Source organism: Paraburkholderia dipogonis (genome assembly GCF_046027395.1).
Classification (GTDB): domain Bacteria; phylum Pseudomonadota; class Gammaproteobacteria; order Burkholderiales; family Burkholderiaceae; genus Paraburkholderia; species Paraburkholderia dipogonis_A.
Window position 1 is genome coordinate 1 of sequence record NZ_JAQQEG010000002.1, and the last position, 229,473, is coordinate 229,473.

Annotated in this window: 213 protein-coding genes and 3 pseudogenes (1 of these 216 only partly in view); 142 read left to right on the forward strand and 74 right to left on the reverse strand. The window is 62.0% G+C overall.

Going from position 1 to position 229,473, the window contains the following annotated elements; translation table 11 throughout:
• From PQR32_RS02275 to PQR32_RS02335, 13 genes are all read left to right on the forward strand, one after another.
• Positions 1-811: cyclase family protein (locus PQR32_RS02275; protein WP_408221965.1), on the forward strand; the 811-nt coding region annotated here is incomplete at its 5' end.
• A 13-nt stretch (positions 812-824) separates the two neighbouring features.
• Positions 825-1,952, forward strand: a complete 1,128-nt coding sequence (locus PQR32_RS02280; protein ID WP_408221966.1) for a CaiB/BaiF CoA transferase family protein — start codon at positions 825-827, stop codon at positions 1,950-1,952.
• Positions 1,953-1,975: 23 nt separating this feature from the next.
• Positions 1,976-3,115, forward strand: a complete 1,140-nt coding sequence (locus tag PQR32_RS02285; RefSeq protein ID WP_408221967.1) for a thiolase family protein — start codon at positions 1,976-1,978, stop codon at positions 3,113-3,115.
• A complete protein-coding gene (locus PQR32_RS02290; RefSeq protein ID WP_408221968.1) occupies positions 3,112-4,290 on the forward strand; it encodes a thiolase family protein in 1,179 nt (392 codons plus the stop codon). Before PQR32_RS02285 ends, PQR32_RS02290 begins: the two co-directional genes overlap by 4 nt.
• Positions 4,291-4,304: 14 nt before the next feature.
• A complete protein-coding gene (locus PQR32_RS02295) occupies positions 4,305-4,763 on the forward strand; it encodes a Zn-ribbon domain-containing OB-fold protein (protein WP_408204585.1) in 459 nt (152 codons plus the stop codon).
• A gap of 179 nt (positions 4,764-4,942) precedes the next feature.
• Positions 4,943-6,052, forward strand: a complete 1,110-nt coding sequence (locus PQR32_RS02300; RefSeq protein ID WP_408221969.1) for a porin — start codon at positions 4,943-4,945, stop codon at positions 6,050-6,052.
• A gap of 74 nt (positions 6,053-6,126) precedes the next feature.
• Positions 6,127-7,521: an MFS transporter gene (locus tag PQR32_RS02305; RefSeq protein WP_408221970.1), complete on the forward strand. Its 1,395-nt coding sequence runs from the start codon at positions 6,127-6,129 to the stop codon at positions 7,519-7,521.
• Positions 7,522-7,596: 75 nt separating this feature from the next.
• On the forward strand, positions 7,597-9,216 hold the full coding sequence (locus tag PQR32_RS02310) for a class I adenylate-forming enzyme family protein (RefSeq protein WP_408221971.1): 1,620 nt from the start codon (positions 7,597-7,599) through the stop codon (positions 9,214-9,216).
• A 153-nt stretch (positions 9,217-9,369) separates the two neighbouring features.
• Positions 9,370-10,338, forward strand: coding sequence for a cupin domain-containing protein (locus PQR32_RS02315; RefSeq protein WP_408221972.1), 969 nt, complete (start codon positions 9,370-9,372; stop codon positions 10,336-10,338).
• Between the two features lie 37 nt (positions 10,339-10,375).
• Entirely contained in the window at positions 10,376-11,275 is a 900-nt protein-coding gene (locus PQR32_RS02320; protein WP_408221973.1) for a TauD/TfdA dioxygenase family protein, read from the forward strand.
• Positions 11,276-11,310: 35 nt separating this feature from the next.
• Complete coding sequence (locus PQR32_RS02325; protein ID WP_408221974.1) at positions 11,311-12,342, forward strand: amidohydrolase family protein; 1,032 nt, start codon at positions 11,311-11,313, stop codon at positions 12,340-12,342.
• A gap of 162 nt (positions 12,343-12,504) precedes the next feature.
• Positions 12,505-14,229 (forward strand): MFS transporter, encoded by a 1,725-nt coding sequence (locus tag PQR32_RS02330; RefSeq protein ID WP_408221975.1) that lies wholly within the window; start codon positions 12,505-12,507, stop codon positions 14,227-14,229.
• Between the two features lie 56 nt (positions 14,230-14,285).
• The gene (locus tag PQR32_RS02335) at positions 14,286-15,089 is read left to right on the forward strand and encodes a class II aldolase/adducin family protein (RefSeq protein WP_408221976.1); all 804 of its coding nucleotides are present in this window, start codon (positions 14,286-14,288) and stop codon (positions 15,087-15,089) included.
• A 71-nt stretch (positions 15,090-15,160) separates the two neighbouring features.
• Here PQR32_RS02335 and PQR32_RS02340 read toward each other — a convergent pair whose 3' ends face one another.
• Positions 15,161-16,048: a LysR substrate-binding domain-containing protein gene (locus tag PQR32_RS02340; protein WP_408221977.1), complete on the reverse strand. Its 888-nt coding sequence runs from the start codon at positions 16,046-16,048 to the stop codon at positions 15,161-15,163.
• Positions 16,049-16,145: 97 nt separating this feature from the next.
• Here PQR32_RS02340 and PQR32_RS02345 point away from each other — a divergent pair, with 97 nt between their 5' ends.
• The 7 genes from PQR32_RS02345 to PQR32_RS02375 all read left to right on the forward strand — a co-directional run bounded on the left by PQR32_RS02345 (position 16,146) and on the right by PQR32_RS02375 (position 22,985).
• Positions 16,146-16,922, forward strand: a complete 777-nt coding sequence (locus tag PQR32_RS02345) for an HpcH/HpaI aldolase family protein (RefSeq protein WP_408221978.1) — start codon at positions 16,146-16,148, stop codon at positions 16,920-16,922.
• Positions 16,923-16,945: 23 nt separating this feature from the next.
• Positions 16,946-17,824: an amidohydrolase family protein gene (locus tag PQR32_RS02350; protein ID WP_408221979.1), complete on the forward strand. Its 879-nt coding sequence runs from the start codon at positions 16,946-16,948 to the stop codon at positions 17,822-17,824.
• A 15-nt stretch (positions 17,825-17,839) separates the two neighbouring features.
• Positions 17,840-18,991, forward strand: a complete 1,152-nt coding sequence (locus tag PQR32_RS02355) for a DUF5624 domain-containing protein (protein ID WP_408221980.1) — start codon at positions 17,840-17,842, stop codon at positions 18,989-18,991.
• Between the two features lie 102 nt (positions 18,992-19,093).
• A complete protein-coding gene (locus tag PQR32_RS02360) occupies positions 19,094-20,413 on the forward strand; it encodes an MFS transporter (RefSeq protein WP_408221981.1) in 1,320 nt (439 codons plus the stop codon).
• A complete protein-coding gene (locus tag PQR32_RS02365; RefSeq protein WP_408221982.1) occupies positions 20,400-21,506 on the forward strand; it encodes a hypothetical protein in 1,107 nt (368 codons plus the stop codon). Before PQR32_RS02360 ends, PQR32_RS02365 begins: the two co-directional genes overlap by 14 nt.
• Positions 21,507-21,627: 121 nt before the next feature.
• Positions 21,628-22,737 (forward strand): porin, encoded by a 1,110-nt coding sequence (locus tag PQR32_RS02370; RefSeq protein WP_408221983.1) that lies wholly within the window; start codon positions 21,628-21,630, stop codon positions 22,735-22,737.
• A 101-nt stretch (positions 22,738-22,838) separates the two neighbouring features.
• Positions 22,839-22,985, forward strand: coding sequence for a hypothetical protein (locus PQR32_RS02375; RefSeq protein ID WP_408221984.1), 147 nt, complete (start codon positions 22,839-22,841; stop codon positions 22,983-22,985).
• A 67-nt stretch (positions 22,986-23,052) separates the two neighbouring features.
• Here the strand turns inward: PQR32_RS02375 and PQR32_RS02380 are convergent, their stop codons facing one another.
• From PQR32_RS02380 to PQR32_RS02390, 3 genes are all read right to left on the reverse strand, one after another.
• On the reverse strand, positions 23,053-24,123 hold the full coding sequence (locus PQR32_RS02380; RefSeq protein WP_408222445.1) for a rhodanese-like domain-containing protein: 1,071 nt from the start codon (positions 24,121-24,123) through the stop codon (positions 23,053-23,055).
• A gap of 190 nt (positions 24,124-24,313) precedes the next feature.
• Positions 24,314-24,970 carry a peroxiredoxin gene (locus PQR32_RS02385; protein WP_408204789.1) on the reverse strand — a complete coding sequence of 219 codons (657 nt, stop codon included), beginning with the start codon at positions 24,968-24,970 and terminating at the stop codon, positions 24,314-24,316.
• A gap of 359 nt (positions 24,971-25,329) precedes the next feature.
• Complete coding sequence (locus tag PQR32_RS02390; protein ID WP_408221985.1) at positions 25,330-26,172, reverse strand: EamA family transporter; 843 nt, start codon at positions 26,170-26,172, stop codon at positions 25,330-25,332.
• 227 nt (positions 26,173-26,399) lie between these two features.
• On the opposite strand from PQR32_RS02390, the gene gcvA reads away from it, so the two are divergent.
• The 8 genes from gcvA to PQR32_RS02430 all read left to right on the forward strand — a co-directional run bounded on the left by gcvA (position 26,400) and on the right by PQR32_RS02430 (position 34,001).
• Positions 26,400-27,308 carry a transcriptional regulator GcvA gene (gcvA, locus tag PQR32_RS02395; RefSeq protein ID WP_408221986.1) on the forward strand — a complete coding sequence of 303 codons (909 nt, stop codon included), beginning with the start codon at positions 26,400-26,402 and terminating at the stop codon, positions 27,306-27,308.
• A gap of 267 nt (positions 27,309-27,575) precedes the next feature.
• On the forward strand, positions 27,576-27,671 hold the full coding sequence (gene kdpF, locus PQR32_RS02400) for a K(+)-transporting ATPase subunit F (RefSeq protein WP_028193906.1): 96 nt from the start codon (positions 27,576-27,578) through the stop codon (positions 27,669-27,671).
• Positions 27,668-29,476, forward strand: a complete 1,809-nt coding sequence (gene kdpA, locus PQR32_RS02405; protein ID WP_408221987.1) for a potassium-transporting ATPase subunit KdpA — start codon at positions 27,668-27,670, stop codon at positions 29,474-29,476. Before kdpF ends, kdpA begins: the two co-directional genes overlap by 4 nt.
• A gap of 85 nt (positions 29,477-29,561) precedes the next feature.
• Positions 29,562-31,625 (forward strand): potassium-transporting ATPase subunit KdpB, encoded by a 2,064-nt coding sequence (gene kdpB, locus PQR32_RS02410; protein ID WP_408222447.1) that lies wholly within the window; start codon positions 29,562-29,564, stop codon positions 31,623-31,625.
• 19 nt (positions 31,626-31,644) lie between these two features.
• Positions 31,645-32,226: a potassium-transporting ATPase subunit KdpC gene (kdpC, locus tag PQR32_RS02415; protein ID WP_408221988.1), complete on the forward strand. Its 582-nt coding sequence runs from the start codon at positions 31,645-31,647 to the stop codon at positions 32,224-32,226.
• A 20-nt stretch (positions 32,227-32,246) separates the two neighbouring features.
• Positions 32,247-32,945 carry a response regulator gene (locus PQR32_RS02420; protein WP_408221989.1) on the forward strand — a complete coding sequence of 233 codons (699 nt, stop codon included), beginning with the start codon at positions 32,247-32,249 and terminating at the stop codon, positions 32,943-32,945.
• A 174-nt stretch (positions 32,946-33,119) separates the two neighbouring features.
• Positions 33,120-33,464 carry a hypothetical protein gene (locus PQR32_RS02425; RefSeq protein ID WP_408221990.1) on the forward strand — a complete coding sequence of 115 codons (345 nt, stop codon included), beginning with the start codon at positions 33,120-33,122 and terminating at the stop codon, positions 33,462-33,464.
• A 120-nt stretch (positions 33,465-33,584) separates the two neighbouring features.
• Positions 33,585-34,001 carry a universal stress protein gene (locus PQR32_RS02430; RefSeq protein WP_408221991.1) on the forward strand — a complete coding sequence of 139 codons (417 nt, stop codon included), beginning with the start codon at positions 33,585-33,587 and terminating at the stop codon, positions 33,999-34,001.
• A 19-nt stretch (positions 34,002-34,020) separates the two neighbouring features.
• Here the strand turns inward: PQR32_RS02430 and PQR32_RS02435 are convergent, their stop codons facing one another.
• Both PQR32_RS02435 and PQR32_RS02440 read right to left on the reverse strand, forming a co-directional pair.
• The gene (locus PQR32_RS02435; protein ID WP_408221992.1) at positions 34,021-34,986 is read right to left on the reverse strand and encodes a D-2-hydroxyacid dehydrogenase family protein; all 966 of its coding nucleotides are present in this window, start codon (positions 34,984-34,986) and stop codon (positions 34,021-34,023) included.
• 186 nt (positions 34,987-35,172) lie between these two features.
• Positions 35,173-36,168, reverse strand: a complete 996-nt coding sequence (locus tag PQR32_RS02440) for a LysR family transcriptional regulator (RefSeq protein WP_408221993.1) — start codon at positions 36,166-36,168, stop codon at positions 35,173-35,175.
• 257 nt (positions 36,169-36,425) lie between these two features.
• On the opposite strand from PQR32_RS02440, the gene PQR32_RS02445 reads away from it, so the two are divergent.
• Both PQR32_RS02445 and PQR32_RS02450 read left to right on the forward strand, forming a co-directional pair.
• The gene (locus tag PQR32_RS02445; protein WP_408221994.1) at positions 36,426-37,778 is read left to right on the forward strand and encodes an MFS transporter; all 1,353 of its coding nucleotides are present in this window, start codon (positions 36,426-36,428) and stop codon (positions 37,776-37,778) included.
• A gap of 86 nt (positions 37,779-37,864) precedes the next feature.
• Positions 37,865-38,614, forward strand: coding sequence for a maleate cis-trans isomerase family protein (locus PQR32_RS02450; protein WP_408221995.1), 750 nt, complete (start codon positions 37,865-37,867; stop codon positions 38,612-38,614).
• 15 nt (positions 38,615-38,629) lie between these two features.
• Here the strand turns inward: PQR32_RS02450 and PQR32_RS02455 are convergent, their stop codons facing one another.
• Positions 38,630-39,031, reverse strand: a complete 402-nt coding sequence (locus PQR32_RS02455) for a nuclear transport factor 2 family protein (protein WP_408221996.1) — start codon at positions 39,029-39,031, stop codon at positions 38,630-38,632.
• A gap of 37 nt (positions 39,032-39,068) precedes the next feature.
• The gene (locus PQR32_RS02460; RefSeq protein WP_408221997.1) at positions 39,069-40,199 is read right to left on the reverse strand and encodes an alkene reductase; all 1,131 of its coding nucleotides are present in this window, start codon (positions 40,197-40,199) and stop codon (positions 39,069-39,071) included.
• A gap of 155 nt (positions 40,200-40,354) precedes the next feature.
• Here PQR32_RS02460 and PQR32_RS02465 point away from each other — a divergent pair, with 155 nt between their 5' ends.
• The 13 genes and pseudogenes from PQR32_RS02465 (at position 40,355) to PQR32_RS02525 (ending at position 53,658) form a co-directional block, all read left to right on the forward strand.
• Positions 40,355-40,984: a TetR/AcrR family transcriptional regulator gene (locus PQR32_RS02465; RefSeq protein WP_408221998.1), complete on the forward strand. Its 630-nt coding sequence runs from the start codon at positions 40,355-40,357 to the stop codon at positions 40,982-40,984.
• A gap of 78 nt (positions 40,985-41,062) precedes the next feature.
• Complete coding sequence (locus tag PQR32_RS02470) at positions 41,063-41,956, forward strand: LysR family transcriptional regulator (protein ID WP_408221999.1); 894 nt, start codon at positions 41,063-41,065, stop codon at positions 41,954-41,956.
• A gap of 102 nt (positions 41,957-42,058) precedes the next feature.
• A complete protein-coding gene (locus PQR32_RS02475; RefSeq protein ID WP_408222000.1) occupies positions 42,059-42,733 on the forward strand; it encodes a histidine phosphatase family protein in 675 nt (224 codons plus the stop codon).
• A gap of 24 nt (positions 42,734-42,757) precedes the next feature.
• Positions 42,758-43,774: a phosphotransferase gene (locus PQR32_RS02480; RefSeq protein WP_408222001.1), complete on the forward strand. Its 1,017-nt coding sequence runs from the start codon at positions 42,758-42,760 to the stop codon at positions 43,772-43,774.
• A gap of 48 nt (positions 43,775-43,822) precedes the next feature.
• Positions 43,823-44,587: an SDR family oxidoreductase gene (locus PQR32_RS02485; protein WP_408222002.1), complete on the forward strand. Its 765-nt coding sequence runs from the start codon at positions 43,823-43,825 to the stop codon at positions 44,585-44,587.
• Positions 44,588-44,655: 68 nt separating this feature from the next.
• Positions 44,656-45,900, forward strand: a complete 1,245-nt coding sequence (locus PQR32_RS02490; RefSeq protein WP_408222003.1) for an acyl-CoA dehydrogenase family protein — start codon at positions 44,656-44,658, stop codon at positions 45,898-45,900.
• Between the two features lie 85 nt (positions 45,901-45,985).
• Positions 45,986-46,905: pseudogene (locus PQR32_RS02495) on the forward strand (alpha-hydroxy-acid oxidizing protein).
• A gap of 169 nt (positions 46,906-47,074) precedes the next feature.
• The gene (locus PQR32_RS02500) at positions 47,075-48,718 is read left to right on the forward strand and encodes a fatty acid--CoA ligase (protein ID WP_408222004.1); all 1,644 of its coding nucleotides are present in this window, start codon (positions 47,075-47,077) and stop codon (positions 48,716-48,718) included.
• Between the two features lie 22 nt (positions 48,719-48,740).
• Entirely contained in the window at positions 48,741-49,205 is a 465-nt protein-coding gene (locus PQR32_RS02505; protein WP_408222005.1) for a MaoC family dehydratase, read from the forward strand.
• A gap of 47 nt (positions 49,206-49,252) precedes the next feature.
• The gene (locus tag PQR32_RS02510; protein WP_408222006.1) at positions 49,253-50,983 is read left to right on the forward strand and encodes an alpha/beta fold hydrolase; all 1,731 of its coding nucleotides are present in this window, start codon (positions 49,253-49,255) and stop codon (positions 50,981-50,983) included.
• Positions 50,984-51,047: 64 nt separating this feature from the next.
• On the forward strand, positions 51,048-51,467 hold the full coding sequence (locus PQR32_RS02515) for a phasin family protein (protein ID WP_408222007.1): 420 nt from the start codon (positions 51,048-51,050) through the stop codon (positions 51,465-51,467).
• A 71-nt stretch (positions 51,468-51,538) separates the two neighbouring features.
• Entirely contained in the window at positions 51,539-52,372 is an 834-nt protein-coding gene (phaZ, locus tag PQR32_RS02520) for a poly(3-hydroxyalkanoate) depolymerase (protein WP_408222008.1), read from the forward strand.
• Positions 52,369-53,658, forward strand: a complete 1,290-nt coding sequence (locus PQR32_RS02525) for a DUF445 domain-containing protein (RefSeq protein ID WP_408222009.1) — start codon at positions 52,369-52,371, stop codon at positions 53,656-53,658. Before phaZ ends, PQR32_RS02525 begins: the two co-directional genes overlap by 4 nt.
• A gap of 43 nt (positions 53,659-53,701) precedes the next feature.
• On the opposite strand, the gene PQR32_RS02530 is transcribed toward PQR32_RS02525, so the two are convergent.
• Complete coding sequence (locus PQR32_RS02530) at positions 53,702-56,437, reverse strand: winged helix-turn-helix domain-containing protein (protein ID WP_408222010.1); 2,736 nt, start codon at positions 56,435-56,437, stop codon at positions 53,702-53,704.
• Between the two features lie 246 nt (positions 56,438-56,683).
• Between PQR32_RS02530 and PQR32_RS02535 the strand changes: the two genes are divergently transcribed.
• The 10 genes from PQR32_RS02535 to PQR32_RS02580 all read left to right on the forward strand — a co-directional run bounded on the left by PQR32_RS02535 (position 56,684) and on the right by PQR32_RS02580 (position 67,714).
• Positions 56,684-57,940, forward strand: a complete 1,257-nt coding sequence (locus tag PQR32_RS02535; protein ID WP_408222011.1) for an acyl-CoA dehydrogenase family protein — start codon at positions 56,684-56,686, stop codon at positions 57,938-57,940.
• Positions 57,941-57,992: 52 nt separating this feature from the next.
• Entirely contained in the window at positions 57,993-59,108 is a 1,116-nt protein-coding gene (locus tag PQR32_RS02540; RefSeq protein ID WP_408222012.1) for a saccharopine dehydrogenase family protein, read from the forward strand.
• 65 nt (positions 59,109-59,173) lie between these two features.
• Positions 59,174-60,415, forward strand: coding sequence for a thiolase family protein (locus tag PQR32_RS02545; RefSeq protein ID WP_408222013.1), 1,242 nt, complete (start codon positions 59,174-59,176; stop codon positions 60,413-60,415).
• Between the two features lie 72 nt (positions 60,416-60,487).
• Positions 60,488-62,092, forward strand: a complete 1,605-nt coding sequence (locus PQR32_RS02550) for an AMP-binding protein (RefSeq protein WP_408222014.1) — start codon at positions 60,488-60,490, stop codon at positions 62,090-62,092.
• Between the two features lie 131 nt (positions 62,093-62,223).
• The gene (locus tag PQR32_RS02555; RefSeq protein ID WP_408222015.1) at positions 62,224-62,973 is read left to right on the forward strand and encodes an electron transfer flavoprotein subunit beta/FixA family protein; all 750 of its coding nucleotides are present in this window, start codon (positions 62,224-62,226) and stop codon (positions 62,971-62,973) included.
• Between the two features lie 17 nt (positions 62,974-62,990).
• Positions 62,991-63,938, forward strand: a complete 948-nt coding sequence (locus tag PQR32_RS02560) for an electron transfer flavoprotein subunit alpha/FixB family protein (RefSeq protein ID WP_408222016.1) — start codon at positions 62,991-62,993, stop codon at positions 63,936-63,938.
• A gap of 15 nt (positions 63,939-63,953) precedes the next feature.
• Entirely contained in the window at positions 63,954-65,744 is a 1,791-nt protein-coding gene (locus tag PQR32_RS02565) for an acyl-CoA dehydrogenase C-terminal domain-containing protein (RefSeq protein WP_408222017.1), read from the forward strand.
• A gap of 77 nt (positions 65,745-65,821) precedes the next feature.
• Positions 65,822-66,577 (forward strand): OmpW/AlkL family protein, encoded by a 756-nt coding sequence (locus PQR32_RS02570; protein WP_408222018.1) that lies wholly within the window; start codon positions 65,822-65,824, stop codon positions 66,575-66,577.
• 55 nt (positions 66,578-66,632) lie between these two features.
• Positions 66,633-67,460 (forward strand): SDR family oxidoreductase, encoded by an 828-nt coding sequence (locus PQR32_RS02575; RefSeq protein WP_408222019.1) that lies wholly within the window; start codon positions 66,633-66,635, stop codon positions 67,458-67,460.
• A gap of 104 nt (positions 67,461-67,564) precedes the next feature.
• Positions 67,565-67,714 (forward strand): hypothetical protein, encoded by a 150-nt coding sequence (locus PQR32_RS02580; protein WP_408222020.1) that lies wholly within the window; start codon positions 67,565-67,567, stop codon positions 67,712-67,714.
• Positions 67,715-68,082: 368 nt separating this feature from the next.
• Here the strand turns inward: PQR32_RS02580 and PQR32_RS02585 are convergent, their stop codons facing one another.
• Both PQR32_RS02585 and PQR32_RS02590 read right to left on the reverse strand, forming a co-directional pair.
• The gene (locus PQR32_RS02585; protein ID WP_408222449.1) at positions 68,083-68,685 is read right to left on the reverse strand and encodes a cysteine hydrolase family protein; all 603 of its coding nucleotides are present in this window, start codon (positions 68,683-68,685) and stop codon (positions 68,083-68,085) included.
• A gap of 325 nt (positions 68,686-69,010) precedes the next feature.
• Complete coding sequence (locus tag PQR32_RS02590; RefSeq protein ID WP_408222021.1) at positions 69,011-69,637, reverse strand: dihydrofolate reductase family protein; 627 nt, start codon at positions 69,635-69,637, stop codon at positions 69,011-69,013.
• Positions 69,638-70,883: 1,246 nt separating this feature from the next.
• Between PQR32_RS02590 and PQR32_RS02595 the strand changes: the two genes are divergently transcribed.
• The 4 genes from PQR32_RS02595 (at position 70,884) to PQR32_RS02610 (ending at position 75,060) form a co-directional block, all read left to right on the forward strand.
• Positions 70,884-71,429: an SRPBCC family protein gene (locus PQR32_RS02595; protein WP_408222451.1), complete on the forward strand. Its 546-nt coding sequence runs from the start codon at positions 70,884-70,886 to the stop codon at positions 71,427-71,429.
• A gap of 371 nt (positions 71,430-71,800) precedes the next feature.
• The gene (locus PQR32_RS02600; RefSeq protein WP_408222022.1) at positions 71,801-72,241 is read left to right on the forward strand and encodes an SET domain-containing protein; all 441 of its coding nucleotides are present in this window, start codon (positions 71,801-71,803) and stop codon (positions 72,239-72,241) included.
• Between the two features lie 282 nt (positions 72,242-72,523).
• Positions 72,524-73,021, forward strand: a complete 498-nt coding sequence (locus PQR32_RS02605; RefSeq protein ID WP_408222023.1) for a CPBP family intramembrane glutamic endopeptidase — start codon at positions 72,524-72,526, stop codon at positions 73,019-73,021.
• Positions 73,022-73,239: 218 nt separating this feature from the next.
• A complete protein-coding gene (locus PQR32_RS02610; RefSeq protein ID WP_408222024.1) occupies positions 73,240-75,060 on the forward strand; it encodes an ABC transporter transmembrane domain-containing protein in 1,821 nt (606 codons plus the stop codon).
• Positions 75,061-75,198: 138 nt separating this feature from the next.
• Here PQR32_RS02610 and PQR32_RS02615 read toward each other — a convergent pair whose 3' ends face one another.
• Entirely contained in the window at positions 75,199-76,158 is a 960-nt protein-coding gene (locus tag PQR32_RS02615; protein WP_408222025.1) for a LysR family transcriptional regulator, read from the reverse strand.
• 130 nt (positions 76,159-76,288) lie between these two features.
• On the opposite strand from PQR32_RS02615, the gene PQR32_RS02620 reads away from it, so the two are divergent.
• Positions 76,289-77,455, forward strand: a complete 1,167-nt coding sequence (locus PQR32_RS02620; RefSeq protein WP_408222026.1) for a mandelate racemase/muconate lactonizing enzyme family protein — start codon at positions 76,289-76,291, stop codon at positions 77,453-77,455.
• 166 nt (positions 77,456-77,621) lie between these two features.
• A complete protein-coding gene (dctA, locus tag PQR32_RS02625; RefSeq protein ID WP_408222027.1) occupies positions 77,622-78,980 on the forward strand; it encodes a C4-dicarboxylate transporter DctA in 1,359 nt (452 codons plus the stop codon).
• A 46-nt stretch (positions 78,981-79,026) separates the two neighbouring features.
• Here the strand turns inward: dctA and PQR32_RS02630 are convergent, their stop codons facing one another.
• A complete protein-coding gene (locus PQR32_RS02630; RefSeq protein WP_408222028.1) occupies positions 79,027-79,956 on the reverse strand; it encodes a LysR family transcriptional regulator in 930 nt (309 codons plus the stop codon).
• Between the two features lie 143 nt (positions 79,957-80,099).
• Between PQR32_RS02630 and PQR32_RS02635 the strand changes: the two genes are divergently transcribed.
• From PQR32_RS02635 to PQR32_RS02665, 7 genes are all read left to right on the forward strand, one after another.
• Positions 80,100-81,515 carry an MmgE/PrpD family protein gene (locus PQR32_RS02635; RefSeq protein ID WP_408222029.1) on the forward strand — a complete coding sequence of 472 codons (1,416 nt, stop codon included), beginning with the start codon at positions 80,100-80,102 and terminating at the stop codon, positions 81,513-81,515.
• 9 nt (positions 81,516-81,524) lie between these two features.
• Positions 81,525-82,856, forward strand: coding sequence for an MFS transporter (locus PQR32_RS02640; protein WP_408222030.1), 1,332 nt, complete (start codon positions 81,525-81,527; stop codon positions 82,854-82,856).
• Between the two features lie 55 nt (positions 82,857-82,911).
• Positions 82,912-84,330, forward strand: coding sequence for an MmgE/PrpD family protein (locus tag PQR32_RS02645; protein ID WP_408222031.1), 1,419 nt, complete (start codon positions 82,912-82,914; stop codon positions 84,328-84,330).
• The gene (locus tag PQR32_RS02650; RefSeq protein WP_408222032.1) at positions 84,330-85,697 is read left to right on the forward strand and encodes an MmgE/PrpD family protein; all 1,368 of its coding nucleotides are present in this window, start codon (positions 84,330-84,332) and stop codon (positions 85,695-85,697) included. Before PQR32_RS02645 ends, PQR32_RS02650 begins: the two co-directional genes overlap by 1 nt.
• 88 nt (positions 85,698-85,785) lie before the next feature.
• Complete coding sequence (locus tag PQR32_RS02655; protein ID WP_408222033.1) at positions 85,786-87,177, forward strand: MFS transporter; 1,392 nt, start codon at positions 85,786-85,788, stop codon at positions 87,175-87,177.
• Between the two features lie 27 nt (positions 87,178-87,204).
• A complete protein-coding gene (gene tcuA / locus PQR32_RS02660) occupies positions 87,205-88,704 on the forward strand; it encodes an FAD-dependent tricarballylate dehydrogenase TcuA (protein WP_408222034.1) in 1,500 nt (499 codons plus the stop codon).
• Positions 88,705-88,742: 38 nt separating this feature from the next.
• Positions 88,743-89,846: an ornithine cyclodeaminase family protein gene (locus PQR32_RS02665; protein ID WP_408222035.1), complete on the forward strand. Its 1,104-nt coding sequence runs from the start codon at positions 88,743-88,745 to the stop codon at positions 89,844-89,846.
• A gap of 86 nt (positions 89,847-89,932) precedes the next feature.
• On the opposite strand, the gene hemH is transcribed toward PQR32_RS02665, so the two are convergent.
• On the reverse strand, positions 89,933-90,973 hold the full coding sequence (hemH, locus tag PQR32_RS02670; protein ID WP_408222036.1) for a ferrochelatase: 1,041 nt from the start codon (positions 90,971-90,973) through the stop codon (positions 89,933-89,935).
• A 466-nt stretch (positions 90,974-91,439) separates the two neighbouring features.
• On the opposite strand from hemH, the gene PQR32_RS02675 reads away from it, so the two are divergent.
• The 3 genes from PQR32_RS02675 to PQR32_RS02685 all read left to right on the forward strand — a co-directional run bounded on the left by PQR32_RS02675 (position 91,440) and on the right by PQR32_RS02685 (position 94,818).
• Positions 91,440-92,918: a catalase gene (locus PQR32_RS02675; protein ID WP_408222037.1), complete on the forward strand. Its 1,479-nt coding sequence runs from the start codon at positions 91,440-91,442 to the stop codon at positions 92,916-92,918.
• A gap of 278 nt (positions 92,919-93,196) precedes the next feature.
• On the forward strand, positions 93,197-94,411 hold the full coding sequence (locus PQR32_RS02680; protein ID WP_408222038.1) for a phytanoyl-CoA dioxygenase family protein: 1,215 nt from the start codon (positions 93,197-93,199) through the stop codon (positions 94,409-94,411).
• Positions 94,412-94,572: 161 nt separating this feature from the next.
• Positions 94,573-94,818: a hypothetical protein gene (locus PQR32_RS02685; RefSeq protein ID WP_408222039.1), complete on the forward strand. Its 246-nt coding sequence runs from the start codon at positions 94,573-94,575 to the stop codon at positions 94,816-94,818.
• Between the two features lie 133 nt (positions 94,819-94,951).
• Here the strand turns inward: PQR32_RS02685 and PQR32_RS02690 are convergent, their stop codons facing one another.
• From PQR32_RS02690 to PQR32_RS02725, 8 genes are all read right to left on the reverse strand, one after another.
• A complete protein-coding gene (locus PQR32_RS02690; RefSeq protein WP_408222040.1) occupies positions 94,952-96,712 on the reverse strand; it encodes a winged helix-turn-helix domain-containing protein in 1,761 nt (586 codons plus the stop codon).
• Entirely contained in the window at positions 96,709-97,998 is a 1,290-nt protein-coding gene (locus PQR32_RS02695) for an MFS transporter (protein WP_408222041.1), read from the reverse strand. The genes PQR32_RS02690 and PQR32_RS02695 overlap by 4 nt, the downstream gene beginning before the upstream one ends.
• A gap of 359 nt (positions 97,999-98,357) precedes the next feature.
• Positions 98,358-98,861 carry a lipocalin-like domain-containing protein gene (locus tag PQR32_RS02700; RefSeq protein WP_408222042.1) on the reverse strand — a complete coding sequence of 168 codons (504 nt, stop codon included), beginning with the start codon at positions 98,859-98,861 and terminating at the stop codon, positions 98,358-98,360.
• 135 nt (positions 98,862-98,996) lie between these two features.
• Complete coding sequence (locus PQR32_RS02705; RefSeq protein WP_408222043.1) at positions 98,997-101,234, reverse strand: xanthine dehydrogenase family protein molybdopterin-binding subunit; 2,238 nt, start codon at positions 101,232-101,234, stop codon at positions 98,997-98,999.
• 24 nt (positions 101,235-101,258) lie between these two features.
• The gene (locus PQR32_RS02710) at positions 101,259-102,263 is read right to left on the reverse strand and encodes an FAD binding domain-containing protein (protein ID WP_408222044.1); all 1,005 of its coding nucleotides are present in this window, start codon (positions 102,261-102,263) and stop codon (positions 101,259-101,261) included.
• Between the two features lie 11 nt (positions 102,264-102,274).
• On the reverse strand, positions 102,275-102,823 hold the full coding sequence (locus PQR32_RS02715; protein ID WP_408222045.1) for a (2Fe-2S)-binding protein: 549 nt from the start codon (positions 102,821-102,823) through the stop codon (positions 102,275-102,277).
• Positions 102,824-103,143: 320 nt separating this feature from the next.
• Complete coding sequence (locus PQR32_RS02720; protein WP_408222046.1) at positions 103,144-104,091, reverse strand: phosphodiester glycosidase family protein; 948 nt, start codon at positions 104,089-104,091, stop codon at positions 103,144-103,146.
• A gap of 244 nt (positions 104,092-104,335) precedes the next feature.
• On the reverse strand, positions 104,336-105,013 hold the full coding sequence (locus PQR32_RS02725) for a type 1 glutamine amidotransferase domain-containing protein (RefSeq protein WP_408222047.1): 678 nt from the start codon (positions 105,011-105,013) through the stop codon (positions 104,336-104,338).
• A gap of 261 nt (positions 105,014-105,274) precedes the next feature.
• Here PQR32_RS02725 and PQR32_RS02730 point away from each other — a divergent pair, with 261 nt between their 5' ends.
• Both PQR32_RS02730 and PQR32_RS02735 read left to right on the forward strand, forming a co-directional pair.
• Positions 105,275-106,048 carry a VOC family protein gene (locus tag PQR32_RS02730; protein ID WP_408222048.1) on the forward strand — a complete coding sequence of 258 codons (774 nt, stop codon included), beginning with the start codon at positions 105,275-105,277 and terminating at the stop codon, positions 106,046-106,048.
• A 126-nt stretch (positions 106,049-106,174) separates the two neighbouring features.
• On the forward strand, positions 106,175-106,462 hold the full coding sequence (locus PQR32_RS02735) for a DUF1330 domain-containing protein (RefSeq protein WP_408222049.1): 288 nt from the start codon (positions 106,175-106,177) through the stop codon (positions 106,460-106,462).
• Between the two features lie 36 nt (positions 106,463-106,498).
• On the opposite strand, the gene PQR32_RS02740 is transcribed toward PQR32_RS02735, so the two are convergent.
• From PQR32_RS02740 to PQR32_RS02760, 5 genes are all read right to left on the reverse strand, one after another.
• Positions 106,499-106,933, reverse strand: coding sequence for a YciI family protein (locus PQR32_RS02740; RefSeq protein ID WP_408222050.1), 435 nt, complete (start codon positions 106,931-106,933; stop codon positions 106,499-106,501).
• 146 nt (positions 106,934-107,079) lie between these two features.
• On the reverse strand, positions 107,080-108,324 hold the full coding sequence (locus tag PQR32_RS02745) for a citrate synthase (protein WP_408222051.1): 1,245 nt from the start codon (positions 108,322-108,324) through the stop codon (positions 107,080-107,082).
• 106 nt (positions 108,325-108,430) lie between these two features.
• The gene (locus PQR32_RS02750; protein WP_408222052.1) at positions 108,431-108,820 is read right to left on the reverse strand and encodes a VOC family protein; all 390 of its coding nucleotides are present in this window, start codon (positions 108,818-108,820) and stop codon (positions 108,431-108,433) included.
• Between the two features lie 26 nt (positions 108,821-108,846).
• Positions 108,847-110,163 carry an MFS transporter gene (locus PQR32_RS02755; protein WP_408222053.1) on the reverse strand — a complete coding sequence of 439 codons (1,317 nt, stop codon included), beginning with the start codon at positions 110,161-110,163 and terminating at the stop codon, positions 108,847-108,849.
• 55 nt (positions 110,164-110,218) lie between these two features.
• Positions 110,219-110,977, reverse strand: coding sequence for an SDR family oxidoreductase (locus PQR32_RS02760; RefSeq protein ID WP_408222054.1), 759 nt, complete (start codon positions 110,975-110,977; stop codon positions 110,219-110,221).
• Between the two features lie 313 nt (positions 110,978-111,290).
• Here PQR32_RS02760 and PQR32_RS02765 point away from each other — a divergent pair, with 313 nt between their 5' ends.
• The gene (locus PQR32_RS02765; RefSeq protein ID WP_408222055.1) at positions 111,291-112,253 is read left to right on the forward strand and encodes a 2-hydroxyacid dehydrogenase; all 963 of its coding nucleotides are present in this window, start codon (positions 111,291-111,293) and stop codon (positions 112,251-112,253) included.
• A gap of 221 nt (positions 112,254-112,474) precedes the next feature.
• Here the strand turns inward: PQR32_RS02765 and PQR32_RS02770 are convergent, their stop codons facing one another.
• Complete coding sequence (locus PQR32_RS02770; RefSeq protein WP_408222056.1) at positions 112,475-112,948, reverse strand: PRC-barrel domain-containing protein; 474 nt, start codon at positions 112,946-112,948, stop codon at positions 112,475-112,477.
• Positions 112,949-113,183: 235 nt separating this feature from the next.
• Entirely contained in the window at positions 113,184-113,912 is a 729-nt protein-coding gene (locus tag PQR32_RS02775) for a haloacid dehalogenase type II (RefSeq protein WP_408222057.1), read from the reverse strand.
• Positions 113,913-114,093: 181 nt separating this feature from the next.
• Between PQR32_RS02775 and PQR32_RS02780 the strand changes: the two genes are divergently transcribed.
• The gene (locus PQR32_RS02780; protein ID WP_408222058.1) at positions 114,094-114,606 is read left to right on the forward strand and encodes a hypothetical protein; all 513 of its coding nucleotides are present in this window, start codon (positions 114,094-114,096) and stop codon (positions 114,604-114,606) included.
• A gap of 246 nt (positions 114,607-114,852) precedes the next feature.
• Here PQR32_RS02780 and PQR32_RS02785 read toward each other — a convergent pair whose 3' ends face one another.
• Entirely contained in the window at positions 114,853-115,179 is a 327-nt protein-coding gene (locus tag PQR32_RS02785; RefSeq protein WP_408222059.1) for an H-NS family nucleoid-associated regulatory protein, read from the reverse strand.
• A gap of 549 nt (positions 115,180-115,728) precedes the next feature.
• Here PQR32_RS02785 and PQR32_RS02790 point away from each other — a divergent pair.
• Positions 115,729-115,980 carry a hypothetical protein gene (locus PQR32_RS02790; RefSeq protein ID WP_408222060.1) on the forward strand — a complete coding sequence of 84 codons (252 nt, stop codon included), beginning with the start codon at positions 115,729-115,731 and terminating at the stop codon, positions 115,978-115,980.
• 251 nt (positions 115,981-116,231) lie between these two features.
• Here PQR32_RS02790 and PQR32_RS02795 read toward each other — a convergent pair whose 3' ends face one another.
• From PQR32_RS02795 to PQR32_RS02805, 3 genes are all read right to left on the reverse strand, one after another.
• Positions 116,232-116,753: a hypothetical protein gene (locus PQR32_RS02795; protein ID WP_408222061.1), complete on the reverse strand. Its 522-nt coding sequence runs from the start codon at positions 116,751-116,753 to the stop codon at positions 116,232-116,234.
• A 215-nt stretch (positions 116,754-116,968) separates the two neighbouring features.
• Positions 116,969-117,463, reverse strand: a complete 495-nt coding sequence (locus tag PQR32_RS02800) for a phasin family protein (RefSeq protein WP_408222062.1) — start codon at positions 117,461-117,463, stop codon at positions 116,969-116,971.
• A gap of 133 nt (positions 117,464-117,596) precedes the next feature.
• Complete coding sequence (locus PQR32_RS02805; RefSeq protein WP_408222063.1) at positions 117,597-117,881, reverse strand: LysR substrate-binding domain-containing protein; 285 nt, start codon at positions 117,879-117,881, stop codon at positions 117,597-117,599.
• Between PQR32_RS02805 and PQR32_RS02810 the strand changes: the two are divergent.
• The 16 genes and pseudogenes from PQR32_RS02810 to PQR32_RS02885 form a co-directional block, all read left to right on the forward strand.
• Positions 117,830-118,036: pseudogene (locus tag PQR32_RS02810) on the forward strand (aldo/keto reductase); the annotation flags it as partial. The gene PQR32_RS02805 and the pseudogene PQR32_RS02810 overlap by 52 nt on opposite strands.
• Positions 118,037-118,406: 370 nt before the next feature.
• Positions 118,407-119,105, forward strand: coding sequence for an energy transducer TonB (locus PQR32_RS02815; protein WP_408222064.1), 699 nt, complete (start codon positions 118,407-118,409; stop codon positions 119,103-119,105).
• A gap of 75 nt (positions 119,106-119,180) precedes the next feature.
• Positions 119,181-120,094, forward strand: a pseudogene (locus tag PQR32_RS02820) (MotA/TolQ/ExbB proton channel family protein).
• A 27-nt stretch (positions 120,095-120,121) separates the two neighbouring features.
• Complete coding sequence (locus tag PQR32_RS02825; protein WP_408204696.1) at positions 120,122-120,547, forward strand: ExbD/TolR family protein; 426 nt, start codon at positions 120,122-120,124, stop codon at positions 120,545-120,547.
• Between the two features lie 58 nt (positions 120,548-120,605).
• Positions 120,606-121,034 (forward strand): ExbD/TolR family protein, encoded by a 429-nt coding sequence (locus PQR32_RS02830; protein WP_408222065.1) that lies wholly within the window; start codon positions 120,606-120,608, stop codon positions 121,032-121,034.
• Positions 121,035-121,074: 40 nt separating this feature from the next.
• The gene (locus PQR32_RS02835; protein ID WP_408222066.1) at positions 121,075-122,067 is read left to right on the forward strand and encodes a succinylglutamate desuccinylase/aspartoacylase family protein; all 993 of its coding nucleotides are present in this window, start codon (positions 121,075-121,077) and stop codon (positions 122,065-122,067) included.
• A gap of 550 nt (positions 122,068-122,617) precedes the next feature.
• Positions 122,618-123,166, forward strand: a complete 549-nt coding sequence (locus PQR32_RS02840) for a GNAT family N-acetyltransferase (protein WP_408222067.1) — start codon at positions 122,618-122,620, stop codon at positions 123,164-123,166.
• Between the two features lie 58 nt (positions 123,167-123,224).
• Positions 123,225-124,169 (forward strand): ABC transporter substrate-binding protein, encoded by a 945-nt coding sequence (locus tag PQR32_RS02845; protein ID WP_408222068.1) that lies wholly within the window; start codon positions 123,225-123,227, stop codon positions 124,167-124,169.
• Between the two features lie 174 nt (positions 124,170-124,343).
• On the forward strand, positions 124,344-126,803 hold the full coding sequence (locus PQR32_RS02850) for a TonB-dependent receptor plug domain-containing protein (protein ID WP_408222069.1): 2,460 nt from the start codon (positions 124,344-124,346) through the stop codon (positions 126,801-126,803).
• Positions 126,804-126,941: 138 nt separating this feature from the next.
• Positions 126,942-127,943, forward strand: a complete 1,002-nt coding sequence (locus tag PQR32_RS02855; protein ID WP_408222070.1) for an LLM class flavin-dependent oxidoreductase — start codon at positions 126,942-126,944, stop codon at positions 127,941-127,943.
• Positions 127,944-127,973: 30 nt separating this feature from the next.
• Positions 127,974-129,296: an LLM class flavin-dependent oxidoreductase gene (locus PQR32_RS02860; RefSeq protein ID WP_408222071.1), complete on the forward strand. Its 1,323-nt coding sequence runs from the start codon at positions 127,974-127,976 to the stop codon at positions 129,294-129,296.
• Between the two features lie 31 nt (positions 129,297-129,327).
• Entirely contained in the window at positions 129,328-131,148 is a 1,821-nt protein-coding gene (locus tag PQR32_RS02865; protein WP_408222072.1) for an amino acid ABC transporter permease/ATP-binding protein, read from the forward strand.
• A 41-nt stretch (positions 131,149-131,189) separates the two neighbouring features.
• Positions 131,190-132,131, forward strand: coding sequence for an ABC transporter substrate-binding protein (locus PQR32_RS02870; RefSeq protein ID WP_408222073.1), 942 nt, complete (start codon positions 131,190-131,192; stop codon positions 132,129-132,131).
• Positions 132,132-132,224: 93 nt separating this feature from the next.
• The gene (locus tag PQR32_RS02875; RefSeq protein WP_408222074.1) at positions 132,225-133,265 is read left to right on the forward strand and encodes an LLM class flavin-dependent oxidoreductase; all 1,041 of its coding nucleotides are present in this window, start codon (positions 132,225-132,227) and stop codon (positions 133,263-133,265) included.
• Positions 133,266-133,344: 79 nt separating this feature from the next.
• Complete coding sequence (locus PQR32_RS02880; protein ID WP_408222075.1) at positions 133,345-133,689, forward strand: DUF3088 domain-containing protein; 345 nt, start codon at positions 133,345-133,347, stop codon at positions 133,687-133,689.
• A gap of 58 nt (positions 133,690-133,747) precedes the next feature.
• Positions 133,748-134,275: a GNAT family N-acetyltransferase gene (locus tag PQR32_RS02885; RefSeq protein WP_408222076.1), complete on the forward strand. Its 528-nt coding sequence runs from the start codon at positions 133,748-133,750 to the stop codon at positions 134,273-134,275.
• A gap of 27 nt (positions 134,276-134,302) precedes the next feature.
• On the opposite strand, the gene PQR32_RS02890 is transcribed toward PQR32_RS02885, so the two are convergent.
• Positions 134,303-134,575: a hypothetical protein gene (locus PQR32_RS02890; protein WP_408222077.1), complete on the reverse strand. Its 273-nt coding sequence runs from the start codon at positions 134,573-134,575 to the stop codon at positions 134,303-134,305.
• A gap of 189 nt (positions 134,576-134,764) precedes the next feature.
• On the opposite strand from PQR32_RS02890, the gene PQR32_RS02895 reads away from it, so the two are divergent.
• Positions 134,765-135,826 (forward strand): LLM class flavin-dependent oxidoreductase, encoded by a 1,062-nt coding sequence (locus PQR32_RS02895; RefSeq protein WP_408222078.1) that lies wholly within the window; start codon positions 134,765-134,767, stop codon positions 135,824-135,826.
• Between the two features lie 66 nt (positions 135,827-135,892).
• Here the strand turns inward: PQR32_RS02895 and PQR32_RS02900 are convergent, their stop codons facing one another.
• The 5 genes from PQR32_RS02900 to PQR32_RS02920 all read right to left on the reverse strand — a co-directional run bounded on the left by PQR32_RS02900 (position 135,893) and on the right by PQR32_RS02920 (position 140,850).
• Positions 135,893-137,134 carry an acyl-CoA dehydrogenase family protein gene (locus tag PQR32_RS02900; RefSeq protein WP_408222079.1) on the reverse strand — a complete coding sequence of 414 codons (1,242 nt, stop codon included), beginning with the start codon at positions 137,132-137,134 and terminating at the stop codon, positions 135,893-135,895.
• A gap of 15 nt (positions 137,135-137,149) precedes the next feature.
• Entirely contained in the window at positions 137,150-138,154 is a 1,005-nt protein-coding gene (locus PQR32_RS02905; RefSeq protein WP_408222080.1) for an NrtA/SsuA/CpmA family ABC transporter substrate-binding protein, read from the reverse strand.
• Between the two features lie 35 nt (positions 138,155-138,189).
• Complete coding sequence (locus PQR32_RS02910) at positions 138,190-138,936, reverse strand: ABC transporter ATP-binding protein (protein WP_408222081.1); 747 nt, start codon at positions 138,934-138,936, stop codon at positions 138,190-138,192.
• Entirely contained in the window at positions 138,933-139,772 is an 840-nt protein-coding gene (locus tag PQR32_RS02915; RefSeq protein WP_408222082.1) for an ABC transporter permease subunit, read from the reverse strand. Before PQR32_RS02915 ends, PQR32_RS02910 begins: the two co-directional genes overlap by 4 nt.
• 286 nt (positions 139,773-140,058) lie before the next feature.
• Positions 140,059-140,850: a GntR family transcriptional regulator gene (locus PQR32_RS02920; protein ID WP_408222083.1), complete on the reverse strand. Its 792-nt coding sequence runs from the start codon at positions 140,848-140,850 to the stop codon at positions 140,059-140,061.
• A 56-nt stretch (positions 140,851-140,906) separates the two neighbouring features.
• Here PQR32_RS02920 and PQR32_RS02925 point away from each other — a divergent pair, with 56 nt between their 5' ends.
• The 5 genes from PQR32_RS02925 to PQR32_RS02945 all read left to right on the forward strand — a co-directional run bounded on the left by PQR32_RS02925 (position 140,907) and on the right by PQR32_RS02945 (position 146,649).
• On the forward strand, positions 140,907-141,638 hold the full coding sequence (locus PQR32_RS02925) for an enoyl-CoA hydratase/isomerase family protein (protein ID WP_408222084.1): 732 nt from the start codon (positions 140,907-140,909) through the stop codon (positions 141,636-141,638).
• 191 nt (positions 141,639-141,829) lie between these two features.
• The gene (locus PQR32_RS02930; RefSeq protein WP_408222085.1) at positions 141,830-143,230 is read left to right on the forward strand and encodes an MFS transporter; all 1,401 of its coding nucleotides are present in this window, start codon (positions 141,830-141,832) and stop codon (positions 143,228-143,230) included.
• Between the two features lie 17 nt (positions 143,231-143,247).
• The gene (locus tag PQR32_RS02935) at positions 143,248-144,759 is read left to right on the forward strand and encodes an aldehyde dehydrogenase (RefSeq protein WP_408222086.1); all 1,512 of its coding nucleotides are present in this window, start codon (positions 143,248-143,250) and stop codon (positions 144,757-144,759) included.
• 85 nt (positions 144,760-144,844) lie between these two features.
• Complete coding sequence (locus PQR32_RS02940; RefSeq protein WP_408222087.1) at positions 144,845-145,615, forward strand: molybdate ABC transporter substrate-binding protein; 771 nt, start codon at positions 144,845-144,847, stop codon at positions 145,613-145,615.
• A 14-nt stretch (positions 145,616-145,629) separates the two neighbouring features.
• The gene (locus tag PQR32_RS02945; protein WP_408222088.1) at positions 145,630-146,649 is read left to right on the forward strand and encodes an alpha/beta fold hydrolase; all 1,020 of its coding nucleotides are present in this window, start codon (positions 145,630-145,632) and stop codon (positions 146,647-146,649) included.
• Between the two features lie 135 nt (positions 146,650-146,784).
• Here the strand turns inward: PQR32_RS02945 and PQR32_RS02950 are convergent, their stop codons facing one another.
• Positions 146,785-147,975 (reverse strand): porin, encoded by a 1,191-nt coding sequence (locus PQR32_RS02950; protein WP_408222090.1) that lies wholly within the window; start codon positions 147,973-147,975, stop codon positions 146,785-146,787.
• A gap of 530 nt (positions 147,976-148,505) precedes the next feature.
• On the opposite strand from PQR32_RS02950, the gene PQR32_RS02955 reads away from it, so the two are divergent.
• The 12 genes from PQR32_RS02955 (at position 148,506) to PQR32_RS03010 (ending at position 161,001) form a co-directional block, all read left to right on the forward strand.
• Positions 148,506-149,312: a GntR family transcriptional regulator gene (locus tag PQR32_RS02955; RefSeq protein ID WP_132378392.1), complete on the forward strand. Its 807-nt coding sequence runs from the start codon at positions 148,506-148,508 to the stop codon at positions 149,310-149,312.
• A gap of 20 nt (positions 149,313-149,332) precedes the next feature.
• Positions 149,333-150,538 carry an ABC transporter substrate-binding protein gene (locus PQR32_RS02960; protein WP_408222092.1) on the forward strand — a complete coding sequence of 402 codons (1,206 nt, stop codon included), beginning with the start codon at positions 149,333-149,335 and terminating at the stop codon, positions 150,536-150,538.
• Positions 150,539-150,546: 8 nt separating this feature from the next.
• Positions 150,547-151,419: a branched-chain amino acid ABC transporter permease gene (locus PQR32_RS02965; RefSeq protein WP_408222094.1), complete on the forward strand. Its 873-nt coding sequence runs from the start codon at positions 150,547-150,549 to the stop codon at positions 151,417-151,419.
• Between the two features lie 2 nt (positions 151,420-151,421).
• Entirely contained in the window at positions 151,422-152,420 is a 999-nt protein-coding gene (locus PQR32_RS02970; RefSeq protein WP_408222096.1) for a branched-chain amino acid ABC transporter permease, read from the forward strand.
• Complete coding sequence (locus PQR32_RS02975; RefSeq protein ID WP_408222098.1) at positions 152,413-153,168, forward strand: ABC transporter ATP-binding protein; 756 nt, start codon at positions 152,413-152,415, stop codon at positions 153,166-153,168. The genes PQR32_RS02970 and PQR32_RS02975 overlap by 8 nt, the downstream gene beginning before the upstream one ends.
• Positions 153,165-153,875: an ABC transporter ATP-binding protein gene (locus PQR32_RS02980; RefSeq protein WP_408222100.1), complete on the forward strand. Its 711-nt coding sequence runs from the start codon at positions 153,165-153,167 to the stop codon at positions 153,873-153,875. Before PQR32_RS02975 ends, PQR32_RS02980 begins: the two co-directional genes overlap by 4 nt.
• 3 nt (positions 153,876-153,878) lie before the next feature.
• The gene (locus PQR32_RS02985; RefSeq protein WP_408222102.1) at positions 153,879-155,147 is read left to right on the forward strand and encodes a 3-isopropylmalate dehydratase large subunit; all 1,269 of its coding nucleotides are present in this window, start codon (positions 153,879-153,881) and stop codon (positions 155,145-155,147) included.
• Positions 155,144-155,695, forward strand: a complete 552-nt coding sequence (locus PQR32_RS02990) for a LeuD/DmdB family oxidoreductase small subunit (RefSeq protein ID WP_408222104.1) — start codon at positions 155,144-155,146, stop codon at positions 155,693-155,695. The genes PQR32_RS02985 and PQR32_RS02990 overlap by 4 nt, the downstream gene beginning before the upstream one ends.
• Positions 155,689-157,359: a hydantoinase B/oxoprolinase family protein gene (locus tag PQR32_RS02995; protein WP_408222106.1), complete on the forward strand. Its 1,671-nt coding sequence runs from the start codon at positions 155,689-155,691 to the stop codon at positions 157,357-157,359. Before PQR32_RS02990 ends, PQR32_RS02995 begins: the two co-directional genes overlap by 7 nt.
• Positions 157,356-159,434, forward strand: coding sequence for a hydantoinase/oxoprolinase family protein (locus tag PQR32_RS03000; protein WP_408222107.1), 2,079 nt, complete (start codon positions 157,356-157,358; stop codon positions 159,432-159,434). The genes PQR32_RS02995 and PQR32_RS03000 overlap by 4 nt, the downstream gene beginning before the upstream one ends.
• Before the next feature lie 10 nt (positions 159,435-159,444).
• Complete coding sequence (locus PQR32_RS03005; protein WP_408222109.1) at positions 159,445-160,062, forward strand: cysteine hydrolase family protein; 618 nt, start codon at positions 159,445-159,447, stop codon at positions 160,060-160,062.
• A 72-nt stretch (positions 160,063-160,134) separates the two neighbouring features.
• Positions 160,135-161,001 carry an isocitrate lyase/PEP mutase family protein gene (locus PQR32_RS03010; RefSeq protein ID WP_408222111.1) on the forward strand — a complete coding sequence of 289 codons (867 nt, stop codon included), beginning with the start codon at positions 160,135-160,137 and terminating at the stop codon, positions 160,999-161,001.
• Positions 161,002-161,095: 94 nt separating this feature from the next.
• Here the strand turns inward: PQR32_RS03010 and PQR32_RS03015 are convergent, their stop codons facing one another.
• The 3 genes from PQR32_RS03015 to PQR32_RS03025 all read right to left on the reverse strand — a co-directional run bounded on the left by PQR32_RS03015 (position 161,096) and on the right by PQR32_RS03025 (position 166,678).
• The gene (locus PQR32_RS03015; protein ID WP_408222113.1) at positions 161,096-163,933 is read right to left on the reverse strand and encodes a putative bifunctional diguanylate cyclase/phosphodiesterase; all 2,838 of its coding nucleotides are present in this window, start codon (positions 163,931-163,933) and stop codon (positions 161,096-161,098) included.
• Between the two features lie 240 nt (positions 163,934-164,173).
• Positions 164,174-164,968, reverse strand: a complete 795-nt coding sequence (locus PQR32_RS03020) for an N-acyl amino acid synthase FeeM domain-containing protein (protein WP_408222115.1) — start codon at positions 164,966-164,968, stop codon at positions 164,174-164,176.
• A gap of 456 nt (positions 164,969-165,424) precedes the next feature.
• Entirely contained in the window at positions 165,425-166,678 is a 1,254-nt protein-coding gene (locus PQR32_RS03025; RefSeq protein WP_408222117.1) for a D-amino acid dehydrogenase, read from the reverse strand.
• On the opposite strand from PQR32_RS03025, the gene PQR32_RS03030 reads away from it, so the two are divergent.
• The gene (locus tag PQR32_RS03030; RefSeq protein WP_408222119.1) at positions 166,638-167,846 is read left to right on the forward strand and encodes a bifunctional helix-turn-helix transcriptional regulator/GNAT family N-acetyltransferase; all 1,209 of its coding nucleotides are present in this window, start codon (positions 166,638-166,640) and stop codon (positions 167,844-167,846) included. The genes PQR32_RS03025 and PQR32_RS03030 overlap by 41 nt on opposite strands.
• Before the next feature lie 528 nt (positions 167,847-168,374).
• Here the strand turns inward: PQR32_RS03030 and PQR32_RS03035 are convergent.
• A complete protein-coding gene (locus tag PQR32_RS03035) occupies positions 168,375-168,971 on the reverse strand; it encodes a hypothetical protein (protein WP_408222121.1) in 597 nt (198 codons plus the stop codon).
• Between the two features lie 492 nt (positions 168,972-169,463).
• Positions 169,464-170,348, reverse strand: a complete 885-nt coding sequence (locus PQR32_RS03040; protein WP_408222123.1) for a LysR family transcriptional regulator — start codon at positions 170,346-170,348, stop codon at positions 169,464-169,466.
• A 151-nt stretch (positions 170,349-170,499) separates the two neighbouring features.
• Here PQR32_RS03040 and PQR32_RS03045 point away from each other — a divergent pair, with 151 nt between their 5' ends.
• Positions 170,500-171,531: an NAD(P)H-quinone oxidoreductase gene (locus PQR32_RS03045; RefSeq protein WP_408222125.1), complete on the forward strand. Its 1,032-nt coding sequence runs from the start codon at positions 170,500-170,502 to the stop codon at positions 171,529-171,531.
• A 43-nt stretch (positions 171,532-171,574) separates the two neighbouring features.
• Here PQR32_RS03045 and PQR32_RS03050 read toward each other — a convergent pair whose 3' ends face one another.
• Complete coding sequence (locus PQR32_RS03050; protein WP_408222127.1) at positions 171,575-171,760, reverse strand: hypothetical protein; 186 nt, start codon at positions 171,758-171,760, stop codon at positions 171,575-171,577.
• A 248-nt stretch (positions 171,761-172,008) separates the two neighbouring features.
• Here PQR32_RS03050 and PQR32_RS03055 point away from each other — a divergent pair, with 248 nt between their 5' ends.
• Positions 172,009-172,254: a hypothetical protein gene (locus tag PQR32_RS03055; protein ID WP_408222129.1), complete on the forward strand. Its 246-nt coding sequence runs from the start codon at positions 172,009-172,011 to the stop codon at positions 172,252-172,254.
• 26 nt (positions 172,255-172,280) lie between these two features.
• On the opposite strand, the gene PQR32_RS03060 is transcribed toward PQR32_RS03055, so the two are convergent.
• From PQR32_RS03060 to PQR32_RS03075, 4 genes are all read right to left on the reverse strand, one after another.
• Positions 172,281-172,886 (reverse strand): uracil-DNA glycosylase family protein, encoded by a 606-nt coding sequence (locus PQR32_RS03060; RefSeq protein WP_408222131.1) that lies wholly within the window; start codon positions 172,884-172,886, stop codon positions 172,281-172,283.
• Between the two features lie 45 nt (positions 172,887-172,931).
• Positions 172,932-173,474: a DUF488 domain-containing protein gene (locus PQR32_RS03065; RefSeq protein WP_408222133.1), complete on the reverse strand. Its 543-nt coding sequence runs from the start codon at positions 173,472-173,474 to the stop codon at positions 172,932-172,934.
• A gap of 304 nt (positions 173,475-173,778) precedes the next feature.
• Positions 173,779-175,089 carry an MFS transporter gene (locus PQR32_RS03070; RefSeq protein ID WP_408222135.1) on the reverse strand — a complete coding sequence of 437 codons (1,311 nt, stop codon included), beginning with the start codon at positions 175,087-175,089 and terminating at the stop codon, positions 173,779-173,781.
• 181 nt (positions 175,090-175,270) lie between these two features.
• Positions 175,271-176,365, reverse strand: a complete 1,095-nt coding sequence (locus tag PQR32_RS03075) for a tartrate dehydrogenase (protein ID WP_408222137.1) — start codon at positions 176,363-176,365, stop codon at positions 175,271-175,273.
• A 108-nt stretch (positions 176,366-176,473) separates the two neighbouring features.
• Between PQR32_RS03075 and PQR32_RS03080 the strand changes: the two genes are divergently transcribed.
• Entirely contained in the window at positions 176,474-177,397 is a 924-nt protein-coding gene (locus PQR32_RS03080) for a LysR family transcriptional regulator (protein WP_408222139.1), read from the forward strand.
• Positions 177,398-177,428: 31 nt separating this feature from the next.
• On the opposite strand, the gene PQR32_RS03085 is transcribed toward PQR32_RS03080, so the two are convergent.
• The 4 genes from PQR32_RS03085 to PQR32_RS03100 all read right to left on the reverse strand — a co-directional run bounded on the left by PQR32_RS03085 (position 177,429) and on the right by PQR32_RS03100 (position 181,168).
• Positions 177,429-178,346: a LysR family transcriptional regulator gene (locus tag PQR32_RS03085; protein ID WP_408222141.1), complete on the reverse strand. Its 918-nt coding sequence runs from the start codon at positions 178,344-178,346 to the stop codon at positions 177,429-177,431.
• A 155-nt stretch (positions 178,347-178,501) separates the two neighbouring features.
• Entirely contained in the window at positions 178,502-179,116 is a 615-nt protein-coding gene (locus PQR32_RS03090) for a DUF1989 domain-containing protein (protein WP_408222143.1), read from the reverse strand.
• A 22-nt stretch (positions 179,117-179,138) separates the two neighbouring features.
• Positions 179,139-180,497, reverse strand: coding sequence for an amidase family protein (locus tag PQR32_RS03095; protein WP_408222145.1), 1,359 nt, complete (start codon positions 180,495-180,497; stop codon positions 179,139-179,141).
• The gene (locus PQR32_RS03100; RefSeq protein ID WP_408222147.1) at positions 180,494-181,168 is read right to left on the reverse strand and encodes an FMN-dependent NADH-azoreductase; all 675 of its coding nucleotides are present in this window, start codon (positions 181,166-181,168) and stop codon (positions 180,494-180,496) included. The genes PQR32_RS03095 and PQR32_RS03100 overlap by 4 nt, the downstream gene beginning before the upstream one ends.
• A gap of 245 nt (positions 181,169-181,413) precedes the next feature.
• Between PQR32_RS03100 and PQR32_RS03105 the strand changes: the two genes are divergently transcribed.
• Together PQR32_RS03105 and PQR32_RS03110 are read left to right on the forward strand one after the other, a co-directional pair.
• A complete protein-coding gene (locus PQR32_RS03105; protein ID WP_408222149.1) occupies positions 181,414-182,859 on the forward strand; it encodes a purine-cytosine permease family protein in 1,446 nt (481 codons plus the stop codon).
• The gene (locus tag PQR32_RS03110) at positions 182,856-183,635 is read left to right on the forward strand and encodes a creatininase (protein ID WP_408222151.1); all 780 of its coding nucleotides are present in this window, start codon (positions 182,856-182,858) and stop codon (positions 183,633-183,635) included. Before PQR32_RS03105 ends, PQR32_RS03110 begins: the two co-directional genes overlap by 4 nt.
• Positions 183,636-183,643: 8 nt before the next feature.
• Here the strand turns inward: PQR32_RS03110 and PQR32_RS03115 are convergent, their stop codons facing one another.
• Both PQR32_RS03115 and PQR32_RS03120 read right to left on the reverse strand, forming a co-directional pair.
• Positions 183,644-184,882 carry a glycosyltransferase gene (locus PQR32_RS03115; protein ID WP_408222153.1) on the reverse strand — a complete coding sequence of 413 codons (1,239 nt, stop codon included), beginning with the start codon at positions 184,880-184,882 and terminating at the stop codon, positions 183,644-183,646.
• A gap of 129 nt (positions 184,883-185,011) precedes the next feature.
• Positions 185,012-186,022 carry a zinc-dependent alcohol dehydrogenase family protein gene (locus PQR32_RS03120; protein ID WP_408222155.1) on the reverse strand — a complete coding sequence of 337 codons (1,011 nt, stop codon included), beginning with the start codon at positions 186,020-186,022 and terminating at the stop codon, positions 185,012-185,014.
• Between the two features lie 96 nt (positions 186,023-186,118).
• Between PQR32_RS03120 and PQR32_RS03125 the strand changes: the two genes are divergently transcribed.
• The 3 genes from PQR32_RS03125 (at position 186,119) to PQR32_RS03135 (ending at position 187,699) form a co-directional block, all read left to right on the forward strand.
• Positions 186,119-186,991 carry a LysR family transcriptional regulator gene (locus PQR32_RS03125; protein ID WP_408222157.1) on the forward strand — a complete coding sequence of 291 codons (873 nt, stop codon included), beginning with the start codon at positions 186,119-186,121 and terminating at the stop codon, positions 186,989-186,991.
• Positions 186,992-187,060: 69 nt separating this feature from the next.
• Positions 187,061-187,477, forward strand: a complete 417-nt coding sequence (locus tag PQR32_RS03130; protein WP_408222159.1) for a MarR family winged helix-turn-helix transcriptional regulator — start codon at positions 187,061-187,063, stop codon at positions 187,475-187,477.
• Positions 187,478-187,561: 84 nt separating this feature from the next.
• Positions 187,562-187,699: a hypothetical protein gene (locus PQR32_RS03135; protein ID WP_408204825.1), complete on the forward strand. Its 138-nt coding sequence runs from the start codon at positions 187,562-187,564 to the stop codon at positions 187,697-187,699.
• 135 nt (positions 187,700-187,834) lie between these two features.
• Here PQR32_RS03135 and PQR32_RS03140 read toward each other — a convergent pair whose 3' ends face one another.
• Positions 187,835-188,737, reverse strand: a complete 903-nt coding sequence (locus PQR32_RS03140; RefSeq protein WP_408222161.1) for a LysR substrate-binding domain-containing protein — start codon at positions 188,735-188,737, stop codon at positions 187,835-187,837.
• A gap of 82 nt (positions 188,738-188,819) precedes the next feature.
• On the opposite strand from PQR32_RS03140, the gene PQR32_RS03145 reads away from it, so the two are divergent.
• A complete protein-coding gene (locus tag PQR32_RS03145; protein WP_408222163.1) occupies positions 188,820-189,470 on the forward strand; it encodes a glutathione S-transferase family protein in 651 nt (216 codons plus the stop codon).
• A 119-nt stretch (positions 189,471-189,589) separates the two neighbouring features.
• On the opposite strand, the gene PQR32_RS03150 is transcribed toward PQR32_RS03145, so the two are convergent.
• Positions 189,590-190,492 carry a LysR substrate-binding domain-containing protein gene (locus PQR32_RS03150; RefSeq protein ID WP_408222165.1) on the reverse strand — a complete coding sequence of 301 codons (903 nt, stop codon included), beginning with the start codon at positions 190,490-190,492 and terminating at the stop codon, positions 189,590-189,592.
• A gap of 132 nt (positions 190,493-190,624) precedes the next feature.
• On the opposite strand from PQR32_RS03150, the gene PQR32_RS03155 reads away from it, so the two are divergent.
• Complete coding sequence (locus tag PQR32_RS03155; RefSeq protein WP_408222167.1) at positions 190,625-191,689, forward strand: aspartate-semialdehyde dehydrogenase; 1,065 nt, start codon at positions 190,625-190,627, stop codon at positions 191,687-191,689.
• Between the two features lie 71 nt (positions 191,690-191,760).
• Here the strand turns inward: PQR32_RS03155 and PQR32_RS03160 are convergent, their stop codons facing one another.
• The gene (locus PQR32_RS03160) at positions 191,761-192,075 is read right to left on the reverse strand and encodes an ArsR/SmtB family transcription factor (protein WP_408222169.1); all 315 of its coding nucleotides are present in this window, start codon (positions 192,073-192,075) and stop codon (positions 191,761-191,763) included.
• Between the two features lie 95 nt (positions 192,076-192,170).
• Between PQR32_RS03160 and PQR32_RS03165 the strand changes: the two genes are divergently transcribed.
• Entirely contained in the window at positions 192,171-193,364 is a 1,194-nt protein-coding gene (locus tag PQR32_RS03165) for an MFS transporter (RefSeq protein WP_408222171.1), read from the forward strand.
• Positions 193,365-193,449: 85 nt separating this feature from the next.
• On the opposite strand, the gene PQR32_RS03170 is transcribed toward PQR32_RS03165, so the two are convergent.
• Positions 193,450-194,400 (reverse strand): LysR family transcriptional regulator, encoded by a 951-nt coding sequence (locus PQR32_RS03170; protein ID WP_408222173.1) that lies wholly within the window; start codon positions 194,398-194,400, stop codon positions 193,450-193,452.
• Between the two features lie 98 nt (positions 194,401-194,498).
• On the opposite strand from PQR32_RS03170, the gene PQR32_RS03175 reads away from it, so the two are divergent.
• Positions 194,499-195,764: an MFS transporter gene (locus tag PQR32_RS03175; RefSeq protein WP_408222175.1), complete on the forward strand. Its 1,266-nt coding sequence runs from the start codon at positions 194,499-194,501 to the stop codon at positions 195,762-195,764.
• 329 nt (positions 195,765-196,093) lie between these two features.
• On the opposite strand, the gene PQR32_RS03180 is transcribed toward PQR32_RS03175, so the two are convergent.
• On the reverse strand, positions 196,094-197,128 hold the full coding sequence (locus PQR32_RS03180) for a nitrilase family protein (RefSeq protein WP_408222177.1): 1,035 nt from the start codon (positions 197,126-197,128) through the stop codon (positions 196,094-196,096).
• Positions 197,129-197,325: 197 nt separating this feature from the next.
• Positions 197,326-197,793 carry a winged helix-turn-helix transcriptional regulator gene (locus tag PQR32_RS03185; protein WP_408222179.1) on the reverse strand — a complete coding sequence of 156 codons (468 nt, stop codon included), beginning with the start codon at positions 197,791-197,793 and terminating at the stop codon, positions 197,326-197,328.
• Positions 197,794-198,079: 286 nt separating this feature from the next.
• Here PQR32_RS03185 and PQR32_RS03190 point away from each other — a divergent pair, with 286 nt between their 5' ends.
• The 6 genes from PQR32_RS03190 (at position 198,080) to PQR32_RS03215 (ending at position 204,782) form a co-directional block, all read left to right on the forward strand.
• Positions 198,080-199,405 (forward strand): urea ABC transporter substrate-binding protein, encoded by a 1,326-nt coding sequence (locus tag PQR32_RS03190; RefSeq protein ID WP_408222181.1) that lies wholly within the window; start codon positions 198,080-198,082, stop codon positions 199,403-199,405.
• Between the two features lie 17 nt (positions 199,406-199,422).
• Positions 199,423-200,289, forward strand: coding sequence for a branched-chain amino acid ABC transporter permease (locus tag PQR32_RS03195; protein ID WP_408222183.1), 867 nt, complete (start codon positions 199,423-199,425; stop codon positions 200,287-200,289).
• 10 nt (positions 200,290-200,299) lie between these two features.
• Complete coding sequence (locus tag PQR32_RS03200; RefSeq protein WP_408222185.1) at positions 200,300-202,171, forward strand: ABC transporter permease subunit; 1,872 nt, start codon at positions 200,300-200,302, stop codon at positions 202,169-202,171.
• A complete protein-coding gene (locus PQR32_RS03205) occupies positions 202,155-202,853 on the forward strand; it encodes an ABC transporter ATP-binding protein (protein WP_408222187.1) in 699 nt (232 codons plus the stop codon). Before PQR32_RS03200 ends, PQR32_RS03205 begins: the two co-directional genes overlap by 17 nt.
• Positions 202,854-202,949: 96 nt before the next feature.
• Entirely contained in the window at positions 202,950-204,353 is a 1,404-nt protein-coding gene (locus tag PQR32_RS03210) for an amidase (RefSeq protein ID WP_408222189.1), read from the forward strand.
• A gap of 39 nt (positions 204,354-204,392) precedes the next feature.
• The gene (locus PQR32_RS03215; protein WP_408222191.1) at positions 204,393-204,782 is read left to right on the forward strand and encodes a tautomerase; all 390 of its coding nucleotides are present in this window, start codon (positions 204,393-204,395) and stop codon (positions 204,780-204,782) included.
• 107 nt (positions 204,783-204,889) lie between these two features.
• Here the strand turns inward: PQR32_RS03215 and PQR32_RS03220 are convergent, their stop codons facing one another.
• The 5 genes from PQR32_RS03220 to PQR32_RS03240 form a co-directional block, all read right to left on the reverse strand.
• On the reverse strand, positions 204,890-205,144 hold the full coding sequence (locus PQR32_RS03220; protein WP_408222193.1) for a hypothetical protein: 255 nt from the start codon (positions 205,142-205,144) through the stop codon (positions 204,890-204,892).
• 594 nt (positions 205,145-205,738) lie between these two features.
• Positions 205,739-206,188 carry a DUF2501 domain-containing protein gene (locus tag PQR32_RS03225; RefSeq protein WP_408222195.1) on the reverse strand — a complete coding sequence of 150 codons (450 nt, stop codon included), beginning with the start codon at positions 206,186-206,188 and terminating at the stop codon, positions 205,739-205,741.
• Positions 206,189-206,574: 386 nt separating this feature from the next.
• Positions 206,575-207,885, reverse strand: coding sequence for an SUMF1/EgtB/PvdO family nonheme iron enzyme (locus PQR32_RS03230; RefSeq protein ID WP_408222197.1), 1,311 nt, complete (start codon positions 207,883-207,885; stop codon positions 206,575-206,577).
• Positions 207,886-208,014: 129 nt separating this feature from the next.
• Positions 208,015-208,818 (reverse strand): fumarate/nitrate reduction transcriptional regulator Fnr, encoded by an 804-nt coding sequence (gene fnr / locus PQR32_RS03235; protein WP_408222199.1) that lies wholly within the window; start codon positions 208,816-208,818, stop codon positions 208,015-208,017.
• A 250-nt stretch (positions 208,819-209,068) separates the two neighbouring features.
• The gene (locus PQR32_RS03240; RefSeq protein ID WP_408222201.1) at positions 209,069-209,536 is read right to left on the reverse strand and encodes a universal stress protein; all 468 of its coding nucleotides are present in this window, start codon (positions 209,534-209,536) and stop codon (positions 209,069-209,071) included.
• Positions 209,537-209,827: 291 nt separating this feature from the next.
• Here PQR32_RS03240 and PQR32_RS03245 point away from each other — a divergent pair, with 291 nt between their 5' ends.
• Entirely contained in the window at positions 209,828-210,517 is a 690-nt protein-coding gene (locus PQR32_RS03245; protein ID WP_408222203.1) for a FadR/GntR family transcriptional regulator, read from the forward strand.
• A gap of 133 nt (positions 210,518-210,650) precedes the next feature.
• Here PQR32_RS03245 and PQR32_RS03250 read toward each other — a convergent pair whose 3' ends face one another.
• Positions 210,651-211,244, reverse strand: a complete 594-nt coding sequence (locus tag PQR32_RS03250; protein WP_408222205.1) for an acyl-homoserine-lactone synthase — start codon at positions 211,242-211,244, stop codon at positions 210,651-210,653.
• A 153-nt stretch (positions 211,245-211,397) separates the two neighbouring features.
• Here PQR32_RS03250 and PQR32_RS03255 point away from each other — a divergent pair, with 153 nt between their 5' ends.
• Positions 211,398-211,715, forward strand: a complete 318-nt coding sequence (locus PQR32_RS03255; protein WP_106276804.1) for a helix-turn-helix domain-containing protein — start codon at positions 211,398-211,400, stop codon at positions 211,713-211,715.
• Here the strand turns inward: PQR32_RS03255 and PQR32_RS03260 are convergent.
• Complete coding sequence (locus PQR32_RS03260; RefSeq protein WP_408222453.1) at positions 211,699-212,403, reverse strand: helix-turn-helix transcriptional regulator; 705 nt, start codon at positions 212,401-212,403, stop codon at positions 211,699-211,701. The two genes, PQR32_RS03255 and PQR32_RS03260, sit on opposite strands and share 17 nt — an antisense overlap.
• A 570-nt stretch (positions 212,404-212,973) precedes the next feature.
• Here PQR32_RS03260 and PQR32_RS03265 point away from each other — a divergent pair.
• From PQR32_RS03265 to araD, 8 genes are all read left to right on the forward strand, one after another.
• The gene (locus PQR32_RS03265; protein ID WP_408222207.1) at positions 212,974-213,207 is read left to right on the forward strand and encodes a hypothetical protein; all 234 of its coding nucleotides are present in this window, start codon (positions 212,974-212,976) and stop codon (positions 213,205-213,207) included.
• Positions 213,208-213,216: 9 nt separating this feature from the next.
• On the forward strand, positions 213,217-213,915 hold the full coding sequence (locus tag PQR32_RS03270) for a dihydrodipicolinate synthase family protein (protein ID WP_408222209.1): 699 nt from the start codon (positions 213,217-213,219) through the stop codon (positions 213,913-213,915).
• Positions 213,916-213,931: 16 nt separating this feature from the next.
• Entirely contained in the window at positions 213,932-214,873 is a 942-nt protein-coding gene (locus PQR32_RS03275) for an SMP-30/gluconolactonase/LRE family protein (RefSeq protein ID WP_408222211.1), read from the forward strand.
• Between the two features lie 239 nt (positions 214,874-215,112).
• Positions 215,113-216,282, forward strand: coding sequence for an extracellular solute-binding protein (locus PQR32_RS03280; protein WP_408222213.1), 1,170 nt, complete (start codon positions 215,113-215,115; stop codon positions 216,280-216,282).
• Positions 216,283-216,377: 95 nt separating this feature from the next.
• A complete protein-coding gene (locus PQR32_RS03285) occupies positions 216,378-217,457 on the forward strand; it encodes an ABC transporter ATP-binding protein (RefSeq protein ID WP_408222215.1) in 1,080 nt (359 codons plus the stop codon).
• Positions 217,454-218,332, forward strand: coding sequence for an ABC transporter permease (locus PQR32_RS03290; protein WP_408222217.1), 879 nt, complete (start codon positions 217,454-217,456; stop codon positions 218,330-218,332). The genes PQR32_RS03285 and PQR32_RS03290 overlap by 4 nt, the downstream gene beginning before the upstream one ends.
• On the forward strand, positions 218,332-219,270 hold the full coding sequence (locus PQR32_RS03295) for an ABC transporter permease (protein ID WP_408222219.1): 939 nt from the start codon (positions 218,332-218,334) through the stop codon (positions 219,268-219,270). The genes PQR32_RS03290 and PQR32_RS03295 overlap by 1 nt, the downstream gene beginning before the upstream one ends.
• Before the next feature lie 56 nt (positions 219,271-219,326).
• Positions 219,327-221,078 carry an L-arabinonate dehydratase gene (gene araD, locus PQR32_RS03300; protein WP_408222221.1) on the forward strand — a complete coding sequence of 584 codons (1,752 nt, stop codon included), beginning with the start codon at positions 219,327-219,329 and terminating at the stop codon, positions 221,076-221,078.
• A gap of 101 nt (positions 221,079-221,179) precedes the next feature.
• Here the strand turns inward: araD and PQR32_RS03305 are convergent, their stop codons facing one another.
• Positions 221,180-221,785, reverse strand: coding sequence for a short chain dehydrogenase (locus PQR32_RS03305; RefSeq protein WP_408222223.1), 606 nt, complete (start codon positions 221,783-221,785; stop codon positions 221,180-221,182).
• 216 nt (positions 221,786-222,001) lie between these two features.
• Entirely contained in the window at positions 222,002-222,454 is a 453-nt protein-coding gene (locus PQR32_RS03310) for a DUF3005 domain-containing protein (RefSeq protein ID WP_408222455.1), read from the reverse strand.
• Positions 222,455-222,777: 323 nt separating this feature from the next.
• Here PQR32_RS03310 and PQR32_RS03315 point away from each other — a divergent pair, with 323 nt between their 5' ends.
• From PQR32_RS03315 to PQR32_RS03325, 3 genes are all read left to right on the forward strand, one after another.
• Complete coding sequence (locus tag PQR32_RS03315; RefSeq protein WP_132378249.1) at positions 222,778-223,011, forward strand: hypothetical protein; 234 nt, start codon at positions 222,778-222,780, stop codon at positions 223,009-223,011.
• Between the two features lie 129 nt (positions 223,012-223,140).
• Complete coding sequence (gene epsC, locus PQR32_RS03320; protein ID WP_408222225.1) at positions 223,141-224,067, forward strand: serine O-acetyltransferase EpsC; 927 nt, start codon at positions 223,141-223,143, stop codon at positions 224,065-224,067.
• 143 nt (positions 224,068-224,210) lie between these two features.
• The gene (locus PQR32_RS03325; RefSeq protein WP_408222227.1) at positions 224,211-225,032 is read left to right on the forward strand and encodes an AraC family transcriptional regulator; all 822 of its coding nucleotides are present in this window, start codon (positions 224,211-224,213) and stop codon (positions 225,030-225,032) included.
• Positions 225,033-225,035: 3 nt separating this feature from the next.
• Here the strand turns inward: PQR32_RS03325 and PQR32_RS03330 are convergent, their stop codons facing one another.
• The 3 genes from PQR32_RS03330 to PQR32_RS03340 all read right to left on the reverse strand — a co-directional run bounded on the left by PQR32_RS03330 (position 225,036) and on the right by PQR32_RS03340 (position 227,528).
• Positions 225,036-225,551, reverse strand: coding sequence for a metal-dependent hydrolase (locus PQR32_RS03330; protein WP_408222229.1), 516 nt, complete (start codon positions 225,549-225,551; stop codon positions 225,036-225,038).
• A gap of 139 nt (positions 225,552-225,690) precedes the next feature.
• Positions 225,691-226,176 (reverse strand): hypothetical protein, encoded by a 486-nt coding sequence (locus PQR32_RS03335; RefSeq protein WP_408222231.1) that lies wholly within the window; start codon positions 226,174-226,176, stop codon positions 225,691-225,693.
• Between the two features lie 200 nt (positions 226,177-226,376).
• Positions 226,377-227,528, reverse strand: coding sequence for a porin (locus PQR32_RS03340; RefSeq protein WP_408222233.1), 1,152 nt, complete (start codon positions 227,526-227,528; stop codon positions 226,377-226,379).
• Positions 227,529-228,156: 628 nt separating this feature from the next.
• On the opposite strand from PQR32_RS03340, the gene PQR32_RS03345 reads away from it, so the two are divergent.
• Positions 228,157-228,693 carry a hypothetical protein gene (locus PQR32_RS03345; RefSeq protein WP_408222235.1) on the forward strand — a complete coding sequence of 179 codons (537 nt, stop codon included), beginning with the start codon at positions 228,157-228,159 and terminating at the stop codon, positions 228,691-228,693.
• A gap of 220 nt (positions 228,694-228,913) precedes the next feature.
• Positions 228,914-229,473, forward strand: partial view of a PhoX family protein gene (locus PQR32_RS03350; protein WP_408222237.1) — the beginning only. 1,393 nt of this gene lie beyond the right edge of the window; only the first 560 of its 1,953 coding nucleotides appear in the window; it begins with the start codon at positions 228,914-228,916; the stop codon falls past the right edge of the window.

Here is a 229,473-nt window from a genome sequence, read left to right on the forward strand (position 1 = left end):
ACCGGAAGAAGTGCAGCGCGCGGTATCGCTCGTGAAATCCGGCGAAGTGGTGAGCCTCGCGCAACCGCTTTCGGCGAAGACGCCCGGTCCGAAACACCGCTGTGGCCTGCAGCATTTCATGAATCGCGACGGCGGCGATTACGCCGCGGGCGGTCGCCGTCCGGGCGGCTTTCAGTTCTCCGAAGATAGCGTCGTGATGCCCTTGCATATCGGCACGCACATCGACGCGTTGTGCCACGCATGGTACGACGACGAACTCTACAACGGGTTTCCTGGCAACACGATTCGCAGCACGACGGGCGCTGTGCGGCTCGGTGTCGACAAGATGCCGCCGATCGTCACACGTGCCGTGCTGCTCGATTTCGTGCAACTGCGCGGCAAGCCGCTTGCGCCGGACTACTCGATCGGCCGTGCCGATCTTCTTGAAGCCGCAGCGGCCGCCGACGTCGAGATCGGCCGCGGCGATGCGGTGCTGATCCGCACCGGCTGGCTCGAAAGCCAGGCGGGCGTAACGGATGTCTCGTTCGATATCGAACCGGGTATCAACGTAGAAGCGGCGCTGTGGCTCGCGCAACGCGACGTCGCAGTGATCGGTGCGGATAACTACGCAATCGAAGTGCTGCCGTTTCCGGCAGGCCAGGTGTTTCCCGTGCATCAGCGGTTGATTCGCGACTACGGTGTGCCGCTGCTCGAAGGGCTGAGCCTGAAAGAGATTGCGTCGCGCAAGCGCAGCACGTTTCTGCTGATGGCGAGCGCGCTTCCGATCGTCGGCGCGACGGGCAGTCCGCTCGCACCGACGGCCGTGCTTTAACGGAGCGCGCGAAATGTCCCGCTTCAATTCATTCATGCAGGGCGTACGGGTACTCGACGTCTCCGCCTACATTCCTGGCCCGCTCGCCGGCCTGCTGTTCGCCGACATGGGCGCGCAGGTCATCAAGATCGAGCCACCCGGTGGTGACGGCATGCGCGAACTGGGTCCGCGCGACGACGCCGACGTCCCCGTGTTTCATGCGGCGATCAACGCGGGCAAGACGATTTGCCGGCTCGACCTCAAATCGCCGCAAGGCGTGGCCACGTTTCTGCGTCTAGCCAATGAAGCCGATGTAGTGATCGAGGGCTTTCGTCCCGGCGTGATGAAGCGGCTTGGCCTCGACTACGCGACGCTCGCCGCACGCAATCCGCGGCTCGTCTATTGCGCGCTCACCGGCTACGGTCAAAGTAGTCCCGCCGCGAACGAGGCCGGACACGACGCGAATTATCTGGCCGCCTCCGGCGTCTTGCATCGCAACGGCAATCCGCCGCGCTATTTCGATCCGCCGATTACCGATGTCAGCGGCGCACTGTTCGCGACGATTGCGATCCTGGGCGCGCTGCATCGGCGTGACGTGGATGGCGCCGGCTGTTTCGTCGATCTGGCGCTCGCCGATACGCCGATGCTGCTGCAACAGTTCGCGTTGGCGGGCTTCGGCGCCACGGGTGTCGCGCCGCAGACGGACGAAACCTATCTGAACGGCGGCGCGGCGTACTACCGGGTATATCGGACCCGCGACGCGCGGCACGTGGTGCTCGGCGCGGTCGAGCCGAAATTCTGGCGGGCGTTCTGCGAGGCCGCGCATCAACCGGCATGGCTCGCACGTCACCAGGACGCGTTGCCGCAAACCGAACTGATCGGCGAACTCGACGCGTTCTTCGCGACCCTGAGTGCCGCCGAATGCATCGACCGCTTCGCCGCGGCCGATTGCTGCGTCACGCCAGTGCTCGATCTTGGCGAGGCCGTCGACGCGCCGCATCACGTCGCGCGCAATCTGCTGCGCCTCGGTCCGCATCACGATTTACAGGTGTTGTTTCCCGCGTGGATCGACGGCGTGCCACCCGCCGTGCGCGGCCCATCGAAGACGACTGCCGATCCGGCATTCGCGGCTTGCTTCGACGGGCACCGGTCGACTGTTTGATTTTCAACCAGAGGGACTCTCATATGACTTACAAGGTACAGCCCGGCGTCATCGGCTGCGCGATACGCCCGGTCATCAGGGGACAGGACCGCTCGCTCGAGGAGATGATGTACGACACCGTGCAGATGGCGCTCGCCGATGCCGGTCTCACGATCGACGACATCGACGGCATCGTGGTCGCCTCGAACGATCAGTTCGACGGCCGCGCGATCTCGGTGATGATGGCCTCCGGCCCGGTGGGCGGCGTCGATCGCGACATCCTGTCGACGCCTTCCGCTTCCGAGCACGCATTCGTGATGGGCGCGCTGCGCGTCGCATCGGGCCACTATCGCACGCAACTGGTGGTGTCGTGGAGCCCGACCGAGGCGTCGTCGTTGTCGGAAGCCGAACGGCTCGGCGCCGATCCGTATTTTCACCGCATTCTGCCGCTCGACGAACTCTCCGCGCATGCGTTGCAGGCCGCCACGCTCGAAGCGCAGGTGCCCGGCGTGCGCGATCTCGCAGCGCGTGTCGCGGCGAAGAACCGGCACCACGGTGAGCAGGCGCAGCCTACGACACGGCCGGCAGCAGGGCTCGCGCGTTGGCCGCTCGCGGCGTCGATGACCTCGCAGCCGGTGACCGGCAGTGTCGCCATGATTCTCGCGTCGCCGGAATTTATCGAAGAGCGCGGCATCGCGAATGTCGCGTGGGTGCGCGGGATGGGCTGGGCGACGGAAACCGGTTTCCTCGGCGATCGCGAACTGGGCCGCGCGCCGGCGCTTGAAAGCGCGTCGCAGCAGGCTTACAAGACGGCGGGCATCACGAATCCGTCCGCCGAGTTCGACGTCGCGGAAGTGACCGACGCAACGCCTTATACAGAATTGCTCGCCTATGAAGCGCTCGGACTGTGTGCCCGCGAGCAATGGGACGAGCAGATTCGCGCCGGCAAGTTCCAGCGCGGCGGCGCCCTGCCGGTCAATCCATCGGGCGGCGTGCTCACGCACAACCCCGTGTTTTGCACCGGGCTGATCCGTATCGCCGAGGTGGCCAATCAGGTGCGCGGCCGTTCGGGCGAACATCAGATCGACAACGTGCGCTGCGGCCTCGCACACGCGGCAAGTGGCTTTGCAATGCAATATCAGGCGGCGATCGTGCTCGGCCGTGAACAGGGGGTGGCGGCATGAGACAGGAACGCGTTGGCATTATCGGCATCGGGCAATCGGCGTTCAAGCCGCGTCGCGACGATGCCAGTTATCCGGATCTGGTCCGCGAGGCGGTCGTGCTCGCGATGGCCGATGCGAAGCTCGACTTCGAGCAGATCGAGGCGATCGTCTATTCGTTGTCGCCCGACGCGATGGTCGGCATCGGCAATGCGGAGCGCCTTGGCGTCGACGCGGTGGGCGCGCGCAACAAACCGTTCCTGCGCATCAACACGGGCGGCGCCACGGGTATTTCGAGCGTGATCTCCGCGTATTACCACGTTGCGTCGGGTGCCTGCGACGTCGTCCTGACCGCCGGCGCGGACAAGGTCGGCGAATGCGGCGATTCGCAGACCGTGCTCAACAAGATCTGGGATCCATCGTACGAACGTCAACTGCCGCTCGGCACGATCAACATGCTGGCGATGTCGGCGGTGCGCTACATGGAGCACTACGGCATGACGCAGGAAGACATGGCGCGCGTCACGGTGAAGAACCGCCGGCACGCGTCGCTCAATCCGAATGCGCATCTGCGCAAGCTGGTGAGCGTCGAGGACGTAATGACCTCGCGCTGCATCTCGTGGCCGATCAAGCTGATGGACTGCTGCCCGCAATCGAGCGGCGGCGCCGCCATGGTGCTCGCCTCCGAGCGCTATATCCGCGAGAACCATCTCGACGCGGTGTGGATCACGGGTCTCGCGCATTGCGCGGAAACCTACTGGCTCGGCGACCGGATGGCGTCGAACCCGATCGCGGATCACGCGGATGCGTTCGCACTGGGCCGCGCATTCGACCGCGCTTATCAGATGGCCGGGATCACGGATCCGCGCACGCAGATCGACGTCGCCGAACTGTACTCGCCGTTCAGCAACACCGAATTTCATTCGATCGACGCCGCGCGTCTGTGCGAACGCGGCGAGTCGGTTCGGTTGATGCGCGAAGGCTACTTCGAACTCGGTGGCAAGGTGCCGGTGAATCCGTCGGGCGGCGTGCTTTGCACGAACGCGATTGCGGTCACGGCGATGGTGCGCGCCGCTGAAGTCGCATTGCAGGTATGGGGCAGGGCCGGCGGCCACCAGGCCGCGGGCGCAAAACGCGGCGTCGCGAGCGGCAACGGCGGCGACCACCAGATTTTCGGCACGATGGTCATTGAGGCTTGAGAGGAGATACGAACATGGCAACAGAACTTCTGCGACGCAAAGAGAACTGGAACATCACTTACGACCACGCACTTGGCGAAACGGCCAGCTGGTTCTACGTGCAGATTCGCGACAATGCGAAAATCTACGGCCGCCGCTGCGCGGAAAGCGGCAAGGTGCTCGTGCCGCCGCGCGCGTTTTCCGACCAGACGCTCAAGCCGACCACCGACTGGGTCGAAGTCGGTCCCGGCGGCACGATCACCGGCTTCACGATCGTCTATGAGCCGTTCCAGAACCTGCCCGATCCGCCGTATGCATTCGGCTATGTGCAACTGGACGGCGCGGATACATCGATCGGCGGCTTCTTTACCGGCGTCGATCTGAGCGATGGCGATGCCGCTGCGAAAGAGTTGAAGATCGGCCGCCGCGTGATGACACGCTTTTCCGAAGAACGCACCGGCGACGTGCTCGACTTCCGCTTCGAGCCGGAATGATCGAGCCAGGGCGATAGCGGTGCCGCCGCGGCGGACGACGTTCGGCTCGTCGCGCAGCCGCATCGCCTGAACGATTCATTGACTCACGTACGAAATGCACCGCCGCGTTCTGCGCGGCGGGCAGGGCTTCGTGCGTCCGCAAAGCCTCGGCTACACAAAAAAAGAATGGAGACGACACAATGAAAAAACTTTTGCTGGCCGCACTGCTGATAAGTCCGGTCTGTACGGTGTACGCGCAAAGCAGTGTGACGCTGTACGGCCTGATCGACGAAGGCCTGACATTCAACAGCAATCAAGGCGGTCATCGCAACTACACGGCGGCGAGCAGCGTGATGCAGGGCAGCCGCTGGGGCGTGTTCGGCACCGAAGATCTGGGCGGCGGCCTGAAGGCGGTGTTCCGGCTCGAAAACGGGTTCGACGTCAACAACGGCTCGATGAGCCAGGGCAGCCGTCTGTTCGGGCGGCAAGCGTATGTCGGTCTCGCCTCGAACTACGGCACGCTGACGATGGGCCGTCAATACGATCCGGTGGTCGACTACGTGCAGCCGATCAGCCTTGTCGCTTTCATGGGCGCATACGGCGGCCATCCGCTCGATAACGACAATCTGCAGGACACGTACCGCGTCAACAACACGGTCAAGTACAAAACGCCCACCTTTGGCGGCGCGTCCGCCGAAGCCATGTACGCCTTCAGTAATACGGCCGGCGGCTTCAATCAGAACAGTGCATGGAGCGTCGGCGGCGGTTACGCGAATGGGGCGATCGCGCTCGGCGCGGGGGTGATCAGGCTTGATCATCCGGGCCTCGGCACCAATGGCGCAGTCGGCGCGTCGGGCAGCGGCACCACGTCCGACTATGCCGCGCTGGCTAATACCTTTGTTGCCGGCAGCGTGCAGAACGAATTGATCGCATCAGCGGCGGGCACCTACACCTTGGGCGGCGCGATGTTCGGCATCGTCTATTCGCATGTGCTGTACGAGATGCCGTCCTCGAACGTGCGCTTCGACAACTTCGAATTCGACAGCTCGTATTACTTCACGCCGTTTCTACGGCTGAGCGGCGCCTATACGTTTACGCGCGGCAATGTCGACGTGACCGATGAGCAACCTCGCTGGCATCAATTCAACCTGGTGCTTGACTACTTTCTGTCGAAACGTACCGACGTGTATCTGATGGGCGTCTATCAGCGCGCGGCAGGCGATGCACAGACCGCGCGAATCTATCCGATGGCCGCGTCGAGCAGCGTCAACCAGTACCTCGCGCGCGTCGCGATCCGTCACAAGTTCTGAGCGCCAACCATCCGCGCGGCGGCGCGAGCCCAAGGTTCGGCAGCCGCCTTTGCAAGAGTGTCGAGGAGAGCATCATGTCAGCGAACAGCAGTAAGCACGTGTTGCAGGCGGGTTATGCGGCACCGGCCGATGAATATTCAGCGGACGCCGAACGCCGCCTGGGCATTCGGGTCGTCATGTCGAGCTATGTGGGCAGCACGGTCGAATGGTTCGACTTCTTTATCTATAGCATTGCCAGCGCGTCCGTGTTCAACGTGCTGTTTTTCCCGCAACTGGGTTCGACCGGCGGCACGCTGGTCGCGTTCGCGACGATCGCGATCGGCTATCTGGTCCGGCCGCTCGGGGGCGTGATCTATGGTCATTTCGGCGACCGCATCGGCCGCAAGAAGATGCTGATCTCGAGCATCGTGTTGATGGGCGTGGCGACGATGCTGGTCGGCATCATGCCCACTTATGCGCAGATCGGCTTGTGGGCGCCGTTGTTGCTGATGGCGCTGCGCATGCTGCAAGGGCTCGCGGTGGCCGGTGAATGGGGCGGCGGTTTGCTGATGACGCTGGAACACGCGGGGCCGGGCAAGCGCGGTCTGTGGAGTTGCGTGATCGGCATGGGCCAGTGTTCGGGCCTGTTGCTCGGCACAGCGGCGTTCGGCCTCGTGTCGCGTTTGCCGGAAGCGCAGTTGCTGTCCTGGGGCTGGCGTCTGCCGTTTCTCGGCGCAGTGCTGCTGATCGCAATCGGATTGTGGATGCGCCTCGGCATTTCAGAGAGCCCGGTGTTCCTCGAACAGAAACGCAAGGACGAAGCGCAGCGCAAAGCACCGCGTCTGCCGCTCGCCCTGGTGTTGCAGACGCAATGGCGCCAGGTGCTGCAAGCCGCGCTGATGGTGTCGGGACCGTTCGTGATCAGCGCCTTGATCAGCCCGTTCAGCATCGCCTATTCGGTGCAGGCCGGCTTCACGCGCGTGATTGCGCTCAATGCAGCGACCGCCGCGGCGTTGTGCCAGGTGATCGGTATGTTCTGCGGCGGCTGGCTGTCCGACAAGGTAGGCCGCCGGCCGGTATTCATGGTCGCGGCCGTGCTGATGGCGACCAACATCTCCGCGCTGCTCTATCTCGCGACGCTGCACGACAGCGGCATGCTGGTGCTCGGTTTCGCGCTGGCCGGCCTCGCGCACGGTTTCATGTTCGGGCCGCTCGGCGCCTTCATCACGGAACTCTTCACGACCAGCACACGCTTCACTGGCGCGTCGCTTGGTTATCAACTGGCGGGCGCGTTGGGCGGCGGCTTCACGCCGCTGATCGCCGGTGCGCTGCTGGCCGCGGGCGGCGGCGTCCCGCATGCGCAGTACGTGATCGCATTCGGCGCGTTGTTCTGTGTCATCAGTTTCATCGTCGCGCTGAAGTCGCGGGAAACCTATCGCGAAGACCTGAACGCGGTGGGCGCGACGTCTAGCGCCGGTTCCGGCGCATGAATCGCCGCGGTATCAAAGCGTGAGCATCGGCAGGATGCGTCACAACGGCAATCACTTCATCCCATGAGTTTTATGATGCGAGCACCTTTAAGCAGAAACCTGTTCGATCTTCTCTGCGAAATGGCGGCCCAGGCGCCGGACCAACCCGCGGTGATCGCTCACGACGAGCACGTCAGCTGGCGTGAACTCGAAATCCGCGCGCGGCGCGTCGCGGCTTGCCTGCAATCGTTCGGCGTGGCACGGGGCGACCGTGTCGGGCTGCTGCTCAGCAACCGGACCGAGTGGATCGAGATCTGTTTTGGCGCCGCGCTGCTCGGCGCGGTAACGGTCCCGGTCAGTACGTGGTCCAAACGCGCCGAACTGGATTTCCTGCTGCGCGACGCGAGTCTGAGAGTGTTGTTCACGCTCGAGCGTTTCGGCGACCAGAACTATGCGGCCGATCTTGCCGCGCTGATTCCTGAGCTTGCCGACCCGCGTTCCGGTAGTGCGCTCTGCGCCACCTATCCCGCGCTGCAACAAGTTGTCTGCGTGGGCGGCGACGGCCTCGCGGGCGCTTCGCAGTACGCCGATCTCTGTCGCCACGCCACGCCGCTCGACACGTTGCCGCCACCCGGTGACGGAGCGTGCGCAACGGACGACGCGTTCATTCTCTACACGTCGGGCTCGACGTCGTTCCCGAAAGCCGTTCGGCTAAGCCATGGCGACGTGATCGAGAACGGCTTCAACATCGGCGAGCGGCAGGGGTATACCCGCGACGACCGCGTGCTGCTGAGCCTGCCGCTCTTCTGGTCGTATGGCTCGGCGAATGCGATGTGCGCGACCTTCACGCACGGCGCGACGCTGGTGCTGCAAAGCCGCTTCGAGCCGGCGGGCGCGCTCGATCTGATCGAGCGGCATCAGTGCACCGCGTTGTACACGTTGCCGGCTGCGACTACCGCACTGGTCACGCATCCATCCTTCTCGCGCGAACGCACGCGCAGTTTGCGCACCGGCCTCACGATCGGCAGCGCGCAGGACGTCGCGACAGCGGCGGACGTGCTCGGCATCCGCGAAATTTGCAATGTGTACGGGCAGACCGAAACGTACGGCAACTGCTGTGTAACGTGGCACCACACGCCGCTCGACGAGCGCAAGCACTGCCAGGGGCCGCCGCTGCCCGGCGTGCGGCTGCGCATCGTCGATGCGGAAAGCGGCGAGCCGGTTGCGCGGGGTGAACCCGGCATGATCGAGGTGGCGGGCCGCGTCACGCCCGGCTACACCGGCAAGAGCGAAACGCTGAACGCGGAATGCAGAACCGCGGACGGCTATTTGCAAACCGGCGACATCGGCCGCATTGCGCGGGACGGCAGCCTGCAATTCATCGGCCGCAATACGGAGATGATCAAGCGCGCCGGTATCAACGTGGCGCCCGCCGAAGTGGAGGAAATCCTGCGGCAGCACGAAGGCGTCGCGCTTGCGGGCGCGGCCGGCGTACCCGACGCCGAGCGCGGCGAGATGATCGTCGCGTTCGTCGTGAAGGTGCCGGGCGCGACCGTGACAAGCGAGGAGTTGCGCGCGCATTGCCGGGCGCTCGCATCAAGTTACAAGGCCCCCGATCGCATCGAGATCTGCAGCGAACTGCCGGCCACGCCGACCGGCAAGGTGCTTCGCAAGGAACTGAAGGCGATGGCGGCCGCACTGCTGGCGACCAAGTAGCCAGTGTCCGTCTGGGCGCGTTTTGCTGCGGCTTCGATAAGGGGAAGTGATGGGTATCGACAAGAACTTCCCGTTTGACCCGAACCACGCAGGCGCTTAACGTGAAGACACAACGATAGAAGGCCGCCGCCGCCGCGCGGCCGGAAAAAGCTGATGAAACTGGAGGAAGACATGTCGACAGCCGCTCCCACGCGTTCGATCGCGGATTTGCCGGCGCAGCGCGCCGCCGCGCCGAAAACCGCCGCGCAACGCACCGCGCGTTATTTCAACACGGGCAACGCGTTCAATATCCAGCTGCCGCCTGTGCCGGACCATGCTTTCACCGCCGAACCGGCGCGCGCGTTGAATCCTGATACGCCGACCGGTTTGATCGATTGCGATCTGTCGGCGCAGTTGCAGATTCCCGTGCCGGCTACCACACCGCTTTCGCTGGTGCGCTACGCGCGCATTCGCGCCGGCGAAACGCTGAATACCGAATTTGCCGCGAGCGGCGTGATCGTCTATGTGATGGTCGGCGGCGGCCAGACGGTTTGTGGCGACGAACAGATCGACTGGAATGCGGGCGACGTGTTCGTGCTGCCCGGCGGCATCCCGCATCGTTATCAAGCGGCGCCTGACGCCGACGCCGTGCTGTGGATCGTCACGAACGAGCCGCAACTCGCCTTCGAACATCTGCGCGCGCCGGTCGATGGCGGCGCGCCGAGTCCGGTCGTGCACTATCCGGCCGACGAAATCGAACGCCAGATCGATCTGATCTACGACGTCGGCCGTGGCCAGGATATCGCCGGCTCAGCGCTGATTTTCTCATCCGAGCGTCAGGAGGCGATTCGCAACGTGCTGCCGACGCTCACCGTCGCGATGAACTCGTTGCCGCCGGGTGTCGCGCAACGTCCGCACCGGCATAACTCGATGGCGGTCGCATTGATCATTCGAGGCGACGGCTGCTTCTCGATGATCGACGGCAAACGCAAGGACTGGTCGCAATGGGCGACCACGATCACGCCGCCGGTGGCCGTGCATTCCCATCACAACGAAGGCGATCAGCGCGCGATGTTCCTGATCGTGCAGGACGGCGGCATCTACTACTACACGCGTGCGATGGGTTTCTCGTTCGCCGACTAGAACGCGAACCATCCACCCAATCCTGGAGACACAAACCATGTCAGCTCAAGCTGTGAATGCTTCCACCGCCAACCGCTTCAAGGTCCGCAGGCTCGGCGACGCGCTGGGCGCCGAAGTGCTGGGCGTCGATATGCGCCATCCGCTCGACCCCGCCGCCCATCAGGAATTGCACGACATCTGGATGGAGCATCTCGTGCTGGTGTTCCCCGAGCAGCACGTGGACGACCAGCAGCATGTGGAGTTCACGCGCAGCTTCGGCGAGCCGGAGATCTTCCATCAGGACATCATCCGCTCGAAGCGCGTGCGCGAAATCTTTCGCGTGTCGAACGTCGACGAGGAAGGTACGCTGATGCCGCCGGATCATCCCACCGCGCGGCAAGTGTCGCTCGCGCAGTTCTGGCACACCGACAGCAGTTATCGCGCGGTGCCGTGCACCGGCGCGCTGTTGCACGGGATCGAAGTGAGCCGGACCGGCGGCGAGACGCAGTTCACCAACATGTACGCCGTCTACGATGCGTTGCCCGACGCGCTGAAGAAGCAGGTCGAAGGGCGCCGCGCGCTGCACGACTTCGAGTTTCTGCAAAAGCAGAACAAGCTCAAGCCGCTCACCGACGCGGAACGCGCGGCGATGCCGCCGGTGTGGCAGCCGATGGTCCGCAAACACCCGGTGACCGGGCGCAAGTCGCTCTATATCAGCCCGATCTACAACGAAGACGTGGAAGGCATGCCGCGCGACGAGGCGCGCGCGCTGATCGCCGAACTCGCGGCGTTCGCCGGGAAGCCGCAGTTCGTCTACTCGCATCGCTGGGAAACGGACGACGTGGTGCTGTGGGACAACCGCTGCACGATGCACCAGGTGACTTCGTTCGAACCGACCGAGCGGCGCGTGATGCACCGTACGACGATCGTCGGCGATCAACCGGTGATCGCGGGCTGAATCCCCAGGACACACGACGCTTTCGAGGACTTCCCATGTCGACTACCGAACTTCCCGTTTTCAAGCATGTCGAGTTGAACCCCGCCTGGCTGGACCGTCTGCACGAAGACATCATCGAACCCGATCTGCCGATCGTGGATCCGCATCATCATCTGTGGGAACGCGACGGCGGTTATCTGCTCGATGACTTGCTGGCCGACACCAGTTCGGGCCACAACATCGCCGCCACCGTTTACGTGCAATGTGGTTACGCGTATCGCCACGACGGACCGGAGGCGTTCAAGCCAGTCGGCGAGACGGAGTTCGTCGCCTCGGTGGCCAACGAAGCCGCTCGGCGCGGCGTCAAGACGCGCGTCTGCGCGGGCATCGTCGGCTATGCGGATCTGACTTTGGGCGACGAGGTAGACGCCGTGCTGCAGGCGCATGTCGATGCCGGCGGCGGCAGGTTTCGCAGCGTCCGCCATATCGTCGCGCGCCATGAGTCGTTTCAGGCGAGCCTGCTGGCGCCGCCGCCGCTGTTCCTGATGAACGACGCCACGTTCCGGCGCGGCGTGGGCCGGCTCGGCGCGTTCAACCTGTGCTTCGACGGATGGCTGTATCACACGCAGATCAAGGAGCTGGCGAATCTCGCGCGAGCCTTTCCGGAGCTTCCGATCGTGATGAACCATCTGGGCGGCCCGCTCGGTGTCGGTCCATATCAGGGCCGGCGCGATGAGGTGTTCCGTGAGTGGCTGGCCGCGATCGACGAACTCGCGCAGTGCCCGAATGCCTATGTGAAACTCGGCGGCCTCGCGATGGCGATTGCCGGTTTCGAATTCCATCGCGAGCCGTTGCCGCCTTCGTCCGGCGAACTGGCGAACGCGTGGCGGCCGTATATGGAGGCGTGTATTGAACGCTTCGGCGCCGAGCGCTGCATGTTCGAAACCAATTCGCCGGTCGACAAGGGCATGTGCAGCTATCCGGTGATGTGGAACGCGTACAAGCGGATCGCCTCGGGCGCTTCGGCAAGCGAGAAAGCGGCGCTCTTTCACGATACCGCGACGCGAGTCTATAAGCTCGGGCACTAACAAGCCGTGCGGTAGAAAAAGAGGCAACGCCAGAGCCCATCTGGCGGCAGGCAATACATGCCGGCGTCCGAAAGGCGCACGGCGAAAAAAATGACCGGCAGAGCGGGCCACGCCACCAAGGCGTGGCACCGCGAGTGCCCGGCAATACGGAGACGACGACACATGGGTACAGCATCCCCCCGCGCCGATTTCACCGGTAGGGAAAGATGGAAGGTCATCATCAGTTCGTCACTCGGCACGGCATTCGAGTGGTACGACTTTCTGCTTTACGGCGCACTCGCGCCGGTCATCGCGAAACAGTTTTTCTCCGGCGTCAATGAAACCGCGGCATTCATCTTCGCGTTGCTGACGTTCTCGGCGGGCTTCGTCGCGCGGCCGTTCGGCTCGCTCGTGTTCGGGATGATCGGCGATCTGGTTGGCCGCAAGCGCACTTTCGTCGCGACGATCATGCTGATGGCGTTGCCCACGTTTCTCGTCGGCTTGCTGCCCAACTACGCGACATGGGGCATCTATGCGCCTGCCACGCTGATCGTACTGCGGGTGTTGCAGGGTCTTGCTGTCGGCGGCGAATATGGCGGCGCGCTTGTCTATGTGGCCGAGCATTCCGAGCCGGCCAAGCGCGGCAAGGATACCTCGTGGCTCAGCGCGATGACGCCGGCCGGGATCATTCTCGCGTTGTCGGCCACACTCATCACGCGCACGATTTCCGGCGAGAGCGCCTTGGCGGAATGGGCGTGGCGGATTCCGTTTCTCGCCTCGATCGTGCTGTTCGGGATTTCGATGTGGCTGCGTCTGAAGCTGAAGGAATCGCCGGTATTCGAAGAGATGAAAGCTGCCGCGCGCGACAAGCGGCGGCCCGTGCGCGAAGCGTTCGGCGAGTGGCGCCACCTGCGTACGGCCATTTTGCTGACCTTCGGCGTCAATACCGCGATCGGCGTGATCGCCTATACGTCCGAGTTCTATTCACAGTTCTTCATGGCGCGCACGCTCGGCATCGATCCGGTGACGATCAACTGGGTGATGCTGCCTTCGTTGTTACTGAGCATTCCGCTGTATATCGTGTGCGGCTGGCTGACCGATAAGTTGGGTCGCAAGCCGGTCTTTCTGATCGGCACGCTGCTCGCGGCCCTGACGCTGCAACCGGCATTCCGTTTGATGACGCACTACGGCAATGAAGCGCTCGAAGCCGCGCAACGCGCCGCGCCGGTGGTCGTGTACGCCGATCCCGCCAATTGTTCGTTGCAGTTCAATCCGGTGAGCGCGGCGGCGCTGAGTTCTTCATGCGATATCGCGAAGGGCTATCTGGCGAGCCGGATGGTGTCGTACGAGAATCAGACGTTGCCAGCCGGTTCGATGGCGTCGCTGCAGATCGGCAATACCAAACTCCAGGCGTTTGACGGCACCGGCATGCCGAAGGCCGCCTTCGCCGCGCGCGAAAAGCAGTTCCAGGCGGACGTTCAGACGGCGCTGACGGCAAACGGCTATCCGGCGCGGGCTGATCCGGCGCATGTGCATCGCGGCGTGCTGATTTGCATCATGACGTATCTGCTTTCCCTGCTAGCGATGATCTACACGCCCGCCGGCGCCTGGATGACCGAACTGTTCCCAACGCGCATCCGCTATACCGCGATCTCGCTGCCGTACAACATCGGCGCGGGCTGGTTCGGCGGCTTCATGCCGAGCGTCGCGTTCGCGATGGTGGCGGCCAATGGCGGCGTGTACTTCGGGCTGTGGTATCCGGTCGGCTTGCTCGCATTGGCCGTGCTGATAGCGGGCTTCGGCTTACCTGATACGAAGGATCGCCGGCTCAACGCACCGATCGGCGATGACGATTCGAGCGACGCAGGGCGCGGCGTCGAACACGCCGTCGAGCAACGCACCGTGTGATGAAAAGCGGAACGGTGCGCGGCCGCGATGGCGCAATTTCTGTGGAGACGAGAAATATGTCTGCGAGTCCGATGACGACAATGGATGACTTGCCGCTGACACAAGACAGCGCGCACAGCATGAGCGACGCGGAGCGCACGCTGCGCGTCGAACTGGCGGCCGCGTACCGGCTGGTCGATTACTTCGGCTGGACCGAGCAGATCTACGGCCACCTGACCGCACGCATTCCCGGTCCCGAGAACCATTTCCTGATCAATGGGTTCGGCGAGAACTACGACGAGGTCACGGCGTCGAGCCTGGTAAAGATCGATGTGGACGGCAACGTGGTGTCGGGCGCGAACAGCTCGGTGAACTATGCGGGCTTCGTGATCCATTCGGCGATCCATATGATGCACGACGAGCGCAATCTGGTCGTGATGCATATCCATTCGCGAGCGGGCATGGCGATCGCCGCGATCAAGGAAGGCCTGCTGCCGATTTCGATGTTTTCGACCGTGTTCTACGAGAACATCGGCTATCACGATTACGAGGGTGCGTCGCTCTATCTCGACGAGCGCGACCGCATTGTGCGTTCGCTCGGTTCGGCGAAAGCGCTGATCTTGCGCAATCATGGCTTGCTGGTGACGGGCGCGTCGGTGCCGGAATGTTTTCTGCGGTTGTACCGGCTGGAGCGGGCGTGTCAGATTCAGGTGGATGCCGCGGCTTGCGGGACACTCAATCTGATCAACGCGGACGTGGCGTCCAGATCGCGCGCTGACCTTGGCGAATTCCAGGGCATGCAGCGCGTGCCGGAAGGGACGATCGAGTTCGCGGCACTCAGGCGCAAACTTGACCGGATTGACTCGGGCTATCGGGACTAGCCGCTCGGCCTCGAAAGCTGCGAGTCTCATTGCGCTAAATTGTGCGGCGCTGGCTCCCTTGGTTCGATGGCTTAACGCAACCCGAGCGCGAGTTCCGCAAACTGCATGGCTCGCGCATTCGCATCGCCGTAACGGTGGGCGATGTACAACGTGGTCGTGGTGTCGGTCTCATCGAGCGTTCTGAACACGACGCCGGGCACCGCGATGGTTTGTAACGTGGCGGGCACCAGGGCGATGCCAAGGCCCGTCGCCGTCAGGCCGATCAACGTCGACGCCTGCTGCGCTTCCTGCACCACCTGCGGCTCGAAGCCACGTTTCGCGCACAACGCGAGCGTCTGCTGCGATACCGCCACGCCCGCGGCGCGCGGATACGCGATAAACGGCTCGCCGCGCAAATCCTTGATCTTGATCGAGGCGGCTTTTGCCAAGCGGTGTCCTGCATGCATTGCGACAAGCAACGGCTCTTCCATCAACGGCGTGAAGACGAGTTCGGTCCGCGGCGTATTGTCTGGCAATCTCAATAGACCGACATCCAGCTCACGCTGTTCGATCGCCTCGATCTGCAACGACGACGACAGCTCGAGCAACGAGATATTCACCTTCGGCCGCTGAGTGCGGTAAGCGTGAATCAGACGCGGGAAAAGCGGCGACAACGAAGACGCGTTCGTAAACCCGACTCGCAAGCGCCCCACCTCGCCACTGACCGTCTCCCACACACTTTCTTTCGCATGCTCGATCCGCGCGAGGATGGCCCGCGCGTCGTCGACGAGCGCCAAGCCCGCCTCGGTCAGCGCGACCGTGCGGCGGGTGCGGTGAAAGAGCCGTGCTCCCAGTTCCGCCTCCAGCGACTGAATCGCCAGACTCAGCGGGGCCTGCGTAATGCCCAACCGCTCGGCGCTGCGGCGGAAATGCAGTTCCTCGGCGAGGACCACGAAAAATTCCAGATGACGGATATTCATTGATTTGCTCTGTAAATCAATAACCTTGGTTTAGAGAATAAATCAAAACTGTTTCCCGGGCGATACTGTCTTCCACCAACATCACCACGGAGACAGCATGAACGGTGCGGAACTCGTCGACCGCCTGCGAGCGCGGCAGAAAATCATTGCGCTGGGCATACGCGCTTCGCGCACCACGGACGCCGTCCGCTGGGCCAAAGCCGCCGGCTACGACACGATCTGGGTGGACATGGAACATAGTTCGCTGCCGGTCGACACCGTCTCGCAACTATGCTCGTGCGCCGTCGATCTCGGCTTGATGCCGTGGGTGCGGGTGCCGGAGCGCGACTACGGCACGATCAACCGTGTGCTCGACGGCGGCGCGCTCGGCATCATCGTGCCGCGCGTAGAAACCGCGGCGCAGGCGCGCGACGCCGTAGTCGCGACGCGTTTCCCGCCGCTCGGCCAGCGCTCGCAACTGGCGACGCTGCCCTACGTCGGCTTCGAGAAATTGCCCGCTCGCGAGCTCAACCGGCTTCTGAACGATGCAACCGTGCTCAAGGTGCTGATCGAAAGCCGCGCCGGCGTGGAAGCGGCCGACGCGATCGCGGCGATCGAAGGCGTCGACGTGCTCGCGCTCGGTTGCAACGATTTGTCCGCCGATATGGGCTTCACCGGCGAATCCGCGCATCCCGAGGTGGTGGCCGCGTGCCGCAAGGTGATCGCCGCGGCGCAGCGGCACGGCAAGGTGGTGATTGTCGGCGGGATGCCGGAATGCGCGGCGCTCGATGAATTGCGCCGCGACGGCGCGGCACCGTTCATCTTTGCCGGCATCGACAGCGATGTTTATCTCGCGGCGCTGCGTGAGCGCGCCGAGCAGGCACGTCAACTCTAACTCGACACTTTTACTTTTCGATCATGGCAGAAACCCCGCTGATTTCCACGCCGATGCGCGACTACGACACCCTCTCGCGTCCGTCGTTCACTATGTCCGCGCTTGCCTGCGACGCGCATATGCATGTGTTCGGCCCCGAAGACAAATATCCGAAGGTGGAGCATCCGCACTACACGCTGCCGGACGGTAAACTCTCGCACTATCTGCAGATGATGAGCGTGCTGCAACTGAAGCGCTTCGTGATCGTGCAGCCGAGTTTTTACGGCACCGATAATCGCTGCATGATCGACGCGTTGCATGTGGCGGGTTCGATCGCGCGCGGCGTCGTGATGATCGAGGAGAACACCGGCGCGGCGACGCTCGACAGTTTTCATCATTCCGGTGTGCGCGCAATCAGGCTCGATCTGTTCGCACGCGCCGGATTGCCGACCGTGGAGATCCAGCAATACATCACGCGCATGGCGCGTTTGTGCGCGAGCCTCGGCTGGCATGTGCAGTTCTATGCGCCGGGTTGGGTCGTGCGCAATCTGATTCCATTTCTCGCCGACGTGCAGAGCGAATTCGTCATCGACCACATGGGCTACATGCTGGAAGAAGACGGCCTCACCCAGGCCGATTTCGACCGCCTGTTGAGTTTGCTGAAAGACGGCAACTGCTGGCTTAAACTCAGCGCACCGTATCGCATCGCCAAACATCGCGGCTATGAAGCGGTCGCGCCGATGGCGGAGGCAATCATCAAAGCCGCGCCGCACAAAGTGATCTGGGGCTCGGATTGGCCGCACATTCCCGATTCGACGCGCGACACCGGCGAGTTGTTGAATCTGCTCGGCGCCTGGACCGACGATGCCGCGGTTCACAAGATGATTCTGTCGGACAATCCGGCGCGTCTGTTCGATTACTAGAGAGCACGCAAGCTTATGGCCTATCAACCCGACACTGCATTTGCCGGTCTCTTTCGCGCGTTCACGTCCGACCCGCAGAGCATCGGCGCGCATCTGACGCAGCAAATGGCGCAGCAAGCCGACGACGCGCCGATGCTCGTTTCGACCGGCAGCGATATCGTGCTGTTCCCCGGTGCGGGACGGGCGCCGTCGATTGAAAGTTTTCGCAAATCGACGCGCGGCTTCATCGAGCTGACTGCGGTGTCGCATTTGCCTCTGGCGTTGGCTTATCTTGCGCGAATGCGCGAAGTGGCGCCGCATGACGACACGTGGAAAAGCGATGCGGCGCGCTTGCGCCGACACGCACAGGACGTGCGCGAGGCCAACTCGGTTGCCTTGTGGCGCGAGCATGTTGCCGTAAAGAGCTTCAGCGGCCATGAGCGCAAGATCGCCAACCTCGTCGATTACACCTGCGCCGTGACGATCGACCGGCTTGCGCGAGCCGAGCAGTGTCCTGAACTGCTGAGTTTCGAGCGTTTGAATGCGGAGTACTTCGCCGCGCCCTCAAGCGCCGCGCTGCCTGTGCCGATGAACGACGTGATGTTCGCCACGTTCGGGCTCGCGTTCCTCGATATCGTCTATCGGATCGGCAACTGGTTGCGCGCGCAGTCGCTCGACTGGCAACGCGCGATGGTGCTGGTGAGCGGCCAATCCGGCCGGCCGACGGCGGGCGCGACGTGGGCGTCGAACAATATGTGCTACCTCGTGTGGCGGGTGTCGGAGCGTGTGCTGCCACCGGATCGTATTCTCGTTGCACCGCACGCGCCGTCGTTCTCGGTGGCCGAGCTTGGCGATGGGGCCGGCCTTGCCGAGCTCGAACGCACGTATCGCAGCCTCTGGCTCAACACGCGCTCGAGCATCGACGTGGCGCGTTTGCTGTTTCCGGACCAGCGCGCCTATCGCGTCGAGCCGGCGCCCACCGACGGCATGCCGCCGATCACTTCCATCGACGATCGCGACGCCACCGCCGCACGGCTGCGCCGCATCATGGAAGATCCCGCGCAACTGCTATCGAATTGCGTTGCCGATTACATCGTCGATCAGCTGCACGACAACGGTAATCAGCCGCAAAACGTGGCGATTCCCGGTTTTACCAATGTGTCGTATCCGGACGTCGTGAAGCCGTGACGTCGTGACGTCGTAACGCCACGCTTGCCCGCTAAAAAACGACCGGCGTGTCAGGGCACGCGCGCCGGCTGAATCAAATGCCCTTGATGGATGGAGACAGTCATGAACGCTTTTGGGTTGGAGCAATCCGCCGGGCCGCCGTCGAACAATGTGCTGCGCATCACGCTCGTGTGCTTCGCGGTGTCGATGATCGACGGCTTCGACACCTTGATGTTGTCGTTCGTCGCGCCCTTGCTCGCCAAGTCGTTGCAGATCGATCACGCGTCATTGGGACGCGTATTCGGCGCGGGTTTCGTCGGCACCGTGCTCGGTTCGCTGATCGTGGGTCCGCTGGCGGACCGCTTCGGGCGTCGTCCCATGCTGGTGCTTGCGTTGTGCGTGACCGGCATTTTCACGCTCGGCTGCGCGTTCGCCACTTCCGCAACGATGTTGGCCGCGTTGCGCTTTATCGGCGGTCTTGGAATGGGCGGCGCGATTCCGCCGGTGGCCGCGATCACGGCTGAAAGCAGTTCGCCGCAACGCCGCTCGTCGCTGGTGATTCTGATGTTCATCGGTTTTCCGCTCGGCGCAGTGGTGGGCGGCGCGATCACCGCTGCATTGATGATGCGCTTCGGCTGGCCATTCGTGTTCGTCATGGGCGGCGCCTCAGCGTTGGTCGCGCTCATCCCGGTGTTGCTGGTGATCCCGAAGCAGACCGTTTCTCGCGCAGAACAGGCCGCGGCACGACAGCGTAGCGCGGCGCATCGAACCGGTTTGCCAGGCAAGCTATTCGGCAATCTGTTTGCCGGCGGCCGCCTCGCCGCCACGTTGGCACTCTGGTTCGGCGTGCTCTCGAGCATGATTCTGTCGGGCTTTCTCGTCAGCTTCATGCCGACCATCCTGAACATGAACGGTGTGGCGCCGGCGCGTGCAGCGCTCGGTGCTGTGGTGCTGAACATCGGCGCGATCGCCGGCGCGCTGGTGATCTCGACGCTGGTCGGCAAACGCGGACCATTCGTGCCGGTGGCGATTTCGTTTCTATGCGGCGCGCTGTTGACGCTCGCGCTGGGGCACATCATCGGCGCGGGCAACGTCGCGTTCGCCATGCTATTCGCGGTGGGAGCGTGCCTCGTCGGCGGACAACTGACGTTTCCGGCGATCGCCAGCCGTCTCTTTCCCGCCGACGTCCGCGCGGCCGGCATTGGTTGGGCGATGGCGATCGGCCGGACCGGCTCGATCATCGGGCCGCTGGCAGGCGGCATTCTGCTGTCGCAACATCTGCCGTTCGACACGCTGTTCATGGTCGCCGCGCTACTCGCGGTGGGCGGTGCGCTCGGCATTGGCCTCGCGAATATGTGGCGGCCGCGCGAGGAGAGTGGATCGGCGCTCGCGTCTGCGTCCTTTGCAATCACAGGTTCGGAGTTAGGGAATGGCAAACACTGAGCGCAGCAGATTTTTGCTCACACCGCTGCAGCAACTACCCACGAGCGGCGCGCGGGCGGTGGAAGTCTTTACGAACGACGAGGGCACGTTCCTCGGCGTGCCGCAACTGGCGCAGGATGTGGCCGGTGAAGCGCCGTACATGAACGGCGGCGACAGCGACATCGATGCGCCGATTTACCGCTGGCAGGATGGCCGCTTTGTCGAGCATGAAGCGTTGTCTTTGCCGGGTGGCGAAGATCTCGCGTACTTCAGGATCAGCGGACGGCAGTTTCTGGCGACAGCCGGAATTCGAACTGGAAAGGGTCCTTACGAACTCGATTGCGACGCAACCGTCTACGAACGGATCGAGCGGGAATGGGTACCGTTGCAGCACTTTCCGACTTTCGCCGCGAAGCAATGGTTCGCGTTCTCGCTCGGTGCACGGCATTTTCTCGCGTTGGCTCAAGGGGTGGTGATTGAAGGCGTCGAGCCAATAAATTCCCGCACGTCGCGCATTTTCGAGTGGGACGGCGAGCGCTTCGTGCCGTTTCAGACGCTCGATGGACAGTGGGGTTACAACTTCGCGTTCGTCTCGTTCGGTGGTGAACACTATCTCGCGTATGCGGACCATGTCGGCGGTTCGCCAATTTATCGCTGGAACGGTGAGCGATTCGAAACGTTTCAGATGCTGGATGAAAACGGCGGCCGCACATTCCGTTTCTTCGAAGCGAACGATGCGCTGTGGATGCTTCACGCGAATCTGCTCAACCACACCACGCTGTACCGATTCGACGACTCGCAGTTCGTGGCCGTGCAGGTACTCGGCGAGGCGGGCGGACGCGAACTCTGTCTGATCGACGGCGAGCAAGGCCTTTATCTGGTGCGCGTGTGCTTCATCACTGGTACGCCGAAAGCACCGGTAGTCGTGCCGCAATCGCAAATCTTCAAATGGTGCGAGGACCGTTTCGAACTCGTCGAGTCTTTCGAGACTTCCGCTGCAACGGACGCCTGCAGTTTCATGATCGACGGGCAGCCCTATCTTGCCGTCAGCAATAGCCTGAGCGCTGACATCCGCTTTCGTATCGACTCGACGGTGTATCGCTTCAACGGTTAGCAGCTTCGTCGAACACTGACTGGCCCGGCGGCCCGCCGGGCAATTCCCCACGGGAACCGATATCCCTTCGGCACGGGAGGGCGCCGCTTTGCCTTTAAAAAATAAAACCTGGAGACGAGCAATGAAAAAGTTTGCCTTGAGCTTGAGCACGGCCGCAGCGCTGGCATTGAGCAGCCACATCGCGCATGCGCAAAGCAGTATCACGTTGTACGGCATTATCGATGCCGGGTTGACGTACTTCAGCAATCTGAACGGCCACGGCACGTTTGTCGCGAACGACGGCTCGATTCAGTCCAATCGCTGGGGATTGCGCGGCGTGGAAGATATCCGCGGCGGCACGAAAGTCGTTTTCGTTTTGGAGAACGGTTTCAATCTCTATTCGGGCACGATGGTGCAATCCGGTGTTCTGTTCAGCCGCCAGGCGTGGTTGGGCCTGAGCGCGCCGAAATACGGCACGTTCACGCTCGGCAAGCAATACGACTTCTTCTGGGACAACCTCACTCAGTTCGCGATGGGCCAGGTTGCGGGCCAATATGCGTGGCATCCGGGTGACTTCGATCACCTGGCCGGCACGCTGCATATCAACAACGCGCTCAAGTACACGTCGCCGAACTACGGCGGATTCTCCGCGGGCGCGTTGTACGCGTTTCCTTCGCAATCCGTTCCCGCGGGTACCGGCCGTGTGATCGCCTTCGGACTGCGCTATTCGAATGGTCCGCTGAACCTCGGCGCGGCTTACACGGACACGCATGACCTTGGCCTGAATGCGCCGACGCAGGCAGGCACCACGCTATTTCCCGATTTGCCTGCCGGCCCGGTGATTGCGAATAGCGTCAGCAGCTTCGGCATTGGTGGTAGTTACCGCTTTGGCCGCAGCCTAACTCGTCTGCTGTTCACCGATACGCATTTCCGCGTTCGCGACGACAACGGATCGATGACCACTTATGAGGCTAACGAAGTATTTCAACTCACGCCTGCCACCACGCTGATGGGCGGCTACTGGTACAGCAAACTCGAAGCGCAGAAGTGGCAGAACGTGACGGTGCTGCTCGACTATGCATTGTCCAAGCGCACCGACGTCTACACGAGTGCAACGTATCTGCGCGCGTCAGGCGGCGCTGCGCCCGTGTTTCTCGGCGGTGGCGCGGCGCCTGTGTTTGCGAACGGCGAGTATGTGAGTACCGGGCAATCGTCGACGGCGGTGCGCGTGGGGATACGTACCTTGTTTTAGGGCTCTGTTTGATACGTGGGCATGATCGGCGGTCTACTCGACGATCGGGCGTCCGCGGGTCCGGTCGCGATGGCCGCAAACAGCACGCGCGCATCGTCAGCGTGTTGAAGGCCCGCGATCGCGACGCTGCTGAAGAAGCGATGCCCGACCATCTGCGTGAAATTCTGGTGTCCCTTGGACCGGTCACCGAGCGCAATCCGGATTGGTTCGAGCCCGACGATGAGGGACGTGTCGCGTTGACGTTCTAATTCTCAGCGAAGATCGGCTGGCTTAGACGGCGCCTGGTCGACAGTTCGCCATCAATAAAAGTCACCGTCACACACTGCCGTTTTCAACGACGCGCCCCTCCGCACGCCAGCGCAGCATACCGCCGGCAAGATTGGCAACCCGCTCGAATCCAGCCTGCCGCAGCATGACCGTGGCTTGTGCCGACCGTCCGCCGGCCCGGCAGACGGTCACGATCGGGCGTTCTTTCGTGAGTTCAGCGGTGCGGCCGGAGAGCTCGCCCAATGAAATGAGCCTGGCTGCGGGAATGCGCCCCAACGGTCCATTGAACTCGTCAGGTTCCCGCACATCGATGATCTCGACAGCACGCAGATTTTCCTCGAGCCACTGCGCATTGATTTCCCAGATGCCCGCAAAGCTGCATGTCAGTGGCGCCCAATCGGGCTCCGTCATCTGCGCGGGGACACTCGCCGCGAGACCGCATTTCAGGTTCGCGGGCACCGCTACGTCGATCTGCTTCGGATGCGGCAGGTGCAGGTTCGTCATGTATCCGGTGAAATCGTCTTCGCACAGTTCGCCGCCAAGGCGTGGATTGAAGCGCCGCTCCTCGCCCACACTCGTGACCGTCAAACCGCGATAGTCGTGAGCCGGGTAGAGCAGGCACGCGGTGGGCAGCGTAAAAATCTGGCCATGCACCGCGCGAAACATGGCGTGCGCGTCGCCGCGCTGGAAATCCGTGCGGCCAGTGCCTCTGATCAACAGACAATCGCCGGTGAACGCCATGGTCTCGTTGTCGAGAACGAGCGTGATGCATCCATCGGTATGACCCGGTGTCGCGCGTATCGTCAGGTATCTCGCGCCGAACTCGATTTTGTCGCCGTGGCTCAGGTAGCGGTCCGCGCCTTCGGCACCGCTCGCAGCCGAAATCGCAATCCTGCTGCCTATGCGGCGATTCAGCATCCATGCACCGGTCACGTGATCGGCGTGGACGTGGGTGTCGATCGTATAAAGCAGATGCAATCCAAGTTCTTCGATCAGGGCGGCATCTCGGCGCACCTGTTCGAATACCGGATCGACCAGCACCGCTTCTTGCCTCGTGCTATCGGCAAGAAGATAGGTGTAGGTCGACGATTGCTGATCGAATAGCTGCCGGAAGATCAACACGATTTCGCTCCGCGGCCCGCTCCTGCGAGCGCTTAAGTAGGCGGCCCGTGCGGCCGCCAACTGCCCTGCAGGCAGTCGAAATGGCCGCAGCCCCGTTCAGAGAGCCGGGCGCATCGATGCAGCCGGACTCACATCGAGCGCCGGACTTCGCCCTGCCCGGCACTCGCGGCTCCCATCAATGAGCGCTTTACTTCGGTTGCGCAACGTACCGCAGATAAGGCTTCACGGTTTTGAAACCCTGCGGATATTTTTGCATCGCGGCATCGTTGGAAACGGACGTTGGAATGATGACGTCTTCACCCGGTTTCCAGTTTACCGGTGTCGCCACCGTGTGTTTCGCGTTGAGCTGCAGCGCGTCGAGCAGCCGCATCACTTCGTCGAAATTGCGGCCGGCGCTCATCGGATAAACGAGCATGGCTTTGACCTTCTTGTCCGGCCCGATGAGAAACACCGAGCGTACGGTCGCATTGTCGACCGCGGTGCGCGGGCCACCGCCGCTCGCCTCGGGGTGAATCATGTCGTAGAGCTTCGCGACCTTCAGGTCCGAGTCGCCGATCAGCGGATAGCCGACCTCGTGGCCCTGCGTCTCCGCGATATCCTTGACCCACTCCGTGTGGTCGCTGACGGGATCGACACTGAGCCCGATAATTTTCGTGTTGCGCTTATCGAATTCTGGCTTGAGGCCTGCCAGGTAGCCGAGTTCCGTGGTGCAAACGGGAGTGAAATCCTTCGGGTGCGAAAACAGGACCGCCCAATGGTCGCCGATCCACTCGTGAAAATGGATCGTCCCTTCGGTGGTTTCCGCGGTGAAATCGGGAGCGTCTTCCCCTAATCGAATAGACATCGTTAGTCTCCATAGGTCGGGTGCACCAAGGTTCGAGTGCCGTGGTCGGAGCGATGACCGCCGGGCTGCCGGAGTGTTGAGTGGCGATAGGACTGGCTCGAGATCACCTCCGGCCGGGTGCACCGTACCGCGCTGGAGGACCATCTACGGGGTGCAGCAGAGTCAGAGGCTTTCCCGGATAGCCGTGATGCGGGACAGACATCGGGACGCGCTGCGGGCCGCACCTATAGCGTAGAACAAAAAACACTTTCGCAGTTGGCAGACTGTAGGGAGATTCCGCCGCCGTGGCAACAAGCTTGCTTGCACTCCGAAGAAAGGGAAATCACCCTTTGATTTGGGCGGATTGGGATCTTGTCTGGTCAAAGGCCCAGACAAACCGCCCCACCCGCGACGATCACGCACGCGAGCCAGCGCCTTCCATTCACCGCTTCCCGCAGAAACACGCGCCCGATCAGCACCGCGAACACGACGCTGGTCTCTCGCAACGCCGATACCGCGCCCATCGCGCCTGACTGCATCGCCCAGATCACGATGCCATACGCCGCGATCGACACCAGGCCGCCAGCGAGCGACGAGCCGACGGCGATTGGCTCCGCCCGCACCGGTGTCCACAGCGCCGCGAGCCCGCGCATCGCGACGAACAGCACCGGCATCAGCCAATAGAACAGGAACATCCACGCGGTGTAGGCGAGCGCCTGGCCGCCGGATAAACGCACGCCGATGCCGTCGATCACGGTATAGAGCGCGATCGACGCGCCGGTCGTCAGCGCGGCCAGTGCACCCGCGCGCGACACGCGCCCGCCCTGCAGCGCGAGCGCGATGATGCCGCCCGATATCATCGCGATCCCGAGAGCGTGCAAGGGGCCGATCGCCTCATGCGCGAACAGTGCCGCGCCGAGCGTGACGAGCAGCGGCGACGAGCCGCGCGCGATCGGATACGCCTGCGCCAGATCGCCGCGGCGATAGGCCCGCACGAGGCTGACGTTGTAGACGATATGCACGAGCCCCGATGCGGCGATGTACGGCCAGGCCGCGCCGGCGGGCCACGGCGTGAACAGGACCACGAGCGTGGCGACCGCCGCGATGGCGATGCTCATCCACGTCATGGACAGGAACCGGTCGCGGTTGCCGTGCAGCATCGCGTTCCAGCTCGCGTGGAGCAGGGCGGCAAAGAGGACGAGGCCGCCGGTATAACTGAGCATGCAGGTTCAAGGCCGAAATGAGTGCGGGAGATCATGCTCCACGCGGACAGGCGCCACTTGTGGGGCGCGAGATGTCAGCGAACTGAACTGGAAAAAGCGTTCCAGGTCCGCTCGCCGGCTTGTGACCGCCCACGCCAGGATCGGCGGCACACCAAGAAGAATATCTATCTTGTGGAGGCTCGGCAAACCAGATAAATTGCGGATTCGCGTTAGATAAACTCTTGCGAATGAAACGGACCCTGCCACCGCTCAACGCATTGCGCGCCTTCGAGGCCGCAGGCCGTCTCGGCAGCTTCAAGGAAGCCGCCGCGGAATTGCACGTGACTCACGGTGCAGTAAGCCAGCACGTGCGCGCGCTCGAAGAGTGGCTCGGCGCATCGTTGTTCGAACGGCACAATCGGCGCATCGCGCTGACGCCGGCTGCGAAGGCCTATCTGGGGGAAATCGGTCCTTTGTTCGAGCAACTCTCGCAGGCAACGGCGAGATACGGTTTCCCCGAAACGGTCTCCCGGACACTGTCCGTGAATGCGCCCGCGACATTCACCCTGCGCTGGCTGGTGCCGAGACTGGCGACATTCCGCGCCGCGCATCCCGCTGTGGACGTCAAGGTGGAGACGTCGAACGAGTCGTTGGAAAGTCTGAAAGAGACCTACGACATCATCGTCCGGGGCGGGCCGGATACGTTCTATGGCTACTCGATGCGGCCTTTCCTGTCCGAGGAGCGAGTCCCTGTCTGTAGTCCGGCGCTGTTGCAGCGACTGCCGCTTCGAACGCCCGACGATTTGCGGCAGCACACGTTGCTGCATACGTCGAGTCTTCCGCGGGTTTGGCCGGACTGGCTGGCGAGCGCAAAGATTTCCGCGATCAGGCCGGCGGCCGCTCTCACTTTCGACCACTTCTATCTGACGTTGCAAGCGGCCATCGACGGGATAGGCATCGCGATGGGACCGACTGCGCTGGTCGCCGACGATCTCGCGGCCGGCCGGCTCGTCGCGCCGTTCGCAGGCCCACGTCTGCCGTCGCGGAGCTATTGCACTTACGTTCCGGATGGGAAGTTGGCGGATGAGCTGGTCGTGCTGTTCCGCGCATGGCTCGAGCACGAAGGGATGCGGTCACAAACGGAGACGGCCCCTTAGACGCGAGCTCACCGCAATCTCGCGATGTCCAATCTGGGCATCCACGCGCAACGGTCCCCCACACCAGGTCCACGTTTTTTACGAATCTCCGTGCTCTCTTAACGGCGCGTTTACGCGGAGTTTCCTAAATTCGATGGTGCGGAAGTCCGATGTGGGAGGCCACGCCATGGATCTGCTTTACATCATTGCAATCGTTGCATTCAGCGGCCTCGTCGCCGCGTTCGTGGTTGGCTGCGACAAGCTTCGCCGCGCGCCGGGAGGCCGTCCATGACTACCTGGATGACCTGGCTTGCGGCGGCCTCGACGCTGATTCTGTTTGCGTACCTCGTCTACGCCTTGCTGCGCGCGGAGGCACTCGAATGAACTTCAACAACCTGTTTCAGCCCGGCGTTTTCATCGTCGTGCTGATCGCGCTCGCGATTCCACTCAGCCGCTACATGACCGCGGTGCTCGACGGTTCGTCGGTCGTCGTTCGCCGCATTGGACGGCCGATCGAAGCAGCGGTGTACAAGCTGGCGGGTGTGGATCCCACGGCTGAGATGTCGTGGAAGTATTACGCGCTAGCCGTCCTGGTGTTCAACACGCTCGGCGTGCTCGCGGTCTATGCTTTTTTGCGCATCCAGCAATGGCTGCCCGCCAATCCACAAGGCTTCGGCCCCATGACGCCGGACGCCGCCTTCAACACGGCAATCAGCTTCGTGACCAACACGAACTGGCAGGACTACACGCCGGAATCCACCGTCAGCTACCTGACGCAGATGGCGGCTCTGACGGTGCAAAACTTCTTGTCGGCCGCTACGGGTATTGCCGTCGTGGTCGCCTTGATTCGCGGTTTTGCACGTCATACGACAGCAACGATCGGCAACTTCTGGGTCGATCTGACGCGTATCACGCTCTATATTCTCGCGCCGCTCGCGACGGTTATCGCGCTTGTGTTTGTCAGTCAGGGTGTGATCCAGAACTTCGAATCGTACCAGGACGTGCCGACCCTGCAGGTCACGACGTACCAGACGCCGAAGACCGATGCCCAGGGCAACGCGGTCAAGGATGCGAAGGGCAATCCCGTGATGGTGGACAACAAGGCCGACAAGCAGACCATCGCGATGGGTCCGGTTGCGTCGCAGGAAGCGATCAAGATGCTCGGCACCAACGGCGGCGGCTTTTTCAACGGCAATTCGGCGCACCCGTACGAGAACCCGACGCCGTTCGCCAACTTCGTGCAGATGATCGCGATGCTGTTGATTCCGGCTGCGTTGTGCCTCGTGTTCGGCCGGATGGTCGGCGACCGGCGTCAAGGCTATGCGGTACTCGCCGCGATGACGATTGCTTTCGCGGTGGCCTGCTGGGGTGAGATTGCATCGGAGCAGAGCGGCAATCCGCTGTATTCGACGCTGCATGTCGACCAAAGCGCGTCGGTCACGCAGTCCGGCGGCAACATGGAAGGCAAGGAAACCCGCTTCGGAATCGCGCAATCGGGCATCTTCACGGTCGCGACCACGGCGGCTTCGTGCGGCGCGGTCCTCAATACGCACGATTCACTCACGCCGATGGGCGGCTTCGTCCCGCTCCTGCTGATCGAACTCGGCGAGGTGATCTTCGGCGGTGTCGGCTCGGGCCTCTACGGCATGCTCGTGTTCGCATTGCTGGCGGTGTTCGTGGCCGGGTTGATGATCGGGCGAACGCCGGAATACATCGGCAAGAAAATCGAGTCGTACGAGATGAAGATGGTGTCGATCGCCGTGCTGCTGACGCCGCTGCTCGTGCTGGTCGGAGCGTCGATCGGCGTGCTGGCGGCTGCCGGCACGGCGGGCATCTCCAATCCGGGGCCGCACGGCTTCTCCGAGGTTCTTTACGCCTACAGTTCCGCGGCCAATAACAACGGCAGTGCGTTTGCCGGCTTGTCGGTGAACACGCCGTTCTATAACTCCACGCTGGCCATCGCCATGTGGTTCGGCCGCTTCGGCTCGATTGTGCCGGTGCTGGCGATCGCAGGGTCGCTGGCTGCCAAGAAGCGCATCTCCGCGACCGCCGGGACCTTGCCGACGCACGGCCCGCTCTTCGTCGTGCTGCTGCTCGGCACGGTGGTGCTGGTCGGCGCACTGACGTATGTGCCGGCGCTCGCGCTCGGCCCCGTCGTCGAGCATCTGATCATGGTCGCGGGACATTGACTGAGAGGACAGCATGAGCAACGGATTTCAACCCCCGGTTCATCAGCCTGGCAACATCGGCCAGGCGCGCAATGCCGCGCGCTCGATGTTCGACCCGGCCATTGCCCGGCCGGCCCTCGTCGACTCGTTCAAGAAGCTCGCGCCGCGTCACCAGTTGCGCAATCCGGTGATGTTCTGCGTGTACGTGGGCAGCATTCTGACGACCATTCTCTGGATCGCCGCGCTCGGCGGCCAGGCCGAGGCGCCCGCCGGGTTCATCCTCGCGATTGCGTTGTGGCTGTGGTTCACGGTGCTATTCGCCAACTTCGCGGAGGCGCTCGCCGAGGGACGCTCGAAAGCCCAGGCCGCGTCGCTGCGCGGCGCGAAGCGCGACGTCATGGCGAAGAAGCTGCAAGACTCCCACCCCAAGTCGCCGATCCGCATCACGACCGCGACCGATCTGCGTAAAGGCGACGTCGTGCTGGTCGAAACCGGCGACGTGATCCCGGCGGACGGCGAAGTGATCGAAGGCGTGGCATCGGTCGACGAATCGGCGATTACCGGCGAATCCGCGCCGGTGATCCGCGAGTCGGGCGGCGACTTTTCGTCGGTGACGGGCGGCACGCGCGTGCTGTCGGACTGGATCGTCGTGCGGGTCAGCGTGAATCCGGGCGAGGCGTTTCTCGACCGGATGATCGCGATGGTGGAAGGCGCGAAGCGTCAGAAGACGCCGAATGAAATCGCCCTGACGATTCTGCTCGTCGCATTGACGCTCGTGCTGCTGTTCGCGACCGCCACGCTGCTGCCGTTCTCGATGTTTTCGGTCGAAGCAGCGAAGGCGGGACATGTCGTCACGATTACCGCATTGGTGGCGCTGCTGGTGTGTCTGATTCCGACCACCATCGGCGGCCTGCTGTCGGCGATCGGCGTGGCGGGCATGAGCCGCATGATGCAGGCGAACGTGATCGCCACGTCAGGGCGCGCGGTGGAAGCGGCCGGCGACGTCGACGTGCTCCTGCTCGACAAGACCGGCACCATCACGCTCGGCAACCGCCAGGCATCGGCTTTCACGCCGGCGCCGGGCGTCACCGAGGAAATGCTCGCCGACGCCGCGCAACTCTCCTCGCTCGCGGACGAAACGCCGGAAGGGCGCAGCATCGTCGTGCTCGCGAAACAGCGCTTCAATATCCGCGAACGCGATATGCACGCACTGCAGGCGACGTTCCTTTCGTTCAGCGCGCAGTCGCGCATGAGCGGTGTCGATTTGCCCGACCGCCAGATACGCAAGGGCGCGGCCGATGCGATCAAGCATTTCGTCGAAACTCATGGCGGCCGCTTTCCGGCCGAACTGACGGCCGCGGTCACGGAAATCGCGCGGCGCGGCAGCACGCCGCTGGTGGTCGCGCAGCTAGGCCAGGGCGAGAGCGTCGCGCGCTGCATGGGCGTGATCGAGTTGAAGGACATCGTCAAGGGCGGCATCAAGGAGCGTTTCGCCGAACTGCGCAAGATGGGCATCAAGACCATCATGGTGACGGGCGACAACCGGCTGACCGCGGCGGCCATCGCCGCCGAAGCGGGGGTGGACGACTTTCTGGCGGAGGTCACGCCCGAGGCCAAGCTGACGACGATTCGCACGCACCAGGCCGAAGGACGCCTCGTCGCGATGACCGGCGACGGCACCAACGACGCGCCGGCGCTCGCGCAGGCGGATGTGGCGGTAGCCATGAACACCGGCACGCAGGCGGCGAAGGAAGCCGGCAACATGGTCGACCTCGATTCCAATCCGACCAAGCTGATCGAGATCGTGGAGATCGGCAAGCAGATGCTGATGACGCGCGGCTCGCTCACCACGTTCTCGATTGCCAACGACGTCGCCAAGTATTTCGCCATCATCCCGGCGGCATTCGCGACCACTTATCCGCAGTTGCGCGTGCTCGACGTGATGCATCTGAGTTCGCCATCGTCGGCGATTCTGTCGGCGGTGATTTTCAACGCGCTGATCATCGTCGCGCTGATTCCGCTTGCGCTCAAGGGCGTGAAATACCGGCCGCTGGGCGCCGCGTCGCTGCTGCGCCGCAATCTTCTGATCTACGGGCTGGGCGGGATTCTGCTGCCGTTCCCGTTCATCAAGCTGATCGATATGGTGCTGAACGTGTTCGGCTGGGCTTGACCACAACGGAGTGGAGATCATGAAAACGCTGATTCGCCCGGTACTCGTCCTGTTCATCCTGATGACCGTGATCACGGGCGTGGTCTATCCGGTCGTCGTCACGGCCCTCGGCCGCGGCGCCTTCGCGGCACAGGCTGGCGGCAGTCTGATCGAGAAGAACGGCAAGCCGGTCGGCTCGAAACTGATCGGTCAGCAGTTCGACGCGCCGTACTATTTCTGGGGACGCCTGTCGGCCACCAGCCCCATGCCGTACAACGCGCAGAGTTCGGGCGGTTCGAACCTCGGGCCGACCAACCCCGCGCTCGCGGACGAACTCAAGGGCCGTCTCGATGCCTTGAAAGCCGCGGGTAACGACATGTCGCAACCAGTGCCGGTGGATCTGGTGACGTCCTCGGGCAGCGGGCTCGATCCGCAAATCAGCCCGGCGGCCGCGGCCTATCAGGTCGAACGCGTGGCGAAAGCGCGAAGCCTGCCGGTCGATCAGGTGCGCGATCTTGTCGCCAGCAATACGCAGGGGCGGCAGTTCGGCATTCTCGGCGAGGCGCGTGTGAACGTGCTTCAGCTCAACCTTGCGTTGGACGACGTCAAGCCAATGCATTGATGTCGACGCTCGCGGCCTCTATGAGGGACCCCACCATAACAGTCGTCGTGATAGACGATGACACGACCATAAGCCGCTTCATTCGCACGCACCTCGAAGCGGACGGGATGAACGTGTTCGGAGCGCAGACCGGCGCACAAGGTCTCGCACAGGCCGCGACGCGGCGCGCGGATCTCGTCATCATCGATCTCGCCTTGCCAGACATGGACGGCATCGACGTGATCCGTCAGTTGCGCGCCTGGTCGGCGATGCCGGTGATCGTCTTGTCGGCGCGCAGCCGCGAGGAAGACAAGGTCGCCGCGCTCGATGCCGGCGCCGACGATTATCTGACCAAGCCGTTTGGATTGCCCGAGCTAGGTGCACGGATTCGTGCCCATTTGCGCAGGCAGGCCGCCGGCGGGCGGGTCGGCTCGCCGCAGGTCCGGTTCGGCCTGGTCACGGTTGATCTTGGCGAGCGGCAAGTGCTGCGCGATAGCCGTATCGTCCATCTCAGTCCAATCGAATACCGGCTTCTGTCGGCGCTGGTGCGTCATCCGGGGCGGGTATTGACGCATGCGCAACTGCTCGGCGAGGTATGGGGTCCGTTGCAAACCGATAACCACCATTACCTGCGGATCTACATGGGGCATCTGCGCCACAAGCTCGAAAGCGATCCGGCGCGCCCCGAACACATCATCACCGAGTCGGGCGTGGGGTACCGGCTGGTCGGCGTGAGGTGAATTTCACACAATATTTACGGCATCGCCAGCAATCGTTGCGCGGTCTTTACCGCGGACTTCGTATAGTGGGTGACTGGCTTTGCGCTGCAAAGAGATGAAGAGATCTACTGGAGCCGATATGGCATTCAAACAAACGCAGGGTCGCGTGACCGTCGAGTCCGGCGTCCGACTTCCATGACATCGTCAAGACCCGCGATGGTATTCAGGGGGCTGTGCAAGGTGGTGGCCATCGCCTTCGTCACAAACCAGATTCTCACGACTATTTTCACGTATTTCGTGGAGCAACTCGATTCCGCGCCACCGCATCAAGCCGTTTGGCTTTTCAGCTGTGTGACGTGCGGGATGGTGACGTTATGGCTGCAGGCCGACGCGCGGCGCGCATTTGGCTTCGCGCGCGAGAAGGGATTCGTGAAGAAGGGCGGCGACGGCACGCAGGACGTGCAGATCGCGGGCGACTGCCCGAAGCGGTGGCTCGTCATCCTGCATATCGAATTGAACCCCGCGGCGATACAGGCCTAGCAGGGCGGCACGTCGGGTTGGCCGCATCCGTGTAATTGTGCCCAAAAGACTAGTACTTTTACACTGTATTAACGTGGCGTTAGCTAAGCTGAAAGCGATACCGGCTTCCAGGAGTTCTGGATGATACGAATGCTGATCCCCGTCCTCGACCATGGCGGTGCAGTCGAAGCAGCCCGCTATGCTGCGTTCATGTTTCTCGAGCACGGCGTAACGGAGGTCGAACTACTGGAAGTTCTCGAGCCCGTCGCAGAAGGACGTGCAGCAGCTTTCCACACTCGAAGCTCACTGGTGCGCCACGAGAAGCACGCCATGCTGAAGGCTTTGATCGACGCTCGAACCATTCTCGAAGAAGCCGGGGTGCCTTATCACTGGAAGCGAATCTTCGGTCACCGCACCAAAGCGATTGCTGATTATGCAGCCACGACCCGGCCCGACGTCATGGTGATCGACGCCAGTCATATGGGTTTCTTCCGCAGGCTCGCCATGCTCGCGTCGTTATCGAGGCGGACGCTTACGCCGGTGACAATGGTTCACTGAAAAGTGACCATCTCCTCCGCTAGCCTTGCGCAGAACTTCCGCTTTCATCGAGCCACTGAACGATGTTACGCACCGTATCGCCATAGAAGGTGCGATATAGCTCCTTCGATACATAGCCGATATGAGGCGTCGCGAGCACATTGGGCAACTCGCGCAGAGGGTGCGGATTGTCGAGCGGTTCAACGTCGTATACATCCAGTGCGGCGCCGGCAATCTGGCCGGTCGTGAGTGCCGCAAGCAGTGCGACCTGGTCGACGATCGGACCTCTCGACGTATTGATCAGCCGGCTCGTGGGTTTCATCTGTGCGAATTCCGTCGCACCGACCAGACCTGCGGTTCGCTCGCTAAGCCGCACGTGGATCGACAAGAAATCTGCCTTGGAGAACAGTTCATCCTTGCTGACTCGCTGCGCGCCTTTTTCCACGGCGCGCTCCTCGGTAAGATTCTGGCTCCAGGCGATGACGTTCATTCTGAATGCCCGCCCGATGATGCCGACAGCCGAGCCCACGCGGCCAAGACCCAGCAATCCGAGCGTTTTTCCCGCGAGTTCATCGCCAAGCGAAAGCTGCCAGCCTCCCTGACGCAGTGACTGATTTTCGAGGGGAATATTGCGGGCCATCGCGAGAATCAGCGCCCACGTCAGCTCGATCGTCGGCGTGGACGAATAGCCCGTATGACGAATTTCGATGCCGCGTTCCGCAGCCGCATCCTGATCGATCGACGTATTCCCTGCGCCGGTCGAGGCAATCAGCTTGAGGTTCGGCAGGCTTTCGATGACCTCGCGGGTCAGCGGTGTGCGTTCCCGCATCACGCATACGACGTCGAATGACTGCAGGCGTTGAATCAGGTTCCCGATATCAGCGACGTGGTCGTTGAACACCGTCACGTCCGCGCGGCTCTCGAGGGGCGACCAGTCTGCCATGCTCAACGCGACGTTCTGATAGTCGTCGAGGATCGCGACCTTGATGGGGGATTTGGCGTTCATATTGCGCACTCCGGGAATTGAAACGCTTGGTACCGTGATCTGAACTTCCGAACAGAATGCTATGAAACCCGGCCGACGGCGTAAATCAATAACTCGCGACGCCACCCATCGCGAACCGCGATGGCGCAGTCGGTGAGCTATCGGGCCATGCGCGGTGTCGGAGGAAACGTTGAGCGGCGGCGGTCCTCACGAGTCATTCTCATGATGTGCTTCGAGGTGATCGACCAGCATGCGTGCAGGAAGCGGCAGGGTGTCAAAATTGCGCGCAATGATGGACAGCGGCCGCAGCGACCACGGTTCGTCAAGCTCAACGACGCGAAACGGCGCCGAATGCATATAAGGTGTCACGCTTCCCTTGGGCAGCACGCCGATGCCGAGTCCCGCGCTGACCATGTTGCGCACGCCCTCGAAGCTTGTCACCTCGATGCGCACGCGTAGCCGGCTGCCGTCACGCTCGGCGGCGGCGCGGCACAATTTGGAAATGGACGTTCCGTAGGGCATGCTGACGAAGTCGTCTTCCAGAGCTTGCGCGAAGCTCACGCTTGCGCGCCCGGCGAGCCGATGATCCGACGGCACGATCACGACCAGCTTATCCACGCTGTACGGGCGCCACTGCAGATCGCCGAGAGAGTCCTCAGTTGCCGAGCAGATGCCGAGATCGGCGACGCCGCTTGCGATCGCCTGCACCACTTCATCGCTCGACTTCTCGACCATGTCGATCCGCACGTTTGGATTGGCGCGCAGAAAGGAACGCAGCACGCCGGGCAGATACTGAACCATGGCGGTAAAGTTCACGTAAATCCGGGTATGGCCCCTCAATCCTGCCGAATACTCAGATAGTTCATCCGATATTTGCTGCAGGTGCTCGCTTAGCCGCTTCGCGTGATGATAGAGTGCTTCGCCCGCAGGCGTCGCTTGAACACCGCGGCTGTGCCGATATAGCAGCGGCGTGCCGGCGTCGTCTTCGAGATCCGATACGCGCTTACTGACGGCCGATGCCACGATGTGCGTGCGGGCCGCCGCCGCGGCGATGCTGCCCTCCTCGATGACCGCCACGAAAATGCGCAGGGACTCCATGTCGAGTCGCAACGGCCGATCTGCTGAAACACGCATCCTCACTCCTTCGGGGGAATATCCGGTCGGTTGGCACCCATCGCGTTTGGCGATGCCTGTATTGAACATTGAGAAGTTTTCAATCCGCCCGGCAACCGGCATCCTATGTGCCATAGAGATCGATCCTCGCAGGACCAGATCAAGACGCGGGGCCGGCAGCGCGCTGCGCGATTTTATGTCGAGGGAGGCGGCGTTGTCCTGGCCGCCGCCGGTGCAACATGGTACACCGCCGCCCAATTGCTCGATATGTTGCAGCGCCGCGCGTACCGGCGCTATGAGACCGGACCGCCTGAAAAACTCTGTTGAAAATATGAAGGAGACGAGAGATGGAACACAAACAGCTAGCGATGAACTCGCGAACGCACTGGTACGACGGTCTCACTGCGATGCACTGGCGTGTACTGAAAGCGAGCTTCCTCGGCTGGATTTTCGACGGCTACGAAGCGCTGGCGCTCGTCGTTGTTCTTGGACCGATGCTGCATTCGGTGCTCTCGCCTGAGCAAGCCGCGTCGCCCACGACCTACGCCGGTCTGGTAATCGGCATCACGTTGCTCGGCTGGGGAGCGGGCGGTCTGATCGGCGGGATTCTCGCGGACTATGTCGGCCGTAAGCGGATGATGCTCTGGTCCGTATTTCTCTATGCGTTGTTTTCGGGGCTGACTGCGTTCTCGCAGACCTTCTGGGTGTTGTGCGGGCTGCGTTTCCTCACTGGCCTCGCAATGGGCAGTGAATGGAGCACGGGCGTCGCGCTGCTGTCGGAAACCTGGCCGGAGCGGGCTCGCGCGAAAGGGGCCGGCTTCCTGCAATCGGGCTTCGGTTGGGGCACGCTGATCGCAGCGGTCGTGTGGTATGCGCTTTCATCGACGCACCCATTCGGCGCCGAAACCTGGCGGCTGATGTTCGTGCTTGGCGCAGTCCCGGCGCTCTTTGTGCTGTACATTCGCCGCGGGGTCAGCGAGTCGGAGAAATGGCAACGCGCGGTGCGCGAGAAGCGCTGGAGCGCGACGAGCACCGGGCAGGCTGCGAGCGACGCGCCCGCATCCGAGAAGCGTCCCTTCACGCTCACGCAACTGTTCAATGAACCCGAAGCGCTGCGCCGCACGCTGCTCCTGCTCGTGCTGTCGATCGTCACGACCGTCGGCTGGTGGGCTATTTCAAGCTGGCTGCCGACCTTCACCGTGTCGCTCGCCAAAGCCGAGGGGATCCCCGACGCGTTGTCGTGGGGCTCGAAGATATCGATTGCTTACACGGTTGGTGCGATTGCGGCCTACATGATCGCCGGTTTCGTGGTAGATGCCATCGGACGGCGGGCCTTCCTGTCACTCACGTTCGTCGGTTCGCTGATCACGACGTTCGTCACGTACAAGCTGACCACCAGCGTCGAAGCGATGATGATCGTGGCGCCGATCAATGGCTTCTTCACCCTGGGCTGTGCTTATGTCTGGATGGCGATCTACCCCTGTGAACTCTTCGGTTCCAGCGTGCGTTCCACTGCGATCAGCTTCGTGTTCAACGCGGCGCGCCTGATCGCATGGGTCTTCCCGATCATCGCGGGCAGCATGATCAAATCGTTTGGTGGCGTGTCGCAGGCGGCGTTGGCACTCGGCTCCGTGTATCTGGTCGGCATCGTGCTGCCCTGGTTCTTGCCTGAGACGCGTGGCGCGGGCATGCCGGACTGAGACCACGATTTTTTCACGCGGATCAGGACGTCACGAAAATCCTTCCGGCATTTTGGATGCCTAACTGTATTTTGGAGATTTGAAAAATGCCTCAAAACTTTCGTATTGGACAGATCGTTCCAAGCTCGAATACGACCATGGAAACCGAGATTCCGGCCATGTTTCGTGCCCGTGAAGCCATTCGCCCCGAGCGGTTCACTTTTCATTCGAGCCGGATGAGAATGCACAAGGTCACGAAGGAGGAATTGGTCGCGATGAACAAGGAGGGCTTGCGCTGCGCGGCGGAACTTGCCGACGCTCGTGTCGATGTCATGAGCACCGCGTGCCTGGTCGCGATCATGGCGATGGGGCCCGGCTATCATCGTGAAACTGAACGCGAGCTGTTGGAGGTCGCGCGTGCCAATCATTGCCTCGCGCCAGTCATGACCTCCGCGGGAGCTTTGGTGGAAGGTCTGAAGATCATGGGCGCTCGTCGGATTTCGCTGATGGCGCCGTATATGCGCCCGTTGACTGACCTGGTCGTCGCTTACATCGAAAACGAAGGAATCGAGGTGATCGATTCCCTCTGCTTTGAAATTCCCGACAACCTCGAAGTCGGAATGCGCGATCCGATGCAACTGGTCGACGACGTTCGGCGCCTGAACACGGAAGGCGCTGACGTCGTGGTGGCGTCCGCATGCGTCCAGATGCCTTCATTGCCGGCGATTCAACGCATCGAGGACATGTTGGGAATCCGCACCGTCTCGACCGCGGTATGCACCGTGCGGCGCATGCTGGATCATCTCAAGCTCGAGCCGATCGTCCCTGGCGCGGGAGCGTTGCTTTCCGGCGCGTGATCGGCAACGGCCGAGTCAGCGCGGAAAGCTATTCCCGAACATGGGCAGGCCGCTATTCGATTCGGCCTCGGTTGCCTCGTCCTGCAGCACGTCCCAATGCTCGGCGAGGACGCCGTCCGCAAAGCGCAGGATATCGGCAGCGATCCATGCGGCGGGACGCCCATGACCTGAAAAGCGCCCATGCACTATCACGTAATCGCCATCCGCCACGATCACGCCGGGTTCGTATCGCAAGGTCGGCGGCAGGGTCTTGATCAGGTTGAACAGACCGTCGCGCCCCGGTGCGATATGCGCGCTGTGCTGGATATAGTTGGGCGACCAGAAACGCTCGGCTGCGGCGTAGTCGCGCTGGTTGAAAAGCGTGTCGAACGCTTCGAGTACAAAGGCCTTGTTGGCTGCTTCGGTCGTGGTGGTCATGATGGTTCTCCTGATAGGTGGGTGGCGTGGCGGCGCGTCATGCCGCCACGGCCTGAAAGGACGGATAGTCGGTATAGCCCTCGGCTGTCGCGCCGTAGACCTTCGGCCAGTCGACTTCGGCAAGCGGTGCACCGGCGGCGAAGCGTGCCGGCAGATCCGGATTGGCAATGAACGGTCGGCCAAAGGCGACCATATCGACGAGCCCGGCTTCGATCAGCCGATTGCCGCGCGCACGATCCATATCGACATTGGCGATGATATTGCCGCGGTAGAACTCGCGGAAATGGCGGAACATGCCGTCTCCGGCCAACGTGGCCAGCGGGGCCAGCGGGGTCGCCGACAGGTCGGTCATTGCGCCCATCAGCAGCAGATGAGAGAGATCGAATTCGTTGAGCCGGTCGATCACATATTCGGAGGTGGCAAGCGTTTCGTCATTGGAAACGAATGCGCCCGTCTCCGACGTTGCAGGCCCCGTCTTGATGCCGGTGCGCTGCGCCCCGACTGCCTCGACCACGGTTTCCACGACCTCGAACAGAAAGCGCGCCCGGTTCTGCGTCGAACCACCGTATGCGTCCGTACGCCGATTGGTGCGAACGTTGAGGAACTGATTGAACAGGTAGTGATAGCCGCCCTGGATCTGCACGCCGTCAAAGCCGGCCGCGATCGCGTTACGTGCGGCCCGGCCGAAGTCGGCGACCGTGCGACGGATCTCGTCCTTCTCCATGGCGCGCGGGACCACGGTGTCCTTGCGGCCTGCCGCGGTCACGCTTTGCTGCTCCGGGTTGACGGCTGACGCGGACCGCGGCGCCCTGCCGGCGTGGAAATCCGGATGCCCCAACGAACCGGCATGCCAGAGTTGCGCGACGATCCGGCCGCCCGCCCGGTGCACTGCGTCCGTCACCGTGCTCCAGCCACGCACCTGGGCTTCGCTCCAGAGTCCGGGCACGTCTGCCCAGCCTACTGCGTCGGGGCTCACGAAAACACCTTCGCTGACAATCAGCCCCGCCGAGGCGCGCTGCGCATAGTACTCGGCGTGCAAGGCCGTCGGGACAAGCTCGGGATTCGCCGCACGCATGCGCGTCAGCGGCGCCATGACGATGCGGTTGGGCAGATCGAGGTCCCCCAGCCGGATCGGCTTGTGCAGGGACTGCTTGCTTTCGATGTTCATGGACATTTCCTGCGACGTTTGAGGGATTCACCCAAACACAATGGTGATTGACATCGAGTTTGATGGAGCGATTCTGAAAAGTCAATGTCGATCACCATTGTATTTTTCGAAGACGGTTATAATCGAGCTGACAACGGGCGTGGGAGCATTGAGCGATGGGCGTTTCAAAACAGCAGGCGGTGGAGAACCGGAAGACCATCATTGCGGCTTCGGAGAAGTTGTTCCGTGCGCATGGAATCGATGGTGTGGGCCTGAGCGCGCTGATGAAGGCCGCGGGCTTTACTCAGGGCGGGTTCTACAACCACTTCGAATCGAAGGAGGCGCTGGCCGCTGAAGTCGTGGCGACTGCGATGGACAAGTCCAACCGCGACCTGACAGAAGCCATTGCCGCGCCGCTCGAGCCGGGCGGGAATCGCCTGAAGCGGCAGGTGGACTTTTACCTGTCCGGGACGCATTGCAGCGATATCGAGCAGGGTTGCGCGATAGCCGGCCTCACCGCGGACGTGCGCCGGCTTGGGCATGAGGCACAGTCGCACTTTGCAAGCGGCTTGCAAACGATGCTTGAAACATTGACAGCGCTTGTCGCGGAACAGCGCGACGAAAGCGGAGATACGGGCGAAGCGCGCCGGGAGGCAATCGCGTTCTACAGCGAGATGGTCGGTGCGCTCATCCTGTCGCGGGCGGTAGCCGACGCCAATCCCCAACTCGGAGAGGAAATACTGAACGCGAACCGTCAGATGCTGCTCAGCAAATTCGCGCTGGAAGAGGGGCAGGGCAAACGCTGACTTTCTGGCCGCGTTTCAACGGTGTATTCGCGTGCGAAAGAAGGACTACCACTCCAGGTGGCGTCAGGGAAACCGACAATGCGTCTATCAAAGATTGATCTAAATCTGTTTGTTGTTTTCGAAGCAGTCTATAAAACGCGCAACCTGACGCGCGCAGCGGAGCTGCTATTCATCACGCAGCCTGCTGTCAGCAATGCATTGGCGCGTATGCGCAAGGCGTTCGATGATCAACTCTTTGTGAGCACGTCGGCCGGCATGGTGCCGACTCCGGTTTCCGAAAACATCATTGGGCGCGTCCGCGAGGCACTGCTGCTGCTCGATTCGAGTACCCATGCCGGAGAACTATTCGATCCGGCCTCGTCGGAACGGACATTCCGGCTTAGCATGAACGACCTGACCGAGGCGTTGCTACTCCCTGCACTGGAGGAAGTTCTGCAACGCCTCGCACCCGGCATACGCATCGAAAGCTATTTCACGACGCGCAGAGAGGTGCCCGAAGCATTGGCGAGCGGTGCGGTCAATCTCGCGATCGATGCGCCTCTGATTGACGACCCATACCTCGAGCAGGAGCCGTTGAGCCGGGACCGGTATGCCTGCATGCTGCGTCAGGAGCACCCGTTTTCGAAGAAGAAGCTAACCATCGATGATTACCTCGGCTTCGGTCACATTCACGTGTCCAGCCGGCGGCAGGGGCCCGGTCTGGTCGACGCGGAACTGAACAAGCTGGGTCTCAGGCGCTCGATCCAGACCCGGGTTCAGCACTATCTGGTCGCCCCGTTGATCGCGATGCGGACCGATCTCGTCCTTACTGCACCTCTAACGCTCCTTCAGCGTTATGACGCACGCATCCTGGAGCTGCCGTTCGATCTCCCCAATCTCGAGTCACATTGCTACTGGCACCGAAGCGTCACGGGGGATCCGGCGCATCGTTGGCTACGCGAGCAGATCGGCGGACTCATGCAGGAAGCGTAGACATCAGGTGTCACGAAAATTTATCGCCTGCTATCACAACAATAAATTTCCTGAATGAGGCGGGGGTCGGTATTGTTCTAGTCATGTTTAGACGAGGATGGCATGGCGGAACTCTACCTTGTACGGCATGGTCAGGCGTCGTTCGGCGCAGACAACTATGACGAGCTATCACCTTCCGGTTATACGCAATCACAATGGCTCGGCGAGTACTTCGCGCACAGCAAATTGGAGTTTGATCGGGTTGTCATCGGCACGATGCGACGGCATGAGCAAACCGCTGACGCCATTCTCGCAGCGATGCGAGGTTCGCAAGTCGAGGTCGTGCAAGACGCGGGTTTGAACGAATACGATTTCCAAGGCTTGTTTGCGGCTCTTGGCGAAGACGAGTTTCCGCCGGGCTCTTCTGCCGAAAGTTCGAAGAAGAACTTCTACAAACGGCTCAAGAAGGCGCTGCAACTTTGGTCCGACGATCTCCTGCCCGGGCGCGTTTCCGAAACATGGCGACAGTTCCAGGCGCGCGTTGAGCGCGCACGTCTCACCATCCAGCAAGCCGGTGGCAGGCGGGTTCTGGTAGTGAGTTCCGGTGGTCCGATTGCCGTCTTTGCCCAGCAGATTCTGCAGGCGCCGGCGGCGGCCGCCATTGCGCTCAACATGCAGATTCGAAATAGCAGCGTTTGCCAATATGTCTTTAACGACACCGCAATGTCGTTAGTCAGCTTCAACTCACTGCCTCATCTCGACCCTATCGAGAGGCGCGAATTCGTCACCTACGGTTGATTTGAATCGGGACTCCCGCACACTATGAATACTGGCCTTCAACTCGACGTCGAAAAGCTCACGCGTTATTTGACGGCGCACGTGCCCGGGTTTCAGGGGCCGTTGTCCGTCGAGAAATTTGTTGGCGGACAATCCAATCCAACGTTCCTCCTGAAAGCGGACAGCGGCAGCTATGTTTTGCGGCGTCAGCCGCCCGGAATGCTGCTCAAGTCCGCGCATGCGGTGGACCGTGAATTCCGCGTGCTAACGGCCCTCGGTCCAACGCCGGTCCCTGTTGCGCGCGCATTTCATCTTTGCGAGGATCGTGACGTCATCGGCAGCATGTTTTACGTCATGAGTTTCGAGGATGGACACATCTTCTGGAATCCGGCATTGCCGGAAGTAGCCGTCGGAGAGCGCGGCGCCATCTACGATGCTCTGCTCGGGACGATGGCGGCCCTCCATGACGTGGATGTCGAGGCGGTTGGTTTAGCCGATTACGGTCGCCCCGGAAATTATTTCGCGCGCCAGATCGACGTATGGACCAAACAGTATCGTGCGGCGCAGACCGACGTGCTGGATTCCGTCGAGGCACTGATCGAGTGGCTTCCGGCGCACTGTCCCGTCGAAGCCGGCAAGCCTTCGCTCGTACACGGCGATTTCCGTATCGACAACCTCATTTTCACGCGCGGCTCGTCGCAGGTTCGCGCGGTTCTCGACTGGGAACTCTCCACGCTCGGGAATCCTCTGGCCGACCTCGCGTACTTTTGCATGTGCCTGCGATTGCCTCCTAACGGTCACATCGCCGGGCTTGAAGGGTTGAACAGAGCAGAGTTGGGCGTGCCGGATGAGGCGGTGATCATCGAACAGTACTGCCGGCTGCGGGGCATTGCGTCGATCGAGAACTGGAATTTCTATCTTGCGTTCAGCTTCTTCCGGCTTGCCGCCATCGCGCAGGGCGTAAAGAAGCGGGCCTTGGGCGGCAATGCGTCGAATGACAAGGCGCGCCAGGTCGGGGAGATGGCAGGGACGCTTGCGAAGATGGGCGTTGCCCTGATCTGACAGCAGGCGGAAGACGGGAAACCTGAAAAAAACACATGGAGGCAGATTGTGACTACTAATTTATTTAGTCTGGAAGGAAAGATTGCACTGGTGACTGGCGCCAGCCGAGGTATTGGGGAGGAGATTGCCAGGCTGCTCGCCGAGCAAGGCGCCCACGTAATCGTGTCGAGCCGCAAGCTCGAAGATTGCGAGGCGGTGGCGAACGAGATCAACAACGCGGGCGGGAGTGCAGAGGCAAAACCCTGCCATGTCGGGCGCGTCGAGGACATTCTCGCGATCTTCCAGCATATTCGCGCGCGACATGGTCGCCTGGATATCCTGGTCAACAACGCGGCGACGAATCCCTATTTCGGCCACATTCTCGATACCGATCTGACGTCGTTCGAAAAGACGGTGGAGGTCAACTTGCGCGGTTACTTCTTCATGTCCGTAGAAGCTGGCAAGTTGATGCGGGAGAACGGCGGCGGCGCGATTGTCAACACGGCTTCCGTCAACGCGTTACAGCCGGGCGATAAGCAAGGGATCTACTCGATCACGAAAGCCGCCGTCGTCAACATGACGCGGGCATTCGCGAAAGAGTGTGGGCCGTTGGGGATTCGGGTGAATGCGCTGCTTCCCGGCCTGACCAAAACCCGATTCGCCGGGGCGCTGTTCGACGATCAGGCCATCTACGAAAGCTGGATGTCCAAAATTCCGCTGCGCCGTCACGCGGAGCCTCGCGAGATGGCGGGTACCGTGCTTTATCTGGTCTCCGATGCCGCGAGCTATACCAATGGGGAGTGCATTGTCGTCGACGGTGGACTGACGATTTAATCACCAGGTCGATGCACGGCATTGAACGATGCATCGACGACATTTACCAGGAATCAGGAAGATTAAAAATGGATTTTTCATATAACCCGAAAATGGAAGCGCTGCGCGCGCAGGTTCGCGCGTTCATGGACGCACATATCGTTCCGCGCATCCGGCAATGGCACGAAGAAGTGAGTGCGGGGCAATACCCGGTCTCCTTCATGGAGAGCTTGAAGGAACAGGCGCGTGCGGAGGGCCTCTGGAATCTTTTCCTTCCGCATCTGCGGGATGACGAGCCAGGCACCCGGCTGACCAATCTCGAGTACGCCCCGTTGGCCGAGATCATGGGGCGCGTGTCGTGGGCGTCCGAGGTATTCAACTGCAATGCTCCTGACACGGGCAATATGGAACTGCTCCATATGTTTGCCACGCCGGCGCAGCGCGAAGAGTGGCTCGAGCCTCTACTCGACGGCAAGATCCGCTCGGCGTTTGCGATGACGGAGCCGGCAGTGGCTTCCTCGGATGCGACCAATATCACTACGTCGATTCGTCGTGACGGAGATGACTATGTCATCGATGGCCGAAAGTGGTTCATCACGAACGCGGCACACCCGAATTGCAAGCTCTTCATCGTGATGGGAAAAACAGACCCTGACGCACCGGCCCACCGTCAGCAAAGCATGATTCTCGTGCCTCGCGATACGCCGGGCGTCAAGATGATCCGGAATATCACAGTGGTCAATCACGTGGCGCCGGAAGGACACTGCGAGATCGAGTTCAAAGACGTGCGCGTACCTCGGTCGAATCTGCTCGGCGAAGAGGGGAGCGGCTTTGCGCTCGCCCAGGCGCGCCTTGGACCGGGACGGATTCACCACTGCATGCGTTCGATCGGCGCCGCTGAACTGGCGCTCGAGTTGATGGTGGAGCGGGCCCAGGCGCGCACGGCATTTGGCAAGATGCTGCATGAGCAAGGTACGGTTGCCGAATGGATCGCGAGGTCGCGAATCGAAATCGATCAGGCGAGGTTGCTTGTTCTGAAGGCTGCGTGGATGATCGATAACGTGGGCGCGAAAGAAGCACGCAAGGAAATCGCGATGATCAAGGCGCTCGTGCCGAGCGTGCATACGGCCGTTTGCGACCGGGCGATGCAGGTATTCGGCGCGATGGGGCTGAGTCCCGATACGCCGCTGGCGGATAGCTGGACCTGGGGGCGTGCGCTGCGCTTTGCCGATGGCCCGGATGAGGTTCACCTGCAGAGCATCGCTCGCATGGAAATCAAGGCCCAGCGGTACGAGCCGGGAAGCGAAAATCCCTACTTGATGACGCCGGTGTAGGGCATAGGCCGGCTCTTTTCGGACTTCGACTGCGGGCGATGCAACGTCGCCCCAGTCGCCGCGCATGTGACGCTTTGGGTAATGAATGCGCCGATGTGGTCGCCGGCATGTTAGCGAGACGACTGGCCGCCGTCCTCTGACCCACTCGGCAGAGACCGCGTCTCTTCTGACGGCTCGGTGGCGAGTACGCTTTCGAAGGTATCCATCAAGCTGGACACAGTGTGTTCGGGTGACCAAAGGCGTCCCGACTCGCCACTGTCCCGGCTCGCTTCCCGCGCCGCCAGCGCTGCGTTGCCATAGATGCCGACGAGCGACAGTCTGTGATCGAGTATTGCCGGCGGGACATGCGGAAGCAGGTCTCGGAGCTGCGCGTTGCAACGCTGATAGCCCAGATTCCACTTGTTTTCTAACGCTCAATGACAGCAACTTTCCCCAGCTGCGCGGCGTCGCTCTGGCTAACTACTTCTCCGATCCGCATTTCCGCGCCAGGCTCGCGCCTCCGCCGGAAGAGGATATCGCCGCGGCCGTGCGGCATTGGGCGTCCGTCTTCGGGATGACCGTGACCTGGAACGATCTGGCCTGGCTGCGCTCCCTTACCAGCGTGCCGTTGATTGTCAAAGGCATCCAGCATCCCGACGACGCGAAGCGGGCGATCGACGCCGGCGTCGACGTCGTCTACTGCCCCAATCATGGTGGCCGCCAGGCCAATGCTGGAATCGCTCAATCGATCTCCTGCCCGCGCTCGTCAGCGCGTGTGGCGACGTTCCGGTCTGGTTCGACTCCGGCATCCGTTCCGGAACCGATGTGATCAAGGCGCTCGCCATGGGGGCCAGCATGGTCGGCGTCGGCCGGCCCTATGCCTACGGCCTGGCGCTGGGCGGCGAGGCCGGCGTGGTCCACGTGGTCCAGTCCATCCAGGCTGAGGCGGATCTGCTCATGGCCGTCGACGGATTCCCCGATCTTGCGGCACTGCGAGCCGCCGGCGTGCGCCGGACGCGCCCGTAGCTTTCCCGCGGCGCTCCGCCGGCACCCCATCGATCTCCCCCGTTCAGGGGATAGTCCCGGATGTCCGATCGCCCCGATCATGGCACTACTCGGGGATGCCACCGTATGCGAGATGCAACGACGAGCCGGTGCCAGCCCGCTATCCATATCTAGACACGAGGAGATACAGATGCAGAACACCGTACAGAGCGCGACGCCATCCGCCTACGCCTATCCACTGTTGATCAAGCATTTGTTGCACACGCCGTTCGCTCAGGCGCCGAATCAGGAAATCGTCTACCGCAACCAGCTGCGGATGACGTACAGCCAGTTGCAGGAACGGATCGCGCGGCTCGCCAACGGTCTCGCCGGGTTGGGCGTGCGCCACGGCAGCACGGTCGCGGTGATGGACTGGGACAGTCATCGCTATCTGGAGAGCTACTTCGCTGTGCCGATGATGGGCGCCGTGTTGCAGACGGTCAACGTGCGGCTATCGCCGGCGGAGATCGTCTACACGATCAATCACGCGCGCGCCGAAGTGCTGTTCGTTCACGCCGATTTTCTGCCCGTCGTGGAAGCGATTAAAGATCAGCTCGAAACGGTGCGCGCATTCGTGCGGATCGAAGAGCCGGACAGCGAGGCGTTCGAGCACACCATTCCGTTCGCGACGGAATACGAAGCGATGCTGGCGGCGAGTGCAACGAAGTACGACTTTCCAGACTTCGACGAAAACACCCGGGCCACCACGTTCTATACGACGGGCACGACCGGCCTGCCCAAGGGCGTGTACTTCTCGCATCGTCAGCTGGTCCTGCACACCATCACGCTGATGGCGGCGCTCGCGAGCCCGGTGTCGGGGCAGCGCTTTCATCGTGGCGACGTCTATATGCCGCTCACGCCGATGTTTCATGTGCACGCATGGGGCATGCCGTACATCGCAACGGTGCTCGGCGTGAAGCAGGTCTATCCCGGCCGCTATGTGCCCGAGCGGCTGGTGAAACTGGTGCGCGACGAGGGCGTCACGTTCTCGCATTGCGTGAGCACGATTCTCCACATGCTGCTCAATTGCCCCGAGTCGGAGTCCGCGGATTTCAGCAACTGGAAAGTCGTGATCGGCGGCGGCGCGCTGCCGCACGGCATCGCGCTTGCCGCGATGGAACGTGGCATCGACGTGTTCGTCGGCTATGGCATGTCCGAAACCTGTCCCGTCCTGAGTCTCGCCCAGCTTCCGCAGAACTACGAGCAGCTCGACACCGAGGAGCAAGTGCGCCTGCGCTGCAAGACCGGTCTGCCGGTTCCGCTCGTCGACCTGCGTATCGTCGACGAATCGTTGAAGGACGTCGTGCACGACGGCAATGCGTATGGCGAGGTCGTCGTGCGTGCCCCGTGGTTGACCCAGGGATACTTCGACAACCCGGAAGCGTCGGAACAGCTCTGGGCAGGCGGCTACCTGCATACGCAGGACATCGCGAACATCGACGCGACCGGCAATCTGCAGATCACCGACCGCATCAAGGACGTGATCAAGTCCGGCGGCGAGTGGATCTCGTCGCTCGAGATCGAAAGCCTGATCTCGCTGCACCCGGCTGTCTCGGAGGTCGCGGTGATCGGGATCAAGGACGAGAAATGGGGCGAAAGGCCCGTAGCGCTGGTGGTGCTCAAGGCTGGCACCGCGCTCACCGAGGACGACATCAAGCAGCACGTTCTCAAGTTCACCCACAGCGGGCAGATCTCGAAGTACGCGGTGCCGCAGATCGTCAAATTCATCGACTCGCTGGAGAAGACGAGCGTCGGCAAGATGAACAAGAAGTGGCTGCGCGCGCAGTTCGCGTAACCGGACACGAGGAGCAGGCACGATGAGTATCAACGAATATCGCATCGCGACGATCGACGACTTCGTCGGCCGCGAGCTGGGACTGTCGGACTGGGTCACGGTCGATCAGGCGCGCATCGACGCGTTCGCGCAATGCACGGGCGACAAGCAGTGGATCCACGTGGACGTGGAGCGCGCGAAACGCGAAAGCCCGTTCGGCGGCACGATCGCCCACGGCTATCTGACGCTCTCGCTGCTTGCCGCGCTGGCCATCGAGATCGGCCTGATTCCCGAGGATGCGTCGGCCGGCCTCAATTACGGACTGGACAAGGTGCGTTTCATGACACCGGTGAAGGCCGGCGCGCGGGTGCGCAACCGCGTGACCGTCATGTCCGTGGAGGCGAAAGGCGGCGGCCGGATCATCGTGAAGACGATGAACGAGCTGCAGATCGAGGGCGAGGACAAGCCGGCACTGATCGCCGAGTCACTGGCGATGTTGGTGGCATGACCTCTACTACTGTTGACAAAACAAAGCGTCGTTCGAGGAGCATCAAGATGGCGGAGACAACTGACAACGCGTCGCGAAACGATCAGACGGATGATCTCGCGGCATCGGCCGCCGAAGGCATGCTGGGCCCCAACCCGTTTGTCGGGCTGCGCCCGTGCGACATTCTGGCGACCGCGCAGCAGATCGGCACGCAGGCGCTGCGGCAACCCGGCCTGGTCCTCGAGCAGGAAGCGGCGCTGGTGCGCGAACTGATCGCCGTGCTCTACGGCGGCGCCCGCGATGGCGCCCGCGATGGCGCGCAAGCGTCGCCGCCGAAGCCCGACAGGCGGTTTGCCGACCCTGCCTGGCGCGACAACTCGCTCTACCGCGTTACGCTGGAGAGCTACCTTGCATGGCGCAACGCGCTCGCCGGATTTGTCGAGCGCTCCGCGCTGGATCCGAAATCAAAGGAGCGCGCGCAGTTCGTGATGTCGCTGTTCACCGAGGCGCTGTCGCCGACGAACACGCTGTTCGGCAATCCTGAAGCGTTGAAGAAGATCGTCGATTCGGGCGGCGCGAGCCTCATTGGCGGCATGAAGAACCTCATGACGGACTTGCTGCAGAACCAGGGCATGCCCGCGCAGGTCGACAAGGCCGCGTTCAAGGTGGGCAAGAATCTCGGCACCACGCCGGGAGTGGTGGTGTTTCGCAACGAGGTGCTCGAGCTGATCCAGTATGCGCCGGCGACCCCGCAGGTCTACAGCCGCCCGCAATTGATCGTGCCGCCTCAGATCAACAAGTTTTATGTGTTCGACCTGTCCGAAGGCAAGAGCATCGTGGACTACCTCGTCAAAGGCGAGTTTCAGGTGTTCGTCGTGAGCTGGCGCAATCCGACCGCGGCGCAGAGCCACTGGGATCTGGACACATACGTCGGTGCGCTCCTCGAAGCGATCGCGGCGGTGCGCGACATCACGGGCAGCGACGATGTGAATCTGCACGGCGCATGTTCCGGCGCAATGACGATCTCCGCGCTGCTCGGTCACCTCGCGGCTCGCGGCGAAACGACCGTCAACGCCGCGACGCTGATGGTCGCCGTGCTGGACAACAAGGCGGACTCGCAACTCGGCCTCTTCGCCACGCCCGAAGCCATTGCGGCGGCGAAACAGAACAGCCTGTCGAAGGGTGTGCTCGCCGGCGAGGAGATGGGGCGCGTGTTCGCTTGGATGCGGCCCAACGATCTGGTGTGGAACTACTGGGTCAACAACTATCTGCTGGGCAAGACGCCACCCGCGTTCGACATTCTCTACTGGAACAACGACGCAACCCGGTTGCCGGCGCGCATGCATGGCCAGCTGCTCGACATCTTCGTGGGCAATCTGTTCAGCAAGCCACGCGCGCTGTCGGTGCTGGGCACGCCGATCGACCTGTCCGGCGTCACGTGCGACAAGTACGTAGTGGCGGGCATGACGGATCACATCACGCCGTGGAAGGGCGTGTACAACACGGCGCGGACGTTCGGCGGCGACACGCGGTTCGTGCTGAGTTCGAGCGGGCACATCCAGAGCCTGATCAACCCGCCAGGCAATCCGAAGGCGAAGTTCTTCGTCAATGCCGGCTTGCCGGCGAATGCCGACGCATGGCTGGCCGGCGCGCAGGCGCAGAAAGATTCGTGGTGGGGCAATTGGACGGACTGGCTGCGCGAGCGGTCCGGCGAACGGCGCGCGGCGCCGGCCGCGCCCGGCAACGAGCGGCACCCGGCAGGCGTCAAGGCGCCGGGCACCTATGTGATGGAAGCATGACGCACATCCTTTTGGCCGGGTGATGGCCAGCCTTTTCCCGATGCAATTTTTTGGAGAGTCGACCATGGATTCAACCAACGCTAACAGCATTTTCACCGAGTACACGAAGCTCATCGGTCAGTTCAAGCTGCCGGGTATCGACGCCGGCGCGATCCTCGAGTTGCGCCGCAAGGACATCGAGGCACTCGCCGAGGCCAACACCACCGCACTCTCGGGCTTCCAGTCGCTTGCCAGCAAGCAGGCGGACATTCTGCGAACGACGCTCACCGAACTGCAGTCGCTGGTCGGTCGCCTGAGCGCGTCGGGCGGCCAGCCCGCGAACGCCGGCGAAGTGGTTCAACAGGCACTGCACAAGGCGCTGACCGACATGCAGGAACTCGCCGACACGGCGTACCGCGCGCAGTCGGACAGCGTGGCGGTGGTCACGAAGCGCGTCGCGGAGCACGTCGAAGAGTTGAAGACGCTGCTGCAACCGAAGAAGTAAGGCGGCCTCGCGATGCGACGCGCCCAATCCCCGATATCATGCTCCACCAGAGGGTCGTCCGGATGATAGATATGGAACCCACCCCCGCGTCTGTCGGCGGCATGCAAATCCAGATGGTCGATCTCAATGGCCAGTTGTTGCGTGTCGCGACGCGGCAGGGCAGCGACGCGTCGCCGCCGCTGCTCATTTTCAACGGCATCGGCGCCAACCTCGAACTGGTGGAGCCGTTCGTCACCGCGCTCGAGGACGTGAGCGTGATCATCTTCGACGTCCCCGGCGTGGGCGGTTCGCCCGCGCCCGTCGTGCCGTATCGCTTCTCGACACTGTCCGTGCTGAGCGAGCGGCTGCTATCGCGGCTCGGCTACGACGGACCCGTCGATGTGCTCGGTGTTTCGTGGGGCGGCGCGCTCGCGCAGCAATTCGCGCGTCTCTATCCGGCGCGTTGCCGCCGGTTGATTCTCGCGGCGACCTCGCCGGGCGTCATCATGGTGCCGGCGAAACTGTCGGTGTTGTCGAAGCTGATCGGACCGCGCCGCTATACCGATCCGGCCTATCTTCAGGAGGTGGGCGCGGAAATCTACGGTGGTGCGTACCGGCGGGATCCGTCGTTGCTGCGGGATCACGCGCGGCATATTCAGGCGCCCCGCGGCCGCGGCTACCTCTACCAGTTGCTGGCCGCTTCGGGCTGGAGCAGCCTGCCCTGGCTCGGCGCGTTGCGCCAGATGACGCTCGTGATGCACGGCAACGACGATCCCATCGTCCCGCTCACCAACGCGAAGATTCTCGCCGCTCGCATCCGCAACGCGACGCTGTATGTGATCGACGACGGCCACCTGTTCCTCATCACGCGCGCCAGGGAGGTCGCTCCCGTGGTGCGCCGGTTTCTGCGGCAGGAGGCGGGTTGAGTGCCGTCGCGGATGGCGACGAAGGTGCGCGGCGTGCCGCGGCCGCTGCGCCGGAGTACCTGAAAACGCTGCGCCTGAAGCGGATGCGGCGAACCGCGACGTGTCTGCTCGCGGTGCTGATCGCGCTGCTGCTCATGTCCGTCGCCTGGCAGGGCGAGTATCCGTGGCTGGCATGGTTGCGGGCATTTGCGGAAGCGGGCACGGTCGGCGCGATCGCGGACTGGTATGCGGTCGTCGCGTTGTTCCGGCGGCCGTTCGGTCTGCCGGTCCCGCATACGGCAATTATTCCGCAGAACCAGCAGCGGATCGCCGAGAGTCTCGGCAACTTCGTCGAAGAGAATTTCCTGACGCCTGAGCTTATCATCGGCAAACTGAGCGGCCACAATGCCGCGCAGGCGCTGGCGCAGTGGCTCGCTGTGCCGGCCAACAGCCGGGCGATCGCCGACGTCGTCGCGGATTCGCTGCCGGGATTGCTGAACGGGATAGACGAAGCGGACGTCGAGCGCTTCTTCGAGCGTATGGTGATACCGCAATTGCGTGCGCTCGATGTCTCACGTGCGACCGGCAGCGTGCTGAAAGTGCTGACGGACGGGGGCAGGCATCGGCCGTTGCTGGACCACGGGCTTCTGGCGCTGGAGAAGTGGCTGACGGCCAACGTGGACATGATCAAGGCGAGATTCAGCGCGGCCTCGAGATACACGCCCGTGCCGCTCGATACGTATATCGTCAGGAAATTTGTCGAAGGTATGATCGCGCTGCTTCATGACGTGGCGGCGAATCCCGATCACGAGCTTCGCCATCAGTTCGACGACGCGGCGCAGGACCTGATCGTCCAGTTGCAGACCTCGGCGGTACATCGCCGCGTCGGCAAATCGTTGATGCGCGACTGCATTCGCTACTTCAGAAACGGGGACTCGTACCGCGTACTGCTCGACTACGTGTGCACACGCGTGAGCGCTGATCTCGCGCACGAGCATTCGGCAATGCGTGGAGCGCTGGCGGGCATGCTGGCGGCGCTCGCGAGAGGCGTGGGCAGCGAGCCTGCGATCCAGCGCAAGCTCAACGCCTGGTGGCTCGCGCTGGCTCACGAACTGGTTGTGCGCTATCGGCGCGAACTGTCGGCGCTCATCACCGACGTCGTGAAAAGCTGGAACGCGGATGAAGTGAGCGCGAAGATCGAAGCGGAAATTGGCCGCGATCTGCAATACATCCGGATCAACGGCACGTTCGTGGGCGGCACGGTCGGCGTGCTGCTCCATGCGGCCGCACTCATGGTCACGCGGTGACACGCATGAGCGAGTGGCTCGCCGAAAATGCATGACTAGCCTGCTAGGTTTGCTTCACGAGCCCCAATGCCTGCGCGCGCGCAACGGCTTGCGCGCGCTTGTCGACTGAGAGCTTCATGAAGATGCTCTTCACATGAGACTTGACGGTCTCCGGCGCGATGCCGAGGGTGCGCGCGATTTCCTTGTTCGACTGCCCGTCGGCGATCAGGTCGACGATGTTGCGTTCGCGTGCGCTGAGCGCTTCCCGTTCGGTGTCCCGCGCGGATTTGCTGCCGGGCTGGTACAACGCGCGCCAGCCGTCGAGCAGACGGTCCACATAGCACAGCAGTGTTTTCGTCTGCGCGGTCGCGCGCGTGTCGTCGCGAACGGCCTGCAGCAGCGCGCCGATTTCCGGAAACAGGTCGATGATCGACTGATAGATGCCCGCGGCCGCGGCCTCCTTCAGCAGGTCGCGAAAGATCTCGACGGCGCGGTCGCGTTCGTCAGCACCCAGACAGATCAGGGCGAGCACGCTTCGCAGGCGCAGGGCGAGATAGTTCTCGTGCCGTGCGTCGACGACCTCCAACGCTGCCGTCACGATTTCAATGCCGTCTTGCGTCCGCTTCTGCGCCATCGCGAGATAGGCCGCCGCGAGCGAACGATAGGTTCCGATCTCCGGCGAGACGGCAGGCGAATCAGCGGTGCCCGGAGCGGCGAGATGTTCCAGTTGCGCGACGCATCCCGCGGCTTCCGCCATTCGTCCTTCCAGCAGATAGAGCCGCGTGCGCTCGACGAGGCCGCCCGCGATCAGCCGGTTCCAGTGGCGCGCATGGCCGAGCGCCTCTCCCTGGTTGAGCAGCGCGTAGGCCCGCACGGTATTGGAACGCGCGGCTGCGATCCGGATGAGCAACCGGAACGCGATCAACGTGCTGTCGAGCAGGACCGCCAGTTCGATCACCGGCATGAGATCGACGAGCAATGCCTCGGCCTCGTCGAGCCGGCCCTGCTCGTAGCGGATCTGCGCGATCATCGGTGCGCACAGCGCGGCGGAGACGGATTGCGGACCGGAATGACGCTCGGCCAACTGCATCGCCTCGGTGAAATACCGCTCGGCCAGATCGAAGTGCATCTGCTGCATCTCCGCATGACCGAGCAGGCACAGACGGTAGGTCGAAGAGAAGACATTGCGCTGGTCCTCTTCGATCGAATAGGGGATCCACGGCGTCGCGTAGAGCGCTTCGAGGTTGCCTGCCTTCCAGTGCGCGAAGCGCACGACATTGGAGGCGACATTGGTGCTCCAGATATCGGTCGACGGCCGCTCGAGGCACGGTTGCGCGATTGCGAGCGCTCCTTGCGGATCGTCCTGCAGCGCGATCGCGACCGAGCGGATCACCCGGCACTCCCAGCGGATGCTGTCGGGGTCGGCACTCGCGTGCGCATCGCGCTCGATCGTATCCAGCATCGCCAGCGCATCGTTCGAACGAATCGCGAGCGCCATGCCCCAGGCGATCGCCAGCGTGACCTCGACCTGTCCGCGCATCAGGTGCGCCGGAAAATGGCGTTGCCAGCCGAGCAGCGTCAGCAGGTCGCCTTTCTTGACGAGCGCCATCGCGCAGTTGCCGATCAGGGCGATCGCATCGTCCGTGTCGCCTGCGGCGATCGCGTGCCTGACAGCGTCCGTCCAGATTTCCTGCGATGCATACCACCGGCACGCGCGGCGATGCAGATCCGCCAGTTCGTCGCCCGACTGCGCGCCCAGGCGTTGGCGCAGATACTCGCGCAGCAGAGGGTGATAGCGGAACCAATGCCCTTCGAGATCCATCGGCTCCAGCAGCAACTGGCGCGCGGCGATAGCTTCCAGCATGCTCTGACTGGCTTTGACACCGGTTACGGCCTGGCAGAGCGGGGCAGTCAACCGATCGAGTATCGCCGTGCGCAGCATGAAGACGACCATGTCGTCGGGCAAGCGCATGAGCATGTCTTCGAGGTAGGCGGCGAACGGCCGTGAAGCGCCGGACGGCACACTCGACTCCCAACCCGGCCTGGGTTCTTCGCGCGACAGCACCGACGCCGAAATGCGTAACGCGGCCGCCCAGCCCTCCGTGCTCGCGTGCAGCGATTTCACGCCGGACGTGCCCAGCCTGCCAGGACATTCGCGTTCGACAAAGCAGCGCGTCTCGTCGAAATTGAAACGCAGTGTCGACGCGTCAACTTCGAGCAGTTCGTTTTGCGCTCTCAGCCTGGCGAGCGGCAGCGCGGAGTCCGCACGGGTGCAAACGATCACATGCACGTGCGACGGCGCGTTCGCGATGAAGAACGACATGGCGTCGTGAATCGCCGGAAGGCTGATCAGATGGTAATCGTCGAGGAACAGACACACCTCGTCCTCGACCTCCACGAGGTCGTTGATCAGCGTCGAGACGACGGCGTGCGCGGGAGCCAGAGAGCCGCCTGCCGTCAGCCCGATCGCCGACGCGCCGACGTTGTTGCAGGCATGCCGCAACGAGCGGGCGAGATGGTGGAGGAAGCGCGCGGGTTCGTCGTCTTCGTCATCGAGCGACAGCCACGCTACGCGCGCGCCGCTTGCGCGCAGCCGGTTGAGCCAGGTGATCGCGAGCGAGGTCTTGCCGAAGCCGGCGGGCGCTTTGATAACGGTGAGCCGCTTGTCCTCTGCCTGAGTCACCAGATCGAACAGGCGCGGACGATCGATCAGCCCCGGCGACAGGCGCGGCGGAAGAACCTTCGTAGCGAGCAGGAGGGGCAGCTTCTCGGCGGGCATGGGTTCCTTGGTCAGACGCATGAACTGCTTCGGGCATTTGGGTTCTCCCTGGGTACCCTCCCCCGTCCATGCGATCGCGCTCCCCTGTACGGGGGATATTGCGCAGCGCTTCGCGGGTACACCATGGTTTCCATAGAGGACATCGAAGTGCAACCGGACCAGCCTGCAGCGCGCCGATCGGCGATTGCGTCACAGGCCCGTCGAGCACGCCCGGGACCGGTGCGTCACCGAGGAAATGATACGCCCAACCACCTCCAAGGAGGAGACATGTCGACCGCATCGCATCACGTTGCAACGCACAAACTCGGCCCGCTAGGTGCTGAACCTGAGTTGTCGGAGATGGGGCAGATGGTTCAGCAGACCGTCCATCGTTACGCGGAAGAGGTCATGCGCCCCGTCGGCGTCAAACTCGATCGCATGACGCCGGAGGAGGCCATCGCGCCGGGGTCGCCTTACTGGGACGCCCGCAAAAAATTCGTCGAGCTGGGGTTCGGCGTCGACGGGCTCTTTGAGCTCGAGCCAGCCGAACGTGCCAAAACCATGTGCATCCTGTTCGAGGAACTCGGCTGGGGCGATTCCGGGCTTGCGGTTTCGTACGGTGCGGGGTTGCTCCCGGCGCTGATGAGCGCGCTGTCAGGCAACCCGTTTTGCCGGGCCCTGGCGCCGGATTCGAAGCTCGGCTGCTGGGCGATCACGGAACCCGATCATGGCTCCGACATGCTGGACGCGAGTGGCATGATCCTGCACCCGCAGGGAACCTACGGCCGGCCCAACTGCGTGGCCACGCTGCGCGGCGACGACGTGATCATCAATGGGCAGAAGTCGGCATGGGTGTCGAATGGCATCGTCGCGGATGTCTGCATTCTCTACTGCGCGGCGGACAGCGGCGCGGGTGTGGAGACGAAGCGCGGGGTCGCGATCGTCGTGCCGATGGACGCGCCAGGCGTGTCGCGTGGCAAGCCGCTCGACAAGATCGGACAGCGCGCCCTCAACCAGGGCGAAATCTTCTTTGAAAACGTCAAGCTTTCCAGCGATCACATCCTCGCCGGCCCGGATCAATACCTTGACGCCGTCTACGCCATTCACACGCTCGCCAACGCGATCATGGGCACCGTGTTCACCGGCGCGGCACGCGCCGCCTTCGAACTTGCCCTGGGCTATGCGCATGAACGCAAGCAGGGCGGCTTGCCGATCATTCGTCATCAGTCGGTGGCGTCGCGGCTCTTCCACATGTTCAGGAAGGTGGAAGCGGCCCGCGCTCTGGCTCACCGCGTCGTGCATTACAACTTCACGTCGCCGCATCCGTCGCTGCACGCGGCGATGACGGCCAAGATCACCGCGACCCAAACCGCCTTCGAAGTTGCCAACGACGCACTGCAGATCTTTTGCGGCAACGGACTCACGCGCGAGTATCCGATCGAAAAGATCTGGCGCGACGCGCGGGCGTCGTTGATCGAGGACGGCTGCAACGAAGTCCTCGCGATCAAGGGCGGCTACTACCTGATTGACCCCGAGCTGCTGTGAATCTCGCGCCTGGTGCAAAGCACTGCGATAGCAACTTCAAGGAGACGACGAAATGGCAACGACATACGAAGTGGTGCTCTACGGAGCGAGTGGTTACACAGGCAAGCTCACGGCCTGGAAGCTCGCCGAACGCGGGATTCCGTTCATTGCCGCGGGGCGCAACAAAGAGCGGCTGCAAGAGGAGATGTCCAGGGTGCCGGAACTTGCCGGACATGACTATCAGTGCGTCGCCGTCGAGCACGAAACGAACGCGCTGACAGAACTCTTCAAAGGCAGGAAGGCGGTTATCAATATCGTCGGGCCGTTCATGCAACTCGGCCGCCCGGTGGTCGAGGCCAGCCTCGCGGCGGGTTGCCACTATGTCGATACGACGGGCGAAACCGACTGGATGGCCATGTTGAAGCGCACATACGGCGAGGCGTTTGCCGCAAAAGATCTGGCGCTGTGTCCCGGCAATTCGTACATGTGGACCGAAGGCAATCTGGCGACCGAGATCGCTTTGGAAACCCCGGGCATCGACACGCTCGACGTGATCTACCTCGGGGATTCGGAAGTCAGCATCGCGTCGACGATGTCGTTTCTGCGGATGTGCACGAAGCCGCAGTTCTTCCTGCGGAACAACGAGCTCGTGCAATGGCCCTGGGCGACGCCGTATCAGGTTCACGTGCCCGGTGAACACATGCTGCTGAACGCGCTGCCCTGGGGCGGCGGCGGCGAACCGATCTGGTACGAGGACGATCCGCGTGTGCGCAATTGCCAGACGCTGGTGTCGTTCAGAAATCAGGAGCGTTTCAATGCAGTCGTCGGCTTGCTGAAGAAGTTCGAGGACGAGTGCCGGCATCTTGATCCAGCCAAACAGGAAGAGATCACCAACGAATGGGGCAAGGCCGTCACGCAGACCGAACCCGCCCGCGAGAATCCCGATGTCAACCGTTGCACGCTGTCATGTCAGGGACGAGGCAACGTGAATTCCGTCAGCGTGATTCTGCGCGGCAATTCGCCCTACGCGCAAACCGGCGTGCTGGGTGCGGAAGCAGTACGCCGCATTCTGCGAGGGCAGTTGCATGCGGTCGGCTTCGTCTCGCCGGCGCGGGCGTTCGGCGCGCGCAATCTCCTCGCGGCGCAGGCCGAAGAAGGCTACCTGCACTACGAAGTGAAGAGCGTTTGAACAGCGTGGATCGGAACGCGCCGCGTTGCATGGTCGCGTAGCCAATGAGCGAGGGAGAAGTGAACATGAGCAAGGACGTATACGTCGTGGGCATCGGGATGACGCCCTTTGGCAAACATCTGGACACCAGCGTGAAACAGATGACGTGCAAGGCCGTGGAAGACGCGCTCGCCGATGCCGGTTGCGATAAAGGGCAACTGCAGGGCGCGTTCTTCGGCAACTCGACGCAGGGGCACATGGACGGCCAGCACATGATTCGCGGCGAGCTTGCCTTGCGCGCGATGGGCGTGCACGGGTTGCCCGTGATCAACGTCGAGAACGCCTGCGCGAGCGCCAGTACCGCATTTCATCTGGCGGTGAACTACGTGAAGGCGGGGGCTGCGGACATCGTGCTCGCGGTGGGCGCCGAAAAGATGTTTTCGACGGACAAGGCGCGCACGTTCAGCGCGTTCGACGGTGCATGGGACGTGCACGATACCGAGAACGGCAGGCGCAGGTTGCTAGAGATGGGAAAGGGCATTGAGCCACCCGAAGGAAGCGTATCGGAGAAGCCCTATAGCGTGTTCATGGATATCTACGCGTCGATGGGGCGCATGCACATGCGCGAATTCGGCACGACTCAACGGCAGATTGCCGCGGTGTCCGCCAAGAACCATGGGCACTCGGTACACAATCCGCTCGCCCAGTACCGGCAGGCCTACTCCGTGGAAGAAGTACTCAGCGCGCCGCCGATCACCTATCCGCTGACGCTGCCCATGTGCTCGCCGATCAGCGACGGCGCGGCTGCGGCGATCGTGTGCAGCGAGGCCGGCCTTGAACGGCTCAAAGGCGGGCGCACACGGGCAATTCGCGTGCTGGCTTCCGTGCTTCAGACCGGCAGCGACCGGCCGGCCGCCGCGCTCGACCAGCATCTGGTCCGGCTCGGCTCCATCAAGGCCTATGAACAGGCCGGCGTGGCGCCGCGGGACGTTTCGGTCGCCGAAGTACACGATGCGACTGCAATCGGCGAAATCATCCAGTCTGAAGTGCTCGGGCTGTGTGAACCCGGGATGGGCGGCGCGGCCGCGGAGCGCGGAGACACCTCGATCGGCGGGCGGATTCCGATCAATCCGTCCGGCGGCCTGGAATCGAAAGGGCATCCAATCGGCGCGACCGGGTTGGGCCAGATCTATGAGCTCGTTACCCAGCTACGCGGTGAAGCGGGACAGCGCCAGGTCGAGGGCGCGCGTATCGCACTTGCGGAGAATGGCGGTGGTCTGTGCGGCGTGGAAGAAGCCGTGGCCGGCATCACGATTCTCGGACGTTAGCGTTGAGGCCGTGACGGCCGGCAGAGATCCGGCACGCACACGATATCGAACACCATCAGGAGACACCGTGCCATGAGCACCAGACCAGACACCATCCTGGCGGCGCTGATCGCCAATCGCGTCGACACCATGCCGGATCGGGACGTGCTCACGATCGAGGGCGCCGGTGTGCGGCCCGACGAGGTGCGCACCTACCAGCAGCTCTGGGACAACGGCCAGCGTCTCGCTCAAGTCCTGATCGATCGCGGCCTGCGTCCCGGAGAGCACTTCGCATTGTTGATGGCTAACCACGCCGAGTTCATCGAAGCCATGGTTGCGGCATCGATCTCGGGCACCGTATTCGTGCCGATCGATCCGCGCACCAAAGGCGACAAGCTCGCCTACATGCTAGACAACGCACAGTGCAGAGGCGTCATCGCCGCCGACTACGCGCTCGGCAATCTCGCCGCCGTGCGGGGAACGCTTACGCAACTGTCGTGGGTGATCGGGCTCGAGACGGACGAAGGCGCGAGGCCGCTCTCCGACTTCCCCGATGTGCTGTCCTACCGCGCGTCACGGCCGGAGCAGGTGCCGGAGTTACCCATTCTGACGCGTGACCCCGACAGTCCGATGCAACTGATCTTCACGTCCGGCACGACCGGCGATCCGAAGGGCATCGTCATGACACATCTGCGCTACTGCTCAACCTCGGCAGTGGTGCCGGCAATGTTCGGTTACGCGGCCGACGAGCGTCCCTATTCAGGACTGTCGCTGACCCACGCCAACGCTCAGGTCATTACGCTCGGTGCATCGCTCGCCACCGGAATGCGGGCCGTGTTGTCGCGCCGCTTCACGAAGTCGCGGCTGTGGGACATCACACGCAAGTATCAGTGCACCACCTTCACGCTGCTCGGCGGAATGACGACGGCGATCTACAGCGAACCGGCCAGGCCAGACGACTCGGACAACCCGGTGCGCTTCGTGGTTTCAGCGGGGATGCCCGCGGCGATCTGGGCCGACTTCGAGCAGCGCTTCGACGTACGAATCGTCGAGTTCTACGGCGCCGCGGAGGGCGGGCTCACGGTCAAGCACGTCGGGGTCGGGCCGGTCGGCAGTATCGGCAAGCCGGTGCCCACGCTCAAGCACCGCATCGTCGACGACGACGGCCGCGACTGCGCGCGAGGGGTGCCCGGCGAACTGCTCTTCCGGCCGGCGGACGGCTCGCCGTTCAAGGTCGAATACTTTGGCAACCCGGATGCGTCCGCGAAAAAAAGCAAGGACGGCTGGTTGCACATGGGCGACGTCGTGCGTGAAGACGAGAACGGCTGGCTCTTCTTCGAATACCGCAAAGGCGGCGGGATTCGCCATAACGGTGAATTCATCAATCCCGCGCCGATCGAGAAGGTAATTGCCGAGTCCGGCGTAATCGAGGACGTCTATGTGTACGGTGTAGCGGCGTCATCCGGCGCGCCAGGCGAGAAGGATGTGGTTGCGGCCGTCGTGCCGAAGCGGGCGTCGGACTTCGACCCGCAGCAGGTGTTCCGTCTCTGCCGCGCGAAGCTCGAAGCGAGCTCGGTGATCTCCTTCCTGCAGGTCGTGCCCGAGATTCCCAAGACTGCATCGGAGAAGCCACTGGAGCGCCATCTCGTCGAAATGTTCGGACAGCGGCGTGACAGCGTTTTCACCGAGATCCCATGACGGTTCCCGCCAGGGAGTCGAATACCGCGCACGTGTAGTCGAAATCGACTCGGCGGACCGTGCCCCATGCACCTGAATCGACCGGTTCGTTGCCGGCCGGGCGGAGCGTTTTTGTCAAAACGGAGTAGGCAATGAAAGTACTTGTTCCCGTCAAGCGCGTCGTCGACGCCAATGTGAGGGTTCGTGTGAAGGCCGATGGTAGCGCCGTCGACATCGCCAACGTGAAGTTGTCGATGAACCCGTTCGACGAGATCGCCGTGGAGGAGGCCGTGCGTCTGAAAGAGGCCGGTGCTGCCACGGAGGTGGTCGTGGTGTCCTGCGGCGTGCAGGCGTGCCAGGAAACGCTGCGCACCGCGATGGCGATCGGCGCCGATCGCGCGATCCTGGTCGAGACCGAGGCCGAACTGCAGCCGCTCGCCGTGGCCAAGCTGCTGAAGGCGCTGGTCGACAAGGAGCAGCCGCAACTGGTGCTGCTCGGCAAACAGGCAATCGACGACGACGCCAACCAGGTCGGCCAGATGCTCGCTGCGCTGCTTGGTTTGCCGCAGGCGACGTTCGCATCGAAGGTGGTCGTGGAAGCCGGGAAGGCGACGGTGACGCGCGAGATCGACGGCGGCCTGGAAACGATCGAGGTCGACCTGCCTGCTGTGATCACCGCCGATCTCCGGCTCAACACGCCGCGTTACGCAACGCTGCCCAACATCATGAAGGCGAAGAAAAAGCCGCTCGATGTCGTGACGCCAGACGCCCTCGGTATCGACGTCACGCCGAGGCTGACGACGCTCAAGCTGGCGGAGCCCGCGAAACGCGAGGCGGGCATCCGCGTCGCCGACGCCGCCGAGTTGGTGGAAAAGCTGAAGAACGTGGCGCGTGTGATCTAGAGAAAAGGGAGACAAACATGTCCGTACTCGTTATTGCAGAACACGACAACCAAACGCTCAAGGCGGCGACCCTTAGCGCCATCACCGCTGCCGCTCGCCTCGGCGACGAAATTCATGTGCTCGTAGCGGGATCTCAATGCGGGCGAGTCGCGGAGCAGGCGGCGAGCATCGCAGGCGTGGCCCGCGTGCGCGTGGCCGATGCCGCGCAATATGAGCACGCGTTGGCGGAAAACCTGGCCGCCCTCATTGTCGGGCTAGCTCCCGGTTACAGCCATCTATTCGCGCCGGCCACCACTTCCGCGAAGAACGTGATGCCGCGCCTGGCAGCGCTGCTCGACGTCGCGCAGGTCTCGGAGATCGTGGCGGTGGAGTCGGCGGATACGTTCGTGCGTCCCATCTACGCCGGGAACGTGCTCGCCACGGTGCGAAGCGCGGATCGCATCAAAGTCTTGACGGTTCGAACCACGGCCTTCGCCGCGGCGCCGGCCGAAGGGGGCGCCGCGGTGATCGAATCGCTCGCGCCGGCCGCGGAGGTTTCGGCTTCCCGCTTCGTAAGCCAGCAACTGACGCGCTCCGAGCGTCCTGAACTCACCGCCGCGCAGCGCGTCATCTCGGGCGGCAGGGGCATGGGTTCCAGTGAGAGCTTCGCGCTCCTCGACGAGATCGCCGACCGGCTCGGCGCGGCGGTCGGCGCATCCCGTGCCGCGGTGGATGCCGGTTTCGTTCCCAATGACTATCAGGTGGGCCAGACCGGCAAGGTCATCGCTCCGCAGCTTTATATCGCGGTGGGCATATCGGGCGCGATCCAGCATCTGGCCGGAATGAAGGACTCGAAGGTGATTGTGGCGATCAACAAGGACGAAGAAGCACCCATCTTCCAGATTGCGGACTACGGCCTCGTCGGCGACCTCTTCAAGGTATTGCCGGAGTTGTCGCGTGAACTGGACAAGCAGCAACAGAACTGATTCCAGGAGTCAATGATGACCACCTATATTGCGCCGTTGCGCGACATGCATTTCGTGATGAACGAATTGGCCGGCCTAGACGCTTTATCGTCGCTGCCGGGCTTTGAGGACGCGACGCCGGAACTCGCCGGCGCCGTGCTCGAGGAGGCCGCAAAGTTCGCCACCGAAATGCTTGCGCCGCTCAACAAGACCGGCGACGAGCAGGGTGCGCGCCTGACCCGCGATGGCGTCATTGCGGCAGACGGCTTTGGGGCGGCCTACCAGCAATTCGTCGCGGGAGGCTGGAACGGGCTCAGTGGCGATCCTGACTACGGCGGTCAAGGTCTGCCCGAACTGCTGCATGCAGCGACCGTGGAGATGTGGAACTCCGCCAACATGTCCTTCGCCCTGTGCCCACTGTTGACGGCGGGTGCCACCGAGGCATTGCGACTGCACGGCTCACAGGAACTCAAGGCCCGCTACTTGCCGAACCTGATTGGTGGGGCGTGGACCGGCACGATGAACCTGACCGAGTCGCAAGCCGGTTCGGACCTTGCCGCCGTTCGCACGAAAGCCGTTCCTGAGGGAGATCAGTATCGCCTGTATGGGCAGAAGATCTTCATCACGTGGGGCGATCATGACATGACCGGCAATGTCATCCATCTCGCGCTTGCGCGTACGCCCGATGCGCCCGAAGGCGTGCGCGGCATTTCGCTTTTCCTGGTGCCCAAGTTCCTCGTGAACGCCGACGGCTCTTTGGGACAACGCAACGATGTGCACTGCGTGTCCCTCGAACATAAGCTCGGCATTCACGCGAGCCCGACCTGCGTGATGAGTTTCGGCGATCAGGACGGCGCGATCGGCTATCTGGTCGGGCAGGAAAACAGGGGCCTCGCGCATATGTTCACGATGATGAACGAGGCCCGCCAGAAGGTCGGCATTCAAGGACTCGCGATGGCGGAGCGCGCGTATCAACAGGCGCGTGAATACGCGAAAGAGCGCATTCAGGGCAAGCCGGCCGCAAGCAAGTCGAGCACTGCTGTGGCGATCATTCAACATCCGGACGTGCGGCGCATGTTGCTGACGATGAAGGCTCAGGTGGAAGCGATGCGAGGCTTCGCCTATGTGATGGCGGCCAATGCGGACTACGCGCACCGGCATCCGGACGCCGGTGAACGCGACCGCTATCAGACTCGCGTCGATCTCCTGATTCCGGTCCTGAAGGGTTGGTGCACTGAACTGGGTCAGGAGATCGCGTCGCTCGGCGTGCAGGTGCACGGTGGGATGGGCTACATCGAAGAGACCGGCGCGTGCCAGTACCTGCGCGACGCTCGCATTTCAACCATCTACGAGGGTACGACGGGCATCCAGGCAGCAGACCTTGCAGGCCGCAAGCTCGCCACCGACCAGGGGGCGGCAATGGCTGAGCTGATTGCGGAGATGCGCGAGCTCGCGCTTGAACTGGAGCGCAGCGCGGATACGCGCCTTTTCCCGGTCGGCGCCGCGGTGGCCACCGGCGTGCAGGCGTTGGAGGACGCCACCGGGTGGATGCTTCGAGCTCTGGCGAAAGACGTGGACGAAGCATTGGCCAGTTCATTCGACTATCTGATGCTCACGGGCTATGTGTGCGGTGGATGGCAGATGGCGCGCGCCGCGCTGGCCGCGTCGAGAAAATGCGCTGCGGGCGAAGATCCGGACTTCCATGAGGCGAAGATCGCGACGGTACGGTTCTACGCGGACAAGATACTGCCCAAAGCGAACGCGCATCTGGAGATGATCCGGTCAGGCACATCCAGCGCGTCGGATATCGCCATCGAACAATTCTGATCCGGGTTTTGAAAATGAATCGACAAAATAACAAGTCTATATAAGTTCGTTATGCAAAATATAAAGCGGAGGCAAAGGTGAGGAAAGTCAGGTATCTGCCCTTGTTGGCAGGGGTAATGTGCGCCGGCGCACTGGCCCAAAGCGCGGGCAGTTTCATCGCGACTGGCGGCGGTACATGGATTGACTATGGCATGTCGTCGGCAACGCCATTGCAAAGCAGTTCGGCGGCAGGCACCTTCACCTCGTCGGGGACGGGTGGCCAGATACACAATACGTGGACGGTCGAGACGGCGTTTACCTATTTCATCACGGACAACATCGCGATTGATCTGGCTACCGGCGTGCCGCCGAAGCTCAAACTCTACGCGCAGGGAACGGTGACGCCGTTCGGCCCCGGCGGTCCGTCCCTCGGGCTGGGCAATCTGCAACCGCTCGCGACAACAAGAGCGTGGCCGCCCATTCTTTTCCTCAAGTACTACTTCGGCGCGGCGCAGGCGAAAGTGCGTCCGTTTATCGGTGTGGGTGTCAACTACACTTGGTATACGGCGGTCCAGCTCAATCCGACATTCAATGGTGCGTTGCACACGGTCGCCGGGCCAGGAGGGGACGTTAAGGCATCGCTTAGTCCGTCGTGGAATCCTGCATTCAATGCGGGCCTCTCCTATAACTTAAGCAAGAACTGGTACGCCACCGCATCGGTGACGTATATGCCGCTCAAGACGAATGCGACGATCACTGCCGTCGCGGCCAACGGGCAAACCGTGCTGACCAACAGGACGCGCATTACGGCCAATCCGTGGATCGGCTTCGTCGGGATCGGATACCGGTTCTAGCTGAATTGTTCACTGATGCCCTTTCGGTGCGAGGGCGTACAACCAGGAGGGAAGCATGCTAGTCACTCGATACCTGGCGAACGACCTGTTCGCAGGCAAGACCGTTTTCATCACAGGTGGCAGCAGCGGCATCAATCTCGGTGTGGCGAAGAATTTCGCCGCCTTGGGCGCCCATGTGGCCATCTGCGGCCGCACTCAGGAAAAGCTGGACACGGCTGCAACTGAACTGCGCGCATTCGGCGCCACGGTTTGTCCCATCGTTGCCGACGTGCGTGATTTCGCCGCGCTGGAAGCGGCTTTCGCGAGGAGCAGGGCGGAACTGGGTCCGATGGACGTGCTGGTGTGCGGCGCGGCCGGCAATTTCCTGGCCCCGGCGGAGAAACTCTCCGCCAACGGCTTCAAGACTGTCATCGACATTGATCTGCTTGGGGCCTTCAACGCGTCACGGGCGGCCTTCGAACAGTTGAAGGAGACGCAGGGCGCCATCCTCTACATCTCCGCCGGCATGGCGTACATGCCGCACGCTTTCCAGGTGCATGTGGGCGCCGCCAAGGCGGGCATCGATATGTTGATGAGAAACCTGGCGCTGGAGTGGGGGCGCTATGGTATTCGCACGAACAGCATCGTCCCCGGACCCATCGAGGGGACCGAAGGCATGAAGCGCCTATTGAGCGCGGAGCGACACGATGAATTCGTGAACGCCATTCCGCTGCGGCGCATGGGCACGGTGGACGACATCGGCCAGAGCGCGGTGTTTCTCGCTTCGCCGCTCGCTTCCTATATTTCGGGCTGTGTGATGGTTTGCGACGGCGGGCAGAACCTGGCCGGTTCGGCGCTGTTCAACATGGGCGCGGAACAGATGCTGCGCGCCCAGGCGAGATGAAAAGAGGGTGAGCTTCGAAAACCCCGGCGGACGATGGCGCCTTTCTGAAGGTCGATCTTCGCCGGACCTGCCTGGACGCGTGCCTGCCGACCTGGTAGCATGAGATGCTGCTCGCCGTCACCGGCGTGCGTTGCGATCGATTAGTGGACGCGGCTTTTCATCTTGATGTGTTAAAACCGGTGTTACGCAAGGGAGGGGCGTTCGACGGATCTCCTGGCGCAAACACGAAAAAAACAGATGTCGCTGAATCTTGAGCGTGTGTGATGACGTGAGCGCGCAGCGTCTGCCGAACCAGGGAGTGGTCTTATGCGGAAGCGGAAGTTCGCAGGAAAGATGACTAGGGAATCGAGTCTGCCGGAACTGCTGAACCGGCTTGAACTGGCATTGGCCGGAATACCCGATCGCACGTCTGTCTGTAAAGCACTGTCGGACCTCAACATGCGCCTCGGCTCGGTCGGCGGGCAAGCTCCCGCGCGAACCGGTCGTTCCGCGGCTTCGCGACGTCGGCGGCAAACGGCAGTTGAATCTTTACCGCTGTTTTCTTGAGCGTCAACGATCAACCCGCACAGCGCGCAGTGGAGCGGCTGCTTTGCTCCGAACGCTGTCAAAATGTCGGCAGATGCTAGGCAAGCAACAACAAGGCATCACCGAGCGAGAGCACCGTCGTGCGCGAATCGAACGCCGTTGAAAAAAGATGATCGTGCACGACCTGGTCCGGGTCGTAGCAGCAATCCTTGACCGTGAATAAGCGGAAGTCCGCATCGCTCGCGTACGCAACGGACGACAGCACGACACCGGTCGATGCTATGCCCACCATGAGTAGCGTGTCGATCCCCTGCGTGGAAAGCCGCTTCTGCAGATCGGTGCCAAAGAACACGCTGGCACGATGCGCGATGATGAGCGCTTCAGTGGCCTGCTGGCCGAGTTCCGGCGCGATCTTGTCGTCGACGAAAAGACCCAGTTGCTTGATTCCCTGCCCGTTTCTATTCAACGGACTGACTTCCGGATAGCCTGGACTAAAGTGGATTTTGGCGAAATAGACGCTGACACCCTTGGCCCGTGCAGCGTCGCACAGCTTGCGCGTATTGGCGAGCAGAGTGGGTGCGACCGATGGAAATAACCCCAGGATGTCCGTCTGATAATGCATGACGACCAGAGCGGTTTGCGCTGGAACGATCGCCGGAATCTGCATGTTCACGCTTTGCGCCGCGGCGGCGCTTTCCATGCCCTGTTGATGATCCGCCGGATCGACGGGTCCAGATTCGATGCGTGGCGGCATAAGGGCTACGCGATAAGGAAAGATGCTCGACTCTACCACGACCACCATGAGGTGAAATTTCAGGAAACGAAGCATGGTGGCGTTGGTTGCGGGGCGGCAGGATGTATGCGCTCCTATGTCGGCGGCCGTTCGCGGCTCAGAAGCGGACATCAATGCACGAATGCCAGAATTAAGCCGACCCGCGAAACGGGTTCGGCTTGAATGATTTGTCAGCCTGCAATTCGTGCCTCGGGAGAATGAGCGAGATCGCCTGTTCTTGCTGCCTGGATTGTTAATCGACTTCTTCGAACGTTCCTGTGCGCACCTCGCCGCCGCGCACATAGCGGGTAATCAGCACGCCGCCAGGCGTGCTGGTCGAGTGCGCCAGAGTGAAGGCAGACGCTTGTGCGTCGTCGCCGAACAAGCGCTTGCCGTGCCCAAGAATGATGGGGTAAATCAGAAGCCAAAGCTCGTCCACCAGGCCGGCTACGAGCAACTGGCGCACCATGTCGCCGCTGCCAAACGTCAATAGATTGGCGCCGTCCTGACGTTTAAGCGCGCGTATTGCGTCGGCAAGGTCGCCCTCCAGCGCGTGGCTGTTCTGCCAGTCAAGGGTACTGGATCGATGCGTGGCCACGTGCTTAGGTACGCTGTTGAACGGATCAGCGATGGCGCGGCTGTTTGAATCGGCCGGTACGCGCGGCCAATACGCCGCGAATATGTCGTAGGTGAAACGCCCCAGCAGTAACTCGAACGGCTGCGAGAGCAGGTCCTGCAAGTTCTGGCCGATGGCTTCGTCGGCATAGGGAACGATCCAGCCACCAAGGCGGAATTCGCCGCTGGAATCTTCTCCAGGCCCGCCTGGGGATTGAATGACGCCATCCAGACTGATGAACGCGGAAACAATGAGCTTGCGCATAATGTCCTCCAGGTCGACGGACCCGATCGGTCCGTAGATACGACGAACGGTTCGCATGTGGTCGACAACCAGCGCAGCGGTCAACACGCGCTGACCGCGCCAGCGTAACGCTGAATTAACCGTTCAGGGCGTCTGTCGGTGTCGATGGGCTGACGAATAAATGAGTATTTGACTCCTGACCCAGTTGCTCAATAGAAAACGCCCCTGTTTTGAAGTAGCGCAAGAATTGCCCCGGACGACGCTGAGGTCATTGCTCGCGATCTCGAGTTCGTCGCTCGAGCGCGCAGATCTTGTGTTGGGTGACCGCACACAGAAGCGCAAAAAACGTTGTCTATAGCCAGACGTCTTCGCTCCTCAATCCGGCCGTAAAAGCCCTCGTGGTCGAGATCGACATTGTTTGTTTTCAGGTAGTTAGGGTCGCTCGGAAGACGAGCGAATCAGGATTGGCACAACCCGTGCATTTATAGCTGTGGGCGCAACGACGGATGGTTTGGTGCTACCCGCGGCATCAGCATGCATTGCTCAGATCCCGAGAAACTTGTTGTCCGTTTGAGCCACTTTGTTAGCGCGCGGCAAAGTCCTACACGTCGACCCACCAACGTTGACCCTGGCGCGCCGCAATGGACCTCATCCGGGTGCGTTCGAATGTTCAACAAGCTTATTGGAGTCGTCATGAAAGCGAAATCTGTCGCCGCTCTGTTAGTCGCAAGCTCCGCGTTACTGGCAGTTCCCGCCTTCGCGGGCGGTAACGACCCGACTTCCCCCTATCGAAACGATGTCGGTGTGTCAGTATCGCACCGCGGTCAATCCGCTCAAACGAAGGCGGCGGCAGAGGGCCACGGCAGCGTGGTTAACGGGAACCACGGTGGCGTCGGCGGTAGCGAACCGGGCAAGTCGCAATCCGGTCGGCGTGCTCCGGGTGATAGCATCAACCCGATGTATCGCGGTGGCTGATGAGCTTGTTCGCGGAGCGCCAGTTCGCTGGTACTCCGCGACTGAACCGTTGCTTCTACGCCGATCGGGGCTCATGTCTTGACGGTGACGTTCCGATGAACGGTGGACGCCGAGCGAATGATTGCGGTACCGGACCATTTGGGTGAGCGGCCAGTTCCTGCCGTTCGATCGTCGCGTTGCCGGACAGCACGTCATCCGCCGACGCAGGACGACAACGCTCGCCCCAGACCCGCTTGACCCACGACTCCGCAGTAAAATAACTTCGTCTGGAGCACGCAGAGTACCAAGCGCCATGAAAAACCGTCCACGGTTCGTCACCGCAATACTGGCCGTGCTCGTCGCCATCGCGTTGCTTTTTATCCCATTGCCGCAGCGGATCGGGCTCGACACGCGCATCGTTACGGTCGCGTCGATTCAACGCCCTCCCACGGTCGTGTTCGACTATGTCACGACCCCGGCTCACTGGCCGGCCTGGCATCCGTCATCGCTTGCGGTCAGCGGCTCGGTTGACCATCCACTCGATCTGGGAGAGCAGGTAACGGAGGAATTCCGTGTAGCGGGCAGGCGCGGCCGCGTTGTGTGGACAGTCGCTGCACGGGAGCCTCCGGGCAAGTGGGCGATACAAGGAACGATTGATGGCAGACCGGCAGGCACCGTCACTTATTCGCTGATATCGACCGCGAGCGGAACTCGCTTCGAACGTGAATTCACTTATCGCGCGCCGTCGTTGTGGTTCGCGATATTCAACTGGCTCGTGCTGCGCGCGCGGATTCAACTGGAATCCGATACGGCAGTTTCGCGACTTAAGAGCCTTCTGGAAGCGGCACCGCGGCAATAGCCGCCTCGCTCATACCCATCGCGAGATCGAGCGGGCCGAGTTTCATCATCCTAGTGCAATCGGTCGAGTAATCCTCAGGGTTTGGCTCCGCCGTCGTGGGCTGCCTCGGCCTTAGTGGCAGTACTTGATCTGCGCAGCGTCTCGACGACAAGTTCGCGGAGCCAGCGGTCGCTCTCGTCGTTGTCGAAAGTGGCATGCCAATGCACGGAGGACTCGATGGCGCTGCGGCTCGGAATTCGCAAGAAGTTCTAGTTTTCGCGGGGCTTCGGATCGCTTTCCACGGGTCGCCCGAGCACGAATAACCAGCACAAAATGATGCAAGGGTAAATTTGCACTCGTATACTGGCGCCTATATCAGTCAAGGAAACAGTATGCGGCGCGTGATCGTACGGCGGTCGTCAGTCCACGGGAAGGGTGTGTTCGCGATGCGGCCGCTCGCGGCGGGGGAGTGCGTGCTTGAATACCGGGGCGAATTGACGAGCTGGCGGGAAGCCGTGCGCCGGCACCGGCGCGAAGGTGTCGCCGGGCACACGTTTCTTTTTGGCCTGTCGGACGGGCGCGTGATCGACGGGAGCCGTGGTGGCAATAGTGCGCGATGGCTGAACCATGCATGTGCGCCGAACTGCGAGACCATCGAAGAGGCTGGCCGCATCTTCATTCACACGATCCGGCCGATCGAGGCGGGTGAAGAGCTGTTTATTGAATACCTGCTGACGACTGACGATCCCTTAGACGAGGACGTTCGAGCCCAATACACTTGCCGGTGTGCCGCGGTGGGCTGCCGTCAGTCGATGCTGGCGGCTGTCGCGTGATTCAACGGGCTGATGAGCTTGCAAAGCAGCCAGCCCGCCTCGACTAATCTTAGACTATCGAGCCGCCGCCTGGCTGGCATGCTACTTTCGTATCGGCGGTGGCCTGCGATCGCTTGATAGGCGTCGCCTCGGGAATCGCTGCCTTCGCTGTGGTACCTGCTTTGATCAGCAGCGTCTTTAGCAGTTTCACGTTCTTGCCACAAAGGGACGTTCGACACTGGCGTCCAGATCGTTGACAATCAAGCTGGGTCCAACAATTACCAGAATGACCACGGATAGCCGATGCTAACGACATTCCGCATGCGCATGCAGGAGATCAAAACCTGGCTATTCAGATTATCAACGACAAAACTGATAGCGCTTGCTTTGGTAAGCACGTATCTAGCAGCACTCCCTCTGTTTCTTTGCGCTCCCTTTCTGATGTCCGGACAGTCGCTCGGCGGCCCCGATTTGGGAAAGCACGACATCCTTAAGATGGTCCTAATGGGTTGCATTGCGGCTCCCCTCATCGAGACGGCGATCAATCAGTGGGGATGTCTTCGGCTATTGAAGAAACTCCGTTGCAAGACGGGCGTTGCGATCAGCATCTCGGCTCTGATATTCGGCCTCGGCCATAGCTACAGTGCACCATACGTTTTTTTCGGAACGCTTGTGGGTGCCATATTCGCGATGGTCTTCGCAATCGAGGATGCGCGAAAAGGTCATCCCTTTATCGCTACGTTTGCTGTGCACGCACTGCGGAATGGAATTACCGCAGTCATCACGCTATTCGTTCTCTAAAAAGTTCGCCGATTTCTATCCTCGGTCTCGCCGGGCGTTTCGGCCCTAAACCAGCGTAAGCTCGCCGCCCGGTGTGTATTCGCATAGGCAAGGCTTCAGGACGATGCGTGGCGGACACGCAAGCTCCCATGAACTGGCGCCAGGCTTTTACGTGAACCGCTTGCGAATCCGCAAGACTGGCACAATCGAGAGGATATTCGATCCGCTTGGGAACCCTCATGCCAGACGCTATGACGTCGCCGCCGCCTTCACCCCGTATCGGCCCCCTCTTTGCATTGTTTCCTTTCCTGCGTCCCTATGCCGGCCGCTGGGCGCTCGCGTTCCTCGCGCTGGTGACCTCGGCGGGCGCCACACTGGTGTTGCCGGTGGCGTTCAAATACCTGATCGATCGTGGCTTCGCCGCGGGCGACCGGGGGCACATCGATCGTTATTTCCTCGCGCTACTGGTCGTTTCGCTGGTACTGGCCGGCGCCACGGCACTGCGCTTTTACCTCGTGTCATGGCTGGGCGAGCGGGTCACGGCCGACTTGCGGCGTGCGGTCTATGATCACGTGCTGAGCATGAGTCCGCAATTCTTCGAGACCACGCAGACCGGCGAGGTACTGTCACGGCTCACCGCGGACACCACCTTGATCCAGACGGTGGTGGGCACCAGCCTGTCGCTGGGATTGCGCAACTTTTTCCTGTTGACCGGCGGCGTGGCGATGCTGGCGGTGACGAGCCCGGTGCTGTCCGGCTACATCATCGCGACGCTGGTCGTGGTGGTCGCGCCTATCGTGATGTTCGGCCGGCGCGTGCGGCGGCTCTCGCGCGCGAGCCAGGACAAGATCGCGAACACGAGCGCGCTGGCGGGCGAGGTGCTCAATGCCATGCCGACCGTGCAGTCGTACACGCAGGAGCCCTTTGAAACACGCCGGTTTGCCGACGCGGTGGAGGCGGCCTTCGAGACCGCGCTCACGCGCATTCGCGCGCGCGCCTGGTTGACCGCCGTGGTGATCGTGCTGGTGTTCACCGCCATCGTATTCGTACTGTGGCTCGGGGCGCAGGCGGTACTGGCCGGCCGGATGACGGCGGGCCAATTGTCCCAGTTCATCCTCTACGCGGTGTTCACGGCGGGCGCCGTGGGCGCGGTCGCCGAGGTGTGGGGCGATCTGCAGCGCGCTGCCGGCGCCACCGAACGTTTGCTGCAGTTGCTGGCGGCGCGCTCGCCGGTGGTGGAGGCCGAGACGACGGTCGCGCTGCCCGCGCGAGGCGAGGGCATCCGCTTCGACGACGTCAGCTTCTCGTATCCGTCACGCCCAGGCATTGCGGCGCTTTCCGCAATCTCGCTCGACGTCCGTCCGGGCGAACATGTCGCACTGGTCGGCCCGTCCGGCGCGGGCAAGACCACGTTGTTCCAGTTGCTGCTGCGCTTTTACGATCCGCAAGCCGGCCGCATTCTGGTCAACGGCGTCCCGAACCGTGACGTGCCGCTCGATGAATTGCGCAGGGAAATCGGCGTGGTGCTGCAGGAATCGGTGATCTTTTCTGGGAGCGTGCTCGACAATATCCGCTATGGCGCGCCGGAAGCCACGCTCGCGCAAGTACAGCGGGCTGCCGACATGGCCGCAGCGGCCGGCTTTATCGAAGAATTACCGCAGGGATACGACACCTTTCTCGGCGAGCGCGGCGTGCGACTGTCCGGTGGACAGCGCCAGCGCATTGCGATCGCTCGCGCGATCCTGAAGGATCCGCCCATCCTGTTGCTGGACGAAGCGACCAGTGCACTCGACGCCGCGAGCGAACGGCTGGTGCAAAAGGCGCTGGACAATGCCGCGCAGAACCGCACCACACTGGTCATTGCACACCGCCTCGCGACCGTCCAACAGGCCGACCGCATTGTCGTGCTTGAACAGGGGCGTATCGTCGCGCAGGGTCGTCACGCCGAGCTCCTTCTGAGCTCCCCGCTCTATGCGCAGCTCGCTGCGTTGCAGTTCGGCGAGCAATTGGGGCCGACGCCGCACCGCGGCGCCTTGAGCGATCCTATTGGGTCGACGTAAGGTCGACGACGTAAGGTCGACGTAATGTGGGTGTGAAGGGCGCAAAACTGGCCGCACGGGCAGCCTGGATGAACGACCAACGCTAGTGATCGAATGCGCGCCGTCCCTGACAGCGCCTGTGTAATGACAGCAGGCGACTCACACCTTGCGGCCCGCTCTCTTTTTTTGGTCGTAAAGCAATGCGCCGGTTTCAACCGGAATGAACGGAGCCTGAAAATGATCGATCAGAAAATCGATGAATGCCCGGGCGCGCGCCGTCTGGTTGCGTTGGCTGGGATAGTAGACAAACAGGTCGGCCGACGGCAGTACCGTGTTGGGTAAAACCAGCTTTAGCCGGCCGCTTTGAACGTACTTCGCCAGATCCCATTCGGAACGAATCAATATCCCATGTCCGTCGAGCGCCCACCTCAGCACGATATCGCCATCGTTGCTCGAAAGCGCGCCTTTGACCTTCAACGCTTCGGTGTGGTCCCCCTGCATATACCGCCACACGCCATAAGCATCATCGTTCTGGCGATGAATGATGCAACGGTGCCGAACCAGATCCTCTATGCGCTCCGGGGTCCCAAACCGTTCGAGGTATTTCGGGGAGGCGCAAAGAAAACGACGATTGCTCATGATGCGCCGGGCGCTAAGCCGGCTGTCAGGGAGCGTTCCAAAACGGATCGCCATGTCGAACGCCTCCTCGACCAGATCGATAGGCCGATCCGTCACTTCAAACTGGATCTCCACATTGGGAAAGCGCTTCGCGAAGTCGGACACGAGCGGCGCGATGGCCGTGCGCCCGAAACCGAGCGTCGCATTGACGCGTAGCAGTCCATGGGGATCAGATCGAGCCCCCGATATCTCATCCTCCATTTGCCGGAGTTGCCCGACGATCTGTGTCGCGTAGCGCAGGTAGGTCTCGCCCTCCGGCGTCAGGCTGACACTGCGTGTTGTCCTGTTGACCAGGCGCGCCCCCAGTTTTTGTTCCATCAGCCCAAGGCGTTTGGTCGCGGCCGGCGGCGTGAGATCGAGCGCTCGCGCCGCCCCTGACAAGCTTTTGAGTTTGGCGAGGAGGATGAAAAACTCGAAATCGGATGCCGAGTCAGTTGTCACTTTGGTTGTTCACCTAAAGTAAAAGATGAAATGAATCTAAGCGAATTCTAACGCCTCATTTCGCGGATAAGCTAGTTTCCATTGCAGCCAGACGCATGCGATACGTGGCCAAAATTCAGGAGACACCGTCATGAGAATCGTTGAAATCCGCGAAAAAACCATTCCGATCAGTTCCCCCATCCGCAATGCCTACATCGACTTCAGCAAGATGACGCTGAGTCTCGTCGCCGTGGTGACGGACGTCATCCGCGACGGCAAGCCGGTGGTGGGTTACGGCTTCAATTCGAATGGCCGCTACGGCCAGGGCAAACTGATGCGCGAGCGCTTCATTCCACGTATTCTCGAAGCCGACCCCGCCACGCTCGTCAACGATGCCGGCGACAACCTCGATCCGCACAAGATCTGGGCGACCATGTTCATGAACGAAAAGCCGGGCGGTCACGGCGAGCGCTCGGTCGCGATCGGCACCATCGACATGGCGATCTGGGATGCGGTGGCGAAGATCGAAGGCAAGCCGCTGTTCCAGTTGCTGGCCGACCGTTACGGTGACGGTCAGCCGAATCGCAAGATCTTCGTGTATGCGGCGGGTGGCTACTACTACCCAGGCCAGGACCACGAGAAGCTGAAAGACGAAATGCGCAGCTATATCGACCGTGGCTATACGGTCGTGAAGAAGAAGATCGGCGGCGCTTCGCTCGACGAAGATCTGCGCCGCATCGACTCGATTCTGAGCGTGCTGGGCGACGGACAAAGACTCGCTGTCGACGCCAACGGCCGCTTCGATCTCGACACGGCGATCCAGTACGCGAAGGCACTCTCGCAATACGACCTGTTCTGGTACGAAGAGCCGGGCGACCCGCTCGATTACGAATTGCAGGCCACGCTGCGCAACTACTACGACAAGCCGATGGCGACCGGCGAAGACCTGTTCTCGATGCAGGATGCCCGCAACCTGATCCGTTACGGCGGCATGCGCCCGGATCGCGACTGGTTGCAATTCGACTGCGCGCTGAGCTACGGCCTCGTCGAGTATCTGCGCACGCTCGACATGCTGCGCCAACACGGCTGGTCACCGAGCCGCTGCATTCCGCACGGCGGCCATCAGATGTCGTTGAACATCGCGGCCGGACTTGGCCTCGGTGGCAACGAGTCCTATCCGGACCTGTTCCAGCCGTATGGCGGCTTCCCCGATGGCGTGAAGGTGGACAACGGCTTCATCACGATGCCTGATCTGCCCGGCATCGGCTTCGAAGGAAAAGCCGATCTCTTCGCCGAGATGCAAAAGCTGTCCGCATAAGCCGCGAACCGGCAAAACGCGCCGACAAAAAGTGTCGGCGTAGCGTTGTTAAAAATAGACAAAAGAACGCTGGCGAAATCGGTCCGTGCTCGCCGCAGCGGTAGATCCCGCTGTGGAGAGTGCGGACCTGACTTTCATTAGAAGATGCCACGCATAGGAGACAGTCATGCGGGTTTCAAAGATCGGAAAATCTCTTTCCAAGCTCTACGTACAGGTTCTGATTGGCATTATTGCCGGTGTCCTCGTCGGGCATTTCTACCCTGACATCGGTTCTCAACTCAAACCACTCGGAGACCTGTTCATCAAACTGATCCGGATGCTGCTTGCTCCGATCATATTTGCCTCTGTTGTCGTCGGCATTGCCCGCATGAACGACCTTCATGAGGCCGGTCGCGTCGGCGTCAAGGCGGTCGTTTACTTCGAAATCGCATCGACGATTGCGCTCGCTGTCGGCCTTGTCATCGTGGACGTCATCAAGCCGGGCAGCGGTATGAACGTCGACCCCGCGCATATCGACAGCTCAGCGATCTCCACCTATACGCACGCGGCACAGCAGCATGGGATGCTCGAGTTCTTCATGAGCATCGTTCCGAACAGCATTGTCGGAGCGTTCGCGAATGGAGACATCCTGCCGATCATCTTTTTTTCGCTTCTGTTTGCCATCGCGCTCGCCAGGCTGGGGCCTCGCACGACGCCGTTCGTCGATATGCTCGACATGTTCCTTCAGGGCATGTTCGGCGTCGTGCGAATCGTCATGTATGTCGCGCCCATCGGTGCCTTTGGCGGCATGGCATTCACCATCGCGAAGTACGGAATCGGCACGCTGGCATCGTTCGGCCAACTGATGCTGTGCCTTTACCTGACCTCGATTTTCTTCGTAGTCGTGGTGCTGGGTCTGGTGATGCGGATAAGCGGGCTGTCGTTGTGGAAGTATCTCCGCTACATCAAGGACGAAATCTTCATTACTCTCGGTACCGCTTCGACTGAAGCGGTACTCCCGCAGATGCTCATCAAAATGGAGAAGCTGGGGTGTTCACGGCCCGTGGTCGGAATGGTGTTGCCAACGGGCTATACCTTTAATGCCGATGGCACGGCGATCTACCTGACCATGGCCTCGATGTTCGTCGCGCAAGCAATGAATATTCACCTGACGATCTGGGACCAGTTGCTGTTGCTCGGCGTGCTGCTGCTGACATCCAAAGGGTCCGCGGGTGTGGCCGGAGCCGGATTCGTCGCGCTGGCTGCCACGCTGGCCTCGATGCACAAGATCCCCGTGTCTGGATTGGTGCTGCTGCTCGGTGTCGATCGCTTTCTCAACGAGGCTCGTGCGGTCACGAATCTGATCGGCAACGGGGTGGCGACCATTGTGGTAGCTCGATGGGAAGGGGCGCTCGATATGAACAAGGCCCGCGCGATGCTCGACCGTGCCGACACGAGCATCGATGCGTTGGAGTCCACTGACGACGAGGCGCCGACAGATCGGACGCCTTCGAAGGACGCCATGATTCGGTCCCACACTCTCTGAGCCGTTCAGCCAACGCGCCGACCGGTTCAAGCAGGTTCAAGCAGGTTCAAGCAGGTTCGTGCAGGATCGACGGATCGAATGGCGCCATCCTGCGCAGCGCGAGACGAAAGTCGCGTGCGACCGACGAGAGCGCGGCATCGCGCCGTCGAATCAGACCGATGGTTCGCGCGACCGTCGGATCGACCAGCGGCCGGATCGCGATGCGCGCGTGCGCATCGCGCGGCGCCGCGCAACGCGGAATGATGGAGATGCCGAGCCCCGCCTCGACGAGCCCCAATGAAGTGGTCAGATGCTCGATCTCGATCAGCCGGTCGGGGCGCCAGTCGATATCCCTGAGCGCGGCGTCGAGCATGCGCCGGTTGCCGCTCGACGTGCCCGAGACAATCAGCGGCCACGGCCGCAACTCCGGCCACGTCACATGTTCGCTCGCGGCGAGCGGATGATCCGAGGGACAGGCCAGCACATAGGGATCGACAAGCAGTTCGTCGATTGCAAGCTCAGGCGATTCGTTCACCAGAAACGCGATGCCGAACTCCGCCTCGCCGATCGCGACACGTTGCACGACCGTCGCGAGGTTGGCCTCGATGAGCCTGAGCCGTACTTCAGGACGCCGCCTGTGATAACTGCTGACGATTTTCGGTAGCATGAATTTGGCTACCGTCGGAATGCACGCGATGGTCAACTGACCGGTGCGGATACGCGTCGCTTCGCTCACGAGTTCGAGCGATGCATCGAGCTCACGCAACACGCCCTGCGCGCGCGGCAGCAGCAATTCGCCGGAACTGGTGAGCGCGACGGTACGTGTGGTGCGTTCGAACAGCATGGCGTCGAGCGCTTCCTCGAGCCGTTTGATGCGCCGCGTCAATGCGGACGCGGACAGGTTCAGTTCGATCGCCGCGTCGTTGAACGATGCGTGTGACGCGACCGCGACGAATGCTCGCAATGCGTCGAGATCGACACCCGGAAAACGGTTCATCTGCACCCCGCTGACTCTTGCATGTCACGCAATAATAATCACGTCGCGTGCAATTCACAAACGCGTCGGGGCTGCGGATACTGAAGGCGCGACATTTTCGTGCAACCCAATCCGCGCGATTGCACCCAAACGGCACCCGAACGATGAACCAGCACAACGACGTAGGCGCAAACCCTTATACCGGCGGCGTGGCCGCATTCGTCGCGGGCTTGCGGTATGAGGCGATACCGGACGAGGTGCGCGCGCGCATCAAACTGCTGATTCTCGATTCGCTCGGCTGCGCCATTTTCGGCGCCGGGTTACCGTGGAGCCGCATTCTTGCGGATACCTTGCAGCGCGTCGATAGCACGCCGGGTTGCCGCGTGTGGGGCATGCCGATGCGTCTGTCCGCGCCGCACGCGGCGCTCGTCAACGGTACCTTGATCCAGAGTTTCGAACTCGACGACGTGCATCGCGTCGGCGTGCTGCATGTCGGGGCGGTGACCTTGCCGGCCGTGCTGGCCGTCGCCGAACTGTTGTCCGCCGGCGCGCCGATGTCAGGCCGCGATTTTCTGCGCGCCTGCGTGGCGGGCTATGAGGTCGGCCCGCGCGTGGGCATGTGCATGGGACCGGAGCACATCGCGCAGGGCTGGCATTCGGGCGCGACGGTCGGCGTATTCTCGGCCGCGGCGGGCGCGGCAGCCGCGTTGCGGCTCGATGTGGAACAGACGGTGCACGCGCTCGGCATCGGCGGCACGCAGGCGGCCGGGCTGATGGCCGCGCAGTTCGGCGCGATGGTCAAGCGCATGCACGCGGGCCGGGCCGCGCAAAGCGGCCTGTACGGCGCGTTGCTCGCGCAAAACGGTTTCACAGGTATCGTCGACGTGTTTGAAAACCCGTACGGCGGCTTCTGCAGCACGTTCTCGCGTTCGTCGGACCGCTTCGATCTGACGCAACTCGTGGATGGCCTCGGCGAGCGCTTCGAGACCATGCGTATCGCGTTGAAGTTCTACTCGTGCGTGGGCAGCAATCACACCACGCTCGACGCGATCCGCGCGATGCAGGCGCGTCATCCATTCGGTCCGGACGATATCGAGCGGATCGTCGTGCACGGTTCGCGCGTGACGGTCGATCATGTGGGCTGGAAATACATGCCACAGGGGCTGACCTCCGCGCAGCTCAACCTGCCGTATTGCGTCGCAACGCTGCTGCTCGAAGGCGACGTCTTCGTCGACCAGTTCAGCGAGGACAAGGTCGCGGACCCGCAGCGCATGGCGCTCGCCGATCGCGTGCAAGTGGTCGAGGATCCGTCGATCACGGCGCGCGGTTCCATGCTGCGGCATATGGTGCGCGTCGAGGTGCTGTTGCGCGACGGCACGCGGCTCGAAGAAACGCTCGAGGCGCAGCGTGGCAGCGAACACGCGTTCGCGAGCGAGGCGGATATCGTCGGCAAGATGAGAAAGCTCGCCGCGCATCGAGTCGACGCACGGCAGATCGCGCGCATCGTCGACTGGGTGATGCACGCCGAAGATCAGCCGGACGCCAGAGAACTCGCGCGGCTTCTCGCGAGCGCGCCCTGAGGAGCCATCGTGGCCGCCACTGCGCACACGCTCCCGTTGTCCGCCACGCCCGCCGCGCGGCGCGAACGGTTACGCTCGATTATCGGTGGCAGTGCCGGCAACGTCATCGAGTGGTACGACTTTCTCGCGTATTCGATCTTCTCGATCTATTTCAGCAAGGCTTTTTTCCCGGGCGGCAATCAGACCGCGCAACTCCTGAACGCGGCGGCCGTTGCGGCGATCGGCTATGTGGTGCGGCCACTCGGCAGTTGGGCCATCGGTGCGCTCGCCGACCGGCATGGACGGCGCGTGGCGTTGAGCGTCTCGGTGGCGATGATGAGCGTCGGCTCGCTGATCATCGCATTAACGCCGACGTATGCGTCGATCGGCGTGGCCGCGCCCGCCGTGCTGGTCTGCGCGCGTCTGCTGCAAGGCTTCAGCATGGGCGGCGAAGCGGGCACGAGCGCGACCTATCTGAGCGAAATGGCGCCGATGGGCCGGCGCGGCTTCTTTGTCGGCTTCGTCCAGGTGACGGTGGTGATGGGACAACTGGTGGCGCTCGCGCTGATGCTCGTGCTGCAACGGTTCGTGTTGACGCCCACGCAACTCGAACAGTGGGGGTGGCGCATTCCGTTTGCGATCGGCGGCGCGCTGGCCGTCTTTGCGCTCTATCTGCGGCGTGGCATTGCTGAGACCGAAGCGTTCGAGCGTGAAGGCGCGCGCCCGCAGACGGAGCGAGGCAGTCTGCTGGTGCTGCTGATCCAGCACCGGCGTCAGACGCTGTGGACGATCGGCATCAGCATCGGTGGTACGGTCGCGTTCTACACGTTCACGATCTATCTGCAGAAGTTCATGGTCAATACGACGGGCTTCAGCCGCGATACCGCGACGCTGATCGCAACCGCGGCGCTCGTCATTTACATGGGTTTTCAGCCGCTTTTCGGACTGTTGTCCGATCTGATCGGACGGCGTCCGGTCATGATGATCTTCGGTGTCGGCGGCACGTTCCTGACGGTGCCTCTGATGCACGCGCTCGGCGCGACTCACAGCGCGCTCACCGCGTTCGCATTGAACCTCGCGGCGCTCGGCATTCTCAGCGGCTTTTCGTCGATTCACTGGCTCGTCAAGTCGGAGCTTTTTCCCGCGAGGGTTCGCGCGCTCGGTGTCGGCCTGCCGTTTGCGATCGTGTCGTCGGTAATGGGCGGCACCACCGAATATCTCGCGCTGCGCTTCAAGCACGCGGGCCACGAATCGTGGTTCTTCTATTACGTCAGCGCGTGCGCGGCGGTGTCGCTGCTCACGTATGTGCTGATGCCCGAGACGCGCCATCGGTCGGTGATCGACGAAGAAGCGCGCCAGTAATGTGATCACCTCAGTGGTCACCAAGCTGATCACCAGGATCAACGGAGACGTTTTCATGCAGCCGGCTTCATCCGCTGGACGCACCGCCGCGCAGTTGTTGTCGGAGTACGCCCTCAGCGTGCGCTTCGAGCAGTTACCGGCCGACATCGTGCGGCTCGCCAAAGACTGTCTGATCGATGCGATCGGCGCGGCGTTGTACGGACACGAAGTCGAGGCGGGCAAGGCCGTGCTGCGCTATGTCAGCCATGCGGCCGCGGGCCCGTGCGCGATCCCTGGCACGAGCCGGCGCGTCGCGCCCGAGGCGGCGGCGTTCGTGGGCGGCGTGCTAATCCACGCGGCGGAACTCGATAGCTTGCGGCAACCTGGCGCCGGCGTTCATCCCGGCGCATCGCTGGTGCCGGTTGCGCTTGCCGCCGCGCAGGTTTATGGCGCGTCGGGACGCGAAGTGCTGGCGGCGCTCGTCGCCGGTATCGAGGTGCTATTCCGGATCGGCACGGCGACGAAACACTCGGCCGAAGCACGCGGCTTTCATGCGCCGGGTCTGACGGGACCGTTCGGGGCCGCGATCGTTGCGGGCAAGCTGGCCGGCGTCGATGCGGATACGCTGAGTCGCGCGTTGGGTATTGCCGGCTCGTTGAGCGGCGGATTGCTTGAATTCGCGAAGTCCGGCGATGGTGGTCTCGTCAAACGTATCCACCTGGGGCGCGCGGCACAATCGGGCATCGTTGCCGTGCAACTGGCGCAGGCGGGGTTCGACGGGCCGTCGACGGTGCTCGAAGGACGCTACGGTTTTCTGGAGGCGTATTGCGAGGCCTCTGACGCGGCGCGTCTGACCGACGGCTTAGGCACGCGCTATGAAACGCCGACGCTGTGCCTGAAGCGCTACGCGTGTCACATCGTGGCTCACACGCCGGTCTATGCCGCGCAGCAACTGCGCGCCGCGCACGATATCGACGCGCACCGTATCGTCGCGATCCGGATCGAGGGCGCGCCGCGTCTTGCTGCGAATCACGATATCAAGCTGCCCGCCAATCAGGTGCTCGCGCAATACAGCGTGCCGGTGTGCGTGGCGGCGGCACTGCTGCACGATGCCGACGATCCGTTGACCTTCGGTGACCGCCTGTTGCAAGACGAAGCCATCGGCGAACTCGCGCAGCGCGTGACGCTCGTCGCCACCGACGCCACCGGTCTTGCCACCGTCACACGCATCACGCTCGATAACGGCACGACCTACGAACTGGCACAGACGGACTTCCCGGGCTGTCCGTCGACACCGTTCACGCCGGCCCAATTGCGCGCCAAGTTCATGCGGATGACGAAGCGGCTGGGCGCCGCGGCGCACACGTTGTTCGAGCAGCTGGACCGGGTGGAAGACGAAGCGGGCCTGCACTGGCTCGACGCGGCGCCTGCATCGTCGCCCGATTCATTGCACAGGTCGTCGCCGGATCTATCGCTAGTAAGAGGAGACCGCTGATGAGCATCGCGAAATCGCTGGGCGAACGCATCGCGGCGTTCACTTCCGCCGACGTGCCCGACGCAGCGTTGCGCTGGGCGCGCATCGGCATCATCGATACGATCGGCGTCACACTGGCTGGTTCGGCGGAACCGTGCGCGCGGATTGCCCGGGCCGTGGCGGCGCCGTCCAACGGTCCCGCGCTCGTGGTCGGCACGCGCGAACGGATGAAGCCGAGCGACGCCGCGCTCGTCAACGGCACGGCCGCGCATGCGCTCGACTTCGACGATTGCAGCAATACGCTGGGCGGCCATCCTTCCGCGCCGATTCTGCCGGCGCTCTTCGCGCTCGCCGAAGAAGTGCACGCGAGCGGGTGGCGCCTCGTCACCGCTTACGTGGCGGGTTTCGAAGCGCAGGCGCGCATTGCGCATGCCGTCAATTTTCACCACTACGACAAGGGCTGGCATCCGACGGCGACGCTCGGCGTATTCGGCGCGTGTGCCGCGTCGGCGCATCTGCTCGAACTGGATGCGGCGCACACGGCGACTGCGCTGTCGATTGCCGCGTCGTTCGCCTCCGGCATCAAGGCCAATTTCGGCACCATGACGAAGCCGTTGCATGTCGGTCATGCGTCGCGCAACGGCTTGATCGCGACGCTGCTAGCGCGCGAGGGTTTCAGCGCCGGCGACGAAGCCTTCGAACATGCCCAAGGTTTCTTCAATGTCTACAACGGCATGGGCCACTACGACGCCGAGGCAGCGCTGACGCATTGGGCCGATCCACTCGACATCGTCGAACCGGGCATTGCGATCAAGCAGTATCCGTGTTGCGGTAGCACGCACCCCGCAATCGACGCGATGCTGATGCTCGTCTACGAATACGGACTGAAGCCGGACGATGTCGAATCGGTCGTGTCGTGGACGCATCCGCGTCGCCTTCAGCATACGAACCGCCCGCAACCGGCCAGTGCGCTCGACGCGAAATTCAGCGTGCAGTACTGCGTGGCTCGCGCACTGGCGCAAGGGCGCGTGGTGCTGTCCGATTTCGAAGGCGACGCGTACGCTGATCCGGCGATTCGCGCGCTCATGTCGAAGATCGTCGCGGAGCCGGATCCTTTGGCGGACCAGCAGCCGGATCATTTCGGCGCGGAAATCGTCGTTCAGTTGCGCGACGGGCGGCGCGTGTCGAAACGCGTTGCGCGCGCGGCGGGCCGGACCTCGGCCAATCCGCTGCCGGATGCGCGGATCGAAGCCAAGTTTCTCGACTGCGCGAATCACGTATTGACGCCCGATGCGAGCCGCGACGCGTTGGGCATGCTGTGGCGCATCGACAGTATGGAAGACATCACTACGTTGACCGCTTTACTCGAAGCAGGTTTACGGCACTGACGCAGGCGTCGGGACCCCGTTGGATGGTTTCATCCGAACGAGCAAGACAATCGCGCGGCTATGACCGCATGACTAGATGGAGACAGGCATGAACGACTCACTCGTCGCCGCGCGCGTCGACCGTTTGCCGAACTCGCGGATGCATCGCGAATGGATGTTCCTGTTCGCGATTCCTCTCTTCTTCGATAGCTGCGATATCAACACGTTCGCGTCGGCGGCGCCCGCGCTGATCCGGCATTGGCACATCGCGATCAATGAAATCGCGCTGATCACGTCCGCGAGTTTCATCGGTATGTTCTTCGGCGCGACACTCGGCGGTTTGCTGTCCGACCGGCTCGGGCGCAAACGATCGCTGATGCTGTTCGTGCTGATCTCGTCGCTCGGTTCGCTGGCAACGGCGGTCGTGCCGAGCGTGCCGTATCTGTTCGCGGCGCGGGTCGTCACCGGCTTCGGCATTTCCGCGGGCATGGTGACGGTGATGACCTATATCGCCGAGCTGTTCCCGGCACGCTCGCGCGGCACCTGGCAATCGTGGGCCATGGTCATCAACCTGTGCGCGATTCCGTTGACGAACTTCGTCGCGCGGCTACTCGTGCCGTACGGACCGGACGGCTGGCGCTGGGTCTTCGTGTGGGGCGCGCTTGGCGTCGCGTTTCCGCTGATCGCAAAGCGGCTTCCCGAGTCGCCACGCTGGAGCGCGCGAGCAGGGCGCTTCGACGAAGCGGAAGCCGCGCTCTCGGCGATGGAGGCAAGGAGCATCGCCGAAGGGAACGTGCTGACGACGCCCGAGGTCGTGGTGCGGCCGCCCGAAGCGCGCGAGCCGTGGATGACGATGTTCAACAGCGTCTACCGCCGGCGCACGCTCACGCTCTGCGCGATCTGGCTGCTGCAGACGATCGGCTTCTACGGCTTCGAAGCGTGGGTGCCGACCTTGCTGGTGCATCACGGCATCACGATTGCACGCAGCCTCACGTATTTCACGCTGATCAACGTGGGCGCGCCGCTTGGCGCATTGCTCGCGGTCTATCCCGCCGACCGCTTCGAACGCAAGCATCTGATCGCGCTCGTCGCGCTATTGATCGCGGGATTCGGTCTGCTGTACGGGTTGAGCTTCACGCCGGTGCTGATCGTGACGTTCGGGTTCGCGGTCGGCATGCTGACACAGACCTTCGCGACGCTGCTCTATTCGTACACGCCCGAACAATTTCCGACCGGCGTGCGCAATAGCGCAACGGGCCTCACGTATGGCGCCGGCCGGATCGCGAATGTCGCGAATGCCTTCGTGATCGCCGCGATCTACACGAACTACGGCTATGTGACCGTGTTCATGTATATCGCGGGTGCGTGGTTCCTGACCGCGTTGATCACGCTCGTCTTCGGCCCACGGACTACCGGCCGCAGCCTCGAAACCCTGAACCCGGTCGTGGATGAAGTGGACGCGGCGTCGCTGACGCCGCTCGCCGAATACCCGCGACGCTAGATCACACTGGAACTGGAGAGCCAACTGATGACCCTCGACGAACTCAACGATATCGACGTGCTCGTAATCGGCGCGGGAAACGCCGCGGCCAATGCGGCGCTTGCCGCACGCGAAGGCGGCGCGAAGCGCATCGCGCTGCTCGAAAGCGCACCGGAGGAAGCGCGCGGCGGCAACTCCGCATTCACGGGCGGCGCGTTCCGTTTCGTCTACGATTCCGTCGACGACCTGTTGAAGCTCGCGCCGGATATCGCGGAGCTGGATCTGCCGAATATCGATTTCGGCACCTACACGCGCGAGCAGTATTTCGACGATATCGGCCGGCTCACCGAGTTCCGCGCCGATCCGGATCTCACCGACGTACTGATCGGCAACAGCTACGACGCCGCGCTGTGGCTCAAGCGGCATGGCGTGCGTTTTCAACCTGCGCTAGGGCGGCAGGCGTTTCGTGTCGAAGGCAAGTTTCGTTTCTGGGGCGGGCTGGCCTGCCACATTCTGGGCGGCGGCACGCATCTGGTCGAAACGCTGCATCACGCGCTGAAGGACGCGGGTATCGGCGTGCTCTATCGTACGCAGGCAATGGGCCTGCTGCATGGCGACGGGCGCATCGAGGGCGTGCGCGCCATGCATGAGGGCCGGCAGGTCGATATCCGCGCGAGAGCGGTGGTGCTCGCATGCGGCGGTTTCGAGTCGAGCGCGGAAATGCGTGCGCGCTATCTCGGGCCGAACTGGGACCTGGCGAAAGTGCGCGGCACACGCTACAACACCGGCTGGGGCCACAAGATGGCGATGGAAATCGGCGCGGCGGTGACGGGGCACTGGTCCGGCGCGCATGCGGTGCAATGGGATATGAACGCGCCCGAGTACGGCGATCTGACGATCGGCGATCGCTTCCAGAAACATAACTACCCGTTCGGAATTCTGGTGAACGCGAGGGGCGAGCGTTTTCTCGACGAGGGGCTCGACTTTCACAGCTTCACGTACGCGAAATATGGGCATGAAGTCTTGCGCCAGCCAGGCCTTTTCGCGTGGCAGATCTTCGATCAGAAAGTCGTCAAGCTGTTGCGCGACGAGTACCGGATTGCGCGCACCACCAAAGAGACGGCAAATACGCTCGAAGAACTGGCGCCGAAACTCACGGGCGTCGATCCGGAAGGTTTTCTGCGCACTGTGCGCGCTTATAACGAGGCGCCGCGGCCCGATGTGTCGTTCAATCCGAACATCCACGACGGTCTGCGCACGCGTGGGCTCGGCATCGACAAAACCAACTGGGCCAATCGGCTCGACACGCCGCCTTTTGAGGCCTACGGCGTGACCACGGGCGTGACTTTTACGTTCGGTGGACTGAAGGTGTCAACGGAGGCCGAGGTGCTCGACACGTCGGGTACGCCGATTCGAGGGCTGTTCGCAGCGGGCGAGATTGTCGGCGGTCTCTACTATCACAACTACGGCAGCGGCACGGGGCTCGTCGCCGGCGTGGTGTTCGGGCGGCGCGCCGGGGCAGGCGCGGCGCGACTGGTTGCGCGCTGATTCGGACGCTCACGTGAACGCTCGGGGGACTCACTACGATGCTGCTTATCGATAACGACTGCGTCGCGCGCGTGCTGACGATGCGCGATTGTATCGACGTGCAGGAACGCGCGTTCGCCGGGTTGCCGGATGGCGCCTCGATTGGGCGTCCGCGTATCGACACCTATGTGCCGACGCAGCGCGAGGACAGCTATTACCGTTTCGGCTCGGTCGATGGCGCGACCGGCGGCATTCTGGCGGTGCGTCTGAAATCGGACGTGATGGTGTGGCCGCGCGACGCCGATGGCCGCGCGGGCACCGAGCAGAAGTACTGCGTCGAGCCCGGCACGTATTGCGGGCTGGTGATGCTGTTCAGTACCGAGAACGGCAAGCCGCTCGCGATGCTCAACGACGGCCACCTGCAACACATGCGCGTAGGCGGCGCGGCGGGGCTGGGCACGCGGCTGCTTGCGCGCGAGGACGCGCATACCATCGGCATGATCGGCTCGGGCGGCATGGCGGAAACATTTCTCGAAGCGCTGGTGGCGGTGCGCGACATCCGCCGCGTGCGTGTCTTCAGCCGTCGCGAGGCGAACCGTGTGCGTTTTGCGCGGGACATGGCGGCGAAACTTGGGATCGAAGTCGAAGCAGTCGGTTCGGCCGAAGAGGCGGTGCGCGGCGCCGACATCGTCGCCACCTGCACCGACAGCATGACGCCCGTGATCGACGCCGACTGGCTGGAACCAGGCATGCACGTGGTGGCGCTCACGCCGCGTGAATTCGACGCCAGGGTCGCAAACCGCCTCGACGTGTGCATCGCGCAAGGCCATGAACGCTTGCCGATGGAGGAGAGCGAGCGCTTCAGCCAGCGCGTGTCGGGCAGCCCGAATGCGTTTATCGGCGGAAGCGGCGACGAGCGGGCGCGTCTGCCTGTCTCGCGCGGGGAGAGGGTGGATACGACCGGCTGGCCGGTCTACACCGATGTGATTACGGGCCGCGCGCCCGGCCGCACGGATGCCAGGCAGATCACTTTCTATTACACCGTGGGCAACTGGGGCGTCCAGTTTGCGGCGGTGGGCGGCCACGTGTATCGGGAAGCGTCGCGACTAGGCCTCGGCATTGCGTTGCCGGATCACTATTTCCTGCAGTCCATTAGAAACTGAAAGAGCGTGCCTCGCCCTCGTGACGCGGGGAATCGATGGTTTCAGCAGGTCGTGTTCGAGCGATTCACGCGGGACGTGGATGCGCTTTAGCACATCGTGACTTCATCTTCCTCGCGGGGTTGTATGACGACGCCGCTCCAGTGCTTCAACTGGTCGAGTGCAAGCTCCCCGAGTGTGTCGATGAACGGCCCTGACGCGTTCACGCAATCGATCCGATGGAACTCCTTGCCGCCCCATTGGAGGAACGTGTCCCGCCCCTCAACACCGATTTCGTCGATGGTTTCGATGCAGTCGGCAGTAAAGCCCGGGCAAAACACGTCTACGCGATGCGTGCCGGAAGCGCCCAGTTCAGCCAATGTATCCGCGGTATGTGGTCCGATCCACTCCTGTCTTCCGAACTCCGACTGGAACGTGACTCTGCAGTGTTGTGCGTCAAGGCTCAACGCCTCGGCAAGCAGTGTGCCCGTCTCGAGGCACTGCGCATGGTAAGGGTCGCCACGCTCGATAGCGCGTTGCGGCAAGCCGTGAAAACTCAAAAGCATCTGATCGCCACGGCTGAAGTCGGGACGTCCATGAACGTACCAGTGCCGTCGTACGGTGTCGGCGAGTGCGGAAATATAGCGTGAATCTGCAAAGTACTGTTTGATGAAACGCACTTCGGGTTGATTGCGGATCTGCGCGAACGCGGAGGCCACCTTGTCGAAGGCAGTTGCGGTGGTCGATGCCGCGTACTGCGGATACATCGGCAAGATCACGATGCGATCGCAGCCTTGCCGGATCAGACGATCGAGTTCTCCCGCGATGCTCGGCGTGCCGTAACGCATCGCGTAAGAGACATGCACCTGCTGTCCGCGTTCGGTCAGCCATCTTCGAAGTGCAATGGCCTGCTGTTCGGTATGCACACGCAGCGGCGATCCGTCCGGCATCCAGATGGATTCATATCGGCGCGCCGCCGCGTGGCGCCTGAATGGAAGCACGAGGCCGTGAAGAATGGGCTGCCAAAGCCATTGCGGCATTTCGATCACGCGTGGATCGGACAGGAACTCCGCAAGATAACGATGTACTTCGCGCGGAGTGGGCGCGTCTGGTGTACCGAGATTGATCAGCAACACTGCCACGCGGGGCATTGAAACGGCAGGGGACGTCTTCTGAAAAGAGATATCAGCATACATTTCGCGTCACCTGAAGGTTAGCTCTCGGATCCATTTGCGGGTTGGGCGGTATCGCCGATTAACGATCCACCCTCTGGGCCAATCATCGCCAATTCTGCGCTTCAGGTCCAAGTCGTATTTTCTAGCGCTTCAATAAGTCGCGACTATCGGCCACGCGAGATGGTCTGCGATGCGTGACATTGACTTGTGCTAGCACCCATGTCAGCAAGGCCAATGAAACATGCTGGCAGTTTTCCTACGTAGATTGTCCTTATTCGACGTATGAGCTGGCATGCGGGACTTAGTATTCTGTTATCCAATCAGTAAATAATTCCAAACGTGGCAGCTGCACAGCGCTGCTATTCTTGAATCGACAAACGATGGTTGTGATTCGCAACGGTTTGCATCGGTTTTCATTACCCCCCAATGCGAGGATAGGAACATGAATATGAAAAGGAAGTTGACTACGGCATTTGGCGCACCTGTTGCCGACAATCAGAACATTCAGACGGCGGGCCCGAACGGGCCGGCGTTGTTGCAAGATGTGTGGCTCCTCGAGAAGCTGGCGCATTTCGACCGTGAAGTCATTCCGGAGCGCCGGATGCACGCGAAGGGTTCAGGCGCATTCGGCACGTTCACTGTGACGCACGACATCACGAAATATACGCGCGCAAAGATTTTCTCGAAGATCGGCAAGAGCACGGAAATGTTCGCGCGCTTCTCGACGGTTGCCGGCGAACGCGGTGCGGCGGACGCTGAACGCGACATTCGCGGCTTTGCATTGAAGTTCTATACCGAAGAAGGCAACTGGGACGTCGTCGGCAATAACACGCCGGTGTTCTTCTTTCGCGACCCGCTGAAGTTCCCGGACCTGAACCATGCGATCAAGCGTGATCCGCGCACGGGCATGCGCAGCGCACAGAACCAGTGGGATTTCTGGACCCAGCTTCCCGAGGCGTTGCATCAGATTACGATCATCATGAGCGATCGCGGCCTGCCGAGTTCTTTCCGTCATATGCACGGCTTTGGAAGCCACACGTATAGCTTTATCAACGCGGTAAATGAACGCTTCTGGGTCAAGTTTCATTTCCGCACGCAGCAGGGTGTCAAGAACTTGACGGACGCTGAGGCCGAGGCGTTGGTTGGCCGGGATCGCGAATCACATCAGCGCGATCTGTATGAGAGCATTGAGCGCAAAGATTTCCCGCGCTGGACGCTGTTCGTCCAGATCATGCCCGAGAAGGAAGCGGGCACGTACCGCATCAATCCGTTCGACCTCACGAAGGTATGGCCGAAGTCCGATTATCCGTTGATCGAAGTTGGCGTGATGGAACTCAATCGTAACGCCGACAATCATTTTGCGGACGTTGAGCAGGCTGCATTCGCACCGTCGAACATCGTGCCGGGAATCGGTTTTTCGCCAGACCGCATGCTGCAAGGGCGACTCTTCTCTTATGGGGATACGCAGCGTTATCGTCTGGGCGTGAACTACGCGCAGATTCCGGTGAATGCGCCGAGGGGAGCGAGCTATGTCAATAGCTATCACCGTGATGGTCAAGGACGTACAGACGGTAATCAAGGTGGCACGATCTCCTACGAACCGAATACGCGTGGCGAGTGGGTCGAGCAGCCGGACTACCGCGAGCCGCCGCTGAGCCTGGAAGGCGCTGCGGATCACTGGAATCACCGGGTCGACGACGACTACTACTCGCAAACGGGCGTCCTGTTCCGCAACATGTCATCCGCGCAACAGCAAGTGTTGTTCGAAAACACCGCGCGCGCACTGCAGGGCGTGTCGGATCCGGTCGTTCAGCTTCATATCGAACATTGCGGTCTCGCGGATGCGGCTTACGGTGCAGGTGTCTCTGACGCGGTCAGAAAACTTGCGAAGGCAAATTCGAGTGGCGGCAACATAAGCTAGTCGAGTTGAATCAAATGTTTCACGACCTATCGCGGGGCGGCAAACGCTTTCATGGATTGCCAGCCCCGCGATGTACACCTTCGATCAGGCAAACGTCAGGGTGGCTATTCGACGCTGTGTCCGATACTTCCAAATGGGCTTGACCAACGGCAGTATCTTTGAGAGGCAGGCGACTGTGGTTATGCGAACTTGGAATACGGCACCGCACTTCGATTCGTTACGCGCCTGGCGAGTGCATCGACATGGGGCTATGCTGTGACGTACAGAGGGAGAGAGACATGGGCCGCAGCCAGGATCGCATCGAAAAGCGGGAGCAGAGTTGGTACCGCGAACGCGATTGCGCTTTAAACGAATTCGTCGCGCTCTTGGAGCGCGATGACAACGGCTCGACGCGCCATGCGGCGGAAATTACGCAGCGGATTCCCGTTTACGACTGTCCGCAACTCGATGGCATGACACGCGATCCATCCCGGAGAGCGGAGTTGCAGGCGGAATGGGCTCGCGTTCTTCACGACGGCGCAGGGGTGCTGGTGCTTCGGCAGGCATTTGTCGATAACGGACCTGTCGACGACGCAACGGCCGTCTTCGAATCCATTATCCGCAGTGAACGCGAGCAAGGCTCGCATGCGGCAGACCATTTCGCCAAGGCGGGCGCGAATGACCGGATCTGGAACGCCCAGGAGAAGCTCTGCCTGCGAGCGCCCGAAGTATTCGCGGAATACTTCTCGAATCCAATGCTGATGATGGTGTCGCAAGCGTGGCTTGGACCGTGCTACCAGATGACGTCGCAGGTCAATGTGGTGCGTCCCGGCGGCGCAGCTCAACAGGCGCATCGCGATTACCACCTCGGCTTCCAGACGGTTGAAAAGGCTGAACGCTATCCTGCGCACGTACATCGGATGTCCACCTTCCTCACCCTGCAGGGCGCGGTGGCGCATAGCGACATGTCGGTTGAGAGCGGTCCGACGAAGTTCCTGCCGTATTCGCAGCGATATGACGAGGGATATCTGGCGTGGCGCCGAGCCGATTTTCGGGAATATTTCGAGGCCCATTTCGTCCAGTTGCCGCTCTCCAAGGGCGATGCCGTGTTTTTCAACCCCGCGTTGTTCCATGCGGCCGGCACAAATCGCACTAAGGACGTTCAACGCATGGCGAATCTCTTGCAGGTCTCGTCGGCTTATGGCCGGGCAATGGAAGTGCTCGACCGCAGGAGAATGTGCGAGGCGGTTTATCCGGTATTGCGCGAGCGCCGCGCGTCGGGACGAATAAGTGACACGGAAGCCGCCGCGGCGATCGCATCCTGCGCTGAGGGATACCCGTTCCCTACCAACCTCGACCGCGATCCACCGGTCGGCGGGTTGGCGCCGGAAAGCCAGCAGGAACTCATGCACCGCGCGCTTGACGAGGACTGGGATCCCGCCAGATTCACGCTCGCTTTAAACGAGCACGCTGCGCGGCAACGCTCCACTGATCCGCAATCTGGCACGTGTTAACAATTTCTTTAGACTCAGTCGATGGCGCAAAGGCCGGTCTGATCGCAGGCTTGACCAAGCGATAGCAACGCGACGCCGCATCCTCGCGGGAACCGTCCGGGATCGCCCTAAGGCCGGTCATGCACTGACCGTCTCCGCACGTGTGGATAGGAGAAATTGACATGAAAACGCTTCGAATCGTGGCGCTCTGCGCGATCGGCATGTTCCTGGGACAAGCGTGGGCGCAAGACAAACCAGTACCATCGGGAACCGCAACGTCTGTTCAGGATGTCGGTGGCGTCACCGACGCGTCGAGGGGTGAAACGGGAATGGCAATGAGTCCGGCGCGGCAGGCCTATCCGGACCTCAACACCCTGCAATCCGGGGAGCAAAGCCGTAACGTGGCCAATACGTTCCGCCATCACTGAGCGCCGCGCAATGGTTTTACGCGACCGCCGTCCCGCACGATGAGTGTCAGCGAACACACTCATCGCGCGTGACGGTGGCAGGCTACGGTTCCGACCGGGCCCGTCCGGCGCGTGATGGGGCGATGCTCAGGGCTCAGTAGCCGATACGCTTTTCGACGTTCCGGAATCGCCCCATCGATCGGTAGCGATTGAACCATGCATTAGTACGAAGTTCACACAGGCGCGGCGAATGTTCAGCAAGCGCAACGTCGAGCCAATGAAACATCTCGTCCGGCTGGTCGAGCCTCGCGTAAATTTCCGCAAACAGAAACGGCGACGTATAGCGCCTTTGACGCCTCGTCATCAGGTCCTGCAAATACCATTGAAGGACTTTTTTATAACCCCCGGACTCCCAGACCGTGCGAATAGTCTCCGCGCGGGCGAATTCGCCGCACCGCGTTAGCGCATCAACGGTCGCTTCGACTGCCTCCTGGTATTGACCCTGCTCTTCATAGGCGGTCGCCAGTAGCTGATAGACGAGCGGGGAGCGATTACCATGCCCGCCCTTCAGGCATTCCCGAATCACTTCGTCGTATTTGCCCGCCTGTACGAGTCCGAATACGCGCGATCCTTCGAACCCGAGCGGGTCGACTTTTTCGGCACGCTCGAACTGCGCTCTGCCTTCCGCTTCTCGCCCAAGCACCAGCAGCAGCCGAGCATACAGGCGGCTCGTTTCGGCGTGGCTTGGATTCAGCCGTAACGCCTCGAGGAACTCCTCCTCTGCCCGGTGCCAGTCCCAGTCATAGAAGTAGTGCACGCCGGCTAGCGCCTGGTGAGCCTCAGGAAGATTGGCGTCCAGTTCCAGTGCTTGCAGCGCCGCCTGCCGCGCTCGCGGGTGGCCCTCCGATGGTGCACAGACTCCGTGCGTCGCGGCAGCACCTAAAACGTTCGACATCCCCACATACCCGAGCGCGTAAGTCGGGTCCCTCTCGATCGCGAGTTCGAAGTAGCCGCGCGCGCGAACGAAGTCCTCGTCGCTCAGCGCGTGATGCGCGGCAAACCCCGCATCGAAGTGCACGCGGCGGGTCCAGTAGTAACGGCCGCGCAGATACGCGTCGTGCGCCGCCGGATCGACCGGCAAACGTCTCGCCAGCGTGTGCCGTTGCTCGTCCGCGAGCGCGGGCGATACTTCCTGGGCGAGCGCCGCTCCCACCTCTTTCTGGATTTCCAGCGCGCCATTCGTCATCGGCTCATACGCGCGACTCCAGATCTGCACCTGGTCGAAGCAACGGATCAGTTGCGCCAGAATGCGAATCCTCATGCCGTCCCGCTTGAGCGCACCTTCCAGCACGTAGTCGATCGACAACTCGCGCGCGATCTCCGCGATACTCTTGCTGACCCGTCTGCAGTGGGCGGCGGTCGTCCTTGAAATGACAAGGATGCGCTCAGGATCGAGCATGCCGATACTGGCGGAGGTTTCATCGGCCAGCGCGTCGCAGAAGCTGTTCTGACCAGAGTCGCCGGTCTGGTTTTCGAACGGCAGAACCAGTATCCGCACGGCTTCCTGCGGGGCGGGCGCCGATTCCTCCGGCGCGGGCCGTACGTTGTTCAGACGATAGCCTTTGCCCTTCACGGTGATGATGTGCTGCGGGTTGACCGGATCGTCGTGAAGCGCGACGCGGATTTTCCGGATTGCCGTATTGATGCAGTTGTCCGTTTCCCGATATGCGTTCGCGCCCCACAGTGCTCTCACGATATCCGCACGCGTGACGAGTTGCCCGTTGCGGGATGCCATCAGGATCAGCAACTCCATCGGCAGGCGCTCGAGACTGACCTTCTCGCCTGCGCGGCGCAATTCGTAGCGCTGAATGTTCAGTTCGACATCCGCGATCCGGACGGATTCTGGCGTGTTCATCTGCGCTCCTGCCATCGCGAGGTCCGGTTCACAGCGACGACGTCGGCGCGCCGCCGCTCGCGCTTCATGCCGAATGAAGCCGCGAATGCGAGCGCCGAGCACAACAGAATGACGAGCGCGGGCGCAGGCAACCAGTGCAGGCCGGAAACAAGGAAATTCGCCGCGAGCGGCGTCAGTCCCAGCGACGCGGACAGCCCGAGATTCATGGCCGTGGCAACGCCGCTGAAGCGGACGTCGACGGGGAACATCTCCGCGATCGCGCACGCGAAGGTTCCGTTGGCGAACGAACTGACGACGCCTGCCATCAGGAACAGCGCAGTCAGGCTCGCGTAGTGACGAGCGGCCGCAATGAAGAAGAAGGGCGCGAAAAGCGCGGACAAGACGGTTCCCGACCTGAACACGTAACGGCGCGGCAACAGGTCGCCAGCATGCGACGTCACGAGAATGCAGGCAGCCACGACGATCAGGTACCCCGTCTGGGCACTCGCGATCTGATGCGTGTCGTATTGAAGCCCTTGCAGATAACTTGGCGTGAAGCCGATAAAGATGCCACCCGATGCGCCCACCAGTAGAGACGCGCCAGCGCCAGTCGCCAGGGGAGCGAAATGGTTGCGAAGCAGGACGGCGAGAGGCTCGCGATGCCGGGCGCCAATGGCCTGCGCGTACTCGTCGGTCTCGGCAAGCGTGCGGCGCAGGGCAAAGCTCAACAGCCCGACCATTCCACCCAGCAGGAAGCCAATCCGCCATCCGAACGCGTCGACCTGCCCGGGTGTGAGCGCCCATTGCATGGCGAGATTGATGCTCGTCGCCAGAAGCAACGCAAGGTTGACCGCGACGAACACGATGCCGCACAGAAGACCAGGTCTGCCGCGCGCGCTTTCGACGGCGTAGACGATTGCACCTGGCAACTCGCCGCCCAGGCAAAGACCCTGGATGAGCCGCAGCACGAGAAGAAGTGCCGGGGCAAGCGCGCCCCATGCCGCGTATGAAGGAAGTATTCCGATGAGAAGCGTTGAAACGGAGGCGATCATCGCCGACGACAGGAAGACGAGGCGCCGGCCGTGCGTGTCGCCGAACCGCCCGAGGAGGATGCCGCCCACCGGCCTGGAAAGGTAGCCAATGGCCAGCACTGTGAAGGACAAAGTCTCCGCCGGCACGCCAGTTCCTGTCGGAAAGAACTCGCTGCCGATGCTTCTTGCAAAAAATCCGAAGATGACGAAATCGAATACTTCGAGCGCCCCTCCCGTGCTGGCGACCAGAATGGTCCAGCGTTGGTGCGCTGTCATCGACTCTTTTCGGATTAGGGGCGAATCGTCGAGCATGGAAATCCCTGATATCGCCAGGCATAACTACCGTTTTAAGCGGACGCCGCGCCGGAGGGACGTGTTCAGCCACTACCGTGTCATTCCAACTTCGAAGACGGTGCAGGATCGTTCTGGCTTAAATATGATGGACGACAATTCGCTTACAAGAAAGGTCTTTAGATTCGCCTTGTGGTTCTTGATCGACGGATTGACGTGTGCCGCACTCGGGAGCCGGCGCTCGGCGCGAGGTCCGCGATGGCGAGTGGTACGGCGACCTGATCGCGATTGCGTTCCCGATCTCGCCGCTGGAGGTTCAGGTCATGCACCTCGCGTTCTGCTGCTTACTTCATTCGTTGCCACACAACTTTCGATGCACCATATCCGAAGCTCCCGGGCGTGACGTAGGTCAGCCGGTCGCCATCGAGGCTGAATGGGCGCCGTTGAACATCGCCGTCCCAGTTCGGAAAGGTACTTTTCTGAATGTGGAAAACGATCACTTGTCCGGCCGGATCGACGGTATAGGTGCCAAAGTGCGCGAAGTTGCCTTGGACGATGCGTTCGTTCTCTTCGGAGGTACCCGATAAGCGGTTACCCGATGCGAACTTCGGCAAGTCTGCACGAACGCCGAGCAGAACATAGCGGCCGTCGCTGCCGAAGATGAGTTGGCCATACGGGTGCGGACCGAGCACTTCGACTTCGCTACCACTTCTTGAGACAGTCAACGAAACCAGAGACCATGAACCCACCACGCCTGGCGCAGCCTGAGCAAAAGTCTCCGGGACAGCGAGACATATTGCAAAGGCCACCAGCGCGGCGGCCCGCAGGGTTTGGAGCATGGGCTTCATGGCGTTCTCCGGCATACGTGAGGGCGGACCATTCCCTTCGATTCTCGGCGTGCGATGCCTGGTTCGTCTTCGATCATCAGAAGACAAGCTAGTAGGATAGCTTTCTGGGCCACGACTTCCAATGAACATCTGTCCTCAAGCCATGTCCGCAGCCAGCAGATCTTCGATCATGATCGGCAACTTCCGCACGCGCACGCCGGTTGCATGATAGGTAGCATCGGTAATCGCCGCCGCGATGCCTGCAAGGCCGATTTCCGCGATCCCGCGAGCGCCGAGTTCGTTGAACACGGTATCCGGATGATCGAGAAAGGTCACGTCAAGTTCGGGAGTATCCGCGTTCGTCGCCACGACGTAATCGGCCAGGTTGCTATTGATCGGTGCGCCCGTCTGTTTGTCGTACATCGTATGCTCGAACAGCGCCATGCCGACGCCCATGACGACTGCGCCTTCGATCTGGTTGCGCGCGGCGCGCGGATTGACGATGCGTCCTCCATCGATCACCGTGACGACGCGGCTCACGCGCAGCCGTGCGATCTCCGGCTGCCACGTGACTTCGGCGAAGTGCGCGCCGTAGGAATAGATGGAGAAACGTTTTTTTAGCGGATCGTCGAAGCCGCCCTTGGCGCTACCGCTGCCTGACGCCGCGCGCATCTTCGCTGCTTCGAGAATCTGGCCGAACGGCACGCCGCGCTCTGGCGCTTCACCTTTGCGATGCACGTGTCCCGCGCTGAACGCGAGCTCATCTTCAGCGGCGCCTTTGAACGGCGAACCGTCGACGGCCGCCGCACGCGACAGCAAAATCTTGATGGCCGCACGCACCGCATCGAGCACTGCGGGAATCACCGATGCTGTCGCCGCGCTGCCACCCGAAACGGGTCCCGGTGGCAACACTGAATCGCCGAGACCGACCTCGATGCGCTCGAGCGGAATGCCGGTTTCTTCGGCGACCAGTTGCGCGAGCACCGTGTACGTGCCGGTGCCGATGTCCTGCGTGCCGCATACCACCCGGGCGCTGCCGTCCGCTCGAAGATCGACGTCCGCAGCAGCGGAAAAGCGCAACCCTGGCCAGACACAGGCGCCGACGCCCCAGCCCAAAGTCAGGCCGTCGCGTTGCATCGATCCGACATCCGGCGTCCGCTGCGACCATCCGAAGCGCTCGGCGCCAGTGCGCAAACACTCGACGAGATGCCGTGAAGAGAACGGCAGACCCGTGCTCTCGTCGACGCGCGGTTCGTTGCGCAGCCTCAATTCGACGGGATCGAGGTTCAGCACATGCGCCAGTTCGTTCATCGCGGATTCGATTGCGTACAGGCCGGGCACGGCACCTGGGCCGCGCATCGACGTCGGCGAGCCGACGTTCCGGCGCGCGAGGCCGGAGGTCACGCGCAGATTCGGCGTGCTATAGATGAGCGGCGTGACTTCGCCGCAGCTTTCCTGGTACTCGTCGGCGATCGCGGTGTGGTTGACGTAGTCGTGCTGCAATGACGTGAGTCTGCCGTCGCGTTCAGCGGACACCCGCACCCGCTGCTGCGTGACGGGACGGTGGCCGACGTTCTGGAACATCATCTTGCGGCTCACGACCAGCTTCACGGGACGGCCGGTCTGGCGCGTCGCCGCCGCCGCGAGCAGCGTGTGCGGCCACATCCACAGCTTGCCCCCAAAGCCCGACCCAAGATAGCGGGAGATCACGCGGATCTTTTCCTTCGGCACGCCGAGCATCTGCGAGAGCGTGCCCAGGTGGACCGAAATGGCCTGCGTGGTCTCGTAAAACGTGTAGTTCTCACCGTCCCAGTCCGCGATCGACGCGTGCAGTTCGATCGGGTTGTGCGTTTCCGTCGGCGTCACGTAGGTTGCGTCGAGCGTCGCCGGCGCTGCGCCGAACGCACGATCCGGATCGCCGCGCTTGCTCTCGACCTTGGGCTTGTCGTCGGCCTCGAGTTCGTCGCGCACGTCGTGCGGCGTGATTTCGTAGCTGGCCCCGATCGCCGCCGATGCCGCGTTCGCCGCCTCGAAGGTATCGGCGATCACGACGGCGATGTACTGGCCGTAGTAGCGGATGATGTCGTCCTCGAAGGGCGGCCGTGCTTCGTCGACGAAGCCGGTCTCCATCGAATTGCCGGAGAGCCGGTAGAAGCGGCCGATATTGTCTCGATGCAGCACCGCGTGTACACCGGGCATCGCGTCGGCGCCCGCGATGTCGAGCGACACGAGCCGGCCGCTCGCGATCGTGCTGCACACCGGCACGGCAATCAGCAGATCGGGCAGATCCACATCGGAGGTATAGGTGGCGCTGCCGCTGACCTTCAGCGGTCCGTCGACGCGCGCTTGAGGCCGTCCGATCACGGACAGCACGGAGTCGGGCAAGATGGACATGGTGCATTCCTTTCGATCGGCGATTCAGGGCGTGGCCGTAGCCTGCGTCAGTGCATGGACGATGCAGCGGCGCGCGAGTTCGACTTTGAAGCCGTTCTGGCTGTGCGGCTTCGCGTTCGCGAGCGCGGCATCCGCGGCCTTGCGGAAGGTCGCGGCATCGGGCGTTGCGCCACGCAGCACGGCTTCCGCTTCGAGCGCGTGCCAAGGCCGCGTGCCCACGCCACCGAGCGCGACGCGCACATGCCCGATGCGTCCGCCTTCGACCGTCACGACCACGGCGGCCGACGCCAGCGCGAACTCGTACGACGCGCGATCGCGCAGCTTCAGATAAACCGAGCGGGCACCCGCTGGTAGAGGCGGTAGTGTCACGTGCGTGATAAGGTCGCCTGCGTCGAGCACGTTCTCACGCTGTGGCGTTGCGCCCGGCAACACGAAGAAGTCGTCGATCGCGATGTTGCGCTCGCCGTCCGTCCCTTCGACGTGAATGGTCGCGTCGAGCGCGGTCAAGGCGACGTTCATGTCTGACGGGTTGGTGGCGATGCAGGCGTCGCTTGCACCGAGAATCGCGAGCGTGCGATTGAATCCCTGGATCGCCGGACAGCCCGAGCCCGGCTCGCGCTTGTTGCATGGCATCGCGGTGTCGCGAAAGTACACGCAGCGCGTGCGTTGCAGCAGGTTGCCGCCGGTGGTAGCCATGTTTCGCAATTGGGCCGAGGCTCCGGCGAGCAGCGCCTGCGACAGCACGGCGTACGGTGCGCGGATCAGCGGATGCAATGCCAGGTCCGCATTGCGCGCCGTCGCGCCGATCTTCACGCCGCCATCGGGCAGTGCTTCGATACCGTCGAGCGGCAGCCGGCTGATATCGATGACCCGCGTCGGCCGCTCGACGTTCAGCTTCATGAGGTCGAGCAAGGTCGTGCCGCCTGCGAGAAAGCGCACTTGTGCGCCTTGCTGGGCCGTTGCCGAGGCCGCGCCCGCCGCGATCGCGTCACGCACGCCGTTGGCGCGCGACAACTGGAAGATTTCCATGATGGCGCTCCTCAGGACTGGCCGCGCACGCGCTGGATCGCCGCGACGATGTTCTGGTAGGCGCCGCAGCGGCACAGATTGCCGCTCATCGCTTCGCGCACCTCGGCGTCGCCCGGCCCGACCGCTTCGTCGAGCAACGCGACCGCGGACATGATCTGGCCCGACGTGCAGTAGCCGCACTGATAGCCGTCGCATTCTACAAACGCCGCCTGCATCGGATGCAGCGCTTCGGGCTGACCGATGCCTTCGATGGTGGTGATTTCGTCGCCGGCGTGCGTGCCGGCAAGCGACAGGCATGCATTCACGCGCAGTCCGTTGATGTGCACCGTGCACGCGCCGCATTGGCCGTGGTCGCAACCCTTTTTGGTGCCGGTGAGGTGCAGATGCTCGCGCAGCGCGTCCAGCAGCGTGGTGCGCGGATCGAGGGACAGCGTGTAGAGATTGCCGTTGACGGTCAACTCGACTGGCATCGACGCGTTCGCGGAAGGCTGGCGACTGGGTCGGACTGCGGCGGGGTCAGCGCTCTGTTGCGTGGTTTTGGAGGCGGTCTGTTGCATCATGCGTTCTCCTCATGGCGAGAGCGGCCACAATTGGCGCGGCCGGGCGGCAGGCTGAAGCAGGATTGGATCCGTTGGCGATCGATTCGCCGGGTGTCGGGCGTTCAGAGGAGCGAGCGTCGAAGACGCGTCACGCACGCCCAGATGATTTAGCAGCAAATCTGATGCCCAGGCGTGTCGTGCCTGAAATTTTTTTTGACTGACCGGCTCGACTGATCGCGAATGTCGGGATCAATCTACTGCAAACGCAGAAAGAAAATGGCCGGACGCGTGAGCGCCCGGCCATTTTGAAAGAGCTGGTGCAGCTTCAAATATTCAACGCCTTAAAACGGCAACCCCGGCAAGTCCGGCAGCTTCAAAGCATGCACGCCGATCGCCGACGCGTCGAGCCGTTCCGCACCGCCACTCGGTGTATCGACGATAAACGGCACGCCGATCTGATCGGCGCGCACGAGTTCGGTCGAGCCGCCGCCGTCGAGATTGATCGCGTCATCCGCGCCGATCGCCTTCATCAGTTGCGCCGATTGCGCGTTGGTCGTGCCTGTCGAATAACCCGCGACGCGTCCATCGATCACGACGAGATAGAGAAAGCGCCCCTGTTGCGACAGGCCGACCAGTGTGCGCGGATTCGGATTAAGCGGATCGCCTTCGTTCGGGCTTTGCGCGCTGACGTCCTGGCCGCTTTTCAGCAGAATCGCCGAGCCAGCGACCGCCGTGTCGATCAGCTTCAGATCCTGCGCCGAAATCTGCGGCGCTTCGGCGATATACGCGCGGCCCTGCCGCGTGATCGCAAGGACCGCTTCACTTTGCGTCGGGTCATTGGTCAGCGGACTCACAATCTGGCCGTGCGACACCAGCAAGCCGATGATCGACTTCGGCTCGGGCGTCGTCGCGCAGCACGGCGCGAAAAAGTTCGCGTTGATTGCGAGCCGCACGCCGGTGCGCGCGGCGAATTGCGAGATCGTCTCCGACGTCGTCATCAGCGGGCCGCTATGCCCGGTCGTCTCGACGCTCACGCCCGGCGCGCGCAAATCAATGCGCATCACGTACGCGCGGCTCACGGTCGGCTTGCCGCCCGCAGTCGCGGGATTCGACGGCACGGTCGCGGTTTCGGCATCGACGCCGAGATACACGGGCGAGTAGCCGCTTTGCGTGATCTGCGTGGTGGGATCGGGCACGTCGGCTTGCACGCTGGCCGAAGCGAGGCCGATGATCGCCGCGGCGGCGAGCGCTTTCAGAGTTGCTGAGACGGGGAACAGGGCACGCGTCATCTCTTTAGTCTCCATGGACGGCGGCGACGAAGTCGTCACTCTTACCGTGCCGCAGACGTTAGAGACGCGATATGACCAACACGTGATTTCTTTTTTTCATTCGGCTTTCGATGATGATCGGCATGCGCGCCAAAAAAAACATTTATCGAAAAGAAATTCAGCCGAGTCAGCGACGATGATGCCGCCGCTGCGATAGATTCCTCAATTACCGGGCGCGGGCTTCGTGGCCCGCGCCCGATTGGAACTAGGCCTGCAAAACCTTCAGCAGCTCCTTGGCAGTCGGGCCAGATGAGGCCGGGTTCTGACCGGTGATCAGCCGTCCGTCGACAATGGTGAGCACAGCCCAATTAGCCACCTTTTCAAAGTGGCCGCCCAGACGCTTGAGCTCATCCTCGACGAGGAAGGGCATGACCTTGGTGAGGCCCACAGCTTCTTCCTCATCATTGGTAAAGCAGGTGACGCGCTTTCCCTTGACGAGAGGCTGTCCCTCGTAGGTCGCCTTGAGCAGAACACAAGGGCCATGACAGACGGCGGCGACCGGCTTGCCGGCATTGTAGAAAGCCTCGATCAAGGCGATCGAGTTCCTGTCATTGGTCAGATCCCACATCGGGCCATGGCCACCGGCATAGAAGATCGTATCGTAGTCGTCCGCCTTGACGTCGGCGAGCTTGACGCTGTTGGCCAACACCTTCTGGGTCGCAGAATCTTTCTTGAAGCGCAGCATCGAGTCAGTCTGATTGTCGGGATCGTCGCTTCTGGGATCGATCGGTGGATGACCGCCCTTGGGCGAGGTCACGGTGACCTCGGCACCGGCATCCGTGAACGCATAGTAAGGGGCGGTGAATTCTTCGAGCCAGAAGCCGGTCGGCTTGCCGGTATCGCCAAGCACGTTGTGCGAAGTCAAAACCAACAGGATTTTCATTGCAGTCTCCGTTCATTGAGGCCAGTGTCTAAACGCGGCTTCGCCGCAGGAAATGCTTGAGGGGAAGTCGTTCCTCGGGGCAGATGTTCGTGGTCCTCGCCTTGCCGGGAAATTGGCCCGTGCGGGCCTGGAGGATGGGGCTGCCGGGCGCGGTGAAGAGGACGCTGTCACAGCGGCCTCCTATTGCCGACGCATGTGATGACCGCTTGTATTGTGGTTCGGCTCCCGAGGAGCGCCATCACGCGAAGGTATTGCCTGACCATGCGATGGTATGCGCAGCGCTTCGCCGTTCGACCCGGCGGCACCGTGGTGCAATGCCGGCAACGCTGCTGTTTTCGTGCTGGCATCAATGCAAAAGATTGTGTCGTCAGGCGTCGTGTTTTCACGTTGCGTTTTCACATATTGTGTTTCCACATACCCGAAGCAGTGAATGGGGAACCGGTGGTCAACGCCTCTCAGGAGCCAGACATGAGCAACATTCCAATGCGCACCGAACGCACAGTTGAGACCCTGGACGCCGGCGCGTTCGACATGAAGCTCGAGATAGTCGTCATCCCTGTCTCGGACGTCGATCGCGCCAAGCGCTTCTATGGCGAGTTGGGTTGGCGGCTCGATCTCGACTTCAAGGCAGGGGACGACTACCGCGTGATCCAGTTCACGCCGCCCGGCTCCGGATGCTCAGTCATGTTCGGCACGAACGTTACCGCGGCCGCGCCCGGCTCGGCCCAGGCGCTTCATCTCGTCGTCTCCGACATCGTGGCCGCGCGCAACGCACTGCTCCGTCGTGGCATCGGGATCAGCGAGCCATTCCACGACACGGGCGGCGTGTTTCACCATGCTGACGCGAAATGCGTGGTTAGCGGCTTGAATCCGCAACGACAAAGTTATGCCTCGTACGCTTCGTTCAGCGATCCGGACGGCAACGGTTGGCTCTTGCAGGAAATTACTGTGCGATTGTCCGGAGACATCGAAGTGGGCGACACACGGTTCACCGATGAGGTCGTCAAGGCGATTCATGCTACGACGGCGGGATAGCTATCGCGGCACTAGAATGGAGGATGCGAAACCGATTCGACTATGCGCCGACGCTGCGTATCGAGGTCCAATACGCTCGCAGGGGATCATCGTGCGCATCTTCACATCACCTCAGGAGCGTACGTTATGGCGACCTATATCGTTTTCACGAAGGAGAGCACGCAGGATCAGGGTGAGCTCGACATCTATCAAAGCAAGGTGGGCGAGACCTTCAAGGGTCATCCCGTCAAGCTTCTCGCTGTATACGGACCTCAGCAGGTTCTTGAGGGCGACCCACCAGAGGGCGTCGTAATCGCTGAATTTCCATCGACGGCGGCCGCGCGAGCGTGGTACGACAGCCCGGCGTATCAGGAGGTCGCACAGCACCGGTTCAAGGGCGCGCGTTACCGCGCTGTTCTCGTCGAAGGCGTGTGACGAAAGGCGGTAACGATCGGCGCGTGGAGCGTTTCCTTAGCTTTTACCTCGATTGGATTCAATCTGCTGCCGCAGCCGCTCTTCGCCTTCCTGAAGCTCAGGCGTGAACGCCTCGCCAAAGTCCGCGGCCTCGAAGAACGGGCGAATTTCGATTTCCGAGTCGCTGGCCATCGGGTTCGGGCAGCGGCGTACCCATTCGATCGCCTCGTCCATTGATTGCACTTGCCAGATCCAGTAGCCCGCGATCAGTTCCTTGGTTTCAGCAAACGGACCGTCGACGACGGTCCGGTCCTTGCCAGAAAACCTCACGCGCACGCCCTTCGAGCTCGGTTTCAGTCCGTCGCCGCCGAGCATGATGCCGGCCTTGACGAGTTCCTCGTTATATCGGCCCATCGCCTCGAAAAGTTCCGTGCCGGGCATTTGACCGGCTTCGGATTCGGCGGTCGCCTTGACCATGACCATTACGCGCATTTCGTTTCTCCTGTCCAAAAGGTGAGTCTCGGATTATGTCGGAAGGCATTCGGTGCCTTCAACACTACGACGAACGAGTGCGCGCAAAATCGACAGTTGGCGTCGAGGGTTTTCTATTTCAGCGGAGATTGGGCCTGTACGCCCCCTCAGCGCTCGACCGCCTTGAACACCCGATTCTTGTCGAGCGTGGCTGGATCGAGCGTCTTCTCGCCGCCTTCCGCGGGCAGCGCGGGGCTGGCGTCTTCCAATGCGCGCCCGGTATAGCGGCCGCGTGGCCGTATGACCTTGCCCACCCGGAGCTGCTCGATACAATGCGCAAGCAAACCCACGCTTCGGGCCGTTGCGAAGAGCGCGAACGACGCATCGCGTGGCAATTCCAACTGCGCCGCCAATGCGGCAAGCGCAATGTCGATATTCGGCCTGAGGCCGGTCAGCTCAACGACCTTGTTGATGAACGACGTGAGTTCTTGAGGCGGACTCAGCACCTCGAGCAACGCGGCCGCACGCGCATCGCCGTCCGGATAGAGATGATGCCCAAACCCCGGAATGGGAGTGGCCGACTGCAAATGATGGACGACGACCTGCTCTGCACCGAGTCTTCCGACGTCGTCGAACACGGCCCTCACGCGGCCTGACGCATCGCCATGCAGCGGGCCGGAGAGAGTCGCGAGCCCCGTGAGCAGGCATCCCGGCAGGGATGCGCCGGTGGAGGCGGTAATTCTGGCGGCGAACGCCGAACTCGTCGTCTCATGGTCGGCCACGAGGACCATGGCGCGGCGGATGAGTTCGGCGCCGTCGCGGTCCTGGCCCCAACCGAGCGCGAGCCGTTCATGCGTCGTTTGTGCATTCGCATCACAGCGCGCACCGAACGCTTGCGCGATGAGTGCCACGAGCCGGCCGGCTTCGACATGCAATGCGCTGTCGGTGCGTCCGAGGGTCGAGTGCCCGCAGGCCGCGAGCGCCGCCAGCGATGTGAACGCACATTGCCTGCCTCGCTCGCCGCCCTGTAGCGGCAGGTCACCGCTTTCGAAGGAGACGGGCGCGCGCGCATTCCAGAGAATGGCCGCCACGTCTTCGAGCGTCGCCGTGTCCGAAAGCCGGATGCTATCCCGTCCCCGGTAATACGCCCGGCCTTTCGAGAAGGTGGTGATGCTGCTGTAAATGCAAGGCTCGGTGCCGAATATGGTTCCGGCGGCGAGCGCCTCGCGCTTGCGTCCAACCTGTTTTTTGCGGCACAGGCCGGCGACGTCTTCTGCACGATAAAGGCTCTTGCGCGGGTCATTCGGGTCCGGCATGACCGCGATATTGCCTCGACTGACGTACGCATAGACAGTCTGCGCTTGCACTCCGAGTTGTCGAGCAGCTTCAGTCAGAGTGATCCAGTTTCGCATGGGATGGCAGGCAAGAGATGCGGCGGAACGGGCAGCAGGGCCGTCGTGATGCGGAACGCGCCGTGCAGGCGAGCGTAACCGATCGAACGTCAATATTGACGTCTTTTCAGGTAAAAGTCATCTCGGCGGGGCGCCGCTCCAGGATCTCGATGAGAATGTCCCCCGGCGATCGCACGAAGCAGGCTCTGACGCCGGGGCGGACCTGCTTGATCGGCTCGACGATTTCCGCGTCGCAGCGCAACAGATGCTCGAACGCGGTATCGAGATCGTCCACGACCACGCCGAAATGATCGATGCCCTGTTTCCGCTCGCCATCAGGGCGGCCGATTTGGGCGCCCGCCAGCGAGGTGATGAACAGGTTGATGCTGCCGATGCGCAAATCCACGCGCCCCGGGCGACGCACGATCTCGGCGTTCAGGCAGCGCGCAAACCATGCGGCGGTGGCTTCGGCGTCGGCCGAACAGAGTTGCAGATGATCCCACTTGAATTCAAGCATACGATTTCACCGGATAGTCAAGAGCGTCACAGTTCGATGCGGGAAAGCTTCCCCAGCAACACGGAGTAGGAGAGCGTGCCGAGCAGGCATATCGCGCCCATCAGGTTGAGGGCCCAGTAGAAGTGGCCGGTGTGCTGCGTGATGTAGCCGATCATGAGCGGAGTGGTGACGGCCGCGATGTTGGCCGCCAGGCTGGTGATGCTGCTGGTCAGTCCCACGTACTGGCGAGGCGCGATTTCGGAAACGGCGGCCCACGACATCGAGCCGACACCCTGCGCGAAGAACGCGATAGTCAGGATGGCGATCACCCATTCGTTCGACTCGACGAAATTGACGAACACAATCGACGCGCCCAACAAGGTGCCGATGATGAGCGGCGCCTTGCGCGCAGTGGAAAGCGACACCCCGCGGCGGATGAAAAAGTCCGAGAGGAAGCCGGCCACGAGAATGCCGAGCGTCGCGCCGATAAAAGGGAGTGCCTGGAAGATCCCGACCTTGATCATCGACATGTGGCGCGCTTCGATCAGATAGGTCATGAACCACGTGGTGAAGAACACCAGCAAGGTGTTGTTGCAGAACTTCCCGAGACAAATGGCGAGAACTTGCCGATAGCGGAGCAGCTTGAGCGCCATGCGCCAATCGAACTTCTCGCGAGACTTGCGCGCCGCCGTAGCGCCTTCATTGATGTAGTGCAGTTCGGCCGCGTTCACGCCCGAGTGCTGAAGCGGATCGCGATAAACCCGGTACCAGAGAAGGCTGAACAGAATGCCGAAGCCGCCCGTGACGTAAAAGACCGTACGCCAACCGTACGCGGCGGAGATCCACAGCAACAAGCCGGTAAACAAGGGCGTCCCAATGTATTGCCCCATGACATAGACGCTGGTTGCGAAGCCGCGCTCCCCGGCGGGAAACCACAGCGTCACGGCGCGCGCGTTCGAAGGGAAAGCCGGCGCCTCCAGCGCGCCGATCGCGAGTCGCGATCCGAGTAGCATGTGATAGCCGGTCGCGAGACCCTGCGTCAGCGTGGCGAATGACCAGCCGACGAGAGACAGGGCATAGGCAAGGCGCGAGCCGAGAATGTCGGTCAGCACGCCGCCGGGGACGAGCGCAATGGAATAGGCCAGGCCGAATGCCGCAAACAGCTCTCCCATCTGCATCTTGTTGAGCGCCAGGCCCTTGGAGAGGCCCGGTGCAACGATGCCCAACGCCGACCGGTCCACGTAATTGAGAATGGTCGCCACGAGCAACATCGACAGCACGATGTACCGGACCCTGGAGCGTTTGGTGGTATCCGCGTAAGCCGCGTTTCGCGCCGGCAATGTTTGTTCCTCTACGACTTTCATCGGTGTCTCCATAACATTGGCCGGTTGTTCTTTTTATATTTGGCGTAAGGGCGATCTATCCGCGGCCGACGAACGGCATGGCAGTCGCCATGATGGTCATGTTAAGAACATTCGCTTCGAGCGGAAGGCTGGCCATATGCACGACCGCATTCGCGACGTGCGTCACATCCATTCTTGCTTCAGGCGCCATGCGTCCATCCGCTTGCAGTACGCCGCGGTTCATGCGTTCCGTGAGCGGTGTGGCCGCATTGCCGATATCGATCTGGCCGCAGGCGATGTTGAATGCACGTCCGTCCAGCGCGATCGATCTGGTGATGCCGGTCACGGCATGTTTGGTTGCCGTATAGGCGATGGTATTCGGCCTCGGCGAGTGAGCGGAGATCGATCCGTTATTGATGATGCGTCCGCCTTGAGGGGACTGCGCTTTCATCATGCGATAAGCGGCCCGGGCGCACAGAAAGACGCCGGTCAGATTGGTGGCCACGACATCGTTCCAGAAATCGGTCTCGTAGTCTTCCAGCGGGACGGCCCCCGCATTGCGGCCTGCGTTGTTGAAGAGCACGTCGAGCCGGCCGAATGCCTTGGCAATGTGCGAAAACGCGTGCTCGACCGATGCTGCGTCCGCAACGTCGGCTTGGAATACCTGCGCTTCTCCACCGGCAATGCCGATGGTCTCCTTCGTTTCCAGCAGCGGCTCGGCTCTGCGCCCGATCAGCGCGACGGCGAATCCCGCGTTGGCGAGCGCCACGGCGGCGGCGCGGCCGATGCCGGAGCCGGCGCCGGTCACGGCGGCAAATTTCTTCGATGCAGGCATTTCACTTCCTCTGGACAGTTCAGTTGAACACGGGAAGGAGATTTGCATCCGCGCCATGCGTCGAGCAATCTTGATTCATTGAATCAACATCTGAGCGCCTTGCCGATGGGGCGCGCACCAGGGTTTTCCTGATGCGCGCGTTGCCGGCAGCGCGACGGATCAGGCGTGGAAGACAGCGCATCGCAACGCGCAAGGCACGCCGAGACGAATAAAGGGGGCAATCGTCTCCGATGAGTTGATTCATCCAATCAACATTGACGGTCTGGTCCGCGGTTTCGTAGTCTCTCGACGTCTGTCTACCCAAGGAAAAACCATGCCGGAAAATAACCGCACCAGGCTGTTGATTGCGCGAAAGGTTCCCACAGCCGTGGCGATTCGCGCCGAGGCCGAATTCCATGCCTTCGTGACCGAGTCTGATATGGATGCGTGGTCTGTCGTCGACTTTTGCAGGAAACACGAAACGCCGGCTGTGCTGATCGGGAAGAAGTCCGGTTTGCAAGCGGAGCACATTGCCGCGCTGCCCTCGACAGTCAAGATCATTGCGAACGCCAGCGCGGGCTTCGATCACATGGACGTGGCCGCCGCCCGCGACAGGAGAATCATCGTCACGAACGCACCCGATGCGTTGACCGAATGCACGGCCGATTTCTCCATGCTGCTCGTGCTGGCGGCCTGCCGCCGCGCATCGGAATACGAACGAATCATGCGCGGCGGATGGGGGAAATCATTCGGGATGACCGAGATGCTGGGTACGCGAGTCAATGGCAAGACGCTCGGCATCGTCGGATTCGGGCGTATCGGACGCGCGGTCGCGAAGCGCGCGCAGGGTTTCGGCATGCGCGTGATCTATACGGACATCAGCCGTGCGGCTCCGTCGCTGGAAAACGGCGCGACGTTTTACACCAGCCTCGACGAAATGTTGCCGCACTGTCAGGTGCTGACGCTGCACGTGCCGGGCGGCGGCGTCCCGCTAATGGCGAAAAAGGAGTTTGGGCTTCTGCCCGCGGGCGCGGTTTTTGTCAACGCGGCGCGTGGCGGACTGGTGGACGAAGACGCGCTCTATGAAGCGCTGACTTCGGGGCATCTGTTCGGCGCAGGTCTGGACGTGTACCGAAACGAGCCCAATGTCGACAAGCGGTTCGCCGGACTCGACAACGTGTTCCTGACGCCCCATATGGCCAGCGCCACGATTGAGACGCGCGACCAGATGGGTTTTACGGCGCTCGACAATGTTGCCGCCGTGCTGGATGAGCGGCCTGCTCTGAATCCGGTCTGACGTTCGGCTCCTCGAAAGCGGAGCCGGCAATGCGCGAGTGGCGGAGCGTGTTTCAACCACTCGCCGCAATAAACGGTTTACGCAATAAACCACAAGGCACAGCTAACAGACGACTTGCGCTTTATTTGATGCGCTTACGCCGCCCGCAGAGGGCGCGGTGGCGTAAGCGTTGGAGCGACAGACTAGCCGTCCGCCTGGGACGGCTTACCTGTTGGTGTATTTCAGTGTTCGCTCGGTCTGATGGCAGGGTCGCTTTCCACCACTTCATGGGTCGCTGCCCAGTACGGCTGCTGGTTGTAGTAGCTGTACGTTGACTCGCCCCACTTCGCGTCCGCCATCATCGGCCAGTGGTCCTTGTCGAAACCCGGCTCGTCCTTGAGGCGCTGTGCCGTAATGTCGACGACAAAGCACTTCTCGTCCGTGTCGAGAGTCAATGCACTCCACGGGATCGCATGCAGGTTGGAACCCATCCCGAGGAAACCGCCCTCAGAAAGTACGGCGTAGGCGATGCGTCCATTCCTGACGTCCAGCATGATGTCTGAAATTTTTCCAACGTGTTCGCCATCAGAGGACATGACCTTGTTCCCATCGAGCGTTGCCGCGGCCATGATGTCCGGCCCCGGACCCTCGCCCATGCCACTGCCGACGATATCGGCTCCGCGCTGGGTGTCACCTTGCGGATTGATTGAGCCCATGATTCACCTCCTTCAAAAAAGGTACTCCAGTGGTGCGCAAGCGGTGTTCCCGAGCCGTCGGCTGCAGGATGACCCGAACTGTCCCTCAAGGCGCGGGTTCGAAGAACTGGCGTGTCGCTCGCACTGCGGCGGGCACAAAGGCCGGGTGGCTCGGTTACTGAAATGGGCGACGAGCTTTGGGGCAGGAGTTTTGGAAGCAAAGAAAAGGACGATGCCATCGCAGGCGTCCGGGTCGCTACGTAGGGCAGCCGAGCTTCGTAGCCAGGTCGTTCATATCCGCTGCTACGAAATCCCAGGTCTGTTCGGCATGCAGGTCGCTCCGTTGGGCGGGTCCGTGTTCGACTGGGCGCACGACGAACGCCGTCTTCAACCCACATTGACGTGCGGCCGCGAGGTCGCCGTTATGGGCTGCAACCATGCAAACCTCCGCAGGATTCAGACCAAGGATTTCGACGGTGTCGACGTAGACTTGTGGCGACGGCTTGTACGCCCGAACGACTTCCGCTCCGAGAATTGCGTCCCACGGAAGCGCGGCCCGTTTCGCCATATCCACCATCAGCCTGATGTTTCCGTTCGAGAGCGGGGCGATCATGAACCGGCGCTTGAGTCTCAGCAGTCCCTCGACGGAATCAGGCCAAGGGTCGAGGCGGTGCCAGGCGTGATTCAGTTCATCGAGTTCTTCCGTGGACATTGAACGGACGTCCACGCCATAGTCGGTTATTACTTTGAGCAGGTTTTCTCTATGCAATACGTCAAGCCGGACAAACTGCCGCCGCCCGCTCCGTATTTCCTCCATTGCGGGCGCGTATTCGCGTCGCCACGCGTCTGCAAACGCAAATGAGTCGATCGGCACGGCATGGCGGCTGAGAAACTGACCCGCATCGCGGGCGACACCACTTCTCCAATCGACAACCGTCCCGAAGACGTCGAACAGGAGAGCCTTGATTTCCGAGCTTTTCGGCATGTCGTGGACCTTTCAGGCAGTGTGGTGAGGTGAAACAAGTCTAACCGCGGCGGCCGCACTCCGATGCGTGATGTCCTTGAACCCTGAGGCGCATAGCCATGCCGTTTTCTGGAGTAAGCTGACTGTATTAAAGGTGCGCGCAGCAGTAGGCTGCGTCGCGTCAGACCTTGGAGAGCACGTCATGAAAACGCTGGATGCAACGTCGCGCGCGGGCAGCGCCGTTGCGTTGGCGGTCCTGTCCGCAGCTTTGTCCGGTTGCTACTATTACGTGCCCTATGGCTACGTTCCGTACGGCACTATGCCGGCGGCGGCCGCGCAACAGCAATATCCGTTCTCGGTGGCCGACGCAGCGTCACCCGGCGGCGTTGCGTCAGATGCGACTGCATCGGCGAATACCTATGCCGCACCAGTCGTACCCGTCTTCGTCGCACCCGCGTACTACCCGGTCGCGTATCCATATTACGGCTCGCCAGCGTGGTGGGGACCATCGGTTTCACTGAGCTTCGGCTACTGGGGCGGCTGCTGTTATGGAGGCGGCCGATACGGCTACTGGGGTCGCCACGGCTACTGGGGGCACGGATATCGAGGCGGTTGGGGCGGTCATGGCGGCTGGGGCGGCCACGGCTACCCAGGACACGGTATGGGCGGCGGCCACTACTGGGGCGGTGGCGGAGGCCACGGGCGTTCGCATTGAACGCCAGGGGCGATGTACCCGTGTTCGACAGCTCCGCGACAGCTTGAACCAGTGGCTGAACTGGACGCACGTCGACGGCACGCGACAGCGGCCGACTAAAGGCAGAACTGCCCAACTGGACGATCGTCTACTTTGACGAAGCGGCATGAGTCAATACGCTTAGTAAGCCAACCAGGCCGCGAGAGCCCTTTGACTACGAGGTCGCGTGATCGAACCGCCCGCGTGACACACCAACCAGATATCAGCTTACGACGGCCGAACTGTGGCCAGTCGCGTGCCAGCGAACGGGTCCCGACTCCAGTCGATGACAGGACGTAGACGGCTAGCCGAAGTCGACGTTTTCTCAACGGCAAAGTGCGCCAGTGACTGCCCGGCACTGGTGGCTTGCCTCAGCCACTGCGGCATGTCGCCCTTGCCACCCCAGGTGTCGCCGAAAGCGCTGCGGTATCGTGCCGACTTTTGACGCGCCCGGTCTTCGGCAATTGCTGCCGCGAGGTCGCCCACCTTGATACCAACCTTCGTCATCTTGCGACGCAGGTATGCAATCATGCTTTGGCGTTTTTGCTCATCCATGTCGGTTTCCCCTTCGAAGTTCCAGCCTCGCAGCGGTCTCGTGTCGTCTTGCTTCGCCGACGCGCCCCGCCACTAGACAATTCGGATGTGGCAAGTATCGTGTCGAGGAAATCTGGCGTCGATGTGCGATTTCTGAAAACACTGTTGCAGGCAGATTGGCAAAACTTTCGCGCCTCTTGTGACAACTCCAATCTCAAACCGCCACAAAAGGCCGTTTCCGCGTTGCGTGCGGGGACCCGCTTTAAACATTCGCTTTCGTTTCGACTTTCTGCGCCCTATAACGTATTTGCAGGTGCGACTCTTACGTGTCGATGGGTCCATGAGATCCATCGACATTACCTGTTCGCACGCCGTCTTGCGCCCACAGACCTTCGCTCGGCGCACTGCGCTTCGTATCTTTTCCCAATTGCCTGAAACTTTGGCCTAGGGCGATTGGCCCGCGGATTCGAAGACGGTTTTGTATCCGCACATCCTGATGGATTTCAACCGCAGGACACGCGAATAACGAATCGCATGGATGGAAAACTTAAACTAGTTTAAGGAGCCAACATGAAATTACGATTGATGGTTGCTTCTGCTTTCGGGTTGCTTGTCATGGCCGGTTTTGCGGATGCGCAAAACACGCCCGAGGCTGCACAACCCGCCCCACAGCAGAACGTCGCGACTCAGACTGATTCTTCACCCAGTGCGGGGATGGAGGCCTATGGCGGCACGCCTGATACCAGAGTCCAAAGCGGTGCGAAACATGCCAGGCCGTGCAGGGTGGACCCGCAATGCAACGTCTTTTTTGGAGGCAGCTAAAAAATCAACTGACGGCGCGCGAGTCAACCACTGACGGTACTGTTTGCTCGCGTCGGGAAAGGGACCGGCGCCCTTGGTCGGGATGGCCGGGTTCCCTTTCATCCTTTAAGGTCCGGGCGCGTCCTGATATGGGAGATCTCTGGACATGCGAAGCGTCGGCCGGCTTCAGGAGCGAGCCGACCGGACTTTGCAACCCGAGTGTCAGTGCTCGGGAATCTTGACGTGGAGGTATAGGCCACGAACAGGACGCGTCACGACGTCGGCCTTGGTTCGGGCCAAGGCCAGCCTCTCTTCTCGTTGGGCACTGCCGCTTCCGCGGCCGGCACGGCCATAACGGCAGCCTCGACCGAACCCGCCTCAGTGCGGGCACCGTGCGACGGTTCAGCCGGAGCGTCCTTTTTATTATTCGAAAGTCCGGTGCCGAACCACTTCACTTTCTTCTGGACGTAGCCGATATACACGTTCCAGCCGTCGGGGTTGCCGTCAAAAAGGTTGTGCTGAACGGTTGACGCCAACGCGTCCTGGTTGAGCTCTGCCTCAAGCAACTCCGTTGGCCACAGGAAAAATGAGCGGGCGGCGCGCGCGCTGAATTCGGCCGCCGTCATTTTTGGCGCCAAGGCTTTAAGGAACGCGATGTCCTGCAATGAAGCGTGTTTCTGCACAAGATGCGCCACCGACGCGTTCGGTTCGTTCGTGCCGGCTAAACAGTTCAAAGCGGCAAGAATGTCGCCCAGGTGAAGCAGCAATTCTCGTCGATCAAATCGGTCGTCCATTGCGGTGTGTCCGTTCATTTCGTCCTTGCGGTTTAAGCAGCGCCAGCGCCTCAACTTGTCGAGTCACAGTCAGTACGTCGTCATGGAGCGCGCTCCTGCTCTGACGCAACCATATACAGCATTCGTTGCTTCTCAATACATCCGGTTCCGGAAGAAGAAATGCGAACCGAAGTTCGCATTTGTAGACGCAAAAAGTCTAAGAGAGACGACGAGTCTTACTGAACGGCGGACACTGTCGACACGAACTGCTTTGCAGCTTTGTTGGCCGATTCATAGGTCGCATTCGCTGCCGAGAGAACCGAGTTCCACGCGGCAACAGCGGATTCGCTTCCTGCCGGCGCGTTCTTCTGGAGGTTCTCGACGAACCCTTGTGCTTCTCGTTGGAACTGTTGGCCATGTGCTGTCGCAGCGGCGGAGATTTCGCTCTGAACGCCGGACACGATTTCGTGAACCTGGCGGCCGTATGCGACTACCTTTTCCGCCACAGGCTGCGAGAGGCTTGCTTGCAGTGCGAACAGCGCACCCGGGTTGCCGGCTGAGAGGGCTTTGGCGACGATTTCCTGGTTTTCGGCGAGAGTCGCTTTGCCAACTTGCAAATTCAACGCGACCAGCTTTTCGAAGCCTTCAAATGCCTTGTTCGTCAGGCCGAAAAGTGTTTCGAGGCTGGACTGCTGGGCGGCAACCAATTGTTGGGGAATAAGAGTGCTCATCACTGCTCCGTAAGGGTAAGGCGGCAAGAGTGCGAGGGGCTCTGATTGAAAACAAAACCGCGCGCCAAAAAGGGCAGGGCAAATTGCTGCGCTGCAACAAAACCCATTGTACGGGGGAATACCGGGAAGTCAATCAGTTTCGTCGCGTGGTTCTGGGCGTGACTCTCTTGCATGTCCACTTCGCCGCACGCGGCACGGCAATCCTGTCGAGATTTCCAGGTGCGGCAGGAGTGAGCCTGGGCGTGGTGGCTAGAGAATGCGAATCGGGAACCGCAAGCAACATGGGGGCGCTCGGAAGTTGCGCGCCGTCGAGGTCCAGGTCGTCCTCGAGCGGCGGTTCACCGACCAGCGCGACATCGAGACGGCGTTGGCGCAGCTCTGCGGAAGCACGATCGTGACGACTACGTGCTGAGCACAAAAGTTGGCCGGCTTGTTCTCGACAATATCGAAGAGCCCGCCGCGCGCGACCTCGGCGAGAAAGGAGGGTTTTTCGAGTTTTGCCATCCTAACAAACTCGTCAACGTCAATGACTATACGGCGGACGCTGCGCTATCGCTCGATAGACTGAAGTCCACGAACAACTCCACCAGACCTACCGAAACGCAAGCATCGCAACCAGCTATAAGTCAAAAGGCTGACCCACGGAAGAGATTTCCCGGTATCGCAAAGGGTCGCGGTCTATGTCACTTCGCTTACCCACGCTGCCGACTGTCCCCGAAATTTTGAGCGCAAGGCGCGGCGCGACTGGTTCGATTCACTCCGATCTTTCTTACGCGTGGACAGGAATCCAAAGATGGAATTCTTTGTTCACTCAAATACCGCGTGGGGATAACGTATTTCACTTTCCCATTGCAGCCCAGCATAAACATGCCGGCGATTCTTTGTGCAAGGTATTAAGGAGATCGGTCGTGAGCAGCACAGGCTACAGCTACCGGAGTGATGTATGGCAACAGAGCTGATTTCCGGATCGGCGCCGTCGAGTGCACGTCCACGCCACTATGGGCGTCGTCAGCAGAATCCGGTTCGCCGTTACGCCGGCATCACCGTGGTCCTGCTGCTGCATATCTTCTTCATCTGGGCGCTGACGAATGGCCTTGCGAACAAGGTCGTGCAGATCGTGCAGAAGCCGATCGAGACCAGGATCATCGAACCGGTGAAACCGCCACCGCCGCCGCCGATCCCGACGGTGAAGTTGCCGCCGCCGAAGTTCACGCCACCGCCGCCACCGCGACCATTCGTGCCGCCGCCCGAAGTGGCGGTCACGCCGCCGCCCGCGCCGACGATCACGCATCAGGCCACACCGGAGCCGACTCCGGTCGCACCGCCGCCCGCGCCTGTGGCGCCGCCTGCGCCGGCGCCCGCGAAGCCCGTTAGTCACGTGATCGGCGTCGTATGCCCGAACTCCGACGAGATTCGCCGCTCGATGGGCTACCCGCAGGAAGCACAGGACAACAACATCACGGGCGACGTGACGATCTCCTTCGTGGTCGACCCGCAGGGGCACGTGACCGACGAGAAGGTCGAGCAGTCCGCCGATCCGATCCTCGATCGAGCGGCCTTCGTCGCGGTGAAGAAGTTCAACTGCATTTCGCAAGGACAGCCGGTTCGCGTACAGGTGCCGTTCTCGTTCAACCTGAACTGAGCGTCGCGTGCGCGGTCCTCGCCTGCCTTGATGCAAACCCACTCAATATCAATGACTGCACCATCTGGAGCATGTATGAAGAAGCGTTCCTTTGCCGCCGTGGCGGCCAGCCTGCTGATCACGGCTACGTCCGTCAGCTTCCTCGCCGCGCCGCGGGCGGCTTGGGCCCAGGCAAGCGCGCCGACCGCCACTGTAGCGCCCACGCCCGTTGCATCGGGTGTAGAACACGGCCCGGCGACGTCGCAGGCGAGCGCGGCCGCCGACCAGTCGGTGCCGCCGCCACTCGCGGCGACGAGCGCCGAAGTGACCAACCCGTATGGTCTCAGCGCGCTATGGGCGAACGGCGACTTCGTCGCGCGTTTCGTGCTGATTCTGCTCGTGCTGATGTCGATGGGAAGCTGGTACATCATGATCACCAAGTTCTTCGAGCAACTGCGCGCGAACCACCGCGCGAAATCGGCCGACGAGCAACTGTGGAGCGCGCCGTCGCTCGCACAAGGCGCGGAGCAACTCGACGAGAATTCGCCGTTCCGTTTTGTCGCGCAAGTGGGGATCGAGGCCGGCAAGCACCATGACGAAGCCTTGCTCGAAGCGGTGGATCGCAACACCTGGATCGACGTGTCGATCGAGCGTGCCATTACCAATGTGTCGAACCGCTTGCAGGACGGCCTGGCATTCCTCGGCACGGTGGGCTCGACGGCGCCGTTCGTCGGCCTGTTCGGCACGGTATGGGGGATTTATCACGCGCTGACCGCGATCGGCATCGCCGGGCAGGCGTCGATCGACAAGGTGGCAGGCCCGGTCGGCGAAGCGCTGATCATGACCGCGATCGGACTCGCGGTCGCGGTGCCGGCCGTGCTGGGCTACAACTTCCTCGTGCGTCGCAACAGTCGGTGATGGAACGCGTGCGTGCGTTTGGCGCGCAGTTGCACACCGTCCTGCTGCCGGGCACGAAGCGCCAGGTACGCGCGGTTGCGAACGCGCATTGAGCCACCCAACAGGCGGAGCTAGAAGTCATGGCCATGAACGTTGGACAGGACGGTCAGGAAGACGAGGTCATTGCCGCCATCAACACGACGCCGCTCGTCGACGTGATGCTGGTGCTGCTGATCATTTTCCTGATCACGATTCCGGTCGTCACGCACACGGTGCCGGTGCAGTTGCCGCAGCAGACGGTGAACCCGTTGCAGAGCAAACCGGACAGCATCGAGATCGCGGTCAACAAGGACGGCGACCTGTTCTGGAACGAGAAGCTTGTCGATACGCCGACGCTGCTCGCGCGGCTGAAGGTAGCGTCGGTGAAGCTGCCGCAGCCTGAGGTGCACGTCCGCGGCGATCAGACTACGCGCTATGAATTCATCGGGCGTGTGGTCACCGCCTGCGAGCGCGCGGGGATCTCGAAGGTATCATTTATCACGCAGCCGCCAGCGCGCGGCGGCTAGCTTTGGATGGGATCGGACTAAGCGCTAAAGCGCCAAGTCCGATCGACAGGAGTCGACAATGGGAATGAACATAGCTTCGAGCGGCAACAGCGAACCGGAAGTGATGGTCGACATCAACACCACGCCATTGATCGACGTGATGCTGGTGTTGCTGATCATGCTGATCATCACGATTCCGATCCAGATGCACTCGGTGAAGATGAATCTGCCGGTCGGCAACCCGCCGCCGCAAGCCGTGCCGCCGCCGGTCGTGCAGGTCGACATCGATTTCGACGGCACGATCACGTGGAACGGTGCGCCGGTTGCGGCCGGCGCCGATCTGGAGAAGCATATGGCCGAAGTCGCGGCGCAGCCGGACCAGCCGGAGATTCACCTGTTGCCGAACAAGCTTGCGCCATATAAGGACGTTGCCGCGGTGCTGGCCGCTGCGCAGCGCGAAGGGGCGACGAAGATCGGGCTCATCGGCAATGAACAATATATGCAGTGAGCGCGTCTGACCGGCTGTCCCGCGTCACGAAGGAGAACCCATGAGTACCCTGCACAATGAAATCGACCTGGATGCCGACGGACGTCACGTGGGCTATCTGCGTCTGCCTCACTCCGTTCATCGTTCCGCGTACGGCTGGATTCCGATTCCGATCGCATCGGTGCGCAATGGCGACGGTCCCGTCGTGCTGCTCATGGGCGGCAATCACGGTGACGAATACGAAGGGCAGGTGCTGGTCTCCAGTCTGATTCGCGAGATCGAGCCGCAGTGGGTGCGCGGGCAACTGATTTTTTTGCCGATGGCGAATTTTCCAGCTGCGGCCGCGGGTCTGAGGACTTCGCCGCTCGACGGCGGCAACCTGAACCGCAGTTTTCCGGGCGATCCGCAAGGCGCGCCGACCGCCGCGATCGCCGACTATATCGAGCACACGCTGCTCGCACGCGCGCAATATCTGATCGACCTGCATTCGGGCGGAAGTTCGCTTCTTTACCACGGCGCCAATATGCTGGCCATCGAGCCGCGCGACCCCGGGGAAGACGAGCGGCTCAAAGCATTGCTTGCCGCGTTCGGCTTGCCGCGTGCATTTCTGCATCGGCCGAATCCGGTCCATGCGGCGAGCGCCGCGCGGCGGCAGGGCGCGATTTCCATCCTCACGGAGCTCGGTGGGGGCGGCACCGTGCAGGCGAGCCTGCTGCGCGATGCGCGACGAGGACTGCTGAATCTGCTTGCTTACATCGGCGTGTTGAGCGGACCACTCGTTCCGGACGGGCCGCCCGCGCAGACGCGCTTCTTCACGGTGTCCGGCTCGCGCCACTATGTGTATGCCTATGATCGCGGCGTGTACGAGCCACTCGTCGAGTTGGGCGATCAAGTCGTGGCGGGCCAGCCTGCAGCGCGAATCCATTTCCCAGACACGCCGCTACGGGAACCGGTCACCGCTTTTTTCGCGAGCGCGGGCGAGGTCGTTTGCAAACGTGTACCGGCTGCCGTGGAGCGTGGTGACTGTCTGTTCCATCTTGCCGAGCCGGTTTGAAGGTGCGGCGGATAATTCCAGCGCCGTTATCCTGGACGACTGCACGTTTTATCGGCGACGTCAGTAAGATGATTCAATTTAGCGGCGAATAACCAAGCGTCGCTATTCTGGAGATTTACACGCTTTACTAGAATTAAAATAGCGCGACCGTCGTCTGCCAGATGACGTGGGATTAGATAATTGAAAGCAATTAGAAATAAATCTGCAGTCAGTAAGCATCTGAGTTCGAGCCCCGAGCCGCTGCATAATATTTGTGAGCCGGGATGTACTGCTAGAGTGCCCGCACGTATGAAAGCAATATGAAAAAAATATGCAACTAATCTCGTGTAAGCCGGTGCTATTTATTGGCAGTAGAGCCCCTGCTGCTATAGCGCAAATAGTGACGTGAATTAAATATACGAATTGCACGGAATAACGATTCGTTAAATGTTTGGTTCATTCAGAATGGCTGGCCTGTTATCTTCTTTATAGTTCGACGGCAATCAAAGTCGGACGGGAAAACAATCCAACGACAGGAACGCCAGGGATAAGAGCTATCCCCCTATTCAGCATGACCTACGAAATCATTGACACCACGCCACTGGATCCGATTGCGCGGCCTCTACTGGACGCGCTGAATGTCGAATACACGACGCGCTATCGCGAGTTCCGGCCGGCAAGCGCGGCATCGGTGAGTGAAGAGATGATGCGTTATCCGGCCGAGTTGTTCGCGCCACCCGAAGGCGCGTTTATCGTCGTGGTGCGCAATGGGGAAACGGTCGGCGGCGGCGCGTTCAAGCGCTATGACGCGACGACCGCGGAACTCAAGCGTATCTGGACACACGCCGGCCTGCGGCGTCAGGGGTTGGCTCGCCGCGTCGTGCAGGAACTCGAGGCGCGAGCATTGCGCCAGGGATATCGCCGCGTCTATCTGACCACCGGCTTCAAACAGCCGGAAGCAGCAGGCCTCTATTTCAATGCGGGCTACGAGCCTCTGTTCGATCGTTCGATCGCACCGGAGATCCATTTTCGTCTTCCGTTCGGCAAGGATTTGCTGGAGCCGGGTCGCGTCGATTCGCTACACGATCTGGTTGCGCCCGAGCCGCTCGGCCAACGCTAGTCGTGCGCGCAGCGTAGCGCATCGATCAATTCGTTCATCTCATGGGGTACATCAAATCATGAAGCAAAGTAGGGGAATTCGGGCAGCGGTGGCCGGAACGTTCGTCGCATTGGCGATGGGCGTGGCAGGCATCGCGCTGGCGGCAAGCAGCACATTCAATCTGAGTCCGGATCAGCACGGCCAGGTCCGGACCACACCTGACGCCGCTGCCATCAAGGCCGTACCGAACACGTTTCCATTCGCCGCGAAGGATGAACTGGTCGTCGGCATGACCGTGGCGTGGCCGCCGCTCGGCACATATGCAACCGACAACAAAACGATCGTCGGTTTCGACCCGGATCTCGCGCAACTGGTCGCTGACGGTCTGGGCCGCAAGCTGAAAATCGTCGTGCTCGCGTGGGAAGACTGGCCGCTCGCCGTGCAATCGGGCAAGGTCGACGCGGTTCTGTCGAATGTGACGGTCACCGAGCAGCGCAAGGAGAAGTTCGATTTCTCGACCTATCGGCGCGACGTGCTCGGTTTCTACGTAGCCAGTTCGAGTCCGATCAAGACGATCCGCGAGCCGAAGGACGTTGCCGGCCTACGCGTCATTACCGATTCGGGAACGAATCAGGAAAAGATCCTGCTCGCATGGGACAAGGAGAACATCGCGCACGGACTCAAGCCCGTGCAGATTCAGTACTACGACGATATCGCCGTCAGGGATGTGGCGCTGCGCTCGGGGCGCGCCGACGCGATCCTGAGCGTCAACTCGGCGCTCGCCTACGAGGCGGCGCAAAGAGGAGGAATACGCGCGGTCGGTACCATCAGTGGCGGCTGGCCGATCATGGCCGATGTCGCGATCACGACGAAGAAGGGTAGCGGACTCGCCGCGCCGCTCACGGTGCTGCTGAACGACCTCATTCGCAGCGGCAAATATACCCAGGTACTCGACCGCTGGAATCTCGGTTCAGAAGCGATCGATCAGGCCAAAACGAATCCTCCGGGGCTCCCCAAGAGTTGATGCATCGAGGCAGTTGAGACTGCCTCGATAAGGTCAGTTGTCAATCGTCAGTATTGCTACAGGACGGCTTTGCGCGTGGCTGCTATCGGCCACGTGCCGGAGAAGTGTGTCCGCAAATAACCAACGGAATAGTCGATGCGCGGGAAAGACAGGAAGAATAGGGCCGACAGGCCCATGATCGGGGTTCGTAGAAAAGTGCTTTCGGTTGCGGTGCTGGCAGCCGCCTGCAATGGCACGGCATGGGCGCAGAGTGCGGCTGCGCCGACGGAAGCGAGCGACACCGCGGCCGTGCCGGCCGCCGCTCAGCCCCAGGCCGGACCGTCCGCCGCGAATCAGTCCGGCGCAGTCAATACCGTGCAGCAGGATACGGTGGTCGTCACGGGTACGCGCACTGACACGAAGGCAAGCCAAAGCCTGACGCCGGTGGATGTGATCAGCGGCGCCCAGTTGCGCGCCACCGGGCAAAGCAACCTGCGTGACGCACTCGTTCAGCTATCGCCGTCGATCTCGCGCGAGAACTACGCCGGCGATGCCGCGGTGCTGACCGACGCGCTGACATTGCACGGCCTGAGTCCGGACCACGTACTCGTGCTGGTGAACGGCAAGCGCCGCCATACCACGGCGAACATCGCGCTCGACGGCGGCTTGAATCAGGGCTCGACCGGTGTCGATATCGACATGATTCCGATCGGCCTGATCGATCACATCGAGGTGCTGCGCGATGGCGCGGCGGCGCAATACGGCTCGGACGCCATCGCGGGCGTCATCAACATCATTCTGAAGCGCAGTTCGCACGGCGGAGAGTTGCAGACGACGAACGGCCAGACCTATGCGGGCGACGGCTTCAAGAACGGCGAGTCGGCCAATATCGGACTGGATCTGGGCGGCAAGGGATTTCTGGACCTGAGCGCGGAATACAACCGCCAGAACCATACGATCCGCACCGGGCCCGATGACTACTTCGGATCGTTCCAGCCGGGGCATGGCTACTACAACCCGATCGAGGGCGACCCGGCGAGCACGCGCGAGTCGGTGGGTTACAACGCCGGCTACTACCTCGGCGACGATGTCGAACTGTATGGCTTCGGCACGTATGCGCATCGCGACGCGGAGGCCTACCAGAACTATCGTCCGCCTTCAGTGCTGCCGCAAATCTATCCGAATGGCTTCGTGCCGGTGGAGACGATCAACGAGAACGACTTCTCGGTGACAACGGGCATCAAAGGCCAGAATCTGTTCGGCTGGTCATGGGATCTGAGTTCGACCTACGGCGGCGATCATGACGTCGTGGGTTTGCGCAACTCGGCCAACACGGGGCTGTATGCGACGCAGGGCTATACGCCGACCAGCTTCCACCTGTCCACCGTCAGCAACACGCAGTTGACGAACAACCTCGATTTCTCGCGGGCGTTCCAGCTTCCGCTGCTGCCCGCGCCGGTGAATGTCTCGTGGGGGGTGGAGCAGCGCCGCGAGACCTATTCGGTGGGAGCGGGCGATTACGCATCGTATATCGACGGCGGCTCCCAGGCGCTGCCGGGCCTCGCCCCAGTCAGTGCGAGCGATAACTCGCGCAACGTGGTCGGCACGTATCTCGACCTGTCGACTCATCTGACGCCGCAATGGACGGTCGATCTGGCGGGACGTTTCGAGCACTACAGCGACGTGGGCAACACGACGAACGGAAAGCTATCGACGCGCTACGACTTCACGCCGGCATTCGCGATCCGGGGCAGCGTGAGTACCGGCTTCCGCGCGCCGTCGCTCGCCGAGGAGTACTACAGCAATATCAACGAATCGCCTGCATCCGTGTTTGGCCTGCTCGCCGCTAATTCGTCAGCGGCAAAGCTGATCGGTGCCCAGTCGCTGCAGTCGGAGAAATCGACCAACTACAACATCGGTTTCGTGCTGACACCGGTCAAGAGCCTGCACCTGACGCTCGACGCGTATCAGATCGACATCCGGAATCGCATCGTGGAAGGCGGCACGGCGTCGGGCGCGGACGCGATCGCCGCGATGCAGGCGGCGGGGTTGTCGGTGCCCACTTCAGTGCCCGCGTCGGCGGTCTCCGCGAGCTACTTCACGAACGGTGCAAGCACGCGTACCCGCGGGATCGATCTGACCGGCACCTATCACACGGGCTTTGGCCGCTTCGGACAGGTGGACTGGGATCTGGGCGTGAACATCAATACGACCTCGGTCACGCATGTCGCGACCGGTGCGAACGGCAAGCCGGAACTCAACGCGCAACAGGTCGCCTGGCTGAGTACGTCCACGCCGAAGAACAAGATCATCATCGGCGGCACGTGGCATCTCGACAAGTGGGGCGTGAGTCTGCACGAGACACGCTATGGCGCCACGTCGAGTGAGGAAACCTACATCGTCGGGCCGAACGCGTTCTCGACCACGCAGTTTCTTCATTTCGAGAACGCAGCCCGGTATATCACCGACATCGAAGTCCGCTACGACGTGACGAAGAAATTCCAGATCGCAGTGGGAGCCAACAATCTCTTCGACGTGTATCCAAGCAAGCTGCCTTACGACGCGCAACTCGAAGGCGTCCAGTACGACGCCTTCGCTTCGACGACCGGCGTGAATGGCGGTTTCTACTACGCGCGGGCCCGCTACGTGTTTTGACGTTTTCTTGATATGCATAGAAAAATTTGCTCGAACGGTTTCGCACCCCGATAGCCATAATGGGATCAGCGGAGTCGTTCAGCGAATTCCTTCAATCTCTTTTCCCGTGTACCGCAGGGTGCATTGGGAGGGTTCGATATGTCCTACTCACTTTCGATTCTCGACAAGAGTCCGATCGCCGACGGAAAGAGTGCTCATGACGCGTTGCGCTTTACCGTGCGGCTCGCGCAGCGCGCGGAGGCGCTGGGTTACAAGCGTTACTGGATCGCCGAGCATCATGGCGCGCCGGGACTCGCGAGTTCCGCGCCGGAAATCGTCGTGTCGCATCTGCTCGCGCACACCTCGCGCATTCGTGTCGGTTCGGGTGGTGTGATGCTGCAGCACTACAGTCCCTTCAAGGTGGCGGAAACGTTCCGGGTGCTCGCATCACTTGCGCCGGGGCGCGTCGATCTCGGCATCGGCAAGGCGCCGGGCGGACTCCCGTTGGCGACGCGCGCGCTGCAGTGGTTTCACGACAAGGCGAAGAAGCAGGACTTCGCGCATCAGTTCGCGGAACTCGACGCGTTCCTGAAGTGGGGCGTCGCGGAAGATCACCCGCTGGCAGGCGCGATTGCGCTGCCGACGCCGCCCGAAGCGCCCGAGCGCATTCTGCTGGGCGCGAGCGCCGAGAGCGCGGCGCTTGCCGCGCAGCATGGCTGGCAGTTCTGCTACGCCGGCCACTTCAATGGCGACGAAGCCAACATCGAGCGTTCGCTCGAGGCCTATCGCAACGTGACCGGACGCACGCCGCTGCTCGCGCTCTACGCGTTCGCGGCGCAGTCGCGCGACGAGGCTCAGCGTCAGGTCGGCGCACTGCGTATTTTCAAGCTGCAGCTTGCAACGGGGCAGAGCGTCAATCTCCCGAGTCCGGAGGCGGCCGCGGAATTCGCGCGACAAACCGGCGTGACCGACTATCGCGTCGACGAACTGCATCCGCACGTCATCGCCGGCACTGCGGACGATGTCCGCCAGCAACTCGACGCCTTGCACGAACGCTTCGGCATCGAGGAATTCGTGCTCGACATTCCGATAACCGACTACGCGAAGCGACTCGCTTCGGTCGAGGCGTTGGCCAGCGCGGAACAGACCGCGGGCGTCTGACCTCAGCTCATCTCACTTACGGACCAGACTATGACTCAGCGAAATCTCACATTCGGCATCATGCTGCATGGCGCGGGCGGCCACATGAACGCGTGGAAGCATCCGGCCGGTCCCGCGGATGCCAGCGTCAACCTGGATTTCATCACCGGCGTCGCACAGAAGGCCGAGGCCAATGGCGTCGCGTTCGCGTTCGTGGCCGACGGACTCTACATCAACGAGAAGTCGATTCCTCACTTTCTGAATCGCTTCGAACCCATCTCGATTCTTTCGGCGCTCGCGACATCGACCTCGAAGATCGGTCTTGCCGGTACGTTGTCTACCTCGTACAGCCATCCGTTTACGGTCGCGCGGCAGTTCGCGTCGCTCGACCTCATCAGCGGCGGGCGAGCGGGATGGAATGTCGTGACGTCGCCGCTCGAAGGGTCCGCGAAGAATTACGGCGGCCAGCATCCGGACCACGAACTGCGCTATGAGATCGCCGACGAGTATCTGGAAGTGGTACAGGGACTGTGGGATAGCTGGGACGACGACGCATTCGTGCGCGAGCGCGAGAGCGGGCGTTTCTTCGACCGCGACAAGCTGCATACGCTCGATCACAAGGGACGGTTCTTCGAAGTCGCAGGACCGTTGAATATTCAGCGCTCGCCGCAGGGACAGCCGGTGATCTTCCAGGCCGGGTCGTCGGATTCGGGGATCGCGCTCGCCGGCAAATACGCGGACGCGGTGTTCACGCATTCGCCGTCGCTCGAGGAAACGAAGGCGTTCGCCGACCAGGTGCGCCAAAGCGCGATCGAGCACGGGCGCGCGGCGACCGACGTGAAGATTTTCCCGGGCATCGGGCCCATCGTCGGCGCAACGGCGGACGAAGCCGAAGCGAAGTATCGCGCGATCCGCGACCTGCTGACCATCGACGATGCACTCGCGTACCTCGGGCGCTTTTTCGAGCATCACGACTTCACGCAATACCCGCTCGACGAGCCGTTCCCGGAGCTCGGTGATCTTGGATCGAACAGCTTCCGTTCGACGACCGACCGCATCAAGGCCGACGCAAAGCGCACCGGTGCAACGCTGCGCCAGGTCGCGCTGGAAGTGGCCACGCCGAAGACCCAGTTCATCGGTACTGGCGAGCAGATTGCCGATGAACTGATCCGCTGGTTCGACGCCGGCGCGTCCGACGGTTTCATCCTCGGCTTTCCGGTGCAGGCAGAAGGGTTGGACGATTTCGTTCGATACGTGATTCCGGCGCTGGAGGCACGCGGACGTTACAGCCGCACCCTGGTTGGCACGACGCTGCGCGATCATCTCGGCCTGCCGCGCCGGGAAAGCCGCTACGTGACCGCGGAAACGGCCTGATGAACGGCATGCAACGCAGGAGGGCAGCATCATGAGCGACACCACCCAGCTTGCCGGTCCCGCTCACGCGGTTCATGCGGCACATGCGATCGGCGCCGATGAAGGTCACGATTACGCGCACTACCGGATCGTGCCGGCGCGGCATCATGCGCGCACGGCGGCCACCGTGCTGGCCATCGTGCTGATCGGGCTCGTGCTGAACTCGATACTCGGCAATCCGCGCTGGGGCTGGGGCGTTTTCGCGCAGTGGTTTTTTGCCGAACCAGTGCTTTCAGGGCTCGGGCGCACGCTTGTGCTCACGGCGCTCGGCGCGCTTTTCGGCTTCGCGCTCGCAACGCCGCTGGCACTCGCGCGCGTATCGCGTTCACCGCTGCTGGCGGGTTGTGCGTGGGCCTTCATCTGGCTGTTCCGCTCGATCCCGCCGATCGTGCTGCTGCTCCTGCTGAACAACCTCGGCTATCTGTACGAGACGGTCTGGATCGGCGTGCCGTTCACGCACTTCGCGCTGCTGAACGAATCGACCACTGACCTGATCAGTCCGTTTTTCGCGGCAGTGCTCGGGCTCACGCTGAACCACGCTGCGTTCTCTGCCGAGGCGATCCGCGGCGGGATTCTGTCCGTCGACCACGGTCAACGCGAAGCGGCCGCCGCGCTCGGTTTGCCGGGCGCGCGCCAGGTCCGGCGTATCGTCCTGCCGCAGGCCATGCGCTCGATTTTGCCGACCGCCTTCAACGACGTGATCGGTCTCGCGAAAGGCACGTCGGTTGTTTACATCCTCGCGATGCCGGACCTGTTCTACACGGTGCAGATCATCTACCACCGCAATCTGGAGGTGATTCCACTGCTGATGGTTGCGACTGTCTGGTATCTGATCATCCTGACCGGGCTATCGGCGATCCAGGTTCACATCGAACGGTACTACGCACGAGGCGCGACGCGCGAGCAGGTGGCGGTGTCGCCGCTGAGTGCGCTATTCGGGCGGTGGCGTAGCGCGCGTGCTGCTCGCAGCGAAACCTCGGGGCAGTCGGGTCGGCAGCATCACGCACAAACGAACGTGGAGGCGACGGCGGGAGGCTGGGCTCAACGGCGCGTCGGCGGGAGGGTCGGCATCCATAACGTGTCGAAAAGCTTCGGCACGCTGAAGGTGCTCGACAACGTCTCATTGTCATTCCCGTCGGGCAGCGTCACCGTGATTCTCGGCCAGTCGGGCTCGGGCAAGTCGACCTTGCTGCGCTCGATCAATCACCTCGAACGCGTCGACGACGGCTTCATCGACATCGACGGCGAACTCGTCGGATATCGCCGCGAAGGGCGCACGCTTTACGAACTCAAGGAGCGGGACATTCTTCAGCGGCGTCGCGACGATGTCGGCATGGTGTTCCAGAGCTTCAACCTGTTTCCCCATCTGACGGTGCTCGACAACGTCATCGAGGCGCCGCTTGCGGCGGGCGTGCCGCGAGCGCAGGCAGAAGCGGAGGCGCGCGTTCTGCTGGCGCGCGTGGGACTCACCGGCAAGGCCGACGCGTGGCCGCGCCAACTATCCGGCGGCCAGCAGCAGCGCGTGGCGATCGCGCGTGCGCTTGCGCTCAAGCCCAAGGTGCTGCTCTTCGACGAACCGACATCGGCGCTCGATCCGGAACTCGTCAACGAGGTTCTGGATGTGATCCGTCAACTTGCGCGTTCCGGCACGACGCTGATCGTGGTCACGCACGAGATCGGTTTCGCGCGCGAGGTCGCCGACACGATCGTGTTCATGGATGGTGGCCGGATCGTGGAATCCGGTCCACCGTCGCGCGTGCTTGGCGACCCGGCTCATCCACGCACTCGTGAATTCCTCTCGAAGGTGCTCTGAAACGCATGTCGCGCAGAAAACCCCAACACCCAATTCAATCGATGACGAAACGCCGGACGTTCCTGAGCAACATGGCCGCGCTGGCCGCCGCGCCGATCGCGTGGTCTTCCGGGCTCGCGCGAGCAGCCACGCAGTCTTACGATTTCAGCCCGCAGCAGCAAGGTCGCGCGCATACGCAGAAAGATCCAGATGCATTGCGCCTCATCACGAGTTATCGCTTCGTCACGCCCGGCGTGTTCACGGTGGCGGTAGCGCCATTCGCTGCGCCGATCGCCACTTATGCGACGGATGCCCGCAGCATCGTCGGTTCTGATCCCGATTACGCACAACTGGTCGCCGACGCCCTCGGGCTGCGGCTGCAAATCGTGCCCGTTGCGTGGCCGGACTGGCCGCTCGGTCTTGCTTCGGGGCGATACGACGCGGTGATTTCGAACGTCGGCGTGACGGAGAAGCGCAAGCAGAAATTCGACTTTACGACCTACAGGCTGGGTTTGCACGGATTTTATGTGCGGGACGATAGCCCCATCAGGTCGATCAGCGAGCCGAAGGACATTGCGGGGCTGCGCGTCATCACGGGGTCGGGTGCGATCCAGGAGCGCATTCTGCTCGAATGGAACCGGCGCAACACGGCGCTTGGGCTGAAGGAGGCCACGTTGCAGTACTACGACGACGGCGCCTCTGAGCGCCTTGCGCTGCTGTCGGGCCGCGCGGATGCCATCTTCAATCCGCACGCGCCGCTTGCCTACGAGGCCGCGACGCAGGGGCAGATCCGTCAGGTGGGCACGGTCAACGCCGGCTGGCCGTTCAAGGCTGATGTCGCGATCGCGACTCGAAAGGGCAGCGGCCTGGCGCAGGCGTTGACGACCGCGACGAATGGCTTGATCCGTGGCGGGCAATATCGCACGGCACTTGCCCGCTGGGGCCTGCAAACGGAAGCATTGGCTCACTCGGAAACCAACCCGCCCGGTTTTCCGGATGCCTGACCAAAGTGCGGTTCCTGCTGCAAATGCCGACCCCTGCAGGCGGCGCGGTCAGTCGGGTGCCATCGCATCGCGAGAACAACCACCAGGTCCGATATGTGTGCAGTCCACATTGATCATCTTGCTTTTCTGACGCCGGGCAATTACCCGGACGAAGCGCCGCTTGCGGGCTTCGAGCGGACGCTCGAACTCTTTCGCGTCGGCGAGGCGCTCGGCTACGATAGCGCGTGGGTGCGCCAGCGCCACCTGGAGCGGGCGGTGTCGTCCGCCGCGACCTTCCTCGCGGCAGCGAGCCAGCGCACGACGCGCATCGGACTTGGAGCGGCCGTGATCCAGATGGGTTACGAAAACCCGTTTCGTCTTGCCGAAGATCTTGCCACCGTCGACGTGCTATCTCGCGGCCGCCTGAACATCGGCCTGAGCGCGGGCGCGCCCGCGCACGGCATTCTGCTTGGCGAGCGCCTGTTCGATGCCAATCCTGAACTGATCGATTTCTCGCACGCGCGCGTCGAGCGTCTGCGCCGTAATCTCGCCGAAGAGTGGCTGGGCGGCGAGGACACCTTCGTCGAATCGGCAGCGGGGCGCGTGCGGCCTCGTGTGACGCCGTATGCGCCGGGCCTGACCGAGCGGCTCTGGTACGGCGGCGGTTCGCGTCGTTCGATCGAATGGGCCGGCCGCAACGGTTTCAATCTGCTGATCGGCAATATCACGACGGGCGAGGGAACCGACGACTATCGCGACGCGCAGTTACGCCAGCTCGATCTGTTCCGGTCACATTGGAGCGAAGCGCGGGCGCCGCGCATCGCACTGGGTCGCGTGATCGTGCCGATCGACAGCGCCGATGCCCGCACACGACAGCGCTATCGCGAGTTCGCCGAAGGGCGTCATGCGCGCACGCTGACGCCGCATGGCGAGCGGCGCACGCTGTTCGTGCCGGATCTCGTCGGTACGGCTGACGAGATCGTCAGCCGCCTGCTCGAGGATCCCGTCGTCGGTCAGGTCCGCGAACTGCGCCTCGAGCTGCCGTACGACCTGCCGTTCGAAAATTATCAGCAGATTCTCGAAGATGTCGTCACGCGCGTCGCACCCGAACTGGGCTGGCGGCCCGAAGCCGCGCGCGAGCCCGCGGCCGCCTAGCAGCGACGCGTTTGTCGCCAGCGTAGCACCAACGATACCGAATACGTTTTACTCACCCATTACGAGAGGATTGTTCACCATGAGCCGAGATTTGCTGTTGCTGCTGGAACCCGGGTTCACAGATCCCGCTTATCCCGACGAGCGGTTTGTGTGTCCGCACGGCGTGGCGATCGAAGGATTGCTCGCGAGCGACGCCGGGCGCGCGGCGCAACTCGATGTGAAGCGCGTACCGTTCCCGCGGCCAAGACAGGACGTCGTCGCTGCACTCGACGAAGCGCATCAAGGTTTGCCGGTCCTCGTGCTAGGCGATTCGCATCCGATCCCCGACGACGCGCAGACACTCGACGACAAGCGCTTTGTCACCGATACCAGGCGGATTCTTGCGCTGCTGGCCGAGCGCCACGGATTCCCCAAGCTTCATTGAATTCATTCACGCGACGCGCTGGCTTCTGGAGCCCAGCCACATACGCAAGGGGTAAGGCATGGTAGCTGTGTTCTCGTCAGTTGTGCTGGAAGACCGTTTCGCTTACGTCTCGGTTCACGACCCGCTGGCCCGTCCTTTGTTCGATGAATTGGCCTATGAGTACGGCAGCCGATATGCCGGGTTGATCGATGCCGAGGAGATTTCGAACGAATTGCAGCGCTATCCGGACGAGGCGTTCGCTGCGCCGCACGGCGCGTTCGTGCTGCTATTGCGCGACGGGCAGGCGATTGCGGGTGGCGCGTTCATGCGTCACGCCGACTCGGCCACCGCCGAGTTCAAGCGCATTTGGGTCAGTCGCAGCCATCGACGTCAAGGGCTTTCACGTCGCGTGCTGGCTGAGCTCGAGGCGCAGGCTGTTCGTCAAAGCTATACGCGCGTATTTCTGAGCACTGGTCCGCGTCAGCCCGAAGCCATCGCGCTGTACCAGACGAGTGGCTATACGCTGTTATCGGCTCATGATTTCGGTGAGGACGAGCCGCCGGGCTATCTGTTCGAGAAAAATCTGCCGGCGTTGCAGGCTGGCTAGCGCGGATACGCGCTGCCTTCAATCGGTCTATTGGCCGGCGAGCTTCGCGCTTTGTTGTCGCAGGCCCTCAAAAATCCTGTCCGACACATCGTTTGGAAACGCGGCTGGCAACAGCGCCTCGACTTCCGCGACGACATCCTCCGTCATGTCCGTTAGGGTGGTGATCATCTCCTCGACGTCAGGCGGGATTCGGGGGGCGCCCTCTGGCTTGTATTTGCCTGCCGCGAAGGCGTATTCGACAAATACAGGAAATAGCCTGTAAATGGCAAATACAGGAAATAGCCTGTTAGGCCGGTTCATCGGCTGCGCGCTGGTCGAGTCAGGCTCGTTCCTTGAGGATAGGCGGCGCGAGTGTCATTGTTGACGCGCTGATCCGGGCGCCTTAATGCCTTTCTGGCAATTGCATATCGATAGAAATTGGAAGGCGAGGCACACGGATAGCGGTAGCATGGGCCTCCCTTCATCTGCCTCTTCCCGTGTATCGAATCGATGTCAGCCAAATCTCCACGCTTCGGCATTTGGGCGCTCGTGCATGGCAGCCGCGCGGCGCTGCAGGATCCCGCAGAACCGTATAACGCCTCGTGGGAACGCAACAAGGCGCTCGTGCTCGCGGCCGAGCGCCTCGGGTACGACTCGGTGCTCGTCGCCCAGCATACGGTCAATCCGCATGACCCCTCGCTCGACCAGCTCGAGGCATGGACGGCATCGGCTGCCTTGGCGGCGCTCACGTCGCGCATCGAGATCATTACGGCCATCAAGCCCTATCTCTATCACCCGGTCGTGCTCGCCAAGATGGCTCAGCAAATCGAGCACATTAGTGGCGGGCGCTTTGCGATCAATCTGGTGAACGCATGGAATCGGCCGGAGCTCGAACGCGCCGGTATCGGTTTTCCGGAGCACGATGAACGCTACGTGTACGGCCGCGAATGGATCACGGTCGTCGATGCGCTGTTGCGCGGCGAAGTGGTGAATCATCACGGCGACAACTTCCGGATCGACGAATATCAGCTGCGCCCCGCCGATCCGTTTCGCGCGCGTCCGCGGATCTATGTGGGCGGTGAGTCGGAGCCGGCGCGCGCACTGGTGGCGGCGCACGGCGACGTGTGGTTCATCAACGGTCAACCACACGACGACGTTGCGCGTCTGATCGCTGACGTATCCGCGCGCACCCGCCCCGTCGGGCAGGACGCTTTGCGTTTTGGCCTGTCGGCTTTCGTGATCGCACGCGAAACACAGGCGCAGGCAGAGGCTCACCTTGAACATCTCTTCGCGCTGGCCGAATTGGACAAGCCGCTGCGTGAGCGGCAGAAAGCCAATATCGATCCGAACGTGGTGATGATCCAGACATTCGCACAATCGGCCCGTGTCGGTTCGAACGGCGGCACGGCCGCGGGGCTCGTTGGCGATTACGATACGGTCGCGCGCCGTATTGCCGAGTTTCACCGCGCGGGGATCGAACTCTTCATGCTGCAGTTCCAGCCTTTCGAGGCCGACATGCAGAGCTTTGCGGAAGAGGTCGCGCCGCGCGTTCGGCGTCTGCTTTCCGCCTGAGCGCAGCGCATCTCGTTGGCGGCAATCAACGCTCGTCCCTGGAACCAGGGACGACGTGGTTCGTGATCAGAAGAACGCACCCGTGGGCGGAAGGCGTCCAGTGAGCAAGTTCTGCCCGAGCAGGCGCTCCTTGTAAAGTCGCGGATTATGCGAGGCAATGACCTTGATATTGCGCCAGTGCCGGTCCAGAGCGCCCACACGCGAGACGACCGAGCCTGACCCAAGGTCGATCAGCCAGCTGGCGATCTGCGGGGCGAGATCGTCGATCACCACCTTGGCTTCTGCCGCCGAGAGCGTGGCGGCCAGCGTAGTTTCATATTCGTCGCTCGTGCCGTAACTGTCCCAGGCTCGTTGCAGCGCTCCGACAGCGCGGTCTACCGTCGCCTCGGTGCTGGCCGCATACGCGCGGATACGACCGAGCAACGTCTGTAGTGCGGGCTCTTCGGCAGGATGCGCGGCTTCGCCATGATAGAAGTTGCGCCCCCGCGCGCGCAGAACCTCTACAGCGTCCAGTACGATGCGTCGCACGACGCCCGCGATGCAGTTGGTCAGATAGACCTGATGGAAGGTGTATCCCCACGGCGCGGCTTCTTCAGGCTTCGGCGGATCCGGCGGATAAACGTGGGCGGCGGGCACGATCACGGCGCGAAAGGTCGCCGTGCCTGAGCCTGTCAGGCGCTGGCCGAATCCCTGCCAGTCGTCGTGGTCGCTGACTCCTTCGCCTCGGTCGAGCACGTATTGCACAGTCCGGCCCGCACGGCTTTCCACAGCGAGGCCGATGAATGCATCGTTGTAGAGGTTGCCCGTCGCATAGACTTTGTCGCCCGAGCCGATGTAGGCATGCCGCGTCTCGTCCCATTCGAGCCTGCTCAACACGCGGCTCGGACGGGCGCCCGCCGCCACCGCGTCGCTGTCGGTAAAACTGAGCCCGACTGTCTTGTTCTGTCTGGTCAGGTCGAGGACGTGCGCATGGAAGGGATGATCTCGCTGTCTAAGCGAAGCTTCCACTTGCCACAGATGGTTACGAAACGCATGGGCGATATTGGAATCGGCCGCTGCAAGATCGCGAGCTACGATGAAGAGTTCGGTCAGCGACACACCTTGTCCTCCCGCTTCGGTCGGCAGGCGCAGTGCACCGAACCCAAGCGCCTTGAGCCGCGCGATCTCGTCGTACGGCAGACGATGTGTCAGTTCCCGCTCTGCCGCAGTCGACGCGATATCGGCGATGGCCGCCGAGAAGCCGAGAGTTGCGGACAGTGGCGAGACAAGCTGGGGCCGTCCGCTGTCGACGATCGTGGTGTCAGACATGCTCATGGTGCCCCATCAAACCTTGACGCTGTAATCCGCGACCTTGATTCGCGAGTGGATGATCTTGCGTTCCGCGAGCCAGTCGGCTGCTCGTTGAAGCTGCGTGATGAAAGCGGCGTCGTCGGGTTCGTGGAATTGATTCACACGCTTCAGGCTGGCCAGATAGTCGCGCACCTGGTTCGGGTATTTGGCTTCTCCTTGTGCGAGTTGCTCGGCTTCGGTGGAATGCGTCGACTGCCACGCGCCTTCGACGTAGTACGCGTCGATCACTGCGCGAATCAGTTCGGAGTTCTCTTCGGTAAACTTTCGACGCGTCACCAGCGAACTGTAATCAATCAGGAAGTCGAGGTCGCGTCCCTCGTTGAAGATGTCCTTGGCATCGTTCGAATTGCGCGCGATGTCCACCGCCGGCGACCACATCGACCAGGCGTCGACCTTGCCTTGCGCGAACGCCGGTGCGGCATCGGGCGGATTCAGATAAACGAATTCGACCTTGTCGCGGTCAACGTGGTTCTTTTCCAGCGCTGCAATCAGCAGGAATTCACCAAGCCCCGAACGGTTGATGGCGACCTTGCGGCCCGCCAGATCGGCAACCGAATTGATACCGCTCGATTTCTTCACGATGATGGCGGTCGAGCGCGGGGAATAGACGTCGAACGCATTGAAGACGATGGGTGAGCCGGCCAGCATGGCGGCCAATGCAGGCGTGGTCGATCCCCAGAAGCCGAAGTCCGCGCTGCCGCCGACCACTGCCTGAATCGACGGAGCATGGTTCGGGAACGGACCGATCCATTCGACCTTGATGCCTTTTGCGGCGAGCGTCTTTTCGAACACGCCGCGTTGCTTGGCAATGTCCGGCAGGCTGCCGTACCCCCAGCCGATGCGAACCGTATCGGTGTTGCGTGTCAGCTTGCGCGGCTCGGCTGCCCGTGCTGGAAACAGGCTGCCGGCAGCGGCGCCGGCCAGCAGCCCACCCGCCGCGCGCAACAGTTGGCGGCGACTCAGCGAAGAATCATTCATTCTTGTCAGGTCCTTGGAGTGATACAGGAAATCGATCAGTGAGACAGAACGCCCAGTTCTTCGAGCAGCGTGGACCGCAGTTTCTGTGGCGTGTCGTTTTTGGGTCGGAAGGAAGCCGCGATGCGCCCCGCGCGCATGACGAGAATCCTGTCAGCGAGAGTGAGTGCTTCGTCGACGTCATGCGTCACGAGCAGCACGCCCGGGTGATGTCTGGCAACGAGTTCCTTGACGAGTCCGTGCATCTTGATCCGCGTGAGCGCGTCAAGCGCTGCGAACGGTTCGTCCAGCAGCAGAAGGGCGGGATCGCGAACGAGACCCCGCGCCAACGCGACGCGTTGCGCCTGACCGCCTGAAAGATTGCGGGGCCAGTCGTTTTCCCGGCCGGAAAGCCCGACTTCGGCGAGAGCACGAGCCGCGCCGGTCTGACCGACAGTGGTTTCATGACCGAGAGCGACGTTCTCCCACAACGTCGCCCAAGGCAGCAGACGAGGTTCCTGGAACACCACGGAAGGGCGCTCGGGCGCGCGGATCTGCCCAGCGTCAGGCCGATCGAGGCCGGCCAGCGCGCGCAGCAAGGTGGTCTTCCCGCAGCCGCTTTCACCCAGCAGTGCGACGAACTCGCCTTTGTGGATATCAAGATCCAGCGCATCGATGACAACACGCGTGCCATAGCAGCGCCGCAAGCCACGTACCGATACGCCCAGCGCGGACTGACCGACGCGATCGTCGTTGACGAATCCCGAAACTTCGGAACCAAGGGGCAGTGCGATGCTTCGACTCACTTTGGCTCTCCTTTGGCGTAATTCGCGTGCCATGAGAGGAAATGGGTTTCGAGCAAGCGCACCAGCGCGTCCGCCACGACGCCGATGATCGCGTAGATGATCATGGTCAGCAAAATGACATTGGTTTGCAGGAATTCGCGGGCATCCATTGCGAGAAAGCCGATGCCCTTTGTCGTCGCGAGTGTTTCAGCGATGACCAGCGCGAGCCAGGCATGAGCGAGCGCATAACGTACGCCCGTGAGGATCGACGGCATCGCGCCGGGCAGAATGATCCGTCGCACGATCGCGGTCCAGTTCAGCCCGATGACCTTCGCGAGCTCCATCAGCTTCGGATCGATCTGGCGGATGCCGAGCATGGTGTTGATGTAGATGGGGAACAGGACCGCGAGCGCGACCAGAAAAATTTTCGCAACCTCGCCCACGCCGAACCAGACGATGACGAGCGGCAGCATCGCAAGGAAAGGGACCGCGCGCACCATCTGGATCGAACGGTCGAAAAGCGCCTGTGCCAACGGCGAGAAGCCGACCATGATGCCAAGCGTGATGCCGATGACTCCTCCGACTACGAAGCCCGCCATGGCACGCAGAAGCGAGACGCCGAGGTGAACGAAAAGATCCCCGTTTCTGGCCAGATCCAACGCGGTTTCGGCGACGCTGCTCGGTGCTGGGAGCACCTGAGGAGCAATCAGTCCAATCCGTGCCGCAGCCTCCCACAGCACCAGGACCAAAGCTGGGACAATCCAGGAGAGCCAGGTATAGAGCGTGCCTTTCGAAACACCTGGACGCATCCGTTGCGAAGAAACATAGCTGTTGCGAGAAGAAGTTACGTCAGCCATGTCGGTTCCATATCAGCCATGAAAAAAGACTGCTCCGATATGGAGTCAGTACGAGTCAACACACCTTGGGGCAGATGAGTTTCACCGAGTAGAGATCAGTAAACGCCGGCGCCTTCGGAAGGCGAGCTTGTTATTAAAGGCCGGTTGACATCGCAATGACAAACAGTTTTTTATGCTTTGCTTTTCAGTTTCAGCGCGTTGCGCGTGAGTGCCCCCACCAGCACTCACGCCGAGGGCGGCTTCAAGTGTCGGACGACCTCGATCTCGCACGTCGTCCATCGAACGATCAGGCGGTCTCGGCGTGCGTGTCACCAGCGTTATTCAGCACATCCAGGGCTGCATGACAAGCGCCGTCGAGCTGTTCGCGCATCAGGTCCTGCACGTTCGGCAACTGTTTCACGATTGCGTCGCGAATCCTCACTGTCTGGCTGAAAGACGCCTGCATGCGGCCGCCGCGCGCCATTGCGATGCGCCGCAAGCGGCGCACCGGGCCGATCAGTCCGGCGTGGCTTTCCTGCAAGGTGCGGTTGTCGGCGATCGTCATGACGATCGCGTAGAAGCGGTCTAGCGCATCGACATAACCGGCCGGATCGTCGGCATCGACGCTCATTCGCATCGCTTCAATCACGTCGTCGAGTTGCGCTGTGCCAAGCGCCGTGATGCGCTCAGACGCGAGCTGCACCGCAAGACATTCGAGGGCTGCGCGCACGGTGTAAATCTCCTCGACATCGCGCAGCGTGACCGCGCGCACATACGCGCCCACGCGCGGCAGCACCGTCACCAATCCCTCGCGCTCGAGCTGCGCGAATGCCTCACGCATCGGCGTGCGGCTGACGTTCAACTGTTTCGCGACCTGCACTTCGGAGAGGCGGCTGCCCGGTGCCAGCACACCCTCGACAATCGCCTCGCGCAACGCCGGCACGACTACGCCTTCGCTCAAAGAATCGCTCGACGCGTCGACCGTGCGCATCCGCGAGTGGTATTTGCTCGCAATTTTGTCGAGCGAATGCGCGCTTTTTGCATGCTTTGGAACAGCGGCCGTAGAGGACGTCTTGACCGCGGTTTTGTTGGAAGGCATTGACACCTCGTCATTCTGTGAATACGCTGTATACAGATTATACAACAGGAAATGCCATGGATCGCGGTCCACTACAGCAGCCCGTTTTGATCGAACGCGCCGGCGACGTGTTGAGCTTTACACTGAATCGTCCGGACGCGGGCAACGAGATATCCGGTCCGATGTTCGATGCGATGACGGCCGCGTTGCGCAGCGAAGCCGCCGCGCCCAGCGCCCGCGTGCTGCACATACGCGCGAAGGGTGACAGCTTCTGCACCGGTCGCGAGCGCGCAGGCCGCGACGCCGTGTCGATTCGCGCAGAAGTTGCGCGGCTGATCGAGTTGAAGCGCCTCGTGCGAGCCACGTCGATGATCTCGATTGCGCAAGTGCAGGGCGACGCGTTCGGCTTCGGCTTCGGTCTTGCGATCCTGTGCGATTTCACGCTGGTTTCGTCGCGTGCTTCGCTGGCGTTTCCCGAGATGCGCAAGGGCTTGCCGCCGGCCGCGATCATGGCCTATGTGGGCCGCTACGCATTGCCGAAGGCGCTGTTTCCGATGGTGCTGTTCGGCGATCCGTTGACGCCCGCCATCGCTTTGGCGGCCGGCTTGATCACGCGTGTCTGCGAACCCGATGCGTTGTGCGCCGACGCCGACGCGCTGGCCGAACGCATTCTTGCACTCGACGAGGCCGGCGCGCGCCAGTGCAAGGTGTTCTTTCAGGCCGCCGAGGAAAGCCCGATCGAACAGAACTTCCGCAGCGCGACCGACATGCTGACCGTCACCAGCCTGCGTCTGATGCACGACCGCTGACGGCGGCCTGTTGCTCGCTCGATACAGTCGATACACCTCGGCGCGCGCGAAGTCATCGCGGTACGGCTCGCGATCTACGGCTCGCCGGCAGCAAGCATCTTGCATGGAACCCGAATAAGGCATGGAACCGGAGTAAGCGCTAAAGCGCCAGCGCCGGTCGACATGCCAACTCGGGTCGACAGGAGGCAGACATGAATGTCAACGCAGGGCCCAGGCTGGATCGCTTGCCGATGTCAGGATTCCATCGGCGCATCATGTGGTTGATCGGTATCGGCATGTTCTTTGACGGCTTCGACATTTACGTCGCGTCGACCGTCCTCGGCGCGACGCTAAAGACTGGCTTCTCGACACTCGGGCAGAACGCGATATTCGTGTCGATGACCTTTCTCGGCATGATGCTCGGTTCGCTCGGCACCGGTTTTCTCGGCGACCGCTTCGGCCGCCGCTTCACGTATCAGGCTAATCTCGCGGTGTTCGGACTCGCTTCGCTCGGTGCGGCGCTTGCGCCGACCATGAGCGTGCTGATCGCGTGCCGCTTCGTGATGGGCCTCGGGCTCGGCGCGGAAAACGTGGTCGGCTACTCGACGCTGGCCGAATTCGTGCCGCCGCAAAAGCGTGGCAAGCTGCAAGGGCTAATGGCTGTCTTCGTCGTGTCGGGGCTGCCTGTCGCGGGCTTGATTGGCTTGCTGCTGATTCCGGCGTTCGGATGGCGGGCGATGTTCGTGCTCGGTGGTGTCGGTGCGCTGGCTGTGTGGTACATGCGCAAGTCGCTGCCGGAATCGCCGCGCTGGCTCGATTCTGTTGGCCGGCACGAGGAAGCTGACGCAATCCTGAGACGCATCGAAACCGAAGTTGTCGCGGCGCGTGCCGGCGAGCCATTGCCGCCTGCCGTCATCGCAAAGCCATCGGCAGCGCCGGCTGCGGCGCTCTCATTCGGCTCACTGTTCAGCGGCACCATGCTGCAACGGATGATCGTCGGCTGCGTGACGCTCGTCGTCATCAATACGCTGCTGTACGGCTTCGTGACATGGCTGCCGACGTTCTTCGTGCATCAGGGCTTCAGCATCGCGAGGTCGTTCAGCTTCGCGCTCGTGATGTCGCTCGGCGCGCCGATCGGCTCGGCCATCGGCGCGCTCACGGCGGATGCGTGGGGCCGCAAGCCGACGATCATCGGTGCGTCGCTCGTCGCAATCGTATTCGGCGTGATCTATCCGTTCGTCAGTCATCCGCTGCTGTTGCCCGTCGTCGGCCTTCTGCTGACGATTCCAATCTACGTGCTGGTCGCGCTGCTGTTCGCCATCTATGTGCCGGAACTCTTTCCGACTGAAGTCCGTCTGCGCGCGTCGGGTATCTGCAACACGCTCGGGCGCGGTGCGACGATCGTTACACCGTTCATCGTCGTCGCATTGTTTGCGCAGCACGGCATTGTCGGTGTGCTGGCGCTGATGGTCGGGCTGCTCGCGATCCAGATCGTGGTAGTCGCGTGGCTTGGCGTCGAGCCAACCGGCCGGCGTCTCGAAGACCTTCAACCCACCGACACCCCAGGTGGCGAATCGATGCGTACCGACCCGCACGCTTCGCCGCTCAAGTAATCGCGGAGAATCCCTCTATGGATACAGTCAACTCACAACATCTGGACGCACAGCTTTTCATCGACGGTGAATGGACGGACGCCGAACACGGCCACACGCTTGACATCGTCGACCCGGCCACGGGCGAAGTGATCGGCCTGCTGGCGGCTGCGTCGGAACAGGATGTGGATCGCGCGGTGCGCGCGGGTCATCGCGCGTACGAAGGCGGGGCATGGCGTGACCTGTCGATCCAGCAGCGCGCTCGCGTGCTGAACCGCTTCGCCGATCTTTTCGAAGCGGACCTCGAACAGTTCTACAGGCTCGAAACGCTGAACAACGGCCGGCCGATCTCGGAGACGCGCGCACAGATTTCACGTTTGCCGCAGTTCTACCGCTATTTCGCAGCGCTCGCGTTGACCCGGCGCAGCGACGTGATTCCGGTAGAGGGTCCTTATCTGTGCTACACGCAGCGCGTGCCGCTCGGCGTCGTCGCGCTGATGACGTCATTCAATCATCCGTTGATGATCCTGTCGAAAAGTCTTGCGCCAGCGCTCGCTACGGGCAACAGCGTCGTGATCAAGGCGTCGGAACAGACGCCGCTCACCACGGTGCGGCTCGTGCGTCTGCTGAATGAAGCAGGTGTGCCGAAAGGCGTCATCAATGTCGTCAACGGTGAAGGACGTGAGGCGGGCGCTGCGTTGGCAAAGCATCCGCTGATCCGTAAGATTGTGTTCACGGGCGGCACGGACGTAGGGCGTTCCATCGGCGAAGCCGCTGCCCGCAACTTCGCGTTGACGACACTCGAACTCGGCGGCAAAGGCGCGGTAATGCTGTTCGACGACTTCGACATGGAACGCGCGGTGAACGGCGCGGCATTTGCCGCGTTCATCGGTGCAGGGCAGACCTGCGTGTGCGGTGCGCGCATTCTCGTGCAGAAGTCGATTTATGCGCAGTTTCTCGAACGTTTCCAGGCGAAGGTGGCGGGGATTCGCGTCGGCGACCCGGCCAATGTGAAGACGCAACTCGGGCCAGTCATATCCGGTCGCTCGCGCCAGCGTATTCTCGCGATGCTCGAACGCGCGAAAGCCGCGGGCGCCAAAGTGCTGACGGGCGGTGGTGTGCCGGCCGGCCTGAAGGAGGGCTTCTTCATCGAGCCCACTGTTTTGTACGACGTCGATCCGAAATCGGAAATCGGTCAGGACGAAGTGTTCGGCCCTGTGACGGTGGTCATGCCGTTCGACGACGAAGCGGACGCGATCCGCATCGCCAACGACACACAGTTCGGACTCGCCGCATCAGTGTGGACGCAGGACGTCGCGCGTGCGCACCGCGTCGCAAGCAGGCTCGAATTCGGCATGGTGTGGGTCAACGATCACCATCGGCTCGACCCGGCCTCACCGTGGGGCGGTTTCAAGAACAGCGGCGTCGGGCGCGAGACGGGCATCGAATCGTTCGACCAGTTCACCGAGCCACGCGCGGTAACGGTCAATACGAGCGGCAGGACTGTCGACTGGTATGCGGACGACGGCGAGCTGAAGCGCCTGAACTGAGCATGTGTCCCTACGGTGTTCGAGCGCATGCCGTTCGACAACCTGGCAATGGCGTACTCAGTGATGCTCACCGGAGCACATTTTTATGAAGAGGAAAGCAGGCCTTCTGCTTGCGATGGTGTTGGTCACGATGCAGTCCGCTCACGCGGCGGATCTGCTCATCCTCTCAGCGGCTGCGATGAAAGGCGCACTGGAGAACCTGCCCGAACACTATCTGGCTGCAACAGGCGATCACGTGCGCGTCAGCTACGGCACCGCGGGCCAGGTGCGTGACCGGGCAATATCGGGGCAGGCCTTTGACCTCGTCATCGTCCCACCCGAGCCTCTCGCAACACTGACCGAGCGCCATCTTGTCAGGAAAGGTTCACAGGTCGATGTCGCGCGCGTGCGGCTCGGCGTTGCGGTCAAAGCGGGTGCTGCGTTGCCGGCGATCAATGACGACCCGGCGTTCACGAAGGTCCTGCTCGATGCCTCTTCGATCGGTATGGCCGACCCCGCCACCGGCGCTACGTCCGGCATCTATCTGGCCCGGTTGATTGACCGCCTCGGGATTGGCGGCACGGTGGCTCCTAAGGTCAAATATTATCCGGAAGGGCAAACCGCCATGGAAGCGATGGCACGAGGCGAGGTGTCCCTCGGATTAGGGCAGACCAGCGAAATCAAGCCCGTGCATGGTGTCACCCTCGTCGGGCCGATCCCGGAAGATTTGCAACTCGTAACGACGTACGCAGCAGGCATAGGCACAAAGAGCGAGCATCCGGATGCAGCGAAAAAGCTGCTTTCCTATCTCACCGGGCCGGCAGTGCAAGCGTCGTTGAAGGCGAATGGATTCGACCTCGTCTCACCGGCCAATTGATCGGGGCAAAAACAATGGGCAACACGAAGGACACACAGCAGGTGGCCAAGCGACGCCGTTTGCTGCAAGGCGCGGCGCTAACACTGATGGCCACGGCAGTGCCGCTCTCTGCCAACGCGGCGGCGCAGCAGATCATTGCCGAAGATTACTGGGCGCAGAAAGGTGCGGTGAAACTGTATCTGTATCGCAAGCGGCTCGCGGGCGACCGCAATGCAAGTTCCGGTCGGAAGCCCGTGTTGTTCCTCGTGCACGGTTCGTCGTTTTCGGGCCGCGGGGGCTTCGACCTGCAAGTGCCGGGCGCGGAGAACTACTCGTTCATGGACGAGTTTGCTCGCTACGGCTTCGACGTCTGGACCATGGACCATGAAAACTACGGCCGCTCGTCGCAGACGGATTCGAACTCCGATGTCCGCTCCGGTGTCGAGGACCTGAAAGCCGCGATGCCGGTGGTCGAAAAGGTGACTGGCCAAAAAACGTTCATGTTCTATGGCCAGTCGTCCGGCGCGCTCCGGCTGGGCGTCTTTGCGATGGAAGAGCCGGACCGCGTGGAGCGCATGGTCCTGGATGCGATTACCTATACAGGCGAGGGCGCGCCGGAAATCATGAGGCGGCGCGCGAACATCGCGGCGCTCGAGGCCAGCAACTTCCGTCCAACCTCGCAAGCGAGCTTCGATGCCATCTTCGCCCGCGACGACCCGTCGACGGTCGATCCCAAAGTGCCGAAGGCATTGGGCGACTACGAACTCAAGCTCACCAACCGGACGCCGAACGGCACCTACATCGATATGGCGATTCATATGCCGATGGTTGAACCGAAACGGCTGCAGTGTCCCGTTTGCATGACGAGAGCCGAGCATGACGGCAATGCGACCGATGCGGAACTGCTCGATTTCTTTTCGCAGTTGCCGAACAAGGACAAGCAGTTCTGCGAGATCAAAGGAGTGGCTCACATTGCGGTGCTGGGTATCAACCGGCACCGTATCTGGCATGTGATGCATGCCTTCTTGACGCTGCCTGCGCAGCGTTCAGCCTGACCTAAATGAGAGCATGAAAAAGTTGGGGATGGCCGCTCGATCATCTGGCTGCCGCACCAGCTTCGTGTGCGGTAACCTGATCAGTCGGGCCACATTTTCGTGAGCCCCGACTGCCCTCCTGAGCCGTGGCCGCCGTCAGAACTTGTGCCGCATGCCTACACGAAGGACGACCTGATGATTGTCGCTCGATGGCGTCACGCCATTGATCGCGGCAACCGCCGCACTTCCCGTCGAGTCCGTACCGGAAGCCTTTTGATAGATTCCGACGAAATAGACGTCAGTGCGCCTCGAAAGGAAATAGTCAGCGCCGAGCTGGGCCTGATGATAGGTCGCGCCATCCCGGCCGCTTACCGAACTGCCTTTCGTGTAATCGTAGGCGGCACCCACGAGGAACGAAGGCGTGATCTGATATTTGAAGTTCGCTTCGACGTTGTTGAATATCGCCGTGCCGCGATTGCCGAATGGATTCGGTCCCGAGCCGCCGCCATCGAGATTGTCGAAACGCGTATTCGAATAGGTGCCGCCGAACGTGGCCGCGCCGAACGTGTACGCGCCGCCCGCCGCATAGACTTCCTGCGTGCGCGCATCGGCAAAGCCGGAGAATACGGGCGATGCAATGTTGTTCAACGTGGCGAGCGGCGCCGATCCGGTCGTGTTCGCGAGCACGCTGGTGCCGTAGAACGAAGTGTTCGGATTGCGGATGTTCAGATAGCCGACGCCAAGCCCGAGCGGACCGTTGTAGTAAGAGCCGCCCAGCGACCAGATCTGATTCTGACTGAAATTACCCGCTACGCCGCCGGGACTGTAGACGCCGCCGAACGTGAAGCCGCCGTAGTTGTTGCTCGTATACTTGATCGCATTGTTGACCCGGTTCGAGTTGTTGATGTTATCCAGGTCGCCCGGGTGCGCGGTGTAAAAGCCGCCCCATTGATCGCCCACTTCGAACAGGCCAACGTAGTCCACCACGGAGTCATATTGACGCCCGAGCGTCACCGTCCCATAACGCGTGGCCAGTCCCACGTATAACTGACGGCCGAATTCAAGCCCACCCTGGCCGAGTTTGCCGCTGCTCAGATCCATGCCGCCTTCAAGGAGGAAAACCGCTTTCATGCCGCCGCCCAGGTCCTCGCTGCCGCGCAATCCCCAGCGGCTCGCCTGAATCTCGCCGCTCACCATGCTGTACTGGCGCGCGCCGTGTGAGTTGTTATTGAAGGTCAACCCTTCGTCGACGATCCCATAGAGCGTAACGCTGCTCTGCGCCTGTGCGATAGCCGCGTGCGTTCCAAGCGCACCAATTACTCCCGCAATGCAAAGTGACTTTTTCATCCTGTTTCCAGACTGTATCGTTGACGTTGGGTCCCTCGGTGCGAAACCGGAGGGGAGGTTCACGGTCATGATGTGCCGGCCGCGAGGCATGCTACAAAGCAGGCATCCTAAAGAAATGCAATCGAGCGTATATCGACATGAATCCGCTTCGCTCTCTTTGTACCGGCATTCGATAGCGCCTTTGCGTCCAGATCGATTCCGGTTGCGACGAAAATTAAGCAGCCTATTTTGTCTTGTCAATGGAACATTTGACGTGCGAAATGTCCTATTGGCGCGCAAAGCGTTGAGGCTTCTGCGAAGTGCGTCAGTTGAGTGTTTTCCCCATGGAACAAGCCGTCGCTCAACTTGTTCTATCGTTCATCCAATCGCGTCCAGCAAACTGTCCGCTCTGATGGATAGTGCGGAACATCGAGCTTGCACGTTACTTACTGCAAACCAGTTGCTCGCGTCGGTGTTTACGATGTAGAACAATCTTTATTTTCCAATTTGTTCTATTGACCCGACATTACGACACTTCTAGAGTGAACCCCATGGAAACCACGCTGCCCCTGCCGAAATATCACCAGATCTACCTGGTACTGCGCGAGCAACTCCAGGAAGGACGCTTCGATGAAGAAGGCGTGCCCGGCGAGCATCTCCTTGCTGAACAGTTCGCGGTCGCGCGCATTACGATCCGCAAGGCAATGGAGATGCTGGTGGCGGACGGGCTGGTCACACGCCGGCCAGGCGTGGGCACCTGGCCGCAGCGCATCGATACGGGAAAAAAGCAGGGCAATGCGAAAGCCGCACCGGTTTCGCGCGAGAAAGCGCACCTCACCGGCCTGCTCGAGAACATCGTGAATATGGGGTTGCGCACCACGGTCGAAGTGATAGACAGCACGGAAGTGCTCGCTTCGGACGCCATCGCGGAGGCGCTGCATCTGTCTGTCGGCGATGCTGTCTACAAGAGTATCCGGGTTCGCAGCACGTCGGCGGGACCGGTGTCGTTCATTACGACACACGTGCCGAAAGCCGTCGCCGAAATCAACCGCCGCGACCTCAAGCGCAAGCCCTTGCTGATGCTGCTGGAGGAAGCGGGCGTGCAGCTCGGCGGCGCGACGCAAACCATTTCGGCACGCCTCGCCGACGCCGTGGTGGCGCGCCATCTCGACGTCGCAGTCGGCTCGGCGTTGCTCGCCGTGACGCGTCTCGTGCGCGACACCGACGAACGGCCGGTGCAATTGCTCCAGGGTCTGTACCGGCCCGATCGCTATCAGTATCAGTTGCAGCTCTCTCGCATTGGCGATATCGACGCCAAGGTCTGGGTCAGCGAAGAACTGTCCGCCACCTTCAACTAACGCAATCCTACGGAGATCGCATGAGTTCGCGTCGCACTTTCCTGCGTCGGTCCACCGCCGCGGCAGCACTGGTTGCAGCACCTTGGGTCGCTCGTGCCGCGAGCGCGAAGAGCATCAAGATCGGCGTGCTGCATCCCGTCACCGGAGCGTTGGCCTATTCGGGGCAGCAATGCCGGCTGGGCGCTCTGCTGGCCATCGAGGACATCAACAACGCCGGTGGCATCAAGTCGCAAGGCGGGGCGCTCGTCGAAGCCGTGCTGGGCGACGCGCAATCGCGGCCCGAAGCGGGCGCCGCCGAGGTCGAGAGGATGAACGAGGCGGGCGTATCGGCAATCGTCGGCGCCTATGCGTCGGCGATCTGTCTCGCCACCACCCAGACGGCCGCGAAGTACGGTTTGCCGCATGTGGTCGATGTCGGCGTCGCCGATCAGATCGTCGAGCGCGGACTCACGAATACGTTTCGCTTCGGTCCCGGCTACCGGATGTGCAGCCAGCGCGCGGTCGACAACCTCAATGCGTTGAATACCGACGCGGGCAAGCCGGCCAGAACGGTGATGATCGTGCACGAGGAATCGCTGTTCGGCGCCGGCACGGCCGCGCTGCTCAGCAGCGAGTTGCCCAAGTACGGTTTCGAAATCAAGGAAGTCATCAAGCATCCGAATCCGACGCGCGACTTCAACAACATCGTGCTACGCATGCGCGCCGTCAATCCCGACATCGTGATTCCCGCCAACTATTACAACGAATACGCGCTATTGCTGCGCGCGATGAAACAGCAGAACGTGCGCCCCAAAGCGATCTATTCGGTGTTGGGCGGCGCCGCGTCGAGCTACAAGTTTCTGAAGGAGTTTCCGGACATCGCGGAAGGCATCATCGACTGCAATCACTGGTTCAATCCGAAGGATGCGCGTGTTGCGCCGTTGCGCAAACGGGTCGAAGCGAAGGGTGCGTACTTCTCATATGAAGTGTTCATGACCTACACCGCGACGATGCTGCTCGCTGACGCGCTGGAGCGCGCGAAATCCGCCGACCGTGCCGCCGTCAATGCGGCGCTCGCCTCGAGCGCCTTCAAGGACCACATGATGCCGTATGGTCCGACGCATTTCGTCAACGGGCAGAACGCCGGCGCGCAACCGCTGCTTACCCAGGTGGTCGGCAACGATATCAAGGTCGTGCTGCCGCCGGCCTATCGCGAAGTTGCGCCGCAGTTTCCGCTCAAGAGCTGAGGCATTGAATGTTCGATCCGGTGATTCTCCTCTCCGCGCTGCTCAACGGACTGACAACGGGCGCGGTCTATGCGCTCATCGCGCTCGGTCTCACACTGATTTACGGAGTGCTGCACATCATCAACTTCGCGCACGGCGCGGCGTTGATGGTCGCGCTGTACGCGGTCTATCTGCTGAAGGAACGGCTGGGCATCGATCCTTATCTGGCGCTGCCGGTGGTGACGCTCGGCATGTTCGCGTTCGGCTACGCACTGCAGCGCTGCGTGATCAATCGCGCGAGCCACGGCAAGGATGAGAACATTCTGCTGGTCACGCTCGGTCTGTCGATCGTGTTGGAGAATCTGGCGCTCGTGTGGTTCCACTCCGACACGCGCAACATCGAGACATCCTATACGCTCGCGACGGTCGCTATCGGTCCCGCAATGATCGCGTTGCCAAAGGTCATCGGTTTTTTCGGCGCGCTGGTGGTGGCGGCCGCGCTGTTTCTCGTGATCCGCATGACCGATCTGGGCCGCGCGATTCGCGCCGTGTCGCGCGAGAAGCACGGCGCGAAGCTGATGGGTATCGACGTCGACAAGGTCTACGCGCTGTCGTTCGGCATCGGCATGGCATGTGTGGGCGCGGCGGCCTGTTTTCTGTTGCCAACCTATTACGTCAATCCACAGGTCGGCAACGGGTTCGTGCTCGTCGCGTTCACGATCGTCGTGCTGGGCGGCATGGGCAGCTTCGCAGGCGCATTGATCGGCGGTCTGCTCATTGGCGTGGTCGAGTCGCTCGGCGGCTTGTGGTTCGGTGATTCGCTGGGTCAGATGGGCATCTTCGCGATTTTCATCGTCGTGCTGCTGATGCGTCCGCAAGGGCTGTTCGGAGCGAGGGCCTAGGCATGCGCGACGTTCTTTCGATCCTCGTCTTCGGCGTGCTGGCGGCCGCGCTTGCAAGCATGCTGCAGTCGGGCGTGTGGCTCACCTTCCTGATGATGTCGCTGTACGCCGTGTTGCTGGCGCAATCATGGAACATCCTTGGCGGCTATGGCGGTCAATTGTCGTTCGGACATGCCTTGTTCTTTGGCGTCGGCGCATACACGCAGGCGATCGCGCAATTGAGTTGGGGCTGGAATCCGTGGCTCGCGTTGCCGCTCGCCATCGCATTCGGCGTGCTCGCCGGGCTGGTGGTCGGCGCGCTCGCGTTTCGCGGCGGCCTCAAGGGTTCGTACTTCGCGCTGGTGACGCTGGCCTTCGCCGAGGTCGCGCGCATTGTCGCGGTGTCGGTGCCGTTCACGGGCGGTGGCGTCGGACTGATGGTGCCGCTGCATGCGAGCGCCGCGAACCTGCAGTTCGGCACGCGGCGCGGCTACGTGTTCCTGCTGCTGGCATTCGTCATGATGGCGCTGGCCGTTACCGCATGGCTGCGGCATTCGCGCTTCGGCGCCTATCTGCAGGCGGTGCGCGACAACGAGAGCGCCGCGCGGGCAATCGGCGTCAATCCCGTGCGCGTGAAGCTGGGCGCCATCGCGCTGTCCGCGGCATTCATGAGCGCAGCGGGCGTGTGCTACGTGCAGATGTTCCAGTACATCGACGCCGATATCGCGTTCGGCCCGGCGAGATCGATCGAAGCGCTGGTCGGCGTGATTGTCGGCGGCGTGGGCACGTTGTGGGGACCGGTGCTCGGCGCGGCGCTGCTCTACGTGCTGGGCGAGTTGACCCGCAACCTGTTCGGCGAGTTGCCCGGCATCAGCATGGTGATCTACGGCGTGGTGCTGGTCGTGATCGTGATGTTCCTCCCGCGCGGAATCACGGGCGCGGGCGCGTCGGTGCGACGTGTGACCGGCTTGCCCGGGGCGTCGAAGCGCAGCGGCAAGCGCAAGGAGGAAGCCCATGTCTGAAGCGCTGTTACAAGCCCGTGGCCTGTCGATCACGTTCGGCGGCCTGAAGGCCGTGCAGGACGTCAGCCTCGATGTCCTGCCGAATACGCTCACGGCGCTCGTCGGACCGAACGGCGCGGGCAAGACCACGCTGTTCGCGTTGCTGTCGGGCTTTCTGCGGCCCGGCGCGGGCCGCGTGCAGTACCTGGGCCGCGACATTACCGGCATGGCGCCGCACGAGTCCGCGCGGCTCGGTTTGACGCGCACGTTCCAGATCGTGCAACCGTTCGGCGCGCAGACGGTCCGCGAGAACATCGCGGTCGGCGCGCATCTGCATCTGCCTGGACGGCGCGAGGCGCTGGCGGCGGCAGAGGAAGTCGCCGCGCGCGTGAACTTGCACGACCGGCTCGACCAGCCCGCGGCGGACCTGACTGTCGGTGGCCGCAAGCGCCTCGAACTGGCGCGCGCGCTCGCCACCAAACCGCGTCTGCTGTTGCTGGACGAAGTGCTCGCGGGCCTGAATCCGAGCGAAATCGACGAAATGATCCCGGTGATTCGCGGTCTTGTCGAAAGCGGCGTGACGGTGCTGATGATCGAACACGTCATGCGCGCCGTGATGAGTCTTGCCGAACATGTGTGGGTGCTCGCGCAAGGCCGCCTGATCGCTGGAGGCACGCCGCGCGAGGTGACATCCGATAGCGCCGTGATCGAGGCGTATCTCGGACACGGCACAGCCGAACGGCTGGCTCGCGAAGGAGGGCAGTCGTGAACGCATTGCTCGAAGTGGATGGGCTTCGCACGGGATACGGCCGAACCGAAGTGTTGCGCGGCATCGATCTTCGTGTCGGCGAAGGTGAGATTGTCGTGCTGCTCGGCAGTAATGGCGTCGGCAAGACCACGCTGAACAACACGGTGTGCGGAATCAATGCCGTCTGGCAAGGCGCCGTGCGCTTCGACGGGCACGAATTGACGGGCCGGCACTATCGCGCCGTCGTGAAGGCCGGCCTGATTCAGGTGCCCGAAGGCCGGCGGATTTTCCCGAATCTGAGCGTGCGCGAAAACCTGGAGCTTGGCGCGTTTCTACGCGGCAAGCCGAATCGCGCCCGCAACCTCGCGCGCATGCTGGAGACCTTTCCACGCCTTGGCGAACGCATCGATCAGCCGGCGGGCACGATGTCGGGCGGCGAACAGCAGATGCTGGCGATCGGGCGCGGCCTGATGGCCGAGCCGCGCCTGCTGATTCTGGACGAACCGTCGCTCGGTCTGTCGCCGTTGATGGTCGAAGAGATGTTTGCGCTGATCGCGCGCCTGCGGGGCGAAGGACTCGCGATCCTGCTGGTCGAGCAGAACGTCGTGCAGTCGCTCGAAACCGGGCAGCGCGGGTATGTGCTGGAGAACGGTCTCGTCCGTTACTCGGGCACGTGCGCGGAATTGATGGCCAGCGACGAGTTGCGTCGCGCGTATCTGGGGATGTAGTCAATGCCAGTAGCACAAACGCTTGCACAAAAACTGATTGCGGCGGCCTGCGGGCGGCCGGAAGTGGAAGTCGGGGAAATCGTCACCTGCAATGTGGATCTCGCCATGTTTCATGATTCGAGCGGTCCGCGGCGCTTGCAGCCCATGCTCGAACAACTCGGCGCGTCGTTGTGGGACAAGTCGAAAGTCGTGCTCGTGATCGACCACTATGTCCCCGAGACCGACGACGAATCGCGCCGCATCGTGCACATCGCGCGCGACTGGGCGGTGGCGCAGCAGTTGCCGAACGTCTACGACGGGGTCGGCATCTGCCACGTCGTCTTGCCGGAACGCGGCCACCTGCGGCCGGGCATGTTCTGCGTCGGCGGCGACTCGCATTCGCCGACGGGCGGCGCATTCGGCGCGTACATGTTCGGCATCGGCAGCACAGAGATGCTCGGCGTCGCGGTGTCGGGGCAAATCTGGGTCAAGGTGCCGCGCACGTTGCGGATGAACTGGCGGCAGCGCCTCGCGCAGGGCGTCACGGCGAAAGACATGATGCTGCATATGATCGGCCGCTTCGGCATGAACGGCGGCCGCTACCAGGCCGTCGAATTTTGCGGCGAGGCCGTGTCGGCCCTGTCGATGCAGGAGCGCATGACGTTGTCGAACATGAGCGCGGAACTCGGTGCGCAGGTCGGGCTGATTGCGCCTGATTCGGTGACGGCCGACTATCTGCGCGCCGTCGGTGTGCAGGACGACATCGACGTCGGCCGCTGGCAAGGCGATCCGCAAGCGGAGGCCGAGACGCACGATTTCGACGCCGCGCGCCTCGCGCCTCAGGTGGCCGCGCCGCACAGCCCGGCGAATACGCGCGACGTTGGCGCATACGGCGATGTGGCCGTCGACGTCGCCTATATCGGCGCTTGCACGGGCGCGAAGCTGGAGGACTTGCGGGCGGCGGCGAGCGTGCTGCGCGGCCATCGCATCGCGAGCGGCGTGCAGTTCGTCGTCGCTCCCGCGAGCGTGCGCGATCGGGAGCAGGCCGCGCGCGAAGGCGTGATGGCCGTGCTGGAAGGGGCGGGTGCGCAACTGCTGGCGACCACGTGCGGCGCGTGCGCCGGTTACGGCGGCTCGATCCCCGAAAACAGCACGGTGATTTCGAGTACCGCGCGCAACTTCAAAGGGCGCATGGGCGCGGCGTCGGCGCGGGTTTATCTGGGCTCGCCTTATACCGTCGCGGCGTCTGCGTTGCGCGGGCGCATTACCGATCCGCGCGAGGTGCTGGCATGAGCGAGCGTCCGACCAATCCGCCGCAAGCCGTGCATGGACAGACGGCCGCTTCGCATCGCGTCTGGCGCGTCGGCGCGGATATCGATACCGATGCGCTCGCGCCCGGCGCGTACATGAAATTCGGCATCGACGAAATCGCGCGGCACTGTCTGGAGATTGCGCGCCCCGACTTCGCAGCGGGCGTGCAGCCGGGCGACGTGCTCGTGGCCGGGCCGAACTTCGGCATCGGCTCGTCGCGCGAACAGGCAGCCGCCGCGCTCGTGCGCCTCGGCGTGCGGGCCGTGATCGCGCCGGCATTCAACGGCCTCTATTTTCGCAACGCGTTCAACGTGGGCCTGTTGCTGCTGACGTGCGCCGACGCCGGATCGATCGACGAAGGCGAGCACATCGCGATCGACCCGCGCGCAGGCCGCATCCGCCGCGCCGATGGCGTCGAACTGACGTGCGAGTCGGTGCCCGCGTTTCTGCTCGACATGGTCGACGCGGGCGGTCTGCTCAACCTGCTCAAGCAGCGTTACCCCACATCCAACGGAGTCATCTCATGCTAGATCCCGTCACGCTGGCGGTCCTCAAAGGGCGGTTGGAACAGATCGCCGACGAAATGGACGCGACGCTCTACCGCAGCGCGTTCAATCCGATCATCGCGGAAGCGCACGACGCCTGTCACGGCATCTACGACGCGCTGTCGGGCGCGACGCTGGTGCAGGGCAAGTCCGGCTTGCCCGTGTTCGTCGGCGCGATGGCGTTCGCGGTGCGGGCAGCGATACGCGTCGCGGGCGAGCGCGGCGGCATGGTCGATGGCGACGTCTGGCTGTTCAACGATCCGTATGAAGGCGGCACGCACGCAAACGACTTCAAGCTGGTGCGGCCTGTGTTTCGTGACGGCAAGCTGTTTTGCTTCCTGGCGTCGGCGGCGCACTGGCACGATGTCGGTGGCGCGGTGCCCGGCAATTACAATCCGGCCGCCACTGAATGCTGGCAGGAAGCCGTGCAGATTCCGCCCGTGCGTATCGTGCGGCGCGGCGAACTCGATGCCGACGTGCTCGCCATCCTGCAGGCCAACACGCGCCTGCCCGACAGCCTGTGGGGCGACCTCAATGGCCAGCTCGCGGCGCTCGAGCTGGGCGCGCGCCGTCTGGACAGCCTGCTCGACGACTACACCGACGTGACCGTGCTCGAAGCGCTCGCGCTGCTGCGCGAGCGCGCCGTCAAGCTGATGCGCTCGCACGTGGCGGCGCTGCCGGACGGCGACTATGCGTTCGACGACATGCTCGACAACGACGGCGTGCGCGACGAGCCGCTGAAGATCGCGTTGTGCATGCGCGTGGCGGGCGACACGTTGACGCTCGACTTCACCGGCACGTCGCCCGCCTGCGCGGGGCCGGTGAACATCTCGCGCGCCACGGCGATCGCCGCGTGCTATGTCGCGCTCAAGCATCTCTTTCCCGACGTGCCCGCCAATGCCGGCGTGCTGGACGCCGTGTCGTTCGTGCTGCCGGACGGACTGCTGATCTCGGCGGACCGGCCGCGCCCCGTCGGCGGCTACACCGAAACGATCCTGCGCATGATCGACGTGATCTTCTGCGCGATGGCGCAGGCCGCGCCGGAACTGGCGATGGCCCAGGCATACGGCACCATCAACGCGCTGTCGATCGCCGGGCATCGCAGCGAGGGCGCGCGCAAGGGGCAGCGCTGGGTGATGTTCAGTTTCTTCGGCGGCGGCCATGGCGGCCATTCGCAAGGCGACGGTCTGAGTCACGGCAATGCGCCGATCTCGACGGCGACCATTCCGCCGCTCGAGATTCTCGAAACTGCGTATCCGGTGCGTTTCACGCAATGGGCGTTGCGTCCCGACTCGGGCGGCGACGGCACATATCGCGGCGGTCTCGGCGCGATCTACGAAATCGAACTGCTCGAAGACGAGGCCGAAGCGTTCATTTTCGGCGAACGCGGACGCTCGGCTCCGCAAGGTATCGCGGGCGGCGAGGCGTCCGTGCCCAACGTGTTCCGCTATCAGCAGGACGGTGCATGGCATACGCCGCCGATGGCGTCGAAGATGCTCGGCATTCGCCTGAAGCGCGGCGAACGGGTGCGGCTCGAAACGCCAGGCGGCGGCGGTTACGGCGCGCCGTCCGGGCGTGACGACGCCGCCCGCAAGCGCGATTCGGCAATGGGTTATGTGACGACAGATCGGAAGGAGCAACAGGTATGAAGGCGGCTGCACACGGTTCAATCGTCGTCGGTGTCGACGTGGGGGGCACGTTCACCGATCTGTTCGTGCTCGACGAGAAGGCGGGCACGGCGCGCGTCGTGAAGGTGCCGTCCACGCGAGGCGAGGAAGCGCGCGGCTTCATGAACGGCATCGAACGCATCGGCGCGCCGGGCGACGACGCAGGCGAGCACGGCGCCGGCGCGATCGCGACGATCGTGCACGGTACCACGGTCGGCACGAACGCCTTGCTCGAACGCAAGGTGGGGCGCACGGGCATCATTACGACGGCGGGCTTTCGCGACGTGCTCGAAATGCGCCGCCGCGACCGGCCACGCACCTGGGGCTTGCGCGGCAGTTTCGAGCCGGTGGTGCCACGCGATCTGCGCCTCGAAGTGAACGAGCGCGTGCTGGCCGACGGCACGTTGCACACGCCCGTGGACCTCGCGCAGGTGCGGGCCGCCGCGCGCGATCTGCTCGAACGCGGCTGCGAAGCGGTGTGCGTCTTCTTCATCAACGCCTATGCGAATCCGCTCAACGAAGCGCAAGCCGTCGAGGCGGTGCGCGCGATCTGGCCGAACGCGAATGTAACGGCGGCAACCGAGGTGCTGCCCGAAATCCGCGAATTCGAACGATGCTCGACAGCCACGTTGAACGCCGCGTTGCAGCCGGTCGTGGGCAGCTATCTGACGCGCCTGGAGGGCGATCTGAAGGCGCATGGCTTTCGTGGCGAACTGCTGGTCGTGCAGAGCAACGGCGGCATCATGTCGCGCCAGACCGCGTGCGACGTGCCGGTGCGCACGGCGCTGTCGGGTCCGGCTGCGGGCGTGATCGCGTGCGCCGCAATCGGACGTGCGGCTGGCTATCCGAACCTCGTGACGGGCGACATGGGCGGCACGTCGTTCGATGTATCGCTGGTGGCGAACGGCGAAGCATCGTTGTCCGCGCAGACCTCGATCGACTTCGGCATGGTGGTGCGCGCGCCGATGATCCAGATCGAGACGATCGGCGCGGGCGGCGGCTCGATCGCGTCGGTCGACGCGGGCGGCCTGCTGCAGGTCGGTCCCGAATCGGCGGGCAGCGTGCCGGGGCCGGCCTGCTACGGGCGCGGCAATCTGCGCCCGACGGTGACCGATGCCAACGTGCTGCTCGGACGCATCGCGGCGGATCGTCCTTTGGGCGGAGGCCTGCTGGCACAGATGGACGTCGGCAAGGCGCGTGAGGCGATCAGCGAGCACGTCGCCGCGCCGCTCGGGCTGAATGCCCACGCCGCGGCCGAGGCGATCCTGACGGTCGCCAATGCAAAGATGGCGGGCGCGATCCGGCTGGTGTCGATCGAACGCGGCCACGATCCACGCGAGTTCGCGTATATGCCGTTCGGCGGCGGCGGTGCGTTGCACGTCTGCGCGATGATGCGCGAAGTCGGCAGCACGACGGGCATCGTGCCGCGCTTTCCCGGCGTGACGTCGGCAATCGGCTGCGTGATCGCCGACATGCGGCACGACGCGGTGCAGACGCTCAATCGCGCGCTCGCCGATCTCGATGTCGAAGACTTGCGTGCGCGCGTCGCCAGCATGGCCGACGCCTGCCAGCAGCGGCTCGACTCCGCCGGTGTCGCGTTCGAAGCGGTGCGGGAGAGCGTCGAACTCGACATGCTGTATGTCGGGCAGAGCCATACGGTGCGCGTGGAAGTGCCACGCGATGCGCTGCAACGCGCCGCAATCGGCGCGGCCTTCGAAGCGGCCTATCGCGCGGCCTATGGGCGCGCGCTCGACGGCATCGCGGTGCGCATCCTGAACCTGCGTTACGCGCGTATCGGCGTGCGGCCCAAGTTCGATCTGGCGGTGCTCGCGCCGAAAGCCACGGCGATGCCGGCATCGCTCGGTACACAAGCCGTTTTCCATGCGGGGAAATGGTGGGACGCGACGCGCTTTGCACGCCTCGATCTGCCGGTGGATGCAACGGTCGACGGTCCCGCGATTCTCGAGCAGGGGGATACGACGATCTGGCTCGAACCGGGGTTCAGCGGGCGCGTCGATGCGCTCGGCAATCTGTTGATCACACGCAAGCCGGACTAAGGAGCCGCACATGACGACCGACACGACGCTGGACGCGCGTCATACCGCGCTCATCATCGTCGATCTGCAGAACGACTTCGTGAGCGAGGGCGGTGCATACGATCGCGGCGGTGCGGCTTCGGATGCTGCGCGCACGTTACCGCCGCGCATTGCACCCGTGGCGCGCACGTTGAAGCAGCGAGGCGGTTTTGTCGCGGCGAGCCAGTTTACGTTGTGGCCGGATGCCCACGGCGAGCCGATGATTTCGCCGCATCTGAAGCAACTGCGTCCATTTTTGCGTCGCGGAGATTTTGTCGCTGGCTCGCACGGTCATGCGACGGTTTCCGCACTTGACCGTCTCATCGACGTGTCGGTCTGGAAGGTCGCCTACTCGGCCTTCTTCAACACGCAACTCGACTGGGTGCTGCGCCGCGCGCGTATCGACACCGTGGCGATTTGCGGCATCGTCACTAACGGCGGCGTGGCGAGCACCGCGCGCGATGCGCACATGCGCGACTATCGCGTGCTGGTGCTGGGCGATGGCTGCGCGGCATCGACGCAAGCCGCGCACGACACGGCGCTCGCCGATCTGCGCACGATCTGCGAATTGGCGACTTGCGACGCTTTCGCGGATCGCCTCGCAATATAAGCGCCATGTTTGCGCGTGCGTGGTCGCGCGCAATCGGCCTTTTGCCTTTTTGAATTGCAGGAGAAAAAAACCATGGCGACCGAAATCAAACCGCTGAAGACACTTCTCGCACGAGGCGCTTTGCTCGCGCCTGGTGTCTTCGATGCGTTGAGCGCGCTGGTCGCGCAACAGGCTGGCTTCGAAGGGTTGTATCTGTCTGGGGCGTCGATTGCGTACACGCGGCTAGGGCGTTCCGATGTCGGCTTGACGACGTTTCCCGAAGTCGAAGATACACTCGCGCGCATTACCGAGCGTGTCGCGCTGCCTGTGATCGTCGATGCCGATACGGGCTTCGGCAACGCGCTGAACGTCAAGCGTACGGTGCGCGGCTTCGAGCGCGCCGGCGCTGCGATGATCCAGCTCGAAGATCAGACATTCCCTAAGCGCTGCGGGCATCTCGATGGCAAATTGGTGATTCCTGCTGGCGAAATGTGCGGCAAACTGCGGGCGGCCGTCGATGCGAGAGTGAGCGCCAATACGCTGATTCTCGCGCGCACCGACGCAGCGGCTGTCGAAGGGCTGGATGCTGCGCTCGAACGTGCCGAGCGTTATCTGGAAGCGGGAGCGGACGCGTTGTTCATTGAAGCGTTGCGCTCACTCGACCAGATGGAAGCCGTGTGTGCGCGCTTCGCCGGCCGCGTGCCGCTCCTTGCGAATATGGTCGAGGGCGGCAAGACGCCGATACAGAATGCACAGACGCTCACGCAACTTGGCTTTCGTATCGTGATCTTTCCTGGCGGCACGGCGCGCGCGGTGACGCATACGTTACAGGGCTATTATGGCTGCCTGCATGCACACGGGACGACCGCGCCGTGGCGGGACCGCATGCTCGATTTCGATGGCATCAATGAAGTTATTGGTACGCCGGCCCTGATGGCGGAGTCGGAGCTGTATAAGTAGTTGCTTTTGCGCATCGCCGAAAGCATTGCGATTGTCTTAACGAGCCTGGCAAGTTTGGCGTCGGCGATTGGTGGCCGGGGCGCGGTGAGCCGTGTCAGACCGCGCTTTCGCGCTCCATGCGCTGGTCATCGGCGCCGCGGTGCAGCGTCTGCTGTGCCTTCAGATAGCGTGTGACCTCAGGGTTAGTCACGAAGCTCGCGGCGGAGGATGCCGCGAGAATGTCCTTGGCCTCTTGCGGTTTCGCGATCGCGAAACCCTGCACGTAGTCGACGCCCAGTTCCTTCAGCGCGCGCAAGGTCTCCAGGTCTTCAACCCATTCGGCGATGCTGCGCATGCCGAGATTGCGCGCGAGAGTAATGATCGCCTCGACGATCGCGATGTCGGCCGGATGGTTGCACATCGTGCGCACAAACTCGCCGTCGATCTTCAGCGCATCGGCCGACAGCTTCTTCAGGTAACGCAACGATGTCTGACCCGCGCCGAAATCGTCGATCGCGATCTTTGCGCCCATGTCGTGCACGCGCCCGATAAAGCGATCCGTATGCTCGAGATCGTGCAGCGCAACGCTTTCGGTGATTTCGATGCACAGGTAATGGACGACGTCCTCGTGACGCGAGAACAGCGTGAACAACTCGTCGAGGAAGTGTTCGTCGTTGAGCGAACCACCGCTCAGGTTCACGCACACGAAGCAGGTGTTGGGGAGCGACGCGCGGTTCTCTCTGAGCCATGCGAGCGTCGTCGAGAGCACCCAGCGGTCGATCGCGATGATGGTGCCGGAGTCCTCGGCGGCGGCGATCAGCTTCGCGGCGGTCGCCACCGAGCCGTCCGGCATGCGCAGACGCAGCAGCACCTCGAAGTCGAGCGCTTCGGTAGGCGCGCGCATCGACATGATCGGTTGCATCACGAGGAACAACCCTTCGGGCAGCCGGCTCTGGCCCAGCGCTTCGATCAGACTGATTTCGGCGGCGCGCTCCTCGAACGCCGGCGCGCCCTTGCGTAGTGCGACGAGCCGCGCATTGCCGCCGCGTTTCGCGGCGCGACACGCGCGGTCGGCATAGGCGAGGGCATCCAGCACCCGTTCGCCTTGCGAGCACTCGACTACGCCGATCGATCCCCTGACCTGGAACGCTCGCGTGTCGACATGAAATGGTGCGGAGTTCAACGCGAGGACGAGTTCGCGGCAGCGCGCGATTGCGTCGTCGATAGCCATGTCCGCGAGCACGCACACGAACTCGTCACCACCGATGCGCCCGATCGGGACGTGGGAGCCGAGACGCTCGACGAGGCGCGCGGCGACATGCCGCAGTATTTCGTCGCCGGTCCCGTGGCCGAACAGGTCGTTGAACAGCTTGAACCGGTCGAGATCGAGATACGCGAGTGCCCACGGGCCGGTTTCGCCGCCTTGCCGGCCGATTGCATGCTCGATGCCGCGACGGTTCAGGAGACCGGTGAGAGGGTCGTGCTCGGCCAGAAAATGCAGCCGCTCCACGGCTTTCGAGCGGTCCGTCACGTCTTCGAGCGAGCCTTCGATGAAGCCTTTCGCGCGAATCGCCCGCAGCGAGTAACGCCGCGCGTCTGTCTTCGTGCCGGCTGCGCCTTCGATTTCGATCGACGCCGAGTCGTCGCGCGCGAGGAGTTCAGAAAGAACGCGCTCGGCGCCCGGAGCGAAATAGTCGGCCCAGCGATGCGCGCCGTCGTGCTGTTGAGGCAGGCCCAGCATCGAGTGCAACGCCGGATTGGCGCGGACGAAGGCGCTTTCCCCGTTCAGCGTGAAGAGGCCGATCGGCGTGACGTCATAGGTGTTGCGCAGCTCGACCTGCATTTGCCGGCGGCGCTCGCGCTCTTCGCGCATACGTTCCGCAATAGCGAACGCACAAAGCATGCTCGACGACAGCGCCGTCACGACGGGGCTCAGCGCGCCCGCCAGCGCTTTCACACCGAGCGCGGCGGCGAGCACTTGCGACAGCGTCGCGAACAGCACGATGGCCATTGACGCGACATACCAGAGCACGGTGCGCGAGCGCGCCTTGATGAACAACTGTACGAGGAAGTAGGTCAGCACCAGGATGCAGAAGCTGGCGCATGCCCACAGCACCGGAATGAAGTGCGCGTAATTCAGCGTGAATGCAGCGATCATCAGCAGGCAGCCGCCATACCGCACGGCGTGCAGGCTCCAGCGCAGGCCGATTGCTTTCAGCTCGCGGCGAAACAGTTCCACGAAGAGCGTCGTGGTCAGCACGTAGTAGGCCGCGAACGTGAATTGCCGCAAAAGCGCGATATGGTCGGGCGGGATGAGCCGGCCCATCCATTCCGTATCGAAGCCCATTGCGTTGGCGCTCAACTGGAGGTTGCCGACGAGCCAGGCGGCAAAGATCACGTAAGTCCATTCGCGATTGATGATTGCCGTAACAAACACGAAGATCGCGAGCGTCACCAGGCCGCCGGTGATCAGCGATGCAGCCTGTTGGAAATCGAGGGTTGATACCTCGAGCTTGTCGGGGCTCGATGCGGAAGCGGTGATATACGCGGGCCCGGAGAAGGTGCCGCGGCAGAGGATCTGCGCATTGGCGGCGTGCTCGTCGAGCCGGAGCGCAAAGCCGGCCTTGTTGAAGCGCATCTCGCCGCTCGTGCCATAACGGTCGCCCGCGCCGAGCAGCGTCAAGACCGGCGCCGTCCGCCAGCAGGATAGCGTCTGCGCGTGCCGCGACGGCAGGTCGATGAAGGTGGCGCCGCCACTGGCCAGGGCAGGCGCCGTAAGCATGAACCAGAATGGCGTTTCCGCGAGATGGGTGCTGAAACGTGCGGTGGGCACGGTCTCGCGCAGGCGGCCGATGGCGGTGGCGGGTGACAGGCTCGCCGATGGATCCGCAATCACAGGAAAGCTGAGCGCGACCGTTCCCGTCGTATCGAATTGGCGCGGAGCCCAGAGCATGACTGCGACGCTGCCCAGCACAATCACAAATGGCGCTACGTATACTGAGAACCGCTGGAAAGCCCAGCCGGTCAGTCGGTCCCGAAACGTCCACTTAACCCTTGTCATTTGCTGCCCTTTCCCAATGACTTCATTCCCGATTTCATTGCGATGCTGCGAAAGTCAGCGGCGCAAGCACGACTGCGCTGACGCCACCGACCCTCTTGTCCGCTCGAATTTTCTTCGGGCGGACATCTTGCTTTACGCTTCGCTCAGCGACCGCAGACGGCCTGATGCACTGCTCGGCGGACCGCCGCACTCAGTGTCGTGACCGGTTTCACCCTGCTTTGATGCAATGCTGACGTCGATGTCGACGTGATCCGTTTCAAAAAAGAATCCGAAGAACGGATGGTTGACCTTCGCCCAGCGCTGACGGACTAAAGCAACGGGTTTCGCCATCACCCGATGCGGCAACCCGCCAACGTGCGCCATCGGCAGGAATTCGTTCTGCCCATATACATCGCCGAAGAGCATCGCTTCGTATTCCCGATCGAGCGGTGAACGCGCCGTAATTAACATCCAGTCGACCCCGTTTTGCGCGCAATACATAAAATATGCCTTGCACAGCGCCACCTTTACCATCCGGCCGATCGCACCGCGCGCGACACCGAGCCTCGTCGCCTCGGCGAGGCTCGCCTGGCCCAACCAATCCGGCAGGCGGACCGATTGTTCGACGGCAAGCGGACCGACTGCATTCGTCTGGACCCGCATGGTGCCGAGCGGGCCGCCATCCAGCCGCGACTGCGCGAGCAGCACGGCCGTGCCGGGCGCGCCATCCAACGCCTCGACGCCCATGGTCTCGGCGAATTCCGGCAAATGGCGCCGATAGGCGGCGCGGCGCATCTCGACGGCCTTGTCGAGCTCCGCCAGGTTACTTACCACCTTTATCGTAAACGGCAACCTTTCCGTTTTCTTTACGGTGCTTGGATTAAAGCGTTCTCCGAGCGACGTATAACCCGTATTTTGCGACAAAACTGCTGAATCGATGCGGTCCATTTCAACCCCGTAGATAAATGAGAAAAAAGTCTGCCGCCTTCGAAGCGGCAGAGTCGCGCCCAACGCGACAAACTAGATTCTCATGAACGCAAACGCGGTGATATGCATAGCCGGGAAAATCCGGAGAGCGGGGTTTGAAGAAAGAGTTTTGGGAATCCGAAAAAATTTCGTGCCAGAGATTCCGAATCGCCTTTCTGACTGGCGGCGAGCGCAAATCTGCGTTCGAGCGAAGATTGGATCGATATTCCGCGGACGCCCGGCGGAAACGCGCAAGTTATGGCTCGCCGCGCGCCGGCAACTGCGGCAGGCGCCGAACTTCCGGGTTTGGCGGAATCGCCCGCCATCTGGGACGGCAACAGGAATGACCGTTGAACCTTGGAAGCGGCCTGTGGGGTGAAGCCGGGCCGAACGGCAGAAGGGGCGACGCCGGCCCGCGGTGTAAGTGGGAGCGTCCGGTTAGTTGCTGTAGCGACTGACCGCAAGATCGTCGGATTGGATCGCAGGCGTCGTGCCGGACATCAAATCCGCCAGCAGTTGTCCCGAACCGCAAGACATGGTCCAGCCCAGCGTGCCGTGGCCGGTATTGAGCCATAGGCCCTGAATCGCGGTCGGGCCGATAATCGGCGTGCCGTCTGGGGTCATCGGCCGCAGGCCAGTCCAGAAGCTGGCTTGCGTCACGTCGCCTGCATGCGGGAACAGGTCCGTGACAACATATTCCAGTGTCTCGCGCCGGGTGCCGTGCAGTTCCTTGTCGAAGCCCACCAGATTGGCCATGCCCCCCACGCGAATTCGATCCTCGAAGCGGGTGATCGCGACTTTGTAGGTTTCGTCGAGGATGGTCGAGACCGGTGCCTGCGCAGCGTTGCTAATTGGCACGGTGATCGAATAGCCCTTGACGGGATAGACCGGAATGCTAACCAGGTCGCGCAGCAATGCAGTGGAATAGCTGCCGAGTGCCACAACACACGCGTCCGCCGTCAATGTTTCGCCGTTGGAACGCACACCCTTCAGCGTGCCGCCCTCGACGACCAGGCCGTCGATGCTGCGCGTGAACAGGAACTGCACGTGGCGTGCTTGCGCCATCTCCGCCAGTTTGGTGGTGAACACATGACAGTCACCGGTTTCATCGCCCGGCAAACGCAGGCCTCCGACCAGTCTATTCTTTGAGCCCTCTAGCGCCGGTTCGGCGCGAGCCAGTTCGTCGCGCGACAGCAACTCATAAGACACCCCCATTTCCTTCAGAACGTCGATGTCCTTGGCGGTGCCGTCCATTTGTTTTTGCGTGCGAAAGACTTGCAGCGTGCCCTGCTGGCGACCTTCGTAGGTGATATGGGTATCGTTGCGCAGCGCCATGAAGCAGTCGCGACTATATTCCGCGAGCCGCACCATGCGTGCCTTGTTGACGGCATAACGCTTTTTAGTACAGTTAGCCAGCATCTGTGTCAGCCATTGCACCTGAAACAGGGTGCCGTCCGGCTGGAGTGACAATGGCGGATGTTTCTGCAGTAGCCATTTGACGGCCTTGGCGGGTACGCCCGGTCCGGCCCACGGCGACGCGTAGCCCGGTGAAATCTGGCCGGCGTTGCCGAAGCTTGTTTCGAGCGCAACAGCGGGTTGGCGATCAACGACCACCACCTCATGACCGGCACGCGCCAGATACCAGGCGCTCGTGACACCGACCACGCCTGCTCCAAGAATCAAGATTCGCATCAACGCCTCCTTGACGAACGACTGTTCATTTCTGATTCTGGTGCAGATGCAAAGTATGACTGATGCGCCGTTATTGCATGGTTCGGCGTTCTCCTGTTTTCCGCGCACCGGCGACGGGGAGGAGATCGGACAGCGGCGCGGGACTCAGAGCGTGATCATTTGCATAGTATGCGATTTCTGTTTGTGTTCGGGCCGTCTGGAATTGGCATGGCTGGTGGGACGCTTTCGCACGAAATCAGCTAAGTTGATGTTGACGGATTCCATATCTCTGACTAAGGTCAGAGATATGGAATCCGACATTCTCCAGATCCGCAGCTTTAACCGCATAGTCGCCGAAAGCATTGGCGCTATGGATGATCATTTCCTCGGACGAGGCCGCCCGATGGGTGAATCACGCCTGCTTTGGGAGATCGGTGTCGAAGGTGCGGACATTCGTACTCTTCGCGTGCGGCTCAATCTTGATTCGGGCTATGTCAGCCGTACGTTGGCCTCTCTTGAACGGCAAAAACTTGTCGCTATCCTCGCTCATCCGGGCGACCGCCGCGTACGCCGGGCTTGCCTGACTCAGGAGGGCCTCGAGGAAAGGGCTGAACTCGAACGGCTCTCTGACGCGGTCGCTTTGCGCGCGCTCGAACCGCTCGGTGATGAGCAGCGTCGTAGACTGGTCGCGGCCATGTCTGAGGTTGAGCGTTTGCTACAGGCATCTCTCGTGCATTTCGCGCTTGAGGAGCCGGATAGCGATGACGCACGGTGGTGCTTTGAACAGTACTTCGGCGAACTCGATGAGCGCTTTGACGCAGGATTCGACCCGTCCATGAGCCTGTCGGCGGATGCGCATGAACTGACGGCACCGGAAGGCGCGTTAATCGTCGCGAGACTCCATGGAAGCCCGATCGGCTGCGTCGCGCTGAAGTTTCATAAGAAGTCCCCAGCCGAACTCAAGAGAATGTGGGTGAGCCCTTCCGCTCGCGGTATGGGTGTAGGCCGGCGGTTGATCGTTGAGGCGGAGAAACGCGCCCGGCAGGCCAAAGTGCGCATTATTCGCCTGGAGACAAATCGAACGCTGCGCGAAGCGATTTCGCTATACCGGCAATCTGGATACGTCGAAGTCGATGCGTTCAGCGCGGAACCGTATGCCCATCACTGGTTTGAAAAGCGACTGGTCTGAAAAATTTTGCACACCGTTCCCGCAGCAAGTGCTGAAGACCTGTGCCCAGGAAAAAGGCTTAGCGTGCCGCTGTGCGCGACTGACGCAAGGCCGCATGTGGGAGATAGGGCGAATTGAAGGTTTCGCGGAAGTAGTCGAGAAAGACACGCAGGCCGGGCGTGATCTTCCTGTCGCGTGTATAGGCAATACCCCCCGCCATTGAAGGTACCGGGTTCCCCAGTGTGATTGTCTCGATACGTTTGCCAGTAGCGTTTCGGGCACGCGTTCGAACAGGCTTCGCAACATCGCAAGGCCCCGCATGTTTGAGGCGGCCTCGCCACTTATCGTTTGAACGGGCAGAGCGCAAACAGGCTGTGACAGGTGCGCTTTGAAAGAAGCGGGTCTTTGGACAGCTATGGATCGGGAAGTGACCGGATCATCTCGAGAAGGCGCAGGCATAAAAGGGCGAAAAACCTGCGCCCAAGTTCAGGCTTGGCGCCCCTCATGAAAGCGCCATAGCGAGCCAGCTTGAACCCATCCGGAACTCGACTAACGGAAGCCGTAGACCACGACCTTTTTCCCCTCGAAACTTTCTTGCACAGCTTGCTCGCAAAACTGCGGACACGTCACCAGGCCGTCCCCGCTCGTGCCTGACACGGTGACCGCCCTGTAGACAACGGATTCGACGAGCGTCCCGTCGGCAGCGACGACGATGTTCAGATCAGTCTCGACGCCGGCCGGCACGGCTCCGCCGGCGGTATAAACGATTTTCATGGTGCCGGTGCAATCGGAGTTCACCGAGTAGGTTCCGTTCTGGTTCGGATTGAATGCAGTCGACCCCCCTTTCGGCAGCCCGCCGATAACCCCGAAGTCGGTGCGCGTAAAACCGCCTGTGCCGTCGAACGTCACCAAGGCGACGTCATCAAGGATTGACGTAGAGGCGTACGGATGAACCGCATTATCTGGTCCTATCAATCCAAGAATTTCTCCGTGACCGGTGAACCCATACGGTCCCTTGAGGGTTGCGTTCGAGCAAAGGCTGCGGGACCCGCCGTGGCCGCCGTGGTCGTCGGCCTGCGCGGCGCCACTGAGCAAGAGAAGTGCAACGGCGGTTGCTGACAGCATGCTAAATTGCTTGATCTTCATGATCATCTCCTTGTCACCCAATCAGGCGCGTAACATCACAGCGCGCAGTGGCCTATTGCCTGGCGGAATGAGGCGCCCAATTCAAACAAATGAAATTAAAAATCGCCGCAGTGATTCCCGGCTGCCGCCGTTTGCGGAATCGAGCGATAAATGAAAGAGGGGCCCTCGATGCGGTCGGCTATTCCCACGTGAGATGCGAGAAAGCCTCGGCGTTGGCCAAAATAATTAAATGGGGAAACGCTTCACCAAGCAGTCATTTTTAGCTCGGTGTCGGCAGGCACGTGCAGAAGGGGTGCACGAAAGTCCGCGCAATTGTGACTTTGTGAGTCAGCCACGCTTTAAGTCGCATAGCAAAAGTAGCGTAACCCACGATATTCGCTGACGTAGATGAATATCGGACAAAAGGCAGGCGCATTCAGATCGCGCGGTGGGAATGATGGACGATCGCGCGATAGCGGCGACACGCAGCCGCCACAGCCAGGTCTTGCGTGACTATTTTGTGTGGGTTGTGTGCTCTTCGAACGCGGAGACGATGCCGTCAATCATGGCTGCGATGCGCGCGGTATGCCGAAGATCTTGATGCGTGACGAGCCAGATTTCGTAGACCGCCCCACGCGCGGGTTCGGGCCATATCTGCACGAGGCCGTCGAGCTCAGCCAGATGTATCGGAAGCTCACCGATGCCGATGCCGGCCTTTACCGCGGTACGCAGCATGAGGCTGGAATTGAAGGTCGATACGATGCGCCCCGCGTGTATCGGTTCGCCAGCAAGAGTCGGGGATCGATTACCGGTCCAGTTTCCCTGATAGACGACAAGATCGTGGCCCGCGAATGCGGAGCCCGCGGCGGGCTTGCCATGCTGCTCAAGATAGGCATTCGATGCAAAGAGCGCCATGGGCCAGCGCGCCAGGCGCCGCGCGACGAGATCGGGATTATCCGGCCTGACTGACCGGACCGCGATATCCGCTTCACGCTTTGCCAGATTGAGCATGCGCGTCGACGTGTCCAGCAGGACGCGCACTTCGGGATGCGCAGCATGCAGGCGTTCGATGGCGGGAAGCAGGAAGTCGAGCGCGATCGAGTCCGTGCTGGTGACTCTTACGTCACCCGCAAGCCGTGTATCCGTGCCTTGCGTTCGTCTGACGAGTTCGTGTGCGGACTGTTCCATTTTCTCCGCTGATCTCAGCGCGGCCTCGCCTGCGGCAGTCAACGCGTAACCCTCAGAGGTGCGCAGGAAGAGCGTTGCGCGCAGGGCATGCTCTAGTGCCGCAATCCGTCTGCCGACCGTCGCCTGATCGAGATTGAGCGTCCTGGCCGCTCCACGGAGCGTTTTTTCGCGCTCCACCGCGAGAAACACGCGCGCGTCATCCCAGTTCATCGTGCTGTCCTCCTGATGCAAATTTGCATCTCACAGCGTGAATAATGCTGCGCATATTCATCAATGTCGAGCCCTATACTGAACGCAAGAGTTCCTCGTTCAACGATCCGTCCGGATCAATCGAGCCTCATCCATAGAAGGAGTGGTATCCATGTCTGCTTCAACTTATCGCGTGCCGTCGTCCATGACGGCCATTGAGATCAAACAGCCCGGCGGTCCTGAGGTCCTGGTGCCAACTACGCGCCCGGTGCCGATGCTGGCCGCCGATCAGGTTCTGATCCGCATCCATGCGGCTGCCGTGAACGGCCCAGATGTCTTTCAGCGCAAAGGGCAGTACGATCCGCCCCCCGGCGCTTCGGATATTCCAGGGCTGGAGGTGGCAGGTCAAGTGGTTGCCGTCGGCGCCGACGTGTCCCAATTCCACATCGGCGAACTGGTGTGTGCATTGATTCCCGGTGGTGGCTACGCGGAATATGCCGTCGCGCACGCCTGCAACACGATGCATATCCCCCAAGGCCTGACGTTGGTGGAAGCGGGGGCCATGCCCGAAACGTTTATGACGGTTTGGCTGAACCTGTTCCAGCGCGGCAAGCTGGTTGCCGGCGAATCGGTGTTGATCCACGGCGGCGCGTCAGGTATCGGTACTACGGCGACCATGCTGGCGAAGGCATTCGGCGCGGCGAAAATCATCACGACAGTTGGCTCGCAGGCGCACCGGGAGGCTAGCCTGGCGCTGGGCGCGGACCTCGCGATAAATTACCGCGAGGATGATTTCGTCGCCGAAACGAAGCGGTTTACCGATGGAAGAGGCGTCGACGTGATCCTCGACATCATTGCGGGCGACTACGTGGCTAGAAACTATGACGCCGCGGCCATGGACGGACGGATCCTCCAGGTGGGCGTGATCAAGGGGCCGGCGAAGGATCTCAACGTCGTGCCGATGATGACGAAACGTTTAACGCATATGGGCTCGACATTGCGATCGCGCACATCCGCGGACAAGGCGACGATCATCAACGAATTGGAGCGGCAGGTGTGGCCGCACATCGAGAGCGGCAAGATCAAGCCGGTTGTGTACAAGACCTTTGCGCTTGCCGACGCTCGCGGCGCTCACGAGCTGATCGATTCCGGTACGCACTTTGGAAAGATTGTCCTTACGACAGGTGCCGATCTCATTGGCTGAAGCCTGGCTTGCCGCCACCTAGGCGGCAGGCTTGCACGTCAGATTATTCTTTCCTCGTCTTCGGTTGTTCGGGTTGCGGGTCACGCCCGCGTTGCGTCGGCGCTCTCGTGCACGCATCGGGAGGCGTCACATAGGTCACGTCGTCGCAGCAGCACGCATAGACGGGAAACCCGTACGTATTCGTGCGGATGATTTTCGTTGGCCCGTGCAGCGGGCACACTGCGTTCATGTCGTCTCCTTAAACTTATGATCGACCGGCTCGACCTCGTAGGCGCGGCCCGTCAGTTCGGGACGGCCAAGCGGCGGTTCGACTCGTCGGTCACGTCGGGCGAGGTAGCCCTTTCCGGTCCGGCGTCGAGGAAGCCGTCGGAAAACGACCCACAGCAATATTCTACGACTCTCTGCACGTCGTGAAGGCATTGCCATGCTCGATGGCATCGTTCCTGAATGATCCGCCCGACAATGCCAGAGCGGCGAATGAACCGCGGCTTCAACTGGTCTGCGTTGAAGGTCGGCGCCATGTGGGCATACGCCGAAGCACTGGTTGTTCAAGGGGGCGGATGGTCGCGGCCGATGCTGCTGCGGTCTCCACTGCGCTTGCAAACTCAAACGCTCAATCAGGCCGCATCGCTGGTGGTCGCATTGAGCGACAGCACCGCATATCCGATGCCCTCGCTGACCAGATCGAGAATCGATGTCACGGCATCCACCTCAAGCGCATGAACGCTATCGACCTGGCGACGCACTGATCAGCAGGTCGCCAATGCCGCCGCGACACGCTCGCGCAACGTCGGCAATACGCTCCCGTCGAACCACGGATTGCGTTTGAACCAGGCAATGTTGCGCGGCGACGGATGCGGCAGCGGCATGACCTGTGGGCCGAATTCGCGCCACCGGACGAGCGTGTCCGTCAAGGTCGGCCCGAATGCCTTGCCCAGTCCGAATCGCTGCGCGTATTGTCCGACCAGCAGCGTGAGCCGGACCGAAGACATGTGCCCGAGCAACTCCCGGTGCCAGCGGTCGGCACACTCGGGCCGTGGCGGCAAATCTCCGCTCGGGCCTCGGCCCGGAAAACAGAAGCCGATGGGCACGACGGCGAATTTCGAAACGTCGTAGAACGTGGTGTCGTCGACGTCGAGCCACGCGCGCAACCGCGCACCGCTCGCGTCGCTCCATGGAACGCCAGACGCATGCACCCGCGCGCCCGGCGCCTGGCCGATGATCAGAATGCGCGCCTGCTCGGATGCCGCCAGCACCGGCCGCGGGGCGTGCGGCAGCACGGGCGAGCAGAGTGTGCAGGCGCGAATCTCGCGAAGCAGGATATCAAGCGATGTGGGTTTCGTAGAGACAGTCATGCAGTCGCGCAATACGGCTGACCGGCAGTCGAGTCGGGCGCCGGCTCAGGTCGTAGTTTGAGCCGGATAGATCAACGTGCCGTCGGGTTGAGGTTGCGCGCCCGGTGTCATCGTCGCAACGGTTGTGTGACGCGCGTCCATGATGTGCAGTACGGTTTCGTCGTGCAGCAGCAGGTAGTCCGTAATGATACGCCTGTGGCAGCGCCACCAGACCGCCTCCGCGCACATGATCGCGCAGCGGCGCCGATGGCCGAGCGCGAGAAGCTGCGTCAGACCATCGCTGAAAGCGTCGCTCATCGCGTAGTCCGCATAATTGCGGAACGCTGGATGGGTCCAGTACGCATTGAGCGACGACGCTTCGTCTTTGCGCCTGCTGCGGCGTCCACCCAGTTCAGCAAGATGCACGTAATCGATGTGCTGGGGCGCGAGCGCATCCGGTAGCGTGTCTCGATTGAACTGCGGATTCGTTCGCGAGCGTGGAATGCTGCGCACATCGATCAGCGTCGCGATCTCCGCCTCCCTCAGCAGATTCACGAATTCGGGCAGTGGACGGTTGGAATGACCAATCGTGAAAAAGGGGCGGCTCATCGATGCCTCTCCGAAACCGTTGCGCCCATTTTGTGATGTGTACAACGTGGGTTTCTGAAGGTCAATTATCCGCCGAAAACGACGCACCCAGAAAGCCGGTTGCGCCACGATGACGCAATCGGGTTCGCCCTATGGAACCCATAAACGTTGGTTCGGCCCGGCCGGTGCAAACAGCGTGGTGACAGATCGCTCAGACGTATGCGTCGGGGGCCGACTGCGTTGCCCGTTCGTTTACAGGGTCGCGGATATTGCGGCGGAATTACTGCAGCAGTCGGTTGGGCAGACGTCGGCTTGATGGCTGAGCTCAATGTCCGTGCCGCTCCCCGACCGCGACCGGCGTCTGTTTCGATTGCCGGCTCAGCATCAGCGTGACGACGGCGGACACGGCCAACGTCGCACCCACTACGTACAGCCCCGCTGAATATCCACCCGTCACGTTCTTGAGCCATCCGATCGCGAACGGACCGACGAAGCCGCCCAGATTGCCGACCGAATTGATCATCGCGATGCCCGCGGCCGCACCGGCGCCTGACAGGAACATGCTGGGCATCGCCCACAACGGCGCCTTGGCCGCACTGATCCCGATGTTCACGACCACGAGCGCCAGAATGATCATCAGCGCTGTCGCCGCGCCACCGGCGAAGACGAAGCCGAGGCACGCCACGACGCAGGGAATGACGACGTGCCACGTGCGTTCTTCGGTACGATCCGAGTGTTTTGCCCACAGGATCATGGCCACCACCGCGAGGACGCTCGGCACGCCGGCCAGCAGACCGGTTTCAAACGGCCCGAAGCCATACTGGCGAATGATCAGCGGTGCCCACAAGCCGAGGGTGTACAGCCCCGCCGACGTGCCGAAGTAGATGAGCGCGAGCGCGAGCACACGCGGATCGCGCAGGGCACTCAGCGCGCCGGCCGTGTGGCCCGCATGCGACTGCTTCGCGTCCGCTTCCATCTTCATCTTCGCGATCAGCCATTCGCGTTCTTCCGGTTCAAGCCATTGCGCTTTCGCCGGCGTGTCCGTCAGATACTTCAGCACGAAGAAGCCGAGAATGATCGCCGGCACCGCTTCGAGGATGTAGAGCATCTGCCAGTCGGCAAGTCCGGCGATCGGAGGCAGCTTCATGATCGCGCCGGAAAGCGGCGAGCCGATGGCGGTGGAGATCGGCGCGGCCGCCATGAACCATGCCGCCGCGACGGCGCGTTGCCGCGCCGGGAACCACAGGCTCAGATACAGGATGATGCCGGGGAAGAAGCCCGCTTCGGCGATACCCAGAATAAAGCGCAGCGCGTAGAAGCTGTTCGGCCCGACCACGAACGCCGACGCAAACGAGACGATCCCCCACGACACCATCACTCGGGCAATCCAGCGGCGCGCGCCGACCTTGTGAAGAATCAGGTTCGACGGCACTTCGAATAGCAAGTAGCCGATGAAGAACAATCCGCCGCCGAGACCGAACGCGGTCGGCGAAAGGCCGATGGCCTTGTTCATCGAGAACGCGGCGAAACCCACGTTCACGCGGTCGAGAAAACTCACGAAATACAGCAGCATCACGAACGGGATGATCCGCAGCATGAGCTTGCGGGAAACCCGGCTTTCGAGTTCGGAAATCATTGTCTCCTCCTTGGAGGTATCGAACCGTGCTCTATTCAGAAACGGATTCGAAGTGCGTGCGTGCGATAGCCGTCGAGCGCGGCTCTTGTCTTGTGTCTTTGCCGCGCGCGGAACGAGCCGGGCCACGGCCGCCGCATGGCGGCCCGTGCAGACCCGGCTCCAGCCGAGCCGCTGGTGAGGCTTAGGCCGCGTTCGCTGCGGGCGCTGCGGCTTGCTCGATGAACGCACAAACAGCAGCCGTCACTTGCGCCGTGGTTGCCGTGCCGCCGAGGTCGCGGGTGTGGAGCGACGTGTCGGCTGTCACTGCTTCGACGGCTTGCATCACGCGTTTTGCCGCGTCGGATTCGCCCAGGTGTTCGAGCAGCATGACGACCGACCAGAAGGTGCCGACCGGATTGGCGAGTCCCTTGCCCATGATGTCGAATGCCGAACCGTGGATCGGCTCGAACATCGACGGAAAGCGGCGTTCCGGATCGATGTTGCCCGTCGGCGCGATGCCCAGGCTGCCGGCGAGGGCGGCGGCGAGGTCGCTGAGAATGTCGGCGTGCAGGTTGGTGGCGACGATCGTGTCGAGACTCGCGGGGCGATTGATCATGCGCGCGGTCGATGCATCCACCAGTTCCTTGTCCCATGTGACGTCCGGGAACTCCTTCGAGACTTCGAGCGCGATCTCGTCCCACATCACCATCGCATGACGCTGTGCGTTGCTCTTCGTGATCACGGTCAGCAGCTTGCGCGGACGGGATTGCGCGAGACGGAACGCGAAACGCATGATCCGTTCGACACCGGCGCGCGTCAGGATCGACACGTCCGTCGCGGCTTCGATCGGATGGCCCTGATGAACGCGGCCGCCCACGCCGGAATATTCGCCTTCCGAGTTTTCGCGGACGATGACCCAGTTCAGATCTTCCGGCTTGCAGCGCTTCAGCGGCCCGTCGATGCCCGGCAGGATGCGGGTCGGACGGACGTTGGCGTACTGATCGAAGCCCTGGCAGATCTTCAGACGGAGACCCCACAGCGTGATGTGATCGGGAATGTCTGGATCGCCCGCCGAGCCGAACAGGATCGCGTCCTTGTGGCGGATGGCGTCGAGCCCGTCGGCGGGCATCATGACGCCGTGTTCGCGATAGTAGTCGCCGCCCCAGTCGAAGTTTTCGAATTCGAATGCGAACGATTTGGTCGTCTTTGCGAGTGCTTCGAGAACTTGCGCGCCGGCCGGTACGACTTCCTTGCCGATGCCGTCGCCGGGGATGGTTGCGATGCGATAGGTCTTCATGTCTCCGTCCTTCACGTATTGGGGTGTGGGCGAACTTTACCTATCTCCGGACGCAAAAACCGGTGCTAGACTCAAAGCATCTTTAACTTTGATTCACAAGTGAGAGCCATGCGCGACACCGTCGAACCGTCCGATCTGCGTTTCTTTTCGACGCTCGCCGCATCCGGCAGCCTGAGCGCCGCCGCGCGGGAACTGGGTTTGACGGCAGCGGCCGTCAGCAAGCATTTGACGCAGATGGAGAGCCGCGCCGGCGTTCCGCTCGTCAACCGGACCACGCGGCGGATGATGCTCACGCCGGAGGGCGAGCTGTACCTCGAGCACGCGCGCCGGATCCTCGACGAGATCGACGAACTGGCCGAATTGCTGGGCGCCGCGAAGCAAAGCCCGAAGGGATTGTTGCGCGTGAGCGCGACGCTCGGCTTTGGCCGCAGCCATATCGCGCCTGCGATCTCGCGCTTTGTTGCGAAGTATCCGCAGGTGTCGGTTCAGCTTCAGCTATCGGTCACGCCTCCGCCGCTGACGGACGATACGTTCGACGTCTGCATCCGCTTCGGCGAGCCACCCGATACGCGGGTGGTCGCGCGCCGGCTGGCGACGAATCGGCGGCTGCTGTGTGCCGCGCCTTCGTACCTCGCGTCGCATGGGATGCCGGTGACCGCGCACGATCTGACGCGGCACAACTGCATCGGCATCCGCCAGGGTGACGAAGCCTACGGCGTGTGGCGTCTGACTTCGGGCCGGGGCGCGTCGCGTAAGACCGAGGCCGTGCGTATCAACGGATCGCTGACCACGAACGATGGTGAGATAGCCGTGAAGTGGGCGCTCGAAGGGCACGGCATATTGATGCGGGCCGAGTGGGACATCAAGCAGTACCTCACCGATGGCTCACTGGTTCAGGTATTGCCCGAGCATGACACGCCGAACGCCGATATTTTTGCTGTCTATTCGCAGCGACATCAGATGTCCAATCGGATTCGCGCGTTCGTCGATTTTGTCGCGCAGGATCTAGGGAGCGAGGCGGACGCGGTGTAGTCTTGCTGGGGCGGGCTCGGGATTCGATCGCTTAGTCCGTCACGGCGGACTTGTCGCGAAACGACCGGGCCTCTTCACGAAGCCACTGCGTGAAAAGACCGAGACTTTTTTTACGACGTGGCGAGAACATCTCCACGAGACGATACGAGAAACCCGGCAGACAAGGGCCTTCGATCCGGCGCAGGCGTCCAGTGCGTAGTTCTTCGTCTATCAGCACGTTGCTGCACATCAACGGCCCAAGGCCACACTCCGCGGCGTAGAGCGCGAGCATTTCTTCGCTATACCAGGAAATGCGGAAGTCGACCGTTTGATTGTGTTTGACGAGCGCCAGCCACGCAGACCAGTCCGGGGCATTCAGCGCGCGGTTTTCCCACTTGTAGGCGAGCAACGGGCGTTCGCGGAAGTCTTCGATGGTTGGGACACGATCTTCAGGACAAATGCCGCGATCGGCAACCGCGATATAACGGTCCGCCAGAATCACGGAATCCTGTTGATCCGTGTCGACGGGGCCATACCGGATAGCGAGATCGATATCTTCGGCGCTCAGATCGACGGTTTTCTCCGAGCCGTGAATATGCACCGTGACGTCAGGGTGGATGGCGTTGAATCGCGACAGCCTGGGCATCAGCCAGCGCTCCGCAAATGCTCGGGTGGCCGAGATCTGGATCGAGTCTTCGTTGACGCTTGCATTGACGACCTCGAACGCCTCGGCGATCTGGTCGAAGCCGTCTCTCACGAGCGGGTAGATCGTCTTGCCCACTGGCGTGAGCGTGACCGCACGGCCCGTTCTTTCGAAGAGCTTGTGGCCGATGCGAGCCTCGAGTTGTCGAATCTGATGGCTCACCGCCGTGAGGGTCACGGACAGCTCAGCGGCGGCTGCGGTAAAGCTCTGATGCCGGGCTGCGGCCTCGAATGCGCGGATTGAATTCAGCGGGGGTAACTTACGCATGGCGAAAACTCTTCATCCGGAAGCCGGCCGGTTGCAGTAAATGCATTTTACCGAATACAGCCGCGCACGCCCGTCCACTGCGGCGCGACCGTTTTCATCGATAGCGCGGCGAACGCGGAACCACCGCAGAGCCGGTTGCGTGCCAAATCACGCATTCAACTGATCGAATAGTGCGCGTCCGTCGGCCTCATGCCGTTGACTGCCGTGAGGTCCTGCGGGCAGGCCGACATCACGATGATCAGATCCATTTCCGCGCGCAGCGCGACGTACTGGCCGGCCTGACTGACTGGCGGCGCGAATTCGAGCTGACCGTTTCCGCGTACAGGCACGTTCATGAACAGGTTTAGCGGACAGGGCGTTTCCTGGGCTTTCAGACCGAGACTTGCGAGCGCGGCGGCGAGGTTGTCGGTGCAACTGTCATGATGGCCGATGACACCCAATTGCTCGTAGCGATGCTTGTCGCAGGCCGCGATCAGCGTGTCGTGCACGCCCGGCGTCGTGTCTTCGACCAGCGTCAGGATGGCTCGCCGACGGTTCGTGAGCAGTGCGTCGCCGACCTTAGGCGCGAGCTTGAGTATCGACGCACGGCTGTGCTCCATCGACATCGATTCGCCGATGTCATCCTGATTGAACGCCCAGGTGTCGACCACCTGATGACCGTGCGTATTGATCACCTTGATCGTCATGCCTTTGACGAGCTTGACCGCCACGCCGCTACGCGCGGGAATACGGATGCGCGCGCTGTCGGGATCATTCGATGTCGTGTTCATTCGCTGTTCTCCACAGAAAGTTTCATTGGGCTGGTGGCGCCAGCAACGCGGACTCGACCGCGAGACAGGTGCGCAACAGTCGATCGTCGTGTCCTTGCGGAGCAGAAAAAAGCACCGACGTAGGCAGGCCCTGTCCATCCACGCCCGACGGCATGGCAACACCTGGCATATCGAGGAGACTACCCGGCATCGTCAGCGAAAGCGTCTCCAGATTGGTCGAGGCAAACAGGCCGTCATCGGCCTCGAGCGCGGCAAGCGAAGGCGCGACATGCTTGACTGTCGGCGTGACGAGCACCGCATCGCCGAGTTCACGCCGCATGCTCAGCATGAGTTCGGCGCGTAGCGCGCGGATGCGAGCCTCCGCGTTCCGATCGATATCCCTGGCAGCCGATAGTCTGTTGCGGACACGAAGATCGATCTGAGCGCCGCGCTCGCCTTCCACGACTTGCTGAAGCAGCGACCACGCCTCGATGGCGCCGAGCCAACCCTGCGTCGCAATCAGCTTACGTGTGCGCGTGAACGCTTCGACCGGGCGCTCCTCCACGCGGGCGCCGCATTGACGCAGCCGCGTCACGACGTTGCGCAAATTCCGCGCGACGTCCGACTGGAGTGCCGGGTCTTCGAGCACAGTCGAATCGACGATAAATCGGACCTGCTCCAGTGGCGCCTCGCGCACCTCGGGATTCGCGCGACCGCGCATCGCGCCGTCAAGGAGCACACAGTCTTCGACGGTACGGGCGAGCGGGCCGAGCGTATCGAGTGTGACGGCGAGCGGATGCACACCGTCCATGTCGTACCGGCCGATCGATGCGCGAAAGCCGGTCAGTCCATTGAACGCCGCCGGCACGCGGATCGAGCCGGCGGTATCGGTTCCGATTGCCGCTGTCACGAGGCCGCGTTGCACCGCGATCGCGGATCCGGAGGACGAACCGCCGGGTACACGGGGATCTACCGCATGGAAGTCCGCGGTCGGCGTGCCGAAGTGCGGATTGAGCCCAAGGCCTGAGAAAGCGAATTCGCTCAGATTCGTCTTGCCGAGCGGAATCATGCCTGCTGCCCGCATGACGGCAATTACGGCGGCGTCCCGGGATGCCGCCGGTGCGTCGATCCGCGTGATCGAACCGGCGGTCGTCCTGCTGCCTGCCACGTCGATCATGTCTTTCACGGCGAATGGAATGCCGTCGAGCCGGCCAAGCGGCGCGCCCAGAGTGCGCCGGTGGGCCGATTCCAAGGCGTCATCGCGCGCGCGCTCGATGAACGAGATGAAGACGCCACGCGCCGCGCGCGATTTCTCGATCGCACTGCTGACCAGATCGACCGCTTCGATGCTGCCATCGTGCAGCTTCAACGCCGTGCCGGCCATCGTCAAAGGGAGGTTCATGGATGTTCGGTTTGCAACAGGCTCTGGTGAGCGACCGCCAGCTGGCGGGCCAGCACTGGTACTGCTGCGAACGCGTCGGCCACGGATGCTTCATGCCGAGCATCGCCGAACTCCTGATAGCTGATGCTGATCGCGTGGCTTTCTTCCACACCCAGATAGTGCGCGCAGGTCAGGATGTGGGTTTCCAGGTGATTCATCTTCTCACGGACGCCGCCGGGCCCGAATCCGAACTCGCCGTGCGAGCTCAGAATGACAAGTTTCTTGCCGCTCATGACAGGCTCCAGCGGAAAGTCTCCGCGTGCGAGATCGAAAGTGAACGTCTTGCCGATACGGATGACCTTGTCGAACCACGACTTGAGGGCCGCGGGCATCCCGTAGTTATACATCGGCGTGCCGATCACGATCAGATCCGCGCGGTCGATCTCATCGATCAATTCGTCGGACAGGCGCAATGCCTCGCGTTGCTCCGGCGTGGCATTTTCCTCAGCGGTGAAGACGGCGGCGATCCAGTCCTCGGTGATGATGGGCGGCGGATTGGCACCGACGTCACGGGTGATGATTTGCGCAGCGGGCTCGAGCTGGAGCCAGACGTCGATGAAGGCGCCTGAGAGCTTGCGGCTGAGCGACCGGCCATTGCGCGCGCTGGCGTTGATGTGAAGAAGGGTAGTCATCGCGTGTGTATTCCTTTGCTTGCTGAAACCGAAAGAACAGGAACACCCATTTAGCCATGAAGCTTGAGCTGGCGCGATTGACGAATTTTTGCCGCACGTTGAGAAAAATTCAACCGTCCCCGACGTGAGGTAAATGCCGCATTTTTCTCAACCACGGTTGAGAATTGATCGATTTCGCCGTTTATCTGTCTCCGCTTTAATCGGCACTCAGCGAATCAGAGTCGCGATCACAGGAGGAGACAGTCGTGTCCAACGATCAGATAGTACAAGCGGATGCGGACACCGGCACCGCATTCGACGTGCACGGTATAGAGCCCGTGCCGGGCGAAAGCAGGACATCCGGACAGTTGGATCAGTTCTGGATCTGGGCGGGCGCGAACGTCGCGCCGATCAATTGGGTGCTGGGGGCAATCGGCATCCAGCTAGGTCTGAGCCTTGTCGAGACGCTAACGGTTATCGTCATCGGCAATGTGCTGGGTTGTGTGTTGTTCGGCGCCATGTGCGTGATCGGACATCGCTCGGGTGTTCCGCAGATGGTGCTGTCGCGGCTGGCGTTCGGCCGGCGCGGCGCGTGGCTGCCCACGTTCATGCAGGTGCTGATGCCGATGGGATGGGTGGCGATCAATACGTGGATTGTTCTGGACCTTGCCGTTGCTGCGCTCGACCGCATGGGGATCAGCGGCGGCATCGAACTCAAATATGCCATCGCAATCGCGGTCATGCTGATCCAGGTCGGCATCGCGACATGGGGCTTTCACGCAATCCGGTATTTCGAGCGCTACACGATGCCGTTCGTGCTGGCCATCATGGTCGTGATGACCGTGGTTGCGTTCACGCACATCAATATCCACTGGCACGTTTCAACCGCTCACGGTATCGGCAAGTATTCCGCGATGAGCAAGCTGATGACTGCGATCGGCATCGGCTGGGGTATTTCGTGGCTCGTCTATGCATCGGACTACACGCGCTTCACGAAGCCGGCGCTGAGCAGCCGGCAGGTGTTTCGCGCGACTTCGCTCGGCATGTTCGTTCCGACCGTCTGGCTCGCGTTTCTGGGGGCGTCGATCGCGTCGGCGGGAAGCGGCGCCGATCCCGCCCAGCTCATCATCGCCGTGTTCGGCGCAATGGCGTTGCCCGTTCTGCTCGTGCTCGTCCACGGTCCGATCGCGACCAATATCGTCGTCATCTATTCCGCGGCGCTCGCCACGCTGTCGCTCGATCTGCGTGTTCCGCGCTGGGTCGTCTCCGTCGTCTCCGGCGTTGTCGGTCTCGTGATCCTTTATCTGTTCCTGCATTCGGGCGCGTTTGCGAGCACCTTCGAGGATCTGATGGTCTTCTTTGTCGTGTGGATCGCGCCGTGGGCCGGCATCGTGCTCGTCGATTTCTTTCTGGTCCGGCGCGCCAGAATCAATGTCGCTGCGCTCTACTGTCATCACTCGGTGAGTGAGTGTGGAGACGTCAAGTGGTCCGGTGTCGCGGCGCTAACGTTGGGTGTCGTCGCGGCCTGGCTCTTTCAGGTCGGTAGTGTCGAAGCGCTGCAGGGACCCATCGCGATGGCGCTGGGAGGGATCGATCTGTCATGGCTTGCCGGGCTCGGAGTGGGTGGCGGGAGCTACTACCTCTTTCATCTCGCGCGGCCGGCCGCCGGCTCGGAGCAGACATCGCTCGCCGATAACAGGAGTTCGACATGAATAGCGTGCGGATGAGCGATATCAGTTGGGTCGAGTACGAACAGCGCGTCAAAGCCGGGGCGGTCGTATTTCTGCCGTGCGGTGCGACGGAGCAGCATGGGCCACATCTTCCGCTTGGAACGGATGCGCTGCTCGCAAGCGCCATTAGCGAAGACGTGGCCCGTGAGACGGGCGGCATCATGGCGCCGGCAATCTCCTACGGCTACAAGTCACAGCCCAGGAGTGGCGGCGGCCAGCATTTCTGCGGCACCACGAGTGTCGATGGCGCGACGTTGTGCGCAATGATCCGCGATGCGGTGCGGGAGTTTCATCGCCACGGCGTCAGGCGTCTGGTGATCGTCGTCGGGCATTTTGAAAACCAGTGGTTCGTCACCGAAGGTATTGAGCTCGCGATGCGGGACATCGGCGACGGCAGTGGCATGGAAGTCATGCGTGTCGAGCACTGGGAGTTCTGCCGCAAGGGAACGCTCGATGCGATTTTCCCGGACGGCTTTCCTGGCATCGCGCTGGAACATGCCGCCGTGATCGAGACGTCGATGATGCTCCACTATCATCCGCAACTGGTCTCGCTCGACAGCATCCCGGCGCATGGGCCCGCTGATTTCCCAACCTACGATATGTACCCGGCCCGCACGGCCTGGGTGCCGTCGAGCGGCGTGCTGTCGTCAGCAAAGGATTCGAGTAGCGAGAAGGGGCGTCTGCTGGTAACGGATGTGGTCGACGGGATCGCGGCGGCCGTGCGTCATGAATTCGGACTAGCTGGCTCGCGTGAGTGAACCACACGCTAGCTTCGTGTTGTCACCTCGTTTTCGATCAGTTTGACGGCTCTGGCGAGTCCATTTTCAGTCGTCATTTTCGCTCCCAGTTCGCGCGCTTTGGCTCGTACATCCGGACTCTGCGCGAACGTGATTGCCTGCGAAACGGCGTGCGCCTTCGGGTCGATCGCATTGATCGGCGCACCGGTCACGCCGGCCCGACGCAGGCGGTCAGCCCAAAAGTACTGGTCGCCCGCAAACGGCACGATAACCGAGGGTACGCCCGCCATGCTCGCCGCGTGACTGGTACCGGCTCCTGCGTGATGGATCACGATCTGGCAACGTGGGAATAGCCAGTCATGCGGTGTGTCGCCAACCGGATAGAAATTCGACGGCAGCGTACTGGGGGTGAATCGGCTCCACCCGGGGTTGTAAATGGCTCTGCGTCCGTCTACTGCGCTGATTATCGCGTCAAGTAATTTTCGCGCATCAAAACCTGCCATGCTGCCGAATCCCACATAAATGGGGGCGTCTCCTTGCTCGATGAAATCAATGAGTTGGCGCGGCGGCGTCCAGTCACTGGAGGGCCAGTGCCAATGACCACATATTTGCGCGTTGCGTGGCCAGTCATCGGGGCGGCCAACCAAAGAGGGTGACACTCCGTAGAGCATCGTGTGGTCCGTCCACAGACGTTTTCGTGATGGCAGTCCGCAAATGTCCTGCCTCGCTGTGTTCAACGATTGCCTGAAATTTCTCCAGAGAAGCTGAATCACTGCATGATGACTCAGTGAATTGAGGAACGCCGGCACGAGACCAGGTCGAAAAAACGGCGACGCGAATTGCCGGGTGGGCGTGATAGGCATCAGTCCTGCGCCTATAGCCTTCACCCCAAGGTATTCCGCTGCGGACAATCCTGCGAACGCCGCAAGACCGGAGACAATCAATGCATCGCATCCCTTGCCATGCTCGACGATCTCCTTCAGCCATGCAGCAGTATTTGCGTTGGCGATGCGGCTGAGCGCCAGTGCAGTCTTCCTGAACGCGTTAGCTCCTGCATGGGCGCCAAGATTGGCGAATTCAGCCTGAAGACTTTTCACGATGTCGCCGGACAACGGGGTAGCAGGAACATGCAATCGTTCCGCAAAGCCGAGCGTGTTGCGATCTGCCAGCAACTTTGATTCATGCCCCGCGTCGATCAATGCCCGACAGAGGGCCGCCAAAGGGCGTGTGTCGCCTTCCGTTCCGTACGCTACAACTAGAAATTTCATAGAGGTTGAGGAAACCTGCATTCATGTGAGCTTGGCTATGCGCAGATTACACACTCTGATTGAAATGTTGGGACGCTTTCTCGTAGGTTTGTTGTCTGGCCGAGCGATGTGTACTCGGCGGTAACCGTCCTAATGCTGCAACACGAGCTTGCCGAAATGCGCACCGCTCTCGAGATCGTGCAAGGCGTGCCCGACGTCGGTCCATTCGTAAGTGCGATGGATTACAGGCCGCAACTGGTTGACAGCGATAGCGCGATTCATCGCCTCGAACGATGCGCGCGAGCCGACCGGAATGCCGCGTACGCGCACCTGCCGACGGAAAATGTCGAGTGGGTTGATCACACCTTCGGTGCCGCCGAGATAGCCGATGACATTGATCTGGCCGCCTCGCCGAACGGCTCTAAGCGATTGCGCGAAGCTTTCCGGACCGCCGACTTCCAGCACATGATCGACACCGCGCCCGTCGGTCAGTTTAAGTATTTCTTCGGCCCAGTCGGGATGATCGCGGTAGTTGACGCCTGCGTCCGCACCCAATGCCTTGGCGCGCTGGATTTTTTCATCGCTGCTGGAGGTAACGAGCACGCGCGCGCCCGCGCATTTGGCGAACTGAAGCGCAAACACTGACACGCCTCCCGTGCCGAGCACCAGCACAGTTTCGCCGGCTTTCAACGCACCTTCGGTAACGAGTGCATGCCACGCGGTCACTGCCGCGCAGGGCAATGTGGCCGCCTCGACGTCGCTCAGATGCGCCGGCGCCGGCACCGTAGCCTGCTCGTCAAGCAGCGCGTATTCCGCGAGCAGACCATCGAGTGGACCGCCAAGCTGGTACGACGGCTCAGCCATGTCGAAGCTGCCGCCGATCCAGCGTTGCCAGAATGTACTGCACACCCGGTCACCCACTTTGACGCGGGTGACGCCGTCGCCGATTGCCACGACTTCGCCCACGCCATCCGACAGCGGGATCAGCGGCAACGGAAAGGTCGTGTGATAGGTCCCGCGGATGATCTCGACATCGCGGTAGTTGAGCGATGTCGCTCTGACGCGAATGAGGACTTCCTGGCGTCGCGGTTGCGGCATAGGTCGATCGACGACGATCAGGTTGTCGATACCGGGTTGGTTGCACAGCGCAATTGCCTTCATGGCTCTTATCTCATCTGAACGGTCATCAAACGATAAGATGGGCGGTCGACGAAATCAAATTCATAATGATCAGGATGATTATGTTGCGGAGGCATTATGTTGCAGGAGATGCGGACCCTGGTTCTCTTCGCCGAGGAGGGATCGATTCAACGCGTTGCGGAGCGCATTCCGCTGACTCAACCGGCCGTCACGAGGCAGATTCAACGACTCGAACAGGAACTGGGCGTTGAATTGCTCGATCGCCGTGTGAAGCCGTCTGGCCTGACGCCCGCCGGCGTCGAGGTGCTTGGCCGGATCAAGCAGATCCTGGCCGCGTACGACGACGTGAAGAGAATCGGCGGCCGGGATGTCCCTGCCGGCCTGCTGAGACTGGGTGTGGCAACCGGCCTGGCCGATCGGAGCGTGGCACGCATTGTGAGGCAGACGCGGCAGTGTTTCCCGCTGGTTTCGCTGCGCCTGAAAACAGGCTCGAGCGACGTTCTGATCGAGGAGATGCGGCGGGGTGCGCTGGATGCCGTGCTAGTACTGCTACCGCCAGGCACCGCGGGTGACGGCGAGATTCTCGGTAGCGATTCGCTAGTCGTGGTCGCGTCCGATGAGGTCGCCAACACCGGCAGGGAACTGGGTGATCTGCTGGACGAATTGCCGTGGATACTCAACCCGGAACCTTGCGACGCTCGCGCGCGACTCGGTGCGTTACTGTCCCAGCGCGGCATCCGGCTGAATGTCGCAGCGGAAGTGGACGATGCGAGGCTTCAACTCGCCCTGGTCCGTGAGGGATTCGGACTGAGCCTGATGCCGGCACGTACGTTCGCCCGAAGCCGACCTGCGGGCGTGGCCAAACTGGATTCAGACGCAGCCGGACTGAGTCTGGAGATCAGCGTGCAACGCTCGCCTCATCTGCTCAACCTGACGAAGGTGGTCGATGAAATCGCCGGCTATGCACGCATGGCGCTCTTTCGGGAGTAAGGCGTCGACGTTGCAGAAGACGATGCAAAACAGGTTGCATAGCTAACTACTAGGGTCTAAGCTTGTGTCATGTTCGATCAATGCCTCTACTTCAATACGTCAGCACTTGCGCGTCGGCTCGAGCGTGAGTGGACGGAAGCCTTTGAGCCGTTCGATCTGTCGCCGCCTCAGGGCTTCATGCTGAGGGCGATTATCGATCGTCCGGGGCTGCTGCAGCGCGAGCTGGCCGATCATTTGTCCATCGCGCGGCCCACTGCAACGCGCGCGCTAGACTTCCTCGAAACCAAGGGCTACGTGGTGCGCAATCGCGCGGAAGGCGACGGCCGGGAAATTGCGATCTTCCCAACGAGCAAGGCGGTAGAGATCAGGCGCGAATTGAATGATGCGAGCGGCAAGGTCACAGCAAGATTGAAAACGCTGTTGGGCCATACGGAATTCAAGGATGCCGTGTCGAAAATCCGGCGCGTCCGTTCGGCGCTCGAATGATTTTTTTTTGTGTTGATAGTTGCATAGCTAATTAAATGCGGTTTTTGTTCTGGTGCGTTGTTAGGCAATTGAGGATCCATCTCCATGAAACGCATTGCTGTTTTTTCCCTCGCAAGCTGGCTCGCCGCCGCGATTCTGTATATGGGGCAGCACTCGGTTGCGCTGATGGCATTGAGCGGAGTGTTGGTGCTGGGCGCGTTCGATCTGATGCGTCCAGACTGAGCTGGCGTGGCCAGGTCGCGAGCCGCTTATTGACTGTGTTGTGTGCCGTTTCGCGCACAACTTGATGCTAAGCCGTGGCATCTCGACGGCCGACCGAAGCCGGCTGGCGTGTTACCAGAGGCAAGTCAATGAAGGTCAAACCTCACTGCGCAGCCACCGCCGAAAAACGTCGATCATGTCGAGCTTGGTGCTGTCAGGACGCCAGACTACGAAGTAAGCATGAACGTCGACGATGCTCACTTTCCATAGACGCACCAGCTTCCCCGACGCAAGGTCGGCTTCGATCAGTGAGCGACGAGCCAGAGCGACGCCTTCCCCTTGGGCAGCGGCGTCGAGCAATTGATCCGCGTTTTCGAAAAACGGACCTGCAGTAGGCTCCGTCATTTCCAGCCGTGCTGCCTGAAACCACGGCTCCCAAGGTTGCGATGCATGCCTGAGCAACGTACAGGCCGTCAGCGCATCGGGCCGGCGCGGCAGCTTACCGCCGAAGTAGTCCGGACTTGCCACCGGAAACAGTTCTTCGTCCATCAGTTTTTCGCTTTGCAAGCCGGGCCATTGTCCCGGGCCGTACCGCAAAGCGAGATCGATTCGATCGCGACCATCGAGCCGTGCGAGCGCCACTGACGGACGAACCTCCACTTCGATTTCAGGGTGTGCTGCGATGAAGCGCGGCAATCGGGGATTCAGCCAACGCTTCGCAAACGAGGGCAGCACGCTGACTGCGAGCCGCGTCGGCCGGGTGGGGCCCGTGCCTGCGCGTGGTCTTGAAGCCGTTTGCGCACCGAACGCGCGCGTGAGCACGGCTAATCCTTGCCGGATCTGCAAGGCTAATGCATGAGCCCTCGGTGAGGGCGTGACACTCATGTGTTCCCGTATGAACAGCTTTTCGCCGAGGTGGGCCCCCAGCGCCCTGACATGCTGGCTGATGGCGCCCTGAGTGAGGGCAAGCTCATCGGCTGCACGCGTGAAGCTGCGCAAGCGCACGGCTGCCTCGAAAGCGCGCAGTGTTTGCAGAGGAGGAATACGATCAGGCGTCATGGTGTCGGCATTAATATCACTAATGCGTGATCCTCACAAATAATCGTTTGTGGTCGATGCGCATGGTCAATAGACTGCCGTCATGACCTATCGACTTTACTACTCCCCAGGCGCCTGTTCGATGGCCGTGCATATCGTGCTCAACGAACTGGGCGTCGATGTCCAACTCGAACGTGTCCTCGTCGCCGAGGGCGCGACGCATAGTGCGTCCTACACGGCGATCAACCCCAAAGCCCGTGTGCCGGCGCTCGGCATTCCCGGTGAGGCTGGCGTGCTCACCGAGTTGCCCGCGATCCTGACGTACCTCGGCCGTCGGCATCCCGAAGGCGGCCTGTTGCCGACGACGAACGCGCTCGATGAGGCGCGCTGCCACGAATGGCTCGCATGGCTTGCGGACTGGGTTCATGGTGTGGGCTTCGGCGGGATCTGGCGACCGGGGCGCTTCAGCGCTGAAACCGCACACTTTGACGGTATCCGCGCCAGCGGGAGGCGCACGATAATCGATAGCTTCGAGGACATCGAACGTCATTTCGCCGACGGCCGGCTGTGGGCCGTACCGTGTGGCTACAGCATGGTCGAACCGTTCATGCTGGTGTTTTACCGCTGGGGGAACCGCATCGGCCTCGACATGCGCCGCCATTATCCCGCGTGGACAGCCGTCAGCGAGCGGGTGGTCGCGCGGCCGGCCGTGCGGCGCACGTTTGAGCGCGAGGGCGTATCAATCGATGGCTGAGGCAACGGCGTAGCCGGATTCGCACCGAACGCCAACCGAGCGTTTCTGCATCTGCTGGCAGAGCGGCATTGCGTTCCGTGAGGCACTAAATGGTGTGCGGTGCTCAGATTCGCCGCGCGTCATCCATCGGTTTGCGCAGCCATCTCGTGCAGAGCGGCAAGACAGGCGCTCACCGCGCTGTCGGTAGCCGAAGCATCGGCGAGAACGTAATAGGCGAGCGGGGAAGTGGCAGACCGAACGTCGATTTCCACCAACTGTCCGTGCAGCGCTCGCGGCGCGCCAGTGGGTTTGCTCAGCATTGCCACACCAAGGCCTTCCGCAGCCGCAGTCAAAGTCAACACATAGTCGCCGTAGATCCGATCGGCTGCCTTGTTTCGGAAGTGGAGTTGGTGCGCGCCAAACCACGCGCGCCATCCTGCCGAGTCGCCGTTATGAAGAAGCGGCAACTGTGCCATTGTCCCGCTCGACCGATGTTGTTCAACCTCCGGGAAATGGTGGCGCGAGACGACAGGTACCAGCGTCTCCTGTTGGAATAGCGGTTTCTCGTAGGCCGTTTTCCAACCGCCTCGGCCGTAGCGGATCGCAATGTCCGCTTCTTGTGCCGCGAGGTTGACGTTTTGCTGACCGGTCAGTAATTCAATGCGCAAAGGCGCGATTGCGCGTTCGAGCAGAGCGAGACGTGGCAGCAGCCAGATCTGCGCAAATGACGCGGTAGTTGCGATAACCAGCGAGCGTCGCCTGGGTTTGCGCCACAAGTCCGCAGTCTCGTCGATGATCGCGAACGCATGTTCTATGCGGCCAAGCATGCGCTGTCCGTCGGGCGTCAGCCGCACACCTCGCCCGACGCGCTCGAACAGTGTCACTGCCGCCCACGCCTCGGCGCCCGCCACGCGTCGGCTGATGGCGGCGTGACTGACATTCAGTTCTTCCGCAGCGGCAGTGAAAGAGCCGCAGCGCGCGGCAGTCAACGCGGCGACCAGGCATTCGAGAGGAGGAAGAGAAGGAATCGATCTGTGCGCCATACGTACAGTTGATCAGCTACTGGCCGCGTAGCTGACGATGAAATGTAAAGCCACAATCATACGCACAGGGAGCGCGTCGAATCGGGCGCTCGTTTTTTCTTGCGCATATTTTTTGGCTGATGGGAGTGCGGTATGTATCGCGTCGCGGTAGGAGGTGCCACCGGCAATGTCGGCGGCGAAATGATCAGGGTGCTCGAGCAGCGCCACTTCCCGGTCGGGAAATTTATTCCGCTGGCATCCAGCGCCTCGACTGGAAAGCGGGTGCAGTTCAATGGAGAAAGCTACGCGGTGCGCGACATGGCGACCGTTGATTTCAGTGAAATCGATCTGCTGCTTCTTTCGACCGGGTCGGCGAATTCGAAAACGATCAGTCCGCAGGCAGCAGCGGCAGGTTGCGTGGTGATCGACAATAGCTCGGCCTTCCGGATGGATCCCGATGCGCCGCTCATCGTTCCCGAAGTGAATCCGGAGAAACTTGACGAATGGGCTCGAAACAGAATCCTGCCGGTGGCCAATTGTTCGACCATTCAACTGGTGATCGCGCTGAAGCCTTTGCATGATGCCGCGCATATCAAGCGGATCGTCGTCTCGACGTATCAATCGGCTTCGGGCGGCGGCCGTGCGATGCTGGAGCGTCTTACCGGGCCATGGGATCCCGCGGGGATCGACGTGCGCTCGCTGGTGAAACACGCCAAGGCTTCGCTCGAGGCCGGCGAAGATAAGCCGATCACGTTCAACGTCGTACCTCACATCGATACCTTTATGGAGGACGGGCGCACTCGCGAAGAATGGAAGATGGAAGTGGAGACGCAAAAGATCTTCGGCTCGCCCATTCCAGTCGCCGCGACTTGCGCGCGTGTTTCAACGTTCGTGTGCCATACGGAGGCGATCAGCATCGAGTTGGAAAAGCCGCTCACGGCTGCCGAAGCGCGGCAATTGCTGGCGCATGCACCCGGCGTACGAGTCGTCGATGAGCCGGTCGCAGGGGGATATGCGACACCGCTCGACGTCATGGGCACCGACGACGTGTTCGTCTCGCGGATTCGCCGCGATCATACCGTCGAGAACGGGCTGCAGATCTGGGTCGTCGCGGACAACATTCGCAAAGGCGCGGCGCTGAATGCGGTGCAGATCGCTGAATGTCTGGTGGACCGCCAGGACTTTGCGCAATACCGGGAAGCGAGACTGGCGCGCTAGAGCCTGTTCGCCGGCGATCGCCGAAGGCGATGCTGCATTGAATGTGACGAAGTCCCGCGATCGCCCGGTAGTTATGCGCCTGGCGCCGCGTTCAGAATCGCGTCGAGCAAACCCGGAAACCGCTGTTCGAGATCCGCCTCGCGCAGCCGGCTCGGCCGCGCCGTGCCCACCAGACGCGTCGACACGACGCCGGCGAGTCGCAACTGCGTCATGTGATGCGACACCGTCGACACTTTGACCGGCAAATCGAGTCCCGAGCAGATCGCTTCGCCTCGCGCCCGCAACTCGCGCGCAATGCGCAGACGCACGGGATCCGCCAGCGCGCCAAGTACGGTGCAGACGTCGATATTGTCCAGATCGGGTTGAGGCAGCCACGTTTCTTCCATGCATTGACTCATTTGACTGTTGCAGGTTGTCAGAGTCTAACATCCATCGTATATTACGATGAACATCGTAATATACGATTAACCTCGGAGAAATCATGGAGCAAGCTGGCGTCACCCTGCCTTCACCGCACTGGCGGATCTATTCCCTGCAACTCGCGCTCGGCACCTTCGCCGTCGGCACGGACGCGTTTGTGATTGCCGGCGTGCTGCCTTCAATTGCGTCGACGCTGCAAGTCAGCACAGCGTCGGCCGGGCAACTCGTCACGGTCTTTTCGCTTGCGTATGCGATTGCCGCACCGATTCTCGGCACGCTGACCTCGGGGTGGTCGCGCCGCTCGGCGCTCGTCGTCGCGTTATCTGTGTTCGCGCTGGGCAACGCGATTACGGCGGTCGCGCCGAATTTCGCGCTCGTGTTGCTCTCACGTGTGGTCGCCGCCGCGGGTGCGGGGCTATTTACCGCGACGGCGAGTGCGACAGCCGCCGCGTTCGCCGGTCCGAAGAATCGCGGTGGCGCAATCGCGCGAGTGATGCTGGGGCTCACGTCCTCGCTGATTCTGGGCGCGCCGCTGGGCACGGCGATCAGCAACTGGTTCGACTGGCGTATGACGATGTGGCTCGTCACCGCGCTAGGCATACTTGCTGGTGCGGTGATTCTTGCGCGTCTGCCGGACTTCCGCGAAGCGGGTGGTTCAAGTTTCGCCGAGCGTCTTTCGCCACTGCGCAATCACCGTGTGCTGATCGATCTTTTGCGCACGCTGCTGGTATTCACCGGCGCCTACATTCCGTACACGTATATCAGCGTGGTCTATGCGCCGCTGACGCATGCACAGCCGCAAGTTCTCGGCATGCTTCTGCTCGTGTTCGGCGTGGCCGGAACCGCGGGCAATCTGCTGGCCGGCCGGCTTTCTGATCGCCTTGGGCCGCTGCCGGTGATCATCGGCGGCTCACTGGGTCTCGCTGCGATTTTGCTGCTGGTGCCACTATTGCGAGCTTCACTGCCGCTCGCAATTCTTGCTGTGGCGCTGTCGGGTGTCTTCTCTTTTTCGCTGACGACGCCGCAGCAGCATCAACTGATTTCTCACGCGCCAAACGGTAAGCTGTCCTTGCTGACCTCGTTGTACCAGTCCGTGCTGTACCTGGCGATTTCGCTGTCAGGCGCACTCGGCGCTGCGGTCATGAAATGGGGCGCTGCCGGCCAGCTTACGGCGATCGCGACCCTGCCGGTTCTGTTCGCAACGTTGATCACCTGGCTGCAATCGCGAGCGCAGGCGAAACCGGCCAGCGCGTGACGCTGCCAGGCGGAGGGCGCTGTCACTTGCGTGCTGCAAGAGCAGTCCCTCTGCACAGAAGGATCGCCAAAGGCGACGCGCTCACCTATGTCCGGGCTCTTATCGATGCAGGGTCGGCACGCTCCCCGTACATCGCCAGTCCGCTTTCGGCCAGCACCTCGGTCAGTGAACGGCGCAGCAGATCGACGGGCCGCATGAGCCGGCCGGGGAGCGATCCATGAATGAACCATACGTCGATGCTCCCGCGAAAGTCCGTCGTCTCGACGATCCTGAGCGCCGCGCGATGCACCGAGCGTTCCAGCAGATCCGGCGTGACGAGTCCAATGCCGATGCCGCGCGCAACCAGCGACAGCTGCAGGTCGGAACCAAACGCTTCGACGGCGACATTGAAGGGCAGCCCCGCGGCCTCCAGCGCCTGTCTGAGTGCCGAGCGCATTCCGCAGCCATCCTGATTCAGGATCCACTCGCGCTGCGCCAGCGCCGCCAGCGTCATTGGCTCATCGGGCAGACCAAGAGAGCGCGCCGCCACGATCACAGTCGGCAGGAATGCGAGCGGCGTAGCGTGCAACGTTGACGGTGGCGAAAAGCTGGACGGCATCAGCACGATCGATGCATCGAGCGACGCGCGTTCAACACTCTGCACGAGACCTGGCGACCAACCCGCCGTGACGCGCAGCGTCAGTCGCGGAAAACCGCTGCGCAGGAGATCGACTGGTTTTTCCAGCGCGACCTCGGCAAGAAACGGCGGCATGCCGATTCTCAACTCGCCGGCAGGCTCGCTTTCAGGCGACGCAACCGACAACAGATCGTCCACTGCGCGCAGCACGGTGCGCGCGAGCGCGTAGACCTCGTTGCCTGCCGCAGTCGGTTTGAGCGGCTTGCTCTGACGATCGAGCAGTTCCGCATCCAATGTGCTTTCGAGGTTTTGCACCCGCCGTGTCAGGCCAGGCTGCGTGAGGTGAAGTTTTTCAGCGGCACGCACCATCGACCCGCTTTCGACGACAGCAACGAACGCTTCCAGATCGCGCGTATTCAAATTGAACTCGCATAATCATTATCAACATATTTCAATTGTCGCATATTGAGCAGCTCATTAGGATGGCTTTTTCATATCCGTCCTGAGAACTCCATTCGATGAACTCATCCGCCGAAAATCCCGCTGGCGTTGTCGCGACGCAGGAGGCCGACAGCCGGCAGCAACTCACTCCGTGGCTCACCCTGTTCTTTGCAACCGCGGTGGGCGTGATCGTGATGAATCTGTTTGCCGCGCAACCGTTGACCGGCGCGATCGGCCGCAGTCTGCACCTTGCCCCTGAATTAGCGGGCCTCGTCGCCATGCTTCCGCAACTCGGCTACGCGGCTGGGCTGGTGCTGCTGGTGCCGTTGTGCGATTTGCTGGAGAACCGCCGTTTGATCGTTCGGACGCTCGCGTGCTGCGCCGGTTTTCTCGCCATCGCGATGATCACTGATTCGCGAGGCGTGTTTCTGCTCGCCGTATTCCTGGCCGGCGCGGCATCCAGCGTGATTCAGATGCTGGTGCCGATGGCGGCGTCGATGGCATCGGAAAGCCACCGTGGGAGGGCCGTCGGCAACGTGATGAGCGGTCTGATGTTCGGCATTCTATTGTCGCGCCCGGCCGCGAGCGTGATCGCCGGGGCGGTCGGCTGGCGTGCCTTCTACGGCCTTGCCGCGTTGATCGACGTGCTGCTCGCAGTCGTTCTCTACATGAAGCTGCCCGCGCGCCTGCCGGTTGCCGCTACGCGCTACCCGGCGTTGCTGCGCTCGTTGTGGACCTTGCTGCGAACCGAGCCGGTGTTGCAGCGAAACGCGGCATCGGCGGCGTTGGTGATGGGTGCGTTCAGCGCGTTCTGGACCGCGATCGGCTTGCGACTTGCGCAGCCGCCGTTCAGCTTCGATATGAATGGCATTGCGCTATTCGCGCTCGCGGGCGCGGCGGGCGCGATCGTGACGCCGCTCGCGGGCCGTGCGGGCGACCGTGGGGCCGGTCGCACGGCGCTGATAGCAGGCCATCTGATCATGCTCGTCGCTCTAGTGGTCATCGGCGTAGCAGGTGCTGGCTGGGCCGGCTTCCCGATTGGCAACCATCCGGTGCTGGCGGTTACGCTGCTGGTCGCGGGCGCGGCCGCGCTCGATGCCGGCGTGGTCACCGACCAGACGTTAGGCCGCCGCGCGATCAACCTGATGAATCCCGCCGCGCGCGGACGGCTCAACGGGCTGTTTGTCGGCGTATTTTTTGTCGGCGGCGCGTTGGGTGCGATGTGTTCGGGCGTGGCATGGTCGTTGGCTGGCTGGACCGGCGTCTGCGTGGTGGGTTTTGTGTTTACCGGCGTCGCGTTTGTTCTCAGGCTGATTGGGGTGGTTCGCGGCACCGGTGTCTGATTCGCTGTTATGTGGAGGTGTCTCCCGCTCCAGCGGTCTGACCGCTAGCGGGATGGTGACCATCGCCCGCTGCAGACCGTGCTTGTCGTTGCATCCGGGGCTCGTGCCGAGGAACGATGGTTGCTCGTGCGTAGACAACATGATGCGGCCTTATTAAAGGCCTCAACCGTGTTGACGAGCTTATGCCGCGGGGTGTCGCGGGTCAGCTTCGGCCTAAACGCATGAAGATCCCAGGCGCCGGTCAGGACGGTGTTCGTGCAGCGCGCGGTTCCGAACGAAGGCAGCCTGGCCTCCGGCGCCATCGTTCGAATGCGTACCGTCGATGTCACTTACCGTGGGTGCGGCTTGGCGCCGATGTAGCCCAGCATCTGATCGTAAAGATCCGTCCGGCGGTCACGGTGCAAATCGTTGTTCTGATTCCAGATTGGAGCGGTGCGAGTTTTGGTCAGGTCGATATCGGCGTAGAGAATGGTGTCTTCATCCGGACCTGCGATCCGGCCGATCGGCCAGCCATTAGTGCTGGCGATAATCGAATTGCCCATGAATCCGGCACCACGCTCCACACCGACCCGATCCGCCGTGGCGATGAACACGTTGTTGGAGTGTGCTGCCGCTATGGTCAGATAGGCCGCCATGCAAACGCCACTTTCATCATAAAGCGGCGGCGGCGTCCACACCCAATTGGTCGGAATACAGATAATGTCCGCGCCCATCTGCGCGACGATACGCGCGTTTTCCGGGAACCAGATGTCCCAGCATACCAGCAGCCCGATCCGGCCAATGCGCGTTTCGAACACCGAATAGCCTTCATTGCCTGGCGTGAACCACAGCTTCTCATTGTTCCAAAGATGCGTCTTGCGGTAGCGGCCGATATACCCCTCGGGTCCGACCAGCACCGCAGTATCGAACAACTGAAGACCATCCTGTTCGACCAGGCAGCCGACGATGAACACGTTATGCCGGGCGGCGAACTTCTCCCACTCTGAGACGGTTTGCCCACCCGGCACTGCTTGCGCGTGTGCGTACGCTTCTTCCCGGCCCGTAAAGCAGTAGCCAGTGGTCGCCAGTTCCGGCAACACGATCAACTGCGCACCAGCGTTGACAGCGGCGGTCAACCGCTGGCGTACGGAGGCCGCATTCGATTCGAGGTTTTCGACGCCCACTTGCGGGTCGAACTGCACGACAGCGACCTTTACCGGGCTGGCGCGCAGTTCGTCGCCGGCTTGCGGTTCTGCCGCTGTGATGGGGATATGGTTTGAATCAGTCATGGTTCGCCTCTCTCTGATGGTCCGGGTCTGTTGCTTGCCCGGATGGTTGCAAAATGAAACTCGAGTCAGGTTAGCAGTTGAAGTTTCAATTTGCAACTAGTGAGATGTCGTAGTGAGCGATGCGTTTGCAGCGATAGTTACGGGATCGTTTGACAAAGGGTGGAGACGGGCCGCCACTGCATTGATGGCGGCCCGTAACATGGAGGAGGGGAGAAATTCAGATTGGCGCTGTGCGCGAACCGCACTGCCGGGCGACGGCGTGACCCGGATTTCGAAACTTGCTACGACTGGGCTTAGCTAGCCACAGTAGTTTTAGCCCGCAACTTCTTCACGTAAGTTTCCGAAGACGCAACAGGTTGACCGTCGGCCGAGCGCAACACCATTCGCTGAATCGGCCGCCCGCTCTTTCGCTCGATCATCTTCGAATGGCGCTCGCCTTTGGCGAACAAGTGGTCTTCGCCCCATTGACGCAAGCCGACCACCACGGCAAATAAGCCCTCGCCCTTTGGAGTGAGCACATATTCCTGAAACGGGGTGCCGTCCGACGCCGGCGCCAGCTCGAGAATCCCTTCGGCGACCAGACTACGCAAGCGTTCCGTCAAAATGTTGCGGGCAATCCCCAGGCTTGCCTGAAATTCGCCGAAACGGCGCATGCCGTCGAATGCGTCGCGCACGATAAGCAGCGACCACTGGTCGCCAACCACGTCGAGTGCCCGCGCCATCGGGCAGTCGTCGCTTCTCAGGCTCCTTCGCTTAGCCATACTTTTTTTCTCCGTTCATCACCTGCGAATGCTTTGCACCGCGCGGGCAGCAGCATACGCGTATTGGTCCGACCTTCGGGTTGGATGCGTGGCCTGCGCAACCCGTATGAGCAGGCTCTCACCTCGGGTATTCACTAGTCTAGAGCGGTTTCGGCTCTTTACCTGTTTTCTCCAGTTGCAATTTTAAACCATCATGCCTACGATGATAATAGTTTCATTTTGAAACTGCGATGCGATCCTCCTCGCAATCCTTCCAATCCTCACTGCTCGTTTCCGGGAGAAGGCCATGACCGACCACTACCGTACCGAACCTAATCCGCCTTCCACCGCATGGGTGGCCGACGATTTGAGAGAAAGAAAAAAGCCTTACTACGACTACGCAGGCTTGAAGCGATGGAGGAGTGCGCTCGCGCGCTGTCTTTTTGGTCTGGCGATAGCTGCCGGCATGGGGGCTGCGGCTCATGCTGCCGAGCCGATCCGGATTGGCTCGATCTTTGACTTGACTGGCGGCTTGAACATCTACGGCATCCAGCAAAGGGAGGCCCTGCATCTTGCCGTCGCCGACATCAACAGCCGCGGAGGTGTCCTCGGCCAACCGGTGCAGATCGTGGAAAGCGACGCGCAATCCGAGCAGAGCAAGTACACCCAATACGCGAACACGATGATCATGCGCGACCATATCGCGGCGCTTTTTGCAGGGCTCACGAGTTCTTCACGCGAAGCGATCCGTCCGGTCGCACGGCGCAGCGATACGCTGTACTTCTATTCGTCGCTTTACGAAGGCGGCGTGTGCGATGGCAATACATTTATCACCGGTCCTTCTGCGTCGCAGCAGTTGAAAGTGTTGATCAAATGGTCCATCGAGCGGTACGGCAAGCGGATTTACATCATGGCGGCCGACTTTAACTTCGGCACGATTTCCGCCGCCTGGGTACGCGCTTATGCAAAGGAGTTCGGCGCGGAAGTCGTCGGCGCTGACTTTATTCCGCTCACGGTGACTGATTTCTCTTCGACGATTCAGAAGATCGAAGCAGCGCGCCCCGATTTCGTATTCGCGCTGCCGGTTGGCGCGAACCAGACGGGCTTTCTTGAGCAGTTCGCGGCAGCAGGTCTGAAGAAAAAGATCGGCGTCGTGTCGACCAACTTCGGTTCCGGCAATCAACAGGTGGTCGTCTCGCCTGACGCCAGCGACGGCATCGTTGTCTCGCTCTCTTATCTCGACGGCATCGACACACCACAAAACAGGGCCTTCAAGGCGAAGTGGCAGGCGGCCTATGGCACCACGGAGCCGATCGTGGAAGCCGCCGCCGACGTCTGGGATGCAGTCCATCTCTGGGCGGCCGCGGCCAACAAGGCAAACAGCGTGGAACCCGGCAAGGTCCGGCAAGCGCTGGAGAGCAACCTGAGCTTTGACGCACCGAACGGCCTCGCCACGCTGCAGGCCCGCTCGCATCATCTGAAGCAGAACATCTTTCTCGCGCGGGGCAATCGTGCGCGCGGCTTCGATGTAATCGCAGTGTATCCGTCCGTGGCACCGTCTTACGAAGATGAGAAGTGCGACCTGCTAAAGAACCCGCGCACGGCGACCCAATTCACATCGACTGGTTCCTGAGCACGAGGAGACGAGACATGGACACGGGATATCTGTTGCACGCGGTGGTAATGGCGCTATCGAGCGCCTCGATCCTGTTGATTGCGACTCTGGGACTGGCGGTGGTATTCGGGCTGATGGGCGTGGTCAATCTGGCGCACGGCGAATTCATCATGATCGGTGCCTATTGCGCGCTGTTCTCGTTCAGGGCCGGCCTGCCGTTTTTCGTCGCGGTGCTGGTGGCCGCGTTGGCGACCGCGTTGTTCGGCGCGGTCGTCGAACGGCTGATCGTACGCCGCTTATACGGGCGACTGCTGGACACCATGCTTGCGACATGGGGACTTAGCCTTGTCCTTTATCAGCTCGCGGTGGTGCTGTTCGGAGCGGTCACGCCCGGCATCGGCTTGCCGATGTCGAACGTGAGCATCGGCGGCTATGCCGTGGCGACTTATTCGCTCTTTCTGATCGGTGCGGCGACGGTCTTGTTCGCCGCATCGTACCTACTGCTGACGCGCACGGGGTACGGCCTGATGGCGCGCGCTGCGATCCAGGACCGTGCCACGGCGAGTGCCTTGGGTATCGAAGTCAGGCGCCTGAACACCGCGACATTCGCGCTGGGCGCCGGCCTTGCGGGCTTCGCGGGTGCGATCCTGCTGCCCTCGATTCCCGCTACGCCCAGTATGGGTTTCAGTTTCACTGTTAAAGCATTTCTCGCCGTGGTAGTGGGCGGCCCCGTTACCCTGGCCGGCACGCTCGCTTCGGCCGGAGGTCTCGGCGCGGCGGCGGGCCTCGCGTCGAGTTACTGGTCGGGCGTGGTCGGCGACCTGCTGTTCTTCTGCTCCACGATGGCCATTTTGCGCATGTTTCCCAAGGGCATTTCCGAACACTGGCGCCTCAAACTCTAAGGTGTAAAAGATGAATTTCGATTCAAGCACTCTTCACACCAGTTCGCGGCTGATCGAAGGTAACTGGTTGCGGGTCTGGAGTAGGTCGTGGTGGTGTCGGGTGGTTCTCGTCGGCGGTGCGGTGGCGACAGGTTCGATGTTTTTCGCGCCGTATTTCGCCAACGTGGCGACCTCGTGGCTCATCTTTGGGTTGCTGGGTCTGAGCCTCGATATTGTCTGGGGACGTATGGGTTTCCTCAGCCTCGGTCAAACAGCATTTTATGGAATTGGCGGTTATCTGGGCAGCCTGGCCGCGATCAACCTTGGCGGCGACAATCCCAGCATTCTTCTTTGGGCGCTGCCTGCCGGGGCAGCGTCCGGAGCACTGGCGGCCGCACTGATCGGCTGGATTATCTTCTATGGACGCATGGGTACGCTGCAAGGAACGATCCTCACGTACACGTTGGGTCTACTGATGTGGACCGGGACCGTTTCGCTCAACGCTACGGTCGGCCAGGCGGTGCTTGGCGGCGACAACGGCATGTCGAACATTCCCTCGATTGCATTTGCCGGCAATGCGTTGTTACCGTCCGCGCGGGCGATATTCGTCGGCGTGCTGGCTATTGCGCTGGTCGTTTATCTGGCGGTGCAGTGGATCATGCGCTCGCCGTTCGGCATGGTGATCGACTGTGTACGTCTAAACGAGCAAAAAGCCGAACTGCTCGGTTATGACGTGCGCCGGTATCAACTCACCGCCTTCTGTCTGTCGGGGTCGATCGCGGGGCTTGCCGGCGCGCTCTACGGCGGATGGGCGACTTACCTGAGCCCTTCGATTTTTAGCGTGCAGGAAGCCCTGCTCGTGCCGATCTACGTTCTGGTGGGCGGCATCGGCACGCTGGCCGGCCCGTTCGTCGGGGCGCTGGCGATCGGTGGACTGTCGTTCTGGCTTGGGGGCGGCACCGCGGGTGGCCAAACGACACTGGTGATGGGCGCGGCGCTGATCGGCCTCGTGCTGTTCATGCGCGGCGGCCTGCTCGGCGCGCTGAGGCGGCGTCGCGCAGCGGCGCCCAGCATAGGTGCGCAGGCCGGCAAAGGGGACGCAAGCGAGCAGTCCGTGCGGATCGATGCTGCGTTGCTGGCGCAACTGATGAAAAGCGGCGCCGCCAGCGTGCGGCCGGTATTGCTCGAGACGCATGCCATAGTCACGCGCTTCGGCGGCGTCGTACCGGTTGGGGGCATTACGCAAAGCTTCACCGCTGGCCGGGTGCGCTGCCTGATCGGCCCGAACGGCGCCGGCAAAAGCTCCTATTTGCGGTGTTGTACGGGTGTGTTTCCCGTTGACCAGGGACGCATCACGCTCGCTGGGCGGGATATCACGCGGGCAAAAACCTTCGAGCGGATCCGTGAAGGCGTGGGGATCAAGTTGCAGGCTCCGCAGGTGTTCAGCGAATTGACCGTGCGTGCCAACCTCTGGATCGCGGCCTATAGTGCGACGCGCGAAAAAGCTCGTGCTGACGAGGTCACCGAAAAAATGCTGACCATGCTCGCCATGATGTCGCACGCCGAACGGCTAGCGGGTGACCTCTCGCACGGCCAGCAGCAATGGCTGGATATCGGCATGGTGCTATGCCTGTCGCCGAAAGTCATTTTCCTCGATGAACCCGCTGCCGGCATGACCGGCGCAGATCGACGCGAACTCTCCGCGTTGATCCGCATCCTGTCGGAGTCGATCGCAGTCGTCGTGGTCGAACATGACATGGAATTCATCAAGACGCTGAATGCGAACGTGACTGTGTTGCATCAAGGACAAGTGTTTGCCGAAGGCGACATCGACACGCTTCGACAGGACGAGCGCATTCTCGATATCTACTTGGGGAGAAGAAAGCATGTTCGCCATTTCTGACGCGCGCGGCGGCTATCAGCAGACGATCATCCTGCGCGGCGCCTCGATCCAGGTCGAGGCTGCGGAAGTCGTCGCCCTTCTGGGCCGCAACGGAGCCGGCAAGACAACGCTGATGAAGTACTCAATGGGGCTTCTGGAACGGGTGGCCGGACATGTCGAACTGGGTGGCGTGCGACTGCCGCACGAGCCGTCCGTTCGCGCGAGGGCCGGGCTCGGCTACGTGCCCCAAGGGCGCTACGTGTTTCCGCGTCTGTCCGTGGTCGAGAATATCGCGGCGGTTGCCGCTGCGTTCGGCTTGTCGCGTGCCGATATGGTCGAGGAGATGCTCACCGAATTTCCGATGCTGCGGCAGAAAGCCCATGCGCTGGCCGGTTCACTGAGCGGCGGCCAGCAGCAGGTGCTGGCGATCGCGCGGGCGCTGGCAACACGGCCGAAACTCCTGATCCTGGACGAACCGACCGAGGGTGTTCAGCCGTCAATCGTCGAAGAAATCGCGGAGATACTGAAACGGCTCAATCGCGAGCGTGCGCTGGCGATCCTCGTGGCGGAACAGGACCTCGATTTTTGTCTTGGGCTGGCAAGCCGGGCTTATGTGATGGATCGCGGCACGGTGGTGCGTCAGGTATCGAGAAGTGAACTATTCGACGATCAACAGTTGCTGCAGGAGTTGCTCGGGGTTTGACGGCGTCGGCGCAAAAGCGCTTTGGATACGCCGTTGCCGAAGGGATTTCGTGAAAACGGCTATTAATTATGTTAGACATACTGAAGGAGCTTGAACTTGAACCATGTCATCATGCCGGCCCCTGCGTCATCGCTCGCAGCCGGTGGACCCCGGCTGACCATTGCACAGCAGTCCGCGCAGACCGAGGCCGGGGGCGTTACCAGCGCAGCGCGCGTGGACGCGTGTCTGGAGCGCATTGCCGACCCGCAAGGGGAAGGGCAGCGCGTCTTCATCAAGGTGTGGGACCAGCAGGCGCGTCAGGTGGCCGCTGCGCAGGACAGTCTGTTGAAGGCAGGTTACAGGGCCTCGCGGCTTGCCGGCGTGCCGGTGTCGATCAAGGACCTGCTGGACGTCAAAGGCGAGGTTACGCGTGCCGGATCTATCGCGCTGGACGACGCGCCTGCCGCAAGTTCAGACGCTCCGGTGGTGCAGCGACTGAAGGCCGCCGGCGCGGTGCTGGTTGGCAGAACCAACATGACGCAGTTTGCGTTTTCGGTGGTGGGTCTCAACTCGCACTTCGGTACGCCGGGTAATCCGTGGGACCGCAAGCGGATTCCTGGCGGCTCGTCGTCGGGCGCCGCGGTTTCGGTCGCCGACGACATGGCAACCGCTGCGATCGGTTCGGACACGGTAGGTTCGATTCGGGTGCCGGCGGCGCTTTGCGGCATCGTCGGATTCAAGCCGACTCAATGCACCGTGCCGTTGCGCGGGGCGATTCCGCTGTCCACCACGCTCGATTCGATCGGACCGATGGCTCATACCGTCGCCGATTGCGCGGAGGTCTACGCGGTGATCGCAGGCCAGGCCGCGCAGCCGCTCGACCTGGGGGTGAAGGGGTTGAGACTGGCGATACCGCGAGAAGTCGTGCTAGACGATCTCGACGCGGAGATTGCAAGCGTGTTCGAGCTGGCATGCAGCGCCATTTCGCAAGCGGGCGCGGCGCTCAGCACGGAGTCATTCCCGGCGCTCGCCGCCGTGCACGCGCTAAACGGAAACGGCGTGATCCAGCCGGCTGAAGCATTGAGCTGGCATCGAGAACTACTGCGGCGCAGGGCGCAGGACTACGACCCGCGCATCAGGGCGCGCATCGAGACCGGGCTGCGGATTCAGGCGAGCGATTACATTGCGATGCTGGAGCGCCGTCAACAGTTGATCGAAGCCTTTGACCACGCGACGAAACACTACGACGCGCTGGTCATGCCGACGGTTGCGATCGTGGCGCCTACCTTTGATGAGTGCGCGAATGCCGAGGATGCCATCCGGACTCGTCTGTTGCGCAACTCCGCTCCGTTCAACTTTCTGGATCGTTGCGCGATCTCGCTGCCGATTCATCGTCCGGGCGACGCACCGGTGGGCTTGATGCTGGTGGGCCGCCGTGGTGGCGACTGGGCATTGCTTAAGGTTGCCCACGCCATCGAGTCGCTCTTTCCCTCTTTCGCAAGCCGTGCTGAAGCGCGTTGATCGACGTGTGTCTTCAACTCAATTTCAAGGAACCATCCGATGCCGTACCTGCAACTCGACGTCAACGGCCAATACGCGACCGACGACAAGAAGCGCCTCGCCCGCCAGCTTTGCGAGACCTATTCGAACATGATGAGTGTCGATATCCGGCGCATCAGCATTGCCATTCGGGAAACCGGCGATGGCGGCGTGTGGCGCATGGTAAACGGCGAGCCCGTTCCAGTGTCGGTGCTAATGTGCGACATTCGCCGCGGGCGGTCGGCCGAATTACGGCTGGAAGTGGCCAAAGCACTATGCCGCGATTGCATTGAGATTCTCGGACTGCGCGAAGACCGCCTCAATGTCGAGTTCACCCAGCATTCCGGCGACGAGATGTATCACCCGACTCTGGGCGGCTATAGCCCGGAGTGGTCCGAGGGCGAGGCATGATCGACATCGTATGGGTGGCTCGAGTTCGCGCCGGTCGCCGTTGAATCAGCAAGTGTCCGTCGCCCGATCGTGGCGAGCACCGTAAGGGCGGCGGCTCTGAAACGCTTTTACTCTACGATACCGATCAAATCGTCAATGTCCTTCTGGATACGCATCTGTGCCTCTCTTACGGCGGCATCACGTGTGTTGGCAATGAGTGGGAGCATTAACCCCGAACCTTTGAATTCGGCTTCGAAATGCACCCATGCCGCGTACGCGCAAACACCGGAGGCTTTTTGCACGAGGTTGACTGTGACGTCGTATGTGCGTCGCTTGCCATGCTTGCGGGTGTACTGAAAACGGCTTAACACTGGTTTGTACATCACGTTTCCTCGGTTTGGTTGTTTCTGTTTCCGCATTTCGCATTGACGTGCAATTTGCCCGGAGGCAACCGTCAACCGTGTCGCACGCGTTTTCCGGATGCTGCTATTGCTGTTTTTCCTCCCGTTCCGATGATCGACTGAAAGGGGACCGGGGCATGGGCACGCCATCTACAAAAGCGCTTGCACAGCGCACGGCGAACTCATATGCGCAGTTCCGGCTTGCGAACTGACCAAGGTCACCCAATGAGACAGATTCACCGTCTTCTTTAAGAATGCAGGCCCGAGCTACGAATGTATTGCCATGCCTTACGGTCGATGCCTGAATCGCTGCGCCACGGTGAATTAGAACCATAGCTGGCCTCCGATCACAGATGATAGAAAGGCAATTGTAATGTCGTCGTTCGCACCTGTGGTGATTGTTACCTTTCCACATAAGGCGCTTAAGTGTGACGGCAGCCGAGGCGGCCGTTGGCGATACGGATTGCGCTGTGAGGGGCAACAGAGGCGTCTGTTGCGACGAGACGCTCACGTCTGAAATTGCAATGCCGCCCGCCTGCACGGATTGCATGAGGCCCGGCGCGGGCCATCACCTGCCTACAATAGAGATTTCCCTTGAGCGAGAATCTTGTCGCAGACCTGTTTCGTGATCTGCTCTTTCAAACCTCCGCCGCTCAGGTCAACCTGCTTCCCGTCACCGCTATTCAGGATGCCCTTGGCACCGTCGGTGTACCCGCTGTCGCTCGACGATGAACCGCCCGGCAGCTTGCTCATGAGTCCGTCTTTGACCGATGACGCGTTGCCGCCAAGGTAGTTGTTCTTGACACAAAATTCGAGCACGCCAGCGACGTTGCCAGTGCTGCTGGATGTTAGCGACTGCAGCGACAACCCGCTGCCTAAACTGCCGAGGCTGCCAAGTCCACCAGCGGCCCCGCCGTTTCCACCTTGATTGAGAAGGCCGCCGAGTTGGGCGTGAGCGGTTGAAAAATACAGCAGTGCAGTGATCAAGAGCCAATTGGCCCCAGTGCGACGTCTGCGCGCGATCATGGAAGACCCCTTTCCAAGGAGTGAAGGCAGTCTTCACTATAGTGCCTTGCGGACGTACCGCGGGCGTTCTCTCGACGCGTCAACCGAGCGGGCTTCTCCAGGCTCGCTGCAGCTAGTACGCGGGGGATACGTTGGGTCATGGTCGATACAGGGCCTTCCATGCTGATTCGTCCCGATGCCTGAATCGCTAGAGCCGGCGAGAAGAACAGCATGGACGGATTGGAGGAAGCACTCCGTCGCTGGTTAGAGTGACTGTGAATAGCGCTGGGCCCAACGTAGGACTTCAGCTCATTTTGCCGCTCTTGCCCTGGCGCCGGCTGCGCTGTATCTGCCGCGGAGCAAAGCATAAGTCGGAGTTCTTCGATCAACTTATGCTTTATTTACCATCACCTCACACACCGAAACCCCGCATACACATACTGATAATGCGGCTGAAACCAATTCCGGAAAGCCGGCCGCAGCATGCACTGCGCGGTCCGTGCCGAACCGCCTTTGATCACGTAGTGCTGGCCATCGAAAAAGTTGGCTGAATAGCCGAGATAAAACGGAAAGGCTTCGAAGCCGGGCAGCGCGTCGAACACCGTCGAGGTCCATTCCCAACCATTGCCGAATTGACCTTCCACACCGAACGCGCTGACGTTATCCGGATGCGCGTCGACCGGTTGCGGATCCCAGCTACGAAAGTCGAAGTTACCGGACGCGGCGTGTGGCGCGCCGTGTGCCGCACGTTGCCATTGCGCCTCGGTGGGTAACGCTTTATCTGCCCAGCGCGCGTAGGCGCTGGCTTCGGCGTGACTCACGTACACGGGCCAGTCGAGCGGCAACGGGACTTCGTCGAACATGGTGCGCAACGTCCATGCGCCATCTTCGCCGCGTGCGTCGTGTCGCGACCAGCACGCGGGATGCCCGATATGCTCGGCTTCCTTCCACGCCCAATCCTTCTCCGACCACCACTTCGGTTCGCGATAGCCGCCTGCCTCGATGAACTCACGGAATGCACCGTTCGTCACCATATGGCGATCGATCTCGAAGGCGGGCACATCGACGCGCAATTCGCCGAACTCGTTGTCCCAACCGAAGCGGCCGCCGTCGCGCGGCATGCCGAGCACGGCCGTGCCGGCCGGTACGCTGACCATCGACGACAACGCGTCCCGCCGTTCCGCGCGCGTCACGACAGGCTCGCGCAATTCGGTGACCTTCTGCGCAAGCGGCAGTTGATGGAGCATGTACGCCAGCGTTTCAGCATGCATCAACCGATGCTCGATCGCGACGTTCAGCAGTTGCTCGGAGGCCTCGGCTTGCGCACCGTTGCGGCCGAGTTGCGCGGTTTGCGTCAGCGCATCGAGCTCGCGGTCGATCTGCTCGCGGGCGCGCAAGCCGTAGTCGCGAACGATGTCGAGCGACGGCCAGTCACTGGGTTGATCAGTCGGAAAACCACCGTCGACGGGATCGATGCCGAAGGCAAAAAGCTGGTCGAGGCGCGGATCGAACGCCGGCAGGTCGCACAGACGTTGATCGAAAAGATTACGATCGAAAGCTTCCAGATGGCCGATGTAAAACACGATCCGGTGGCGTTCACGGATCGGCCGTTCATACAGAAACTCAGGTTTGACGATGGAAAACAATGCGTCAGTCACTTGACGCGCTTCGATCAGCCGCTGGACGAGCGGGTGATGCGGGGCGGGGTCGCGATTCATTCGCCGGGTCTCCTTGCGGGGGACGGACTAAAGACTGTACCCGCTCGCAGGAGCCATGCCAAGACGAAAGCGCGTGAAAAAGAACGTGGGCGGGGACGCGGCGGCGAGGGCCGGGCTCCCGCGAGCCGCCTAGACTTGCCGCAGGCCGTCCAGATCGACGATCCGGATGTGCTTGCCCTGCGTGTCGATCAGGCCGCGCTTTTGAAATCTTGACAGGGTGCGGCTGACGGTTTCGAGCGTCATGCCGAGGTAGCTGCCCATGTCCTCGCGCGTCATGCGCAGATTGAATTCCGCCGACGAATAGCCTCGCCGCGCATTGCGCTCGGAGACGTCGAGCAGGAATGCCGCGACCCGCTCGTCCGCCGAGAGCGAGCCGAGCACCATCATCTGCGCGGCTTCGCGGACGATCTGCTCGCCCAGCAGTTTGTGCATGCGTTCCTGCATCGAACTGATTTCTCGGCACAGCGACTTGAGCGCAGTGTAGGGGACGATGCAAACCGTGCTGTCTTCGAGGGCGAGCGCGCTGCAAGCGTGTACATCGTCGCTGATGCCGTCGAGGCCGAGCGCTTCGCCGGCGAGCCGCAAACCGGTGACCTGTTCGCGGCCGTCGCGGTGCGCCATGACGGTTTTCATCGAACCGGAGCGCACGGCGTAAATGCTGTCGAAGCGGTCGCCGCTGCGATACAGCGCTTCGCCGCGCTGAACGGAGCGCGCGGAACAGATGAGCGTTTCGAGTTTCATCAGTTCGTCGGGCGACAAACCTTGGGGCATGCAGAGCTGCCGCATCGCGCAGCTCGAACAGCGCGCGGCGGAGCGTGCGCTTGCTCGTGACGGCGCCGCACGGCGGCTGCCACGCGCCGGCGATGAACTTGCGACAGAGGCTGCGGAATCGGCAGTGCCGGCGGAGCGCGTAACAGCGATAGGAGTGAGCATGTTCTGCAGCCGGTGGTCAAGGTAATGACAGATTGTCCCACCGGCCACGCTGCCCGCTTCGCGGCAAAACGACGCGTTCGGGCAGTCAGGCGTGTTGAGCAATGTCACACCGGCGTCGGTGAATTTGTGTATGGACTGCTATGGAGTGTGAACAGGCAGACCCTGCCCACACTTTGGCAGAAAGGAGATCGGCAAACCTGGCGCACCTGCCGCCGAAGTACAGCGCGCATTGCGCCCCGCGCGGCGCTCATCAATCCGCGTCGCCGGACTTGCCCGCGGCGGATGGGATCAACAACACGGGCAAGCTCGCCTGCCGCACGCAGCGCTCGGCGACACTGCCGAGAATCAGGCGCTGAAAACCGCGCCGTCCGTGTGTGCCCATGACCAGCAGGTCGGCGTTGAAATCGGCCGCGGCCTTGAGCACGACCACCGAAACATCGTCGATCGTGGATGCCTCGCCCACCACGAGCTCGCCCTTCACGCCTTGCTCGGTCATTGCGTTGGCGAATTCGGCGCCGAGTTCCTTGCCCTCTTCGACGAGCCGGTTACGCAAGATGGATGGGTCGTAGCCGGGCGCTTCGAAATACATCGGCGTGTTTTCGACGACATAGAACGGCTGCAAGATCGCGCCGCTGGATTTGGCGAGCGCGAGCGCTGCTTCGAATGCACGGCGGGAGGTGTTGCTGCCGTCGACCGCTACGAGAATGCGTGTGTACATATCGACTCCGCGTCTGAAGGATCCGGATGCCGCAGCTGTTTCCAACCGGCTGGGCGCAATGAAGATTCATTGCTGATGCGAGCTTAAATGATCGCTGAAAAACACGCATTCGACCTGGATGTAAATCAAACTCTTGTCAAATTTTGCGATGGCGTCATTCTGTTCGGTAAGCGCCGGTGAGCAAGCATCGGCGGGACTTCGCTCCAATTTGCAGTGCATATCCGCGACCAGGATAAGGCCGGGTTTGCCTTACAATTACAGCCTACTCAGACAAGCTGCTTCAGTCCGCTGATGAACGAGCGCAAAACGACGGGCTTGCCCGACAAGATCTACGGCGACATTCTCAACCGCATTGTCGAAGGCGAGTACAAGGAAGGCGAGCGCTTGCCGACCGAGCATGCGCTGGCCGAGCGGTTTGCGACGTCCAGGCCGACGGTGCGCGAAGCCTTGGCGCGCTTGCGGGCGGACGGCATCATCATGACGCGGCACGGATCGGGCACGACGGTCGCGCGGCGGCCGGATCCGGACGTGCGCCGCTTCGCGCCGCTCGAAACGCTGTCCGACATCCGCCGCTGCTATGAATTTCGCATGGTGACAGAAGCGGGCGCGGCGGAGCAGGCGGCGCTCAAAGCCGACGCCGACGACATCGCGGCCATCCAGCACGCCTGGGACCAGTTGGAGCGGATCATCGAGACCCAGGGAATCGGCGCGAAAGACGACTTCATGTTCCACCTTGCAGTGGCGCGCGCGTCGAAGAACCCGTTTTTCATCACGGTCATGTCGTTCATCGAGGAACAGATCCTGTTCAGCATGAACCTGTCGCGCAATCTTTCGCTGGTGAAGACGGTGGCGCGGCAGCGGCTCGTGCAGGCCGAGCATAGGGCTGTGCTCGAGGCGATCCGCCGCAAGGACGCGCCGGGCGCTGCAAGCGCCATGCGAGCGCATCTCGAGAACGCGCTCGAACGAATGTTCGGCTCCTGAGTTTCCGCGCGCTGTTGCCGCGCGGCGGGGCCGCAGCGCCATCGGGCCACCTGCCGCGGTAATTCCCGCAGGGTACGACAGGGCGTAGAACCTGCCGCTTTCGCGGCAGCGAACCGGCGGCGAAGTAAAGCAGCTAAGCAGCGGCGGCCATCGGTCCGAACAGCGCGGTACGGGTCTTGGGACTCACGGCGATATCCAGCGCCACCGCCCGCTCCACGCCGATCTGCAACGGCGAGCCGAGCCGGCTGATGTCGATGCCGGTCTTGCGCAGCAGCCGCTCAATCGGCGTGGTGGTCACGGTGACGTAACGCGTGATGCCCATCTGGTCGGCGAACGTCACGAGTTCGTGAATCGCCTGCATGGTCAGGTCCGCAAAGCCGAACGATTGCTCCTCGCCGCCGGTTTCGATCGCGAACCGGCTCAATTCCCAGATGTGCCGCCCAGCCGGCGCCGCCGCGCCATGCAGCAACTGCGGGAACGTGTCCTTCAGCATGTTGGGGCCCTCGGTCGGCATCAGGCGCCAACAGCCGCGCACTTGGCCGTCGTCGGCCTGGATCAGCATGTAATGCGGCCCGAGCGCGTCATAGCCGTCGATCTCCATGCCCGCGATGGTCGGGATATCCCACCCAAGCCGACCGTGAAACACCCGCGCGCGCAGGCGATACATCTCGTTAATGTCGGCGTTGTCGAATTCCTGACGCATTCCAATCCGGATTGCTGTTTGCATGACGTTCTCCTGAACGTGTTGGGGTACCCAATACGCAAGAAAACTTATGCATTTTGAATGTTTCCGCCACCTACCTACCTGGATAGGTGTGCATGCTTATCGGGTAACGCAAAATTCGAGACAAGCACCGCACTCAACCGAAAGGACCGAAAAATGGAACTCCTCGAAAATCATTGGCAACCGCAAACCGGCCTTCAAACCCGCCCGGCGGAGCCTTCCACGGCGGTGGACCGCGTTCTGATCATTGCTTACCGCAAAAAGAAAAAAGAGAGCCAACGCCGTTTCTGGGCCCGCTTCGGCGTGACGCAGTCGCGCGGCAGCCGGTTCGAGTCGGGTGCCGAAATCCCGGCGCCGGTGTCGATCCTGCTGGGCCTGTACTTCACCAAAACCGTGTCCGACGCCGATCTGGGCCGCGCCGAGCGCGTACTCTACAGCCGCGACGCCGCCGCCTTGCTCAACCCGGGTCAATAAGCCCAAGCTGGGCTGCAATCACGGCCGCCGCACGCCGCGAATTCACACCGAATTTCGTCCTGATGTTCTTCATGTGGAAGTTCACCACGGCTTCCGAACAGTTCAGGATGTGGGAGATTTCCCAGGTGGATTTGCCGCGTGCGGTCCATTTCAGGCATTCGCGTTCACGCGGCGTCAGCTTGGGCAGTAAGGTCTGAGCGTGCGTATTCAAATGCCGCTGGCTGGTATCGATTACAAGGTCGCGCAATAACACCAGATTTGGCAATGCCACGTTGATGTGGCGCCAGAACTCGTCGTTGGGATTGTTGTCATTGACGAAGCACATCATGCCGGCTTCCTGATTCGGTCCATGAATCGGCAATGTCACGCCGGCGCGCAACCCGTGCGCGCGAGCTTCTTCGTACATGGAAAGCTGTGGCGCGGTCGTGAAAATGTCCGGCGACCAGATCAGCGGCGTGGCGCGCGTCGCGCAATGCGCGACGGTCGGATCGATGTGAACCAGTCCCTGCTCATCATAAGTACGGCGCCAGGTGGGCGCGTACGTGCTGCGCACGTACGCGTCTTCCAGGCGAATGGTCGGGCGCGGCAGCATGGCGATCAAAAGCCTGTCGAAGCCCCACGTCTCGGCGAGGCCCGCGATTGCACCGAACCATTCCGCTTCGTCGGCGGCGTTCAGTAGCGGTGCCATCTGCTCGATAAAATGTAGCGACAATTTTTTCTCTCTCAGGCTCGCAAACATCCCGTTGCGGTCAATTGCGGTACGGCATTCCGTCCGGTGGTTTTTATCTTCACAATCTATCACTAAAAATTATTTCGCAAAGCCAGAAGTGATTTCTAACAGAATGGCGACGGCGGCGGTTTTGTGAGAATGCGAATGAATCGCTCTTTGTATCCGATTTTCTGACCGTATTAACATGCACTGATCGTTAATGTGGGTAATTTTCTCGTTGCAGCCGTATTGATGCCATTCATTGGCAACATTATTGTGAAAGCATTCTAATTAGCGGTCGCTGCCAAAATTTCAGTCAAAATCGCACTGATTGCCGATATTGAATGTTTGCGGGCTGCGGGTGCCACGACATAAAACGGCACGCCCCAAGCTCTATTGTCATACAAAAGCGACGCCGCGTAGTTCGCAACGTTCGCGATCACGCGATGAATTCGCGAAGCCGGGCTTGCCGCCTAGTTGTTTGACAACATTCCGAGCCCGATGCTACCTTGAGCGCTCCACGCTGTCCCGCTCCCGGTGTGAGGCATCATGAACGAATCCCCGATCCGCGAGGGCGAGTTCGCCGCTTCGGTCATGGCGGTGGCGCCGCTCGCCCGCCGCGCCGATTACACGCTCGACGCTCCGCAAAATCGCGCGCTGATCCGCCATATGGAGGGCGGCGGTGTGCGTACCTTGCTGTATGGCGGCAACGCGAACCTCTATCACATCGCTGTCAGCGAATATCGGGACTTGCTGGACCTTGCTGGCCGACGCCGCGGGTGAGGCACGCGCGTGATCCCGGCAATCGGCCCGGACTACGGAAAAATGTTGGATCAGGCGCGCATCCTCGCGCAAACCCGTTACCGGACGGCGATGGTGTTGCAGTTCGGCGGTTTCACGACGTCCGAAGGCGTCGAGGCGGGCCTCACGCGCATTGCCGACACGGCGGGCATGCCGCTCACGCTGTACGTCATCAAAAGCGAGAATTACGTGGATGTCGACGCATTGGCGCGCCTGATCGATCGCGGCACACTGATCGCCGTCGAATACGCGATCGTGCGCGCGAATCCGGCGGACGATCCGTATCTGCGCCGGCTTCTGCGGCACGTGCCTGCGGCCAGGGTGTCAGGCATGGGCGAAAGGCCGGCGCTCGTGCACCTGTGCGAATTCGGTCTCGCGGCATGGACCACCGGCTCAGGATGCATCGCGCCGCGCATGGTCATGGCCTTGCTGCAAGCGGCCAAATCCGGTGATCGCGAGACCGCGCAACGTCTTTACGACGCGTTCCAGCCGCTCGAAACTTTGCGCGACGACATCTCGCTGATCCGCGTGCTCCACGACGCCGTCACGTTGTCGAAGCTTGCCGACATGGGGCCGATTTTGCCGCTGCTCAGTTCGACGCCGCCCGAGCATCATGCGAAGATCGAGCACGCGACGCGGGCGCTGCTCGCGTTGGAGCACGAAATCGCGCAATCCAACCCCAACCCATGAACCTCAAATCAACAGCATGACCGACAACAGCCGACGCTATCCTGATCCCTCCATCCGCGTGCTCGATCCGCGTTTCAAATCGTTGATTCTGGCTTCCGCCTCCGTCGAGTGTCTGTATCAGGGCGCGCGCTGGTCCGAAGGTCCGGTCTGGTTCGGAGACGGACGCTATCTGCTGTGGAGCGACATTCCGAACGACCGCATCCTGCGCTGGGACGAACCGAGCGGCACGGTGTCGACGTTTCGCCAGTCGTCGAACAATGCCAACGGCCATACGCGCGACCGTCAGGGCCGCCTCGTCAGTTGCGAGCATCTGACGCGCCGCGTCACGCGCACCGAATACGATGGCTCGATCACCGTGCTCGCCGACCGCTATCGCGGCAAGCGCTTCAATTCGCCGAACGACGTGATCGTGAAATCGGACGGCTCGATCTGGTTCAGCGATCCGACCTTCGGCATCGACGGCTTCTATGAGGGCGAGCGGCAGGAGTCGGAACTGCCGGCGTGCGTGTACCGCGTCGACGGCCAATCCGGCGAAGTCACCGTCGTCGCCGACGACGTGCTGGGTCCCAACGGTCTGGCGTTCTCGCCGGACGAGTCGGTGCTGTATATCGTCGAATCGCGCGGCGAGCCGCGCCGCAAGATCCGTGCATTCGACGTCGAGGGCAGCGGCGGCGCGCTGTCGAACAACCGCGTGCTGATCGACGCGGGCCCAGGCACGCCGGACGGCTTTCGCGTCGACGTTCACGGCAATCTGTGGTGCGGCTGGGGCATGGGCACGGACGAACTCGACGGCGTGCGTGTTTTCACGCCGCAAGGCGAACCGCTCGGTCACATTGCATTGCCGGAGCGCTGCGCGAACGTATGCTTCGGCGGGCGGCATCGCAACCGATTGTTCATGGCGGCAAGCCACGGGCTCTATTCGCTCTATGTGAATACGCAAGGTGTGCAAGGTGGCTAGTTGCCTGACAAGTCGTCATCAGAGTTCATGAGGGGCTCCGGGTTTGCCCTTGGATGCAGCGGGCAAACCTTTGAACGGCAAGGTTTCACCGTAAAAACGGCGGCTTCCGCGGGCCCGGAGCCGCCACGAGTATTTGCTTGACATCAGCTGTCCCGCTTCGCTATGTTCCGTTGGTAGAAAGACACCGCCCGCAGCGCATTCGACCGGCGGATTTCCATACCAAGAAGCGAGGAGACGCAATGACTGTTTCAGACAGGTTGGCGCTCAGGCTGGTGTCCGTATGTCTCGCGGCGAGCGCCGCTTTCGCATCCGCCGCGCACGCGGCCGATCCGGTCACGCTCAATATCGTCGACGTGGCCGGCGACCTCCAACTTACTCAAAAGGGCTTCGAGGCCTTCAAGGCGAAGTACCCGAACCTCGTCGCCAATCTCACCTTCACGAACGCGCCCGCACCACAGTTGCCCGGCAAGATCAAGGCGATGCAGGCCGCGGGCCGCTCCGATATCGATCTCGTGCTGACTGGCACCGACGCGCTCGCCGCGGGCATCGAACAGAGTCTGTGGATGAAGTTGCTGCCCGAGAACGCGGCGGCGTTCCCAGGCGTGCTCGACAAATACGCGCCGGGTCCGCGCAAGATGCAGGATCTCGCGCAAGGGTACGGTCTCGAAGTGGCGTATATGCCCGCCGGCCCGCTGCTCGAATACAACCCCGCCAAAGTGAGCGATCCGCCGAAGACGCCCGAGCAATTGCTGCAGTGGTGCAAGGCGCATCCCGACAAGCTGATCTACGCGCGCCCGGCGAATTCGGGTCCTGGCCGCACATTCCTGATGGGCTTGCCTTATGTGCTCGGCGACAAGGATCCGCAGGATCCGATTCACGGCTGGGACAAGACGTGGGCCTTTCTCAAGCAGCTGAACGATTGCATTCCTTACTATCCGGGCGGCACGTCGGCGGTGATGAAGGAGCTTGGCGAAGGTACGCGCGATATGACCGTGACCGTGACGGGCTGGGACATCAATCCGCGCGCGCTCGGTATCGTGCCGGCGGAATTCCGCGTGCAGGCATTCGACAACATGACGTGGGTGAATGACGCGCACTACATGGTGATTCCGAAAGGCGTGCCGAAGGAAAAACTCGACGTACTCTACAAGCTGATGAATTTCATGCTCGAGCCGGCGCAGCAGGCCATGACCTATGACGACGGTTATTTCTATCCTGGTCCGGCGATCAAGGGCGTGAGCGTCGAGCAGGCACCCGCGCACAGCCAGGACGTGCTGAAAAAATACGGCCGGCCAGAGTACGCAAAGCTGCTCGCCGAGCGTCCGCACGTATTGCCGTTGAACGCCACGGCAATGGTCGCTGCTTTCAAAAAATGGGACACCGAGGTCGGCGCGCAGAAGACCAAATAGTTTCCGCGGCTGGCCGTGCATGCATGATGTTGCGATCCACGCGTGATTCGTGACACGACGCACGTGACACGCATCACGCGTATCAGGAAACCGCCATGAAGCATCACTTTGAGCAGTTGCGGCTCGACTCGGTGAGCCGCAGTTTCACGAATGCGGAAGGCCAGGCGATCGCGGCGCTGCGCGGCCTCGATCTGACCATCCAACGTGGCGAGTTCATCGCGTTGCTGGGGCCTTCCGGTTGCGGCAAATCGACGGCGCTCAATTGCATCGCCGGGTTGCAGCCGTTGAGCGCCGGCGGCATCTGGCTCGACGACAAACGCATCGACGTGCTGCCGCCGGAGAAGCGCGGCTTCGGCATGGTGTTTCAGAACTACGCGCTGTTTCCTCATATGAGCGTGCTCGACAACGTCGGCTTCGGTTTGAAAATGCGTGGCGTCGGCAAGAGCGAAACCGTGCGCCGGGTGCGCGAAGCGTTGCAGCTCGTGCAACTGGTCGGGCATGAACGCAAACTGCCCGGACAACTGTCCGGCGGCCAGCAGCAGCGCGTGGCGATTGCGCGCGCGATCGTGATCGAGCCGCCGCTGATTCTGATGGACGAACCGCTGTCTAATCTCGATACCAAGCTGCGGATCGAAATGCGCGCGGAGATTCGCCGCATCCACAGCCAACTCGAGCGCGCGACGCTCTACGTGACGCACGATCAGGACGAAGCGCTTTCCATGGCCGACCGCATCGTCGTGATGAGGGAGGGCGTGGTGCAGCAGGTTGCCACACCGAAAGAGGTCTATACGCGGCCGCAGAATCTGCATGTCGCGCGCTTCATGGGTTATCGCAATGTGGCCGAGTTCGAACTGGAAGGCACGCAGGGCGAAGGCGTGCTGGTGAGTGCGAACGGTGTGCGCCTGCTCGGTACGCCGATGGCCGGCTTCAACAGCAAACGCGTGAGCGTCGCGCTGCGTCCCGAGGATATGGAGCGCGCCGTGCCCGGTGCGGAGAATGCCTTCGACGCGTTGGTAACGACCGTCGAATACGGTGGCCGCGATTCGTTGCTGCGCGTCAAGACCGCGTTCGGCGATATCTGGGCGCGCGTCGGCGGAGAATTCGAAGAGGGCGAGCGAATCAGCTTGCGCGTGCCGCCATCGCGCACGCTCGTGTACGACGCAGAGGCGGCATGAACACGCCCCCGCTGTCGCCGCCGCTCGTGCCGCGCGACGCCAAGGCGTGGCTCGTCGCGCCGGCGTTGTTCTTCATTGTCGCGTTGTTCATCTATCCGTTTGCGTATGGTCTGGTGCTGTCGTTCCGGCCGATGAACGGCGGCGGCCTCTGGGCCAACTATCTGGCCTTCTTCACCGACACGTCGATGTGGCCGACGATTTTCGTTACGCTCAAGCTCTCGGTGCCCGCGACGCTCATCAACGTGGGCGTCTCGGTGCCGGTGGCATTTGCGTTGCGCCGCTACTCGCGCTACCAGAAGTTCGTCACGACACTGCTGGTGATTCCCGTGACCCTTGGCACCGTGTTGATCGCCGACGGCATGCTCACGTACTTCGGCCCGAACGGCTGGTTTCCGCAAGCGCTGCACGGCCTGCATCTCTACACGCGTGAAGTGCGCCTCACGCATAACTTCTGGGGCGTGCTGATTTCGCTGATTGTGTCGGGCTTTCCGTTTGCGTTTCTGTTGACGCTCTCGTATGTGACCGGCATCGACCCGACCCTCGCGGCCGCGGCAGCGACGCTCGGCGCGAGTCCGTGGCAGCAGTTTCGCCGCATCTATCTGCCGCTGCTGGTGCCGGGGTTGACGATGGCGGCGTGTTTGTCGTTCGTGCAGGCGTTTTCGGTGTTTCCATCCGCGGTGCTGCTCGGTGCGCCCGCCGGCCCGACGCGGGTGATGTCGATCGCCGCCGCCGAAGCCGCGTTCGAAAGCTACGACTATTCGCTGGCGTCCGCGATCGCGATGGTGATGGGCTTCGTGCAGTTGCTGGTGGTGGCAGCGCTGCTCGGCGCGCGCCGCTTCTTCTACAGCGGTCCGGCAACCGGAGGCAAAGGCTGATGACGACCGATCATCGCGCGGCGCGGCCTTCGTGGTCCGCGTCGACATCGAACGATCACGACGATGGCGCGCGCGAGCCGGACAAGCGCACTGGCCACACCCGACAACGCACCAGCATGCCCGGGCGCATCTGGCGCGTGCTGGTGTGGGGCGCAATGGTGTTCTTCCTCGTCAACGTGGTGCTGCTGATCGCGACCGTCGCGGTCAATTCGGTGGCGACGCGCTGGTTCGGCACCTTGTTGCCGCAAGGCTTCACGCTGCATTGGTATGCGCAGGCATGGAGCGATTTCCAGCTGGCGAGCGTGTTGTGGGTGACCGTCGAAGTGGTCGGCGCGGTCGTGCTGCTGTCGGTCCTGCTCGGCGTGCCGGCGGCGTATGCGCTCGCCCGTGTGCAATTTCCCGGCAAGCGCATCGCAATGCTGATCTTCCTGTTGCCGCTGATGGTGCCGCCCGTCACCTACGGTATTCCCATGGCGACGGTCATGTACAAGGTCGGGCTTGCCGGCACGCTGAGCGGCGTGATCCTGGCCAACCTCGTGCCGGCGCTGCCGTTCGTGATTCTCGTGATGACGCCGTTCATCGAACAGATCGATCCGAACCTCGAAGCGGCGGCGCGCATTTTCGGCGCCAACACGTTCCGCTATTTCCGCTACGTGCTGCTGCCGCTGCTCGTGCCCGGCATGCTGGCCGCTGGCTTGCTGGTGCTCGTGCGCACCATCGGCATGTTCGAGTTGACTTTTTTCACCGCGGGCCCCGCGACGCAAACGCTCGTGGTCGCCCTGTACTACGCTGTATTTTCAACCGGCGTGCGCGCGCCGCAATCGATCGATGCGATGGCGATGATCTACATGGCGATTACGCTGATCTGGGTGCTGATCGCATTGCAATTCGTGAGCCCGACGCAGATCGTGTCGCGCGTGAAGGAACAGAAGCGCTGACGCACGCCCGCAGGAAGTCCCCTTGAACAACGGTGAAAGACATCGTGGAGCAGACGTTGACGAAGAGAAAGAAGCCCGAAGAACTGCGTAGCCACCGCTGGTACGGCGTGAACGATATGCGCTCGTTCGGCCACCGCTCGCGCACCGCGCAAATGGGCTATGACCGCGAGGAATACGCCGGCAAACCGGTCATCGCGATTCTCAACACGTGGAGCGAGATCAACGCTTGTCACACGCACTTCAAGCAGCGCGTCGAGGAAGTGAAACGCGGCATCTGGCAGGCCGGCGGCTTTCCGGTCGAGCTGCCGGTGCAGACGCTCTCCGAGCCGTTCCAGAAGCCCACCACCATGCTGTATCGCAACTTCCTCGCCATGGAAGCCGAAGAAACGCTGCGCTCCTATCCCGCCGACGGCGTCGTGCTGATGGGCGGTTGCGACAAGACCACGCCGGCTTTGCTGATGGGCGCGATATCGATGGACTTGCCGGCGATCTTTTTGCCCGCCGGTCCGATGCTGCGCGGGAACTGGAACGGCGTGACGCTCGGCTCCGGTTCCGACGTCTGGAAGTACTGGGCCGAATTGCGCGCGGGCACGATCACGCAAGACGACTGGCAAGGCATCGAAGGCGGCATTGCGCGCTCGCCCGGGCACTGCATGACGATGGGCACCGCGTCGACCATGACGAGCGCAGCCGAAGCGCTCGGCTTCACGCTGCCCGGTTTCGCGTCGATTCCCGCGGCGGATTCCCGTCATGCGCAAATGGCGGCGAAAACCGGCATGCGCATCGTCGAGATGGTGTGGGAGGACCTCAAGCCTTCCGACCTGCTCACCGCCCGTTCTGTCGATAACGCCGTGACCACGTGCCTCGCGCTGTCCGGTTCGACCAACGCGATCGTGCACATGATCGCGCTCGCGCGCCGCGCGGGCATCGAACTGACGCTCGATCGCTATGACGACATCTCGCGTCACACGCCGGTGCTGGCGAACGTTCGTCCGACCGGCGCGTATTTGATGGAGGACTTTTTCTATGCGGGCGGTTTGCGGGCCTTGCTCGCCGAACTGGGTGAGCTGATCGACCGCTCGCAGAAAACCGTCAATGGCCGCACGCTCGGTGAGAATCTCGAGGGCGCGGCGATTTTCAATGACGACGTGATCCGCCGGCGTGACAAGCCGCTGCTGCCCGATAGCGGGCTCGCGGTGCTACGCGGCAATATCGCGCCCGACGGTGCCGTGATCAAACCCGGCGCCGCCGAGCCACACCTGCTCGTGCACACGGGGCGCGCAGTGGTGTTCAAGGATTACAACGACATGGCCGCGCGCATCGACGACGAGGCGCTCGACATCGACGAACACTGTGTGATCGTGCTTCAGCATGCCGGGCCGGTGGGTGCTCCAGGGATGCCTGAATGGGGCCAATTACCCATACCGCGGAAGTTGCTGCAGCAAGGGGTGCGCGATATGGTGCGTATATCGGATGCGCGGATGAGCGGGACGAGTTACGGCGCGTGCGTGCTGCATGTTGCGCCCGAGTCGTTCATCGGCGGACCGTTTGCGCTGGTGGAGAGCGGCGACATGATCGAGCTCGACGTGCCACAACGCAAGCTCAACCTGCTGGTGAGCGAGGAGGAACTCGCGCGCCGCAAGACCGCGTGGGTCAAGCCGGCGCCGCGTTTCACGCGCGGCTACGGCGCGATGCATCAGGTGCACGTGATGCAGGCGAATCAAGGCTGCGACTTCGACTTCCTGCAACGCGGCGGCGCGCATGCATCCCCGGATGCGGACGCCACGGGTGAGCCGGAGATTCACTGAGTCAACGAGGGCCGTCGAGCGCGCGACGCCGCCGCCGCAGAGCGGCGACAAGATTGGGAGGGGCCGCGATGCGGCTCAACCGCATCGCGTGAACCTTCACTTCAATATCCCACGCGATACACGCGGCCGGTCTGCGCGCCTTCCACGCTGCGCAGGTAGGCCATCGCCGCGCGCTGCCCCGTCACCGGCTCGAAGCCGCGGAAGTAGGGCGCATAAGCGTCCATTGCTTCGGTGAGCACGGTCGGGCTCACCACGTTGATGCGAATGCCGCGCGGCAATTCGATCGCCGCGCCGCGCACGAAACCTTCGAGTGCCAGATTGACGGTGGTCGCGCTCGCGCCTTGCAGAATCGGCTCGTCGCCGATGATGCCGCTCGTCAGCGTGAACGAGCCGCCGTCGTTCACGTATGACTGACCCGCGAGCACCACGTTGATCTGGCCCATCAGCTTGTCGCGCAGGCCGACCCAGAACTGCTCGATGCTCATGTCGGTCAGCGGACCGAAATGCACCTTGCCGGTCGCGGTGACGACGCCGTCTACTTTGCCGATCTCGCGAAAGAGCCGCTCGACGCTCGCCGGGTCGGTGCTGTCGACGTGATACTGCCCGCGTGTCGCGCCCACTTCGATCACTTCATGGCGCGCCTTCAGTTCCGCGCTCACCGCCTGGCCCAGCGTGCCGGTGGCGCCGATCACGACGATCTTTTTCATCTACTGCTCCGTTGAGGGTTGATGTGCAGACGATTGTGCCGGTGTTCGCCAGAAGGAAAAAGCCTCTTCGACGCGCAGGTCCTGCAACCCTGAGTTTCTAATCGAAGAAAAAGCGCGCACCGCGAGTCAAACGATGCGCGCTTCGCAATGCACTGATTAATCGGGGCCTACGCTTGAATTCAAACAAGGACGCAAATCAAGACACAGCGCAAATGTTTATTTCACCCGATGTAATTCGATCAGCCGGGTAGGGCGCAAATGATTAAGGGCGTAATGGATGCGGCCGCGCTCCTGACGGCTGCCGACAGGGCGCGGGTCGTCGTACAGATGATCCGCCGAATACGCGCCCTGCGGCGCGATCATGCCTTTGTCGATCACCGTGCAGCCCGGCTCGAGCGCCAGTAGCAGATGATTGCCGCCAACCCGGCTGTCGAAGCCGGCCATGCCGTCGAGCGCCTCGGGCACGCTGTTCGTGAGGGTCGCATTGCTCGTGGTGATTTCGTCGGGCGAGATCGGGCTGTGACCGGCTATGCGCGCGGCTTCGAGATTCTTGCCGTCGGTGTCGACGGTGCTGTCGTGGGTGCGGTCGTTGTGCAGTTCCGCGGTGTTCGTGCCGCTCGTGGCCGCCGGTTGCGTCGCGTCTGCTGGCTTGTTGATATCGCTGTTCATCATGCATTCTCCCTTGAAGATGACATGGTGTGACATGCAGCAAAACCCGTTCCGCCTCGCACAAACCCTGATTCACCTGCTTTCACTGTGTTTTATCCGCAGTTGCATGCGCAGTTGCGAGTGAGGTATTCGGCTGGCGATTGCGTCCGCGATTCTTTTCGATTTTTTTAATGGACGCGTATTTTCTACAGAGTATGATCTTACTCCGACGAGCGAAGCGCGGTTAAATTGGAAGACATTCGGTCCGGCTATTTCTTGATGGCCGGTAGCACCGTCTGCGCGCCACTCAAAACATTTTACGGGGCCGTCAGGGCGGGTGACACATGCACTTCGATGCTGCATTCACACATCGCGGCTATTTGTTAAATTGTGCGCCGGCACGCGCGGTCGATGGCACTTGGCAACCTTACGTAGTCATCTCCCGCTCGAGCGACGGCGAACTGGTCGCCAACCGTTTTTTCCCCACCGACTTGCGCTTTCGTGACGAAGCGGCCGCCATTGCCCATGCGCGCGATTGGGCGGTGCGCTGGATCGATGCGAGCAGCGTGACCATCTGAGCGCCTCCGGCGGCGTGTCATACCGCGTAGGCTCCGCCGTCGCGCGGTGCTGCGCGAGCCGCGGCAAAACGCGGTAATCTCTCGACATAATCACTTCGAACCGTGCTCGCCGCACGGCGCTGTCCTTTTATGCCTAACGTGCCTTCCCAGAACTGGGGCCTCGAACAGATCGTCGCCGACTTGCGCGCGTCGCGTGAAGAATTGCATCGCACGCGGCATCCGCTCGGCATTCGCGAGCTGCCGTCGCGCGAAGCGGTGATCAACATCGTCGCCGGCCTGCGCGCGGCCCTGTTTCCCACGCACTACGGCGCGCCCGATCTGACTGACGAAACCGTCGACTATTACGTCGGCCATACGCTTGAAAGCACGTTGCGGCTGCTGGCGGAACAGATTCGCCGCGCCTTGCGTTTTTTGCCCGAGTTCGGCGAAACACCCGATGCCGATCTGCACGCGCGCGCGTTCGACGTCGCGCGTGAATTCGGCACGCAATTGCCAGGCATTCGCGCGCTGCTGGTCAGCGACATTCAGGCGGCTTTCACCGGCGATCCGGCTGCGCAGCACATCACCGAAATTCTGCTTTGCTATCCGGGCGTGTGGGCGATGACACATCATCGGCTCGCGCATGCGCTGCATCTCCTGGGCGTGCCGTTGCTCGCGCGTTTCATCAACGAGATCGCGCACTCGGCAACCGGCATCGACATTCACCCGGGCGCGACGATTGGGCCGAGCTTCTTTATCGACCACGGCACGGGTGTCGTGATCGGCGAGACCGCGATCATCGGCGAACGCGTGCGCGTGTATCAGGCCGTGACGCTCGGCGCGAAAAGTTTCGCCGCGGATCTCGATGGCACGCTGGTCAAAGGCAACGCGCGTCATCCGATCGTCGAGGACGATGTCGTGATCTATGCCGGCGCGACGATTCTCGGGCGCGTGACGATCGGGCGCGGCTCGGTGATCGGCGGCAACGTGTGGCTCACGCACAGCGTGCCGCCGGGCAGCAGCGTGTCGCAAGGCAAGATCCGCGAAGGCGAGCGGTCCGACGAGGGTCGGCAGTGATACGCGGCTTCGTTCACGCGTGGTCGCGTGTCCTCATGCGAAGGCGAGCGTACCGACAACTGGCAGCAGCGATGCACTGCCTGGCTTGTGAATCGTCGCGTGTTCCGATGCGCGAACGTCCCCTTAGCTGCTGAGCGATGGCCATGCCGCGCGGCCGCGTCCACATGCCTCGCTGCGCGATTGGCGGCGTCGAAGCCACGGTGGCTGAAACGGCGCATGCGTTTCCGCGTCATTCGCACGACCGTTTCGGCGTCGGCGTGATTGTCAGCGGCGGGCATCGGTCGGCGAGCGGACGTGGGCTTGTGGAAGCTCGTGCGAACGACGCGATCATGGTCAATCCCGGTGAAGTCCACGACGGCAGTCCGCTCGACGAGCGCGGGCGCGCGTGGCGCATGTTGTATTTCGAACCGTCGATGCTCGTCACCGCCGCGAGTGAGCTGACCGGCGCGGCGACGCGCGAGCTCGAACTCACGCAGCCGGTGGCGCACGATCCTTTGTTGAAGCGTTTGTTCGAGCGGCTCTTCAACGTCGCGGTGGAAGCGCCTTCGGTGCCGGACGATCTGGCGCGCGAGGAGGCGTTGCTCGAACTGCTCGGTCATCTCGTCCGCGTTCATGCGACGCGGCCAACACGCTCCTGGTCGACTGATGCATTGGGTCCGATTGCGCGAGCGAAGGCACGCATCGACGACGATCCTTCTTCTCCGCTCACGCTGGCCAATCTCGCCGCCGATGCCGGCATGAGCCGTTTCCAGTTGCTGCGTGGCTTCGCCCATGAAATGGGTCTGCCGCCGCACGCGTACAGAATGCAGCGTCGCGTGGTGCTTGCGAGGCAATGGATCGCGCAGGGCGCGACGCTTGCCGATGCAGCCGCCGCAGCGGGCTTTGCCGATCAAAGTCACATGACGCGCGCGTTCGTGCGTTTACTCGGCGTGACGCCCGCGAACTACGCGGCCGCGCTGCGCTGACGTTCAGCCGATTCGCAAATGCTGCAGCAAAGCTGCGCCATGCACGCCATGCAACCAGACGTGCTGCCCGATAAACCACGCCGCCGCCCACGAAGCCGCCACCACGATCAGATCGCAGTGCCCGCTATTCCAGAGATTCAACGAATGCCGGCCGGCAATCCACGGCACGCCTAATGGATTCGGCCAGTCGGCGAACAGATGCATCAGGCCGCCGCAGGCAAATCCAAACGCCGGCGCGGCGTAGACCGAATGCCCGAGCCAGTGATACGACACCGCCAGCAACGCGAGCCATCCCACGCCCCAATGCGTTAGCGTGCGATGCGTGATCCACAGACGCCGCGCGCGCGACCACCACGCGACTTCGAGCCAGTCCGGCGCCGTACTGCCAATCAGACCGGTGATGAAACTCAACGACACGCCGACATGAAATGAACCGCCGCCGCCGATGCGTGCGACGATCGCCGCCGCGATGACGCCGGCCGCAAAACCGGTAGCGTGATGTGCTTTGCTGGATGCCATCGAAACTCGCGGCAGAGCGCCGCATCAAGAACAAAGGGCGGCTATGTTCGCAGATGAGCGGATAAAAAAATAGCCGACACGCGAGTTAAAAAAATCGCGCGTCGGCGTGGCCTTCGAAATGCAAGCGTGTGACCGGCGTTCAGGTCGCGCAGCGTGCAATATCGAAGCGCATTTCCGGTTCCGGCGGATCGTCCGGCGCGTTCGCGGGATGCATCACCTTGATGACGGAGCCCGCGTTCGACGGCGTCAGCGTCACGAAATACGAGTTGTTCGAATCCGAGCCGACGGCGATCTCCGTCGCGCTCCCGACGCGCGACATACGCACGCGTGACAAACGGCTTTCGAGACAATCGGCGATATAGGCAGGAGCGCGTTGCGACGACACGTACATCATCGGCAGGGACGCGTCGCGGGCTGGGCCGCTGGAAGAACCACAGCCGGCAAGCGCAGCGAGCGCGGCAGCAGCGGGGGCAAGCAGGAGAAGTCTTTTCATGATCCGATCGTCGGCGTCCCCGGTCGTAGGCGGGAACTTGAGGCGCGGGCGAAGCGCAACGCAATGCAGCGCAACGCAATGCAGCGCAACGTCATGCTTCGCGACGAAGCCGCCGATCAACCGCAACGACATCGCGACGTTGCGACGTTGCGGCAAGGAAGGCGACTGGGCTCAGTATACCCACCGGGTGTGCGCGTCGTCACTATCCGCGACCGTCGGCATTGTGTCCAAACGTAAAGGCCATAAAGAAACCCGCGACGTGATCGTGTCACGCGCGGGTTGTCTGCGAAGCGAATCGAGCCACTCGTTCCGCACGTACCACCTGAAGATACTTAGAAGCGGTGACGCAGGCCGACTGCCGCTGCCACCTGATTGCCGGTCGACGACGGCGCGAGGGTGTTGATCGCCGCGACGTTCGAGCCGAAGTTGCCGAGTTCGCCCGATGCATGCTGATACACGCCTTCCACATACACGTCGGTGCGCTTGCTCAGCGAGTAGTCGCCTTGCAGCGACACCGTGTGCCACTTCGGATCGCCCGAACCGTTCGAGCCGGACATCTTGCCGTCGGTGAACGTGTACGACGCCGCGAGGCTGAGTGCTGGCGTCAGCGCATAGCGGCCGTTCACTTCGTAGTTGTCCAGGTGCAGGTTGGTGCCGGCGACGCCCGGCAGCGTCGTGCCGCCGACGTCCACGCCGGTGATGCCGTCGAGTTGTGTGTGCGTATAGACGAAGCCGACCGTTGCCGGGCCGTACGTGTAGTTGATGCCCGCGCCGTACGTGCGTTGCAGATCGGCCGCGACCGCCGCGGTGCCGTCGCCTTGCGACACGGCGCCGCTCAGATTCGAACTGCCCGAGTTGTTCAATTGCAGGTAAGCCGCGGCAACGCTCAACGGACCGTTGTCATACGAAGCGCCGACGCTCCACGCGCGATTGTTCGAGAACTGGCCGGCCGAGTTGCTGAAGCCATACAGGCCGCCGAACTTCAGGCCCGCGTAATTCGCGCTCGTGTACTTGACGGCGTTCTTGATCGAGAACGAGTTGTCGAGGTTGTCGTTGTCGAACGGGTGAGCCGCAAGGTTGTTGCCGTAGCCCGCGCCTGCTTCGGACAGCGGCGCGAGATAGTCGACCACGGAGTCGTATTGACGGCCGAGCGTCAGGGCACCGTACTGATCGCTCTTCAGACCGACGAAAGCCTGACGGTTGAACATCGTGTTGCTTTCCGTGTCCTGACCGTTATTCAGGTTGAAGCCGTTCTCCAACGTGAAGATCGCATGCAGACCGCCGCCGAGGTCTTCACTGCCGCGCAGGCCGAAGTAGGTGTTCGACACCGAGCCGCTACCTTGTTGCCAGTTGCTATGGCCGCCCTGGTTGTTCGAGTAGACGAGACCGGCGTCCAGCGTACCGTACAAGGTCACGCTGCTCTGTGCATGGGCGCTGATGGCAACCGCGCCGAGGAGGCCTGCTGCGATGAGGGTTTTTTTCATGGTTAGATAACTCCGAAACAGTGCATGGGGAATCGCATTCCAGTGCTCACCGCCGATTGCGCCGGCGGGCTGGCGATCCGCTGCGAAGTGTATTCCTGCTATTCGGATCTTTAATCGCATATGGCACAACAATGAATTCTCGAATCCGTAATGGCGAATTGGAAATTTTGTAAGTGCGGGTAAATAAAGAAAAAATCTGTTCGGCTATGAATTCATGGATGCCGTGTCAATGCCGTGTTGTTGCTTGACTGCGACGACTCGTCGCAAGCCATGAGCAGTAAGGGCTGGCGTCTATTTCGAGATATTTCATGGATTTATTCCGTTTCCTGCAATGCACTCTTCCAATTCGCGATATCTATTACGATGAATTACGGTTCTACAATTCGCCTTGCCCCTTGACCAAGGGTGTCTTTTTCATCTTTATACGCGGCCTTCGGGTCGCGTTTTTTTATGTGTTTTTATAATCGATTTATAAGTTCCTGCGAATAAAGAAATAGATTATTTCGATTGACGATGCGCTTGCCGCGGCTTGTCCGTTCGTCAGAGGGCCGCATCCACCGTCTGCGAGGCGGGTAGAATTGCGCGCTTAAGATGTGTTTCCGCCCCCGCGAACGTGAGTGAACCTGTAATGACCGATACACCCCTTCCATCGTCCGACACCGCTGAAGATCTCGCGACGGAAGGCTCGTCCGAACTGGGCGAAACCGTGCACGAAGCACGCCTGTGGCGCGACGACGGCTGGACCGCGCGCGTCATCAAGAATGAAGACGACGAAGGCTGGGCCGTCGCAATGATCAAGGACGGCGAAGCGGAACCCGCGCTCGTCGGTCCGTGGACGATGGGCCGCAACAAGAAGGATCCGAAGCCGCTGGACACGTCGGCGTTCAACACGCTGGTGAAGACCGCATCTGAGGTGCTGCGTCGCCATGAGCAGCAACTGCGCGCGCAACTGCATAAGGCAGTGCGGGTGGCGAGCGCGGACGGCAACGACGAACTCGACATCACGCTCGACATCGTTCCCGACGAAGACGAACCCTATGCGTTGCTGACCGCGCTCGACACATTCGGCGAGCAGCTCGCGCAAGTGCAGGTCGCACCCAACTTCAAGCTCAGCAAGGCGAGCGCCGCGGCGTGGGTCGAGAACGAGTTTCGCCGTCCGGGTTAGAAGCCAGGTTCCGCTCCGGCTTGCGACAAGCGCCGGGGCTGGCCGCGTTGTCGTCCAAAGGCCTGAACAAATAATTACGAAAGCCTGTCAATATACTTTCACATTCACTTCATAGAATCCTCGCGTCATAGCGGCGCGAGCGTGAACCATGTGGTTTTGGGTCCGAGTGCGTGCCGGCTGTGCATTCACCCACGCTACCCAAACACTGGATCACGACGACATGGCAGAGCCGCTCGACCTTTCCCGCCGCAAGGCCCTGAAACTCCTCGTGGGCGCGCCGATGCTGCCGCTCGGCGGACTCGCCACGGCTTCGATGCTGACCGCTTGCGGGGGCAGCGATGAGTTGGCGACGCCGGTCAAACCGGTCGCCAACTTTGTCTCCGCGGCATTCGCCGGCATGGCCGCGCCGACGCTGGCCGACCCCGCCGCCATGGCGAAGACCACGGTCGGCTCGACCTTGACGGTGCAACTGAGCGACGGCAGCAGCCGCGCATTCAAGCTGGCGTATCAGCCGTTCTTCGTCACCGGCGACAGCGTGCCGAACGTGAAGGGCGGGACGATTCTCGCGGGCGGCTATTTCGACATCAACAATCAGCCGATCGTCGATAAATCGGTGGCGGGCAAGGAGCGCCAGTTCTACTCGGATTGCCCGGACGGCAGCTCGCTGATCCGCCTCGACAATCCCACGGTGAAGGGCCTCAGGGGCAACGCGGTGTTCGCTGTCGTGCAGTTCGAATACGCAACCCGCGATCAGAGTCTGACGTCGATGTACGGCCAGTT

Excerpts from the sequence above, each read along its gene's own strand:
- PQR32_RS02895 (WP_408222078.1), top strand. The coding sequence starts at position 134,765 with ATGTCAGCCAAATCTCCACGCTTCGGCATTTGGGCGCTCGTGCATGGC.
- PQR32_RS02620 (WP_408222026.1), top strand. The coding sequence starts at position 76,289 with ATGAGAATCGTTGAAATCCGCGAAAAAACCATTCCGATCAGTTCCCCC.
- kdpB (WP_408222447.1), top strand. The coding sequence starts at position 29,562 with ATGTTCGACCCGGCCATTGCCCGGCCGGCCCTCGTCGACTCGTTCAAG.
- PQR32_RS02930 (WP_408222085.1), top strand. The coding sequence starts at position 141,830 with ATGAATGTCAACGCAGGGCCCAGGCTGGATCGCTTGCCGATGTCAGGA.
- PQR32_RS03150 (WP_408222165.1), bottom strand. The coding sequence starts at position 190,492 with ATGGCGCACAGATCGATTCCTTCTCTTCCTCCTCTCGAATGCCTGGTC.
- PQR32_RS02585 (WP_408222449.1), bottom strand. The coding sequence starts at position 68,685 with ATGGAAAGCGCCGCCGCGGCGCAAAGCGTGAACATGCAGATTCCGGCG.
- PQR32_RS02855 (WP_408222070.1), top strand. The coding sequence starts at position 126,942 with ATGTCCTACTCACTTTCGATTCTCGACAAGAGTCCGATCGCCGACGGA.
- PQR32_RS03330 (WP_408222229.1), bottom strand. The coding sequence starts at position 225,551 with ATGGCATCCAGCAAAGCACATCACGCTACCGGTTTTGCGGCCGGCGTC.
- PQR32_RS02695 (WP_408222041.1), bottom strand. The coding sequence starts at position 97,998 with ATGACAGCGCACCAACGCTGGACCATTCTGGTCGCCAGCACGGGAGGG.
- PQR32_RS02630 (WP_408222028.1), bottom strand. The coding sequence starts at position 79,956 with ATGAACCGTTTTCCGGGTGTCGATCTCGACGCATTGCGAGCATTCGTC.
- PQR32_RS02440 (WP_408221993.1), bottom strand. The coding sequence starts at position 36,168 with ATGTTCAATACAGGCATCGCCAAACGCGATGGGTGCCAACCGACCGGA.
- PQR32_RS02915 (WP_408222082.1), bottom strand. The coding sequence starts at position 139,772 with ATGGCTGACGTAACTTCTTCTCGCAACAGCTATGTTTCTTCGCAACGG.
- PQR32_RS02780 (WP_408222058.1), top strand. The coding sequence starts at position 114,094 with ATGAAAACGCTGGATGCAACGTCGCGCGCGGGCAGCGCCGTTGCGTTG.
- PQR32_RS02540 (WP_408222012.1), top strand. The coding sequence starts at position 57,993 with ATGGCAACGACATACGAAGTGGTGCTCTACGGAGCGAGTGGTTACACA.
- PQR32_RS02650 (WP_408222032.1), top strand. The coding sequence starts at position 84,330 with ATGAGCATCGCGAAATCGCTGGGCGAACGCATCGCGGCGTTCACTTCC.
- PQR32_RS02770 (WP_408222056.1), bottom strand. The coding sequence starts at position 112,948 with ATGGGCTCAATCAATCCGCAAGGTGACACCCAGCGCGGAGCCGATATC.
- PQR32_RS03045 (WP_408222125.1), top strand. The coding sequence starts at position 170,500 with ATGTCTGCTTCAACTTATCGCGTGCCGTCGTCCATGACGGCCATTGAG.
- kdpF (WP_028193906.1), top strand. The coding sequence starts at position 27,576 with ATGACTACCTGGATGACCTGGCTTGCGGCGGCCTCGACGCTGATTCTG.
- PQR32_RS02355 (WP_408221980.1), top strand. The coding sequence starts at position 17,840 with ATGGCCTATCAACCCGACACTGCATTTGCCGGTCTCTTTCGCGCGTTC.
- PQR32_RS03035 (WP_408222121.1), bottom strand. The coding sequence starts at position 168,971 with ATGAAGATCAAGCAATTTAGCATGCTGTCAGCAACCGCCGTTGCACTT.
- PQR32_RS02300 (WP_408221969.1), top strand. The coding sequence starts at position 4,943 with ATGAAAAAACTTTTGCTGGCCGCACTGCTGATAAGTCCGGTCTGTACG.
- PQR32_RS02510 (WP_408222006.1), top strand. The coding sequence starts at position 49,253 with ATGGCGGAGACAACTGACAACGCGTCGCGAAACGATCAGACGGATGAT.
- dctA (WP_408222027.1), top strand. The coding sequence starts at position 77,622 with ATGCGGGTTTCAAAGATCGGAAAATCTCTTTCCAAGCTCTACGTACAG.
- PQR32_RS03090 (WP_408222143.1), bottom strand. The coding sequence starts at position 179,116 with ATGAACACGACATCGAATGATCCCGACAGCGCGCGCATCCGTATTCCC.
- PQR32_RS02530 (WP_408222010.1), bottom strand. The coding sequence starts at position 56,437 with ATGCGTCTGACCAAGGAACCCATGCCCGCCGAGAAGCTGCCCCTCCTG.
- PQR32_RS03240 (WP_408222201.1), bottom strand. The coding sequence starts at position 209,536 with ATGTACACACGCATTCTCGTAGCGGTCGACGGCAGCAACACCTCCCGC.
- PQR32_RS02905 (WP_408222080.1), bottom strand. The coding sequence starts at position 138,154 with ATGAATGATTCTTCGCTGAGTCGCCGCCAACTGTTGCGCGCGGCGGGT.
- PQR32_RS02655 (WP_408222033.1), top strand. The coding sequence starts at position 85,786 with ATGAACGACTCACTCGTCGCCGCGCGCGTCGACCGTTTGCCGAACTCG.
- PQR32_RS02835 (WP_408222066.1), top strand. The coding sequence starts at position 121,075 with ATGAGTACCCTGCACAATGAAATCGACCTGGATGCCGACGGACGTCAC.
- PQR32_RS02700 (WP_408222042.1), bottom strand. The coding sequence starts at position 98,861 with ATGAAGCCCATGCTCCAAACCCTGCGGGCCGCCGCGCTGGTGGCCTTT.
- PQR32_RS02940 (WP_408222087.1), top strand. The coding sequence starts at position 144,845 with ATGAAGAGGAAAGCAGGCCTTCTGCTTGCGATGGTGTTGGTCACGATG.
- PQR32_RS02545 (WP_408222013.1), top strand. The coding sequence starts at position 59,174 with ATGAGCAAGGACGTATACGTCGTGGGCATCGGGATGACGCCCTTTGGC.
- PQR32_RS02455 (WP_408221996.1), bottom strand. The coding sequence starts at position 39,031 with ATGACCACCACGACCGAAGCAGCCAACAAGGCCTTTGTACTCGAAGCG.
- PQR32_RS03250 (WP_408222205.1), bottom strand. The coding sequence starts at position 211,244 with ATGCAAACAGCAATCCGGATTGGAATGCGTCAGGAATTCGACAACGCC.
- PQR32_RS02610 (WP_408222024.1), top strand. The coding sequence starts at position 73,240 with ATGCCAGACGCTATGACGTCGCCGCCGCCTTCACCCCGTATCGGCCCC.
- PQR32_RS02280 (WP_408221966.1), top strand. The coding sequence starts at position 825 with ATGTCCCGCTTCAATTCATTCATGCAGGGCGTACGGGTACTCGACGTC.
- PQR32_RS02945 (WP_408222088.1), top strand. The coding sequence starts at position 145,630 with ATGGGCAACACGAAGGACACACAGCAGGTGGCCAAGCGACGCCGTTTG.
- PQR32_RS02730 (WP_408222048.1), top strand. The coding sequence starts at position 105,275 with ATGCGATGGTATGCGCAGCGCTTCGCCGTTCGACCCGGCGGCACCGTG.
- PQR32_RS02535 (WP_408222011.1), top strand. The coding sequence starts at position 56,684 with ATGTCGACCGCATCGCATCACGTTGCAACGCACAAACTCGGCCCGCTA.
- PQR32_RS03310 (WP_408222455.1), bottom strand. The coding sequence starts at position 222,454 with ATGAACAGCGATATCAACAAGCCAGCAGACGCGACGCAACCGGCGGCC.
- PQR32_RS03200 (WP_408222185.1), top strand. The coding sequence starts at position 200,300 with ATGAATTTCGATTCAAGCACTCTTCACACCAGTTCGCGGCTGATCGAA.
- PQR32_RS02470 (WP_408221999.1), top strand. The coding sequence starts at position 41,063 with ATGCGTCTATCAAAGATTGATCTAAATCTGTTTGTTGTTTTCGAAGCA.
- PQR32_RS02815 (WP_408222064.1), top strand. The coding sequence starts at position 118,407 with ATGGCAACAGAGCTGATTTCCGGATCGGCGCCGTCGAGTGCACGTCCA.
- PQR32_RS02315 (WP_408221972.1), top strand. The coding sequence starts at position 9,370 with ATGAAACTGGAGGAAGACATGTCGACAGCCGCTCCCACGCGTTCGATC.
- PQR32_RS03305 (WP_408222223.1), bottom strand. The coding sequence starts at position 221,785 with ATGAAAAAGATCGTCGTGATCGGCGCCACCGGCACGCTGGGCCAGGCG.
- PQR32_RS02860 (WP_408222071.1), top strand. The coding sequence starts at position 127,974 with ATGACTCAGCGAAATCTCACATTCGGCATCATGCTGCATGGCGCGGGC.
- PQR32_RS02370 (WP_408221983.1), top strand. The coding sequence starts at position 21,628 with ATGAAAAAGTTTGCCTTGAGCTTGAGCACGGCCGCAGCGCTGGCATTG.
- PQR32_RS02680 (WP_408222038.1), top strand. The coding sequence starts at position 93,197 with ATGGGCCGCAGCCAGGATCGCATCGAAAAGCGGGAGCAGAGTTGGTAC.
- PQR32_RS03130 (WP_408222159.1), top strand. The coding sequence starts at position 187,061 with ATGTTCGATCAATGCCTCTACTTCAATACGTCAGCACTTGCGCGTCGG.
- PQR32_RS02430 (WP_408221991.1), top strand. The coding sequence starts at position 33,585 with ATGATACGAATGCTGATCCCCGTCCTCGACCATGGCGGTGCAGTCGAA.
- PQR32_RS03115 (WP_408222153.1), bottom strand. The coding sequence starts at position 184,882 with ATGAAATTTCTAGTTGTAGCGTACGGAACGGAAGGCGACACACGCCCT.
- PQR32_RS02865 (WP_408222072.1), top strand. The coding sequence starts at position 129,328 with ATGAGCGACACCACCCAGCTTGCCGGTCCCGCTCACGCGGTTCATGCG.
- PQR32_RS02850 (WP_408222069.1), top strand. The coding sequence starts at position 124,344 with ATGATCGGGGTTCGTAGAAAAGTGCTTTCGGTTGCGGTGCTGGCAGCC.
- PQR32_RS02330 (WP_408221975.1), top strand. The coding sequence starts at position 12,505 with ATGGGTACAGCATCCCCCCGCGCCGATTTCACCGGTAGGGAAAGATGG.
- PQR32_RS03185 (WP_408222179.1), bottom strand. The coding sequence starts at position 197,793 with ATGGCTAAGCGAAGGAGCCTGAGAAGCGACGACTGCCCGATGGCGCGG.
- PQR32_RS02960 (WP_408222092.1), top strand. The coding sequence starts at position 149,333 with ATGAGTTCGCGTCGCACTTTCCTGCGTCGGTCCACCGCCGCGGCAGCA.
- PQR32_RS02685 (WP_408222039.1), top strand. The coding sequence starts at position 94,573 with ATGAAAACGCTTCGAATCGTGGCGCTCTGCGCGATCGGCATGTTCCTG.
- PQR32_RS03265 (WP_408222207.1), top strand. The coding sequence starts at position 212,974 with ATGAACGAATCCCCGATCCGCGAGGGCGAGTTCGCCGCTTCGGTCATG.
- PQR32_RS02575 (WP_408222019.1), top strand. The coding sequence starts at position 66,633 with ATGCTAGTCACTCGATACCTGGCGAACGACCTGTTCGCAGGCAAGACC.
- phaZ (WP_408222008.1), top strand. The coding sequence starts at position 51,539 with ATGGAACCCACCCCCGCGTCTGTCGGCGGCATGCAAATCCAGATGGTC.
- PQR32_RS02720 (WP_408222046.1), bottom strand. The coding sequence starts at position 104,091 with ATGACGCGTGCCCTGTTCCCCGTCTCAGCAACTCTGAAAGCGCTCGCC.
- PQR32_RS03015 (WP_408222113.1), bottom strand. The coding sequence starts at position 163,933 with ATGCTCTGGGCTCCGCGCCAATTCGATACGACGGGAACGGTCGCGCTC.
- PQR32_RS03155 (WP_408222167.1), top strand. The coding sequence starts at position 190,625 with ATGTATCGCGTCGCGGTAGGAGGTGCCACCGGCAATGTCGGCGGCGAA.
- PQR32_RS02765 (WP_408222055.1), top strand. The coding sequence starts at position 111,291 with ATGCCGGAAAATAACCGCACCAGGCTGTTGATTGCGCGAAAGGTTCCC.
- PQR32_RS03280 (WP_408222213.1), top strand. The coding sequence starts at position 215,113 with ATGACTGTTTCAGACAGGTTGGCGCTCAGGCTGGTGTCCGTATGTCTC.
- PQR32_RS03085 (WP_408222141.1), bottom strand. The coding sequence starts at position 178,346 with ATGCGTAAGTTACCCCCGCTGAATTCAATCCGCGCATTCGAGGCCGCA.
- PQR32_RS02725 (WP_408222047.1), bottom strand. The coding sequence starts at position 105,013 with ATGAAAATCCTGTTGGTTTTGACTTCGCACAACGTGCTTGGCGATACC.
- PQR32_RS02335 (WP_408221976.1), top strand. The coding sequence starts at position 14,286 with ATGTCTGCGAGTCCGATGACGACAATGGATGACTTGCCGCTGACACAA.
- PQR32_RS03125 (WP_408222157.1), top strand. The coding sequence starts at position 186,119 with ATGTTGCAGGAGATGCGGACCCTGGTTCTCTTCGCCGAGGAGGGATCG.
- PQR32_RS02775 (WP_408222057.1), bottom strand. The coding sequence starts at position 113,912 with ATGCCGAAAAGCTCGGAAATCAAGGCTCTCCTGTTCGACGTCTTCGGG.
- PQR32_RS02285 (WP_408221967.1), top strand. The coding sequence starts at position 1,976 with ATGACTTACAAGGTACAGCCCGGCGTCATCGGCTGCGCGATACGCCCG.
- PQR32_RS02975 (WP_408222098.1), top strand. The coding sequence starts at position 152,413 with ATGTCTGAAGCGCTGTTACAAGCCCGTGGCCTGTCGATCACGTTCGGC.
- PQR32_RS02880 (WP_408222075.1), top strand. The coding sequence starts at position 133,345 with ATGAGCCGAGATTTGCTGTTGCTGCTGGAACCCGGGTTCACAGATCCC.
- PQR32_RS02565 (WP_408222017.1), top strand. The coding sequence starts at position 63,954 with ATGACCACCTATATTGCGCCGTTGCGCGACATGCATTTCGTGATGAAC.
- PQR32_RS02990 (WP_408222104.1), top strand. The coding sequence starts at position 155,144 with ATGAGCGAGCGTCCGACCAATCCGCCGCAAGCCGTGCATGGACAGACG.
- PQR32_RS02965 (WP_408222094.1), top strand. The coding sequence starts at position 150,547 with ATGTTCGATCCGGTGATTCTCCTCTCCGCGCTGCTCAACGGACTGACA.
- PQR32_RS02595 (WP_408222451.1), top strand. The coding sequence starts at position 70,884 with ATGAAAAACCGTCCACGGTTCGTCACCGCAATACTGGCCGTGCTCGTC.
- PQR32_RS02800 (WP_408222062.1), bottom strand. The coding sequence starts at position 117,463 with ATGAGCACTCTTATTCCCCAACAATTGGTTGCCGCCCAGCAGTCCAGC.
- PQR32_RS02840 (WP_408222067.1), top strand. The coding sequence starts at position 122,618 with ATGACCTACGAAATCATTGACACCACGCCACTGGATCCGATTGCGCGG.
- PQR32_RS02475 (WP_408222000.1), top strand. The coding sequence starts at position 42,059 with ATGGCGGAACTCTACCTTGTACGGCATGGTCAGGCGTCGTTCGGCGCA.
- PQR32_RS03055 (WP_408222129.1), top strand. The coding sequence starts at position 172,009 with ATGAACCGCGGCTTCAACTGGTCTGCGTTGAAGGTCGGCGCCATGTGG.
- PQR32_RS02900 (WP_408222079.1), bottom strand. The coding sequence starts at position 137,134 with ATGTCTGACACCACGATCGTCGACAGCGGACGGCCCCAGCTTGTCTCG.
- PQR32_RS03135 (WP_408204825.1), top strand. The coding sequence starts at position 187,562 with ATGAAACGCATTGCTGTTTTTTCCCTCGCAAGCTGGCTCGCCGCCGCG.
- PQR32_RS02665 (WP_408222035.1), top strand. The coding sequence starts at position 88,743 with ATGCTGCTTATCGATAACGACTGCGTCGCGCGCGTGCTGACGATGCGC.
- PQR32_RS02690 (WP_408222040.1), bottom strand. The coding sequence starts at position 96,712 with ATGAACACGCCAGAATCCGTCCGGATCGCGGATGTCGAACTGAACATT.
- PQR32_RS02515 (WP_408222007.1), top strand. The coding sequence starts at position 51,048 with ATGGATTCAACCAACGCTAACAGCATTTTCACCGAGTACACGAAGCTC.
- PQR32_RS02645 (WP_408222031.1), top strand. The coding sequence starts at position 82,912 with ATGCAGCCGGCTTCATCCGCTGGACGCACCGCCGCGCAGTTGTTGTCG.
- PQR32_RS02500 (WP_408222004.1), top strand. The coding sequence starts at position 47,075 with ATGCAGAACACCGTACAGAGCGCGACGCCATCCGCCTACGCCTATCCA.
- PQR32_RS02580 (WP_408222020.1), top strand. The coding sequence starts at position 67,565 with ATGCTGCTCGCCGTCACCGGCGTGCGTTGCGATCGATTAGTGGACGCG.
- PQR32_RS02385 (WP_408204789.1), bottom strand. The coding sequence starts at position 24,970 with ATGTCTATTCGATTAGGGGAAGACGCTCCCGATTTCACCGCGGAAACC.
- PQR32_RS03325 (WP_408222227.1), top strand. The coding sequence starts at position 224,211 with ATGCCGCGCGGCCGCGTCCACATGCCTCGCTGCGCGATTGGCGGCGTC.
- PQR32_RS02445 (WP_408221994.1), top strand. The coding sequence starts at position 36,426 with ATGGAACACAAACAGCTAGCGATGAACTCGCGAACGCACTGGTACGAC.
- PQR32_RS02420 (WP_408221989.1), top strand. The coding sequence starts at position 32,247 with ATGAGGGACCCCACCATAACAGTCGTCGTGATAGACGATGACACGACC.
- PQR32_RS03275 (WP_408222211.1), top strand. The coding sequence starts at position 213,932 with ATGACCGACAACAGCCGACGCTATCCTGATCCCTCCATCCGCGTGCTC.
- PQR32_RS02340 (WP_408221977.1), bottom strand. The coding sequence starts at position 16,048 with ATGAATATCCGTCATCTGGAATTTTTCGTGGTCCTCGCCGAGGAACTG.
- PQR32_RS02795 (WP_408222061.1), bottom strand. The coding sequence starts at position 116,753 with ATGGACGACCGATTTGATCGACGAGAATTGCTGCTTCACCTGGGCGAC.
- PQR32_RS02325 (WP_408221974.1), top strand. The coding sequence starts at position 11,311 with ATGTCGACTACCGAACTTCCCGTTTTCAAGCATGTCGAGTTGAACCCC.
- PQR32_RS03345 (WP_408222235.1), top strand. The coding sequence starts at position 228,157 with ATGACCGATACACCCCTTCCATCGTCCGACACCGCTGAAGATCTCGCG.
- PQR32_RS02735 (WP_408222049.1), top strand. The coding sequence starts at position 106,175 with ATGGCGACCTATATCGTTTTCACGAAGGAGAGCACGCAGGATCAGGGT.
- PQR32_RS02425 (WP_408221990.1), top strand. The coding sequence starts at position 33,120 with ATGACATCGTCAAGACCCGCGATGGTATTCAGGGGGCTGTGCAAGGTG.
- PQR32_RS02605 (WP_408222023.1), top strand. The coding sequence starts at position 72,524 with ATGCTAACGACATTCCGCATGCGCATGCAGGAGATCAAAACCTGGCTA.
- PQR32_RS02740 (WP_408222050.1), bottom strand. The coding sequence starts at position 106,933 with ATGCGCGTAATGGTCATGGTCAAGGCGACCGCCGAATCCGAAGCCGGT.
- PQR32_RS03095 (WP_408222145.1), bottom strand. The coding sequence starts at position 180,497 with ATGAACCTCCCTTTGACGATGGCCGGCACGGCGTTGAAGCTGCACGAT.
- tcuA (WP_408222034.1), top strand. The coding sequence starts at position 87,205 with ATGACCCTCGACGAACTCAACGATATCGACGTGCTCGTAATCGGCGCG.
- PQR32_RS02845 (WP_408222068.1), top strand. The coding sequence starts at position 123,225 with ATGAAGCAAAGTAGGGGAATTCGGGCAGCGGTGGCCGGAACGTTCGTC.
- PQR32_RS02345 (WP_408221978.1), top strand. The coding sequence starts at position 16,146 with ATGAACGGTGCGGAACTCGTCGACCGCCTGCGAGCGCGGCAGAAAATC.
- PQR32_RS03140 (WP_408222161.1), bottom strand. The coding sequence starts at position 188,737 with ATGACGCCTGATCGTATTCCTCCTCTGCAAACACTGCGCGCTTTCGAG.
- gcvA (WP_408221986.1), top strand. The coding sequence starts at position 26,400 with ATGAAACGGACCCTGCCACCGCTCAACGCATTGCGCGCCTTCGAGGCC.
- PQR32_RS02600 (WP_408222022.1), top strand. The coding sequence starts at position 71,801 with ATGCGGCGCGTGATCGTACGGCGGTCGTCAGTCCACGGGAAGGGTGTG.
- PQR32_RS02290 (WP_408221968.1), top strand. The coding sequence starts at position 3,112 with ATGAGACAGGAACGCGTTGGCATTATCGGCATCGGGCAATCGGCGTTC.
- PQR32_RS02830 (WP_408222065.1), top strand. The coding sequence starts at position 120,606 with ATGGGAATGAACATAGCTTCGAGCGGCAACAGCGAACCGGAAGTGATG.
- PQR32_RS02460 (WP_408221997.1), bottom strand. The coding sequence starts at position 40,199 with ATGAACATCGAAAGCAAGCAGTCCCTGCACAAGCCGATCCGGCTGGGG.
- PQR32_RS02365 (WP_408221982.1), top strand. The coding sequence starts at position 20,400 with ATGGCAAACACTGAGCGCAGCAGATTTTTGCTCACACCGCTGCAGCAA.
- PQR32_RS03285 (WP_408222215.1), top strand. The coding sequence starts at position 216,378 with ATGAAGCATCACTTTGAGCAGTTGCGGCTCGACTCGGTGAGCCGCAGT.
- PQR32_RS02705 (WP_408222043.1), bottom strand. The coding sequence starts at position 101,234 with ATGTCCATCTTGCCCGACTCCGTGCTGTCCGTGATCGGACGGCCTCAA.
- PQR32_RS03225 (WP_408222195.1), bottom strand. The coding sequence starts at position 206,188 with ATGATCGCGCGCAGACGTCGCACTGGGGCCAATTGGCTCTTGATCACT.
- PQR32_RS02890 (WP_408222077.1), bottom strand. The coding sequence starts at position 134,575 with ATGAACCGGCCTAACAGGCTATTTCCTGTATTTGCCATTTACAGGCTA.
- kdpC (WP_408221988.1), top strand. The coding sequence starts at position 31,645 with ATGAAAACGCTGATTCGCCCGGTACTCGTCCTGTTCATCCTGATGACC.
- PQR32_RS02635 (WP_408222029.1), top strand. The coding sequence starts at position 80,100 with ATGAACCAGCACAACGACGTAGGCGCAAACCCTTATACCGGCGGCGTG.
- PQR32_RS02390 (WP_408221985.1), bottom strand. The coding sequence starts at position 26,172 with ATGCTCAGTTATACCGGCGGCCTCGTCCTCTTTGCCGCCCTGCTCCAC.
- PQR32_RS03070 (WP_408222135.1), bottom strand. The coding sequence starts at position 175,089 with ATGATTTCCGAACTCGAAAGCCGGGTTTCCCGCAAGCTCATGCTGCGG.
- PQR32_RS02875 (WP_408222074.1), top strand. The coding sequence starts at position 132,225 with ATGTGTGCAGTCCACATTGATCATCTTGCTTTTCTGACGCCGGGCAAT.
- PQR32_RS03000 (WP_408222107.1), top strand. The coding sequence starts at position 157,356 with ATGAAGGCGGCTGCACACGGTTCAATCGTCGTCGGTGTCGACGTGGGG.
- PQR32_RS03230 (WP_408222197.1), bottom strand. The coding sequence starts at position 207,885 with ATGAATCGCGACCCCGCCCCGCATCACCCGCTCGTCCAGCGGCTGATC.
- PQR32_RS02320 (WP_408221973.1), top strand. The coding sequence starts at position 10,376 with ATGTCAGCTCAAGCTGTGAATGCTTCCACCGCCAACCGCTTCAAGGTC.
- PQR32_RS02995 (WP_408222106.1), top strand. The coding sequence starts at position 155,689 with ATGCTAGATCCCGTCACGCTGGCGGTCCTCAAAGGGCGGTTGGAACAG.
- PQR32_RS03145 (WP_408222163.1), top strand. The coding sequence starts at position 188,820 with ATGACCTATCGACTTTACTACTCCCCAGGCGCCTGTTCGATGGCCGTG.
- PQR32_RS02465 (WP_408221998.1), top strand. The coding sequence starts at position 40,355 with ATGGGCGTTTCAAAACAGCAGGCGGTGGAGAACCGGAAGACCATCATT.
- PQR32_RS02750 (WP_408222052.1), bottom strand. The coding sequence starts at position 108,820 with ATGCTTGAATTCAAGTGGGATCATCTGCAACTCTGTTCGGCCGACGCC.
- PQR32_RS03065 (WP_408222133.1), bottom strand. The coding sequence starts at position 173,474 with ATGAGCCGCCCCTTTTTCACGATTGGTCATTCCAACCGTCCACTGCCC.
- PQR32_RS02450 (WP_408221995.1), top strand. The coding sequence starts at position 37,865 with ATGCCTCAAAACTTTCGTATTGGACAGATCGTTCCAAGCTCGAATACG.
- PQR32_RS03025 (WP_408222117.1), bottom strand. The coding sequence starts at position 166,678 with ATGCGAATCTTGATTCTTGGAGCAGGCGTGGTCGGTGTCACGAGCGCC.
- PQR32_RS02715 (WP_408222045.1), bottom strand. The coding sequence starts at position 102,823 with ATGATGCAACAGACCGCCTCCAAAACCACGCAACAGAGCGCTGACCCC.
- PQR32_RS02505 (WP_408222005.1), top strand. The coding sequence starts at position 48,741 with ATGAGTATCAACGAATATCGCATCGCGACGATCGACGACTTCGTCGGC.
- PQR32_RS02435 (WP_408221992.1), bottom strand. The coding sequence starts at position 34,986 with ATGAACGCCAAATCCCCCATCAAGGTCGCGATCCTCGACGACTATCAG.
- PQR32_RS02885 (WP_408222076.1), top strand. The coding sequence starts at position 133,748 with ATGGTAGCTGTGTTCTCGTCAGTTGTGCTGGAAGACCGTTTCGCTTAC.
- PQR32_RS02310 (WP_408221971.1), top strand. The coding sequence starts at position 7,597 with ATGCGAGCACCTTTAAGCAGAAACCTGTTCGATCTTCTCTGCGAAATG.
- PQR32_RS02350 (WP_408221979.1), top strand. The coding sequence starts at position 16,946 with ATGGCAGAAACCCCGCTGATTTCCACGCCGATGCGCGACTACGACACC.
- PQR32_RS03220 (WP_408222193.1), bottom strand. The coding sequence starts at position 205,144 with ATGTACAAACCAGTGTTAAGCCGTTTTCAGTACACCCGCAAGCATGGC.
- PQR32_RS02970 (WP_408222096.1), top strand. The coding sequence starts at position 151,422 with ATGCGCGACGTTCTTTCGATCCTCGTCTTCGGCGTGCTGGCGGCCGCG.
- PQR32_RS03255 (WP_106276804.1), top strand. The coding sequence starts at position 211,398 with ATGGAACTCCTCGAAAATCATTGGCAACCGCAAACCGGCCTTCAAACC.
- PQR32_RS03175 (WP_408222175.1), top strand. The coding sequence starts at position 194,499 with ATGAACTCATCCGCCGAAAATCCCGCTGGCGTTGTCGCGACGCAGGAG.
- PQR32_RS03195 (WP_408222183.1), top strand. The coding sequence starts at position 199,423 with ATGGACACGGGATATCTGTTGCACGCGGTGGTAATGGCGCTATCGAGC.
- PQR32_RS03205 (WP_408222187.1), top strand. The coding sequence starts at position 202,155 with ATGTTCGCCATTTCTGACGCGCGCGGCGGCTATCAGCAGACGATCATC.
- PQR32_RS02295 (WP_408204585.1), top strand. The coding sequence starts at position 4,305 with ATGGCAACAGAACTTCTGCGACGCAAAGAGAACTGGAACATCACTTAC.
- hemH (WP_408222036.1), bottom strand. The coding sequence starts at position 90,973 with ATGCCCCGCGTGGCAGTGTTGCTGATCAATCTCGGTACACCAGACGCG.
- PQR32_RS02305 (WP_408221970.1), top strand. The coding sequence starts at position 6,127 with ATGTCAGCGAACAGCAGTAAGCACGTGTTGCAGGCGGGTTATGCGGCA.
- PQR32_RS02360 (WP_408221981.1), top strand. The coding sequence starts at position 19,094 with ATGAACGCTTTTGGGTTGGAGCAATCCGCCGGGCCGCCGTCGAACAAT.
- PQR32_RS03020 (WP_408222115.1), bottom strand. The coding sequence starts at position 164,968 with ATGGACCGCATCGATTCAGCAGTTTTGTCGCAAAATACGGGTTATACG.
- PQR32_RS02590 (WP_408222021.1), bottom strand. The coding sequence starts at position 69,637 with ATGCGCAAGCTCATTGTTTCCGCGTTCATCAGTCTGGATGGCGTCATT.
- PQR32_RS03010 (WP_408222111.1), top strand. The coding sequence starts at position 160,135 with ATGGCGACCGAAATCAAACCGCTGAAGACACTTCTCGCACGAGGCGCT.
- PQR32_RS03340 (WP_408222233.1), bottom strand. The coding sequence starts at position 227,528 with ATGAAAAAAACCCTCATCGCAGCAGGCCTCCTCGGCGCGGTTGCCATC.
- PQR32_RS02675 (WP_408222037.1), top strand. The coding sequence starts at position 91,440 with ATGAATATGAAAAGGAAGTTGACTACGGCATTTGGCGCACCTGTTGCC.
- PQR32_RS02490 (WP_408222003.1), top strand. The coding sequence starts at position 44,656 with ATGGATTTTTCATATAACCCGAAAATGGAAGCGCTGCGCGCGCAGGTT.
- kdpA (WP_408221987.1), top strand. The coding sequence starts at position 27,668 with ATGAACTTCAACAACCTGTTTCAGCCCGGCGTTTTCATCGTCGTGCTG.
- PQR32_RS03190 (WP_408222181.1), top strand. The coding sequence starts at position 198,080 with ATGACCGACCACTACCGTACCGAACCTAATCCGCCTTCCACCGCATGG.
- PQR32_RS03160 (WP_408222169.1), bottom strand. The coding sequence starts at position 192,075 with ATGGAAGAAACGTGGCTGCCTCAACCCGATCTGGACAATATCGACGTC.
- PQR32_RS03165 (WP_408222171.1), top strand. The coding sequence starts at position 192,171 with ATGGAGCAAGCTGGCGTCACCCTGCCTTCACCGCACTGGCGGATCTAT.
- PQR32_RS03080 (WP_408222139.1), top strand. The coding sequence starts at position 176,474 with ATGCGCGACACCGTCGAACCGTCCGATCTGCGTTTCTTTTCGACGCTC.
- PQR32_RS02745 (WP_408222051.1), bottom strand. The coding sequence starts at position 108,324 with ATGCGAAACTGGATCACTCTGACTGAAGCTGCTCGACAACTCGGAGTG.
- PQR32_RS03120 (WP_408222155.1), bottom strand. The coding sequence starts at position 186,022 with ATGAAGGCAATTGCGCTGTGCAACCAACCCGGTATCGACAACCTGATC.
- PQR32_RS02755 (WP_408222053.1), bottom strand. The coding sequence starts at position 110,163 with ATGAAAGTCGTAGAGGAACAAACATTGCCGGCGCGAAACGCGGCTTAC.
- PQR32_RS03075 (WP_408222137.1), bottom strand. The coding sequence starts at position 176,365 with ATGAAGACCTATCGCATCGCAACCATCCCCGGCGACGGCATCGGCAAG.
- PQR32_RS03005 (WP_408222109.1), top strand. The coding sequence starts at position 159,445 with ATGACGACCGACACGACGCTGGACGCGCGTCATACCGCGCTCATCATC.
- PQR32_RS02790 (WP_408222060.1), top strand. The coding sequence starts at position 115,729 with ATGAAATTACGATTGATGGTTGCTTCTGCTTTCGGGTTGCTTGTCATG.
- PQR32_RS03245 (WP_408222203.1), top strand. The coding sequence starts at position 209,828 with ATGAACGAGCGCAAAACGACGGGCTTGCCCGACAAGATCTACGGCGAC.
- PQR32_RS02955 (WP_132378392.1), top strand. The coding sequence starts at position 148,506 with ATGGAAACCACGCTGCCCCTGCCGAAATATCACCAGATCTACCTGGTA.
- PQR32_RS02480 (WP_408222001.1), top strand. The coding sequence starts at position 42,758 with ATGAATACTGGCCTTCAACTCGACGTCGAAAAGCTCACGCGTTATTTG.
- PQR32_RS03040 (WP_408222123.1), bottom strand. The coding sequence starts at position 170,348 with ATGAACTGGGATGACGCGCGCGTGTTTCTCGCGGTGGAGCGCGAAAAA.
- PQR32_RS03335 (WP_408222231.1), bottom strand. The coding sequence starts at position 226,176 with ATGTCGTTGCGGTTGATCGGCGGCTTCGTCGCGAAGCATGACGTTGCG.
- PQR32_RS02935 (WP_408222086.1), top strand. The coding sequence starts at position 143,248 with ATGGATACAGTCAACTCACAACATCTGGACGCACAGCTTTTCATCGAC.
- epsC (WP_408222225.1), top strand. The coding sequence starts at position 223,141 with ATGCCTAACGTGCCTTCCCAGAACTGGGGCCTCGAACAGATCGTCGCC.
- PQR32_RS02785 (WP_408222059.1), bottom strand. The coding sequence starts at position 115,179 with ATGGATGAGCAAAAACGCCAAAGCATGATTGCATACCTGCGTCGCAAG.
- PQR32_RS02555 (WP_408222015.1), top strand. The coding sequence starts at position 62,224 with ATGAAAGTACTTGTTCCCGTCAAGCGCGTCGTCGACGCCAATGTGAGG.
- PQR32_RS02925 (WP_408222084.1), top strand. The coding sequence starts at position 140,907 with ATGGATCGCGGTCCACTACAGCAGCCCGTTTTGATCGAACGCGCCGGC.
- fnr (WP_408222199.1), bottom strand. The coding sequence starts at position 208,818 with ATGCTCACTCCTATCGCTGTTACGCGCTCCGCCGGCACTGCCGATTCC.
- PQR32_RS03110 (WP_408222151.1), top strand. The coding sequence starts at position 182,856 with ATGAATAGCGTGCGGATGAGCGATATCAGTTGGGTCGAGTACGAACAG.
- PQR32_RS03260 (WP_408222453.1), bottom strand. The coding sequence starts at position 212,403 with ATGGCACCGCTACTGAACGCCGCCGACGAAGCGGAATGGTTCGGTGCA.
- PQR32_RS02825 (WP_408204696.1), top strand. The coding sequence starts at position 120,122 with ATGGCCATGAACGTTGGACAGGACGGTCAGGAAGACGAGGTCATTGCC.
- PQR32_RS03295 (WP_408222219.1), top strand. The coding sequence starts at position 218,332 with ATGACGACCGATCATCGCGCGGCGCGGCCTTCGTGGTCCGCGTCGACA.
- PQR32_RS03215 (WP_408222191.1), top strand. The coding sequence starts at position 204,393 with ATGCCGTACCTGCAACTCGACGTCAACGGCCAATACGCGACCGACGAC.
- PQR32_RS03050 (WP_408222127.1), bottom strand. The coding sequence starts at position 171,760 with ATGAACGCAGTGTGCCCGCTGCACGGGCCAACGAAAATCATCCGCACG.
- PQR32_RS02985 (WP_408222102.1), top strand. The coding sequence starts at position 153,879 with ATGCCAGTAGCACAAACGCTTGCACAAAAACTGATTGCGGCGGCCTGC.
- PQR32_RS03315 (WP_132378249.1), top strand. The coding sequence starts at position 222,778 with ATGCACTTCGATGCTGCATTCACACATCGCGGCTATTTGTTAAATTGT.
- PQR32_RS02760 (WP_408222054.1), bottom strand. The coding sequence starts at position 110,977 with ATGCCTGCATCGAAGAAATTTGCCGCCGTGACCGGCGCCGGCTCCGGC.
- PQR32_RS02950 (WP_408222090.1), bottom strand. The coding sequence starts at position 147,975 with ATGAAAAAGTCACTTTGCATTGCGGGAGTAATTGGTGCGCTTGGAACG.
- PQR32_RS02870 (WP_408222073.1), top strand. The coding sequence starts at position 131,190 with ATGACGAAACGCCGGACGTTCCTGAGCAACATGGCCGCGCTGGCCGCC.
- PQR32_RS03060 (WP_408222131.1), bottom strand. The coding sequence starts at position 172,886 with ATGACTGTCTCTACGAAACCCACATCGCTTGATATCCTGCTTCGCGAG.
- PQR32_RS03290 (WP_408222217.1), top strand. The coding sequence starts at position 217,454 with ATGAACACGCCCCCGCTGTCGCCGCCGCTCGTGCCGCGCGACGCCAAG.
- PQR32_RS02550 (WP_408222014.1), top strand. The coding sequence starts at position 60,488 with ATGAGCACCAGACCAGACACCATCCTGGCGGCGCTGATCGCCAATCGC.
- PQR32_RS02920 (WP_408222083.1), bottom strand. The coding sequence starts at position 140,850 with ATGCCTTCCAACAAAACCGCGGTCAAGACGTCCTCTACGGCCGCTGTT.
- PQR32_RS03100 (WP_408222147.1), bottom strand. The coding sequence starts at position 181,168 with ATGACTACCCTTCTTCACATCAACGCCAGCGCGCGCAATGGCCGGTCG.
- PQR32_RS02710 (WP_408222044.1), bottom strand. The coding sequence starts at position 102,263 with ATGGAAATCTTCCAGTTGTCGCGCGCCAACGGCGTGCGTGACGCGATC.
- PQR32_RS02560 (WP_408222016.1), top strand. The coding sequence starts at position 62,991 with ATGTCCGTACTCGTTATTGCAGAACACGACAACCAAACGCTCAAGGCG.